Origin of the sequence: Flavobacterium sp. (genome assembly GCF_027484205.1) — a bacterium.
Taxonomy (GTDB): Bacteria; Bacteroidota; Bacteroidia; order Flavobacteriales; family Flavobacteriaceae; genus Flavobacterium.
On record NZ_JAIXUB010000024.1, the window covers coordinates 115,344 to 325,826 of the forward strand.

Annotated in this window: 203 protein-coding genes, 4 tRNA genes and 1 riboswitch (1 of these 208 cut by a window edge); of the genes, 127 read left to right on the plus strand and 80 right to left on the minus strand. The window is 29.6% G+C overall.

From position 1 onward, the window contains the following. The 7 genes from Q0049_RS11475 to ctlX form a co-directional block, all read left to right on the plus strand. Window positions 1-30, plus strand: the end of a protein-coding gene (locus tag Q0049_RS11475; protein ID WP_298119818.1) for a hypothetical protein. The gene continues 1,632 nt to the left of window position 1, outside the view; the window shows 30 of its 1,662 coding nt (coding positions 1,633-1,662); its start codon lies beyond the left edge, outside the window; the stop codon is at window positions 28-30. A gap of 27 nt (window positions 31-57) precedes the next feature. Continuing rightward, the gene (locus Q0049_RS11480; RefSeq protein WP_298119819.1) at window positions 58-1,140 is read left to right on the plus strand and encodes a T9SS type A sorting domain-containing protein; all 1,083 of its coding nucleotides are present in this window, start codon (window positions 58-60) and stop codon (window positions 1,138-1,140) included. A gap of 90 nt (window positions 1,141-1,230) precedes the next feature. Further along, window positions 1,231-2,850, plus strand: a complete 1,620-nt coding sequence (locus Q0049_RS11485; RefSeq protein ID WP_298119821.1) for a hypothetical protein — start codon at window positions 1,231-1,233, stop codon at window positions 2,848-2,850. Next, a complete protein-coding gene (locus Q0049_RS11490) occupies window positions 2,843-3,325 on the plus strand; it encodes a hypothetical protein (RefSeq protein WP_298119823.1) in 483 nt (160 codons plus the stop codon). The genes Q0049_RS11485 and Q0049_RS11490 overlap by 8 nt, the downstream gene beginning before the upstream one ends. A gap of 38 nt (window positions 3,326-3,363) precedes the next feature. Beyond that, window positions 3,364-4,278: a dimethylarginine dimethylaminohydrolase family protein gene (locus Q0049_RS11495; RefSeq protein ID WP_298119825.1), complete on the plus strand. Its 915-nt coding sequence runs from the start codon at window positions 3,364-3,366 to the stop codon at window positions 4,276-4,278. Window positions 4,279-4,328: 50 nt separating this feature from the next. Continuing rightward, a complete protein-coding gene (locus tag Q0049_RS11500; protein WP_298119827.1) occupies window positions 4,329-4,697 on the plus strand; it encodes a four helix bundle protein in 369 nt (122 codons plus the stop codon). Window positions 4,698-4,759: 62 nt separating this feature from the next. Next, complete coding sequence (gene ctlX / locus Q0049_RS11505) at window positions 4,760-5,698, plus strand: citrulline utilization hydrolase CtlX (RefSeq protein ID WP_298119829.1); 939 nt, start codon at window positions 4,760-4,762, stop codon at window positions 5,696-5,698. 135 nt (window positions 5,699-5,833) lie between these two features. Here the strand turns inward: ctlX and Q0049_RS11510 are convergent, their stop codons facing one another. Both Q0049_RS11510 and Q0049_RS11515 read right to left on the minus strand, forming a co-directional pair. Next, window positions 5,834-6,460, minus strand: coding sequence for a chromophore lyase CpcT/CpeT (locus Q0049_RS11510; RefSeq protein WP_298119831.1), 627 nt, complete (start codon window positions 6,458-6,460; stop codon window positions 5,834-5,836). 29 nt (window positions 6,461-6,489) lie between these two features. Then, window positions 6,490-7,125: a MarC family NAAT transporter gene (locus Q0049_RS11515; RefSeq protein ID WP_298119833.1), complete on the minus strand. Its 636-nt coding sequence runs from the start codon at window positions 7,123-7,125 to the stop codon at window positions 6,490-6,492. Between the two features lie 88 nt (window positions 7,126-7,213). Between Q0049_RS11515 and Q0049_RS11520 the strand changes: the two genes are divergently transcribed. Then, a complete protein-coding gene (locus tag Q0049_RS11520) occupies window positions 7,214-7,579 on the plus strand; it encodes a CoA-binding protein (RefSeq protein ID WP_298119834.1) in 366 nt (121 codons plus the stop codon). 188 nt (window positions 7,580-7,767) lie between these two features. Here the strand turns inward: Q0049_RS11520 and Q0049_RS11525 are convergent, their stop codons facing one another. Further along, a complete protein-coding gene (locus tag Q0049_RS11525) occupies window positions 7,768-8,412 on the minus strand; it encodes an alpha/beta hydrolase (RefSeq protein WP_298119836.1) in 645 nt (214 codons plus the stop codon). Between the two features lie 2 nt (window positions 8,413-8,414). Then, the gene (locus Q0049_RS11530) at window positions 8,415-9,911 is read right to left on the minus strand and encodes a sodium:solute symporter (protein WP_298119838.1); all 1,497 of its coding nucleotides are present in this window, start codon (window positions 9,909-9,911) and stop codon (window positions 8,415-8,417) included. A 151-nt stretch (window positions 9,912-10,062) separates the two neighbouring features. Here Q0049_RS11530 and recR point away from each other — a divergent pair, with 151 nt between their 5' ends. From recR to Q0049_RS11695, 33 genes are all read left to right on the plus strand, one after another. Next, window positions 10,063-10,683, plus strand: coding sequence for a recombination mediator RecR (gene recR, locus Q0049_RS11535; protein WP_298119840.1), 621 nt, complete (start codon window positions 10,063-10,065; stop codon window positions 10,681-10,683). A 72-nt stretch (window positions 10,684-10,755) separates the two neighbouring features. Next, window positions 10,756-11,541, plus strand: coding sequence for a polysaccharide biosynthesis/export family protein (locus Q0049_RS11540; RefSeq protein ID WP_298119842.1), 786 nt, complete (start codon window positions 10,756-10,758; stop codon window positions 11,539-11,541). Between the two features lie 14 nt (window positions 11,542-11,555). Next, window positions 11,556-14,018, plus strand: a complete 2,463-nt coding sequence (locus tag Q0049_RS11545; RefSeq protein WP_298119843.1) for a polysaccharide biosynthesis tyrosine autokinase — start codon at window positions 11,556-11,558, stop codon at window positions 14,016-14,018. Next, entirely contained in the window at window positions 14,018-14,989 is a 972-nt protein-coding gene (locus Q0049_RS11550; RefSeq protein ID WP_298119845.1) for an SDR family oxidoreductase, read from the plus strand. Before Q0049_RS11545 ends, Q0049_RS11550 begins: the two co-directional genes overlap by 1 nt. A 6-nt stretch (window positions 14,990-14,995) precedes the next feature. Next, complete coding sequence (locus Q0049_RS11555) at window positions 14,996-16,387, plus strand: UDP-glucose 6-dehydrogenase (protein WP_298119847.1); 1,392 nt, start codon at window positions 14,996-14,998, stop codon at window positions 16,385-16,387. A gap of 14 nt (window positions 16,388-16,401) precedes the next feature. Continuing rightward, complete coding sequence (locus Q0049_RS11560) at window positions 16,402-17,679, plus strand: nucleotide sugar dehydrogenase (RefSeq protein WP_298119849.1); 1,278 nt, start codon at window positions 16,402-16,404, stop codon at window positions 17,677-17,679. Between the two features lies 1 nt (window position 17,680). Continuing rightward, window positions 17,681-18,727, plus strand: coding sequence for a dTDP-glucose 4,6-dehydratase (gene rfbB / locus Q0049_RS11565; protein ID WP_298119851.1), 1,047 nt, complete (start codon window positions 17,681-17,683; stop codon window positions 18,725-18,727). Between the two features lie 2 nt (window positions 18,728-18,729). After that, window positions 18,730-19,098 carry an EamA family transporter gene (locus Q0049_RS11570; RefSeq protein ID WP_298119853.1) on the plus strand — a complete coding sequence of 123 codons (369 nt, stop codon included), beginning with the start codon at window positions 18,730-18,732 and terminating at the stop codon, window positions 19,096-19,098. A gap of 3 nt (window positions 19,099-19,101) precedes the next feature. Next, window positions 19,102-20,040, plus strand: a complete 939-nt coding sequence (locus tag Q0049_RS11575) for a glycosyltransferase family 2 protein (protein WP_298119855.1) — start codon at window positions 19,102-19,104, stop codon at window positions 20,038-20,040. Beyond that, window positions 20,030-20,821 (plus strand): hypothetical protein, encoded by a 792-nt coding sequence (locus Q0049_RS11580; RefSeq protein ID WP_298119857.1) that lies wholly within the window; start codon window positions 20,030-20,032, stop codon window positions 20,819-20,821. The genes Q0049_RS11575 and Q0049_RS11580 overlap by 11 nt, the downstream gene beginning before the upstream one ends. 27 nt (window positions 20,822-20,848) lie before the next feature. Further along, the gene (gene rffA, locus Q0049_RS11585) at window positions 20,849-21,970 is read left to right on the plus strand and encodes a dTDP-4-amino-4,6-dideoxygalactose transaminase (RefSeq protein ID WP_298119858.1); all 1,122 of its coding nucleotides are present in this window, start codon (window positions 20,849-20,851) and stop codon (window positions 21,968-21,970) included. Between the two features lie 13 nt (window positions 21,971-21,983). After that, complete coding sequence (locus tag Q0049_RS11590) at window positions 21,984-23,393, plus strand: DUF6056 family protein (RefSeq protein ID WP_298119860.1); 1,410 nt, start codon at window positions 21,984-21,986, stop codon at window positions 23,391-23,393. Between the two features lie 43 nt (window positions 23,394-23,436). Beyond that, complete coding sequence (locus Q0049_RS11595; RefSeq protein WP_298119862.1) at window positions 23,437-24,459, plus strand: glycosyltransferase; 1,023 nt, start codon at window positions 23,437-23,439, stop codon at window positions 24,457-24,459. Window positions 24,460-24,465: 6 nt separating this feature from the next. Beyond that, entirely contained in the window at window positions 24,466-25,620 is a 1,155-nt protein-coding gene (locus Q0049_RS11600) for a polysaccharide pyruvyl transferase family protein (RefSeq protein ID WP_298119864.1), read from the plus strand. Beyond that, complete coding sequence (locus Q0049_RS11605) at window positions 25,621-26,805, plus strand: glycosyltransferase (protein WP_298119865.1); 1,185 nt, start codon at window positions 25,621-25,623, stop codon at window positions 26,803-26,805. Between the two features lie 6 nt (window positions 26,806-26,811). Continuing rightward, a complete protein-coding gene (locus Q0049_RS11610; protein ID WP_298119867.1) occupies window positions 26,812-28,002 on the plus strand; it encodes a glycosyltransferase in 1,191 nt (396 codons plus the stop codon). Window position 28,003: 1 nt separating this feature from the next. After that, a complete protein-coding gene (locus Q0049_RS11615) occupies window positions 28,004-29,164 on the plus strand; it encodes a glycoside hydrolase family 88 protein (protein ID WP_298119869.1) in 1,161 nt (386 codons plus the stop codon). A 14-nt stretch (window positions 29,165-29,178) separates the two neighbouring features. Next, window positions 29,179-30,720: a hypothetical protein gene (locus Q0049_RS11620; protein ID WP_298119871.1), complete on the plus strand. Its 1,542-nt coding sequence runs from the start codon at window positions 29,179-29,181 to the stop codon at window positions 30,718-30,720. A gap of 7 nt (window positions 30,721-30,727) precedes the next feature. Next, window positions 30,728-31,822, plus strand: coding sequence for a glycosyltransferase family 4 protein (locus tag Q0049_RS11625; protein ID WP_298119873.1), 1,095 nt, complete (start codon window positions 30,728-30,730; stop codon window positions 31,820-31,822). Next, window positions 31,819-32,925: a glycosyltransferase gene (locus Q0049_RS11630; RefSeq protein WP_298119875.1), complete on the plus strand. Its 1,107-nt coding sequence runs from the start codon at window positions 31,819-31,821 to the stop codon at window positions 32,923-32,925. Before Q0049_RS11625 ends, Q0049_RS11630 begins: the two co-directional genes overlap by 4 nt. Beyond that, window positions 32,918-33,487 carry a serine O-acetyltransferase gene (locus Q0049_RS11635; RefSeq protein ID WP_298119877.1) on the plus strand — a complete coding sequence of 190 codons (570 nt, stop codon included), beginning with the start codon at window positions 32,918-32,920 and terminating at the stop codon, window positions 33,485-33,487. Before Q0049_RS11630 ends, Q0049_RS11635 begins: the two co-directional genes overlap by 8 nt. Further along, complete coding sequence (locus Q0049_RS11640) at window positions 33,481-34,581, plus strand: EpsG family protein (RefSeq protein WP_298119878.1); 1,101 nt, start codon at window positions 33,481-33,483, stop codon at window positions 34,579-34,581. The genes Q0049_RS11635 and Q0049_RS11640 overlap by 7 nt, the downstream gene beginning before the upstream one ends. Continuing rightward, entirely contained in the window at window positions 34,578-35,459 is an 882-nt protein-coding gene (locus Q0049_RS11645; RefSeq protein WP_298119880.1) for a glycosyltransferase family A protein, read from the plus strand. Before Q0049_RS11640 ends, Q0049_RS11645 begins: the two co-directional genes overlap by 4 nt. Continuing rightward, complete coding sequence (locus Q0049_RS11650; protein ID WP_298119882.1) at window positions 35,456-36,547, plus strand: glycosyltransferase; 1,092 nt, start codon at window positions 35,456-35,458, stop codon at window positions 36,545-36,547. Before Q0049_RS11645 ends, Q0049_RS11650 begins: the two co-directional genes overlap by 4 nt. 1 nt (window position 36,548) lies before the next feature. Then, the gene (gene asnB / locus Q0049_RS11655; RefSeq protein WP_298119883.1) at window positions 36,549-38,438 is read left to right on the plus strand and encodes an asparagine synthase (glutamine-hydrolyzing); all 1,890 of its coding nucleotides are present in this window, start codon (window positions 36,549-36,551) and stop codon (window positions 38,436-38,438) included. Beyond that, on the plus strand, window positions 38,428-39,585 hold the full coding sequence (locus Q0049_RS11660; RefSeq protein ID WP_298119885.1) for a glycosyltransferase family 4 protein: 1,158 nt from the start codon (window positions 38,428-38,430) through the stop codon (window positions 39,583-39,585). Before asnB (Q0049_RS11655) ends, Q0049_RS11660 begins: the two co-directional genes overlap by 11 nt. A 14-nt stretch (window positions 39,586-39,599) precedes the next feature. Then, window positions 39,600-40,640, plus strand: a complete 1,041-nt coding sequence (locus Q0049_RS11665; protein ID WP_298119887.1) for an acyltransferase — start codon at window positions 39,600-39,602, stop codon at window positions 40,638-40,640. A gap of 57 nt (window positions 40,641-40,697) precedes the next feature. After that, window positions 40,698-41,300: a sugar transferase gene (locus Q0049_RS11670; protein WP_298119889.1), complete on the plus strand. Its 603-nt coding sequence runs from the start codon at window positions 40,698-40,700 to the stop codon at window positions 41,298-41,300. A gap of 17 nt (window positions 41,301-41,317) precedes the next feature. After that, the gene (locus tag Q0049_RS11675) at window positions 41,318-41,968 is read left to right on the plus strand and encodes an acetyltransferase (protein WP_298119890.1); all 651 of its coding nucleotides are present in this window, start codon (window positions 41,318-41,320) and stop codon (window positions 41,966-41,968) included. Further along, window positions 41,961-43,094 carry an aminotransferase class I/II-fold pyridoxal phosphate-dependent enzyme gene (locus Q0049_RS11680; protein ID WP_298119892.1) on the plus strand — a complete coding sequence of 378 codons (1,134 nt, stop codon included), beginning with the start codon at window positions 41,961-41,963 and terminating at the stop codon, window positions 43,092-43,094. Before Q0049_RS11675 ends, Q0049_RS11680 begins: the two co-directional genes overlap by 8 nt. A 53-nt stretch (window positions 43,095-43,147) precedes the next feature. Then, window positions 43,148-45,142 (plus strand): nucleoside-diphosphate sugar epimerase/dehydratase, encoded by a 1,995-nt coding sequence (locus tag Q0049_RS11685; protein ID WP_298119894.1) that lies wholly within the window; start codon window positions 43,148-43,150, stop codon window positions 45,140-45,142. Between the two features lie 55 nt (window positions 45,143-45,197). After that, a complete protein-coding gene (locus Q0049_RS11690; protein ID WP_298119896.1) occupies window positions 45,198-45,959 on the plus strand; it encodes a polysaccharide biosynthesis/export family protein in 762 nt (253 codons plus the stop codon). 3 nt (window positions 45,960-45,962) lie between these two features. Continuing rightward, window positions 45,963-48,350, plus strand: a complete 2,388-nt coding sequence (locus Q0049_RS11695) for a tyrosine-protein kinase (RefSeq protein WP_298119897.1) — start codon at window positions 45,963-45,965, stop codon at window positions 48,348-48,350. A gap of 3 nt (window positions 48,351-48,353) precedes the next feature. Here the strand turns inward: Q0049_RS11695 and Q0049_RS11700 are convergent, their stop codons facing one another. Further along, on the minus strand, window positions 48,354-49,091 hold the full coding sequence (locus Q0049_RS11700; RefSeq protein ID WP_298119899.1) for a CpsB/CapC family capsule biosynthesis tyrosine phosphatase: 738 nt from the start codon (window positions 49,089-49,091) through the stop codon (window positions 48,354-48,356). Window positions 49,092-49,230: 139 nt separating this feature from the next. Here Q0049_RS11700 and Q0049_RS11705 point away from each other — a divergent pair, with 139 nt between their 5' ends. The 27 genes from Q0049_RS11705 to Q0049_RS11835 are packed head-to-tail and all read left to right on the plus strand — an operon-like array spanning window position 49,231 to window position 78,528. Further along, entirely contained in the window at window positions 49,231-50,106 is an 876-nt protein-coding gene (locus tag Q0049_RS11705) for an ABC transporter permease (RefSeq protein WP_298119901.1), read from the plus strand. Then, window positions 50,106-51,374 carry an ABC transporter ATP-binding protein gene (locus Q0049_RS11710; RefSeq protein ID WP_298119902.1) on the plus strand — a complete coding sequence of 423 codons (1,269 nt, stop codon included), beginning with the start codon at window positions 50,106-50,108 and terminating at the stop codon, window positions 51,372-51,374. Before Q0049_RS11705 ends, Q0049_RS11710 begins: the two co-directional genes overlap by 1 nt. Next, a complete protein-coding gene (locus tag Q0049_RS11715; protein ID WP_298119904.1) occupies window positions 51,361-52,095 on the plus strand; it encodes a hypothetical protein in 735 nt (244 codons plus the stop codon). The genes Q0049_RS11710 and Q0049_RS11715 overlap by 14 nt, the downstream gene beginning before the upstream one ends. Next, window positions 52,092-52,874, plus strand: a complete 783-nt coding sequence (locus tag Q0049_RS11720) for a glycosyltransferase family 32 protein (protein ID WP_298119906.1) — start codon at window positions 52,092-52,094, stop codon at window positions 52,872-52,874. Before Q0049_RS11715 ends, Q0049_RS11720 begins: the two co-directional genes overlap by 4 nt. A gap of 11 nt (window positions 52,875-52,885) precedes the next feature. Beyond that, window positions 52,886-53,803, plus strand: coding sequence for a glycosyltransferase family 2 protein (locus tag Q0049_RS11725; RefSeq protein ID WP_298119908.1), 918 nt, complete (start codon window positions 52,886-52,888; stop codon window positions 53,801-53,803). A 10-nt stretch (window positions 53,804-53,813) separates the two neighbouring features. Continuing rightward, complete coding sequence (gene wecB, locus Q0049_RS11730) at window positions 53,814-54,914, plus strand: non-hydrolyzing UDP-N-acetylglucosamine 2-epimerase (RefSeq protein WP_298119910.1); 1,101 nt, start codon at window positions 53,814-53,816, stop codon at window positions 54,912-54,914. Next, the gene (locus Q0049_RS11735) at window positions 54,914-56,146 is read left to right on the plus strand and encodes a UDP-glycosyltransferase (protein WP_298119911.1); all 1,233 of its coding nucleotides are present in this window, start codon (window positions 54,914-54,916) and stop codon (window positions 56,144-56,146) included. Before wecB ends, Q0049_RS11735 begins: the two co-directional genes overlap by 1 nt. Then, window positions 56,146-57,057 carry a glycosyltransferase family 2 protein gene (locus tag Q0049_RS11740; RefSeq protein ID WP_298119913.1) on the plus strand — a complete coding sequence of 304 codons (912 nt, stop codon included), beginning with the start codon at window positions 56,146-56,148 and terminating at the stop codon, window positions 57,055-57,057. Before Q0049_RS11735 ends, Q0049_RS11740 begins: the two co-directional genes overlap by 1 nt. Then, a complete protein-coding gene (locus Q0049_RS11745; protein ID WP_298119915.1) occupies window positions 57,047-57,694 on the plus strand; it encodes a methyltransferase domain-containing protein in 648 nt (215 codons plus the stop codon). The genes Q0049_RS11740 and Q0049_RS11745 overlap by 11 nt, the downstream gene beginning before the upstream one ends. A gap of 4 nt (window positions 57,695-57,698) precedes the next feature. After that, the gene (locus Q0049_RS11750; protein ID WP_298119917.1) at window positions 57,699-58,706 is read left to right on the plus strand and encodes an N-acetylneuraminate synthase family protein; all 1,008 of its coding nucleotides are present in this window, start codon (window positions 57,699-57,701) and stop codon (window positions 58,704-58,706) included. After that, window positions 58,703-59,860 carry a UDP-N-acetylglucosamine 2-epimerase gene (gene neuC, locus Q0049_RS11755; protein ID WP_298119919.1) on the plus strand — a complete coding sequence of 386 codons (1,158 nt, stop codon included), beginning with the start codon at window positions 58,703-58,705 and terminating at the stop codon, window positions 59,858-59,860. Before Q0049_RS11750 ends, neuC begins: the two co-directional genes overlap by 4 nt. A gap of 4 nt (window positions 59,861-59,864) precedes the next feature. After that, window positions 59,865-60,872 carry a glycosyltransferase family A protein gene (locus Q0049_RS11760; RefSeq protein ID WP_298119920.1) on the plus strand — a complete coding sequence of 336 codons (1,008 nt, stop codon included), beginning with the start codon at window positions 59,865-59,867 and terminating at the stop codon, window positions 60,870-60,872. Next, window positions 60,872-61,573: an acylneuraminate cytidylyltransferase family protein gene (locus Q0049_RS11765; protein WP_298119922.1), complete on the plus strand. Its 702-nt coding sequence runs from the start codon at window positions 60,872-60,874 to the stop codon at window positions 61,571-61,573. Before Q0049_RS11760 ends, Q0049_RS11765 begins: the two co-directional genes overlap by 1 nt. Beyond that, window positions 61,573-63,282, plus strand: a complete 1,710-nt coding sequence (gene asnB / locus Q0049_RS11770) for an asparagine synthase (glutamine-hydrolyzing) (protein WP_298119924.1) — start codon at window positions 61,573-61,575, stop codon at window positions 63,280-63,282. The genes Q0049_RS11765 and asnB (Q0049_RS11770) overlap by 1 nt, the downstream gene beginning before the upstream one ends. Before the next feature lie 5 nt (window positions 63,283-63,287). Continuing rightward, the gene (locus tag Q0049_RS11775) at window positions 63,288-64,679 is read left to right on the plus strand and encodes a hypothetical protein (protein WP_298119926.1); all 1,392 of its coding nucleotides are present in this window, start codon (window positions 63,288-63,290) and stop codon (window positions 64,677-64,679) included. Continuing rightward, window positions 64,670-65,743 carry a glycosyltransferase family 4 protein gene (locus Q0049_RS11780; RefSeq protein WP_298119929.1) on the plus strand — a complete coding sequence of 358 codons (1,074 nt, stop codon included), beginning with the start codon at window positions 64,670-64,672 and terminating at the stop codon, window positions 65,741-65,743. Before Q0049_RS11775 ends, Q0049_RS11780 begins: the two co-directional genes overlap by 10 nt. Continuing rightward, on the plus strand, window positions 65,743-66,879 hold the full coding sequence (locus tag Q0049_RS11785) for a glycosyltransferase family 4 protein (protein ID WP_298119932.1): 1,137 nt from the start codon (window positions 65,743-65,745) through the stop codon (window positions 66,877-66,879). Before Q0049_RS11780 ends, Q0049_RS11785 begins: the two co-directional genes overlap by 1 nt. 4 nt (window positions 66,880-66,883) lie before the next feature. Beyond that, entirely contained in the window at window positions 66,884-68,428 is a 1,545-nt protein-coding gene (locus Q0049_RS11790; protein WP_298119934.1) for a glycosyltransferase family 2 protein, read from the plus strand. A gap of 4 nt (window positions 68,429-68,432) precedes the next feature. Continuing rightward, entirely contained in the window at window positions 68,433-69,494 is a 1,062-nt protein-coding gene (locus Q0049_RS11795) for a GNAT family N-acetyltransferase (RefSeq protein WP_298119938.1), read from the plus strand. 6 nt (window positions 69,495-69,500) lie between these two features. Next, window positions 69,501-70,238, plus strand: a complete 738-nt coding sequence (locus Q0049_RS11800; RefSeq protein ID WP_298119940.1) for a class I SAM-dependent methyltransferase — start codon at window positions 69,501-69,503, stop codon at window positions 70,236-70,238. Between the two features lie 5 nt (window positions 70,239-70,243). Next, window positions 70,244-71,260 carry a glycosyltransferase family 2 protein gene (locus Q0049_RS11805; protein WP_298119943.1) on the plus strand — a complete coding sequence of 339 codons (1,017 nt, stop codon included), beginning with the start codon at window positions 70,244-70,246 and terminating at the stop codon, window positions 71,258-71,260. Continuing rightward, the gene (locus Q0049_RS11810) at window positions 71,247-72,542 is read left to right on the plus strand and encodes a hypothetical protein (protein WP_298119945.1); all 1,296 of its coding nucleotides are present in this window, start codon (window positions 71,247-71,249) and stop codon (window positions 72,540-72,542) included. Before Q0049_RS11805 ends, Q0049_RS11810 begins: the two co-directional genes overlap by 14 nt. Window positions 72,543-72,550: 8 nt before the next feature. Then, window positions 72,551-73,666 (plus strand): glycosyltransferase, encoded by a 1,116-nt coding sequence (locus tag Q0049_RS11815; protein WP_298119948.1) that lies wholly within the window; start codon window positions 72,551-72,553, stop codon window positions 73,664-73,666. Next, window positions 73,667-74,740 (plus strand): glycosyltransferase, encoded by a 1,074-nt coding sequence (locus Q0049_RS11820; protein ID WP_298119951.1) that lies wholly within the window; start codon window positions 73,667-73,669, stop codon window positions 74,738-74,740. Then, window positions 74,740-76,095: an O-antigen ligase gene (locus tag Q0049_RS11825; RefSeq protein WP_298119954.1), complete on the plus strand. Its 1,356-nt coding sequence runs from the start codon at window positions 74,740-74,742 to the stop codon at window positions 76,093-76,095. Before Q0049_RS11820 ends, Q0049_RS11825 begins: the two co-directional genes overlap by 1 nt. Then, on the plus strand, window positions 76,067-77,077 hold the full coding sequence (locus Q0049_RS11830) for a glycosyltransferase family 4 protein (protein ID WP_298119957.1): 1,011 nt from the start codon (window positions 76,067-76,069) through the stop codon (window positions 77,075-77,077). Before Q0049_RS11825 ends, Q0049_RS11830 begins: the two co-directional genes overlap by 29 nt. Window positions 77,078-77,133: 56 nt before the next feature. Continuing rightward, entirely contained in the window at window positions 77,134-78,528 is a 1,395-nt protein-coding gene (locus Q0049_RS11835) for a sugar transferase (protein ID WP_298119960.1), read from the plus strand. A gap of 157 nt (window positions 78,529-78,685) precedes the next feature. Here the strand turns inward: Q0049_RS11835 and Q0049_RS11840 are convergent, their stop codons facing one another. After that, window positions 78,686-79,804 (minus strand): DUF4105 domain-containing protein, encoded by a 1,119-nt coding sequence (locus tag Q0049_RS11840; protein WP_298119962.1) that lies wholly within the window; start codon window positions 79,802-79,804, stop codon window positions 78,686-78,688. Window positions 79,805-79,811: 7 nt separating this feature from the next. Continuing rightward, window positions 79,812-80,795: a PorV/PorQ family protein gene (locus Q0049_RS11845; RefSeq protein ID WP_367178990.1), complete on the minus strand. Its 984-nt coding sequence runs from the start codon at window positions 80,793-80,795 to the stop codon at window positions 79,812-79,814. Between the two features lie 228 nt (window positions 80,796-81,023). Between Q0049_RS11845 and Q0049_RS11850 the strand changes: the two genes are divergently transcribed. Both Q0049_RS11850 and Q0049_RS11855 read left to right on the plus strand, forming a co-directional pair. Beyond that, window positions 81,024-81,764, plus strand: a complete 741-nt coding sequence (locus Q0049_RS11850; protein ID WP_298119967.1) for a CDP-alcohol phosphatidyltransferase family protein — start codon at window positions 81,024-81,026, stop codon at window positions 81,762-81,764. Window positions 81,765-81,792: 28 nt separating this feature from the next. Continuing rightward, window positions 81,793-82,635 carry a GH25 family lysozyme gene (locus tag Q0049_RS11855; protein WP_298119970.1) on the plus strand — a complete coding sequence of 281 codons (843 nt, stop codon included), beginning with the start codon at window positions 81,793-81,795 and terminating at the stop codon, window positions 82,633-82,635. A 4-nt stretch (window positions 82,636-82,639) separates the two neighbouring features. On the opposite strand, the gene Q0049_RS11860 is transcribed toward Q0049_RS11855, so the two are convergent. The 5 genes from Q0049_RS11860 to Q0049_RS11880 form a co-directional block, all read right to left on the minus strand. Beyond that, a complete protein-coding gene (locus Q0049_RS11860; protein ID WP_298119972.1) occupies window positions 82,640-82,855 on the minus strand; it encodes a DUF5808 domain-containing protein in 216 nt (71 codons plus the stop codon). Between the two features lie 4 nt (window positions 82,856-82,859). Continuing rightward, window positions 82,860-83,627, minus strand: a complete 768-nt coding sequence (gene lptB / locus Q0049_RS11865; RefSeq protein WP_298119974.1) for an LPS export ABC transporter ATP-binding protein — start codon at window positions 83,625-83,627, stop codon at window positions 82,860-82,862. A gap of 148 nt (window positions 83,628-83,775) precedes the next feature. Beyond that, complete coding sequence (locus Q0049_RS11870; RefSeq protein WP_298119978.1) at window positions 83,776-84,126, minus strand: carboxymuconolactone decarboxylase family protein; 351 nt, start codon at window positions 84,124-84,126, stop codon at window positions 83,776-83,778. Further along, a complete protein-coding gene (gene tatC, locus Q0049_RS11875; protein WP_298119980.1) occupies window positions 84,110-84,931 on the minus strand; it encodes a twin-arginine translocase subunit TatC in 822 nt (273 codons plus the stop codon). Before tatC ends, Q0049_RS11870 begins: the two co-directional genes overlap by 17 nt. After that, window positions 84,931-85,896: a KpsF/GutQ family sugar-phosphate isomerase gene (locus tag Q0049_RS11880; RefSeq protein WP_298119983.1), complete on the minus strand. Its 966-nt coding sequence runs from the start codon at window positions 85,894-85,896 to the stop codon at window positions 84,931-84,933. The genes tatC and Q0049_RS11880 overlap by 1 nt, the downstream gene beginning before the upstream one ends. Before the next feature lie 86 nt (window positions 85,897-85,982). Between Q0049_RS11880 and recQ the strand changes: the two genes are divergently transcribed. Beyond that, a complete protein-coding gene (recQ, locus tag Q0049_RS11885) occupies window positions 85,983-88,178 on the plus strand; it encodes a DNA helicase RecQ (protein WP_298119985.1) in 2,196 nt (731 codons plus the stop codon). A gap of 21 nt (window positions 88,179-88,199) precedes the next feature. Further along, complete coding sequence (locus tag Q0049_RS11890) at window positions 88,200-88,619, plus strand: hypothetical protein (RefSeq protein WP_298119986.1); 420 nt, start codon at window positions 88,200-88,202, stop codon at window positions 88,617-88,619. On the opposite strand, the gene Q0049_RS11895 is transcribed toward Q0049_RS11890, so the two are convergent. Further along, window positions 88,616-88,852, minus strand: a complete 237-nt coding sequence (locus Q0049_RS11895) for a hypothetical protein (protein ID WP_298119987.1) — start codon at window positions 88,850-88,852, stop codon at window positions 88,616-88,618. The two genes, Q0049_RS11890 and Q0049_RS11895, sit on opposite strands and share 4 nt — an antisense overlap. 71 nt (window positions 88,853-88,923) lie before the next feature. Here Q0049_RS11895 and Q0049_RS11900 point away from each other — a divergent pair, with 71 nt between their 5' ends. The 6 genes from Q0049_RS11900 (at window position 88,924) to Q0049_RS11925 (ending at window position 96,373) form a co-directional block, all read left to right on the plus strand. Beyond that, window positions 88,924-90,486 (plus strand): NAD(P)/FAD-dependent oxidoreductase, encoded by a 1,563-nt coding sequence (locus tag Q0049_RS11900; protein ID WP_298119989.1) that lies wholly within the window; start codon window positions 88,924-88,926, stop codon window positions 90,484-90,486. 71 nt (window positions 90,487-90,557) lie between these two features. Then, on the plus strand, window positions 90,558-91,610 hold the full coding sequence (locus tag Q0049_RS11905; RefSeq protein ID WP_298119992.1) for a hypothetical protein: 1,053 nt from the start codon (window positions 90,558-90,560) through the stop codon (window positions 91,608-91,610). 75 nt (window positions 91,611-91,685) lie between these two features. Beyond that, a complete protein-coding gene (locus tag Q0049_RS11910; RefSeq protein WP_298119995.1) occupies window positions 91,686-92,213 on the plus strand; it encodes a sigma-70 family RNA polymerase sigma factor in 528 nt (175 codons plus the stop codon). A 27-nt stretch (window positions 92,214-92,240) separates the two neighbouring features. Beyond that, window positions 92,241-93,146, plus strand: a complete 906-nt coding sequence (locus Q0049_RS11915; RefSeq protein WP_298119998.1) for a FecR family protein — start codon at window positions 92,241-92,243, stop codon at window positions 93,144-93,146. Window positions 93,147-93,205: 59 nt separating this feature from the next. Continuing rightward, window positions 93,206-95,437 carry a TonB-dependent receptor gene (locus tag Q0049_RS11920; RefSeq protein ID WP_298120001.1) on the plus strand — a complete coding sequence of 744 codons (2,232 nt, stop codon included), beginning with the start codon at window positions 93,206-93,208 and terminating at the stop codon, window positions 95,435-95,437. Between the two features lie 117 nt (window positions 95,438-95,554). After that, the gene (locus Q0049_RS11925; protein ID WP_298120003.1) at window positions 95,555-96,373 is read left to right on the plus strand and encodes a hypothetical protein; all 819 of its coding nucleotides are present in this window, start codon (window positions 95,555-95,557) and stop codon (window positions 96,371-96,373) included. A gap of 52 nt (window positions 96,374-96,425) precedes the next feature. Here the strand turns inward: Q0049_RS11925 and Q0049_RS11930 are convergent, their stop codons facing one another. Together Q0049_RS11930 and Q0049_RS11935 are read right to left on the minus strand one after the other, a co-directional pair. Then, window positions 96,426-97,418, minus strand: coding sequence for a bifunctional methionine sulfoxide reductase B/A protein (locus Q0049_RS11930; protein ID WP_298120291.1), 993 nt, complete (start codon window positions 97,416-97,418; stop codon window positions 96,426-96,428). Window positions 97,419-97,607: 189 nt separating this feature from the next. Then, entirely contained in the window at window positions 97,608-98,627 is a 1,020-nt protein-coding gene (locus Q0049_RS11935; RefSeq protein WP_298120007.1) for a hypothetical protein, read from the minus strand. A gap of 135 nt (window positions 98,628-98,762) precedes the next feature. On the opposite strand from Q0049_RS11935, the gene idi reads away from it, so the two are divergent. From idi to Q0049_RS11965, 6 genes are all read left to right on the plus strand, one after another. After that, window positions 98,763-99,290 (plus strand): isopentenyl-diphosphate Delta-isomerase, encoded by a 528-nt coding sequence (gene idi, locus Q0049_RS11940; RefSeq protein WP_298120010.1) that lies wholly within the window; start codon window positions 98,763-98,765, stop codon window positions 99,288-99,290. A gap of 66 nt (window positions 99,291-99,356) precedes the next feature. Beyond that, the gene (locus Q0049_RS11945; protein ID WP_298120012.1) at window positions 99,357-99,767 is read left to right on the plus strand and encodes a 6-carboxytetrahydropterin synthase; all 411 of its coding nucleotides are present in this window, start codon (window positions 99,357-99,359) and stop codon (window positions 99,765-99,767) included. A 1-nt stretch (window position 99,768) separates the two neighbouring features. Next, window positions 99,769-100,224, plus strand: coding sequence for a peroxiredoxin (locus tag Q0049_RS11950; protein WP_298120015.1), 456 nt, complete (start codon window positions 99,769-99,771; stop codon window positions 100,222-100,224). Between the two features lie 41 nt (window positions 100,225-100,265). Then, complete coding sequence (locus Q0049_RS11955) at window positions 100,266-101,228, plus strand: type I phosphomannose isomerase catalytic subunit (protein WP_298120016.1); 963 nt, start codon at window positions 100,266-100,268, stop codon at window positions 101,226-101,228. Between the two features lie 55 nt (window positions 101,229-101,283). Beyond that, window positions 101,284-101,550 (plus strand): hypothetical protein, encoded by a 267-nt coding sequence (locus tag Q0049_RS11960; RefSeq protein ID WP_298120019.1) that lies wholly within the window; start codon window positions 101,284-101,286, stop codon window positions 101,548-101,550. An 80-nt stretch (window positions 101,551-101,630) separates the two neighbouring features. After that, window positions 101,631-101,704: transfer RNA gene (locus Q0049_RS11965), tRNA-Thr, on the plus strand. A 108-nt stretch (window positions 101,705-101,812) separates the two neighbouring features. Here the strand turns inward: Q0049_RS11965 and Q0049_RS11970 are convergent. The 11 genes from Q0049_RS11970 to Q0049_RS12020 form a co-directional block, all read right to left on the minus strand. Further along, window positions 101,813-102,526 (minus strand): DUF4369 domain-containing protein, encoded by a 714-nt coding sequence (locus Q0049_RS11970; RefSeq protein ID WP_298120022.1) that lies wholly within the window; start codon window positions 102,524-102,526, stop codon window positions 101,813-101,815. A gap of 81 nt (window positions 102,527-102,607) precedes the next feature. Beyond that, a complete protein-coding gene (locus Q0049_RS11975; RefSeq protein ID WP_298120024.1) occupies window positions 102,608-104,473 on the minus strand; it encodes a peptidase M61 in 1,866 nt (621 codons plus the stop codon). 54 nt (window positions 104,474-104,527) lie between these two features. Then, complete coding sequence (locus Q0049_RS11980; protein WP_298120026.1) at window positions 104,528-105,469, minus strand: alpha/beta hydrolase; 942 nt, start codon at window positions 105,467-105,469, stop codon at window positions 104,528-104,530. A gap of 95 nt (window positions 105,470-105,564) precedes the next feature. Then, window positions 105,565-105,840: a TIGR03643 family protein gene (locus Q0049_RS11985; protein ID WP_298120029.1), complete on the minus strand. Its 276-nt coding sequence runs from the start codon at window positions 105,838-105,840 to the stop codon at window positions 105,565-105,567. Window positions 105,841-105,941: 101 nt separating this feature from the next. Continuing rightward, window positions 105,942-106,769, minus strand: coding sequence for a sterol desaturase family protein (locus tag Q0049_RS11990; RefSeq protein ID WP_298120032.1), 828 nt, complete (start codon window positions 106,767-106,769; stop codon window positions 105,942-105,944). Between the two features lie 33 nt (window positions 106,770-106,802). Beyond that, window positions 106,803-107,405: an alpha-ketoglutarate-dependent dioxygenase AlkB gene (locus Q0049_RS11995; RefSeq protein WP_298120035.1), complete on the minus strand. Its 603-nt coding sequence runs from the start codon at window positions 107,403-107,405 to the stop codon at window positions 106,803-106,805. 68 nt (window positions 107,406-107,473) lie between these two features. Then, window positions 107,474-108,193 (minus strand): aquaporin Z, encoded by a 720-nt coding sequence (gene aqpZ / locus Q0049_RS12000; protein WP_298120038.1) that lies wholly within the window; start codon window positions 108,191-108,193, stop codon window positions 107,474-107,476. Between the two features lie 21 nt (window positions 108,194-108,214). Further along, a complete protein-coding gene (locus Q0049_RS12005; protein ID WP_298120042.1) occupies window positions 108,215-108,577 on the minus strand; it encodes a DoxX family protein in 363 nt (120 codons plus the stop codon). A gap of 84 nt (window positions 108,578-108,661) precedes the next feature. Then, window positions 108,662-109,561 (minus strand): DMT family transporter, encoded by a 900-nt coding sequence (locus Q0049_RS12010; RefSeq protein WP_298120044.1) that lies wholly within the window; start codon window positions 109,559-109,561, stop codon window positions 108,662-108,664. Window positions 109,562-109,630: 69 nt separating this feature from the next. Beyond that, on the minus strand, window positions 109,631-110,797 hold the full coding sequence (locus tag Q0049_RS12015; protein WP_298120047.1) for a DUF1501 domain-containing protein: 1,167 nt from the start codon (window positions 110,795-110,797) through the stop codon (window positions 109,631-109,633). Between the two features lie 10 nt (window positions 110,798-110,807). Further along, window positions 110,808-112,205 carry a DUF1800 domain-containing protein gene (locus Q0049_RS12020; protein ID WP_298120049.1) on the minus strand — a complete coding sequence of 466 codons (1,398 nt, stop codon included), beginning with the start codon at window positions 112,203-112,205 and terminating at the stop codon, window positions 110,808-110,810. A gap of 99 nt (window positions 112,206-112,304) precedes the next feature. On the opposite strand from Q0049_RS12020, the gene Q0049_RS12025 reads away from it, so the two are divergent. Next, complete coding sequence (locus tag Q0049_RS12025) at window positions 112,305-112,898, plus strand: murein L,D-transpeptidase catalytic domain-containing protein (RefSeq protein WP_298120052.1); 594 nt, start codon at window positions 112,305-112,307, stop codon at window positions 112,896-112,898. Window positions 112,899-112,957: 59 nt separating this feature from the next. Here Q0049_RS12025 and Q0049_RS12030 read toward each other — a convergent pair whose 3' ends face one another. From Q0049_RS12030 to htpG, 8 genes are all read right to left on the minus strand, one after another. Then, window positions 112,958-113,785 carry a hypothetical protein gene (locus tag Q0049_RS12030; protein WP_298120055.1) on the minus strand — a complete coding sequence of 276 codons (828 nt, stop codon included), beginning with the start codon at window positions 113,783-113,785 and terminating at the stop codon, window positions 112,958-112,960. Window positions 113,786-114,379: 594 nt separating this feature from the next. Then, complete coding sequence (locus Q0049_RS12035) at window positions 114,380-114,553, minus strand: hypothetical protein (protein WP_298120058.1); 174 nt, start codon at window positions 114,551-114,553, stop codon at window positions 114,380-114,382. A gap of 70 nt (window positions 114,554-114,623) precedes the next feature. Continuing rightward, window positions 114,624-116,111 (minus strand): hypothetical protein, encoded by a 1,488-nt coding sequence (locus Q0049_RS12040; RefSeq protein ID WP_298120061.1) that lies wholly within the window; start codon window positions 116,109-116,111, stop codon window positions 114,624-114,626. A 342-nt stretch (window positions 116,112-116,453) separates the two neighbouring features. Further along, a complete protein-coding gene (locus Q0049_RS12045) occupies window positions 116,454-117,410 on the minus strand; it encodes a hypothetical protein (protein ID WP_298120063.1) in 957 nt (318 codons plus the stop codon). A 304-nt stretch (window positions 117,411-117,714) separates the two neighbouring features. Then, a complete protein-coding gene (locus Q0049_RS12050; RefSeq protein WP_298120065.1) occupies window positions 117,715-118,122 on the minus strand; it encodes a DUF2721 domain-containing protein in 408 nt (135 codons plus the stop codon). 3 nt (window positions 118,123-118,125) lie between these two features. Then, window positions 118,126-118,566 carry a hypothetical protein gene (locus tag Q0049_RS12055; protein WP_298120067.1) on the minus strand — a complete coding sequence of 147 codons (441 nt, stop codon included), beginning with the start codon at window positions 118,564-118,566 and terminating at the stop codon, window positions 118,126-118,128. Between the two features lies 1 nt (window position 118,567). Continuing rightward, window positions 118,568-119,089: a TlpA disulfide reductase family protein gene (locus Q0049_RS12060; protein WP_298120070.1), complete on the minus strand. Its 522-nt coding sequence runs from the start codon at window positions 119,087-119,089 to the stop codon at window positions 118,568-118,570. 94 nt (window positions 119,090-119,183) lie between these two features. Then, complete coding sequence (gene htpG, locus Q0049_RS12065; RefSeq protein ID WP_298120072.1) at window positions 119,184-121,070, minus strand: molecular chaperone HtpG; 1,887 nt, start codon at window positions 121,068-121,070, stop codon at window positions 119,184-119,186. A gap of 247 nt (window positions 121,071-121,317) precedes the next feature. Between htpG and Q0049_RS12070 the strand changes: the two genes are divergently transcribed. From Q0049_RS12070 to Q0049_RS12090, 5 genes are all read left to right on the plus strand, one after another. Continuing rightward, window positions 121,318-121,788 (plus strand): lipocalin family protein, encoded by a 471-nt coding sequence (locus Q0049_RS12070; RefSeq protein WP_298120074.1) that lies wholly within the window; start codon window positions 121,318-121,320, stop codon window positions 121,786-121,788. A 17-nt stretch (window positions 121,789-121,805) separates the two neighbouring features. Next, the gene (locus tag Q0049_RS12075) at window positions 121,806-122,498 is read left to right on the plus strand and encodes an OmpA family protein (RefSeq protein WP_298120076.1); all 693 of its coding nucleotides are present in this window, start codon (window positions 121,806-121,808) and stop codon (window positions 122,496-122,498) included. Between the two features lie 154 nt (window positions 122,499-122,652). Then, the gene (locus Q0049_RS12080) at window positions 122,653-123,324 is read left to right on the plus strand and encodes a TetR family transcriptional regulator C-terminal domain-containing protein (RefSeq protein WP_298120079.1); all 672 of its coding nucleotides are present in this window, start codon (window positions 122,653-122,655) and stop codon (window positions 123,322-123,324) included. Between the two features lie 3 nt (window positions 123,325-123,327). Then, window positions 123,328-124,638: an AarF/ABC1/UbiB kinase family protein gene (locus tag Q0049_RS12085; protein WP_298120082.1), complete on the plus strand. Its 1,311-nt coding sequence runs from the start codon at window positions 123,328-123,330 to the stop codon at window positions 124,636-124,638. 108 nt (window positions 124,639-124,746) lie between these two features. Next, window positions 124,747-125,679 (plus strand): ABC transporter ATP-binding protein, encoded by a 933-nt coding sequence (locus Q0049_RS12090; RefSeq protein ID WP_298120085.1) that lies wholly within the window; start codon window positions 124,747-124,749, stop codon window positions 125,677-125,679. Window positions 125,680-125,750: 71 nt separating this feature from the next. Here Q0049_RS12090 and Q0049_RS12095 read toward each other — a convergent pair whose 3' ends face one another. After that, window positions 125,751-128,159, minus strand: coding sequence for a prolyl oligopeptidase family serine peptidase (locus Q0049_RS12095; RefSeq protein ID WP_298120087.1), 2,409 nt, complete (start codon window positions 128,157-128,159; stop codon window positions 125,751-125,753). A 145-nt stretch (window positions 128,160-128,304) separates the two neighbouring features. Between Q0049_RS12095 and Q0049_RS12100 the strand changes: the two genes are divergently transcribed. The 3 genes from Q0049_RS12100 to Q0049_RS12110 all read left to right on the plus strand — a co-directional run bounded on the left by Q0049_RS12100 (window position 128,305) and on the right by Q0049_RS12110 (window position 131,155). Continuing rightward, the gene (locus Q0049_RS12100) at window positions 128,305-129,570 is read left to right on the plus strand and encodes a T9SS type A sorting domain-containing protein (protein WP_298120090.1); all 1,266 of its coding nucleotides are present in this window, start codon (window positions 128,305-128,307) and stop codon (window positions 129,568-129,570) included. A gap of 85 nt (window positions 129,571-129,655) precedes the next feature. After that, on the plus strand, window positions 129,656-129,982 hold the full coding sequence (locus Q0049_RS12105; protein WP_298120092.1) for a YegP family protein: 327 nt from the start codon (window positions 129,656-129,658) through the stop codon (window positions 129,980-129,982). A gap of 165 nt (window positions 129,983-130,147) precedes the next feature. Beyond that, window positions 130,148-131,155: a 3-oxoacyl-ACP synthase III family protein gene (locus Q0049_RS12110; protein ID WP_298120094.1), complete on the plus strand. Its 1,008-nt coding sequence runs from the start codon at window positions 130,148-130,150 to the stop codon at window positions 131,153-131,155. A gap of 77 nt (window positions 131,156-131,232) precedes the next feature. Here the strand turns inward: Q0049_RS12110 and Q0049_RS12115 are convergent, their stop codons facing one another. Further along, window positions 131,233-135,813, minus strand: coding sequence for a T9SS type B sorting domain-containing protein (locus Q0049_RS12115; RefSeq protein WP_298120097.1), 4,581 nt, complete (start codon window positions 135,811-135,813; stop codon window positions 131,233-131,235). 633 nt (window positions 135,814-136,446) lie between these two features. On the opposite strand from Q0049_RS12115, the gene argS reads away from it, so the two are divergent. After that, entirely contained in the window at window positions 136,447-138,225 is a 1,779-nt protein-coding gene (gene argS, locus Q0049_RS12120; RefSeq protein WP_298120100.1) for an arginine--tRNA ligase, read from the plus strand. 38 nt (window positions 138,226-138,263) lie between these two features. On the opposite strand, the gene Q0049_RS12125 is transcribed toward argS, so the two are convergent. From Q0049_RS12125 to Q0049_RS12140, 4 genes are all read right to left on the minus strand, one after another. After that, complete coding sequence (locus Q0049_RS12125) at window positions 138,264-140,810, minus strand: TonB-dependent receptor (protein ID WP_298120101.1); 2,547 nt, start codon at window positions 140,808-140,810, stop codon at window positions 138,264-138,266. After that, window positions 140,807-141,712: a FecR family protein gene (locus Q0049_RS12130; protein WP_298120103.1), complete on the minus strand. Its 906-nt coding sequence runs from the start codon at window positions 141,710-141,712 to the stop codon at window positions 140,807-140,809. The genes Q0049_RS12125 and Q0049_RS12130 overlap by 4 nt, the downstream gene beginning before the upstream one ends. A gap of 51 nt (window positions 141,713-141,763) precedes the next feature. Then, window positions 141,764-143,332: a T9SS type A sorting domain-containing protein gene (locus Q0049_RS12135; protein WP_298120104.1), complete on the minus strand. Its 1,569-nt coding sequence runs from the start codon at window positions 143,330-143,332 to the stop codon at window positions 141,764-141,766. A gap of 71 nt (window positions 143,333-143,403) precedes the next feature. Next, window positions 143,404-143,925, minus strand: coding sequence for a sigma-70 family RNA polymerase sigma factor (locus Q0049_RS12140; RefSeq protein ID WP_298120106.1), 522 nt, complete (start codon window positions 143,923-143,925; stop codon window positions 143,404-143,406). A 111-nt stretch (window positions 143,926-144,036) separates the two neighbouring features. On the opposite strand from Q0049_RS12140, the gene Q0049_RS12145 reads away from it, so the two are divergent. The 5 genes from Q0049_RS12145 (at window position 144,037) to Q0049_RS12165 (ending at window position 148,461) form a co-directional block, all read left to right on the plus strand. After that, complete coding sequence (locus Q0049_RS12145; protein ID WP_298120107.1) at window positions 144,037-145,056, plus strand: hypothetical protein; 1,020 nt, start codon at window positions 144,037-144,039, stop codon at window positions 145,054-145,056. A gap of 30 nt (window positions 145,057-145,086) precedes the next feature. Beyond that, a complete protein-coding gene (locus Q0049_RS12150; protein WP_298120108.1) occupies window positions 145,087-145,551 on the plus strand; it encodes a hypothetical protein in 465 nt (154 codons plus the stop codon). A gap of 131 nt (window positions 145,552-145,682) precedes the next feature. After that, entirely contained in the window at window positions 145,683-147,020 is a 1,338-nt protein-coding gene (gene ffh, locus Q0049_RS12155; RefSeq protein ID WP_298120109.1) for a signal recognition particle protein, read from the plus strand. A gap of 60 nt (window positions 147,021-147,080) precedes the next feature. Next, a complete protein-coding gene (locus Q0049_RS12160; RefSeq protein ID WP_298120110.1) occupies window positions 147,081-147,965 on the plus strand; it encodes a bifunctional 5,10-methylenetetrahydrofolate dehydrogenase/5,10-methenyltetrahydrofolate cyclohydrolase in 885 nt (294 codons plus the stop codon). A 1-nt stretch (window position 147,966) separates the two neighbouring features. Continuing rightward, the gene (locus Q0049_RS12165) at window positions 147,967-148,461 is read left to right on the plus strand and encodes a GNAT family N-acetyltransferase (protein WP_298120112.1); all 495 of its coding nucleotides are present in this window, start codon (window positions 147,967-147,969) and stop codon (window positions 148,459-148,461) included. Between the two features lie 3 nt (window positions 148,462-148,464). Here the strand turns inward: Q0049_RS12165 and Q0049_RS12170 are convergent, their stop codons facing one another. Both Q0049_RS12170 and Q0049_RS12175 read right to left on the minus strand, forming a co-directional pair. Next, complete coding sequence (locus Q0049_RS12170) at window positions 148,465-149,004, minus strand: YceI family protein (RefSeq protein WP_298120114.1); 540 nt, start codon at window positions 149,002-149,004, stop codon at window positions 148,465-148,467. 29 nt (window positions 149,005-149,033) lie between these two features. Then, the gene (locus Q0049_RS12175; protein WP_298120116.1) at window positions 149,034-149,396 is read right to left on the minus strand and encodes a hypothetical protein; all 363 of its coding nucleotides are present in this window, start codon (window positions 149,394-149,396) and stop codon (window positions 149,034-149,036) included. Between the two features lie 80 nt (window positions 149,397-149,476). Between Q0049_RS12175 and Q0049_RS12180 the strand changes: the two genes are divergently transcribed. The 4 genes from Q0049_RS12180 to Q0049_RS12195 all read left to right on the plus strand — a co-directional run bounded on the left by Q0049_RS12180 (window position 149,477) and on the right by Q0049_RS12195 (window position 152,093). After that, a complete protein-coding gene (locus Q0049_RS12180) occupies window positions 149,477-149,866 on the plus strand; it encodes a hypothetical protein (RefSeq protein WP_298120118.1) in 390 nt (129 codons plus the stop codon). Then, window positions 149,863-150,378: an ankyrin repeat domain-containing protein gene (locus Q0049_RS12185; protein ID WP_298120121.1), complete on the plus strand. Its 516-nt coding sequence runs from the start codon at window positions 149,863-149,865 to the stop codon at window positions 150,376-150,378. Before Q0049_RS12180 ends, Q0049_RS12185 begins: the two co-directional genes overlap by 4 nt. A gap of 5 nt (window positions 150,379-150,383) precedes the next feature. Next, window positions 150,384-151,151 carry a T9SS type A sorting domain-containing protein gene (locus tag Q0049_RS12190; RefSeq protein ID WP_298120123.1) on the plus strand — a complete coding sequence of 256 codons (768 nt, stop codon included), beginning with the start codon at window positions 150,384-150,386 and terminating at the stop codon, window positions 151,149-151,151. A 105-nt stretch (window positions 151,152-151,256) separates the two neighbouring features. Further along, complete coding sequence (locus Q0049_RS12195) at window positions 151,257-152,093, plus strand: DUF5777 family beta-barrel protein (protein ID WP_298120126.1); 837 nt, start codon at window positions 151,257-151,259, stop codon at window positions 152,091-152,093. Between the two features lie 80 nt (window positions 152,094-152,173). Here Q0049_RS12195 and Q0049_RS12200 read toward each other — a convergent pair whose 3' ends face one another. The 5 genes from Q0049_RS12200 to rmuC all read right to left on the minus strand — a co-directional run bounded on the left by Q0049_RS12200 (window position 152,174) and on the right by rmuC (window position 157,841). Further along, entirely contained in the window at window positions 152,174-154,213 is a 2,040-nt protein-coding gene (locus Q0049_RS12200) for an FG-GAP-like repeat-containing protein (RefSeq protein ID WP_298120129.1), read from the minus strand. A 22-nt stretch (window positions 154,214-154,235) separates the two neighbouring features. Beyond that, window positions 154,236-155,324 (minus strand): hypothetical protein, encoded by a 1,089-nt coding sequence (locus Q0049_RS12205; protein WP_298120132.1) that lies wholly within the window; start codon window positions 155,322-155,324, stop codon window positions 154,236-154,238. Window positions 155,325-155,485: 161 nt separating this feature from the next. Beyond that, window positions 155,486-156,031, minus strand: coding sequence for an acyl-CoA thioesterase (locus tag Q0049_RS12210; protein WP_298120135.1), 546 nt, complete (start codon window positions 156,029-156,031; stop codon window positions 155,486-155,488). 3 nt (window positions 156,032-156,034) lie between these two features. Continuing rightward, entirely contained in the window at window positions 156,035-156,403 is a 369-nt protein-coding gene (locus tag Q0049_RS12215; RefSeq protein WP_298120138.1) for a 6-phosphogluconate dehydrogenase, read from the minus strand. 13 nt (window positions 156,404-156,416) lie between these two features. Beyond that, window positions 156,417-157,841: a DNA recombination protein RmuC gene (gene rmuC, locus Q0049_RS12220; RefSeq protein ID WP_298120141.1), complete on the minus strand. Its 1,425-nt coding sequence runs from the start codon at window positions 157,839-157,841 to the stop codon at window positions 156,417-156,419. An 82-nt stretch (window positions 157,842-157,923) separates the two neighbouring features. Between rmuC and Q0049_RS12225 the strand changes: the two genes are divergently transcribed. The 4 genes from Q0049_RS12225 to Q0049_RS12240 are packed head-to-tail and all read left to right on the plus strand — an operon-like array spanning window position 157,924 to window position 160,300. Continuing rightward, window positions 157,924-158,490: a pseudouridine synthase gene (locus Q0049_RS12225; protein ID WP_298120144.1), complete on the plus strand. Its 567-nt coding sequence runs from the start codon at window positions 157,924-157,926 to the stop codon at window positions 158,488-158,490. Window positions 158,491-158,525: 35 nt separating this feature from the next. Then, window positions 158,526-158,978: a tRNA (cytidine(34)-2'-O)-methyltransferase gene (locus Q0049_RS12230; RefSeq protein WP_298120147.1), complete on the plus strand. Its 453-nt coding sequence runs from the start codon at window positions 158,526-158,528 to the stop codon at window positions 158,976-158,978. Window positions 158,979-158,981: 3 nt separating this feature from the next. Then, window positions 158,982-159,458, plus strand: a complete 477-nt coding sequence (locus tag Q0049_RS12235; protein ID WP_298120149.1) for a hypothetical protein — start codon at window positions 158,982-158,984, stop codon at window positions 159,456-159,458. A gap of 8 nt (window positions 159,459-159,466) precedes the next feature. After that, window positions 159,467-160,300: a hypothetical protein gene (locus tag Q0049_RS12240; protein WP_298120152.1), complete on the plus strand. Its 834-nt coding sequence runs from the start codon at window positions 159,467-159,469 to the stop codon at window positions 160,298-160,300. 71 nt (window positions 160,301-160,371) lie between these two features. Here Q0049_RS12240 and Q0049_RS12245 read toward each other — a convergent pair whose 3' ends face one another. The 5 genes from Q0049_RS12245 to Q0049_RS12265 form a co-directional block, all read right to left on the minus strand. Continuing rightward, entirely contained in the window at window positions 160,372-161,133 is a 762-nt protein-coding gene (locus tag Q0049_RS12245; protein ID WP_298120155.1) for a dienelactone hydrolase family protein, read from the minus strand. A 61-nt stretch (window positions 161,134-161,194) separates the two neighbouring features. Further along, window positions 161,195-161,974: an ABC transporter ATP-binding protein gene (locus Q0049_RS12250; RefSeq protein ID WP_298120158.1), complete on the minus strand. Its 780-nt coding sequence runs from the start codon at window positions 161,972-161,974 to the stop codon at window positions 161,195-161,197. 91 nt (window positions 161,975-162,065) lie between these two features. Then, window positions 162,066-162,473, minus strand: a complete 408-nt coding sequence (locus Q0049_RS12255) for a GxxExxY protein (protein ID WP_298120161.1) — start codon at window positions 162,471-162,473, stop codon at window positions 162,066-162,068. A 128-nt stretch (window positions 162,474-162,601) separates the two neighbouring features. Continuing rightward, a complete protein-coding gene (locus Q0049_RS12260) occupies window positions 162,602-163,627 on the minus strand; it encodes an iron ABC transporter permease (RefSeq protein WP_298120163.1) in 1,026 nt (341 codons plus the stop codon). 118 nt (window positions 163,628-163,745) lie between these two features. Next, window positions 163,746-164,879, minus strand: a complete 1,134-nt coding sequence (locus Q0049_RS12265) for an ABC transporter substrate-binding protein (RefSeq protein WP_298120166.1) — start codon at window positions 164,877-164,879, stop codon at window positions 163,746-163,748. A 242-nt stretch (window positions 164,880-165,121) separates the two neighbouring features. Then, window positions 165,122-165,325, plus strand: a riboswitch (cobalamin riboswitch). 78 nt (window positions 165,326-165,403) lie between these two features. On the opposite strand from Q0049_RS12265, the gene Q0049_RS12270 reads away from it, so the two are divergent. Then, window positions 165,404-167,335, plus strand: a complete 1,932-nt coding sequence (locus tag Q0049_RS12270) for a TonB-dependent siderophore receptor (RefSeq protein ID WP_298120168.1) — start codon at window positions 165,404-165,406, stop codon at window positions 167,333-167,335. 51 nt (window positions 167,336-167,386) lie between these two features. Here Q0049_RS12270 and Q0049_RS12275 read toward each other — a convergent pair whose 3' ends face one another. Further along, on the minus strand, window positions 167,387-168,805 hold the full coding sequence (locus Q0049_RS12275; protein WP_298120170.1) for a S41 family peptidase: 1,419 nt from the start codon (window positions 168,803-168,805) through the stop codon (window positions 167,387-167,389). A gap of 108 nt (window positions 168,806-168,913) precedes the next feature. Between Q0049_RS12275 and Q0049_RS12280 the strand changes: the two genes are divergently transcribed. Genes Q0049_RS12280 through Q0049_RS12295 form a run of 4 tightly spaced genes read left to right on the plus strand, consistent with a single transcriptional unit; the run spans window position 168,914 to window position 170,986 of the window. Continuing rightward, window positions 168,914-169,423, plus strand: a complete 510-nt coding sequence (locus tag Q0049_RS12280) for a sigma-70 family RNA polymerase sigma factor (protein WP_298120173.1) — start codon at window positions 168,914-168,916, stop codon at window positions 169,421-169,423. Continuing rightward, window positions 169,410-169,874, plus strand: coding sequence for a hypothetical protein (locus Q0049_RS12285; RefSeq protein ID WP_298120176.1), 465 nt, complete (start codon window positions 169,410-169,412; stop codon window positions 169,872-169,874). The genes Q0049_RS12280 and Q0049_RS12285 overlap by 14 nt, the downstream gene beginning before the upstream one ends. Before the next feature lie 25 nt (window positions 169,875-169,899). Continuing rightward, a complete protein-coding gene (locus tag Q0049_RS12290; protein ID WP_298120179.1) occupies window positions 169,900-170,421 on the plus strand; it encodes a DUF4252 domain-containing protein in 522 nt (173 codons plus the stop codon). Window positions 170,422-170,452: 31 nt separating this feature from the next. Continuing rightward, window positions 170,453-170,986: a DUF4252 domain-containing protein gene (locus Q0049_RS12295; RefSeq protein ID WP_298120182.1), complete on the plus strand. Its 534-nt coding sequence runs from the start codon at window positions 170,453-170,455 to the stop codon at window positions 170,984-170,986. Between the two features lie 65 nt (window positions 170,987-171,051). Here Q0049_RS12295 and Q0049_RS12300 read toward each other — a convergent pair whose 3' ends face one another. The 7 genes from Q0049_RS12300 to Q0049_RS12330 all read right to left on the minus strand — a co-directional run bounded on the left by Q0049_RS12300 (window position 171,052) and on the right by Q0049_RS12330 (window position 175,234). Then, a complete protein-coding gene (locus tag Q0049_RS12300; RefSeq protein WP_298120185.1) occupies window positions 171,052-171,495 on the minus strand; it encodes a sterol desaturase family protein in 444 nt (147 codons plus the stop codon). 3 nt (window positions 171,496-171,498) lie between these two features. Next, window positions 171,499-172,338: a phytoene/squalene synthase family protein gene (locus tag Q0049_RS12305; protein WP_298120189.1), complete on the minus strand. Its 840-nt coding sequence runs from the start codon at window positions 172,336-172,338 to the stop codon at window positions 171,499-171,501. An 11-nt stretch (window positions 172,339-172,349) separates the two neighbouring features. Further along, window positions 172,350-173,810, minus strand: coding sequence for an oleate hydratase (locus tag Q0049_RS12310; protein WP_298120191.1), 1,461 nt, complete (start codon window positions 173,808-173,810; stop codon window positions 172,350-172,352). Between the two features lie 54 nt (window positions 173,811-173,864). Then, window positions 173,865-174,761, minus strand: a complete 897-nt coding sequence (locus Q0049_RS12315) for a MerR family transcriptional regulator (protein ID WP_298120194.1) — start codon at window positions 174,759-174,761, stop codon at window positions 173,865-173,867. Window positions 174,762-174,935: 174 nt separating this feature from the next. After that, window positions 174,936-175,017, minus strand: a tRNA-Leu gene (locus tag Q0049_RS12320). Between the two features lie 40 nt (window positions 175,018-175,057). Beyond that, window positions 175,058-175,130: transfer RNA gene (locus tag Q0049_RS12325), tRNA-Lys, on the minus strand. A gap of 31 nt (window positions 175,131-175,161) precedes the next feature. Further along, window positions 175,162-175,234: transfer RNA gene (locus Q0049_RS12330), tRNA-Lys, on the minus strand. Between the two features lie 125 nt (window positions 175,235-175,359). Here Q0049_RS12330 and Q0049_RS12335 point away from each other — a divergent pair. Further along, complete coding sequence (locus Q0049_RS12335) at window positions 175,360-175,878, plus strand: shikimate kinase (RefSeq protein WP_298120197.1); 519 nt, start codon at window positions 175,360-175,362, stop codon at window positions 175,876-175,878. Here the strand turns inward: Q0049_RS12335 and Q0049_RS12340 are convergent. Genes Q0049_RS12340 through Q0049_RS12350 form a run of 3 tightly spaced genes read right to left on the minus strand, consistent with a single transcriptional unit; the run spans window position 175,870 to window position 177,326 of the window. Further along, window positions 175,870-176,367, minus strand: coding sequence for a phosphoribosyltransferase family protein (locus Q0049_RS12340; protein WP_298120200.1), 498 nt, complete (start codon window positions 176,365-176,367; stop codon window positions 175,870-175,872). The two genes, Q0049_RS12335 and Q0049_RS12340, sit on opposite strands and share 9 nt — an antisense overlap. Window positions 176,368-176,371: 4 nt before the next feature. Beyond that, window positions 176,372-176,953, minus strand: a complete 582-nt coding sequence (locus Q0049_RS12345) for an SAM-dependent methyltransferase (protein ID WP_298120203.1) — start codon at window positions 176,951-176,953, stop codon at window positions 176,372-176,374. Next, complete coding sequence (locus Q0049_RS12350; protein WP_298120206.1) at window positions 176,940-177,326, minus strand: S4 domain-containing protein; 387 nt, start codon at window positions 177,324-177,326, stop codon at window positions 176,940-176,942. Before Q0049_RS12350 ends, Q0049_RS12345 begins: the two co-directional genes overlap by 14 nt. A gap of 80 nt (window positions 177,327-177,406) precedes the next feature. Here Q0049_RS12350 and Q0049_RS12355 point away from each other — a divergent pair, with 80 nt between their 5' ends. Then, window positions 177,407-178,375 (plus strand): hypothetical protein, encoded by a 969-nt coding sequence (locus tag Q0049_RS12355; protein WP_298120208.1) that lies wholly within the window; start codon window positions 177,407-177,409, stop codon window positions 178,373-178,375. Window positions 178,376-178,447: 72 nt separating this feature from the next. Here Q0049_RS12355 and Q0049_RS12360 read toward each other — a convergent pair whose 3' ends face one another. Then, window positions 178,448-179,401: a transketolase C-terminal domain-containing protein gene (locus tag Q0049_RS12360; protein ID WP_298120211.1), complete on the minus strand. Its 954-nt coding sequence runs from the start codon at window positions 179,399-179,401 to the stop codon at window positions 178,448-178,450. A gap of 4 nt (window positions 179,402-179,405) precedes the next feature. After that, window positions 179,406-180,251, minus strand: a complete 846-nt coding sequence (locus tag Q0049_RS12365; protein WP_298120213.1) for a transketolase — start codon at window positions 180,249-180,251, stop codon at window positions 179,406-179,408. A gap of 171 nt (window positions 180,252-180,422) precedes the next feature. On the opposite strand from Q0049_RS12365, the gene tgt reads away from it, so the two are divergent. The 11 genes from tgt to Q0049_RS12420 all read left to right on the plus strand — a co-directional run bounded on the left by tgt (window position 180,423) and on the right by Q0049_RS12420 (window position 191,303). Next, window positions 180,423-181,553 (plus strand): tRNA guanosine(34) transglycosylase Tgt, encoded by a 1,131-nt coding sequence (gene tgt, locus Q0049_RS12370; RefSeq protein ID WP_298120216.1) that lies wholly within the window; start codon window positions 180,423-180,425, stop codon window positions 181,551-181,553. Window positions 181,554-181,562: 9 nt separating this feature from the next. After that, window positions 181,563-182,306 carry a hypothetical protein gene (locus tag Q0049_RS12375; RefSeq protein WP_298120218.1) on the plus strand — a complete coding sequence of 248 codons (744 nt, stop codon included), beginning with the start codon at window positions 181,563-181,565 and terminating at the stop codon, window positions 182,304-182,306. Window positions 182,307-182,341: 35 nt separating this feature from the next. After that, window positions 182,342-183,427, plus strand: coding sequence for an LptF/LptG family permease (locus tag Q0049_RS12380; RefSeq protein WP_298120221.1), 1,086 nt, complete (start codon window positions 182,342-182,344; stop codon window positions 183,425-183,427). After that, window positions 183,414-184,295, plus strand: coding sequence for a DMT family transporter (locus Q0049_RS12385; protein ID WP_298120223.1), 882 nt, complete (start codon window positions 183,414-183,416; stop codon window positions 184,293-184,295). Before Q0049_RS12380 ends, Q0049_RS12385 begins: the two co-directional genes overlap by 14 nt. Window positions 184,296-184,389: 94 nt before the next feature. Then, window positions 184,390-185,343 (plus strand): acetyl-CoA carboxylase carboxyltransferase subunit alpha, encoded by a 954-nt coding sequence (locus Q0049_RS12390; RefSeq protein ID WP_298120225.1) that lies wholly within the window; start codon window positions 184,390-184,392, stop codon window positions 185,341-185,343. Window positions 185,344-185,494: 151 nt separating this feature from the next. After that, window positions 185,495-187,042 carry a replicative DNA helicase gene (dnaB, locus tag Q0049_RS12395; protein ID WP_298120227.1) on the plus strand — a complete coding sequence of 516 codons (1,548 nt, stop codon included), beginning with the start codon at window positions 185,495-185,497 and terminating at the stop codon, window positions 187,040-187,042. A gap of 264 nt (window positions 187,043-187,306) precedes the next feature. Beyond that, window positions 187,307-187,618 (plus strand): hypothetical protein, encoded by a 312-nt coding sequence (locus tag Q0049_RS12400; RefSeq protein ID WP_298120230.1) that lies wholly within the window; start codon window positions 187,307-187,309, stop codon window positions 187,616-187,618. Window positions 187,619-187,621: 3 nt separating this feature from the next. Further along, complete coding sequence (locus tag Q0049_RS12405) at window positions 187,622-188,254, plus strand: hypothetical protein (RefSeq protein WP_298120233.1); 633 nt, start codon at window positions 187,622-187,624, stop codon at window positions 188,252-188,254. Then, complete coding sequence (locus Q0049_RS12410; RefSeq protein ID WP_298120235.1) at window positions 188,244-189,044, plus strand: sensor histidine kinase; 801 nt, start codon at window positions 188,244-188,246, stop codon at window positions 189,042-189,044. The genes Q0049_RS12405 and Q0049_RS12410 overlap by 11 nt, the downstream gene beginning before the upstream one ends. 2 nt (window positions 189,045-189,046) lie before the next feature. Beyond that, complete coding sequence (locus tag Q0049_RS12415) at window positions 189,047-189,721, plus strand: response regulator transcription factor (RefSeq protein WP_298120238.1); 675 nt, start codon at window positions 189,047-189,049, stop codon at window positions 189,719-189,721. A 322-nt stretch (window positions 189,722-190,043) separates the two neighbouring features. Further along, window positions 190,044-191,303, plus strand: a complete 1,260-nt coding sequence (locus Q0049_RS12420) for an asparagine synthetase B (RefSeq protein WP_298120241.1) — start codon at window positions 190,044-190,046, stop codon at window positions 191,301-191,303. 2 nt (window positions 191,304-191,305) lie between these two features. Here Q0049_RS12420 and Q0049_RS12425 read toward each other — a convergent pair whose 3' ends face one another. The 9 genes from Q0049_RS12425 to cphA form a co-directional block, all read right to left on the minus strand. After that, window positions 191,306-192,106, minus strand: a complete 801-nt coding sequence (locus tag Q0049_RS12425) for a hypothetical protein (RefSeq protein ID WP_298120243.1) — start codon at window positions 192,104-192,106, stop codon at window positions 191,306-191,308. A gap of 181 nt (window positions 192,107-192,287) precedes the next feature. Continuing rightward, window positions 192,288-193,082, minus strand: coding sequence for a hypothetical protein (locus Q0049_RS12430; protein WP_298120246.1), 795 nt, complete (start codon window positions 193,080-193,082; stop codon window positions 192,288-192,290). 175 nt (window positions 193,083-193,257) lie between these two features. Then, window positions 193,258-194,082, minus strand: coding sequence for a hypothetical protein (locus Q0049_RS12435; protein ID WP_298120249.1), 825 nt, complete (start codon window positions 194,080-194,082; stop codon window positions 193,258-193,260). A 189-nt stretch (window positions 194,083-194,271) separates the two neighbouring features. Next, window positions 194,272-196,401 (minus strand): DPP IV N-terminal domain-containing protein, encoded by a 2,130-nt coding sequence (locus tag Q0049_RS12440; protein WP_298120252.1) that lies wholly within the window; start codon window positions 196,399-196,401, stop codon window positions 194,272-194,274. Window positions 196,402-196,588: 187 nt separating this feature from the next. Then, window positions 196,589-198,451 carry a U32 family peptidase gene (locus tag Q0049_RS12445; protein ID WP_298120255.1) on the minus strand — a complete coding sequence of 621 codons (1,863 nt, stop codon included), beginning with the start codon at window positions 198,449-198,451 and terminating at the stop codon, window positions 196,589-196,591. A gap of 109 nt (window positions 198,452-198,560) precedes the next feature. Beyond that, window positions 198,561-199,913: a DUF2268 domain-containing putative Zn-dependent protease gene (locus Q0049_RS12450; RefSeq protein ID WP_298120258.1), complete on the minus strand. Its 1,353-nt coding sequence runs from the start codon at window positions 199,911-199,913 to the stop codon at window positions 198,561-198,563. Between the two features lie 36 nt (window positions 199,914-199,949). Next, window positions 199,950-200,408, minus strand: a complete 459-nt coding sequence (locus Q0049_RS12455) for a DUF1569 domain-containing protein (RefSeq protein WP_298120261.1) — start codon at window positions 200,406-200,408, stop codon at window positions 199,950-199,952. After that, window positions 200,409-201,230 carry a class D beta-lactamase gene (gene blaOXA, locus Q0049_RS12460; RefSeq protein ID WP_298120264.1) on the minus strand — a complete coding sequence of 274 codons (822 nt, stop codon included), beginning with the start codon at window positions 201,228-201,230 and terminating at the stop codon, window positions 200,409-200,411. It lies immediately after the preceding gene. A gap of 74 nt (window positions 201,231-201,304) precedes the next feature. Continuing rightward, the gene (gene cphA / locus Q0049_RS12465; RefSeq protein ID WP_298120267.1) at window positions 201,305-203,926 is read right to left on the minus strand and encodes a cyanophycin synthetase; all 2,622 of its coding nucleotides are present in this window, start codon (window positions 203,924-203,926) and stop codon (window positions 201,305-201,307) included. Between the two features lie 352 nt (window positions 203,927-204,278). Between cphA and Q0049_RS12470 the strand changes: the two genes are divergently transcribed. Both Q0049_RS12470 and Q0049_RS12475 read left to right on the plus strand, forming a co-directional pair. Continuing rightward, on the plus strand, window positions 204,279-205,151 hold the full coding sequence (locus tag Q0049_RS12470; RefSeq protein ID WP_298120269.1) for a cyanophycinase: 873 nt from the start codon (window positions 204,279-204,281) through the stop codon (window positions 205,149-205,151). A 55-nt stretch (window positions 205,152-205,206) separates the two neighbouring features. Then, on the plus strand, window positions 205,207-206,049 hold the full coding sequence (locus Q0049_RS12475; RefSeq protein ID WP_298120271.1) for an isoaspartyl peptidase/L-asparaginase: 843 nt from the start codon (window positions 205,207-205,209) through the stop codon (window positions 206,047-206,049). 3 nt (window positions 206,050-206,052) lie between these two features. Here the strand turns inward: Q0049_RS12475 and Q0049_RS12480 are convergent, their stop codons facing one another. The 6 genes from Q0049_RS12480 to Q0049_RS12505 all read right to left on the minus strand — a co-directional run. Then, the gene (locus Q0049_RS12480) at window positions 206,053-206,817 is read right to left on the minus strand and encodes a hypothetical protein (RefSeq protein WP_298120273.1); all 765 of its coding nucleotides are present in this window, start codon (window positions 206,815-206,817) and stop codon (window positions 206,053-206,055) included. 147 nt (window positions 206,818-206,964) lie between these two features. After that, the gene (rplT, locus tag Q0049_RS12485) at window positions 206,965-207,309 is read right to left on the minus strand and encodes a 50S ribosomal protein L20 (protein WP_298120274.1); all 345 of its coding nucleotides are present in this window, start codon (window positions 207,307-207,309) and stop codon (window positions 206,965-206,967) included. Window positions 207,310-207,482: 173 nt separating this feature from the next. After that, window positions 207,483-207,680, minus strand: a complete 198-nt coding sequence (gene rpmI, locus Q0049_RS12490; RefSeq protein WP_298120276.1) for a 50S ribosomal protein L35 — start codon at window positions 207,678-207,680, stop codon at window positions 207,483-207,485. Between the two features lie 87 nt (window positions 207,681-207,767). Then, on the minus strand, window positions 207,768-208,316 hold the full coding sequence (gene infC, locus Q0049_RS12495) for a translation initiation factor IF-3 (protein WP_298120296.1): 549 nt from the start codon (window positions 208,314-208,316) through the stop codon (window positions 207,768-207,770). 22 nt (window positions 208,317-208,338) lie between these two features. After that, window positions 208,339-210,285, minus strand: coding sequence for a threonine--tRNA ligase (gene thrS, locus Q0049_RS12500; RefSeq protein ID WP_298120280.1), 1,947 nt, complete (start codon window positions 210,283-210,285; stop codon window positions 208,339-208,341). Further along, window positions 210,282-210,483: hypothetical protein (locus tag Q0049_RS12505; protein WP_298120282.1), on the minus strand; the 202-nt coding region annotated here is incomplete at its 5' end. The genes Q0049_RS12505 and thrS, both read right to left, overlap by 4 nt.

Genomic DNA, 210,483 nt, shown 5'->3' on the forward strand with positions numbered 1-210,483 from the left:
CTTGTGAAAACTTTGCTGGATAGAAAATAATGTAAGTTTAACTTAAATTTTTTAATTATGAAAAAACTTATATTTAGACGGAGTAAAATTGTAATTCTCTTAACATTCCTTTTGAACTTAATAGGAATACAATGTTTTTCTCAGGTTAATTGTTTAAATAACGGTGTAAATATTACAATCACAGGTTCTACTACTTCACCATACAGTCCATCTGCATCTACTACAGTATGTCTTCCAGATTCAGCATTCACTGGAGTTGGTTTTTATACTGGTAACACTGCAACTGGTGTGGTGACATACACTTTTAGCCAACCAATTACTAGTGCAACAGTAACTTATAGTGCTGTAAACCTCACTGCTGACACTGATGTTGGTCAAATTACAATTAATGGTGGAGGAACGCTAACACTTACTAATCCTTGTGGGGTTGCAATTACAGGAGGAAATACATTAACTTGTAATTTAGCAAATGCATTTGGAGATGTAAGTGTTACGGTTAATTCAACCTTGCCATTTACAACCATCACATTAACAAATATTGGAGATCATACTGGATGGGTTCAAGGTAATCCATGTAATTTTATATTGTGTCTTCCGACTGAGACATTGATTTCTCCTTTAGATGATATGAATAATAATTTTGCAAATGGATTTAAATTGATAGAGAGATCAAATTGGATAAGTGCTTCAAATATAATCAATATAGGAAACAATAACCTACTGGATGGAGTAGTATATCACGCGGCTAATTTTGTTGATTTAACACCAGGTTTTGATGCTGTTTTTGGTTCTCAATTTGCAGCTTATCCCGAAGGATGTACTGGGAATACAAGTTTTGTATATAAACACCAGAATAATGGAATTCGAAGTGAATCATATCATCCGTCAGTATTTGAATCAAATATGAGCTTTCAATTATATCCTAATCCATCGACTGACTTGGTTGAATTATTAATGCAAAACAACATGAGTATTAAGGTTTTAATTTTTTCACTTGATGGGAAAATTATTTTTGAAAAGAGTTTGCAAGATAAAAGTAGTTATCAACTTGACGTTAGTCAATTTGAAAAAGGTATCTATATTGTTAATGTAATTTCAGATGATGGACAAATACACACAGAAAAGTTAATCAAAAATTAAATTCTTTATAAAATCATACCAAAAGCTTCGCTAATCAGCGGAGCTTTTTTGTTTATATTTGTAATTCTATTTTGAAAAATAAAATCCATAATGTTAGAAAAAGTAGTTCTTATCACTAAAAACAGTAAACATCAATTACTCAATATTGAAGTCAAAAATCATAAGTATGAGATAGATTTATCGTGGATTGAAAAAAGTAAAGAAACTAGTTTTGACATAGAATTTGTTTTTCAAAAGCCTATTCAACATTTTAGAAACCACGATTATACTTGGGTTGATTGCAAAAAAGATAGAATTGCTACAGAGTTTTCTCCAAAAATCATAAAACTTTCAAATGATATATTAGTTCAAGCTAATGTAAATCTGGGAATTTGGGAAGTAAAAAAGAAATTCCCTAAATCGTTGTTTTGGAAATTCAATCCTGAAAATGCATATCCAATTGTAAACTATATTGGAGATAAAAATGAAAAGAAAGTAATTTCAACCAATGTAAAAATTGATTTCGAAATAAAATTAGAGTTGCTTTTTCCTAAACAAGCCATGGAAATTAGTAGATCTAAGATTCCTTTTTCGGCGATTACTTGTTTTACAGATCATTGCGATTTTGATACTTTAGAAAATTTAAAAACCCAAAGGGAATTTTTTAAAAAACAACAAATCAAAGTTACGAAAGGTTTTTTTCTAAATCATTATTCAAAAAGAGAGGACAATGCTTCGTTTGAAAGAAATTCGGAAGAAATAAATAAATGGCGAGAAGACGGACACGAACTTTGTTATCATTCGCTTTCTCAATCCATCAAAAGTAAGGATGAAAGTTTTAATGATTTTGAAAATTTTCAACCACCATATTCCGATATTCCGACATGGATTGATCATGGATACCAACCGTATAATTTATCACTTTATAATAAAAATAATAAAACGGAAACCTATTTTTCTGATACTATGAAGGAAAAAGGAATTCAAATTTTATGGAATTATATCGATTCAGGAACATCAACAAATGGCGTTATTAATCAAATTAATCCAGAGCATTTTACCTTAAAATCCTTTTTAAAAGGAATTAAAGATTTGAAATTTGTTAATCGAATTAGTTTATTGATTAAAAACATTATTTTTCATTATTATGGTGATGAAAAACTTATCATCAATTATAAATCGTCTGCTAACACCTTCAAAAGTATAGTTTTTAAAAGACAATTTAAAAATATTCCTATTCTATTTACTAACTTTTATAGTATTCTAATACCATTGTTAAAAGTGTTTTTTAAATGGAATGATGAAAGTGAGAAGCCTTATAAATATGCAAAATATACACCATTATTTTTTAGATATAGAATAGATAAAAAGGAGTTTTTTATTTTTCAGACGCTTGAAATTATTGATTTTATAAAGACTTTAAGTAAAAATAATATTGACAAACTTAATTCAGAGAAAGGAATTTTTATAGGTCATACTTATTTTTCAGCTCCAATGACTTACCATTATGGAAAAATGATGAGTTCTGATAATGCAATCAGTTCAGAAGTAGAAACAAATTTTGCTTATCTTAGTAGCATGATAAAAGAAAATCAAATTTGGAATCCAACTCTAAATGAACTAATTCTTTATTTATCTAATTTTTATAAAGTTAAATTCATTATTGATGATGAAGCTGATTTGAAATTGAATGAAACTTTTAATTTAAATGTTAAGAACGTAGATGTTTAATGCTTTTTTTTTAAAATTAAGGAGGTATGTCAAGATTAAAGATGTTGATGTGTCAATTTATTATCTAACTGATAAGGATGAAATATCGGTTTTACCAAAAATTGAATTTGAAATAGAAAAAGAAAAGATTTCAAGTTCTACAACAAGATATTTTATTAATTACGATGGTTCTTTTGTTCATCATAGTTATTTATATAAAAAAAAGAGAATTTTAAAAGTAATAGATAAAAAAGGCCCAATAATAGGCGATTGTGTTACAACTGTTAAGTTTCGCGGTAAATCGATTTATCCATTTGTGCTAAATTATATAGCAAGAGATTATCTTTCTGACAAAAAGAATAAAGAAATTTTTGTCTTGGTGGCAAACAAAAATAAAATTTCTATTAGAGGAGTCGAAAAATCAGGTTTTAAATTACATTCAAAAATCAAAGCTAAAAGGTTTTTATTTTTCTATTATAATATTTTAAGAGAATAATGTTTTTTATATTTGCCTAATAGCCAAAAGCAAATTATATGTTACAATTAAATGTAAAAAACGAAACTTCAAGATTAAGAGCCGTTGTTTTAGGTTCAGCAGTAAATAATGGACCAACTCCAACAGCTGATGAAGCGTACGACCCAAAATCCTTAGAACACATTCTCGCCGGAACATATCCTGTTGAAGAAGATATGGTTAACGAAATGGAAGCCTTCAACAAAGTATTTCAAAAATATGATGTAAAAGTTTTTCGTCCTGAAATGATTGAAAATTATAATCAAATTTTTACTCGTGATATTGGTTTTGTAATCGATGATGTTTTTATAAAAGCCAATATTTTACCAGATAGAAATCGAGAATTAGATGCAATTCAATATGTAATCAATCAAATAAATCCTGACAAAGTCGTTCGTCCGCCAGATGATGTTCATATTGAAGGTGGCGATGTTATGTTGTGGAATGACTATATTTTTATAGGTACATACAAAGGTTCTGATTATAAGGATTACATTACTGCTCGAACTAATATGCTTGGAGTTCAATACATTAAAGATTTGTTTCCAAACAAAATTGTAAAAGAATTCGACTTGGTGAAATCTAAATTAGAAGCTCGCGACAATGCATTGCACCTTGATTGTTGCTTTCAACCTGTTGGAAGAAACAAAGGAATCATCTATAAAAGTGGTTTCCGTGAAGAAGCAGATTACGTTTATTTGGTAAAATTATTCGGAAAAGAAAACCTGTTTCACATCACGCGTGATGAAATGTATCACATGAATTCTAATGTGTTTTCAATCGCACCAGATGTTGTAGTTTCAGAGAAAAACTTCACAAGATTAAACAATTGGCTTAGAGAACAAGGTTTTACTGTAGAAGAAATTCCATACGCCGAAATAGCAAAACAAGAAGGATTGTTAAGATGTTCGACGCTTCCTTTAATAAGAGATTAGAAAAGTTATCGGTTGTCAGTTAACAGTTATTAACTATATAAATTGTTGATATGAGTAGTTATCAGGATTTGGATATTTATAAAATTAGTTTGGCATTGTTTTATGAAGTTCATCCAGCATCATTACTTTTGCCAAAGTATGAAATGTATGAATTAGGAAGCCAAATTAGACGCTCTTCAGATTCAGTAAATTCAAATATAGTTGAAGGTTACGGAAGAAATCGTTATAAAGCAGATTTTATTAAATTCCTAGTATATTCTCATTCAAGTTGTTTAGAAACAAAAGGGCATTTAATTAAAATAAGGCATTTGTATAAAGATTTAATTCCTGATATTGAAAGATTTATAATTGACTATGATAATTTAGGCGCAAAAATATTTAACTTTATAAAATATGTTGAAAGCAATTGGAAAACCTAACAACTAGTCACAAAGATTGTTAACTGATAACCGACAACTGACAACAGAAAACTAACAAAAAAATGAATCAAACTACAAACTCAATCTTGATGATTCGTCCGGTAGCGTTTAGAATGAACGAACAAACGGCGGTAAATAATTATTATCAAAAAGTCCTTGACGGATTAACTCCAGCGAATGTTAATGAAAAAGCGCAACAAGAGTTTGATACTTTCGTAAACAAATTAAGAATGGTCGGAATCGATGTGACCGTTGTTGACGATACTTTAGATCCAGATACGCCAGATAGTATTTTTCCAAACAATTGGATTTCTTTTCACGAAAATGGTGATGTAGTTTTATATCCAATGTTTGCCGAAAACCGTCGTGCTGAAAGACGTGAAGATATTTTAGATATTCTTGAAGCTAAAGGCTACGAAATCAACGACGGAATTATGGATTACACTTCTGCCGAAGATGATGGATTTTATCTAGAAGGAACAGGAAGTATTGTTCTTGACAGAGAAAACGGAAAAGCATATTGCGCACTTTCTCCAAGAGCAGACGAAGAATTATTCATTGAATTTTGTGAAGATTTCGATTTAAATCCAATCATATTTGAAGCATTTCAAACTGTTAATGGCGAAAGAAAATTGATTTATCATACCAATGTTATGATGTGCATTGGAGATACATTTGCCGTAATTTGTGCTGATTGTATCGATGATAAAAAAGAACGAAAAATGGTTCTAGACAGTCTTCGTTCTGACGAAAAAGAAATTGTTCTAATAACAGAAGACCAAATGAACAACTTTGCAGGAAACATGTTAGAATTACAAGGCGCAAACGAAAGAAGATACTTAATCATGAGTTCATCGGCTTACAATGCTTTAACCAAAAAGCAAATTGCACAATTAGAAGAACATATCACAATTCTACATTCGAGCCTAGACACTATTGAAGCATGTGGCGGCGGAAGCGCAAGATGCATGATGGCAGAAGTTTTTCTTCCTAGAAAATAATTGTTTTGTCACACTGAGAAGTTTATACTGAGCGAAGACGAAGTACAGTCGAAGTGCTTTTTTAAAAGATAATCCCAAATTTCAATAGTTTTTTCATTGGAGTTTGGGATTTTCTGTTTTCTATATTTTCTGTCATTAATATTTAACAAATTGGTATCCGCCTTTTTCTGCACCCCAAACTTGTTTATCATTTTTATCAAAACCTTGATCCCAAGATATTATTTCGTTTTCAGTGACTGTTACAATTGAAGAAGCATAACTTGCTCCTCGCAATTCACTTGGACAGCTTTTGTTTCCAGTAGCACCAGAAAATTTATTTTTATCAATACGTTTTAATACCACTGCACAACCTTGTTTTACTTCGATATCTGTTTCAGATAATTTATCAAACGCTTCAGGAGTTTTCCATTTGCCAATCCATTCTTTTTCATTTTTAAGCGTATGAATTTCGCTTACAAACTCATTGCCATGTTGGCTAATTTTGTAAATTCTAACTCTATATGGTTTTTCTTGTTTATTAAACATAGCTTGTTCTACATATAAATAATGACCTTTATTTTTCCAAATAGGAACCATTCGCAACGAAATATTAAAATAAGATGTGTCTCTTTTTGAATGTGCTTCAGAAGAATATTGACCTTGCATTATGGTAAGTAATTCTTTTAGTTCAGAGGAGTCTGCTGTATTTGAAATTGTTTTAGTTGAATTACAACTAAAAAATAAAGTTATAAGTGTAAGAAGTAGAATAATTGTTTTTTTCATTGTTTTACTATTTTTAATTTCTAGTGGAATCAAATTCCTCTAATGATACTCAAAACTGCACTAATAATATATTGAATACCAATAGCAACCGTCAAGAAACCAACAATTCTCGAAATCGCCACAATTCCTGATGCACCTAAATATTTAGCTAAGTAATGAGCGCTTCTCAAAACCAAAAAAATTAGAATAGAAACCACGAAAATAGCAAGACTAGAAGACAAAATTTCAGGAGTAGTTTTATGATCTTGATTAAATGCTATTAACAGCGAAATCGAACCTGGTCCAGCTAACATTGGCATAGCAAGAGGCGTTAAAGCAATTGAAGTTCTACTTTGTAAATCTTCTTCCACTTCTTTACTAATACCTTTTCTCTTTTTCGGATTGGCGTTTAGCAAACCAAATCCCGAACTCGCAATCAAAATTCCACCAGCAATTCTAAGTGCCGAAATCGTAATTCCAAAAAAACTCAAAACATATTCACCTACAAAAAAGGAAATAATTAAAATAATACAAACGTTAATTGCAGCCATTAAAGAAACTCGCGAACGTTCTGCTTTGTTGTAATCTTGTGTCAAACCCACAAAAAACGGAATTGCACCAATCGGATTCAAAACCGAAAACAATGCACCTAGCAAAACAAAAAAAGTATTCAAGAAAACATCCATTCTTTGAAAAGTTTAAATTTTTGACAAAGATAAATAAAGAAGTAATGCCTAAAGTTAAAATAAAAACAATTATCCGTAATTTTGCCAAATGAAAAATAAGAAAACTTTAGTTCTTGGTGCTTCCACCAAACCCGAAAGATACGCTTTCAAAGCCATAACAATGCTAGTTGACAAAGGCCATTCGGTTATTGCTATTGGGCAAAATCAAGGAGAAGTTGCAGGAATTTCCATCAGAACTAAAAATATTCCTCTAAAAAATATCGATACCGTAACCTTGTACCTAAATCCGGTTCGTCAGCGCGAATATTACAACTACATTATCGAAACCAAACCTAAAAGAGTAGTCTTCAATCCAGGAACAGAAAACCCAGAATTTTACCAATTACTAAAAGCCAATTCTATAAAAGTAGAAGAAGCTTGTACCTTGGTTTTATTGACAACTAATCAATATTAATTAATGTCAGATTGAGTTCTGTTTATATTGAGCTTGTCGAAATATCGAAGTCAGGAGCGAATGGCTTGGGCTTTATCAGTCCCGAAGTTTCGGGAGTAATTCCCGCTTTTCGTTGCAATAAAAAATGCTTTCAAACAATGAAAGTATTTTTTGTTTTCACTTCAATCGGGGCTAGTGAGGTTTCCATTTTAATTTTTGATTGAATTTTCCAAAACAATATTCAGTTCTTCAAATTTGTCAATAGTCATAAAATGTCCTCCATCAACTATTTTGACATATGATTTTACAAATTGAATAGGTAAAATTCTATCTTTAGTTCCATGAATGTGTTTTAGATTTTTGTGTATATAAGTATTCTTCCAGTTTACAATTTTATCAATCGCCCATTTTAGAAAAGTTTCATCAGTATCTTTTAAAATTTCTTTCAAAAGAATTTTATTTTCTTTACTATCAATTCCAAAAAACCAAAAACTCAAATAATTGGATTTCTTCATTAATTTAGCTGGAATCAATTTGTGAAGATTAAAAAATCCAGCAAATCGATAATAAAAAGGAATTTCATTTTTACTTTTGGCAGAAGCAATTAAAATTATTTTCTTTGATTCAATAATTTTTCCAACTTCAACAGCCATAATTCCACCAAAAGATAAACCTATTAATGTTGGATTTTCAGAAGTAATTTGTGTAGTTAATCTTTTTGCATAATCTTCAATTGATTCAGTCTCAAACGGATTAATCCAATCAATAAAAGTTGCATTATATTTTGAAAAATCTAAATATTTAAAAACTCTTTTGTCAGCACCAAGTCCACTAAAAATATATAGATTTTCCATTCCTAAAACTTCGTCTGAATAGTAGCGGGTTTGCTAATAATCAGTAAACCAATAAAAGTAATCAATCCGTTAACGATAATTAATTCTTCAGCAAATTCATAATTGCCAAATAATTCTTTAGAATAAACACTAATTAAAAAAGTTAAAGTAGGAGCAAGTAAACAAACTAGCGGAACTAAATATTCATTTACCGTCTTTGTTTTAACAAACAACCCGAAAGCATATAATCCTAAAAGTGGTCCATAAGTTAAAGCTGCGATTTTAAAAATTAAACTCACAACAGAAGCATCATTAAAATAGTTTATCAATAAAATTACAAAAAACATCAGTAATGAAAATCCAATATGAACTAAATGTCTAGTTTTTACTTGGTTTGTTTTATTCTTGTTTTCTTCTTTGTCCATTCTCAAAAAATCAACACAAAAGGAAGTTGTTAAAGCAGTCAAAGCGGAGTCTGTTGTTGCAAATGTTGCCGCTGTCAATCCTAATAGAAATATTACAGCAGGAACGATAGTTAAATGATTAAAGGCAATTTCAGGAAATAATAAATCGGTACGTTTTACATCGTTTACCATTGGAATTGCAATACCATTTTTCTCAGCATATAGATAAAGTAAGGCGCCAACACTTAAAAAGAAAATATTAATCACCACAAAAATCCCAGTGAAAGTGAACATGTTTTTTTGAGCTTCTCCAATGTTTTTGCAACTCAAATTCTTCTGCATTAAATCTTGGTCTAATCCTACCATAGCAATTGTAACAAACATTCCGCCAAAAATTTGTTTGATAAAATGGTTGCTTTTTAACCAATCTTCATAGAAAAAAACCTTAGAATAATTACTTTCTTTAACGGCTTCAAATGCTTCTCCAAATGAAAAATTTAAACTACTGCAAATAAATATGATTGTAAAAATTACTGAAGAAACCAAAAAGAAAGTTTGCAAAGAGTCGGTAATTATAATTGTTTTTAAGCCACCACGATAAGTGTAGGCGAAAATTAAACCTAAAGAAATTAAAACAGTAACCCAAAAAGGAACTTCAAAAGCATCAAATACATAACGTTGTAAAACCAAAACCACCAAATACAATCTCGCTGCAGATCCAATTGTTCTACTTATTAAGAAAATAAATGCAGCGGTTTTATAGGAAATAATTCCTAGTCTTTGTTCAATATAACTATAAATCGAAGTCAAATTCATTCGATAATAGAGCGGAAGCAAAACTTTAGCAATGATTAAAAATCCTAGTGCATTACCTAAAACAAATTGAAAATATTTAAATTGAATATTAGGATCGCCAACTTGTCCCGGAACCGAAATAAATGTCACGCCAGATAGCGCTGTTCCTATCATTCCAAACGCTACTAAATACCATTTAGAATTTTTATTTGCCTTAAAAAAAGCATCGTTACTACTATCTTTTTTACTAACAAGATTAGAAATAAAAATTAGAACTCCGAAATAGATAATGATAATGGCTAAAATAGTTCCTGAAGACATAAATAGTTTTTTTGGTTGTGCTAAAATAGTAAAAAACTTGGAAGATGAGAGTTGGAAGATGGAAGTTTCCAAAAAATAGTTAAAATCTTTAAAATTTCCATCTTCTATCTTCCATCTTCTCGTTTTCAAACTTTTTCTTTACTTTTGCCACATGGAATTTTCATCAAAACTTCTCGAAAAAGCGGTCAACGAAATGGCGCAATTACCCGGAATTGGTAAACGAACTGCCTTGCGATTGGTATTGCATTTATTGAAACAACCGAGTGAGCAAACTCATTTTTTATCGCAAGCATTAACTTCGATGCGCGATGAGATTAAATTTTGTAAAAATTGTCATAATATTTCCGATGTTGATGTGTGTGAAATTTGTTCAAATACCTCAAGAAATCACAAAATAATTTGCGTTGTTGAAGACGTTAGAGATGTGATGGCTATTGAAAATACCAATCAATTTAAAGGAATTTATCACGTTCTTGGTGGGAAAATTTCGCCTATTGATGGTGTTGGCCCAAGTCAATTGAATATCAATTCGTTAGTTGAAAAAGTAAAATTGGGTGTAATAGAAGAAATTATTTTTGCTTTAAGCTCTACAATGGAAGGCGATACTACCAATTTTTATATTTTCAAACAAATAAAAGAATGCGATATTAAAACTTCAACAATCGCAAGAGGAATAGCGGTTGGCGACGAATTAGAGTATGCCGATGAGGTTACTTTAGGAAGAAGTATTTTGCAAAGAGTTCCGTTTGAAAATTCTTTAAAAAATAATTAGTCAATATTCTATTCTAACTTTTTTGTTTTTAGTTTTGAAAAACTATCTTTGTTTGCTAAATTATTTTTGATAATGAACAATCGAGTACTTTATATACTATTTTTTATATCTATAATTTTTACGTCATGTATCCCAACAAAAGATATGGTTTACATGCAGGACAAAGGAAATAATAATAAAACAGTAGTAGATGAGTCTGTTTATAAACCTTACAGATTACAATCTAATGATATTTTAAGTATCAATATCAAAACAATTGATGCAGAATTAGCCACTATATTCAGTAATACAACTTCTCAAAATGTTGCTCAAACAGCTGACAACATTTATTTTAATGGTTATACTGTTGATGATCATGGTAATATTAGAATTCCAATAATAGGTGAGATTAATGTTCTCGGTTTCACAGTAGAAGAGGTTAGAAAAAAAATTGAGAAGAAATTATTGGATGAATATTTTAAAAAAGAAGACAAGTTTTTTGTTAATGTAAAATTAGGTGGATTTAGATATACAATCAATGGCGAAGTAGGAAGTCCGGGAACAAAAACGTTGTTCATGGAAAAATTAAATATTCTTGAAGCAATAGCTAATTCAGGCGATATTACCATAACAGGCGATAGAAAAGATGTTAAAGTAATTAGACAATTCCCTCAAGGAAGTGAAACATTTTCAATTGATTTAACGGATGCATCCTCTTCAAAGTCACCAGTGTTTTACTTACAGCCTAATGATTATATTTATGTAAAACCTTTGAAACAAAAATCTTGGGGTACGGGAAAAACAGGTATAGAGTCATTAGGAACTATAATTACAATTTTATCCTTAGCAACGACTACTTTTTTATTACTTAAGAATTAAAATAGCCATTTATAATGTTAGATGTAAAAGATTTTTCTTTTTTTGAAAACCAAAACAGCTTTGATTTTAAAGGTTTTTTGATCAAAACAGCAAGTTATTGGAAGTGGTTCGTTTTAGGTCTAATAGTTTGTTTGACAATTGCGCATCAAATTAATATTAGAAAGCAAAAAATATACTCACTTGAAACAACTTTGGCTGTAAGTGAGCAGGAAAATCCGTTGTTTACATCAAATACAAGTTTAGTCTTTAATTGGGGTGGAACTTCTGATCAAGTTCAAACTATTGGTACAACTTTACGTTCACGATCTCACAATGAATTAGTAGTTGATAAGTTAAGTTTTTATATTGATTATCTAAAAGAAGGTAAATATTTTACCGAAGATGTTTATGGATATACTCCATTTGTAGTAAATTTAGATAAATCTAAAAATCAATTAGCTGGAATACCAATAAATATAAAGTTTGTAACACCAAATGAGTTTGAAGTTACTATTGATTTTACTTCAAATTCTGCTAAAGTGATTAATTACAGTACAAATAAGTATGATAATGTTGATGTTGTTCAGGGAATCTTAAAAAAGAGATTTAGAATTGGACAGCAAATAAATTTACCATATTTAAGTTGTAATTTATCTTTAGTTGATAATGACGAGAATTACATTGGAAGCGATTATATTATAAAGATGAATTCATTTGATGGAACCGTTTCAAGATTCAGAAATGTTAAGGTTGCTATTGATGAAAGAGCAGGTTCAATTATTAAGCTTTCAATGGAAGGAACTAATAAAGCAAGAATAGTTGATTATTTAAATGCTACAGTAAAAATGTTGATGAAAATGCAATTAGACAGTAAAAATCTTTTTGCAGAAAACACTATAAAATACATTGATACTACTTTAAGTCTGATGGAAGATGATTTGAAAGACGCAAATAATCAATTAAAAGATTTTAGTAGAAGTAAAAATGTTTTGGAAATTGAAAGCGGTGGTTCAACCTATCAAGACCAAATTCTAGAATTAGATATCAAGAAAGACGATATTGATAGAAAATTAAATTACTATAATGTTTTAAATAGTTATTTGAAAAATTCAAATGATTTTTCTAAGCTTCCAGCTCCAGCAGTTGCAGGAATTGATGATATTAACGTTATCACAAACGTATCTAAATTGATACAATTATCAATTAGAAGAGCTGAAATTGGTTATTCAGCTAAAGGCGATGTCATGTTTGACCAAATTGATAACGAAATGGCATCGGTAAAAAAAGTGTTACTTGAAAATATAAATTCTGCTAAAGCGGCAATTCAATACGAATCTTCACAAGTAAAAAATAAAATTTTTCAAGCGGAAAGTAAAATAATGACTTTGCCTGATGACAATCAGGAGTATCTCAGCATAATGCGTAAATACAATTTGAGTAATAGTATTATTGATGCTTATCTTCAAAAAAGAAATGAGGCTCAAATTGTTAAAGCAGCAAACTTATCGGATATACAATTTATTGATCCAGCAAAAGATATTGGTGATGGTTTAATTGGACCTAGAACAGGAGTTAATTATGTAATTGCTATATTTTTAGGATTACTAATCCCATTGCTTATAGTATTTTTAATATTTTTTATTAATAATTCTATTCAAAATACAGATGATATTAGTAATCTAACACAGATACCTCTAATTGGAGTTGTTGGATTAAAGCATTCAGATTCAAATTTAGCAGTTTTTGAAAAACCAAAGTCAGCATTATCAGAATCATTTAGGGCAATTCGTTCTTCATTACAGTTTTTATATAAAAAGCAAAATGTTTCTGGTACAAAAACTTTGATGCTTACTTCATCAGTCAGTGGTGAAGGAAAAACATTCTGTTCAATAAATATTGCAACTGTTTTTGCAATGAGCGAGAAAAAAACGGTTATTGTTGGTTTGGATTTAAGAAAACCTAAAATATTTGAAGATTTTAATTTTAAAAATGATGTTGGTGCAGTCAATTATTTAATTGGACAAAACACACTTGAAGAAGTTACTTTAAAAACAAAGATACCTAATCTTGATTTAATTACTTCAGGACCAATTCCTCCAAATCCTTCAGAGTTGATTATGGGTGAAACAATGAGAGAATTGATGGAAGAATTGAAGAAAAAATATGAATATATTATTTTAGATACACCGCCTGTAGGTTTGGTTACTGATGCAGTAGAATTATCTAATTATGCTGATGTTACTTTATATGTTATGCGTCAAAATTTCACTAAAAAAGAAATGGTAAATTTACTTAATAACCGAGTAAAAAGAGACGAACTAAGCAATGTAAGTATTATTCTTAATGGTTTTGAAAATAAAGCAAAATATGGTGCAGGTTACGGATATGGCTACGGCTACGGTTATGGAGCATACTCAAACGGATACCATGAAGAAGATGAACCTAAAAATATGTTTGTAAAATATTATAAACGTTTTATGAAAAAAATTAATTTTTAATGGAAACGTCAATCTTAATAACAGGAGGAGCAGGATTTATTGGTTCAAACCTTTGTGAATATTTTCTATCTAAAGGATATAAAGTTACTTGCTTGGATAATTTTGCTACAGGACATCGATATAATGTTGAAAAATTTTTAAAGGAAGATAATTTTACTTTAATTGAAGGTGATATTAGAAATATAGAAGATTGTAAAAAAGCTACTCTAAATGTTGATTATGTTTTACATCAGGCAGCATTAGGTTCAGTTCCTCGTTCAATTAATGACCCAATTACAACGAATGATGTCAATATTTCAGGTTTTTTGAATATGTTAGTAGCATCTCGTGATAATAATGTGAAAAGATTTGTTTATGCCGCAAGTTCATCTACTTATGGAGATTCAGAGTCTTTACCTAAAATTGAAGATAAAATTGGGAAACCACTTTCTCCATATGCAATAACAAAGTATGTTAATGAATTATATGCAGAAATTTTCAGTAAAACTTATGGGTTAGAAACAATTGGATTACGTTATTTTAATGTTTTTGGAAGAAAACAAGATCCAAATGGAGCTTATGCAGCAGTAATTCCTAAATTTGTAATGCAATTGATGAATAATGAAAGCCCAGTAATCAATGGAGATGGTAATTATTCAAGAGATTTTACTTATATTGATAATGTAATTCAAATGAATGAATTAGCAATGACAACTCAAAATCAAGAAGCGCTAAACACAGTTTATAATACAGCGTTTGGTGATAGAGTTACATTAAATGAAATGGTTCAATCATTAAAAAAATATTTGTCAGACTATGATAGTTCTATTGCAAATATTGAAATAATTTACGGACCAAATAGAGTAGGAGATATTCCTCATTCATTGGCAAGCATTGAAAAAGCAAAACAATTATTAAAATATAACCCCAAATATTCTTTTCAAGATGGTTTAAAAGAAGCTGTGAATTGGTATTGGAATAATTTAAAATAAAAAAGAATGAAAATTACAAATATTTGCTGCATTGGCGCAGGATATGTTGGTGGACCAACAATGGCAGTTATTGCAAAAAAATGTCCACACATAAAAGTAACAGTTGTAGATTTAAATGTTGAAAGAATTGAAAGATGGAACGATGAAAATGTTGACAATATTCCTGTTTACGAACCTGGGTTAGGAGCAGTTGTTGCTGAAGCTAGAGGAAGAAATTTATTTTTTTCTACCGAGGTTGATAAAGCAATTGATGAAGCTCAAGCCATTTTTATATCTGTAAATACACCCACTAAAACCTATGGAAGTGGAAAAGGAATGGCAGCTGATTTAAAATATATTGAATTGTGTGCTAGACAAATTGCAAGAGTATCTAAAGATGATAAAATTGTAATTGAAAAATCTACTTTGCCAGTAAGAACTGCCGAAGCTATCAAAAACATCTTAGATAATACTGGAAACGGAGTGCAATTTCAAATTCTTTCAAATCCTGAGTTTCTTGCAGAAGGTACAGCGGTTGAAGATTTATTTGCTCCAGATAGAGTTTTAATTGGTGGAGATACTACTCCTGAAGGTCAAAGCGCTATTCAGTCTTTAGTAGATGTTTATGCAAATTGGGTTCCAAAAGAAAGAATTCTTACCACAAATGTTTGGTCTTCTGAACTTTCAAAACTTACTGCAAATGCATTTTTAGCTCAAAGAGTTTCTTCTATAAATGCTATGTCTGAACTATGTGAAAAAACAGGTGCAGATGTAAACGAAGTAGCAAAATCAATAGGAATGGATAGTAGAATTGGTCCAAAATTCTTAAAGTCATCAGTTGGTTTTGGTGGTTCATGTTTTCAAAAAGATATTTTAAACTTGGTTTATATTGCTAAATCATACGGTTTAAATGAGGTCGCTGATTATTGGGAACAAGTTATCATTATGAATGACCATCAAAAAAGACGTTTTTCTAAAAAAATAGTTACAACTTTATATAATACTGTTGCCGATAAGAAAATTACATTTTTAGGATGGGCTTTCAAAAAAGACACGAATGACACAAGAGAATCTGCTGCAATATATGTTGCTGATGATTTGATAAATGAACAAGCAAAAATTGCTGTTTATGATCCAAAAGTTTCTTACAATCAAGTAATTAGCGATTTGAATTATTTAGAATCAAGAAAGCCAGAAAAGAACGAAAAATTTACTAAATCATTTGATAATCCTTATGAAGCTTGTAAAGATTCTCATGCTATTGCAGTATTGACAGAATGGGATGAGTTTAAAGAATATGATTGGCAAAAAATATACGATAATATGTTAAAACCTGCGTTTATATTTGATGGAAGAAATCTATTAGATAAAGAAAAATTAACAAAAATAGGTTTTCATTTTCAAGCTATAGGTTCGTAATAAATTAAAGAAGCATGGATATTAAAATAGCAATAATTGGTTTAGGATATGTTGGATTGCCACTTGCAAGATTATTTGCGACAAAGTATCCTGTTGTAGGGTTTGACATCAATCAAAATAGGGTTAATGAACTTAATAATGGAAATGATTTTACCCTTGAAGTTGAAAAAGAGTTACTTCAAGAAGTGTTAATCGATAAACCATTATCTAAAAATGGACTTTATTGTTCTACAAGTATTGAAGATTTAAAAGATTGTAATTATTATATTATTACGGTTCCAACACCAGTTGATAAAAACAATAGACCCGATTTAACACCTTTATATAAATCGAGTGAAACGGTAGCTAAAGTTTTGAAAAAAGGAGACATCGTAATTTATGAATCAACGGTTTATCCAGGACTTACCGAAGAGGAATGTGTGCCAGTTTTAGAAAAAAATAGTGGTTTAAAGTTCAATCAAGATTTCTTCGCAGGATATTCGCCTGAAAGAATTAATCCTGGTGATAAAGAACATACTGTTGATAAAATTTTAAAGATTACTGCGGGTTCAACTCCAGAAATAGGAATTAAAGTAAATGATATTTATAAATCCGTTATTACTGCCGGAACTCATTTAGCACCATCAATTAAAGTAGCAGAAGCAGCAAAAGTTATAGAAAATTCACAACGTGATATTAATATTGCTTTCGTGAATGAGTTGGCTAAAATTTTTAATATTCTTGATATTGATACGCAAGCAGTTTTAGAAGCTGCTGGAACTAAATGGAATTTCTTGAATTTCAAACCAGGTTTGGTTGGAGGACATTGTATAGGTGTTGATCCTTATTATTTAGCTCAAAAAGCACAAGAAGCAGGTTATCATCCTGAAATTATTCTCGCAGGAAGACGTTTAAATGATAGTATGGGTGAATATGTTGCTTCGCGAATTGTGAAGCTAATGATTAAAAAAAGAATTCCTGTAAATCACTCTAAATTATTGATGTTAGGAATTACTTTCAAAGAAAATTGCCCAGATGTTAGAAATACTAAAATTGTCGATGTCATCAATGCTTTGAAAGATTACGGAATAGATGTTTCTGTTTACGATCCATGGGCTAATCCTGCTGAGGTTAAACATGAATACGGATTAGTGACTACAGATAAATTGCCAACAGATAAATTTGATACAATTGTTTTAGGTGTTGCTCATAAAGAATTTTTGGACATTGATTTAGAACAATTTAAAAATCAAAATTCTGTTGTTTATGATGTGAAAGGCGTTTTAAAATGTAAAATTGATGGAAAATTATAATATGAAAAAAATTGTAATAACAGGTGGAGCAGGTTTTATTGGTTCTCATGTGGTAAGACGATTTGTTAACAACTATCCAAACTATCACATTTATAACTTAGATGCCTTGACTTATGCAGGAAATCTTGAAAATATTGCCGATATTGAAAATGCTCCTAACTATACCTTCGTAAAAGGAGATATTGTTGATGCTGATTTTATCAATGATTTATTTCAAAAACATCAATTTGACGGTGTTCTACATCTAGCTGCTGAATCGCATGTTGACCGTTCTATAACTGATCCATTAAGTTTTGTGAAAACTAACGTTATTGGAACAATGAATCTTTTAAATGCAGCAAAAACCATCTGGAAAGATAATAGGGAAGGAAAGCGTTTTTATCATATTTCAACTGATGAGGTTTATGGTTCGCTTGGAGCTGAAGGATTATTTACAGAAACAACTTCGTATGATCCAAATTCACCTTATTCGGCATCAAAAGCAAGTTCAGATCATTTTGTTCGTGCCTATGGTGAAACTTATGGATTGCCTTATGTGATTACGAATTGCTCTAATAATTATGGTCCAAATCATTTTCCAGAAAAATTAATTCCACTTTTTATAAATAACATTATAAATAACAAACCATTACCAGTTTATGGCGATGGAAAATATACACGCGATTGGCTTTTTGTAGAAGATCATGCTGTTGCCATTGATTTGGTATTTCACGAAGGAAGAAACCATGAAACCTATAATATTGGCGGTTTTAATGAATGGCAGAATATTGACTTAGTAAAACTACTTTGCTCTCAAATGGATGAAAAACTTGGAAGAGAAAAAGGTACTTCAGAAAAATTGATTTCCTACGTAAAAGATAGACCAGGACACGATTTAAGATACGCTATTGATGCTTCAAAAATCAATAAAGAATTAGGATGGAAACCTTCAGTAACTTTTGAACAAGGACTTGAAAGGACAATTAATTGGTATCTTTCTAATGAAGATTGGCTGAAAAATGTCACTTCAGGTGAATATCAAAAATATTATTCAAAGCAATATAATTAATTATGAATCCTTATTTATACATTTTTGGCACTTTGTTTTTTACAGTTTATGGTCAAATTGTATTAAAATGGCGATTATCAGGTTTAAAAGTTGTTTTACCAGAGGGTTTTTTAGATAAAATTATTTACTTAGTAAAATTAGTTTTTGATCCATTTATTTTTTCGGGGTTTGCTTCAGCTTTTATTGCTTCATTATTTTGGATGGCAGCAATGACAAAATTTGAAATCACTCAAGCTTATCCTTTTATGAGCCTTGCACCTGCATTGATTTTTATAATAGGTATTTTTTTTATGGGTGAAACTTACACTATTGGTAAATTACTAGGATTAATTTTAATAATGATTGGTATAGTTGTTACTGTTAAATATTAATTTATGGATAAATCAATTCAAGTTTCAATAGTCAGTCCTGTTTACAAAGCTGAAAAGTTCATTCATAAATTAGTTTCTGAAATTCAGAAAGTAATGGCCGAAATGGAAGTTACCTATGAAATAATTTTAGTTGATGACAGAAGTCCAGACAATTCTTGGGAAAAGATGGTTGAACTATCTAAATTGTTTGGCGAAGTTAAAAGTGTTCGGTTAAGCAGGAATTTTGGACAACATCCTGCAATTATGGCTGGATTATCACTTGCAAAGGGTGAGTGGATTGTAGTAATGGATTGTGATTTGCAAGATCAACCTAAAGAAATTATAAAATTATTTCATAAAGCTCAAGAAGGGTTTGACATAGTTTTAGCCCAAAGAGAAGATAGAAAAGATAGCTTTTTAAAAAAATTATCTTCAAAATTATTTTCAATAATATACAGTTATTTAACTGAAACGAAGTTTGATAATTCAATTGCAAATTTTGGAATCTACAACAAAAAAGTGATTCATCAAGTTAATGAAATGAATGATTACATAAAGTCTTTTCCATTATTTGTAAATTGGGTTGGATTTACATCTACCTACATAAAAGTGGAACATGCTGAGCGAGATTCAGGAAAATCGAGTTATACTTTTTCAAAGCTTTTAAGTTTAGCTTTCAATACTATAATTTCATTTTCTAACAAACCATTAAAACTATTTGTTAAATTTGGCTTATTGATATCTCTTTGTTCTTTTGCTTTTGGTGTATATACAATAATTAGATATTTTACAGGACATATTTTAGTATTAGGATATAGTTCACTTATGGTTTCAATTTGGTTTTTGTTTGGAATATTGATTACAGTTATTGGTGTTGTAGGCATTTATATTGGTAAAATCTTTGATCAATCAAAAGGAAGAGCTTCGTTTATAATAGATAAAAAAATTAATTATGGAGAATAAAAATATTTTTGCAGATGAAATTATTGTTGGAAAAAATACTATTATTGAGCCTTCAGCAAAAATTAGAGGGATAAATGGTAATGCTAAAAGGATATTTATTGGCGATAATTGTTACATTGGCGAAAATGTTCAAATTATTTGTGATGATTTTTCAATTGGCGATTATTCTAAAATTCAACACGATACTAATGTACATGGTTATTTGCCTTGCCACATTGGTCACAATGCATGGATTGGTCAATATTGTATAATTGATTCAATTGGAGGAACTACTATTGGAAATAATTGTGGAATTGGAGCACATTCTCAAATTTGGAGTCATATTAAGTATGGAGATACTCTTGAAGGTTGTAGATTTTTAACAGAAAAACCTATGGTAATTGGCAATGATGTGTGGTTTGTAGGACATTGTATTGTTTCACCAATAGTTGCACAAGATAAATCAATGGCTATGGTTGGTTCTGTAATAACTAAAGACATGGCTTTTAATGAAATTTATGCAGGATCACCAGCAAAATCAATTTCAGATAAAATTGGTTTTCAGTTTTTAGAGGTTTCTACTGAAACTAAATTTCAAAAAATGAATGAATATTTAAAAGAATGGAATCCTAATTCCAAATCTATTAAAATTGTTTCGGACAAGAATGAAATTGATTTTGAAAATAAATTAGTCTCTTATTTTAATGTTTCTGATAGAACCTACACTAAAAGACTTTCAGATGAAGAAATAGGTTTTATGAAATTTTTACTTCCTGCAAAAGGAAAATTTACTCCACTTTAAACTTGTATAAAAAATAAATTCTATTTAATGATACCATTCAATAAACCATATTTATCAGGTAAAGAAACACATTATATTTATGATGCTGTAAACTCCGGAAAAATTTCAGGAAACGGGAAATATACACAAAAGTGTCAGGCATATTTTGAAGAACAATATGGTTTTAAGAAAGCACTTTTAACAACATCATGCACTGACGCTCTAGAAATGTGCGCAATGTTAGCAAATATTGAACTTGGCGATGAAGTAATTGTGCCAAGTTTTACCTTTGTTTCTACAGCAATTGCTTTTGTTAGACAAGGCGCAAAAATTGTTTTCGCTGATTCATATTCTGATAATCCAAATATTGATGCAGATAAAATAGAAGCTTTAATTACAGATAAAACTAAAGCTATTGTTCCTGTTCACTATGCTGGTGTAGCTTGTGATATGGATAAAATCATGGAATTAGCAACAAAATATAATCTTCTTGTTATTGAAGATGCTGCGCAAGCTATTGATAGTTTTTACACTGGAAAAAATGGTATAAAAAGAGCTTTAGGTAGCATTGGACACATGGCTGCATTTTCTTTTCATGAAACAAAAAATATTATAGCTGGCGAAGGTGGAATGTTAACCATCAACGATGAAAGATTTGTTCATAGAGCAGAAATTATATGGGAAAAAGGAACTAATCGAGCAGAATTTTTTAGAGGTGAAGTCAATAAATATGGTTGGGTTGATACTGGTTCCTCTTTTTTACCATCTGAGGTTATTGCAGCATTTCTTTGGGCACAAATAGAAAATATTGAAGACATTCAAACCAAGAGAAAATTACTTTGGAATACTTATTATGAAGGATTGAAAAATCAGTCTACAATTGTATTGCCAAAAGTGCCAAGTTATGCTACAAATAATGGTCATATGTTTTATATCACAGCAAAAAACATTGACCACAGAACTCAAATCATAGATACATTAAAAGAAAACGGATTTCACTCTGTTTTTCACTATATTTCATTACATTCAAGTGATTATTATATTTCAAAACATGATGGTAGAGCGCTTGAAAACTCAGATAAATTTACGGATTGTTTGTTGCGTTTGCCTTTGTTTTACGAATTAACCGAAGCTGATGTAACGGCAATTGTTGCTCTTTTAAAAGCATAAATTTTACTATAAAATGTTTAAAATAATTAATTTATCGAAGTTAAATTCAATTACTGTATTCCTTGGTTTTACTGCGATGATTGTTATTTTATCGATTTGTATTAATACTTTTTATTGGTCTGATGATTATGCTTTTATGGTTAAGCTAAATCAAAAAGGAGTTTTAGAAAATTGTATTTATGGTTATAATACATGGGATGGAAGATTTTTAACTTTAGCAGCATTCTTTCAAGGATTCTTGTTGCATTATGTTAAAATTGAAGCAGTTACTTTTTTCTGGACCATTACTTTTGTTTTAAGTTGTTTTTTTTTAGTTAAAATTCTCCAACAGGAGTTAAAAATAAAGACTAACAAACAAGTGTTTTTTTGGTTTTTATTGACAACTGTTTTTTGGTTAGGTTGTTATCAACATTTCTCCGAAACCGTATACTGGGGAACAGGCGGAATATATTCTCTTGACTTACTTCTTGGTGCAATTTGGATATATTGGTATTCTAAATTAAATGTAAACAATTTTACAATTTCAAAAAAAATATATTTTATACTTTTTTCATTCATTGTTGGAGCGACAACTCAAAACTTAACTATTGCTCTTCTATCTTTAATTTTTATTGATATAATTATTAAATTACTTAAAAAAGAAAAGCGAATGATAGGCTTTTATAGTTTGCTTTTTGTAGTAGTTTTTGGAGGAATGTTATTTATTTCCTTAGCACCAGGAAATTTTACAAGAATTGAAAAAACAGGAATATCTTCAATTGACTTAAGTTTTTTATCACTGATTAAAGGTTTTTTGCAGGTAGGTTTTGCCTATGCCAAAATTTCAATAGTATTAATACTTCTATCAATTATTGTTGCCGTTGGAATGGTTTTAATAATTATGCCAAATGCTAAGCTTACTACTAAATCACTATTTTTTTTTCCTAGGAATAAAATTTTGTTTATCAAATTCTTATCAGATTATAAATGGTTTTTAGTTTCATTAAGTACTATTTTACCTTTTATAATAGCACCAGGTTTAGCTTTTCCAAGAACAGCATTGTTTTTTATGTATTTCTTATTGCTATTTATAATAACATTTGTTTATAAATTGTTTTCAATAGATGAAAAGCAAATTGTTTCTACAAATTTTAAAGCTATTTCTGTTAATATTATGTTTAGTTTCATTTTCATCATTGCAATTGGTTTCGGAGTTTATAATTTTATTAAAGGAACTGAGCTAAAAAAATTCATATCTTCAAGAGAACAATTATTACAAAAAAGTAAAGGCAAAACGGTAACTATAAAACTTGTAAACCCTGAAATGGAAAGCTCGTGTTATGATATAACCGATTTGTCATTTATAGAAAATGAAAGGGTTGCATGGCGAAGACTTCGACTTGAAGAATACTATAAAGTAAAAAAAATAATTGTCGAAGAATAATCTTTTTTTTAAGGATTCTTTACAAGATGAGTTGTTAAAGTATATGATAGCAGTTACTATTGTAATTCCGGTTTATAACGCACAAAGGTATCTTGAGGATTGCATCAAATCGTTGATGGCGCAAACCATGCAATCTTGTGAATTCATTTTTGTGAATGACGGATCAAAAGATGAAAGTCAATTGATTATTGAAAAGTATCAAAAACTTGATAGCAGAATAATTCTTCTAAATCAAGAAAATCAAGGTGTTAGTGTTGCTAGAAATAACGGAATTTCAAAAGCAAAAGGAACGTATTTAGGTTTTGTTGATGCTGATGATTATGTTTCAAAGGATTATTTTGAACGACTATTTGAAATTTCGAAGCAAACAAATTCTGATATTCTCGTTACAAATTTTAATACAGTTTCAAATGATACTATATTTTCAAATGTACCCATTTTTGAAGTTGGAAAAGTTTATACCTCAAAAGAAATTCAAGAACAATTAATTCCCTATTTTATAAAAGAAGATAATTTGAATCCGGTTTGGAATAAATTTTATAAAACGGATGTAATAAAGAATTATGGTATTCATTTCCCTAAAGGAATTGTAATTGGCGAAGATGGATTGTTTAATTTACAAGCTTTTAATTTTGCAAAAAGCATCTTTTTTACAGATTATTCGGGCTATTTTTATCGCGAAATAGAAAACAGCGCTGTTAGAGATGTTCAAAATAAAGACTATTTCAAAATTGCTTTGCAACAATACCATTATGATTATAAATATCAGTTTGGCGTACAACTTGAAACTAATGAAATCGAGAAATTAAAATCCATCCGATTTATTAATAATATCATCTCTTTGACTAATATTTATTTGAATTCAAACTTTAGTGCTTCACAAAAAAAGAAGTACATAAAAGCAATGATGAATAATGAAGTTGTTCAAAAAATCATAAAAAAATATTGGACAGAAATTATGTCTAATAAATCAAAATACCAACAATTTATTTTATATTGCATTAAAGTAAAATCATTTTTTTTACTTCAACTTGCAACAAAATATAGTAATTTCAGAAACAAATAAGTACGAATGAAAATTTTAATGTTTTTCCATAATGGAAGTTTAAATAGAGGTTGTGAGGCAATTGTGCGTTCGAGTGTTGCGTTAATTAAAAATCAAAATCCAAACGCAGAAGTAAATTTAGCTTCGTTCAATCCTACATCGGATAAAGTTATTCCGTTAATAAATACCATTTTTGATGCTACAAAAATCAAAATCAGTAAGACTTCACTTGTAGGAATTATTGCTGCTTTAAAATTTAAACTTTTTAAAGATGAAAATTATTATCTAAGACACGAACAAGAAAATATTATTAAACATATCCCAAATCATGATATTTTACTTTCTATTGGTGGTGATAATTATTGTTATGGTGAGCAACCATGGGTTTATGAAATTGATAGAAATATTAAGAAAGCAGGAAAAAAATTAGTGCTTTGGGGTGCATCTATTGGTGATGAAGATTTATCAGAAATTAAAATTAATGATTTAAAATCCTTCGATTTAATTCTAGCAAGAGAATCATTAACGTTTGAAATTTTGAAAAAAAATGGCATTGAAAATGTAAAATTGATTGCCGACAGTGCTTTTACGATGCAAAAAGAAGAATTGCCTTTGCCTATGGGTTGGCAAGAAGGAAATACTATAGGATTTAATTTTAGTCCGTTGGTTTGGAATAAAAATAAAGCATCACAAAAAGCATCATTCGATTTAATTCAGCATATTCTTGACACAACAGATATGACCATTGCGCTGACACCTCACGTAATTGAAAAAGGAAATGATGATTACGAATGTTTACTGGATTTTTACAATAATTTTAAAGATTCAGGTAGAGTAATTTTATTGCCAAATAACTTAAACGCCATTCAATATAAAGGTTATATCTCGAGAATGCGCTTTTTCATTGGAGCACGAACACATGCAACCATTGCTGCTTATTCTACATTAATTCCAACATTAGTTTTGGGTTATAGTATTAAATCTAAAGGAATTGCTAAAGATATTTTTGGTGAAGAAAAATTAGTTTTAAGTATCAAAGAAATTTCAGATTCTCAAAAACTGATTGCCAAGTTTGAAGAAATGAAAGCAGAGGAAAAAGAAATCATAACTACATTGGCAAACAAGATTCCTGAAATCAAAAAAATGTCGCAAAAAGCGGCTGAATATTTGTTTGAATTATAAATGAAGAAAAAAATACTTTTTATAATGCCAAGCTTGCAAGCTGGCGGAGCTGAAAAATGTCTTGTCAATTTGTTAAACGAATTTGATTACAATAACTATGATGTAGATTTATTGTTGCTCAATAAAACGGGTATTTTTTTAAAATTGCTTCCACAACAGGTAAAAATAATTACACTTCAAGACGATTTTGCTATTTTTTCAAAAAATATTCTAAGTTCTTTTTTTAGTTTTCTGTTGAAAGGAAAATTTAGTTTAGCTTATTCAAGAATCGCTTTTACTTATAAAAATAGAAGTATTAAAAATTCAGGTTTTGCAGAACAATATTCATGGAAAGATTTAAAAAAAGCGATTCCTACAATTGATAATAACTATGATGTAGCAATTGGATTTCTTGAAAAAACTTCCATTTATTTAACAGTTGATAAAGTTGTTGCCAAACAAAAAATTGGTTTTGTAAACAATGATTATAAAATGCTAAATCTTGATTCAAAATTTGATGAACCTTATTTTTCTAAGTTAGATTATCTTTTTACAGTTTCAGAATCATGTGAAGAAGTTTTGAGAGATTCTTTTCCAAGTTTGACATCAAAAATAAAAATGATGTATAACATTCTTTCTGAAAAAGCGATTCAAAATTTAGCTAATGAAAAAAATGACGAACTCGATAAAGGAATAAATTTGGTAACTTTAGGAAGATTGAGTCACCAAAAAGGTTTTGATATTGCTATTAAATCATGTGCTATTTTAAAGCAAAAAGGAATCGATTTTAAATGGTATATTCTTGGTGAAGGTGAAGATAGAAAAGCATTGGAACAATTGATTATTGAAAATGATGTTGCTGGAAATTTTATACTTTTAGGAATTAAAGAAAATCCATATCCATATATTAATAATGCAACAATTTATGTGCAACCGTCGCGATTTGAAGGAAAATCATTAGCCATTGACGAAGCAAAAATTTTACATAAACCCATTTTAGTATCCAATTTTCCTTCTGCAAAAGACCAAATTACGCACCTTGAAAGCGGAATAATCGTACCTTTGGACGCTGAAAGTATAGCAGTAGGAATTGAAAACTTAATTGAAGATTCAGAATTAAGAGCAAAATTAGTTTCAAATTTAAAAATGCATCATTACGGAACAGAATCTGAAATTAATAAATTATATCAACTTATTGATAATTAAAATAATATGAAGAAAGATATACTCTTTGTGATGAATAAATTGAGTTGTGGTGGTGCTGAAAAATCTTTAGTTTCATTACTTCATTTGATAGATTATTCAAAGTATAATGTTGATTTATATTTGTTTAAACATGAAGGCTTTTTAATGAAGCAATTGCCAAAAGAAGTCAATTTGTTGCCTCAACCAAAAGAGTTTCAATATTTTGATATGCCTTTTAAACAAATGGCTTTAGAGTGTTTATCTTCTTTCAATTTCAAAATTTTGTGGGCACGATTTAGAATGTCATTAATGCTAAAATCGGAAAAAATCCCTGCTGTTAAAGAACAAAAGGCATGGGAATTTATTGGTCCATGTTTAAAAAAAGTGACTAAAAAATATGATGCAACAATTGGTTATTTAGAAAAAATACCAAACTATTTTTGTGTTGATCATGTGAATGCTGATATAAAAATTGGGTTTGTAAACAACGATTATAAATTGTTGATGCTCGATGAAGCCATTGATATTCCTTATTTTGAAAAACTAGATTACATTGTTACAGTTTCTGAAGCTTGTGAGGATATTCTCGTTGATTGTTTTCCTCAGTTCAAACACAAAATCAGAATGATGTATAATATTTTGACAGAAAAAACAATCAATGGTTTAGCAGAAGAATCAATTTCTGATTTCGATGAATCTAATATAAATTTGGTTTCCCTTGGAAGATTAAATTATCAAAAAGCTTTTGATGGTGCTATTGAAGCTTGCGCCATTTTAGTGAAAAGAAATCCAAAAATTAAATGGTATGTTCTTGGTGATGGTGAAGATAGACAAAAACTTGAAAAGTTAATTGCGCAACATCATCTTCAAAATAATTTTATATTATTAGGAATAAAAGAAAATCCATATCCATATATTAAAAAGGCAACGCTGTATGTTCAACCTTCGCGTTTTGAAGGAAAATCGCTTGCCATTGATGAGGCTAAAATTATTTGTAAACCAATTCTTGTTACCAATTTTCCATCAGCAAAAGATCAGATTACTGATGGTGTAAATGGAAGAATTGTAGGTATGGAACCAATTGATATTGCTAACGGAATTGAAACTTTAGTAAATGATTCAAAAACGATGAATTTGTTTGTAGAAAATTTACAAAAAGAAGAAACAGGCACTGAAAGTGAAATGAGTAAATTATATGATTTAATCGAAAGTAAATAAAATGTTGTATTTTCTAATTTTATTGTTGGTTTTTGTATTTTCAATTTTAATAATTGATTGGATTCCACAGTTCAATACTTGGCAAAGCCGCATTAAAATTGGGAAATTTGAGGATAAAAATTTTTGGAATCAAAAAGTAGTTGAAGTTTCAAAAAAGTGGTTGAACAAAACACCAACAATAAAATTGACCGATAATAATCGCTTGATAATTATTGATATTATAAAAGGGAATTATAAAAGAAATTCCATTCAATCTTGGCAAAAAGCGTCATTATTATTAGGATTAAATCAGTTTGCTATTAAAAATAATGATGCAGAAGTAAAAAAAATAATTCAAAATTATGTCCTTTCAGAAATAGATTCTAATGGAAATTGGGAGCAAAATCCAACCGAAATAGACGCAATAATCTTAGCTTATGCCATATTAAAAGTTGATGGTTTAGATGTTCAAAAATATAAACCGGCTTTGGATTTTAGTTATAATTTAATTCAAAATCTAAAAGGAACAGACGGAACAATTGCCTACAGAAAGCATATTTCAGATTTTAGATTTGTTGATACTATTGGATTTATTTCACCTTTTTTAATTCGTTACGGAACATTATTTAGTAATCAAGATGCTATCGATTTAGGGATAAAACAAATTACAGAATTCAACAAATTTGCAATGCTGAATGAGGAGTTTATTCCTTGCCATACTTATAACATTAAAAGCAATTTACCAGTTGGATTATTTGGTTGGGGAAGAGGTTTAGGTTGGTATGCTATTGGTTTAATTGATGGCTGGAAAGAACTTCCTGAAACGCATTCTCAAAAAAAGGAGATGACGCAATTGGTAACAAAATTTGCTCAAATGGCAATGAAATTTCAAAATGAAAATGGAAGTTGGAATTGGCTAATTTTAAACCGACAATCACAAGCTGATTCGTCAACAACGGCAACGTTAGCTTGGTTTTTAGCTAATGCTGCGTCAATTTCTGAAATTAGTGATAAAGCAAATTCTTCAAAAGAAAAAGCACTCAATTATTTGCAAAAAGTTACTCGAAGGAGTGGAGCAATCGATTTTTCTCAAGGCGATACAAAAGGAATTGGTGTTCACTCGCAAGAGTTTGATATTTTGCCTTTTACACAAGGTTTTTGTTTAAGAACTTTAAACTTATAAATCAAAACCATTAAATGAATAGTAGTTCAAGACTTTCTAATTCTATAAAAAATATTTCTTTTGGATTGTTTGCTCAAACAACTCAAATGGTTTTAGGATTTGTAACTCGAACTATTTTTATTCAATTTTTAGCTGTTGAATATCTAGGAGTTAACGGATTGTTTTCTAATATTTTGACACTTTTGTCATTAACGGAACTCGGAATTACAACCGCAATTGTGTATTCACTGTACAAACCATTAGCTGAAAAAGACGAACGAAAATTAGCAGGTTTAGTTAACTTTTTTTCAAAAGTTTATACAAAAATTGCTCTAATTGTTGCCGCTTTAGGATTGTTAGTTGTCCCGTTTTTAAATCAAATTGTTGAAAATCCGCCACAAAAAATCAAAGAGGATTTAATTTTAATTTATTTAATTTTTTTATTCAACACGGTTTCTACTTATTTCATGCAGTATAAGCAGAGTTTGTTTCATGCTGATCAAAAAAGTCATATCATTTCTAAATACAACATTTTTGTTTTTTTGTTTCAAAATTTGTTTCAAATAATTGTACTTGTTTTATTTAAAAATTTCATTCTTTATCTACTCATCCAATCTTTTTTTCAAATAGTGAGTAATTTTATAATTTCAAGAAAAGTAGCTCAACATTATCCATTTTTGAAAAAGTACAATACAGAAAAAGTTGATGAAGAAACTAAAAATAAAATCTTTTCTAATGTAAAATCTACGGGTTTAATAAAAGTTGGTGGTTTACTTGTCAATAGTACAGATAACTTAATTCTAAATTATTTTTCAGGTTTAATTCTTGTTGGATTTTTATCAAATTATGTACTATTAATTGGTTTAGCTTCTGGATTGATAGTTCAAGTATTTTCAAGTTTGCAAGGAATTATTGGAAATATAAATGTAACAGAATCAAAGGAAAAGCAAATTAGTACGTTCAATTTTATAAATTTTGCTAATTTTTGGATTTATGGAATGGCAACCATTGGAATTGCTTTTTTAATGAATGATTTTATAAAGATATGGATTGGAGTAAAATTCTTATTGCCTATAGAAATTGTCATTGCTCTAGCTATAAATTTTTATATGTTTGGAATGCAAAGTGCAGTTTGGAGTTTTAAAAGTTCGTATGGATTTTTTAAACAAGGTCAATATTTAGTTATTCTTACGGCAATTTTAAATTTAATTCTATCTTTTATTTTAGGATATTATTTTGGACTTTTAGGTATTTTAATAGCAACTGCAATAGCGCGATTAGTCACAAACTGTTGGTATGATCCATACATTGTGTTCAAATTAGGATTTAATTTAAGTCCGATGATTTACTTTAAAAAATATTTGAAATACTTATTTTTGGTAATTATATCCATCGCAGTATTATTTGGAATTAATCATTTTATATCATTTGATGGCATTTTTGGATTAGTATTTAAATTGGTTTTGGTTTTAGTAATCCCAAATATTTTAATCTTTTTTGCATTCAAAAACGCTACAGAATTATTGAGTTGTTATCAAATAATAAAATCAGTTTTTCAAAAAATATTGAAAAGATAAATTCAAAATGAAGTTACTTTATATCACAAATGGTGTCAATGGTTCTGGCGGTTTAGAAAGAGTTCTTTCTATAAAAGCAAGCTATTTAGTTGATAAATTGGGCTATGAAGTAACAATTTTAGGATTGAATAAAGGTTGTTCTAATTTATTTTATGAATTTAGTAATCAAATAAAATTTGAAGAAATTGAAGTTTCAGGAAATCCGTTTTCTTACATTAAAAAATATATTTCTGGAATTAAGGACACTATAAAAAAATTAAATCCTGATGTAGTTATTGTTTGTGATGATGGATTGAAAGCATTCTCTCTGCCTACAATTCTAGGAAAAGCAAAACCTATTATTTATGAACGTCACGTTTCTAAAAATATTGAAATAGGTAAGGATTTTAATGTTTTTAAATTGATTATTGCTAAAACCAAAATGAAAATCATGGAAGTTTTAGGTAGTACATTTACAAAATTTATCGTTTTAACTAAAGAAAATACTAAGGAATGGAATTTGAAAAACCTTCAAATTATTTCTAATCCACTTTCTTTTTATCCAAATGAGAGTGCTACTTTACAAAACAAAAAAGTAATTGCTGTAGGAAAACAAAGTTATCAAAAAGGTTACGATAGATTATTAGTTAGTTGGCAAACGGTTATAGCTAAAAATCCTAATTGGAAACTAGAAATATATGGAAAGAAAGATAGTACTCAAGGATTAGAAAATTTAGCAAAAGAGTTGAATATTGCATCTTCTGTCACTTTTTTTGAACCTGAAAAAAATATTTTACCTAAATATTTAGATAGTTCCATTTATGTAATGTCATCGCGATTTGAAGGTTTTGGAATGGTTTTGATAGAAGCAATGGCTTGTGGAATTCCTTGTGTATCATTTGATTGTCCTTTTGGACCAAGTGATATCATCCAAAATGATGTTGATGGATTTTTAGTTGATAATAACAATACAGATGAACTAACAAATCGATTAAATCAATTGATTGAAGACGAAAATTTACGCTTAAAAATGGGAGCAAATGCAAAAGAAAATGTAAAGCGATTTTTACCTGAAACTATTATGAGTCAATGGGATAATTTATTTAAAACCTATAAAAATTGAAGAAAATTGTAATTTTAGTAGATCAATTAAATTCTCATGGAGGAATTGAGCGTTTAGTGGCAATTAAAGCGAACTACTGGGCTACTGTTTTTAATTATGACGTCACAATAATCAGCACTGAACAACATAATAAACCATTAATTTATGACCTTTCTAATCAAGTAAAGTTTGTTGATTTAGCTGTTAATTACCAACGTGAAAAGAGTTATTTTTCAATTGGAAACGTCTTGAAATTTGTTTCAAATATTTTTCAAATTCAACGTTATATTTTGAAGCAAAACCCTGATTTTATTATTGTTGCTTCTCATATTCCAATTACATATTTCTTACCTTTTTTATACAGAAGAGCAAAAATTTCTAAAGAATTTCATTTCTCAAAATTCAGAATCAATAATAGTGGATTTAAACAAAAAGTTCTCAATTTTATTGAATCTAAATATGATAGCTTAATTGTTTTAAGTCAAGAGGAAAAAGATTTTTATGTGTCAAAAAATGCAGTTGTGATTCCTAATCCAATTGAAAATCAAATTATTGATAATGGATTTGAAATAGTAAAGAATCAAAATATTGCAGTTGCTGTTGGACGATTTGCTCCTGTAAAAAGATTGGAGAAAATGGTTGAGATTTGGAGTCAATTTTCCGTCACTAATCCCAATTGGAAATTGCATATCTTTGGCACAGTTGGAAATGATTATTATAAAGAGATTGAACAGCTTGTTATAAAAAAAAACTTGCAAGAGGTTATCCTTTTTAAAGGACAATCAAATACGATTGAAGAAGAAATTAGTAAAGCAAAAATTTTATTGATGACTTCAGAACAAGAGTGTTTTCCAATGGTAATTCTTGAAGCAAATTCTGTTGGAATACCAGTAATTTCATTTGATTGTCCAACAGGACCAAGAAATATAATTCATCACAATGTTGATGGGATTTTAGTTGAACATAATAATATCAATAATTTTGTAAATGAATTGATTCGGTTTGATTCTGATGAAAATTTGCAAAAGAAATTATCAAATAATTCAAAAGAAAACGCAAAAAAATATTCCCTTGAGCTTATTATGAAACAATGGGATGAACTCATTTTTAAGGCAAATGATTAGAAAAATAGTTTACTTTTTTGGACAAATTTTATTTTTTCCACACTTGATTCTTTTCTTGTTTTCAAGCAACAAAGAATTAGTGATTGATGATTTGTATTCAAGAAATACTAGGCAAACAAGTTTTGCAACTGTTTCTTACGATTTGACTTTTCAGTTATTAATCAGTAAGTACTTTAGAACACTTTTTTATTTTAGAACAACTTCTGTTTTTGCTAAAATTCTAAGGTTTTTTTACCCAAAACACCAGTCATTCACAATAGATATTAATACAAAAATTGATGGAGGTTTGCATCTTGCTCATCCATATTCTACTATTTTGAATGCAGCATCAATTGGTAAAAATGTTTATGTAAATCATTTAGTTACCGTTGGAGAAAAAGACGGTAAAAAACCAATTATTGGAAATAATGTAGAACTTCATGCTGGATGTATCGTCATTGGTGGAATTACAATCGGTGACAATGTTATCATTGGTGCAGGATCAGTTGTAGTAAAAGATGTTCCTACTAACTCAATTGCAGTTGGAAATCCTGCAAGGATAATTGAATCAAAGAAATGTTGAGCTTTATACCTAACGAATATTATTCATCTGTATTTTACCATATTATTTTGGTTGTTGTTTTATTTGTTTTTTTTGGAACTTATAAAACAGAGTTAACTAACAGTTCGAGTTTAAAGGCAAAAAATGGTTTTGGAATAGTACTCATGTTGTTTATTATCCTTTACATGGGATTTAGACCAATCTCTATATATTTTGGAGATATGGTTATTTACAATAGAGAGCTTCAAATGTATATAGATGGCGCACCATTTAATTCAGAATCAGATATATTATTTGAGGCTATGAAGTATTTTTATGCAAAGTATCTCAATGCTCAATTATTCTTTTTTACCTGTTCATTTTTTTATTTATACTTACTTTATCTTGGAACTAAAAAGATTTTCAAAGATTATTGGTTTTATGCATTTTTGATGTTTATCATCGCTTTTACATTTTGGGCCTATGGAGTAAATGGAATTAGAAACGGACTTGCAACATCCTTATTTGTTTATGGAATTAGTAAAGAAAAGAAAGTAAATACGATTCTAATTCTTTTTTGTTCTTATTTTATTCACTCTTCAATGATGATCCCAATTATTGCATATTTAATGACATTTTTATATAGTAACACAAAAGTTTATATTATTTCTTGGATATTACTAATACCATTATCATTAGCAATAGGAGGTTTCTTTGAATCTTTCTTTTTAGGATTAGGATTTGGAGCAGACAAATTAGACTCTTACTTAGGAGAATTTAATCAAGCAAATGAAGGAGTAGAAATTAGTGTAGGATTTCGTTGGGATTTTCTTTTATACAGTGCTTCAGGAATTTTTGCTGGTTGGTATTATATTTTTAAGAAAAAGTTTGAAGATATTTTGTATCAAAAAATATTCCATATCTATTTGATTTCAAATGGGTTGTGGATTTTAATTATTAGGGCAAATTATTCAAATAGATTTGCTTATTTATCATGGTTTATACTTGGTTTAGTGTTAATCTATCCTTTGTTAAAAAGTGAGCTTGTTAAAAATCAGCATGTTTTAATTGGTAAAATTTTAATTGTTTATGTTGGATTTACTTATTTAATGAATGTAATTTTATATAAATCATGAAAGCAATTACAGTATTTACAACTACATACAATAGAGCGTTTTGTTTGCCACAATTATATCAAAGTTTAGTACATCAAACGAGTCAAAATTTTTTGTGGCTTGTTGTTGATGATGGTTCCACAGATGATACAAATCAATTGATTCAGCATTGGATTACTGAGAATAAAATCGCTATAAAATATATTTTTCAAGAAAATCAAGGAATGCATAGCGGTCACAATACTGCTTATCAAAATATTGATACTTTATTGAATGTTTGTATTGATTCAGATGATTATATGCCAAGTAATGCTGTAGAACTTATTTTAAAAAATTGGGAATTATATAAAAACGAGAATATTGCTGGTTTTATAGGTCTTGATTCTTATAAAAATGGTGAAATTATTGGTTCTAAATTTCCCGAGTTATTAAAAAGAACAAAACTCTCTGATGTTTATTTAAAACACAAAATTATTGGTGATAAGAAATTAGTTATAAAAACAAGTGTTGTAAAAGAATTTCCTCAATACCCAATTTTTAAAGAAGAGCGTTTAGTTCCGCTAGGAACTTTATATTTAATGATTGATCAAAAATATGATTGGATTTGTACTAATGATGTTTATTGTATTGTTGAATATCTTGAAGAAGGATCGTCTAGAAATATTTTGAGACAATACAAGAAAAGTCCTAAGGGTTTTGGCTACTCAAGATTAATCGAAATGAAGTATTCAAAAAGTATTGTTTATAGTTTTTCCAGAGCAGTTCATTATATTTCATCTTGTTTATTTCAACGTAAATTAGATTTCTTTACGAATAATCCTAAAAAACTAATCACATTATTTGCAATACCTTTCGGGATTTTATTTCATTTGTTTTTACTTTTTAAAATTAGAAAATGAAAGTTCTGCAAGTAATCAATAGCATGGCAACTGGTGGAGCAGAAAAGTTGTTGCTCGATACAATTCCAAAATATATTGAAAAAGGAATTGTAATGGATATTTTAGTGCTTAACGGTACAGAGTATCCATTTTATAATGAATTGAAAAATAACCCTAGCATTCGATTAATTTCATTAGGAGATTCAAGTGTTTACAATCCTTTTTTGATATTTAAAATCATAAAGTATTTAAAAAAATATGACTTTATTCATGTTCATTTATTTCCCTCATTATATTGGGTTGCTCTTGCAAAATGGATTAGTTTTTCTAAAGTTAAATTAATATATACTGAACATTCTACTAGCAATAGAAGAATGAAACATTGGTTTTTAAAAATTATTGATCGTTTTATTTATTCAAAATACAATAAAATAATAGGTATAACAGATAATGTTAAAAGTCAATTAAAAAAACAACTTCAATTTTCTGATGATAAATTTATAATAATCGAAAATGGAATTGATTTAACTAAAATTGAAGAATCTATAAAATATGATTTACCTGAACTTAATTTAAATTTACCAGTTGATGTAAAACTATTAATTCAAGTTTCCTCTTTTCAATTTCCAAAAGATCAAAAAACTGTTATTAAATCATTACAACATCTTCCGCAAAATGTTCATTTGTTGCTTGTTGGTCAAGGTGTTATGTTAGATCAAAATAAAAAATTAGTTGAAGAGCTAAAATTAAAGGATAGAGTTCATTTTTTAGGCATTCGAATGGATGTTGCTCGTTTATTAAAAACTTCCGATATTCTAATATTGTCTTCTCAATACGAAGGACTTTCGTTGTCTAGTATTGAAGCCTTGGCATCAGGAAAACCATTTGTAGCTTCAGATGTGCCAGGACTAAAAGAAATTGTAAGTGAAGCAGGAGTTATGTTTCCTTTTCAAGATGATAAAAAACTTGCAGAAATTTGTGTTGAATTGATGACTAATAAAAATAAATATGATACTATTGTATCAAATTGTATTTTAAGATCGAAACAATATGATATTACAGTCATGATTGACAAACATATTAATTTATATAAATCCTTACTGAAATGATATGTGTGGAATAAACGGATATATAGCCAAAAACAGACAACCTAAAGATATCATTAAATCTATCTTAGAGCAAATGAACCATGAAATACTTCATCGTGGTCCAGACGAAGATGGCTTTTTTGTAGAAAGTGACACGACTAGTATAGGAATGGCAATGAGAAGGTTATCAATAATTGATTTAAGCACAGGAAAGCAACCTATTTTCACAGAGGATCAACAGAAAGTAATTTTGTTTAATGGCGAAATATATAATTTTAAAAAAATTAAATCTGATTTAGAAAAAAATGGTATTTCATTTAAAACAAGCTCAGATACTGAAGTAATTGTTAAACTTTATGAGAAATACGGAACAGCTTCTTTTGCAATGCTTGATGGTATGTTTGCTTTTTCTATTTATGATAAAATTTTAAATAAAGTTTTCATAGCTCGTGATTTTTTTGGAGAAAAGCCATTGTATTATTATAAAAACGATGATTCATTCTTTTGGTGTTCCGAGTTGAAATCCTTAATGAAAATTTTACCATTTAAACCTAATATTAATGTCAAGGCACTTAATTTATATTTTCAATTAACTTATATTCCAGCACCTTATTCTATTTATGATGAGATTTTTAAACTAGAAGCTAATCATTATATAGAGTTTGATTGTACAACATTTGATTTTACAATTAATGAAATTAAACAAGATTTCAAAACAATTGACAAGCAAACAAAAAAAGAATATATAAAAACAACGCATGATTTGGTGCAAGAAAGTGTTCTTTCACGTTCCATTTCAGATGTTGCAATTGGTACATTTCTTTCTGGAGGTGTTGATTCTTCAATTGTTTCACTATGCTTATCACAACAATCTAATTCTAAAATCGATACATTTTCAATTGGTTTTGAAAAAAAATCTTTTGATGAATCTGATAAATCAAGAACAGTAGCTAAACTAATAAATAGTAATCACCATGAGTTTATTATTTCTGAAAAAGATTTGACTCATAATATTGATGCAATTTTATTAAATTTCGATGAACCCTTTGCAGATTCTTCAAGTTTGGCAAGTTATGTAGTTGCAAATAAAACCAGGCAGTATGTTACTGTAGCATTAACAGGTGATGGTGGAGATGAAGTTTTTGGCGGTTATAATAAGTATTATATGGGTAAATTAAACCAAAAATATACTCAAATTGTACCACAAAAAGCGCATCAATTATTTTCTAAATCAATAGGAACGCTTCTCAATAGTAAAGATGATAAAAGAGGAAAGCGATTTAAGTTGAATCGACTTTTAAAAGCTATAAATTATGAAGGAGATTTTTATTATAATATTATATCGCTTGGATATACCGATGAAGAAATTGAAGGATTGCTAAAACAAAATTGGTTGCAACAAAATAGTTTGACGTATTATAAAAAACTAATCGGTAACCATAATAAATCCATTACGGATTTCAGAAACATTGATAAAATAATTAGTTTAGAAGGCGATATGTTAGTCAAAGTAGATCGTACAAGTATGTTGACTTCACTTGAATGTAGAGCTCCATTTTTAAACAAAGAAATTTGGAATTTTACTAGTCAAATACCAGAAAATTATCTGATAAATGGATGGGATAAAAAACACATTCTAAAAGAATCATTTGCTGAATATTTTCCAAAAGATTTTTTAAATAAGTCTAAAAAGGGATTTGGTGTTCCTGTTGGTGATTGGCTTAGAGATAATCTCAAAAACGAACTAATGTCTTATTGTGAAAAGTCATTTATTGAAAAGCAAAATATATTTAATTACGAAGTGATTTCTAAACTAGTTAATAATCATGTTCAAGGAAAAATAGATAACACTTTTAGAGTTTGGACGTATTTTTGTTTCCAAAAATGGTATAAAATGACCTATGAAAAATAAACTGATTCGAATTACTACTATTCCAATTTCTCTCGAAAAATTACTTTCGGGACAATTGCAGTTTATGAATTCTTATTATCAGGTTATTGCAGTTTCTTCTGAAAAGGAAAAGCTCGAACAACTTGGAAAATCTCAAAAGATAGAAACATATTCTATTGAAATGACCAGACAAATAACTCCAATTAAAGATGTAATTGCGGTTATGCAGCTTTATTTTTTTCTAAAAAAAACTAAGCCATTTATTGTTCATACTCATACTCCAAAAGCAGGAATTGTAGGTATGTTAGCATCAAAGCTAGCAGGTGTTCCTGTTCGATTGCATACAGTTGCAGGTTTACCATTGATTGAAGCAACAGGTTTTAAAAGAAAAATTTTAGATTTTGTAGAAAAACTAACCTATAAATGCGCTACTAAAGTTTATCCTAATTCTTTCGGACTTTTAGAAATTATTAAACAAAATAATTATTGTTCATCCAGTAAATTACATGTTATTGCTAACGGAAGTTCAAACGGAATTGATACTTCATACTTTAATCCAAATTTATTTTCAGACGATGAAAAAACAAAATTAAGAAAGGAATTATCCATTTCAACTGAGGATTTTGTCTTTATTTTTGTTGGAAGATTAGTAAAAGATAAAGGTATCAACGAATTAATATCGGCTTTTAATCTACTTCAATGTGAAGTTACAAATTTAAAATTACTATTAGTAGGAAATTTTGAATCTGATTTAGATCCTTTATCTCAAGAAACTTTAGAAACTATAAAAAATAATAAGGCTATTATTTCTGTTGGTTTTCAAACAGATGTTCGTCCATACTTTTCAATTTCAAATGCATTAGTTTTTCCTAGTTATCGTGAGGGTTTTCCAAATGTTGTTATGCAAGCTGGTGCAATGAATTTACCCTCAATTGTTTCTAATATTAATGGGTGTAATGAAATAATTTCTAATGAAGTAAATGGATTAATCATTGCTGTAAAAGATGAAAAAGCAATTTTTGAAGCAATGAAAAAAATTACTAATCTTTCTGTTTATGATGTTATGAAATCTAATGCCAGAAAAGTAATTGTTGATAATTATGAGCAAGAAAAAGTTTGGAATGCTTTATTAGAAGAATATCAAAGTTTTGAAAAATTTTTGAAATAAAAAAATAGTAGTTTATGTCTTCTAAAGAAAATAAATATTTAGATATATTGCAGATATTCAGAGGGTTTGCTGCATTAATGGTTGTGGTTCATCATACTCTTGGTGCTTTGGTATACTACAATAACATAGATTATTATTTTGTAAAATTTATTGGTGATTTAGGAAAGTATGGTGTAGATTTCTTTTTTGTGCTTTCTGGTTTTATAATAGCATTCACCAGTTATTATAAGTACAATAAACCATTAGCTTACAGAAAGTATATTATAAATAGGGCATTAAGAATTTATGTGCCTTATATTCCTATTGGATATTTGATGCTGTTTTTATATGCTAATTATCCTGAATTATCAAATGCGAGTCAATTAGATTTTAGTTATTTAACTTCATTAACGCTTCTTCCTGATGGTTTTCCAGCTTATGGTGTTGCATGGACACTAATTTTTGAACTTATGTTTTACTTTTTATTTAGTTTAACATTTATATCAAAAAAATTATGGAATTGGTTTTTGATAATTTGGCTTATTCTAATTTTAAAAAATAACTTCATTACGGATGTTGTTTCCAATGAGAAAACGTTTCAAAATGTTTTTTTATCTTTATATAATCTAGAATTTATGCTGGGTTATTTATTATCAATATTGATTATAAGAAAAGTAAAATGGAATTACATGTTTGTAGGTACTCTTTTTATTGTTTTTACACTATTTTCACTTGTTTTAAAGTATTATAATATCATTCTTTTTAAATTTTCTGATCATATTTTTGTAGGAATAAATTCATTTTTACTAATTTATATTTCTGTTACTTACTTTAATCCTAAATTGAATGAAAGAAATATTTTTATGATGATTGGAAATGCAACTTATTCAATATACTTAATTCATGATCCCTTAAAAACATTAATAATAAGATTGTTTCCTAGTACAAATTCTTTAATTTTGAATTTTCTTATCTTAACCGTTGTATTGATAATTTGTTCAATCGCAGGATATATTTATTATTTAATTTTTGAAAAATATATCATGAATAAGTTTAAAAAAACATTAGGTGTGTAATTTTGAAACTTGAAGTTTCTTGTAAACAAAAAATATATTGGTACTAAAATTTACAAAATGTATAAATCGATTGTAAAACCTTTTTTTGATATCTCTTGTGCTTTGATTGGATTGGTTTTATTACTTCCAATATTTATTTTAGTGACTTTATTTTTACTATTTGCTAACGATGGAAAACCTTTTTTCTTTCAATTAAGACCTGGTAAAAACGGAAAGATTTTTAAAATTATTAAGTTCAAAACCATGAACGATAGGAAGGATGCTAATGGAAATTTACTTCCAGATGCAGATAGACTAACTAAGATTGGTAGTTTTGTTAGAAAAACTTCATTAGATGAAATTCCTCAATTGTTGAATGTTGTCGTTGGTGATATGAGTATAGTTGGACCAAGACCATTACTCACAACCTATATGCATTTGTATAATGATTTTCAAAATCGTCGGCATGAGGTAAAACCCGGAATTACGGGTTGGGCTCAAGTTAATGGCAGAAACGCCATCTCATGGGATAAAAAATTTGAATTAGATGTTTGGTATGTAGATAGTATATCTTTTTTATTGGATGTTAAAATTCTATTTAAAACCATTCAAAAAGTAGTAAAGAGTGATGGAATAAATGCAATAGATTCAGCAACGACAGAACCTTTTCAAGGAAGTTAATTATAAATAGATTTGATATGCAAGATATTGTAATTATTGGTGCAGGCGGTTTTGGTAGAGAAGTAAAAACTCTAATTGATGCCATAAATAAGGATAATAAGATCTATAATTTTTTAGGATTTTATGACGATGGAATTGAAAAAGGGAAAATTATAAATGGTTTTCCAATTTTGGGTGGTGTTTCTGATTTGAATATAGTTTCAAAACCACTTTGTATAGCTTTAGGCCTTGGTGATCCAACAACAAAAAGTAAAGTTATAGCTTCAGTATCAAATACAAATTTAAGTTTTCCAACGCTAATTCATCCAAGTGTTATAATTTCAGATGATGATGTAATTATTGGAAACGGATGCATTATATGCGCAGGAACTATAATTACATGTAATATTAAAATAGAAAATTATGTAACTTTGAATTTGATGTGCACTGTTGGTCACGATACATTTATTGATAGTTTTTCATCGTTTATGCCTTCAGTAAATATTTCGGGCGAAGTTAAAATTGAAGAAAAAGTATATGTTGGAACAGGAGCAAAAATAATTAATCAATTAACCATTGGCAAGTCCACAATAGTTGGTGCTGGTGCAGTAGTTTCAAAAAGTTTACCCGAATTTTGTACCGCAGTTGGAATTCCTGCAAAACCTATAAAATTTCATAACAATGACTAAATCAAAAATATGGCTTTCTTCACCACACATGGGAGGAAACGAGCAAAAATATATCAAAGAAGCGTTTGATACGAATTGGGTAGCACCACTTGGGCCAAATGTTACTGGATTAGAGCAAGATTTAGAGCAATATTTAGGAAATAACTCCTTTGTAGGAGCTTTGAGTTCAGGAACAGCTGCACTTCATTTGGGATTAATTTTACTTGATGTAAAAGCTGGCGATGAAGTAATTTGTCAAAGTATGACTTTTTCAGCCTCAGCAAATCCTATTGTTTATCAAGGAGCAACTCCAGTTTTCGTTGATAGCGAAAGTGATACATGGAATATGTGTCCAAATGCACTTGAAGAAGCACTAAAAGATAGAATTGCTAAAGGAAAAAAACCAAAAGCAATTGTTGCCGTTCATCTTTATGGAATGCCATTTAAAGTTGATGAAATTAGAAGTATAGCAGATAAATATGAAATTCCAATACTTGAAGATAGTGCAGAATCATTAGGTAGTACCTACAAAGGTCAAAAGTGTGGTACTTTTGGTGATATTAGCATCTTGTCATTTAATGGTAATAAAATTATTACAACTTCTGGAGGTGGTGCAATTGTTACAAAAAACTTAGAGCAAAAAAATAAAGCGATTTTTCTTGCAACTCAGGCAAGAGATAATGCGCCTCATTACCAGCATAGCGAAATAGGTTACAATTATAGAATGAGCAATATTTGTGCAGGAATAGGTCGTGGTCAAATGGAAGTTTTAGATAATCATATTGAAAAACGTCGCGCAATGCATCAATTTTATAAAGATGTTTTTATACAAAATCAAGGAATTGAAGTTTTTTCTGAACCAAGTTCTGATTATTATTCTAATCATTGGTTGTCAGCAATTATTGTAGATGCTAAAAAAAATAATGGCAAATCAAGAGAAGATATGCGATTGAAATTAGAAACTGAAAATATTGAAAGTCGTCCTTTGTGGAAACCAATGCATCTTCAACCAGTTTTTAAAGATGTACCTTATTATGGAGGAAGTATTTCTGAAAAGTTATTTGAGAATGGTCTTTGCTTACCTTCAGGTTCTAATTTGTCTTCGGAGGATAAAGAAAGGATACAAAAAACTTTAAATGATTTTTAAGGTTTTTTTAACAAATTTTTTTTACTATTTTTACATTCATAAATTGATTCAAATTGAATAGCTCCAATAAAAATTTTATTTCTGATTTCTTTAAGATTTTTTCAGATGTAAATACTGGCTTTAATTTCAGTAATTTAGGTTATTTGCCTAGATGGATGATTTTAATGTTGGATGTTTTTATTGTAGTTTTTTCCGGCGTTATTACTTTTCTATTATTTAAAGGGTTAAAACTAAGTTATATACCTAATCAATATTTAGTTTTTGCGATTTTATTTTATCTAACTATCAATGTTTTTTTCTTTTGGATATATAGAACTTATTCAGGAATTATTCGACATTCCTCCTATATTGATGCCTTAAAAATTTTCTTTTCTCAATTTTCCACTTTTGTGGTTATTATTGTTTTCAATTTTATAGTTATTTTGTTTGACAAACAAAAAGTTTATCTAACAACAGGAGCTTTTATTAATGCAATATTATCATTTAGTTTGTTGTTTTTTTATAGAATTATTGTAAAACAAACTTTTGAACGTTTTTTTTCAGAAACTGCTAACGTAAAAAAAATTCATGCAATAATTTATGGTTCTGATGCTAATGCAACTGCTGTAGCCAACGCATTAAAAGCTGAAATTCCTAGCCGATTTAATTTATTAGGTTTCATTGATAAAAACAACCAAAATTCAACAAAAAGAATTTTGAATCTTCCTATTTTTCAAATAAAGAAAAGTATTCCTGTTTTAATGCGTTCTAAAAAAGTGGAAGCTCTAATTATTGCTGATAAGAGTTTGACAAAAGAAGAACGTTTAACTATAGTAGAAGAATGTATCGAATTTGGATTTAAAGTATATACTTTACCACTTGTTTCAGATTGGGATGATCAAAAGGAAATTTCAAAGAATATTAAAAACTTTGAAATTCAAGATCTATTAGAGCGAAAACCAATTGTTTTAGATACCAAATCAATATCGTCAAAATTGAATGGAAAATCAATATTGGTTACAGGTGCTGCTGGTTCTATTGGTAGTGAAATTGTTAGGCAAGTTTTAAATTTTAGTCCTAAAAAAATAATTATTCTTGATCAAGCTGAAACACCTTTACATTCTTTATCTCTTGAGATTATTGGGATGAATCAAAATATTGACGTTATAAATTGTATTGCTGATATTAGAGATTTTAATGTTTTAGAAAAAATATTTAATCAATATAAGCCAGATGTAGTTTATCATGCAGCAGCATACAAACATGTTCCAATGATGGAAGAAAATCCATCTCAAGCCATTTTTACAAATGTGATTGGAACTAAAAATGTTGCAGATTTATCAAATAAATATCATGTAGAACGATTTGTGATGGTTTCTACAGATAAAGCTGTAAACCCAAGTAGCATCATGGGTGCAAGTAAAAGAATTGCAGAAATGTATGTTCAATCAAAACATTTCAAACATAAAAAATTAAATTCTGAACGATACACAAAGTTTATAACAACTCGTTTTGGTAATGTTTTAGGTTCTAATGGTTCTGTTGTACCATTATTTACAAAACAAATTCAAGAAGGTGGACCAATAACGATTACGCATCCTGAAATTATTCGTTATTTTATGACCATTCCAGAAGCATGTCAATTAGTTCTTGAAGCATGTTCTATGGGAAATGGAGGCGAGATATATATATTTGATATGGGTAAACCAGTTAAAATTATTGATTTAGCTAAAAAAATGATACGTCTTGCAGGTTTTATTCCTGATAAAGATATTTCCATTAAAATTGTTGGTTTACGTCCTGGTGAAAAATTATATGAAGAATTGTTGAATGATTCGGCAAAAAATTTAGCAACTCATCATGAAAAAATAATGGTAGCAGTTGAAGTGTGTGATGTCTTTGATGTTGTAAATAAGCAAATTGAAGAGTTGTCTGAAATTGCAAGCAAAGGAAATGTTGATAAGCTAGTTTCTAAAATGAAAACTATGGTTCCTGAATTCAAAAGTTTGAATTCAATATATCAAACTCTTGATATAGAAGTTAAGGAATCTTATGTTTACACTAAATAAATGCTTTATATCAATGGAATTGGTATATTTGCTAACTTAAATAATGTAATTTCAAATGAAATATAATTATCTGTGTATATCAATAATAGTAATCCTATTGTTTTCTTCTTGTGTTTCTAAAGAGAAAATGGTTTATCTTCAAGGTAACCAAGATTTTAATAATAAATCTACTAACTATGATCCTTTAATTCAAAGAGATGATAGATTATCAATTATTGTTTCCGCTTTAGAACCAGAAACGGCAAAACCATTCAATTTATATCAAAATAATAATATATCTAACACTTCTAATAATTCATCTAATAATAGTCAAAATACCTATTTAGTTGATGTTGATGGTAAAATTGATTTTCCAGTAATAGGCACACTTGCAGTAGAAGGATTTTCAATTAATGAATTGAAGACTATGTTGAAAGAGAAATTGTCTATATACATAAAAAATCCTGTAATTAATATTACAATTCAAAACTTTAAAGTAACCGTTCTTGGTGATGTAAACTCACCTGGAATAAAAACGTTTAATAATCACAGAGTTACTCTTCTAGATGTGCTTGGTGCTTCGGGCGATTTGTCTATTTTTGGAAAACGTAACAACATACTTATTGTTAGAGATTATCAAGGAATTAAAAGTTTTAATAGAGTTGATATAACTAAAGCTGACTTTGTAAACTCACCATTTTATTATTTAGATCAAAATGATGTTGTATATGTTGAACAAAGAAAAGCGAAAATGGACTCTTCAGCTCTTCCTAATTTACCGTTAATATTTTCAGTTTTAAGTTTTGTAACAACAATTGTTTTTTTAGTAACTAAATAGAAAATGCAAAATTCCTTACCCACGACTGACATAAATTCACAAAGTGATTTTAATATTAAGGAACAAATTTTTCACTACCTTCAATATTGGAAATGGATTATTATTAGTGTATTAATTTGTCTTTCGATAGCTTTTATTTACTTGCGTTATTATGTAGTAGAATATGGAGCTGCAGCATCTATCTTGATTAAAGATGAAAAAAAAGGTGGCACAAGTGAATATTCAGCATTTAGTGATTTGAATATTTTTTCTGCTAAAAATAATGTTGCCAATGAAATAATTGTTTTAAAATCAAGATCTTTATCAGAAAGTGTTGTCAAAAACCTTGATTTAGATATTTCTTATTTTAGTGAAGGTAGAGTAGTTAGCAGAGAACTTTATAAAGAAGAGTCACCAATAAATATCGTTTTTATAGATAAAGTTCCTTCTTATTATGAGAAAGATACTACCATGGTGGTTACCATAAAATCTAAAAACCAATTCATATTATCTAACTCGCAAAAACAGAACTCTAAAACTTTTTTATTTGGACAAAAAATTAAATCTCAATTAGGTGAATTTATTATTCAAGTTAATCCAAATTATAAGAATGTTGTTGTTGGAGCTGAAGTTTATGTCATAAAATCAAATCTTGAATCTAGATCTTCATTTTTTAGAAATAAAGTAAATGTTTTTGAAATTGATAAGACAAATGTAATTAACTTAACAACTTCTGACAGAATAGATGAAAGAGGTATTGACTATCTTAACGCTCTTATTGAGCAATATAATCTTGACGCAATAAAAGATAGAAATGAGGTTGCAGCGACTACTAAAAATTTTATTACTAATAGGTTAGATATTATTACGAAAGAATTAGGTGGTGTTGAAGGGCAAGCAGAAAAATTCAAAAAAGATAGAAAGTTAACAAATTTAGAAGCTGATTCTAATTTAAGTCTGATGCAATCAGTTGATTATAATAAATTAGTTTTAGAGATTGAAACTAATGTAAAATTAAGTCAATTCATGATTGATGAAATTAATAAGACAAAAATTGATGAACTTTTACCAACTAACATTATCAAATCTAGCGAAGTATCAGGAGGTTATATTAGTCAGTACAATCAGCTCATTCTTCAGAAAAGAAAGCTTTTAAAAAGTGGAACCGAATTAAATCCTGAAGTACAAAAAGTTGATAATGAAATTGTTTCTCTTAAAGAAAATATTATTGAGAGCTTAAGAAATAAGCAAAAAGATTTATACATAAGTAAAAATGATTTATTACGACAACGTTCTATTTATGATGGTAAAGTATATCAAGTTCCTACAAACGAGAGGTACTATAATGAAATAGCTAGACAACAACAAATTAAAGAATCATTATACCTTTATCTTTTACAAAAGCGTGAAGAAACAGAAATTTCAATGGCTGTAACTTCACCAAAAGCTAAAATTATTGATTTTGCTTATTCTAATGGCGCAATTTCATTAAATAGAAATGTATTTTACATAGCAGCAATTATTTTAGGATTATTATTACCAGTCTTAATTATTTTCTTGATTCAATTTTTTGACACAAAAATTAAATATCGTAATGATATAGAAGGAAAAGTTTCTATACCTTTCTTAGGAGATTTACCGAAATCTAAAACTAATGAAGAGATAATTAAATCTAACAGCCGTTCGAGTTCTGCCGAGGCTATTAGAATGATTCGAACGAATCTCGAATTCATGTTAGCTCATGTTCCTGAAAATAAATGTAAAACTATTTTTGTAACCTCTTCAATACCAAAAGAAGGAAAAACATTTTGTGCCATAAATCTTGCAACAACAATTGCTCTGTCTGGAAAAAAAGTTTTAATTATTGGTCTTGATGTCCGAAACCCTAAATTAGATCAATATATATCACTTCCATCAAAAGGTCTTACAAATTATTTGTCAAAACCAAATGATAATATTAATGATTATATTGTAAAGGTTAAGGATTTTTCAAACTTTTTCGCATTGCCATCAGGAGTTATTCCTCCAAATCCTGTTGAATTATTAATGAATGATAAGTTGAACACAATGTTCAATGAATTAAAAAAGGACTTTGATTACATTGTTGTTGACACAGCTCCAATAAGTGTTGTAACCGATACTCTTTTAGTCGCTAAAAATGCTGACTCTTTTGTTTATGTAATGAGAGCAAATTATGTTGATAAACGAATGTTGAAATTTGCAGAATCACTTTATAAAGAAAATAAATTGCCAAACATGTCGATTTTACTAAACGATACCGAGCAAAAGAAAACGTATGGCTACGGTTATGGCTATGGCTACGGTTATGGCTACGGTTATGGTTATGGAGTTGAAGAAGAAGAAAATAGCTTTATTGAAAAACTGAGATCTTTTTTTAAATCGAAGAAATAAAAATTAGAAATTAAAAAATGAATTGTTCTGAATTACCTCACTTAGTTTTTGATGGTTTTTCAGAACAATTTTATTATTGAAAAATGCTACATGTTTCATATGATGTGTATCAGAACCAACAAAATCAATCAGATTGTTTTCTAAAAGATAATCAGCAATTTTTGCCACTTGAGGATTGTAATATCCAACACTTGATAATAAGTTTAATTGAAATTTGCATCCCACAGTTTTTAACTTATGGTATTCTTTTACATTGTTATGATAAAAATTATAACGTTCAGGATGCGCTAAAATGGGTTGGTATCCAGCAACTTGTAAATCGAAAAGAATGTCATACAAATTCAAAGGTGCATTGATGTATGACATTTCAACTAAAACAAAATTGTCTTTTAAAGTCAATAAGGTTTCATTTTGAAAAAGTTCTCTAAAATGGTCGTCCATCATATATTCAGCACCAATATTAAATGGGGTTTGAATGTTATTTTCAATAAGTAACGAAGCTGTTTTTTTATGATTTTCTAAAATGTCATTTTTAGAATTTTTCCAAACATATTCCATTACATGCGGTGTAGTAATGAATTTAGAAAAGCCAATTGACTTTAATGCTTGAATCATTTCAATTGTTGTTTCAATATCTTTTGATCCATCGTCAATACCAGGCAATAAATGCGAATGAATATCCACAAAATCATTTGGAATTAAATCACTTAAAACTGGTTTATTTTTTTTGAAGAAAAACAAAATTTTATTTTTTTTACAAAGAAACAAATATTAATTAAAACAATAGAAACTCATTCTATAATTATGTTAAATTACTATATTTGCTTTTTATATAAAAATTCAATGTAACAAGCTTTTTTCTTAAAAAGTTTAAAAATAAATGGAAGCAAATAACGAACCACAAGATTGGGATTTAGTAATAAAAGGACATTCTTCACTCTTTAGTTTAAATTTTGGAGATCTTTGGCGTTATAGAGATTTGCTCTTGATGTTCGTTAAAAGAGATTTTGTAAGTTTTTATAAGCAAACTGTTTTAGGTCCACTTTGGTTTTTTATACAACCTATATTCACAACATTAGTTTTTACGTTCATTTTTGGAAATTTAGCAGGAATAAGCACTGACGGCTTGCCTCAACAGTTGTTTTATTTAGCCGGAATTACCTCTTGGAATTATTTTGCAGATTGCCTTACCAAAACAAGTACCGTTTTTAGAGATAATGCCAATATTTTTGGGAAAGTATATTTTCCACGCTTAATTATGCCATTGAGTATTGTTGTAAGTAATCTTGTTCGATTTGGAGTGCAAATGCTTTTGATGGTTGTAACCATGATATATTTTAAAGTTTTTCCAACTCAAGGAACTGATTTTACTGTAACACCAGCTATTTTAATATTTCCTTTTTTAGTTATTTTAATGGCTTTGCTTGGTTTGGGATTAGGATTAATTATAACAGCAATGACTACAAAGTATAGAGATTTGTCTTTCCTTGTTTCTTTTGGAGTTCAACTTTTAATGTATGGAACTACGGTTGCTTATCCTTTAAGTCATGTAAAAGAAAAATATCCGCAAATGGCATATTTAGTTGAACTAAACCCTATGACAGGAATCATTGAAGCATTTCGTTACGCCTTTCTTGGAAAAGGTGAATTCACTTTTTCGAGTATCGGATATTCAACTATAATAACCATTGTAATACTATTTTTAGGAATAATTATTTTCAATAAAACTGAGAAAAATTTCGTTGATACAATATAATGAGTAAGCCAATAATAAAAGTAGAAAATCTCTCAAAAGCGTATCAAATTGGACAAATTGGTACAGGTACTTTATCAAAAGATATTGATCGTTTTTGGCAAACCAAAATTCTTGGTAAAGAAGATCCATTTCTAAAAATTGGAGAAACAAATGACAGAAGCGTAAAAGGTGAAAGCAATATTGTTTGGTCTTTAAAAGACATCAATTTTGACATTAATCAAGGCGATGCTGTTGGAATTATTGGAAAAAATGGCGCAGGAAAAAGTACATTATTAAAACTACTTTCAAGAGTTACAAGTCCAACAACTGGACAAATAAAAGTAAAAGGAAGAATTGCAAGCTTACTTGAAGTAGGAACAGGTTTTCACCCAGAATTATCCGGAAAAGAAAATATCTATTTGAATGGCGCAATTCTTGGAATGCGAAAAAAAGAAATCACTCGTAAACTTGATGAAATTATTGATTTTTCAGGAGTTGAACGCTATATTGATACACCAGTAAAAAGATATTCCTCAGGAATGTATGTTCGATTGGCTTTTGCAGTTGCTGCACATCTTGAAAGCGAAATTCTAATTGTAGATGAGGTTTTAGCTGTTGGTGATGCTGAATTCCAAAAGAAATGCCTCGGAAAAATGGGAGATATTTCTAAAGGTGAAGGACGAACGGTTTTATTTGTAAGTCATAATATGGCAAGTTTGAAAAGTTTTTGTCAAAAAGGAATTCTTTTGAAGAATGGTTTGATAACAAACAATGGCGAAATTGATCAAGTAATTTCAAGTTATTTAAGTCAAAATGATTTTTCAGAATTTGTATTTGAAAATGAAGAGTGTATTTTAAAACAGTTTCATATTCAAAATTCTTTAAATGTTGAAACGATTAACATTTCTAATGGTGAAGATTTTTCTTTTGGAATTACAATGGAAGTTAAAAAAGAAAATCCTGATTTTGGTTTTTGTATTGCTATCTATAATGATTTAGATGAACTAGTAACTGCTATAAACTCTTACCATATTAATGATGATATCTTAAATATGAATAGAGGAACTCATAAAATTGATATACAAATTCCAAAGTATATTTTTAATACAGGTTTGTATAATATCAATTTCCATTTCAATGATAAAAGTGGTAACATCTTTAAAAAAATGGAGCGAGTAGCAACGTTCAATATATTTGACGATGGCTTCAGAAGAGGAAATAAATATAGTGGATTGTGGCCAGGAAAAGTTAGTATTGTCCCAAAAATTTCAATAAATGAAAATGTATAAATCTAAAAAAGATAAGAAAGAATCTCTGAAAGATTTCTTTAATAACAAAATATATTTTGGACCTTTCACTGGTTTAAAAGTTCCTGATGCTCTGTACAAAATCCTAACTGTTAGTGAAATTCTTGGAATGTATGAATCATGCTTACATCCATTATTTTCTCAGCTTTTCAATAGGAAAATTAAGAATATAGTTCTCGTTGGAGGAAATAATGGTTATTACTCTGCTGGTTTAAACTATTTGTATAATCCTGAAAAAATAGTAATTTATGAAATAGTTCAAGAGCTTCATAGTACAATTTCTTCGTGGTTTGAAACAAATAATTTAACTAACTATGAAATATTAGGCGAAGCAACTGTTGATGGTTTCAAAAATTGGAAAGAAAAAACCGATTTATTACTAATTGATTGCGAAGGTTTTGAGGTTCAATTACTAAATCCGATTGAATTTGAATGGCAAAAAAACACAGATGTTATCGTCGAATTGCATCCATTTTATGTAGATAGACTTTTGAATATTATATCTGAACGATTTAGTGAAACTCATGAAATTGAAATTATATATGATGATTTTTCAGAGGATGATAAAATTGATAAAATTTTAAAAGGACTAAATTTAAACATTGATTATAGTCATCATCCAAATCATAGATGGATTAAAGAAAATGGAAAAAAAATATTTACAAGTGGATTGTTTATGTTTTTAAAAAGAAAGACTTTATGATTCCAAAAATAATTCATTATTGTTGGTTTGGTAATAATCCTAAAACTCAGTTAATAAACTATTGTATTGAGTCTTGGAAAAAATACTTGCCTGATTATGAAATTATTGAATGGAACGAAAGTAACTTCAATTTAAATGAGAATGAGTTTGTAAAGTCGGCTTATAAAAATAAAAAATGGGCATTTGTTTCTGATTATGTTCGTGCTTATGTTTTATATCTTCATGGTGGAATTTACCTTGATTCTGATGTTGAAATAAAACAAAATTTAAATCAATTTTTGCATCATGGTGCTTTTTCAGGGTTTGAAAAGTCTGGCTTTCCTTTCACAGCATTATGGGCAAGTCAAAAAAATCATATTTGGCCTAAAAAAGTTTTAGATTATTATAATGGTTTGGAAACATACAGTGAAGAGACTAATACAATAATTGTTACTCAAATTTTAATTGATGAATTTGAAGTAAATCCTAATAATGATGTGTTTCAACTCTTAAAAAATGACATCGCTATTTATCCTTCACATTTTTTCTGTCTTGATTTAAACCAAAATTTTGCTACACATCATTTCAATGGATCGTGGCTGGATGCTAAAATCCCTTTTAAAGAAAATTTACACAGACACTATTACTCAAAAAAATATTTTGAAACCCTTTCTGATAAATCAATTTTACAAGATTTATTAGATTATAATGACATTTCTTTAAAAGAAACTTTTGTTTTTTTTATTAGAAGTCTCCTTAAAAAAGTCAATAAGAGAATCGCTAAACTTGTTAAAATTTAGTTTAAAAGTAAATGAACAACATTAAAGTATCCATAATTATTGCTACTTACAACAGAGGTCATTTTATCTTTGAGACTTTAAAATCTATAGTGAATCAAAGTTTTAAAGAATTTGAATGTATTATTGTTGATGATGATGGAACCGATAATACTTTTGAGGTTATTAAACCTATTCTCGATTCAGACAGTAGATTTTCTTTTCATAGACGACCAAGTTCACACAAAAAAGGGTTACCAGGAACACGAAATTATGGTATTTCAATTGCAAAAGGAGAATATGTTATTTTCTTTGATGATGATGATATTATCCATCCAGAAAATCTTCAAACTTGTGTTAATGAGTTTAAAAACAGTGAAATAGATTTTTGCAAGTACGATAAAAAAGCTTTTTTTGGCGAATTTGATTATGTTTTTGAAAATGCTTTAATAAAAAATAGAACAAAGTTTGATGTAAAAAATATTCAATCTCTTGTAGATAATTCTGCGATGTTTGCATCTTGTGTAGTAATGTGGAAGAAAGAATGTTTTTTAAACAATCTATTTAATGAAAATTTGATGTATGCTGAAGAATGGGAATTGTATCCAAGAATAATTTCAAATGGTTTTTCAGGAATTACAATTGATACTACTTTATATTACAATAGGAAACATGATGAATCTAACACAGGTCAGTTTTGGAGTTTTGATTCTGTCAGAAGAAATTCTAAAAATGAAGCAGTTAAATTGGTTTTCAATAATCTCAAAAAGAAAGATTTATTGACGTTTTCAATTACAAGCTATCTCGTTTCTTTAGCATTTTTTTTAAAAGAAAAATCTCTTTTAGATTATATTTTGTCAAAAAGCGATTTTACAGTTTTTAGAAAAATGTATATAAAATTAAAATATTATATTTATCCGTTTGTTAAAGTCATAAAAAGAAAATTAAAGTAAACACAATACCTTGAAATTATTACTCTGTTTCGGAACAAGACCAGAAGCTATAAAAATGGCTCCTTTATATCATCAACTTACTAAAAATAAAGGTGTTTCAGTAAAGTTGTGTATTACTGCGCAACATAGAGAAATGCTTGATCAAGTATTGTCTTTTTTTGAAATTGTTCCCGATATTGATTTGAATTTGATGTTGCCTAATCAAACTTTAAATGCTTTAAGTTCAAATATTTTAAGCAAAATGGATGAAGTTTTAAAAACTGAAAGTCCTGATTTGGTATTGGTTCATGGTGATACCACAACATCTTCAATGGTGGCGCTTGCTGCTTTTCATAGAAATATTAAAGTTGGTCATGTGGAAGCAGGATTGAGAACTTTTAATAAAAAAGCGCCATTTCCAGAAGAAATTAATAGGCAAATTACTGGAAGATTAGCTGATTTTCATTTTGCTCCAACAAAACTGGCAAAGCAAAATTTATTGAAAGAAGGTGTTAAAAAAGAAACTATTATTATTACTGGCAATACCGTTATTGATGCACTAATTTGGGCAAAAAACAAAATAGATAAAGGTTTTAAACATCCACAAATAAACGAATTACAAAATAAGTTATCGTATTCAAAATTAGTTTTAGTAACTGGACATCGAAGAGAAAATTTCGGTCAAGGATTCATTGATTTTTGTGATGCATTATTAGAAATAGCTAAGAATAAGGATGTAGAAATAGTTTTTCCTGTACATTTAAATCCAAATGTTCAAGAACCAGTAAATAAAATACTTTCTAGTGTAAAAAACATTCATTTAATTCCTCCAGTAGAATATCCTGTAATGGTTTGGTTAATGCAAAAATCAAGTTTAATAATTTCAGATTCAGGTGGAATTCAAGAGGAAGCACCAACGTTCAACAAACAAATTTTAGTTACAAGAGAAGTGTCTGAAAGACCAGAAGGCGTTGCAAGTGGTTTTTCAATCCTTGTTGGAACAAATAAAGAGTTGATTGTAGAAAAAGCAAATCATTATTTGAATATCAACACAGGTACAGAAGGTAAAAACCCTTATGGAGATGGAAAAGCTTCTCAAAAAATAATTAAATTTTTACTTAAAAATAAATAATGAAAATTTTAGTAATTTCAGAATCCATTGACATTGAAGACAGTAGTGCTTCAAAGGTTAATATGGCTTTAATTAATAATTTAATAAAGGCAGGTTTTGAAGTAAAAGTATACCATTATTCTTATAAAGAAATTGCTGTTCCATCTGCTGAATCTATTCTTATAAAAGAAAATAAATTCAGTATTTGGTACTTACTTTCTCGCATACAAAGAACCATTCAAAGAGTATTTAAAATTAATTTTAATAGCAAAATAGAAAACTTTTTAGGGTTTTCATTTGCACATACAAGTGATTCTTTAAGTATTGCAAATGCTATTAAAAAAGATTCAAGTTTTAATCCCGATTTTATTTTAACATTGAGTAAAGGTTCGAGTTTTAGAACACATCGAGCACTTTTAAAATTAAAGCATTTACATCACAAATGGATTGCTTACATACATGATCCTTATCCTTTTCATTACTATCCACGACCATATAATTGGGTTGAAAAGGGATTTGATAAAAAAGAAAAATTTACTTTAGATATGTTCTCAACTGCGAAATATATTGCTTATCCAAGTCAACTTTTAATGGAATGGATGGAAAGTTATTTCGAATCAGGTAAAGGCAAAGGAATTGTAATTCCTCATCAAATTGGCGAAGTGTCGATGGCTCAAGAAGTACCAAATTATTTTGATGAAAATAAATTCAATTTGCTTCATGCAGGAAATCTTTTGAAACAAAGAAATCCTGAGTTTTTGATTAAAGGTCTTTTGAAATTTTTAGAAAATAATCCAAATGCCAAATCGGTTTCAAAATTAATTTTGGTTGGTTCAAACGATTATCATAAGGATTTATTAGATAATTATAGAAATCATTCTAACATCGAAATTGTTGGACAAACGGAGTATGCAATAGTTTTACTAATGGAAAATAAAGCATCTGTAAATATAATTTTAGAAGCCATTTCAGAAATTAGCCCATTTTTACCTGGTAAGTTTCCAAATTTAGTTGTAGCCAATAAACCGATACTGCTGCTTAGTCCATATTATAGTGAAACCAAACGACTTTTAGGCAACGATTATCAGTATTGGTCTGAAGCAAACGATGAAAAGAAAGTTGCACAATTAATTTCTGAATTATTTTCACAATGGAATAATGACAAAATCAATCTTGCTTTAAATCGACACGATTTGAAGGATTATTGTAACGAAGTATATTTGAAACAGACGATAGATTTGCTAGAGAAATAATGAAAGAAACCAAATTTTCAATAACTATTTCTACAAAAAATCGAATCAATGATTTGATTTTTACTTTAAAATCTTTGCAAGATTTATTGGAAAGAGATGATATAGAATGTGTTGTTTTTGATGATGGTTCAACTGATGGTACTTCAGAAATTATTAAAAGTGATTTTCCAAAAGTGATACTTTTACGAAATGAAATTTCTAAAGGATATATCTATTGTAGAAATTATATGCTTAATCAAACCAAAGCCGAATTTGCAATTTCTCTTGATGATGATGCTCATTTTTTATCTGAAAATCCTTTAGAGGAGATTGAAAATTATTTCAATCAAAATAGTCAATGTGGGTTGATTGCTTTCAGAATTTTTTGGGGTTTGCAAAATCCAAGTAAAATAAATTCTGAAGATCAAATCCAACAAGTAAAAGCTTATGTTGGATGCGGTCATGTTTGGCGAATGTCGGCTTGGAAAACAATTCCAAATTATCCTGAATGGTTTGTATTTTATGGTGAAGAGCAATTTGCAAGCTTTCAATTGTTTAAAAATAATTGGCAAATAATCTATCTTCCGTCTGTTTTAGTTCATCATAGAGTGAATATAAAGGATAGAAAAAAAGATAACGATTATCAAACTCGAATTCGAATGTCTTTACGTTCAGGATGGTTTTTATTTTTTTTATTTTTACCTTTATCAGAAATTGTTAAAAAGTTCACCTACTCATTGTGGTGGCAATTTAAAAGTAAAATTTTTAAAGGCGACTGGAAAGCAACAAAAGGAATTTTTCAAGCCATTATCGATTTAATAATAAAAGTACCAAAAATACTCTCAAACAGAGATAAACTCACTAAAAGTGAATATTTAAAATATAATAACCTACAAGAAGCTAAAATTTATTGGAACCCAAATGAAGAATAAAATTATAGAATATAAAGACAGAGCTATTTTTGCTAATGCAATGTTAGATAAATATTTTCAATCTGCACCAAACAAAGTTGTTAGCGATATTGGAGCAGGTTTTGGACATATGCAAAACAAAATTGAATCATTAGGCGCAACATGGCAACCTTTTGATTATGTTAGAAAAATTGAAAAATCAATTATGTGGGATTTGAATAATCCATGTCCTAATGAAGCTCAAAAAGCAGGAACTATAATTTTTTTAGAAGTTTTAGAACATCTAGCAAATCCACTTTTATGTTTACAAAATATCGCAAACAATCTAGAGAAAGGTGGTTGTATAATTCTTACAACTCCAAATCCAAGCTCTAGTAAAAACACTATAAATCTTTTTCTGAAAGGGAGATTGTACGCTTTTCAAGAAAAACATCTTGTTGAGCATCATGTTTTTACGCCTTGGGAACATATTGTAAAATTCTTTTTAGAAGAATGTGGTTTCGAAATTATTGAATATGCCATCATTGACACGCAATATAAAGATCAAAAGAAAGCTTCGATGAAAGAATTCATTAAAAGTAAAATAGAAAATTATATCGAAAGTAGAAACCCAAAAGCTAAAGGTATGAGCTATGGTTTAGTTGCAAGAAAAAAATAAAATAATGACTTCAAATCCATTTATAATTGCAGAAATAGGTCAAGCTCACGACGGAAGTCTTGGTATGCTTCATTCTTATATTGATGCACTTGCGCCAACAGGAATTGACGCCATAAAATTTCAAATGCACATTCCTGAGGCTGAAAGTAGTGCGCATGAACCTTTCAGAGTAAAATTTTCATATGAAGATGAAACGCGTTATGATTATTGGAAACGCATGAGTTTTACTTTGCAACAATGGAAAGAAATTAAAGCACATTGCGATGAGGTTGGTTTAGAGTTTTTATGTTCACCTTTCAGTAATTTAGCTGTTTATTGGTTGGAAGAAATAGGTGTAAAACAATATAAAATAGGTTCAGGCGAAGTCAATAATTTTCTAATTTTAGAAAAAATTGCAAAAACAGGAAAGCACATTATTCTCTCTTCGGGTATGAGTAGTTTTGAGGAATTGGATAAAACTATTGCTTTTTTGAAAGAGAAAAAGGCAATGTATTCTATTTTGCAATGTACCACATCTTATCCAACTAAAGCAGAGCAATTTGGGTTGAATGTAATTCAAGAATTAAAAGAAAGATATAAAGTTAATGTAGGTTTTTCTGATCATTCTGCTAAAATTGAAACTTGTATTGCGGCGGCAACTCTTGGAGCTGAAATTTTAGAGTTTCATGTGGTTTTTGATAGACGACAATTTGGACCAGATTCTAAATCGTCTTTGACAATTGATGAAACAGCGCAATTAGTTGCAGCAGTAAGAACAATAAAAACAGCACTTAACAATCCAATTGATAAATCAAATAATGAAAGTTTCACCGCTTTAAAACAAATTTTCGAAAAATCATTGGCTGTAAATAAATCATTACCTAAAGGACATATTATAACTTTTGAAGATTTGGAAGCAAAAAAACCTAAAGGATATGGAATTGATGCGTCAAAATTCAAAGATATTATTGGTAAAAAACTTATTTTTGACAAAAATCAATGGGATTTTTTAAATGAAGAAGACGTACAATGAGTAAAAGAAAAATAGCAGTTGTCATAACCGCAAGACCATCTTACAGTCGTGTAAAAACCGTATTAACGGCAATAAAAAATCATCCAAATTTAGAATTGCAATTAATTATTGCTGCTTCTGCATTGTTAGATAGATATGGTTCAGCCATAAATTATATTGAAAAAGATGGTTTTACTATTGATGCAAAAGTTTTTAATGTTTTAGAAGGAGAAAATTTAACTGCTGCAGCAAAAACAACAGGAATTGGAATTCTTGAACTTTCAACAGTGTTTGATAATTTAAAACCAGATGTAGTTGTAACTGTTGCTGATAGATTTGAAACTATGGCAACCGCAATTTCAGCATCTTATATGAACATTCCTTTAGCACACATTCAAGGTGGAGAAGTTACTGGAAATATCGATGAAAAAGTTCGTCATTCTATAACAAAGTTAGCTGATTATCATTTTGTAGCTTCACAAAGCGCTAAAGAAAGAGTTATAAAATTAGGCGAAAATCCTGAGTTTGTTTTCAATACAGGTTGTCCATCTATTGACATCGCTTCTGAAGTTGCAAAGGTAGAAGGATTGAATTTTAATCCGTATCAAAAATATGGTGGTGTTGGTGCTGAACCTGATTTATCAAAGGGTTATTTAGTTGTAATGCAACATCCAGTAACTACTGAATATCAAGATTCTAGAAAACATATTGAAGAAACATTGCACGCTATAAATCAATTGAATATTCCAACGCTTTGGTTTTGGCCAAATGTCGATGCTGGAGCAGACGGAACATCAACAGGAATAAGAAGCTTTAGAGAAAAAAATAAACTAGAAAATGTTCACTTTTTCAAAAATATGGAAGGTGATGATTTTTTAGTTCTATTAAATAATTCTATTGGATTAATAGGTAATTCGAGTGTTGGGATAAGAGAATGCGCCTTTCTTGGTGTTCCAGTAATCAATATTGGTTCACGTCAAAACAAAAGGGATAGAGGAACAAATGTTATCGATGTTGATTATAATAAACAACAAATTATTGACGCTATTCAAATTATAATTTCAAACGGTAAGTCCAATAAATCAACAGTTTATGGTGGAGGAAATGCAGGAGAAGAAATAGCTAATTTAATTTCAAATGTACCTTTACAGTTTCATAAAACAATAATGTATTAATGATATGAGAGTAGGTTCTAATCCACAAAAGTTTGATAAAAAAATTGATTTAGAAACTCATCATAGAGTTATTGTTGTTGTTTATATTCCAAACGAAGATGGTTTTTATAAAAATTCATATGATGTTTTTAAACTTTGTCTAGACTCATTAGTTTCAAGCACAAATACAAACTGTGCAATTACAATTGTTAATAATGGTTCAAGTAGTAAAGTAACAAATTTGTTAAATGAATATTTAGAAAATGACAAAATTGATACTGTAATACATCACAAAAGGAATATAGGTAAGATTGATGCTTTAATTGGTGCAGCAAGAGGAACAAGAGAGCAATTAATTACGTATTCTGATTCTGACATCTTATTTTTAAAGGGTTGGCAGGAAAATGTTGAAAAGGTATTTACAAGCTTTCCAAATGTAGGTGCCGTTTCTCCAATTCCGGTTAGAAAGGGAATTTTTGCATTTACTAGTTCTGTTTTAGTATCAATATTATTGAATAAAGTAAAGTTTAGATTTCAATCAATTCCAAATAATTTTGATACTTATAATAGATATTTAGAAAGTATTAATTGGGATTTAGAAACTGATGATAAAAAACTTTGGCCTATAATATATAAAGGTAATGCTAAAGCAATTATTGGAAGTGGTCATCAAGTTTTGACTATCTCAAGAGATATTGCATTAAAATTTACACCATTAGCACCATCTTTGATTTTAGTTGGTGGTGATTCAGAGAATAATTATGTTGATCGTCCAATAGATTTATCGGGAAAACTACGATTAAGCACCTACGAAAATTATGCATATCATATGGGAAATACTCTTGAAGAATGGATGTTGGATGAATATAAAATAAAATTAAAAACTAAAGTTGAAATTTCAATTGATAAAGAAATTATTAAAAAAATTGGAGTAACACCATACAGCAAAATTAAATTAAAAATATATTCATTAAGAAAGCGAATAGCAAAAAAAATATTTAAGTTTAAGTATAAGAAATCTACTAACTATTAATGAGAATCCTCGCAATAATTCCTGCTCGTGGTGGATCGAAAGGTGTTCCTGGAAAGAATATAAAAATTCTTGGTGATATGCCTTTAATTGCATACTCAATTAATCAAGCGAATGAAAGTCAATTAATTACAAAAACTATTATTTCTACTGATGATGCGTCAATAATTAAAATTGCTAAAGAATATCATGTAGAAATTCCTTTTGTTAGACCAATTGAATTGGCATCAGATGCAGCTTCAAGTATTTCTGTTGTGCAACATGCCATAGCTTTTTTTGAAGATAATAACGAATTCTTTGATGCTGTTTGTTTGCTTCAACCTACTTCGCCATTCAGAGAAAAAGGTTTTATTGACAAAGCAATTTCAACATTCATGAATACGGATTGCGATGCTTTAGTAAGTGTTTTAAAAGTACCGCATGAATTTAATCCGCATTGGGTTTTTGAAGTTAATGAATCAAATTGTCTTCAAATTGCCACAGGCGAAAAAGAAATTATCAAAAGAAGACAAGATTTACCCAACGCCTTTTTCAGAGATGGTTCTATATATTTAACAAAAGTTGAAGCCATTAAAAAAGGTTCTTTTTATGGCAAAAAATTAACTTACATTGAAAGTAATCCCGATTTGTATATTAATATTGATACACAAGAGGATTGGGAAAAAGCAGAACAAAAATTACCAATTATTTTATCTAAGATATAATGTGTGGAATTGCAGGAATTTTAGGTGCAAATCCAAAAAATAAATTGGATTTAGAAAAAATGCTTTTAGCCCAAAAGCATCGTGGACCAGATGCTATGCAAGTTTGGAATGATGAAAAAATGGCTCTTGGTCACAATCGGCTCAGCATAATTGATTTATCAACTGAAGCTAATCAACCCATGATGAGTAATTGCGGCAATTTTGTAATTATTTTTAATGGAGAAATTTATAATTATCTTGAAATAAAATCACAATTAGTTTCTGAATATCAATTTAAAACTTCTTCCGATACTGAAGTGCTTCTTGCGGCTTACATCGTTTGGGGTAAAAAAATGTTAGAAAAACTCAACGGAATGTTCAGTTTTGCTATTTGGAATAAAAAAGAGGCCACTTTTTTTGCTGCAAGAGATCGATTTGGGGTAAAACCATTTTATTATACCGTTTTCAAAAATCAGTTTTATTTTTCAAGTGAAATAAAAGCACTTTTTGCAGCAGGAATTTCTAAAGTTAAAAACAATAAAGTTTGGGCAAATTATTATTCGTTTGGAACGTATGGTTTGCCTGATGAAACTTTTTTTGAAGATATACATCAATTAAAAGTTGGACATTTTTTAGAAATTAAATTTTCTGAAATAATCAAATTTGAAACGATTAAAATCCATCAATGGTATGATTTTCCTGAAAGAATTTCGCAAATAAAATTACTTTCAAAAGACGAATTAAAACAGCAATACGAACAACTTTTAATTGATGCTGTGAAACTAAGATTTCGTGCCGATGTTCCTTTAGGAATGAACGTTAGCGGAGGTTTAGATTCTTCAACATTAATTAGTTTTGTGCATCAAAATTTACCTTCTCAAAAAACAATTGAGGCATTTACATTTTATTCAAATAATGAAAATTATGACGAACTACCTTGGGTAAATCAATTGATGCTAAAAACACCTTATCATTTAAATAAAGTGTTACTCGATTTTAATAAAATTCCAAAATTAATTGAAGAAGTAAGTTATTATCAAGACGAACCTTTTGGTGGATTTCCTACATTAGCATACAGTTTACTTTTTAAATCGGCAAGCCAAAAAGGTATCAAAGTACTTCTTGACGGACAAGGAATGGACGAAGCTTGGGCTGGTTATGATTATTATCACAATAATAGTAATAGTGTAATTCAAGGTGTAAATTCTTCACCCGTTCGACCAGAAGCAATTGATATGGAGTTTTTGAAATTTGCATCGAACGAAACCTACGAAAAGCCATTTGATAATAATCTTCAAAACCTTCAATATCGCGATTTATTTTACACTAAAATTCCAAGAGCATTGCGTTTCAATGACCGAGTTAGTATGATGCACGGCACAGAATTGCGCGAACCTTTTCTAGATTATCGTTTAGTTGAATTAGCATTTGCACAATCTGATGAAATGAAGTTGCAAAATGGACAAACAAAATGGATGTTGCGCGATTTAGTTAAAAATCAACTAGGTAATACCATTGCTTTAGCTCCAAAAAGACCTTTGCAAACACCTCAAAGAGAATGGATTTCAAATGAATTGAATGATTACTTTACAACCCAAATTGAATCATTTTCAAAATTAGACTTTGTAAATCAAAAGGAAGTTCAAAAAATTTGGAAAGAATATAAAAATGGAAATCAGGATAATAGTTTTTATATTTGGCAATGGATAAATAGTATGTCAATTAAATAAATTTGATGAAAAAACTTGGTGTTGTAATTACTGATGGAGTAGGTTTTAGAAACTTTATATTAAGTGATTTTTTGGTTGAAGCCGAGAAAGCATTTGATGAGGTAGTTATACTATCTTGTTTACCTAAAGAAGTTTATGATGGATTTTTATCTAAATCAAAAGTAATTGAACTTGCTGTTTTTGAAGAAAAATTCCCAAGTTGGTTTTTTAGAAAAACGAAAGAGGTTGCTCATTTACAATTGCATAAAAATAATAATTTTGGGATTAGTGATAATTTGAGAGCCAATAAATCAAAATCAAAAAGTATTCGTGGCTTTGCTACACGATTGATTTTTAAATGGACCAATTATTTTCATTCAGAAAAGTGGATTCAAAGATATACTTCATTTCAAGAGCAAAGTTTCAAAAATAATTCAATTTCATTTGAATATCAAAATCTTCTTCAAAATGAAAATTTTGATATATTATTTTTCACACATCAACGTCCACCATATATTGCGCCTCTAGTTTATCAAGCTAGACAATTGAAAATTAAAACATGTTCGTTTATTTTTAGTTGGGATAATTTAGCTTCTAAAGGCAGAATGGCATCTAATTTTGATAATTATTTGGTTTGGAGTGACCTAATGAAAAGTGAGCTGAGTCAATTTTACACAACTATAAATATTGAAAATATTGAAGTTGTTGGCACACCTCAATTTGAACCTTATGTTTTAGATCGATATAAAGTTTCTAAAGATAAATTTGATAAGAAATTTAGTTTAGACAGTTCTAAAAAAACAATTTGCTTTAGTTGTGGTGATATTTCAACCAGTAAAAATGATGAATTGTATATTGAAACTATTGCAAATGCGATTCTAAATAGGAATTTACCAGATGTTAATCTAATCGTGAGAACATCACCAGCAGAAGATCCAATTCGTTTTTCAAGTATTGCTTCAAAATTTTCTTTTATAAAATGGAATTATCCTAAGTGGAATTTGTCTCGTCAAGGTCATCAAGAAGAATGGTCGCAACGAATTCCTTCTGTAGATGATGTTATTGATTTAAGAGCTATTTTAGAGTTTTCAGATTTAAACATCAATATGTTATCAACAATGAGTTTAGATTTCATGCAATTTGATAAACCAGTAATCAATACTGTTTTTGGAAATGCAGAAAACGGTTTGTACAATGACCAACGATTTCTAGATTATAGGCATATTCAATATGTTGTTGATAGTAAGTCAACTAGAATTGTAATGAATGAAAATGAGTTAATAAAATCTATTAATGAGTATTTGTCAGATTCATCAAAAGATAAAATTAATAGAGAAAACTTACTGAAACTGCAAGTAAGTAAACCTTTGAGTGGAACGGGAAAAAGAATAGCAGAAACGTTATATAAATGGGTTTAAGCCAACAAAAAATAGCGGTTATTTGTAACTATGAACTTCTACCTGAAAGAGTAGGAGGAATGGACTATTTTTATTGGTTATTTGATAAAAAGTGTAAAGAAAATAATATTGAAGTCGATTGGTTTTTCCCCAATAAATCAAACCATGGCGATTATGAAAAACTGACTGTTTTTTCAAGCAACTATCAAAATGTAGAAAATTATTTTCTTCAAAATCATACTTCAAATAGATATTCACATGTTATTACTCATTTTATAGAAATTTGTACACCATTTTTCAAGAAATTAAAAATAGTTTCTAATGCCAAAGTCATTGTAATTGATCACAATCCAAGACCAATTGATGGATATCCTTTTAAAAAGAGAATAGAAAAAAGAGTTAAAGGATTTCTACATTCAAAATATATCGATGTTTTTGTTGGGGTTTCTAATTATACTGTTAATGAGTTGATTAAAGATTTTGGAAGTCATATAAAGCATAAAACGTCAACGATTTATAATGGAGTAATCATAAATGATATCAAAGTTAGAGAAAAACGTTCGGTGCTAAATCCAACTTTTATGGTTGCTTCACATTTAAGACAATCTAAGGGAATTCAAGATTTAATTGAAAGCGTTTCCTTAATGAGTTCAGAATTAAAATCTAAGTTTAGTGTTGATATTTATGGAGATGGACCTTTTAAAAATAATTTACTTGAAAAAGTAAACCAACTAAATGTTCAGCAAAATTTCAGTTTTAAAGGAAGCAAATCAAATTTAAAAGAAATTTTTTGCAATTATGATTATATGTTGCAACCAACTCATATGGAGTGTTTTAGTTTGTCAATTTTAGAGAGTTTAGCGGCAAATGTTCCTGTAATTACAACAAATGTTGGAGGAAATGAAGAAGCTGTTTTTAACGGTGAAAACGGTTTTATTTATAAAGCAAAAGAAATTTTAGAGCTAAAAAATATTTTGGAAAAGGTAGTTTCTAATGAAATGGGTATAACGATAAATACCAGACATTTGGTTGAAAATAATTTTTCTTTAGAAAATATGGTTGAAAATCACTTTAAACTTTTGTAATGAAAATAGCATTTTTAACTCCCGAATTTCCTCATCCTAAAACAGGTTCGTCAGGCGGAATTGGGACAAGTATTTTCAATTTGTCCAAAGGATTAGTAAATCTTGGACATAAAGTTATTATTCTAGTTTATGGACAAAAAGAGGATGAAATTTTTCAAGAAAATGGAATTACTTTTTACCGAATTAAAAACATAAAAGTAAAAGGAATTTCGGCTTATCTGACACAAAAGAAAATACAAAAATTAATCAACGATTTATATAAAAACAAACAGATTGATATTGTTGAAGCTCCAGATTGGACCGGTTTTTCGGCATTTTTAAAGCCAAAATGTCCTTTGGTAATTCGACTTAACGGAAGTGATACATATTTTTGTCATCTTGATAATCGTCCTGTAAAATGGAAAAATAAATTTCAGGAAAAAAGAGCACTTAAAAATGCAGATGGAATTATTTCGGTAAGTAAATTTACAGGTGATTTAACTAATAAATTGTTCAAAATTTCAAAGCCATTTGAGGTAATTCCTAATTCTATTGATTTATATAATTTTGAGTCATCAACTCACGTAAACAACAATACGATTCTTTATTTTGGAACTTTAATTAGAAAGAAAGGACTTTTAGAAGTGCCTCTAATTTTTAATGAAGTTTATAAAAATAACAAAAATGCTAAATTAATTCTTGCAGGAAAAGATGCTTCCGATGTTATTTCGGGAAATTCGTCAACTTGGCAAATGATGATTCCGTTATTTAATAATGAAGCTTTCCAGAATGTTCAATTTATTGGAAGTCTTCCTTATACTGAAATTAAAAAGCAAATTCAGCAAGCTACAGTTTGTGTTTTTCCTACCTTTGCAGAAGCTTTGCCAGTTTCTTGGATTGAAGCTATGGCAATGCAAAAACCTGTTGTAGCGTCTAATATTGGTTGGGCAAATGAAATTATTACAGATGAAAAAGATGGTTTGTTAGAACATCCAAATAGGCATGAGGAGTTTGCAAATAAAATCAATTCCATTTTAACAAATGAAGCTTTGCAAATTGAAATGGGCGTCGAAGCTAGAAAAAAAATTATACAAAAATTCAGTAAAGAAGTTGTGGCAAAACAATCAGTTGCGTTTTACCAAAAATTTCTAAAATAATACTATGGCATTAAATTTCAAAGAATACATAAATTCAAAAGGCGAAATAATTCTCTACATTGGGAATCCAAATCTTGATAAATTAGAACAACTTTCTCATGGATTTGGTGATATTTGGCATTCATCATTTGAACAAGGATATAAAAATGCTTTTCCAGATTTGGTTTACCAAGCTTTTGTGTTTTTTTGGTACATCAATGATTTTGATGCTATCGATGAAGCAGTTAGTTGGCGTTTAAATCCAAATCATTTTGCGGTTAGAAAATCGGTTTGGGAATTATTTAATGGCTTTGATTCCGACTTTAAAAGTAATCAATTAGCAGCTTTCGATTTTGCATACAACGCTTTACGAAATGGCGGTGCAATTCCTCTTTATGTAAAAGGTTTATTTCAAGAAAATACTAAAGAAATTATTGAAATTTCAACGAGAGACAGATATGTTTTCTTTAGAAAAAACTTTATTTTCAGTCATTCGCTTTTTATGTTATACCGAAAAGGAATTTGGAAATTATCAGAATGGAATTCCCTTTTTTATGCTAAGAAAAATTTCAAACAAAGAACAAACAGAATCGTTCTTTCTCCAAGAGAACTTAATGAAATTGAAGGAAAACCAACTGTGAGTTATATAATTCCAACGATGATGCGTCAAGATTTTACGCTAAATTTATTGGATGATTTAAAAACTCAAACTTATTTACCTACGCAAGTAATTGTAGTTGATGCAACTCCAGAAAATAGTCGTGATGAAAGTTTGTATAATCCTTCAAATTATCCATTTGAAGTACAATTTCATTGGCAAACCTCAAAAGGAAGCTGTCGTGCTCGTAACGAAGCAATCGATTTATGTACAGGTGATTATATCGTTTTTGGTGATGATGACATCAGAATTCCTTCTGATTTTATTGAAAATCATATTCGATTATTACAAACCTATAACGCTGGAGCTTGCAATGGTTTAGACATTCAAGCTGATCATCAAAAACAAACTTTAGAGGATTTAAAAGTTAAACTTGAAAATTTTGCATATCCAAGATGGTATGTTGGTGCTTCTCAAAGTTATAGTAATGCAAATTCCTGTGTGAAAAGGGAATATGTTTCAAAATTAATAGGAAATGATATCAACTATGATGGCGGTTATGGTGAAGATAGCGATTTTGGAATTTCCTTAACTAAAATGGGCGTTCCAGTTTTACACAATCCATTTTCAACCAATTTACATTTAAAACCACCTGTTGGAGGTTATCGTTTTTGGGGAAGTCAAGCTAAAATTATGGGTAAAAAGCGCAAAACCCAACCATGGGAATTAGATACACCTGTAAAAAATATTCGTCCAGTTCCTAGTCCAACGATTATGTATCAAATTCATAAACAGTTTACACCACAACAACTTACAGAATACAAACATAAATACTTTATAACTTATCTTTTTAAAGGTAACAAATGGTCTATTCCATTAAAGTTGATTAAGTTACCACATAGATTAATGCAATTTGATAAATCGGTTTTTTATGCAAAAAAATTGATGCAATTAGGAAAACGAACCAAATAACTAAATGGAATTTCTTTTCACAAAAGACAATGATTGGTTACAAAAATGGGATGATTTTCTTCTTTCAGAAAATCGTGGAAGCCATTTGTTATATTCCGATTGGTTACAGTCTTATAAATCGTATGGGTTTGATTTTGAAGTTTGTATTTGTGTAGAAAATCAAAAAATTATTGGTGGATTTGGTGCCGTAATTGCTAAAAAATCTTTTTTTAAATTTTATATTATTCCACATGGACCAATTGTAACAGATGGTTTTGAAAATCAATTGGATGCAATTATCAATAAAATTAAAATTCGTGCTAAAGAAAAAGGATGCTGTTATACTCAATACAGTTTGCCAATTTCCAATGAAACGGAAATAAAAAATAAAACTTTCTTGCCTGAAACTATAAACTTGATTGGTAAAAAAGGGAATCTTTTCAAGTATGTTTATAGTAATTATGGAATAAATTGGGTTGGTTTTAATATTACAAACTCACCCGAAGAATTATTGATTCAAATGACTTCTCAAGTTAGAAGAAACATTAATTTGTCATATAAAAATAATGCAGAAATTATATTTGCAACTACAGAAGAAGAATGTAAATTAGCCTATAAATCTATTGAAGACAATGCTTTAGAAGGAAATTATGCTGTTCGTTCTTTTGAGGATTTTAAAGAGACTATTGTAAATTTAGTTACTAAAGGCAAAGCACATTTGCTTTTTGTAAAAATTGATAATGAAATTAAAGGTGCAGGTTTTGCAGTAAATAGTGGTAACTGTTTGACTTATATTTCAGGTGGAACAAAAAAAGAAAAACCCGATTTAAAACTTGGCTATTTAATTCATTGGGAATTTATTAAAAAATCTTACGAATTAGGATTTAAAGGATATAACATTTCAATGGGTGGATCAAAAGGAGTAGTGGAGTTTAAAGCAAAATTCAATACTAAAACCATTTATTTTGTTGAGCCACATCGTCATATCATTTTAAAGCCATTGATTTTTAAAATATATTTAATTTTAAATTCTATTTTTGTTAAAAATAAGAAAACTATTTCGGTTTTATTAAAGCGATTCAAATAAACTATTATGAAGATTGAGAACAAAGATTTTTGGGAAAAAGATACAATTATAAAAACTCAAGAAGTATTAAAACAAGCATCCGATTTTGAGATGTTTATGTTTGAAAAAGCAAAAATTCGTTATCAGTCTAAAGTTGATTCCATAAAAATTTTTGGATGTGGTACAGGTCGCGAAATAGAATCTATTGCCGATTTCTATCAACCATCAAGAATTGTAGCTTCTGATATTTCAGAGAATATGATTTCTAAATGTCAGGAAAATTTAAAACTTTGGAATATTGATTCCATAACAGAAACGGTTGTTGGTGATGCAACTCTATATAACAAAGAAACTGAAGCTTTTGACTTGGTCACAATTTTAAATAGTATGCTGACTTATGTTCCTTTGAGAAAAAACAGATTGACTATTTTTAAAAATTCATTCCAAATTTTAAAACCAAAGGCAACTTTAATAGGAACAGTTCACAATCAAGTAGGTTCGCCTGCAAAAACCTATTATTTTAAATTAAGAAATCTATTTTCTTTTATTCTTGGTGAACGAACTGGAAACAGAAATACAGGTTTTAATGGATTTAAAGTTCCAGGATATTATTACAACAAAAAGGGTTTGATAAAAGATTTGAAGGTTTCTGGTTTTGAGAATATTGAAGTTTACTCCTTAGAAGAATATTATAAATTGCACAATGCTGTTTACAACAGAAAAACAGGATATAATAATTTAATTTTTATTGCTACAAAACCTTAAATTCATTGGAAAACTCATTAAAAATTAGTTTGATACTTTGCACGTACATGCGAGCAAAACCGTTGTTGAATTTATTAAATTCAGTTAAAAATCAAACTTATTATCCATCAGAAATCCTTGTAATTGATGGTTCTACTAATGATGAAACTAAAAATGTAATTGAAAATAACAGTTTTAAAAATCTTATTTACTATCAAGTTTCTGCAGAACATCGCGGTTTAACAAAACAACGAAATTTTGGAATTTCAAAAGTTTCAAATGATATCGATGTAGTTGCTTTTCTGGATGATGATACAATTCTTGAGAAGAATTATTTTGAAAATATTGTTAAAACATTTAATGAAAATCCTAATTCCATTGGCGTTGGTGGTGTTGCAATTAATGAAAATAAATGGAAAGTAAATAGCAATAATATCAAGCAAAGTTCAAAATATTATACCATTGAAAACTACTATATTAAGGAGACTTCCAGAAATTATTTAAGAAATATATTAGGGTTAAGTTCTAAAGAATTACCGGGAATAATGCCTGAATTTTCAAACGGAAGAACGTGTTCTTATCCATTAAATGGAAAATCATATCCTGTAGATTTAATTGTAGGAATGGCAATGAATTTTAGAAAATCAGTTTTTGATTCCATAAAATTCTCTACTTATTTTGAAGGTTACGGACTTTATGAAGACGCTGATTTTTCTTTACGAGCGTTACAATTAGGACAAAATTATATTGCTACTTCCGCACAATTAAGTCATTTTCATGATAGCTCAGGAAGACCAAATAAGTACAATTATGGTAAAATGGTTTTAAGAAATGGTTGGTATGTTTGGCGTATTAAATATCCAAATCCATCAACAGTTGCACGAATTAAATGGAATGCTATAGCTTTTTTACTAACTTTAATTAGATTTACAAATACCTTTACAACGAACAAACGAAAAGAAGCATTCACAGAAAGTTTAGGAAGAACTGTTGGATGGTTTAGTTTATTGTTTGACAAACCAAAAGACAATGGAAGAAAATAAAACTATTTTTCAGCGGTTTTTTCAATTAAATAGAAAAGCGATTCCGTATTTAGCAATTCTATTTTTAGTCGTTAATTTGATACTTCAAGTTAAGTTTTTTGGCGATTTCTTTTTAAATACTCAGCCAAATGCTGATGAAACAGGATATAGATTCTTTGTCGAAAATACACATCAATTTTCATGGTCATTATTTTCAAACTCAAGTGCGCAACCATTTTCATTATTGACTTATTTATTCAATTTGATTTTTAATGATGCACAGTTTACAATTCGATTTGTTAGTTTATTATCATCATTAGGTTGTTTTGCGTTCTTATTTATTTATTATCGTAAAAATAGATTTATAGAAATTGTAGAAGGAAACAAAACACTCAATAATTTAATAATTTTCAATGTTTTATTTGCCGTATTTTTTATTTTATCATGTCATTTTATAGGAACTTCTGATGCGTTTTCTGTAGCATTTGCAATTCCAGGTTTTATACTTTTAACAGAAGTTTTATTAAATAATAAAAGGCATAATGTTATTTTGATTGGTGCTTTATTTGCAATATCATTTACATCAAGACCTACTTTTTTAATCGTTCTTTTTGCTTATTTATTGAGTTTGTTATTGTTTTTTTCTTCTAAACTTTTTACAAAAAAACTGATTTTAGTTGGAGTCTTTTTTGCCTTTTTTACGGCAATAATTAATTATAGTCCAATAGTAAACCAAGGAAAAATAGTCCTTGATGTTAAAGAAATTCCTTCAAATACAGGAACATCTTGGTTTGAAATGAATTATTTAATGGCTAAAAAATGGGATTCAGGAGAAATTTCCAATACACAATGGTTGTCAGCAACTGATGTGATTAATTTTAAAAAAGAAAATCCAAGTTTTATTTTTCCAAAAAATCAATTGGATATTATAATGAATGACACAGGTTTTTTCTTTAGACAAATGTTTAGAATGTTTAGTGTTTCAATGTATACTTCCTTTAGATACTTGTATTTTTTATTTCCTTTTTTAATTTTTTATATCTTTTTAAAAGATAAAGGAAGCACTTCATTAGCTAGTAAAAAAGTCTATTTTACTGTAAGTTTTTATTTTATTTCTTTAATTGTGTTTATGATTTCTGCATTTAAATTAATGGAATTCAGATGGATGTATATTTTAATCGTTTTTTATGCATTTTATGCAATTCATTTTTCTAAAGGAATTTCACATGAAAAGAGAATTGTTTTATTCAATTTAATTTTTCTATCAGGAATTGGTTTTTTTGTTCTTAAAATGTTAAAATAAAATTAGTTATGACATTTTGCATCATCACACATGTTCCACATTGCTATTCAGAAAATAATTATTTTGGATATGCACCTTATGTTCATGAGATGAATATTTGGTTGAAAAATGTAGATAAAGTTATCATCGTAGCACCTTTAAAAAAATACCCAATAACTCCAATTCATCAAAGTTATAATCATGACAATATACAGTTTATTGAAGTTCCAGATTTTTCATTGACGAGTTTCAAAGCGATTCTAAAAACCATTATTGTAGTGCCAATAATCTTTTTTAGAATTTTGAAAGCGATGTCATCTTCAAATCATCTTCATTTGCGATGTCCAGGAAATATGGGTTTGCTAGGAAGTTTTGCTCAGATTTTTTTCCCAAGTAAAACAAAAACTGCTAAATATGCCGGAAATTGGGATGCTGAATCAAAACAACCTTTGAGTTATCGAATTCAAAAATCGATTTTAAGTAATACTTTCTTAACCAAAAAAATGAGTGTTTTGGTTTATGGCGAATGGAATAACCAAACTAAAAATATAAAACCTTTTTTTACAGCTACGTATCGTGAAAGCGAGAAGGAAATTTTAAAGCCAAAGGATTTTTCGGAAACTATAAATTTTCTCTTTGTTGGAACACTCGTTAAAGGCAAACAACCTTTGTATGCTATAAAACTCATAGAGCAATTAAAGTTAAAAGGAAAGAATGTACAACTTTCAATTTATGGTAATGGAAGTGAAAATAATGTTTTGCAAGAATATATTAATAACAACAGTTTGAATGGTTTTGTCTCTTTAAAAGGAACTGCTGATAAAGAAACAATGAAAAAAATATATCAAGACAGTCATTTTTTAATTCTTCCATCAAAAAGTGAAGGTTGGCCAAAAGTGGTTGCAGAAGCAATGTTTTTTGGCTGTTTACCAATTGCGACAAAAGTTTCTTGTGTTCCAAATATGTTAGACAATGGGAATAGAGGTATTTTATTGATTGAAGAGATTAATTCTGATGTATGTCAAATCGAAGAATTACTTTCGAATCAAGAATTATATAATTCAAAAATAAAAGCAGCAATAAATTGGTCTCGTAACTTTACAATTGATAAATTTGAAGACGAAATAAAGAAATTGTTAGCATAAATGAGAATTATCCAAATTATAGATTCATTAGATATTGGCGGTGCTGAAAAAATGGCTATAAATTATGCTAATGCATTGGCTGACAAATATGAATTTTCAGGAATTGTGGCTACAAGAAAAGAAGGCGAACTAAAAAGTTCAATTGCTGAAAATGTAAATTATCTATTTCTAAAAAAGACAAAACTTATTGACTTTTCTGCCATTTTAAGATTAAAAAAATATTGTGTTGAAAATAAAGTTCACTATGTTCAAGCGCATAGTAGTTCTTTTTTTACTGCTTTTTTGTTGAAGTTAATTTTATTCCGAATTAAAATTATTTGGCACGATCATAACGGTTTGAGTGAATTTATAACTGCAAGAAAATCATTTGTTTTAAAAGTTGCCTCTTACTTTTTTGAAGGAATTATAGTTGTTAATTATCAGCTTAAAAATTGGGCTATTAAAGAATTAAACTGCAAAAAAGTAATTTATTTGCCTAATTTTACCAAACTCGAAAGTGAGCCAAATAAAAGCACAATGTTATTTGGAAATGAAGGAAAACGTATATTGTGTTTGGCAAATTTAAGATTTCAAAAAAATCATTTTTTATTGATTGAAGTAGCTTCGTTATTAAAAAAGTCACATTTTGATTGGACTTTTCATCTGGTTGGTAAAGATTTTAATGATGATTATTCTAGCAAAGTTAAAAAAGCAATAATTGATAATGATTTAGAGGAAAATGTTTTTGTATATGGATCAAAAAATGATTCTCAAAATATTATAAATCAATCGGATATTGCAATATTAACTTCTCAGTCTGAAGGTTTGCCCGTTGCATTGTTAGAATATGGTTTAAATAAAAAACCAGTTGTTTGTACTGAAGTTGGTGAAATTCCATTGATTATAAAAAATGGGTTGAATGGTTTTATTGTTCCAAAATATGATGCAAATTTGTTTTATAAATCATTAATAAATTTGATTGATAATAAATCATTACAAATCGAACTAGGAAATTCATTGCATCAAACAATAATGGAAAATAATTCTGAACAAGCTGTTTTAGATAAATTTTCATATTGGTTACAAGAAAAATAATGGAATTTAAAGACAAAAATTATCTTTTTTTAATATTACTTCATGCATTAATTGGTGTGTTGGTGTATTCTATTCCTGGCTTTTCAAAGTTATATGGTTTTTCTATTTTATTTGTCAGTTTATATTTTATTATAAAAACTAGGAATAGAAATAACGAAGTTTTGTATGCTGCAGCATATATTGTAGGTAGTGAAGTTTTTCTTAGAATGACAAATGGTAATATAAGTCATGAGTTTTCAAAATATGGAGTAATGCTCTTTCTATCTATGGGAATGTTTTACAGCGGATTCTCTAAAAATGCTGTACCATATTGGATTTATTTAATATTATTAATTCCAGGAGTTATAATTGCTACCTATACATTGAATCTCACTACAGTTGATATTAGAAAAACAATTATGTTTAATATTTCTGGACCTTTATGTCTAGGATTTGCTTCGCTGTACTGTTATAACAGAAAAATTTCAATAGGAGAAATTAATAATATTCTTCTTGTAATGGGTTTGCCCATAATTGCTTGTACCATTTATTTAATATTATACACACCAAGCGATATAAAAACTGTTTTGACAGGAACAGGATCAAATGCTGAAACTTCAGGTGGTTTTGGACCTAATCAGGTTTCTACAGCTCTCGGACTTGGAATGTTTATTTTCTTTGCAAGAGTTATGTTAATATCAAGAACAAAATTACTTTTTGCTACAAATTTAATTATCGCGGTTTTAATGACCTATAGAGGATTAATTACATTTTCTCGTGGTGGTGTTATTACGGGTTTTTTAATGTTAATTATTCTTTTGTATTTTGTTTATATAAATTCTAAATACAAAGGAAAAGTTAAACTAAATTATATGATAGTTTTAACAGGATTATTAATGTTAGGAATTTGGTTTTATACAGAAAGTAAAACAGATGGGTTAATTTCGAAACGTTATCAAAATAAAGATGCTTTGGGTAGAGTAAAAGGAAGTAATTTTACAGGTCGTGAAGAGATTGCAGCAAGTGAAATAAATGCTTTTTTAGATAATCCTTTTTTTGGAATTGGTGTTGCAAAAGGAACTGAATTAAGACTTGAGCAAACAGGTGAAGTTGTTGCTTCTCATAATGAAATTACAAGATTACTTTGTGAACACGGCTCTTTAGGAGCATTAATTTTGTTAATTCTTTTTTCAACTCCAATATTTTTGTATTTGGACAATAAACAAAATATTTATTTGTTTTGTTTTCTTATTTTTTGGCTTTTAACAATTAATCACGCTGCAATGCGAACGGCTTCACCGTCATTTATATACGCATTATCACTTCTAAAAATTCAATTCAAGCAAGATGAAGAAGTTGCTCTACATAGGGAATAAATTATCAATTCATGGAAATACAGCAACTTCTATTGAAACTTTAGGTAGTTTTTTTGAAGAAGAAGGATATGAAATGTATTATGCATCTTCAAAAAAAAATAAAATATTTCGATTTTTAGATATGATATTTTCAACTGTAAAATATTCTAAAAAAGTTGATTATGTTTTAATTGATACCTATAGTACTCAAAATTTTTGGTTTGCATTTGCTGTCAGTCAGTTGTGTCGAATTTTAAATCTAAAATATATAGCAAAACTTCATGGTGGTGATTTACCAAATCGATTATTAAAATCACCTTATTTTTGTGATTTGATTTTTAAAAACGCATACAAAATTACAGCGCCTTCAAATTATTTGCTACATGCTTTTAAATTAAAATATAATGATAATTTAATCTACATCCCAAATACAATTGAAATTAAAAATTATTCTTTTGTTGAAAAAAAATTTTCAATTCCTAAACTTTTATGGGTTCGTTCTTTTTCAAAAATCTATAATCCTAAAATGGCGATTAAAGTTTTATCTGAATTGAAAAAATATTATCCAATGGCAGAACTTTGTATGGTTGGTCCTGATAAAGAAGATTTAGTAAATGATTGTAAGTTGTATGCAAAGAACTTAGGTGTTGAAGTGCAGTTTACAGGAAAACTTTCAAAAGAAGAATGGATTGAAAAGTCAAAAGACTATACTATTTTTATAAATACAACTCATTTTGATAATGCTCCAGTAAGTGTTATTGAGGCCATGGCTTTAGGGTTACCAATTGTTTCAACTAATGTTGGCGGCATTCCTTTTCTTTTAGAAAATGATAAAAATGCTTTTTTGGTAAATGATAATGATGTTGAAGGAATGGTAAAAGCAATTCAAAAACTAGTTGAAAATCGTGAGAATACAAAAGAAATAGTAAAAAAAGCCCGATTAATTGTTGAAGAGTTTGATTGGAATAAAGTAAAATCAAGTTGGTTTGAAATATTAAAATAACATCTTACTTATAGCTATATTTTTTATTAACTTGCGCTAAATTTGAAATAAAAATCATGAATTCTAATAAAAAAATACATTTTGAGGTTTCAGAAAGAAAAATTCTTCTGAAGGTTTTTGATGTACTTTTTGTATTACTTTCATTATATATAATTAGCTCTATTTTTGATTTTAAGTATTTCACATTTTCTGCAACTAATTTTTATTGGGCAATTGTTCTAGGTTTGTACATCAATGTTTTTGGTTCTGTTTTTGAAATGTATAATCTTCAAGTAGCAAGCAGTCAGTTTCAGGTTATTAAGAGTATTATTTTAACTACATCAGTTACGGTTTTAGTATATCTTTTAACCCCAATTTACACACCAGTTTTGCCTTCAAATAGGTTGCAAATAATTATATTTTTTGTTGCTATTTTATTTTCACTTTTGCTGTGGAGAATATTCTACGTTAAGTTTCTTGCTTCTCATAGATTTGTGAAAAATGCCATATTAGTTTGCGATAAAGAACAACTTCAAGAGTTAGTTGAAGGTCTTGAAAATGCCGATCCACATTATAGAATAATAGGCTATGTAAATTCTGATGGGGATAATTCTTTTAAAGTAAAACTCAATAAAATTAAGAATATTAAACCTGACGAACTTGAGCATTATGTTCGTAACAATTCTATTTCCGAATTAGTAATTGCTTCTCAAAAAACAGAAGGAATTACGGTGAGTTTATATAACCAATTAATTCATTTACTTGAAAACGGATTTATTATCAGAGAATATACTCAGGTTTATGAAGCAATAACACAACGAATTCCAGTACAATATGTTTCTCGAGATTTCTACAGATATTTTCCTTTTAGTAGAAGCAATCAAAATCACCTATATCTTTTAGGAACTCGTCTTGCTGAAATACTATTTTCATTAGTTGGACTTACATTTGGACTTTTATTTTTGCCAATAATATTATTAGGGAATTTAATCGGTAACAGAGGTTCTCTTTTTTACACTCAAGAGCGTGTGGGAAAAAATGGTGAAATTTTTAAAATATATAAATACAGAACAATGGTTAAAAACGCCGAAGTAAATGGAGCAGTTTTTACCACTCAAAATGATGCAAGAATTACTTCTTTTGGTAAATTTATGCGTAAAACTAGATTGGATGAATTTCCGCAATTTTTCAACATATTAAAAGGCGATATGGCAATTATTGGACCAAGACCTGAGCGACCAATTTTTGTGAACGAAATAGCTGAAGTTATGCCTTTCTATGAAACACGTCATGTCGTAAAACCAGGATTAACAGGTTGGGCACAAGTTAACTATGCCTATGGCGATTCTATTGAAGATAGCTTAGTGAAATTGCAATATGATTTATATTACATAAAACATAGAAGTATTTTTCTAGATATAAATATTATTATCAAAACCTTCAGTACCGTTTTATTTTATCGCGGTCAATAGTTTTTTTATCTGAAAACGAATAGATAGCGATTTTTCGCTCACGAAGTTCTTGTATTTCTTTTCAAACGAAGTTCCTTAAATCCCTTTAAAATCTAATTGATTGAAGTAATCTTTTTTTACTTTCACTGCGCTGAGTAAATAAAAGAATCAATCAGTGTTAAAGATTTTCATTTTGAACTTTATTGTATTGTTTCAAAAACCTAAATAAAATAAAACCATTTGCTAAAATAAACGGAATCATTAATGGTAAATGAGGTTTACCAATCATAATTACACTATAAATTAAGAGCATTACAAAAGAAGTAATACAAAAGTTTTTAAACCATTTTCCTCTCAAAAAAGGTAATATAACAAATAATGGATTAAATAATAAGGCATTATAATTCCATAAAAGTTCCTCATGAAAAGAATACAGCCCAACAAAACAGAAGAAAACACCTAATAATCCTAATACAAACAAATAAGAAAAATATACAAATAGTTTGCGAAGGATTACAATTATAAATAGGAGTAAGGCAATGAAATAAATACTATTTAAAAAAGAAAATTCACTTTCTAACTTATTACTTCCTTTTACTAAAATTTCTTTTTTGGTAACTAATGGTTTTCCACCTACAATAGCTTTGTCTAGACTATTCATTAATTCTACAGGAAGAAACAATTTTTCAGCTTTTGCATCAGTTTTAGCACCAAAAATGATATTTATTCCTAGTTTATACCAAAAATAATTGTCAAAATAAGGATAAAATAATTCTCTGTACGTTATTGTTTTATCGTCAACTTTTTGTAGAAATGGTTTCCCTATTGATTCATTGATTTTGTCAAGTACTTTTGTTGTACAATTTCTGTCGATAAATTTATAAGTATAATGACTTTCTTCAGATGATAATGAATTCGTTAATAATTCAAATAATTGTTGTTTTTTTTCAAGAGATAAATTTAAAGTTTGTTCTACAACTTCTCTTTGATCCATTTGATATTCAAAAACAAAATCTTCATAAGAAGTAGCGTTGATGAAATATTGCAAATCTCCTTTTACAAATTTTAAATAGAAATTTTCAGTTCTAAAATCAAATGCGCCATAGTTGTAAACTACATCAAGAAAATTTTCTGAATCTTTGATTCTAATAGCTGTATGCCCAAAAGTAGAATACAATTCATTTCCTCTACCACAAGTAAAAACACTCACTGTTGCCTTTTCTGAAAGAGGTTTGTATTGCGAAAAAGCAAAAAATTGAAGGAATAAAAATAAAGCTAAAAGTAATTTTTTAATCATAAAATAATTATCTAAAAATACCCAAATCTACTTTTACAGAAAAAATATTAGAATATAAAGCGGCACTTTGATCTCCTAAATCAGTTAAAGCATAATCAACTTGAATTCCTTTGTACTTGAATCCAAGTCCAATATTAGGTTGAAAACCAATTTTTTTAGAATCATCAATTTGAGTTACATTTTGAAAATTTCCAACACCAAGACGAAGAAAAACCAAATCAGTATAACCATATTCAAAACCAATAGCAGGATCAATACTTACAAAATCAGTTGAAATAATATCGTTAGTTCGTGCAAATTGCATATTCAAATTTGCCGCAGCTAAAAGCGAAGTCTCGTTATGAAATTCAAATAATTTTGACATTCCAAATTGTGCTTTAGGTAAAGTAATTTCTGTGCTTTCAGGTAAGTCTTGATTTTCTCCAGGAATGGCATCTTTAATTTTATTGTATTGGTCTTCATCAATATTCCAAATATTATAGGTAGTTGTAATATCGCGAAGCATCAATCCGTACTTCCAATTATTTCTTTCAAATTGAAAACCTACATCAAACCCAAAACCCCATGAATTAGCAAATTCACCAATGACACGACGAATAACTTTGGCATTTACACCATATTGAAAACCAGGAACTTGAAGTCTTTTTGCATAAGAAAGTGTCAATCCATAATCTGCTGTTGAAAACAGACTAATCCTATTGTAATCAATATTTCCTTCACTGTCAATAAGTTGTGTAGTATTTAAAATATCATCAACACCAAAACGTATTAGAGAAATTCCCCATGCGCTTCTGTCGTCAATTGGTTTTGCGTAAGCCAAATAATCATATTGGGCAATATTGGCAAAATAACTTGCATGCATCAATGAAGCTTGACCATCTTCGAGATGAACCAAACCAGCAGGATTCCAATAACCAGAGTTTACATCGGTTGTATTTGCTACTACAGCATTTGACATTCCTAATGCAGCAGCATCAACACCAATATTCATAAATTCATTAGAATACTTTCTAACTGCTTGACTGTAAGCAAAAAGATTTCCTAAAAAGAAGATTAAACAAAGTATTTTTTTCAAAGCAAATTTTTTTCAAAAATAGAAATTTTTATTGAGCAATTGTGTTTTACAAATCATAATAATATCTCAAATAAAAACTCTATTTACAAACGTACATTTGTATAAACTTATTGTATTACATTTGTAATTAGAAAAAATTATAAAATGAATATCAAAAAACACATTCCAAATATACTAACATTGCTAAATTTATTTTGTGGTTGTATTGCCGTTGTTTGTATTTTTAATTTTAAAATTGAATGGGCTTTTTTCTTTGTTTCGTTAGGTATATTCTTTGATTTTTTTGATGGTTTCTTTGCCCGAAAATTTGGTGTAGCTGGACCACTTGGAGTTCAATTAGATTCATTGGCAGATATGGTTACAAGTGGTTTTGTTCCTGGTGCAATGATGTATTCTTTACTTTATAGTATTGAATTTCAAATTAGGATTGCAACACTCAATCCTTACAATTCTTCTGAAGTTTTTTTATTGCCGTTTGTTGGATTTATTATAACTCTTGGCGCTTGTTATCGTTTGGCAAATTTCAATATAGATTCGCGTCAAACCGATTCTTTTATTGGGTTGCCTACTCCAGCAAATACTTTGTTTATTATGAGTTTACCAATAATAATTAAAGATTTTTCTTTTCCTACTATGGCACAAATGGTTACTATTAAGTGGATTTTAGTTGCTATTTGTATTGTTAGTGCTTATGTTATGAATGCTGAAATTCCATTATTTTCTTTAAAAATTAAGAATTTTAGCTTTGCTAAATATAAACTTCAAATAGGATTTTTAGCGACTTCAGTCATTATGATTGCGACTTTGCAATTTCTTGCTGTTCCTATAATTATTATTTCTTACGTTTTATTGTCTGTTGTAAATAATATGTTGGCTAAAAAGTAGTTATTAAAGTTGTAAGATTAACACTTTTATGGCAAAAACTACCACAAGAAAAGCACCAATTCGTAAAAAAGCAACCAAGAAAAAGGCATCTTTTTTTTCTACAAAATTTGTTGTCATTTCTATTATAATCTTATTGTTTTCTTTTGGAATATATCATTATCGAAATGCTATTTTATATTATTTTAGTTTTAAAAGTGATAAAGTTCTAAAGGAAGACAAAGTTGCTCAAGCAAGAATTTTTCAGATTTTAAATAAGTACAAAGATTTGACCGTTGGTTTTGATGTTTCTCAATATCAAGGAACAATTGATTGGGAACAAATAGATTCTGTTGAAAATAAATTTCCTCTAAAATTTGTGCTCATTCGAGCTACAGCCGGAAATGATAAAGAAGATTCTCAATTCGATACAAATTGGAAAAGTGCAAAGCAACATCATTTTATTCGTTGTGCTTATCATTATTATCGTCCTAATGAAAATTCAATAGAACAAGCTGAGAATTTTATCAAAACTGTTAAGTTGAGAAAAGGCGATTTACCTCCAGTTTTAGATATTGAACAATTGCCAGAAGAACAATCTATTGATAGTTTGAAAATTGGTTTGAAACGTTGGTTAAAAAAAGTTGACGCACATTATAAAGTAAAACCAATTATTTATACCGGTGAACGTTATTATGAAGATTTTTTGAAAGAAGAATTTAAAGGATACACGTTTTGGATTGCCAATTATAATTTTTTTGTAGAAAATATTCAGGACGATTGGACTTTTTGGCAATTTACAGAAAAAGCTACTTTAAAAGGAATCAACGAACGAGTTGATTTGAATATCTACAACGGAACACCAAAGATGTTAGAGTACTTGACTATTAATTAGTTGGTTAAGAATTATAAATCAGTATAATTATTAAAATCAATACAATCAAAAAAACTAATACAGATTTAGTATTTGCAAAATTGATAGTCCAACCCATCCATTTTATTCTTTTTGGAGGGAAAATACGTTTGTCATCTTTGTTGTAATAGAATTCTCCGTACTTCCAATTTTTTGGATTTTTATGCCATTTTTCTAACGTTTCTTTTGTTGGATTATTCATTTTATTAAATGTCTAAATCAACTTTTGGAGCATTAAAATCAATTTTTGTTTTACGTAATTCGAAGTTCTGACCAAGATAAACTCTTCTAACCATTTCATCTTCAACTAATTCTACAGGTTTTCCAGCTTTTAGAATTCCTCCTTCAAACATTAAGTATGTTTTGTCTGTAATGGCTAAAGTTTCTTGGACATTATGGTCAGTAATTAAAATTCCAATATTTTTATTTTTCAACTGAGCTACAATTCTTTGAATATCTTCAACCGCAACTGGGTCAACTCCAGCAAAAGGTTCATCTAACAGAATAAACTTTGGATCTGTTGCTAAAGCTCTTGCAATTTCTGTTCTTCTTCGTTCACCTCCAGAGAGTAAATCACCACGATTGGTTCTAATGTGTTCTAAACTAAATTCAGCTATCAAACTTTCCATTTTAGCAATTTGCTCTTCTCTGGTATGGTTTGTCAATTGTAAAACACTCAAAATATTATCTTCAATACTCAATTTTCTAAATACAGAAGCTTCTTGAGCTAAATATCCAATTCCATGTTGAGCACGCTTGTACATTGGATAATCAGTAATATTCAAATCATCTAAAAATATATTTCCAGCATTTGGTTTTACTAATCCAACAATCATGTAGAAAGAAGTAGTTTTCCCTGCTCCATTTGGACCAAGTAACCCTACAATTTCTCCTTGATTTACTTCAACAGAAATTCCTTTAACGACACTTCTGCCTTTGTAGGTTTTAACTAAATTTTCGGCTCTTAATTTCATATTTTAGTTTATGAGTTTAGAAGTTTATGAGTTTAAAAGTAAACGGTTTCTAATAAAACATCTACAAATAAACAAATAAACACTTTTATCTACTTAATAATTAACAATAATTTATTTGGAAAGATTTAATTTGCCAACTAAAAACTAATTACAGAGCATTTTCTTCCAATGCTTCCCAAAATTCGTAAGCTCTACGTAAATGAGGAATCACAATAGTTCCACCTACAAGAGTTGCAATTCCCATAGCTTCCATCATCTCTTCTTTAGAAATTCCTTCCTTAAATGAAGTTTCTAAATGATATTTTATACAATCATCACATCGAAGTACTGCTGAAGCAACTAATCCTAAAAGCTCTTTGGTTTTTACATCCAAAGCACCTTCTGCATAGGCATTAGTATCTAAATTGAAAATTCTTTTGATGACTAAATTATTATCAGCTAATAATTTTTCATTCATCTTAGCACGATAATCATTGAATTCTTTAACTTGATTGCTCATTTTTTAATTTGTTTTTTACTACTATTGCTGATATAAAAATACTTGCCTCATATATAATTAACATCGGAATGGCAACGGTTATCTGACTTATAACATCTGGAGGAGTTATAATTGCTGCAACGATTAAAACTATTACAATGGCGTATTTTCTATAAGTTCTTAAAAAAGTTGGTGTTACTAATCCTAATTTAGTTAGGAAATAGATAATTATTGGGAGTTCAAAAAATAAGCCACTTGCAATTACAGCAGTTTTTACCATACTTACATAAGAGTCAATATTGAATTGATTTTGAACAATTTTACTAATTGAGAAAGAAGCTAAGAAATTGACAGACATTGGTACAATTACAAAATATCCAAAAAGAACACCTATAAAAAACAATATTGAGGCTATGAAAATAAATAGTTTAGCATGTTTTTTCTCATTATCATACAATGCAGGACTTATAAATTTCCACAATTGAAATAATATATAAGGAAACGCAAGTATAAAACCTGCTGTTATACAAGTCCAAACAAAAATATTTACTTGTCCTTCCATTTCTGTATTCTGAATAATAAAATTCAGTTCAGTAATACAAATACTGTCTGCAAATCCTAAATAATGAGATGCGTCACAAAAAAAACGGTAGGTGATGAAATTTGTTTTTGTTGGACCAAAAATAACTTCTTCAAAAATAAAATCAGCAAAGAAGTAAGTAATACTAGCCATTATTACGATAGCTACTGAACTTCTTACTAAAACCCATCTTAACTCTTCAAGATGGTCTAGAAATGACATTTCTTTAATATTCTTTTCTGCCATTATACTATTCCTTCTTTTAAAATGTCATGTAAATGGATTACACCTTTATATTCATTATTGTCAACTACAACCAGTTGCGTAATCGAAAAATCTTCTAATATATTTAAGGCATCAGCAACCATATCAGATGATTTTATGGTTTTTGGATTGACAGTCATAATATCTTTTGCAGTTAGTCCTGTAATGGTTTCAGTCTTGTTTAGCATTCTTCTTATGTCGCCATCAGTTATAATTCCTATTACTTTATCATTTTCTATGACAGCAGCAACTCCAAGTCGTTTTTCTGAAATTTCAACAATTACATTTTTAATACTTGAATCTGGATTTACAAATGGTTTTCTCGTGGTGTCTAACATATCTTGAACTCTCAACAATAATTTTTTACCTAAAGCGCCACCAGGATGATAAATAGCAAAATCTTCTGCTTTAAAGTCTCTCATTTCCATCAAGCAAACCGCTAAAGCATCGCCTATAACTAATTGTGCAGTAGTGCTGTTTGTTGGGGCTAAATTATTTGGACAAGCTTCACTTTCTACATAAGTGTTTAGCGTAATATCAGATTCTTTTCCTAAAAATGAAGTTGTATTTCCTGTTATTCCTATTAATTTATTTCCAAATCTCTTTAAAAGCGGAACCAAAACTTTTATTTCAGGACTATTACCACTTTTAGAAATACAAATGATTACGTCACCATTTTGAATCATACCTAAATCACCATGAATGGCTTCAGATGCGTGTAAAAACATTGATGGAGTTCCTGTTGAATTCATTGTTGCAACAATTTTTTGCGCAATAATGGCACTTTTTCCAATTCCTGTAACAATTAATCTTCCTTTACAATTATAAATTAATTCTACAGATGCAACAAAGCTATTGTCAATAAAATCAGTTAGTTTTGCTATAGATTGGCTTTGAGAAATCAATGATTTTTTAGCCGATTGAATGATATTTTCTTTAGTTACCAAAATAGATTTGTTATAAAATTTGTATGAATAAAAGAAAGTTGTATATTTATGGTTGCAAATTTATGTAAAAATACTATTAAGTAAGAATGAATTCAAACGAAATTGACATCCACAAAGAATTAAAAAAATATTTTGGTTTTAACCATTTCAAAGGTTTACAAGAAAAGGTTATAAAAAGTATTTTGGCAAAAGAAAATACTTTTGTGATTATGCCTACTGGTGGCGGAAAATCATTGTGCTATCAGTTGCCATCACTTATTCAAGAAGGAACAGCAATTGTTGTTTCTCCATTGATTGCATTAATGAAAAACCAAGTTGATGCTATAAGAAGTGTTTCATCAGAAGATGGGATTGCACACGTTTTAAACTCGTCCTTAACAAAAACCGAAATAAATCAAGTAAAAAAAGATATTACCTCAGGTATAACTAAATTATTATATGTAGCTCCAGAATCATTAACAAAAGAGGAATATGTTGAGTTTCTTCAATCAGTAAAAATATCTTTTGTTGCTATTGATGAAGCGCATTGTATCTCAGAATGGGGACACGATTTTAGACCTGAATATAGAAATTTAAAAAATATTATTAAACAATTAGGTGATGTTCCTGTAATTGGACTAACGGCTACAGCAACACCAAAAGTGCAAGAAGATATTCTAAAAAATTTAGATATGTCTGACGCAACTACTTATAAAGCTTCATTTAATCGTCCTAATTTATTTTATGAAGTACGAACTAAAACTAAAAATATAGAGTCAGATATTATTCGTTTTATTAAACAGAATAAAGGAAAGTCTGGAATTATTTATTGTTTGAGTCGTAAAAAAGTAGAAGAAATTGCTCAAGTTCTACAAGTAAACGGAATCAGTGCAGTTCCTTATCATGCCGGTTTAGATGCAAAAACACGAGCAAAACATCAAGACATGTTTCTTATGGAAGATGTTGAAGTTGTTGTGGCAACAATTGCCTTCGGAATGGGAATTGATAAACCAGATGTGCGTTTTGTTATTCATCACGATATCCCAAAATCATTAGAAAGTTATTATCAAGAAACCGGTCGTGCAGGTCGCGATGGTGGAGAAGGACATTGCTTGGCTTACTATTCCTATAAAGATGTTGAAAAGTTAGAAAAATTCATGTCAGGAAAACCTGTTGCCGAACAAGAAATTGGTTTTGCACTTTTGCAAGAAGTAGTTGCTTATGCAGAAACATCAATGTCTCGTCGCAAATTTTTATTACATTATTTTGGTGAAGAGTTTGATAGTGAAAATGGAGAAGGAGCAGATATGGATGATAATGTTCGAAATCCAAAAGTAAAAGTTGAGGCAAAAGACAATGTAAAAAAACTATTGGAAGTTGTTCGAGATACCAAACATTTATATAAATCTAAAGAAATAGTTTTTACCTTAATAGGAAGAGTAAATGCAACCATTAAAGCTCACAGAACTGATACTCAATCTTTTTTTGGTTGCGGTAAAGATCAAGAGGAACGCTACTGGATGGCGTTAATTCGTCAAGTTTTAGTAGATGGCATGCTTACAAAAGATATTGAAACTTATGGAATTTTAAAAGTTTCAGATAAAGGTCACGACTATATTAAGAATCCAACATCGTTCATGATGTCTGAAGACCATGAATATAATGAAGCTGAAGACGATGCTATTGTAACTGCAGCAAAATCTTCAGGAACAGCAGACGAAGCATTAATGGCAATGTTACGTGATTTGCGTAAAAAAGTGGCAAAAAAACTTGGTGTTCCACCATTTGTGGTTTTTCAAGATCCATCTTTAGAAGATATGGCTTTGAAATATCCAATTACTATGGATGAATTGATTAATATTCATGGTGTTGGTGAAGGAAAAGCAAAGAAATATGGTAAAGAATTTGTAGAATTAATCAATAGATATGTTGAAGATAACGACATTATTCGTCCAGATGATTTAGTTGTAAAATCAACAGGTGCTAATTCTGCTAACAAATTATATATCATTCAAAACATTGATAGAAAACTTTCTTTAGATGATATCGCTTCAGCAAAAGGAATGAAAATGGACGATTTGCTTAAAGAAATGGAGCAAATTGTTTATGCTGGTACAAAACTGAACATTAAATATTGGATTGATGAAATACTAGACGAAGATCAGCAAGAGGAAATTCACGATTATTTCATGGAATCAGAAACCGATAGAATTGAAGATGCACTCAAAGAATTCGACGGCGATTACGATATTGAAGAATTACGATTGATGAGAATAAAATTTATTAGCGAAGTAGCTAATTAAGTCGTTTAAAAAAGAAATTCTATGAAAAAAACATTTTTTATAATTCCGATAGTCTTAATGATCTTATCATTTTCAGTTTTTAGTTTCACTAGCGGAGACAAACAATATGATTCAAAATTAGTTGGAATTTGGAAAGGATTTGAAGCTGATAAGGAAACCAAAGGAGTTGAAAAACATTGGATTCAAGAAAGGTTTAAAAATGGAACCTATGTAATTATGTTTACTGCTAAACAAGATTGTGAAATTGAAACCTTAACTGAAAAAGGTAAGTGGTGGACAAAAGATGGAAAGTTTTATGAATTGTCAAATAATAGTAAAAACACAGATATTTATAACTATGAAGTGAAGAATCCTCAAGTAGTTGAATTTAAAAGTATTCAATTATCAGGAGAAAAAAATGACACTTACATATTTAGCGATTATAGAATGGATGTTGATTAAACATAAAGCTCACCACGATGAGGCTTTAAGGCATCGCGAACTTGAATCATATTTTCGTCAGTAACAACCATAAATGCTATAGCATACATTTCGTTTATTATTTCAAATCCCGTTATATTAATAGGAAATTTTTCTATTGCTATATATTCTTTCAAATGAATTTCATGATGTTCAGCTGTTTTTGCTGCAACTTCTCCACGAAAATCCCAAATGAGTTTTATTTTTCTTGACATATAAATTGTTGTTCTCCTGCAAAATTACAATAACAATTTTCAAATTACTATTTTTGTCAAAAATTACTTTTATGCCTCGCGAAATTCAAACCCAAGTCTCACCTGAAGTTGCTCATAATGAAATATTAATCAACGAACATGTTGCAAGAATATTGAATACTTCTGTGAAAGAAATTCAAAAGGTCATTGTTTTAAAACGTTCAATTGATGCACGTCAAAAAGCTATAAAATTTAATATAAAAGCTACCGTTTTTTTTACAGGTGAAGATTTTGTAGAACAAAAAATTGAACTACCAAAATATAATAATGTTTCTAATTCACAAGAAGTTATAATTGTTGGCGCTGGTCCAGCTGGACTTTTTGCAGCTTTACAATTAATAGAATTAGGATTGAAGCCAATAGTAATTGAAAGAGGAAAAGATGTACGTGGTCGTAGAAGAGACTTGAAAGCCATCAACGTTGATCACATTGTAAACGAAGATTCTAATTATTGTTTTGGTGAAGGTGGCGCAGGAACGTATTCTGACGGAAAATTATACACGCGTTCAAAAAAACGTGGTGATGTTGACAGAATTCTAAGGTTATTAGTAGGTTTTGGAGCTTCAGATGATATTTTAGTTGAAGCGCATCCACATATTGGAACCAATAAATTACCTCAAATTATTCAAGATATTCGTGAGAAAATTATTGAATGTGGTGGACAAGTTTTGTTTGAAACTCGTGTAATTGATTTTATAGTAAAAAGTAATGAAATTCAAGGAATTGTAACTCAAAATGGCGATACAATTTCTACTAACAAAGTAATTCTTGCTACGGGACATTCGGCTAGAGATATTTTTGAATTATTAGACAAAAAGAAAATTTTTATTGAAGCTAAACCTTTCGCATTAGGCGTTCGTGCAGAACATCCGCAGGAATTGATTGATAAAATTCAATATTCTTGCGATTTTCGTGGTGAATTTTTACCTCCATCACCTTATTCTATTGTAAAGCAAGTTAATGGACGAGGAATGTATTCATTTTGTATGTGTCCTGGCGGAGTAATTGCTCCATGTGCTACAAGTCCAGGTGAAGTAGTTACTAATGGTTGGTCACCATCAAAGAGAGATCAAGCCACTGCAAATTCAGGAATAGTTGTAGAATTAAAATTAGAAGATTTTAAACCATTTGCAAAATTTGGAGCTCTTGCCGGAATGGAATTTCAAAAATCAATCGAACAAAAAGCATGGCATTTAGCAGGTTCAACTCAAAAAGTTCCTGCGCAACGAATGGTCGATTTCACTCAAAATAAAATTTCGAATTCAATTCCAAAAACGTCTTATGTTCCAGGCACAACCTCTGTAGAAATGGGACAAGTTTTCCCAGGATTTTTATCTCAAATTATGAGAGAAGGATTTAAGGAATTTGGTAAAACAATGCGTGGTTATTTAACTAATGACGCCATTCTTCATGCACCAGAAAGTAGGACTTCATCACCTGTTAGAATTCCAAGAGACAACGAAACATTAGAACATCTACAAATAAAAGGATTATATCCATGTGGCGAAGGAGCAGGATATGCTGGTGGAATAATTTCAGCAGCAATCGATGGAGAAAAATGTGCCATGAAAATAGCTGAAGTATTGAAAAAATAAAAATTTTAAATAAAAAGTAGGGTGATTGATTTTTGAGTTGTCTTAGCTTTAAACATTAAATTTTATTAATTATGAAAAAGTTAAAAGTATTATTTCTTTTCGCAGCTATTTCTTTAGCAACATTGTATTCTTGTACAGATGGCGATTCAATTGAAAATGAAGTTGTAACTGAAAAGAGTTTCTCTTTAAGATCAGTTTTAAACGAACTAAAAAAATCTAATAATATTTCAGGTAGAAGTATCAACGATACTATTGTGGTAGATTCAACCGCTTTATGTTTTGAATTCGTTTATCCATTGGATTTGGCTTATAACAATGGTACAACCGTTTCAGTTTCTTCATTTGATGGAATCATTGATTTATTATCTAATGAAACTCCTAGTTTATATATTGAAGGAATTGCTTTTCCATTTCAAGTAACTTTAGCTACAGCAGATTCTGCAACTCCAATAACAATTAGTAATGAAGCAGATTTTGAGGAATTAATTTCAAGTTGCGGTATGGAAACTTTTGATAATTATGTAACATCAGGAATGTGTTATGAATATACATATCCATTATCATATATCAATCAAAACGGTACCACAATTACTGTTAACAATGAATCAGAATTGTTCGATTCTATTATCAATGACGAAAATATTATTGTTGAATTAGCATTTCCTTTTAATGTGATTTATAACGGTGAATCTGTAGAAATAAATAACCTTTACGAATTGTTTGAAATGGATAACAATTGTGTATCAAGTTTTTGTACTTGTTCAGATGAATATGCGCCAGTTTGCGTTGCAACACCAACTGGAGAAACTATGCAATTCCCAAATGCATGTATAGCTGAATGTGCAGGATATACACCAGCAGATTATGTAGATTGTGGTTCTTCAAGTGTTAGTGGTTTTGATGGACTTGGAACATGTTTTACAGTACAATATCCAATTCAAGTGCAATATCAAGGAGCAGTTTATAGCGTTAGTAGTGATAGTGAATTATTAGATTATCTAAATAGTCCAACTGGAGCAGTAGTTAACTATCCTATAGTTATTCACCATGCTACATCATCAATGATGTTTACCATAGAAAGTCAAGAAGGATTGAATGCTGTAGTATCAGATCTTTGTAATTAATATAGTTGGGTTAACTTAAACTTCATTGCCGCATATTTTGAAAAAGAAGTATGCGGTGATGATTTTAAAAAGAATATGGACATATCTAATAAAGATTCTACTTCTTGTTTATGCAGTGATGCTGTTTTTAAATCGATTTTTCAATTGAATTTTAAACTAATCAGAAATTATTTGATATATAAATATAAAGATGCTGATAGGGCAGAAGATGTTGCTCAAAATGCTTTTGTAATTCTTTGGGAAAATTGTAAAGTTCTAAAACCTGAACAAGCAAAAAGTTTTTTATTCACAACAGCAACACGTTTATCACTCAATCAAATTAAGCATGAAAAAGTAGTTTCAAATTTTGAACTAAAGTCCAATAAAAGTGAATTGAATTCTGAATCACCAGAATTTTTATTAGAAGAAAACGAATTAAGAAAACAACTTGAAAGTGCAATAAATCAATTGCCTGAAAAACAAAGAGAAGTTTTTTTAATGAATAGATTTGAAAATCAATCTTATACAGAAATTGCTTCTTTATTAGGATTGTCGGTCAAAGCAGTAGAAAAAAGAATGCACTTAGCGTTAGTAACTCTAAGAAAAGTAATGAAAAATATTTAATCAGAATATTTTTTAAAAAATTACAAAATGGAAAATAAAAACGATACATTTCTTTCCGATTGGTTAGCTGATAAAATTTCAGATAATCAGTTGAAGCAATTGGTTTCCAATGAGGATTTTTTAGCTTACCAAAAGTTGAAGAATGCACTTGGTAATTACACAATTTCTGATGCTGATTTGGAACTAAATTATGCTAAAATTCAAAAGAAAATTGAAGCAAAAAAACCAAAAACTCCTCAACCAAAAGTTTTTAATCTTTGGAAATACGTTGCAGTTGCGGCTAGTTTACTCTTATTTTTTGGTTTGTATCAAGTTTTTTATTTTTCAAATACTACAACAACTGATTATGGTTTAACACAAGTTGTGACTTTAAAAGACAATTCAAGAGTTACATTAAATTCAAAATCTGAATTATCTTATCCCAATTTTTTTAATTGGAATAGAACACTAAAATTAGATGGTGAAGCCTTCTTTGAAGTTCAAAAAGGAAGTAAGTTTACCGTTGAAACTAAATTAGGAAATGTAACCGTTTTAGGAACAAAATTTAACGTAACAAGTTTCAATGATTATTTTGAAGTGGTTTGTTTTGAAGGCAAAGTAAAAGTTGAAAACAGTGCTAAAACAGTTATTCTAACAAAAGGTGAAAGCGTTAGAATTTATGAAAAAACATTTGAAAATTGGGCTCAAAGTAATGCTGAAAAACCACTTTGGATTGATGGTGAATCGGCTTTTAAAAATGTACCAATTCATTATGTTTTAGATAAATTTGAAATGCAATTTAATACCAAAGTATCTTATCCTAAAAATATAAAAGAAATTAAATTTACAGGAAATTTTTCAAATAAAAATATAGAAACTGCTTTAAAAACAATATGTGTTCCATTAAATTTGAAATATAAAATTAATGAAGGAAATATTATTTTAATGGAATGAAACAATTAATTTCGTTTTTATTCATTTTTCTTTTTCTTCAAAGTTCGTGGGCACAAAAAATGGAGAGGTATCAATTTTACTATTCTTCAACCGAATTAGAAAAAGTACTACTTGACATTGAAAAAAAATTCAGTGTCAAGTTTTCTTATGTTGATGAAATTTTAAAAAACAAGCAAGTATCCTTGTTCAAGAGGAAATATTCTTTAGAAGAAATAAGTTCTGAAATTGAAAATCAAACCCAACTAAAAATTATAAAAATTGACAATCGTTTTTATTCTTTAGTAAAAAATGAGGAAGAAAAAACTATTAAAACTACTTATATTGAAGAGGTTTTAATTGAAGGTTTTCTGGCTCAAGGAATAAATAAAACAAGTGAAAAATTTACTATTTATCCACAAAAAGTAGAAACACTTCCTGGCGTAACTGATGCCGATGTTTTATTAGCATTGCAACAACTTCCAGGTGTAAAAAGTCCTAATGAAACGGCAAGCGGTTTGCATGTTCGAGGTGGAACTTCCGATCAAAATTTAGTGCTTTGGGATGGAATCCGATTGTATCATCCTGGACATTTATTTGGGATGATTTCAGGTATTAATCCATCAATTTCACAGTCAGTAAATTTTTATAATAAAGCAGTAAATCCTAAATTTGGAGAGCGAATTTCGAGTATAATCGATATAAAATCTTCTGATAAAATTACTGACGATTTTCAAGGAAATGCAGGAATTAATGCTTTAAATGTTGATGTTGATATAAAAGCTCCTATTGTAAAAAATAAATTAGGAATTCAAATTGCAGCAAGAAAATCTTTTACCGAATGGCTGCAATCAGCAACCTTCAATCAGCTTGAAGATAAAGTTTTTCAAAACACTATTTTCAATGATTTTGGTAATCAAAATAAATTTCAATTTCAAGATTTTTCTACTAAACTGAATTTTAAACCCAGTGAAAATTCAACAATTTCTCTATCAGGAATTTATATTGATAATGATTTAAAATATTCTAATAAAACGCACAATAATTCTACTGAAAACCAGCAAATGAATATTTCGAATTATGGTTTTAGTATCAATTGGAATCAAAAATATTCATCAAAATTCAATCAAAAAGTATTGTTTTTTTATTCTAATTATGATTTTGATTATGAACGAAAAGAACAATTTTCAACATCAGAATTTGAGGCGTATAAAAAAATCAACCGAATTACAGATTCAGGTTTTGAAGCAAATTTTAATTATTTAATGAATTCAAAATTTAATTTAGATTTTGGATATCAATTATTTGGAAATGATGTTTCACATTTATTCAATTCATTTAATCAAGATATTGGTGTGGTTTTGAGTTTAAAGCAAGCTTACAATATTAATCATGTGGGTTATTCTTATTTAAAATTTGATAATAAAAAATGGATGATAAATTCAGGTTTTAGATATAGTAATTTCAGAGAAAATGGTTCTATTCTTGAACCAAGAGTTTTAGTTCAAAGACGATTTTCAAAAGAGTTTATTTGGCAAATTTCATATGAAAAAAGAAGCCAAATTTTAAGTCAAATTCGTGAAAATACCATTAATGATTTGAGTTTAGAAAATTACGTTTGGGCGTTGTCCGATAAATCAAATTATCCTATACAAAAGGCAAATCATTTTAATTCAGGAATCATTTATAAGAAGAATGATTGGTTGTTAGATTTGGATATATATCACAAACAAATTGATGGAATTACTTCTTCAACTTTTGGTTTTTCTAATCAAAACGTAACGACTATATACAAAGGCAATGGTTTTACAAATGGTTTGGATTTTTTGCTTCAAAAAACTGGCAAAACTTGGAGTACATGGATGACTTATACTTTTCAAGATTCTCAAAACCGTTTTGAAACCATTAATAATCATAATTATTTCCAAATTAATTCTAATGTAAAACATGCTTTAAGTTTATCGTTCAATAAAAAATGGCAACATTATTCGCTTGCTGTGGGATGGTTTTTACATACAGGAAAACCATACAGTTTGTTGGATGAAAATGAAGAGGCAATTGCTTTAAATTCAAGAACACTTGCTGCTTATCATCGTTTTGATATTTCAGGATTCTATCAGTTTTTAAATAAAAAGGATAAAAATTTTAAAGTCGGATTTTCAATATACAATTGCTATAATAACAGAACTATAATTAGTAAAGAATTCGAACGAAAATTTTCTGATTTCGGTGATTTTAACACACCAAGATATGATGTCAGAAATTATTATTCTTTAGGAATTACTCCTAATGTTTTTGTAAGGATGAGTTTTTAAAATTCAATATTTTAATTTTTTGAAGAACAAAAATTTTTATCAAACGTTACTTTTTTATGCTAATTTGTATTATTTTAGCACATTACAAACATTTAATTAAACAAAAATCAAATTATAATGAAAACTATTAAACAAATTCTTATTTTACTTTTGGTCGTGTTACCATTAGGAATTTCGTGTTCAGATGATGACACAAAAACAAAGGATACACAAAAAAGTGCTTCTCTTAGAGTTGTATTCAATGAAATGAAAAACAATTTCAATATTGCAGGAAGAAGTAGTTCGGATGACGATGATGAAATGTGTTTTGATTTTGTATATCCAATAACATTGTCATACAATACTGGAACAACAGTTACCGTGAACTCTATTGATGAGCTTATTGATTTATTGTCAAATGAAGATGAAGATATGTATTTGGAAGCAATTGCATTTCCTTTTCAAATTCAGTATTTAGCATCTGGAACGACTGTTACAATCAATAGTGAAGATGATTTTGAAGGAATTATTGACGAATGTGACTTTGATACTTATGACGACGATGATTATATGGATTCTGAATGTTTTCAATTAGTTTATCCGTTTTCAATTATCAATACAACAAATAGTGAAACTTTTTTAATGGAAAGCGAAAGTCAATTGTATGCTTTTTTTGAAGGTTTAGACGATGAAGATGAAGATTTTAATTTTGATTTTGTGTACCCAATTTCTGTAATTGTTGATGGCGCAACTGTAGTGGTAAGCAATTCTTATCAGTTTGAAGAAATATTAAATTCATGTGATGACGATTATGATTATGATGACGATTGCGTTTGTACTGAGGAATACAGTCCAGTTTGTGTAATTGATGAAGATGGAGAAGTAATTACTTATCCTAATCCTTGTCACGCACAATGCGATGGATTTACTGAGAGCGATTTTGTTGATTGCAATTAATAAATAATTAGAATAAAAAACGGCTAAACTTTTTTTGAGTTTAGCCGTTTTTTTATTTTTTCAATCGATCATTAAAGACCTTTTCAAACTTTTCAATTTTAGGTTGAATTACCATTTGGCAATAAGGTTTGTCTTTATTGTTTTCATAATAACCTTGATGATATTCTTCCGCAATATAGAATTTTTTCAAAGGTTCTAAAGTGGTAACAATTTTATTAGAAAATACTTTTTCATTCAATTCTGCAATCAAAGTTTGTGCAGCTTTTTTCTCAGTTTCATTTTTATAAAAAATCACTGAGCGATATTGAGTTCCTGAATCTGCGCCTTGTCTATTCAATGTTGTAGGATCATGAACGGTGAAAAATACTTTGAAAATTTCATCTAAATTGGTCTTCGTTTTATCATAAGTGATTTCTACAACTTCAGCTGCGCCAGTTCTACCAGTACAAACTTGCTCATAACTTGGATTTTCGACCATTCCACCAGCATAACCAGAGTAAACACTTTTTACACCATCAAGGTTTTGATAAACGGCTTCCACACACCAAAAACAACCACCACCAAGAACAACTGTCTCTAAATTCCCAGTATTAGAAGCAATAGCATCAGGAACAAAATCTAATGAAATAGCATTCATGCAATACCTTTTTCCTGTTGGTTCTGGACCATCATCAAACAAATGTCCTAAATGCGAATCACATCTACCGCAATTAGCTTCAATTCTTCTCATTCCATAAGAATTATCATCTTTAAAAGTGATACTTTCTTTGTTTTCTTGTTCAAAAAAACTTGGCCAACCACAACTACTTACAAATTTTTGATCCGATTTGAATAATTTATTTCCACAAGTTGCACAATAATAAGTTCCTTTAGTTTCGCTTTTCCACATGGTTCCTGTAAAAGCTCTTTCAGTATCGGCTTCACGAGCAACAGCATACAAATCGGGTGATAAAACTTTTTTCCACTCGGCATTTGAAACAGTTAATTTTTTTGTATCAGTATTAGAATAGTAAGGATTTTCAGGTTTGCTGATTACGTTTTCCATAGTTTTAATTTCTTTTTTAGAATTTTTTTTATCCGATTGACCACAAGCCGTTAAAGTAAGCAAAGGAATCAGAAATAAAAAAGTGATTATTTTTCTCATAACAATTAAATTAATTGATGTACAAATTTACAATAGAAGTACGTTGCAAAATGTCTTACAGTTTACAAATTGAGATGATTTAAGGAAAGTTTAACGGTTGTGGAATTTCTCTATTTCTAATTGTAAGTTAGAGTTATATTCACAACTATATTTTTTTAATGCTTCATCAAGATATTGAATGTATTCTTGTGTAAATATATTAACAGATCTACTTAGTTTGTCAAATATATTTCTCTTTATTTGGTCTACATCTTCATTGCAAATAGACGAAATAGCTTCATAATAATCCAAATTTTCTAAATTTTCGTTTTCTTTATTTTGAAGAATTTTTATAAAAGATTCATCTGGAAATTTTGAAATTGCTAAAAACGAGTTATCTATGTTTTGAAGAAAAAATGGTAAATCCTTTTTGTTTTGAAAATTAGCCAAAGTCGCAATTGTCTCTCTTGTCATATATTTGTGAGCAAAATATTTGACTCTTTCATAATTCTTAAATTTATAATTATTAAGTTCAAATATTATGTCTATCGTTTCAGGTATTATAGAATCATTTGTGATGACTATTTCATTGAATTGATTTAAAACGCTATCAACTTCTTTTTTAGTCCACTTGGTTTTATATTGTTTAGCAAAATTATTACCATAATACTCTTTTAAAGTAACTTTCAATTCATCGGATTCATTTTCGTAATTTTTAATTAAATCGATTTTTTCTTTTTGATAAAATAAATAGCCATATAGTTGACCAGCCGTTGTAGAAATATCTCCAACGCAACCGTTTTGAAATTTTATCTTTTTATCATCATTTATATAATTTGAGAATAGTTGAATTAATTTTTCTGATTTTCTATCTACCATTACTAATGACAAATAACCTTTTACAACATCATTTCCATTTTGTACCATAAATAGAATCTCTTCATCATTAGCTATGGAGTCTAATTCTTCATACATTTTATATACACTACTTTCCTCTCCACTATAGCCTAAGTTTTGACTTTCTATTCGATCTTTTTGCAGTAATCCTTTATAAATAGTATTCACTTTTTCTGAAAGTTGTGAAAAAGTTACAATTGGAAATAGTAATAAGATGTTATATTTTATCTTCATATATATTTTAACTGCCAAATTTTAAATTTATTTCATAAAAATACAAAATATAAACACACGTTAAACTTTTCACAAACTCCAAAATCACTTCACAACCAATTCTTTTTTCGTATTTTTGACCATCATAAAAAATCTATGAAAGAAGAACAAGTAATTTTAGTCAACGAAAAAGACGAACCTATTGGTTTGATGAACAAACTCGAAGCTCACGAAAAAGCAGTATTGCATCGTGCATTTTCTGTATTTGTTTTAAATGATAAAAATGAAGTTATGCTACAGCAACGTGCGCATCACAAGTATCATTCGCCTTTACTTTGGACAAATACTTGTTGCAGTCACCAACGAGCAGGAGAAACGAATATTGAAGCAGGAAAACGTCGTTTGTTTGAAGAAATGGGTTTCAAAACCGAATTGAAAGAATTGTTTCATTTCATCTACAAAGCGCCATTTGACAATGGTTTAACCGAACATGAACTTGACCATGTAATGATAGGTTATTCTAATGAAGAACCTAATATTAATTGTGATGAAGTGGAAAGCTGGAAATGGATGACAATAGAAGACATCAAAGAAGATATGATTCAAAATCCAGATATTTATACAGTTTGGTTCAAAATAATTTTTGATGAATTTTACCATTATCTAGAAGACCACAAATTATAATTTCTGTTACACTGAGCTTGTCGAAGTGAAAACCCTAAATCCATTAATCGTAAATCCTTAATCAAAATGAAAGTTACCGTTTCAAGAAAAGCACATTTCAACTCAGCACATCGATTGTATCGAAAAGATTGGACTATGGAGCAAAACGATTTGGTTTTTGGGAAATGCAACAATCCTAATTATCATGGACATAATTATGAGTTAATAGTTTCTGTTACAGGAGAAATTGATCAAGAAACAGGTTTTGTAATTGATGTAAAAATACTGTCAGATTTGATAAAAGAGCATATTGAAAATGCTTTTGACCATAAAAATTTGAATTTAGATGTTCAAGATTTTGCCGATTTAAATCCAACAGCAGAAAATATAGCTGTTGTAATTTGGAATAAACTTAGAAAATATATTGATACCAATAAAGAATTAGAAGTAGTTCTTTATGAAACACCTCGAAATTTTGTAACCTATAAAGGAAACTAAAATGCCACTAAAAGTAGGAGACAAACTTCCCAATTTTTCAGCAAAAGATACTAACGGAACAATTTTTAATTCGCAAGATTATATTGAAAAACAAGCACTTGTAATTTATTTTTATCCTAAAGATGAAACAAAAGTTTGTACACAACAAGCGTGTAGTTTTCGTGATAATTACCAAGAATTTAAAGATTTAGGAGCAGAAGTAATAGGAATTAGTGCTGATACAGTTACTTCACATTTAAAATTCAAAAGCAAATTCAATCTTCCATTCATTTTACTTTCAGATAATGATAAAAAACTTCGAAAATTATTTGGAGTTGAAAATGATTTTTTAATTATACCTGGACGTCAAACTTTTGTAGTTGATAAAAATGGGATAATTGTCATGATTTTTAATAGCATGTCAGGAAATATTCATATTGAAAAGGCATTAAAAACATTAAAGAAATTGACAAAATAGTATATCCATTTTTTTGCATCTTTGTACTTTAAATATATAAAATGAAACTTTATCCATTGCAATTCCAACCCATTTTAAAAGAAAGAATTTGGGGCGGAACAAAACTTAGAGATTATTTAAACAAACCTATTTCATCTGAAATTACTGGTGAAAGTTGGGAAATTTCTACTGTTGAAAATGATGTTAGTGTAATTTCTAATGGAGTTTTTGCAGGAAAATCGTTAAATGAATTGATTACTGAATTTCCTGAACAAGTTTTGGGTACAAAAGTTTACCAGAAATTTGGAAAGCAATTTCCACTTCTTTTCAAGTATCTTGATGCTCGTGAGGATTTGTCTATTCAAGTGCATCCAAATGATGAATTAGCAGCAAAACGTCATAACTCATTTGGTAAAACCGAAATGTGGTATGTAATGCAAGCCGATGCAGAGGCAAGATTAATTGTGGGTTTTAAAGAAAAATCATCTCAAAAAGAATATTTAGAAAATCTTGAACATAAAACATTGATAGATATTCTTGATACTAAAAAGGTAAAAAAAGGTGATGTTTTCTTTTTAGAAACAGGAACGGTGCATGCTATTGGAGCTGGAACTGTAATTGCAGAAATCCAACAAACTTCTGATATTACTTATAGATTGTATGATTTTGATAGAGTAGATGTTCATGGAAATACTCGTGAGCTTCATGTTGATTTAGCTGTTGATGCAATTAATTATAATGTTGTTCAAGCTGAGAAAACCTACACTAAAACTGAAAATACTTCAAACGAAATTGTAAACTGTCCTTACTTCACCACTAATTTTATTCCGCTAGATGGAAATGTAGCTGTTATAAATGATGAAAATTCATTTTCGGTTTATATGTGTGTTGAAGGTGACTTTGAATTGAATTATGATGGAAAAACGTATACCTACAAAACTGGTGATACCATTTTAATTCCTGCAAAAATGAGAGAGTTTATAATTAATGGGAAAGCATCATTATTAGAAATATACATTTCTTAACTTATATTCAAAAGATTATATGTAATTTTGCACCAAATTTTAAAAATAAAAGAAAATGCCAAGCGTTAAAAATTTAAAAAAAGACATCAACTTCGTTTTAGGAGATATTATTGAAGCTGTTTACATTCACGAGATGACTAGTGAAGGAAAACCTACTGAAGCTACTAATGCAGTTATAGATGAGGCAATTACATCTTTTGATGCTTTAATCACTAAGGTAAATGCAAAAAATGTTGAAAATAAAAAAGCACATTTCAAACAAATCAATGTAGAATTAGAACAAACTGCAAATCAATTGATTGAAAAAATCAACGCTTTATAATTAAAAAAATCATTAAAAAAGTGCAAAAAAATTTTGGAGATTTAAAAATCACTATTATATTTGCACAAGAAATGAGACCGGCCAGCGTAGCTCAGTTGGCTAGAGCAGCTGATTTGTAATCAGCAGGTCGTGGGTTCGAGTCCCTCCGCCGGCTCTTAATAAACCATCACAGAAATGTGGTGGTTTTTTTATTTATAATTTTAGGAAATAAAAAAAGACTCCATTTTGCGAAGTCTTTTTTTCTATTTCAATAAACTATTAATTAGTTTTCAGTTTTTCTTCTTTCTTTAATTAATTCATCAAGTTTTTTTCCATAAAGTGATTTAGCAACTTTTGGTGTTAGTGACTTTTGAATTGTATCAAGATATTTTAGATTGATATCATAAATTTCAGCTAAGGCCAAATAAGGTGCAACTTCAGAATCTTTATGGTTAACTGCAAAATTTGTTGTGAAAAGATATTTACGTTTCAAAATATTTTCTTGCTGTTTATTTATAGTCACAATTTCTTCAGATTTACCATTTTTATAGGCATTCAATTTTTTTTCTAAAAGTGCTAAATCTTGATCAACTAACCTAGTAATAATTTTTTTATACTCTTCATATACTTCGTGAGATTTTGATCCAGTAATTTTTGAGTCGGCAGTTAAAAAATCTAATGAAGTTTCAATATTTATTTTTCCCTTTTCAGCAAAAAATGGAATGTTATTGTCTAATGAATTTGTTACACCTCTATCAAGAAACAAATAATACATTTCTGGTGAATTAATGTCAAGTTCTGAGGTGAAATGTGAATCACCATTTATCTTAATTGTGTCTAATGCGACTAATGTTGAGTCTTGAAGTTTTTGGATGTATATAGTCCCTTTTTTCAACCCTTTGATGTTTCCAGTAATAAGTAAGTCTTTTTCCTGTTTTTTTTCTCCACAAGAGCTTAAAAGCACTAATGAAAGTAAAGCAATAATTGTTTTTTGCATGATTTATTATTTTTGGCAAAATAATAAAAAAATCCCCAATCTATAACATAAATTGAGGATTTAAAATTTGATTTTAAAAGTTTAACCTTTCAACCAAGCTTGATTTAAATTTTTCTTACTTGTATCAGAAAGATTGTATCCTTTTGATTCATTCATTGGTATAATTGCTTTTCCTGATAAGGTTTGCTCTTTATCGTTTCTTTTAATTTTCATTGTAATAACATCACCTTCTTTCCAACTTTGAACTGATTCCATCATTTCAGAAATTCCATCAATGTTGTATTCTTTTCCGTTTATTGATTTGATTACATCATCAGCTTTTAATCCCATATTGGTTAAAAAAGGTGTTAATTCTGTATTGGCTCTAATAACAATTTCCTTAGTTGCAGGAATTCCAGAAATGCATGGCGTTGATTTATTTAAAAATGGATTTCCTGTTTTTTTTATTATCGAATTTGAAACTCCCATTTTTGCAAAATATTCTTCATAATTTATTGGTGTTTCTCCATCAACATACGTTGTTAAAAATGCACCAACTTCAGGGTAAGTTAAAGCTACAATTCTGTCAAAAAGTTGTTCATCAGAGAAAGGTTTTTTTGAACCAAATTCATTTGATAATTTTTGCATTAAATCTAAAATACCTCTTTCACCATTGCTTTTTTCTCTAATAGTAATGTCAACACACATTGCAATCAATGCACCTTTTTCATACACATTTAAATATTGATCTTTGTATGGTTTTTCTAAAACATTTGCACTCATTTTAGTAAAAGGCATTTTATCATTCATGCGTTTTGCATTTCTAATTTTTTCAGTCATTCTTAAATAAAAATCTTCCTCATCAATCAATCCTTGATTTACTTGGAAAAGATTTGCAAAATATTCTGTTACACCTTCATACATCCATAAATGTTTAGACATTTTAGGAGTATTAAAATCAAAATAATGAATTTCGTTTGAGTGAACGCTTAAAGGTGTAACAATATGAAAGAACTCGTGTGAAACTACGTCTTTAATTTGTTCGCCAAGTGCGCTTGAAGGCATCATTTCAGGGAAAACAACTGTTGTAGAAGTGTTGTGTTCTAATGCACCAAAACCTTTTGCATCTTTTTTCTTCATGTCTGAAAGATAAAGAAGCACAGTATATTTTTTATTATCATTTATTGGACCTAAAAATTTCTTTTGAGCACGCATTGTTTTTTCTAAACTTCCTGAAAGTGCTTTTGCCGAATGTTTTCCTGAAGGCGAATAAACACTAAAAAGAATTTCCATTCCATCAACGGTGAAAGAAGTGTAGTCTGGTTTTGAATACATAATTGGGTTGTCAACTAATTCATTATACCTTGAAGTTATAAATACATCAGAAGTAGCGCTAGCATCAGAATCAATGAGTGAAGTTGCTCCAAAAAGTGTTTCAGGATGTAAAACAGTTACTTTATAAGTCAAATCTTTTTTATCTGTAAAATAACCAACAAAACCATGATTGTTCAACATAAAATTTTTGCCTTCATCAATGTTTGTTCCTGCAGGCGAAAAAACATCTCCGCCACCCATTCCGCCACTTTTTTCAATGTCAAAAGTGTCGTTAACTAAATAAGTTACTTTGTCTAGTTTTTGTGCGTCAGAAATTGTCCATGAATTGACATCTTTTTTCTCAACTTTTAAAAGATTTCCCTTTTTATCATAAGCTTTTAAATCATCAACAAATTTACCATAATCATCCTCTGAATATGTTCCAGGAATAATTTTTGGAAGTTGATAAACAATTTCAGATGAAGTAATTGTTGGCGATTTTACAGTAACTAGAACTTTATCATCAACAATTTTATTCAAATCAATAGTAACTCCAACTTCATTAATTGATGCAGTCGTTGCTGAATCTGTTGCTGATTTACAACTAAAAAGTAAAGTTGCAATTGCAAAACTAAATAGGATTTTCTTGTTCATGGATATAATTTTTAACAGTATATTGGTATGGATTATTTAGGATTTGTTACAAACTTATATTGAATTTATGAATTCAGCCATTTTTTCAGATAAAATTGGCATTACAGGAATTGTACCATCGTTATAAGATTTAATATTTTCAGCTTCGGTTGGAGTTTCTTTGAAAAGATGATTCATGTTTTTAATAATTTCAATTTTTGCTTTAGGAAAAGCATCTTTTAGTAAATGGGCGTCACTTTCAGGAACTTGTAAATCTTTTGTTCCGTTAACGATTAATATAGGAATTTGTAGTTTTTTTATTTCTACAGTTGGAATCCATTTTGACCATGAAATGAAATAGGGTTGAATGCTGGGTTTAAAAATACTCATCATCGTTGCATCTTTTGATTTGTATTCAAAAGTTTTACCTTCCTTATAGTTTTGTATGTTTTGTTTAATTTCTTTAGAAAAATAGGGTGCTTGTTTTAATAATTGTTCTTCAAGAACTTCATAAATTGGTCGTCCTGCACCAGCTAGTGAAATGAATCCATCTGCTTTTGTTTTTTTTGCAACAATCATTCCTATTAATGCGCCTTCACTGTGACCTGCAATGATTATTTTTTTGAATTTTTTATTTTTTTTAAAATAATTTACAACGTTCTCAGTGTCAGTAATCATATCATCAAAAGTCATTGAATTATCATTTGTAATTCCTTTTCTAATTTGAGCAATTACTCGTTTGTCAAAACTAAAAACGGCTATATTTTTAGTTATTAAATCTTCTGATAAAAATTTTAAATTGTTTGTTACACCTCCAAATTGATTTCCGCTTCTGTTCGTTGGTCCTGAACCTGCAATTAAAATTACAAGTTTTGTTTTCTTTGTTATTTCTTTAGGAGTAAATAATGTTCCTTTAATCATTGAGTCAATTTCTACACTTTCAGTATTGAATTTTTTTTCTTGAGATTGACTGTATAAAGTGATAAAAAATAGAAGTGTCAAAAGACTTTTTTTCATTTGTTAAATTTTAAATTGCTATTGAATTAAGCAGGTACTAAATTAAATAAAAAAAAACGATAAGTACTTATCGTTTTTAATATTTCAGTTTTGAATTAATCAAATTTATTTTTCATGTAATATTTGCCGTCCAAATCGTCTAAATCATCATCGACCATTGGTTTCGGTTTCGGTTTACTTGCTGTGACTTTCTTTTTCCAAAGCTCAAAATTGTCTTTGGATAATCTTTTTCGCATCAATTCAGTAACTTCATTTTCAGTAATTCCAAATTCAGCTTTTAATACTTCAAAAGGTTTCCTTTCCTCTTGCGCCATACTGACAACTCTTTCTAATTGTTCGTTGTCAAGTTCTACTCTTTTACTTTTTTTCATTAGTTGAAAAGCACATTAACGTTAATTCTTTTTTAGTTTATCAATTTATATACCAATATTAAGAAAAAAAATAATCACTTTTAAAAATGGATGTAAATTTTTTAATTTTCTTGTGGCGAACGTGTTTTTTGAAATGGAATTTTTAAAAGAGGAATTAATTCATTATTTTCTTTCGGATTCATGTGTGTGTCAACTCCATAGATAATTTCTTCTCTTTTTAAATATGAAAATGTTCCAAAAATTCTATCCCAAACAGAAAAAATATTTCCATAATTACTATCTGTGTAAGGAAGTTTATAATGATGGTGAATTTTATGCATATCTGGTGAAACTAATAGATAACTCATAAATTTATCTAATTTCTTTGGCAAACAAATATTAGCATGTGTAAATTGTGTAGCAACAACTGATAGTGTTTGATAAAGAAATACCATCCACATTGGACTTCCAACGATTAATACTCCAAATGTTGTAAAAATGAAACGAATAACACTTTCGCCAGGATGATGTCTGTTTCCTGAGGTTGTATCTATATAAGTGTCTGTGTGGTGAATTAAATGAAAACGCCATAGAAATTTTACGCGATGTTCAACAAAATGAGCTAAATAAGCACCAAAAAAGTCCAATAAAAGTAACCCAAATATGGTATAAACCCAAATATTCATTAGTGGTAACCATTGTAAAATTCCGAACTCTTTTTTACTAACAAATTCTGCAGTTTCTAATAAAATAAATGCTAAAGCAAAGTTTATAATGATTGTGGTTAGCGTGAAGAAAAGATTAATTCCTGCATGGTGTATTTTACTATAATTAAATTTAAAAAATGGGTTGATACTTTCAATTATCCAAAAAAAAGCAATTCCACCTGCCAAAATTAATCCTCTATGTAATGAAGGAACAGTTTCAAAATAGTTTATTAGATGATCCATAAAAGTGATTTGTTATCAAAAATAGTAAAATAATTATTTAATTATTCTGAATGTTAAATTTATTCTTGGCCCAATTTCTTTCATGGTTTTAGGAATTTGATGTTTCCAAAAATGTTGGGTTTCGTCTTTCATTATCAAAAGACTTCCGTTTTGTAATATTATTTTTTGTTTGGCTTCTGCAATGGAGTTATGTTGCAAATGAAAAACTCTTTCAGCACCAAAACTTACTGAAGCAATGATTGGATTTCTTCCAAGTTCTTTTTCATTGTCAGCATGCCAACCATTACTGTCTTTTCCTGTGCGATATAAATTTAATAAAACTGTAGTGAAGTTTTCATTACAAACTGCCTCAATTTCTGATTTTATAAACATCAACAAAGCATTCCATGGATGAGGTTGCATTATAATATTTGAATAGGAATATTGTTTTCCTTCATTTCCAAATAATGCTGTTAATCGTGGTTGAGGATGTGTTTTTCCAAAAACAGTAATGTCATCTTGTTGCCATGGAATTTCATTTAATAATTTTTCAAACAGCAATTTTGATTGATTTGCATCAAAGAAGTTAGGATAATACTCCACAGAAGCATTTGGTAAATTGAAAGTAATTTTTTCAGATGGAAATAAAGAATTCATATTTCAAAGATAAAAAAAACGACGAAATTAATTCCGTCGTTTTAATAATAATTAAGATGAAATAATTATTAGTTATCTGATTTTTGAAGTAAATTTTTATAAACAAGTCCTCCTACAATTGCACCTAATATTGGTGCAACCCAAAATAACCAAACTTGGTAAAGTGGTTCACCTTGAGTAAAAATAGCTTGCGATAATGAACGAGCAGGATTTACAGAAGTATTTGTGATTGGGATACTAATTAAGTGGATTAATGTTAATGCTAAACCAATTGTGATTCCTGCAAATTTTCCATTAGCAAATTTATCGGTTGCTCCTAAAATTACTATCAAAAAGAACATTGTTAATACGAATTCTGCTGCAAAACAAGAAAGCATAGAATAACCATCAGGTGAAAAGGCATCAAATCCATTTGTTGCAAATGCTCCAGCTTTTGAATTATCAATTACATTACCATTTTTTCCTGTCCAAATGAAGTACAAAGTTCCTGCCGCAGCAATTGCTCCTAAACATTGCGAAACAATATATGACGCTAAATCTTTTGCTGAAAAACGTCCTCCAGCCCAAAGTCCAAATGAAACTGCAGGATTAAAATGTCCTCCAGAAATGTGTCCAACAGCATAAGCCATGGTTAAAACAGTAAGTCCAAATGCCAAAGAAACTCCAGCAAATCCAATTCCTAAATGTACTCCAGCAGGAGTAAGGTAACCAGCTGCAAATAATGCACTTCCGCATCCTCCAAAAACTAACCAATAGGTTCCAAAAAATTCTGCAAATAATTTTCTCATAATTTGTTTATTTATAGTTATTTAGTTTACAGGTAAGTATTGGTATGCCCAATAAATTAAGATAAATTGAATAGGAATTCTCAAATATAAAATCCATCTCGGAATTCCAAGACTTGCTTCATCATTTGTTATCATAAAAAGATTTGATGGAAAAACAACCATTAGATAGCCGATTATTCCCCAAAGTGCATATTCAGTAAAAATTGGAATAAAAATATAGATACCTAATAAGGCACATAAAAACCCTATAATTTCATTAACATGTTTTTTATACGGGATAAATGGTGGGATTACTTTTTCATATAATTTAGGTGAAATAAAGTGATTAATTCCGGCTAGTATATAAAGCACTGCCATGACGTATAAATGCCAAGGTTTGTCCATGAAATATTTTGTTTATTTCATACGAATATAATAATAAATTAACAGATAAATGTTATTTGTAGTTATAATTAGACAAAAAAATAGCTAATTTTTTAATTTTGGTATTTGGATATTCATAATTACAATTGCAATTATAATTAAAATGATTCCAATCCATTGTGAAAAGATTACAACTTCATTTAAGATAAGAAATGCCATTAAAACCGACACAGGAAGCTCTAAAGCAGAAACGATACTTCCAAGACCAATTCCAGTAATAGGGAAGCCAGCATTCATAAGTAAAGGAGGAATAATTGTTCCAAAAAGAGCTAAAAAGATTCCCCATTTTAAGAAAATATCAAAATTGAAAGGTGTTGTTTGAGTAAAAAAACCAAAACCAAATACAATAATAGCTCCACCCAAAAGCATATAAAGACTTCTTTGCGCCGATGAAATTCCCAATGCTACTTTATTAGCCGTAAACATTGTTGTGGTGAAAGATGCAGCTGCTAACATTCCCCATAGAATTCCTCTCCAATCAATATCAAGTTGATTGTTAAGCAAGTTTGTTGCTAAAAAGGTTCCAATTAAAACTATCAAAACGGATATTATTTTTTGCTTAGAAGGAACTCTTTTTTCAAGAAACCACTCTAATAAAACGCCCATCCAAACGGTTTGCATCAATAAAACTATAGCAATGGAAACATTAATATACTTTACACACAAATAATAAAATACACTTGTCATTCCTAATGATGTTCCGGCAAGCATCAAGTGAAATATATTTTTTGGAGTAGCTTTTTCAACAGCTTCTTTATTTTTGAATTTTTGAAAAGTATTGATTATTAAAATACCAAGAATTCCTAATATGAATTGAGAAGAGGTTACTTCGGCAGTTGTAAAACCTTCTTCATAAGCTAGTTTTACAAATGTGGCCAACATACCATAACTTGTTGCACCAAGACCAACTAAAAAAACTCCTTTTAGCAAACTGTTTTTTGACATTTTTTAATTTTTAAAAAGCCGACAAAGATAATAGTTTGTTTGGGGTTTGAACTTGTTCTTATGAGTTTTTTAAAATATTCCTTCTAAAGGTTTATTACTAATTCCAATTTTTGAATAATCAAAACTCATTTTTTCTTTTAATAATGAGGCATAAACACTTCTAAAATCGATTTGATGTTTTAAATCGCCATTGTCTAAATCTGATAAATTTGGATTTTGACCAACGATAGTTCCTTTTGTATTACCACCAATAATAAACATTGGAGCTGCGGTTCCATGATCAGTTCCATTTCCATTGTCTTTTACGCGTCTTCCAAACTCTGAAAACACAACTAAAGTTACATTTTGCATCAATTTTGCATTTTTCAAATCTTGATAAAAACTAAAAACAGCATCATTCAATTCGGATAATTTTCGTTTGTGAATATCTAATTGATTATCATGTGTATCAAATCCTCCAAGTGATGTGTAATAGACTTTTGAATTTAAATTTCCTTTAATCAATCTTGAAATCCATTCTAAGTTTTTAGCCAAACCTGTTTTTGGATAACTCATTTCAGATGAAGATTTTGTCAATGCTTTTTGGATTTCATCTGAACCTTCAGAAACAGAATTTGCAATTTTTCTAACAAAATCTAATTGAGGATTATCCGATAATTTTACATTGTCCTCTTTATCGGTTCTAATTTTAAATCGGTTTGGATCTTTTACAGTAATTGAATTTGGTTCGACACCTTTTAAAGCTAAGTTGTCAATAGAATCTAAATTGATTCCAGCTGTTGGTTGATGTTCATTGCATTGTAAGCCTAAATATCTGCCAAGCCATCCTTCGTTTAAGTATTTATTTGAATCTGTAGCGGTTTGCCAAATTTCTTGACTGCGAAAATGTGAACGAACTGGTTCAGGATAACCCACATTTTGAATGACAGATAAATCTCCATTTTGTTGTATTTGAGCAAAATCTTTTAATGAAGGATGAAAAGCCATGCCTTTATTTTTACCAATTACATCATTTGTATTGATTGAAATTTTTGGTCGTAAATCATAGTACAATGGATTTTCATAAGGAATAAACGTGTTTAATCCGTCATTTCCACCATTGAGTTGAATAAAAACTAAACATTGTTCACCAATTACCAAACTATTTTGTGAACCAAAAGCATGAAGAAATTCAGGAAGAATTAGCATTCCGCCAGTAAAAGTTCCTGTAAGCGATAAAAAGTTTCTTCTGTTCATCTTTTTGTAATTAAATTAATTGATATTCAGGTGTTTTAGTGATATAGTTAAATAATCGTAAAACAGCAAAATCAGCATTTGAATCTTGTGCGTCAAAGTCATATTTCAATAAATTTTCCATGTCTTTTTGCATAGTTTCATCAACTCTAAAAAGTAATCTGTTTGATAAATCGGCTATTATTTTTTTATTATTTGCGTTTTTATCAAAATTGATTTTAACCTTTACTTTTTCTAAAGAAATTGAAACTTCATCGCCTTCTTCAGGAATTTTATTAAATGCTTTTCTACTTATGTTTCGTCCATTACAAAGCAAGTCGCTAGTATTGTTTCGCTGTAAATATATTTGAGATGTTAACCATGAATTTCCTCCATCCCAACCTTTAACATTGGGTTGATTGAACAAATCCATGCCTTGTTGTTTTAAGTAAAAAGCAATTAAATTATTGTCTGTTTCTTCAATATTCAATTCATTTAAAAGTTGTAATAAGTAAACCAGTGGATCTTTTATTTTGCTTCCCTCATTGTTTTTAGAAAATTCTTCCGTAAAAATTTTAGTCAAAAGTGGTTCTATTTCAAAGTTTTGTTTTCTGAAAAAATCTCCATAATAAGTAACTAATTCTTCCGATGGAGTATCATAAATAAACCATTTTAAAATTTTTCTTGTAATTAAATAAGGCGTATTTTTTTGTTCAAATAGAATATCTACTAAATCATCAGCTTTGAAATTTCCTTGTTTTCCAAAATAAGTTTTAATAGAATTATCTTCTAAAAAACGTCTATAAACCGCATTTTCTTCGCCAAGATTTAATCCTGCAAGTGCTTTTGCTCCTTCTTTAATATCATTTTCAGTATAATTTCCAATTCCGATGGTGAATAATTCTAATAATTCTCTGCTTAAATTTTCGTTGATTTTATCTTTTCGATTGTCAACATTGTCTAAATAACGAACCATTGCGTTTGACTTTATAATCTTTTTAGTCAATTCTTTAAAACTTCCAAAAGCATTTTCTCTTAAAATCATATTGTGTTGATAAACCCAATAAGTAGATTTTACCTTTTGTGATGTTGCAACAAAGTGATTGTGCCAAAAGCAAACCATTTTTTCGCGCAAAGGAAAATGTTCAGATTGTATTTTTTCGAGCCACCATTTTTTCAACTCAAAAGCATTTTTGATTTGTTTTTTTATAACTTTTTTCTGTTCATCAGCACCAGCATTTTTGATTGATTGTCGCATTTCTCTCAGTTCAGCAATGGTTTTTGGTTCATCATCGAGAAATGAAGGTAATTGTGTTTCAACCTTTGTATTGAAAGACTTTTTTAGAAAATTATCTAAACCTAATTTATCAATTTCAATAGCTTGCTTAGTTGAAAAACCAAGTCGCAGTGACCAAAGATTACTTTTGTTCATAATCAAAAATGTTATTTTATAAGTTTAGACTTTATTTAACATAAAAGGTTTAAATATTTTTAAAAATATAACGTTAAATAGAGAAATAATCTTTTATAAATGAAAAATATTTTACTTCTATTCTGTTTAAGTTTTCTTTGTTGTAACAATGCAAAAGTGGAAACTCCTGTTAAAGATTATAAATCAAAAAATTTAGAAGCATTAAAATATTGTAAGGAAAATGGTTTTAATGAAGAGTATTATTTTTTATTAGATTTAAGTATTCATCCAGGAAAAAATAGATTTTTTATTTATGATTTTAAAGAGAATAAAATTTCAGATAAAAATTTAGTTACTCATGGTGCGTGCGATCATTTTGAAACTAATCCTGATAAATGGGAAAAAGCTAAGTTTAGTAGTAAAACCGACAGTCATTGTTCCATGAAAGGAAAGTATAAAATAGGTAAAAGAGATTATAGTTCTTGGGGAATTAATGTGAAATATTGGCTTCATGGATTAGAAGAAAGCAATAAAACAGCAGAAAAAAGAGTAGTGGTTCTGCATTCATGGAGTGCGGTTTCTAACGAGGAAATTTATCCTGAAGTAGCACCTTTAAGTTGGGGTTGTCCTGCTGTTTCAGATGAATTTATGAGAAAATTGGATACCAAACTTAAAGCGACAAAAAAGCCAGTATTGCTTTGGATTATAGAATAGAAAATCCTGCAAAAAAATAATTCTTGCAGGACTTTGCTCCCAAATTAAAAAACCTAACTTTATCTTCTGCCGTTAGATCTTGCTCTAACTGGACGTGTTTTTTTAACCCTAACAGCTTTCACTTTTCCTCTTTTATTTTTATGTACTACTGTTGTGCCTTTTCTGTTATGAACTACTAATGTTGAAGAGTTTCTTCTTGGCGAATAAACTTTTCTTGCTACTACAACTCTGTGAGTAGTTGTTCTATGATAGTAAACTCTGTGCGGTGCGCAACGACCATAAAAAACGTTGTGACGATAGGGTTTCCATGGTTTCCACCATTTAGGATAAAATCCCCATCGATAAGGTGAAACCCAAACTACATAACTTGGTGCATAAATAAACCGAACACTTGGCCAAAACCAAACATTTACAATTACTCTTGTGGTTTTAATTTCAAAATTATTTGGACCTTTCGAATTTTCTGCTTTTTCATTTACATCAAAAGGTTCAACAATTGTGTTTTCTGCATATAAATTTTCATCACCAATAATTTGAAGTTGTGCTTCTTCAGTTCCTGTTTTTTCAATTCCAATGGTTGCAACATCTTGTTTTTCATTTTCACCCAAAAATGTACTTAAAACAATTACATGAGTGTCACCATCTTTAATATCATTAACCGTAATGTAATCAATTTCACCATCATTGTTTAAATCAAGATTGTTGACATTGTTGTTGTCTTCATTGATTAATTTTTCAAATTCTTCTAACGATTTAGCATTTTTAAACATGGCTAACGCACCTTCTAAACTGAAATTTTCTCCTGTATTTTCAGTAGAACTTTCTTCTTGAGCATAACTGATTGTTAAACAAAAAGTTGCTAAAATTAATGAGATTGTTTTTTTCATATTCTTATCGTTTTTAAATAAGACTATGTTTCTTTTAAAAGGTTTAACTATGAATTAAATTTTACTTCAACTTTTTTTAAAAAATAGGATAGAATTAGTCCTATAAAAACCTAAATATTTCATAAAAAAAAACAATGCTGATTTTTAACCAGCATTGTTTAAAATTAAGGAATGACTTATGAATTCCTATCTAAATATTTACTAATTTTTATGTAGAGTTTGATAATATAATATATTATTACAACTATAAAAACTATATTTAAAGTTTGCCACAACGAGTTTAAAATATAATCTGCATTCCAAACCGTTTCTGTTTCATAGACTTTATCTTCCATATTTTTAATATTTCAATTATTTCTTTTTTAAAAATTTTAAACAAACTTTCAAAAAACTTAAAACAATAATTATAAAAACAATATACATCAATGTTCTTATAACTTCACTAGTGCTAAAAAGGAAAAAATACTTCAAATTATTTACTTTCTATCAAGATATTTTATCAATTTTCTGTAAAGTTTGATTATACTGTAAATAATTATTAGTAATAATATAATAATTAAAATTTGCCAAATAAATAAACCAAAACTAAAATCATTAAGAATTTTTTCCATTTTTATTCTCTAAAAATTTCATTAAAGCTCTATATAATTTTACTATATAATAAACAATAATAATTATTAGAATTATTTTTAGGGTATCAATTATTGTATAAACAATGTAATCCATGTTTACAACCGGTTCAATTTTGTGAATTTCTGTATTTTTCATCTGTAAACTTTTTAATATATCATTGTTAGATTACTGTTATTTTAATATTTCTTCGTTTGTAAATGATTAATTAAATTTTTACACAAGACGATGAGATTACAATTCCAGTGTTAGGATTATAAACAACTGTTAATTCATAAGTATTGGAAACACTAATACCAATACTTTCAATTATTGAATTCGTTTTAACAGTTCCAATTACAACAATTTTTGATGCTCCACTTGGAAGAGTAGTAATACTTGCTTCCCCTTTTTGAGTCCAATCACTCATTATATATAATCCACTTTCCACAGTTGTCGCGGATGTGATTGTTGAGGTTCCATCAGAATGATCTACTATGTTAGCAATCAACGTTACACCTGTATATGAATTTAATTTAAAAGTGAAATATCCCTTATGACCATTTTCTTGTTCAATTATTTCATTTGACTCTAGAAAAGGGGTTATTGAAATAGAATTAAAGTAATTCTCAAACTCCTCAACATCATCAAAAACTAAAGCATTATCCTCTGTAATAGTATCATCAATTACAAAACTTCCTCCATTTTCATTGCAAGTATTAATCATATCTTCAACAAACTCTTCATTTTCGGCTGTTTGACCATTTTCACCAAAAAAATTTACAATACTTGTCCATGTTTCATTTTCAGTATTTTGTTGTAAACTATCTATACTAACTGTTGGAAATAAAAACTCTCTTTGTTCAACTGATAAGTTTTTTACAAAACTTGTTAATGCCGCTTCTTCATATGATAGTGTAGGTTCAGTAAGAATGTTGTTATTACTATTTGAAATGCCACTTGTTTGTTGTGTTCCGTTTGAACCATTGCCTGTTGGAAAACCACTAGTATTATTTCCTGTATTAAAATTAGGTATATATCCAGAAGGAACATAACCAGAAGCACCACCTGTTGTATTTGATGGGACATTTTCAGCATATCCAAATTGAATTTGTGTACCATTACATGGAGCTACAACAAAAGTTGTCTCTATTGTTGATGGTCCTATTTGATCAATAGTGTGCACATAACCACAAATTCCATTTCCAAGATCGTACAACTGACCAACATGTTTTCCTTCAACGGCATACAAGCTAGTTTTTATATCCAAGTCTAAAACAGGAATACCATTTTTTATATTTTCTCTGTCTTGATCTGTCAATTGATAACTTGCTAAAAAAGATTTGTACAATCCATTTTCATCAGGTTTTAAAATTATATTTTCAAGATTTGCATTTGGTTTTTTTCTGTAAATTGGTATCGTAATCCAGTGTTTACTTCCTTCTTCAATAAGTAACATATTTTGATCATCTATAAAAAAATCATATTCCTCATTGTAAACTAATTTACCCGAATCCATATTACTTTTTTTAGTTTTAAACTCTTGTATTTTACTTACAGCATTAGGTTTGCTTGATAACTCTTTTAAAGTAATATTTGTTTTCTTTATATCTCTTTTTGAACTCGATACAACTTCCTCTTGTGTTTCACAACTAATAAATAGTATTACAAAAGATAAAAGAAATGTTTTTAATAAATAATTGAATGTGTGTTTCATGTGTGTGTATTTTTAAATTAATAATTTAAAAAATAAAAAAAGCGCAGGCAGAACCAAATACTCGAACCTGTGGGAGTCGAAGCCCAATTGAACAAAGCAAAAGGAACGCCCACGCAAAAGCATGAACGTATCCACTTTACTTCCCTGTTCAATTTGAATTTCGACATTTCAGGTTCAGGAAATTTTAAAGCAAAACGCTATTTATTTTTCGTTAATGTAAGAACGTGTTTTTTAGTTATAACTATTCCAAATATACTTTTAATTTTTAAAGAAAAAAATGTTTTGCACAAAAAAAAGCCAGTAAAAAAATACTAGCTTTAATTGTGATGAAAAATTTTGTAGTTAATTGTCTACTTCAATTTGATAAAGACCTGAGCTCGTGGTATCAGTGTTTTTAACTAAAATAAAAGTGCCATTTGCATTTAATTCTTCTGATGATTTGCTCAATGCAGCACCTCCACCTATGGCAACTTCAATTCCTTGTACTTCGTTTGTGGTTGACAAGCAAAATACTAAAGGTACTAAACCTACATTTCTAAAAGTAAAAATATTGTCTGTTGAAAAAGCTACTGTACCTACATTTTTTGTGCTATTAGCCGTTACTTCACCGCTAAACTCTATAATGTTTGAGGTGCTTATAGACGAGTTATATACAAATTGTTTTTGTTTTGCATAATCATCTTTATAAACACGCTGTGCAGCAGCATTTATTTGAACAACATATTCATAGCATGTATTTAAAATAGTTATGCGGTCTTCAGTAAGTTTTGGTCGTTGTTTTTTAAATACTTCTTGATTAGTGTTTGCTGTTTGTAATTCAGTTCTAATGGTTTGAATTTCGGCAATTGCTGGGGCTGTAAAACCTTTAGCTACTAATTGTGTTTGATATTTTACACATGCCTTACTCATTTCGTCAAGAAACTGAATCATTTGTGTAGAGCTTTTTCTAGCACGTTCATAATCGTTTAAACCAAACTCGTTTTGAGTTGCAACACTTAGCGGAAAAGCTTTTTGTACAAAATATTTAACATCGGCATACTTACTTTTTGCTTTTTCCATTGCGGTTTGAATTAGTTCTGTTTTTTGAACTTGTATGTCAATTACAGCGGTATCTGCAACAACAGTTTCAGCATTGGTAACTGCGGTTAAAAATTGCGTTGCAAAAGCAGCTGTTATGGTGCTGTCAAAAGTTGTAAATTTAGTTAAATCAGAAATCAGTAGGTTGTGTGCTACCCTTGCGTATTCTGCCATTTGCGCGTCTGAGCCATTGTAAGCTCTAATTACTTCTTGTGGATTCATAATAATATTTTTATTTATTCGTAGATTATAAATTTACTCAAATGAATAATTCAAAATACAATTTAACATATATTTATTATATATGACATTCCGTCATATCTTTAATGCATTCCGTCATGTTTTTAATACATTCCGCCTTTGTTTTACAATGTATTGTCAGTTTTTTATAACATTCCGCCTTGTTCTTACAGTGTTCCTGTAGCGGAAAGAACTAAAAACAAGGCGGAAGATTATAAAACTAAAGCGGAAAGAATCAAAGACAAGGTGGAAGGCTATAAAACTATAGCGGAAAGTTATAAAAACATTAGCCTTTTGTATTTTCAGTGTCTAATAAATCACTTAAATGAACGCGCAATGCTTTCACAGAAATACTGATTTCCCAAAAAGAAATGCCTAAAGAAATAAGTAAACAAAGCAAGCTCGCGCTAAAAATATAGATACCAATTAGCTTCCATTCGATAAACAAAACTAACATTCCAAAAACAGAAAGAAATAGACTCAATACTCCAAAAAGTTGCATGTAACGAATTAAGGTTAAGCGCAAGTTGAGGTTTTTAATTTCAACTAAAATACTTTTGTTATGTTCTATATCGTAGGTTTTTTTCAATCCACGAACGATTTGCGCAATAGTCAAAAACCGATTTGTGTAAGCTAAAAGTATTAAAGATGTTGCTGAGAAAAGTAACGCTGGAGTTTCTATGGATAAATTCATGATTTATTTTATTATTTCAAAGGTTTCCGAATCTTTTTTAAATTTAAAATGTACTTGATTAGCTTCTTTGTTAATAATCATATCAATATTTATGTTTGTGACATCAAAGTCAACTTGGGTAATCCATCTATTAGAAACATTTGAAAAATCGGAAGCAATTTCTTTAGAATCTGAAATTAATTTTAATTCAGAACTATTGGAAGAGAAAACCAATTCACAACCTTCAAACGTTTTGTATTTCTTTTTCCCAATGACAATAATATTCATAAAATGATAGTCGGAAAGTTCTTGGAAATCTATCCAAATTCCTCCATTTTCTATTGAAGCGATTTGCTCACCAGGAACATTTAAAATTCGGTTTTCTGTAAAAGTATCAACATGATTTTTTTCAGATGTATCAACTCCTCCAAGTTTTGAAACGATGGTTTTTAATAAAGAAATCATTTTAATTGTTTAAAAGTGAATTTATTTTAGTTTTTAGTTCTTCAAATTCTCCTGTTGAAAATCCTGTTGAAGTGTAAACAACTTTACCATTTTGGTCTATTAAATAATTTCTTGGGATATATTTTGTGGCAAATAGATTATAAATTGCTTTTCCTTTATCTGCATAAATAGGAAATGTGAACTTCTTTTTTTGAATAAATGCGTTAATTTCCTCTTGTGAATGATCACGTCCAATACTAAGAATAGTGAAATTTTTATTATTTTTAAGTTTGTTCCAAATATCTTTTTCTATAAATGGCATTTCTTGCATACAAGGTCCACACCAAGTTGCAAAAAAGTTTATCAAAACAACTTTTCCTTTATAATCAGAAAGATTTACAATTTTTCCTTCTGAAGTTGTAATTGAAAAATCTGGCGCAACTTCATTGATTTGTACCAAACTACTATTAGTATATTCTTCATTTTGATTTTGACCGAAAATGGAATTAAATCCTAAAAGGATAATTAAAAATAATTTTTTCATGATGAGTTTTTTATAATCTCAAATATATAAAAAAAACCTGCAAGTTCCGAAACTTCGGAATAACTTACAGGTCTTTTATCTATCAGTCTAATATCTATTTAATCAACTCAAAACTTCTCTTTACGAAAGCAGTTAATTCTTCGCCTTTTAATAATCCTTGAGAAATTTTAGCTAAATCAAGAGCTTGTTTTACCAAACTTTCTTGAGCAGATTTGTCAGAGGTGTTTAAAATGGTTGTTGCTAATTCAGAATTCGTATTTACAACCAAGTTGTACATTTCAGGGAAATTACCCATTCCGAACATTCCGCCGCCGCCAGTTTGACTCATTTCTTTCATTCTTCTCATGAATTCTGGTTGCGTAATCATAAATGGTGCAGCATTGCTATCCATTGGTTCTAATTGTACAGAATAATTGGTTTTTGGTACAATTTCCTCTAAAACCGTTTTCAAATTCGTAGCTTCATCTTCTGATAATTTTGAAATTTGAGTTTCTTCTTTTTGAATTAATTTATCTATATGGTCAGAATCTACACGAACAAAAGTTAGGTTTTCATTATCAGATTCTAGTTTTTGAATCAAATGCGAAACAATTGGAGAATCTAAAAATAAAACTTCGTATCCTTTATCTTTTGCAATTTCAACATAACCGTGTTGAGTATCTTTATTTGAAGCATATAAAACTACTAATTTTCCGTTTTTGTCGGTTTGATTTGGAGTGATAGCTTCTTTCAATTCTGATAAAGTGTAATATTTATCATCAACTGATGGATATAAAACAAAATCGCCTGCTTTTTCGTAGAATTTTGGTTCCGATAACATTCCGTATTCTAAAACAATTTTGATGTCGTTCCATTTTTTCTCAAAATCTTCACGGTTTTCATTGAATAAACCTTTCAGTTTGTCGGCTACTTTTCTAGTGATGTAATTTGATATTTTCTTCACATTACTATCAGCTTGTAATCCAGAGCGTGACACATTCAATGGAATATCTGGTGAATCAATGACACCTTTCAACATTCCTAAAAATTCTGGCACAATTCCTTCAACGTTATCGGTAACAAAAACTTGATTTTGATACATTTGAATTTTGTCTTTTTGCATTTGCATGTCGTTAGACAATTTTGGGAAATACAAAATTCCGGTCAAGTTGAAAGGATAATCTACATTCAAATGAATATTGAAAAGTGGTTCTTCAAATTGCATTGGATACAATTCGTGGTAGAAATTTTTATAATCTTCATCTGTTAAATCTGTTGGTTGTTTTGTCCAAGCAGGAGTCGGATTATTGATAATGTTATCTACTTCTTTATATTCAGTTTTATAATCTTCTGGAGCATCTTCTGGTTTAGGTAATGCTTCTTGCTTAGTTCCAAATTTAATTGGAATAGGCATGAATTTATTATATTTAGTAAGTAATTCTCTAATTTTAAATTCTTCTAAAAATTCCAATGAATCTTCAGCAATATGAAGGATAATTTCTGTTCCACGAGACGTTTTATCAGCTGCTTCCAGAGTAAATTCTGGACTTCCATCACAGGTCCAATGTGCTGCTGGTTCGTCTTTAAATGATTTTGTGATGATTTCAACTTTTTCTGCCACCATAAAAGCAGAATAAAATCCTAAACCAAAATGACCTATAATTCCTGAATCTTTGGCAGAATCTTTATATTTTTCTAGGAATTCCTCAGCACCAGAAAAAGCTACTTGATTGATGTATTTTTCAACTTCATCAGCTGTCATTCCTAAACCTTGGTCAATGATATGAAGTTTTTTAGCTTCTTTATCAATTTTTACCTCAATAATTGGATTGCCATATTCTACTTTAGCTTCGCCAATACTGGTTAAATGTTTTAATTTTAAAGTTGCATCAGTTGCATTTGAAACCAATTCACGAAGAAAAATTTCGTGATCATTGTAAAGAAATTTCTTGATTAAAGGGAAAATGTTTTCTACTGAAACATTAATTTTTCCTGTTGACATATTTTGAACTTTTAAGTTAAACAATTTATATTTTGTTACTAGTCAAATAGAATACCAAACAAATAAATATGACAAAATGACGTAGTTATATTTCTACACATAAAAAAAACTTAAGTTTATAGTGAGTTAAGATTCGTAATAGTAACTTTGCAGCTCAGTTAAACAACGGATTTTTTTTAGGTTAAATAACCTAGATTTTTTTTGTTTTAATTGAATTATATTTACAAATAATTATAAAATTAAAATTATGAAGAAAAGTTTACTATTAGTGTTACTTACAATCACGTTGATTGGTTGTAAATCTAAATCGGCTACCAATACGAAATTGGACATGAAATCTGAAAGAACCATTAAAGGAGATTTTACTTTAACAGCGGTTACTTATCCTGGTTCAGATTATATTAAAGTTACTTCATTTGACATTGCAGATTCTAAGTGTTTTGTAGGAAGTAAATGGAAATTTGTTGCTAATAATAACAAAGGTAATTTTGCTTTAGATAATGCAAAATGTACTTCATTTACATCACCTATTACATGGTATATGAATAAAGAAGGTAATTTTGTTATGAAAATTTTGAATGAAACTAAAGCAAAAAAAGTAACTGATGGTTATATTTTGAAAGTTTCAAATTTAACAGAATCTTCTTTTCAATTAGTTGACAAAATTAATGTAGGAGGAAAAATGGTTGATGTTGTTTATGAATTTCAAAGAAATTAATTTTTAATAAAAGAGATATGAAAAAAATTACAATTTATTTTTTAGTAAGTGCTTTTGCATTTAGTACCGTTTTTACAAGTTGTGAAGCAACAAAAAACACTAATAAAACACAACGTGGAGCAGCTATTGGAGCTGTTGCTGGAGCAATTTTAGGTGGCGTTATTGGAAACAATATTAAAGGTGGAAACACAGCAATGGGCGCAGTTCTTGGTGGTGTAATTGGTGGAGTTGCTGGAGGAGTTATTGGTAACAAAATGGACAAACAAGCCCGCGAAATTCAAACAGCTTTGCCTGGCGCACAAGTGGAAAGAGTTGGAGAAGGAATTCGATTGGTTCTTGGGGAAAATGCCGTTCGTTTTGATACAAGTAAATCAACTTTAACAGCTGCTGCTAAAGCTAATTTAGATAAATTAGTTCCTGTTTTTCAAAGTTATGCTGATACAGATATTGTTATTTATGGATATACAGATAGTACAGGTAAAGTAGAATATAATCAAACATTATCTGAGCAAAGAGCAGCTTCTGTTAAAACATACTTAGCTTCAAAAGGATTAAATACTGCTAGATTTACAACTACTGGTTTAGGAATTGCTGACCCAATTGCGACAAACGATACGCCAGAAGGTCGTACACAAAACCGTCGTGTAGAATTTGCTATTACTGCAAATGCTAAAATGGTTGAAGACGCAAAAAAGCAAGCAGGAAACTAAACTTAAGTTTTTTAGATTTGAAAAGCGATCAATTTTTATTGGTCGCTTTTTTTTGTTTTCAAATAAAATGAAAAACATTTAACAAAATTTTTGTTTAAATAATTTTAGTAATAGTTAAACAATAATTAACTTTACATTCAAATTTATTTCAAATATGGAAACTACAAAGAAAACAACAAGCAAAAAGAAGATTATTACAGATGATGCAATTATTTCTATGTATATGGAAAATGTATTATCAAACAATGCTGAACCTAAAAATGTCTTTTCTTTTTGTAAAGAACATAAAATAGAAGAAGCTGATTTCTACAAGTTCTTTGGGTCAATTGAAGCGTTAAGGCAAGAAATTTGGGTTAAATTTTTTGAGAATGCCGAAGCTTCGATTAAAAAAGATGAAGCTTTTGATAGTTATACTGAAAAAAATAAACTTTTGACTTTGTATTTTACATTGTTTGAAATATTGACTTTAAACAGAAGTTACGTGATATTTTCACTTAAAGAAAATAAAGAAGGTTTGAAGAATTTAAAAACTTTAAAACAATTCAGAAACCATTTTAAAGATTTTATCGTAACTATTATAGACGACAATCAGAACATCGTTAGTGATCGAGTTTCTAAAATAACAAAGCCAGTTTTTAGTGAAGGAGCATGGATTCAGTTCTTATTTTTATTGAAATTTTGGATGGACGATACTTCTACGGGATTTGAAAAAACAGATGTTTTAATAGAAAAATCTGTAAATACTGTAGTTGATTTATTAGATACAAAGCCTTTAGAAAGTTTGTTTGATTTAGGAAAATTCCTTTGGAAAGAAAAAATGAATTAACACATGAAAACATTAGATAAAATTCCAACAGGAAAAATAGAACGCGCCAGTCAATTAGTAAAAACGGGAATCAAAGTAGGAGGAAATTATGTTGCTTATTATGGTGAAAAGATTGTAAATCCGTCTTTAAATCGTGATAAATTAAATGAAAGTAATGCCGAGGATATTTATGACGGACTAAAAAATTTAAAAGGAAGTGCCTTGAAAGTAGCTCAAATGTTGAGCATGGACAAAAGCATCATGCCACAACAATATGTAGATAAATTTTCGTTGTCTCAATTTTCGGTTCCGCCATTGTCTGCGCCTTTAGTTAGAAAAACATTTAAAAAATATTTAGGTCAATATCCAGAGAACTTATACGACACGTTTACACCAGATGCTATGAATGCTGCGAGTATCGGTCAGGTACACAAAGCGACCAAAGATGGGAAAAATCTTGCTGTGAAAATCCAATATCCAGGTGTGGCAGATAGTATAAGTTCGGATTTGGCATTGGTAAAACCATTTGCTGTCAGAATGTTTAATATAAAAGGTAAAGATTCTGATAAATATTTTAAAGAAGTAGAAGATAAATTGTTAGAAGAAACAGACTATAATTTAGAATTGAAACAAAGTTTAGAAGTTTCAGATTGGTGTAAAAACATTGATAATTTGAGATTTCCAAAATATTATCCTGAATTATCTTCAGAGAAGATATTAACAATGGAATGGATTGATGGTGAGCATTTATCAGAATTTGCTGCTCGCAATCAAGATAGCGTAAAAGGAGATAAAATTGGTCAAGCACTTTGGGATTTTTATATGTATCAAATGCACCATTTAAAACAAGTTCACGCTGATCCGCATCCAGGAAACTTCTTGATTGATAAAGATGATAAATTGGTTGCTATTGATTTTGGTTGTATCAAGCATGTTCCTTTGGAATTTTATGTTCCTTATTTTGAATTGGCAAAACCAGAAGTAATTGATAATCCAAAATTATTTAATGAGAAATTATATGAATTAGAAATTTTAAGATTAGATGATACAAAAGCAGAAATTGAATATTTTACTAAATTGTTTCATGATTTGTTAAGTCTATTTACAAAACCATTTCACGGTGATTTCTTCGATTTTTCTGATGATGATTTCTTTGGACAAATTGCCACAATGGGAGAAGAATTTGCAAAAGATACACAATTGCGAAAAATGAATGGGAATAGAGGTTCCAAACATTTTTTATACATAAACAGAACATTCTTTGGTTTGTATAATTTATTACACGACTTAAAAGCTAGAGTAAAAACTAAAGAATTTGAAAAATACATTAAGTAGAAACTTTTTGTTTATTTATTGGTTAGGTTGATAAGAGCGATGGCTACACGTTTTAGCATCGCTCTTATTGTTTTTAATTCTTACTTTTGTACAAATTATAAATTACAAATGCTTCAAGTACAATCCATTTCTTTTGCTTATCAAAAAGAGAAAACCATTTTCAATGCTTCATTTTCTTTAAATAAAGGAAACTCACTGGCTATCATTGGTGAAAGTGGTTGCGGAAAAAGTACGCTTTTAAAGTTAATTTATGGATTATATGATTTGAATGAAGGACAGATTTTTTGGAACCAGACCGAAGTTCTTGGTCCGAAGTATCATCTTATTCCGGGAATGGATTTTATGAAATATCTTGCTCAAGATTTTGATTTGATGCCATACATAACTGTTGCAGAAAATGTTGGTAAATATTTGTCCAATATTGATTCTGAAAAAAAATGGAATAGGGTAAAGGAGCTTTTGGAAATTGTTGAAATGGAAGATTTCTTTGATGTCAAAGCTAAAAACTTGAGTGGAGGACAAATGCAAAGAGTTGCTATTGCTAGAGTTTTAGCATTAGAACCAGAAGTTTTATTGCTTGATGAACCATTCAGTCATATTGATAATTTCAGAAAAAATAGTTTGCGAAGAAAATTATTTGCTTACTTAAAAGAAAAACAGATTACTTGTCTTGTTGCCACACATGATAGTACTGATGTTTTATCTTTTACCGATGAGGTTTTGGTGATGAAAAATGGCGAAATTATAGAAACAGGAACTCCAAAATCATTATACGAAAATCCTAAATCTAAATATATTGCTTCCCTTTTTGGCGATGTGAATGAAATTAATATTGAAGGAAAAGTAAAATACATTTTTCCGCATCAGATAGAAATTGTTCTTCCACAAGCTCAGGAAGACACTTTGAAAGTTGAAGTTCTAAATTCTTATTTCAGAGGAAGTCATTATTTAATTGAAGCAAAATTGGATAACGAAATTCTATTCTTTGAGCATGATTCCGAAATTCCTAGTGCGACTCAAGTACATATAAAAATAAAATAGACCTTTAAATTTCTTCAAAGGTCTATTCTCTATATTCTATTTTATTTTGTCATCCTGAGCTTGTCGAAGGATTAGTTTTTCAAATACTTTTCTAAAAACTGGTCTTGTTCCCAAAGCAAGTGAAAGATATTTTCTTTAGCTGCATATCCATGAGATTCTTTTGGCAAAATAACCATTCTTGTTGGAGCGCCTAAGTTTTTTAAAGCTTGAAAATAACGTTCAGTTTGCAAGGTGAAGGTTCCAGGATTATTATCTGCTTCACCATGAACTAAAAGCAAAGGTGTTTTCATTTTATCGGCATTCATGAATGGTGACATTTCATTGTATATGTTTGGAACATCCCAATAATTACGCTGCTCACTTTGGAATCCAAAAGGCGTTAAAGTTCTATTATATGCGCCACTTCTTGCAATTCCACAAGCAAATAAATTAGAATGAGTAAGTAAATTAGCTGTCATAAAAGCACCATACGAGTGTCCGCCAACGGCTACTTTTTTACGATTAATATATCCTAAATTATCTACAGCATTTATTGCAGCTTCAGCATCATCAACTAGTTGTGTTATAAAGGTGTCATTTGGTTCTGTTGTTCCTTCGCCAATGATAGGAAAGGAAGCATCGTCAAGAACAGCATAACCTTTAGTTACCCAATATACAAACGAACCATAATTAGGAAAAGTAAATTCATTTGGATTTTTATCATTTTGTCCTGCTGAGTTTTTGTCTTTAAATTCTGCTGGATAAGCCCAAATTAATAAAGGTAATTTTTCTTTTTTAGTTCTATCGTAACCTGCTGGTAAATATAAAGTTCCAGATAAATCTACGCCGTCTTTTCTTTTGTATTTAATTACTTCTTTATAGACATTTTTAATGCTTTCAAATGGATTTTTAAATGTAGTAATGGCAGTTAATTTTCCAGATTTAATATTTCTAAAGTAGTAATTTGGATAATCATTTTTAGATTGAATCATTACTAAAACATCACCTTTTTTATAATCTTCAATAGACATCAAATCTTCTTTTTTATCTTTTATTTTTGAAGTATATAAACGTTTTGTTTTTAATGTTTTCAAATTCAATTCATCGATAAAAGGAAATTGTCCTTCTTTTGTATGTCCGTCGCCAATTAAGTAAGCGTTTCCGTTTTCAGTTGCAATAACGTATCTTCCAAACTCATTTTTCTTGGTTTCAAAATTTCCGGGATCAGAATAAATATCTTGTGAGTTTCTATCCGAAATTACTTTTGGAGTTTCATTTGGATTGGATGGATTTAATAAATAGGTTTTGGTATTTCTAGTGTCATACCAACTATCAAAAGCAATAGCAAACGAGTCATTTCCCCAACTAATTCCACCAAAACGTTGTTGTGTTTTCATCATTGATGTTGGTTCCGAATTAAATGGTGCATTCCACTGAAAAACTTCGTCTCTATAATCTACTTTTTTAGCTTGATCGCCTTCGTCAAGCGCTTCTACATAGACTAAAGTTGCCGGTTTGTCTGCTCTCCAACTCATACTTCTTTTTCCTTTTCTTACCGATGAGAAGCCTTTTGGCATAATTTCAGTTAAAGGAACTTCATTTACTTGCTTGATTTCTTTTCCATTCAAATCATACACTATAGATTTTTGAGGAAAACGACTTAAAGGAACTATATAAGAATACGGTTTTTGAATCGTTGTAAGCATTAAATAATTTCCATCAGGCGAAAAACTTTCTCCTGCATAAATATCAGCAGATTTGAATAATGTTGAGTTTCCAGAAATGGTTACTTTATGTAATTCAGATGTTACTAAAGCATCAAAATTTGCTTCATCATTTTTATTTTTTAATAAATCTTGAAATGTTCTGTTTTGAGATTTTGATCCATCACTCACAGAAACAGTTGGTCCTTTTGGCAAATCTTTTTTCTCATCAATTAATGCTGGACGATTTTTAGGTAAAACTTTTACTAATAACGTCTGATTGTCATTCATCCAACTAAAAGGACTGCCTAAATTGGCATTCAAATTATCTGAGGTTATTTTTTTTGCTGAAGCTGTTGCAACATCAATAATCCAAAGTTCAACTCCTGAGTTTGTTGTATTGGTAAAAGCAATTTTCTTTTCATTTGGCGACCATGAAATGTTTGTAAGTTTTGCATTTTGAGGAAGTCCAGTCACTTGAGTTTCTTCTTTGTCCGCAATTTTTCTAATTTTTAAATTGTTGATGTAAGTAACCGTGCTGGAAATATTGGTAACAGGATTAATTCGCAATCCACCTAAACGCATTTCCTCTTGGTTCAAATCATCAAGAGTTTTATACGTATTTCTATAACTCAAAAGCATGTACTCTTTTTTTGAATCCATGCTCACAGATGGTGCTCTTTCATAATCGGCAAGAGCTAATATTTCAGCGGATGGTTTTTTATAACTCAGATTTTCTTGACCAAAACAAGTAATTCCAAATCCGAGCAATAGAAGAAAAATAGATTTTAGTTTCATGATTTATCATTTTATTTTTAACATTGGACTAAATTAATGCAATGGTGTTACATATTCCACAAAGTTTTTGTTAAACATTGAAAATATTTTTCAAATGTTATCTCGAGTTTAAACATATATTTTATAATTTTATAAAAAAAATGCCATGAGAAATTTATACTTTTTCTTCATACTTGTTTCTAATTTGACTTTAGCTCAATATAATTGGACACCACTAACTACAATACCTTCAAATGGTGCAAGTGGACAACGTTTTGATGATGTTTTTTTTCTGGATGAAAATATTGGTTGGGCTGCTAATGGTGGTTTTGGTGATGTTTATAAAACTATTGATGGTGGAGCAACTTGGACATTGCAAGCCAATAGCGCAACTCTAGGAAGTAGTCATTATTTTAGAAATATTGAGTTTTTAAATGCTAATATCGGTTTTTTAGGAACATTAAATAATAAATTTTACAAAACAGTCAATGGCGGAACAACTTGGACACAAGTTACTAATATATTTCCAAATCCACCTGCAATTTGTGGTCTTGATTGTGTAGGAACTTCAACAATTTATGGTTGTGGTGCTTATTTTTCACCTGCCTATGTAATAAAATCTACTGATAGTGGTGCCACTTGGCAGTATATCAATATGAGTACCTATGCTGATGCTTTGGTTGAAGTACTTTTTATAGATGAAAATACAGGTTTTGTTTCAGGAAATAATGAAAATGGACCCGTAATCTTGAAAACCACAAATGGAGGAACAACATGGACAACTATCTATAACGGAACAATTCCAGGTGAATATGTATGGAAATTGCAAATTCTTGCTTCAAACCCAAATGTGATGTTTGGATCTGTAGAATCTGTTGCGCCAAATCCGGGAAGAATCATAAAATCAGTTAACAATGGTGTAACTTGGACATCAAATACGTTTCCTGATGTTGATGTTCAAGCTATTGGTTTTACGAGTGAAACTCATGGATGGATGGGCGGACATCATACAGGTTTTTACGAAACAAATAATTCAGGTGCAACTTGGACAAATTTAAATATAGGAAGTAACTTAAATAGAATTTTCTTTGTGGGAAATATTGCTTATGCCTCAGGGACAACTATTTATAAAATGTCTAATACATTATCAAATGTTGATTTTGAAGAGCAGGATAGAGTTCCATTAAAGGTAAGAGTTTCTCCAAATCCAATTAAAGATAAATTGAATCTAGAAATTGATTTTATTGCAAGCGACCATTTAAGATTAGGATTATATTCAATTGATGGAAAATTTATTAAGCAATTGATTTTAGATGAAATTGCCTCTGCTGAAACAAAAAAATACACTTTTGATTTTCCTTATCCTAATGGAACTTATATTGTAAATCTTCATACTAACACAGGAAGACAATCGGTTAAAGTTACTAAATAGAATTATTTTAGTCTTGGATAATTTGTTCTATCCAAATTTTTTTCATAATTTTATTAATCGAAACAACTAAAATAAAACACATAAAATGGGAAAATTTGTAATATCTACAAGAAAAAATGGTGAATTTCAATTCAATTTAAAGGCAGGAAATGGTCAAACTATTCTTGCTAGTGAAGGTTATACAACAAAAGCAGCTTGTGAAAACGGAATTGAATCTGTTAGAAAAAATTCACAAGATGATTCTAAATTTGAAAGATTAGAAGCTAAAAATGGTAAACCTTATTTTAATTTAAAAGCAGGTAACGGACAAATTATAGGTTCAAGTGAAATGTATGAAAGTGTAGCTTCCAGAGATAACGGAATTGAGTCGGTTAAAAAAAATGCTCCAGATGCAACTGTGGAAGAAGCTTAAAAAAAATAAATTAATAGTTCTAAAACCAGTTTATTGTATAAGCTGGTTTTTTTTATACAATTCTAAAAAATGATTTTATTAATTTCAAAATTTATGCTTTGTAATGATACTCTTTTTTAAAAGATGATTAAATTTGTAGTATCAATTTTGCTAAATATATAATATATGTTTCATTCAAAAATAAGTGGACTTGGCTTTTATGTTCCAGAAAATGTAGTTACTAATGATGATTTGTCTAAAATTATGGACACTTCTGATGAGTGGATTCAAGAACGTACAGGAATTAAAGAGCGACGTCACATTGTAAAAGGTCAAGATACAACAACTTCAATGGGTGTAAAAGCTGCTAAAGTTGCAATAGATCGTGCAGGTTTGTCTCAAGATGACATTGATTTTATTGTGTTTGCAACCATTTCACCAGATTATTATTTTCCTGGTCCAGGAGTTGCTTTACAGAAAGAATTAGGTATGAAAACCATTGGTGCATTGGATATTAGAAATCAATGTTCTGGTTTTGTTTATGCCTTGTCAGTTGCTGATCAATATATTAAAACTGGAATGTATAAAAATATTTTAGTTGTAGCTTCTGAGGTGCAATCTTTAGGTTTAGATATGACAGATAGAGGTAGAGGAGTTTCGGTAATTTTTGGTGATGGTGCTGGTGCAGCAGTTCTTACAAGAGAAGAAGATGTAACCAAAGGAATTCTTTCTACACATTTACATTCAGAAGGTCAACATGCTGAGGAATTAGCTGTTTTGGCACCAGGAATGGGTGGAAGATGGATTACAGATATTATTGCGGATAACAATCCTGATGATGAAAGTTATTTTCCACACATGAATGGACAATTTGTTTTCAAAAATGCTGTAGTTCGTTTTAGTGAAGTCATTAATGAGGGTTTACAAGCTAATAATCTTCAAGTTTCTGATATTGATTTGTTGATTCCGCATCAAGCAAATTTGAGAATATCGCAATTCATTCAGCAGAAATTTAAATTGACTGATGATCAAGTTTTTAATAACATTCAAAAATACGGAAATACAACCGCAGCATCAATTCCAATTGCTCTAACAGAAGCTTGGGAACAAGGAAAAATTAAATCTGGCGATACGTTAGTTTTAGCTGCTTTTGGTAGCGGTTTTACTTGGGCAAGTGCTATTATAAAATGGTAAGATAAAATCTATTTATAAAAATAAAACCTCGAATTGCACTTCGAGGTTTTTTATTCAAATGGTTTTCTAGGTTTGTACTATCTTTTTAATGAAAAATGGGCTTTAAATTCTTTATTTTTATTGTCTTTTTGATAATTAATTACGAACCAATAATCGTCAGAAGGAACTTCTCTACCGTTATAAGTTCCGTCCCAACCTTGACCTGATGGTTTTATTTGTTTCATCAATTTACCGAAGCGATCATAAATTTCAATAATCGCTACTTCTTGATCTCTCAAATCATAAATGTTCCAATATTCATTAACGCCATCACCATTAGGTGTAAAGTAATGTGGATAATAAACAACAATCGCTTCAGTCGTAGTTTCACCACAGCCATTTATATCTCTTACAGTGATGGTGTGAATTCCAGGTTGAACATTATTAAATGTTGGACTACTTTGATAAGCGCCATCATCTAATTGATATTCATAGTTTCCACCAGTTCCTGTTGCAGAAACTACCACCGTTTGATTTGGAGTAAAATCTTCACTTATAGAATAAGCAATCACTGCTGGTTCTGATTGATTTACAGTCACAAAAACTTCTTCTGAAGGACATCCTGTAGCATTATTAGTTGCAATAACACTATATTGTCCTGGTAAAATTGCTTGATAGTTGTTGCTTGTACCAATTACGTTTCCTAATTCATCAAACCATTGAAAGGTGTGGGTTGAAGTCGATAGTCCTGTTGTAATTGTATAAGGATTCAATAAAGTTCCAGTTTCACTATCAATACATACAATACCACCTGTTGCATTTGGTTCAGGTAGTTTGTTCACAATTATTGCTATTGGTTTTATATCAAAACAATCAGGTGCCAATGAATTATTTACTCTAACATAAATTGTTGTAACATCAGAAATTGTTATGGCATTGTTCTCATTTGTTGCATCTTCTATATTTTCATAATAACTAATATTGAATTCTGCACCCGTTTGAGAAGCTAAAATAGTTGCACTTAATGTTGTTAAATCAAAATCAGTAACACCATTATTATTGCCATCTTCATCACAAATTGTTCTCTCAATAATAGGAACAGGATAAGCAACAGGTTCAGGAATTATAGTTACAGTAAACGAAGTTTCATCAGAACAATTTGGACTAAATCCTGAGTAGGCAAAAACATAAATTGTTTTAGAAGTAGCAACAGAACTACCTTGTGCTAACATTCCACCAGTTCCATTTGGTCCATTGTAAAAATTTCCAACGGCTAATGTTGGTAAGATATAACTACTACATGAAGTAACATTTGGCAATTGTTCGACATTAAATATACTAACATTAAAACTCTTTTCATCAAAACAATTTGGAGTAGTTCCTGTTTCAGCATAAACGAATAGTGTTTGATTTGTAGTTAAAATATCTCCTGCATTTAGCATCGTTCCATTTCCTCCAGTTTCTGTAAAGTAGTTTCCAACTGTAAGTGTAGGAAGTGTATAAGATTCACAAACATTTACATTTAGAATTGAGGCAATTATTGGAGTAGGAACTATATTGACTACAAAATCACTTTCATCAGTACAATTAATTCTTTCACCAGATTGAATAAAAATATAAATGGTTTGGGTTACGTTTATTACAGTTCCAGCAACAAGTTCTATTCCTGTGCCAAAAGGACCATTGGGCTGCGTATAGTATTTATTATTTCCAGTAAGCGCAGGTAAAACATAGCTGTCACAAGCGGTAACATCATTAGCTTCAAAAGCATCAATTGAAAAGATATTTAATTGAAAACTAGTTTGCGCAGGGCAACCATTTTCTATAGCATAAATGTAAATTAATTGTGACGTTGTTAATACATCACCACCATTCATTTGTGTTCCGCCACCATTTGGTTGTGTAAAATAATTTCCATTAGCTAAATTGGTTAAAGTGTAAGAATGGCAAGCATCAATATCAGATCGATTATCTAAAATAGGTCTTTGATAAACAGTAACATCAAAAGTAATTTCGTTTTGGCAACCAGCATTATCAGAAACAAAAATGTAAATGGTTTGTGAAGTTGTTAAAACATCTCCTGCAAATAAAGCTGTTCCAGTTCCATTGCTTCCTGTAAAATAATTTCCAACAGGAATTGAAGGTAAAACATAGTTCTCACAACCTGATGTTATGGTTGGAGCAGTTAATGTAGGTAAAACAATACTTACGGTAAAGTTATAATTATCAGTACAGTTAGGTGGCGATTGTGATACAGCATAAACATATATTGTTTGATTAGTATTTATAAAAGTTCCAGCAGGAATTTGAGTTCCCATTCCCATTGGTTCAGTAAAATAATTACCCACATTTAAGTTGGGTAAAGTATAGCCTACACATTCAGTAACATCAGTTGGAAAGTTTATTCCAATGACAACTTCAAAACTTGATTCGCTAGTACAAACAGAATTTTGACCAAATATATATACCGTTTGCGAACTTGTAATGGCAGTTCCAACAGCTAATTGATTCCCACCACCATTTGGAGCATCATAATAATTTCCGTAACTTAAAGGTTGTAAAATAAAAGAAGTACAATCAAAACCATTTTGAAGAATTGGAACGTCTTGTCTTTCAATTATTGTAATACTAAATGGTAAATCTATCAAACAGCTAGGATCAGTTTCAGAAATAAAATAAAAGTAAACCGTTTGAGTAGTTGTAATAGCACTGCCTTCAGAAAGTTCTGTTCCACCACCATTTGGTGCGGTAAAATAACCACCAAATTCAACTCCTGGTAATGAATAACTTTCGCAATAATCACCTGATTCAATAGGTAGATCTTCTGGTTTCACAATGATAACTCTAAAGCTACTTTCGTTTTTACAAAATGGAGGTAAAGTTCCAGCATTATAGATATAAACGGTTTGGGTTTCTGTAATAACATCTCCAGCAAATAAAGCCGTACCGCCACCATTTGCAGCAGTAAAGTAATTTCCATTTGTAATAGGTTGCAATACATAATTATCGCATACAATTACATCTTCAAGCTCGTCAACAACTGGCAACGATGAAACATTCAAGTTTACACTTGTCAAACTAAAACAACTAGAATCTGTTATTAATTGCACTCTAATATGAATTGTTGTTCCTGAAGTTATGAAAATATTATTTGGTGAAGCATTACTTCCTGAACTTGCATCAGCTAATGAATTGTAATAAGAAACAGAATAAATATCACCTGACTGACCATTTAAAACACTTAAACTTATCGGATTTAAATTGAAAGTGGCCTCACCTGAACCAAACGTAGATTCACACAAATTAATATCTAAAGGTTGTGTTGCTGTTGGTGGTGGAGAAAGTAATAATTCAAATGATTTTACTGTAAAGCATGAACTATTTTCTTTATTAATTCTTACATAAATAGTTTGATTTCCTGCAGACGAATATGTTGATGGAAGTACATTTGTGTTATTGTTTGCATGCAATAAACTTGCGTGATATGAAATTGTAACTCCAGGATTTAATCCTGCAGTAACTACAGCAGTATTTTGTGCTAAATTATAATTGTAGCTAGCCAAACCTGTGTCACACAAAAACAAATCAATTGGTTCAGGAGTTATATATTCAGGAGTGAATTCAACAACTATTGAATCAGTTATGGTTTCACACGTAAAAGTAATATTAGTATATTCTAAAGTATAAGTTCCTGGTTGTGTAACGGTTAAATTTGGACCAGTTTCTCCTGCAAGTGTTACACCATCTTTTTTCCAAACAAAAGTAAAATTAGATGGATTTAAGTTAGATTCAATCACCTCTGAAGTTCCAAAACAAACCGCAGTATTATTTGCAATGGTTAAATCTGCACCCAAAACTTCTTGACCAAGATTAAAGCTGTTTGAAGATAAAAATATTGCTGAGTCGGATAAAATATCTGTTCTATCTGCAATTACAAGTTTAATTTTATAAAGTGTACCAGGAACTAATGTTGATGATGCATTTAAAACAACAGTTTGACCATTAAAATTTATGGGAGACGAACTTGCATTTGAACCACCATTAAAAGTTCCAAAGAAGGAAGGATTTACAGATTCACAACCAGAGTTATAAAGAAAATCTCTAATAGTTACAACAGAAATTGGAGTAGAAGTTCCTGGAACAACTGCTAAATTTGTGGTTACTCCTGTTGACATATTCGTCAATAAAAAAGCAAAAGCATCAGAAAACTGACATTGAAAATTACCATATTCTTCAGATGCAAATAGGAAATCAAAATCGAAATGAGGTGATAATGGCGTAAATTCAAATTCTAAAACGGTAGCATTTACAGAATTCATAGTAATTCCTGATGCTGCTAATGTTGATTCTAAGGTAGAATCTCCTGGCCAAGAAGTTGAACCGTCATTTAACATTGTTAAATTTGGTCCGGGTGCATTTAAGATATTTCCTGTACTTAAAATTACACCACTTTGCATTGGAAAATTCGGATTAGTATTCTGAAAATAACCAATTCCGTTAGAAGAACCAAAGTTTGTTCCCGTACTCCAAGTTATATTATTTGCGGTAATACATGGTGAATTAATCAAAACATTATTGACTAATTGAGGAACTGTATACGTACTTGTATCAACTGTAATAACTTGAGAAAAAACAGTTGAACAAGAAAAAAGTATTAGTAGGGTTAATAATTTTTTCATTTTTCATTATTTAAATATTTGATTTGGACAGAATAATATTACTAATAAATCCGATTAAATGCAAATAAAATCGACAAAAATCATTATTTAGTAGTTTTTTATTGGTATTATCTTACGTAAATTTTTTATTTTGTAATTAAAATCTTATTGCTTTTTTATTAAGTTTTAACATTGAATTATTCAATTGGTACCAATGATTTTTTTATTTATTCAAATTTAATTTACAGATTATATTTAAAATTCAAAAATTAGATGAGTGGAAACAATTTCACTTTAAGTTGTTGTTTTTGAAGGTTAAAGGTTTTTATAATAAGTTCAGTTTTATATCCAATTTGGATATGACAATCTACTTTCATGTATTGTTATGTTCTTTTAGGACTATTTTGCAATCTTCAAATTTTATTTACACATTAAATTGATATACTTTAAGAAAATAGTTATCAAGAATTTCTTTTTTAAATTTTTTAAGAAACTGTAATCGTAAATAGATTTTATTTCAAAAAAAGGTGACATAATTGACTATAGACTCTGAAAACTTATATTATAAAGAATTCTAATTTGTTTTTATCTGCTGTAAAAAAGAAAGATTTTGCAATTAAATTCTATCTTTGCAGTCTTAAAAAAATAATTAAAATGTCACTACAAGAAATCTTAAATCCGTTTATTAAAGAAGCTATTCAAAAAACCTTCGATGTAACTATCGAAAAAATTGAATTTCAAGCTACTAGGAAAGATTTTGAAGGTGATATTACTATGGTTATTTTCCCTTTATTGAAAGTAATTAAAGGCAATCCTGTCGAAATTGGAACAAAAATAGGAACGTATTTAGTTGAAAATGTTGCCCAAGTTGAAAAATTTAATGTGGTTGCAGGATTTTTGAATATCGTAATTTCCGATGCTTATTATGTAGATTTTTTCAACCAAATTTATACTAACAACAAGTTTGGTTTTGTAGAACAATCTAATACTGATAAGGCAGTTATGGTAGAATATTCTTCACCAAATACTAATAAACCTTTACACCTTGGTCATGTTCGTAACAATCTTTTAGGATATTCTGTTGCTGAAATTATAAAAGCGTCAGGAAAGAAAGTTTATAAAACACAAATCATCAACGATAGAGGAATTCACATCTGTAAATCGATGTTGGCTTGGCAGAAATTTGGTAACGGACAAACTCCAGAGACTTCAGGTTTAAAAGGAGATAAGCTAGTTGGAAATTTTTATGTTGCTTTTGATAAAGAATATAAAGCACAAATTAGTGCTTTAATCTCAGAAGGAAAAACAGAAGAGGAAGCAAAGAAAACTGCTCCTATTATTCAAGAAGCGCAACAAATGCTTTTAGATTGGGAAGCAGGAAAACCAGAAGTTATTGCGCTTTGGAAAACCATGAACCAATGGGTTTATGATGGATTTGCTCTAACCTATAAAAATTTAGGAGTTGATTTTGATAGTTACTATTATGAATCAAATACTTATTTATTAGGGAAAGAAGTAGTTCAATTTGGATTAGAAAAAGGAATTTTCGAGAAAGATCCTGATGGTTCAGTTTGGATTGATTTGACACCTGATGGTTTGGACAGAAAAATTGTGCTACGATCTGATGGAACTGCCGTTTACATGACGCAAGATATTGGAACTGCAATTCAGCGTGTAAAAGATTTTTCCGATGTTGGTGGAATGGTTTATACTGTTGGAAATGAGCAGGATTATCATTTTAAAGTATTGTTTTTAATTCTGAAAAAATTAGGATTTGATTGGGCAGAAAGTCTATATCATTTATCTTATGGAATGGTGGAATTACCTTCTGGTAAAATGAAATCTCGTGAAGGTACTGTTGTTGATGCTGATGATTTGATGGAAGAAATGACCGCAACGGCCAAATCAATTTCGGAAGAATTAGGGAAACTTGATGGTTACACCACAGAAGAAAAAGAAAACTTGTATAAAACAATAGGACTTGGTGCATTGAAATATTTTATGCTGAAAGTAGATCCAAAAAAATCAATGCTTTTCAATCCTGAAGAATCAGTAGATTTTGCCGGAAATACCGGACCATTTATTCAATATACGTACGCTCGTATTCAATCTATTTTGCGTAAAGCCGATTTTGATTTTGTTTCACAAAGTGCAGTCGAAGTGCTTCATCCAAAAGAAAAAGAATTACTAAAACAATTGGAATTATTTCCTGAAGTGATTCAAAATGCGGCACAAAATCACAGTCCAGCTTTGGTTGCAAATTATACGTATGAATTAGTAAAAGAATTCAATTCGTTTTATCAAAATGTTTCTATCCTTGGAGAAGAAAATCAAAATATAAAAGTATTTAGAGTGCAACTTTCTAAAAAAGTAGCCGATACTATAAAATTAGCATTTTGCTTATTAGGAATTGAAGTTCCTGAAAGAATGTAAAAAAAGAAAGGTTAGAGGAAATTCTAACCTTTTTTCTTTTAAAAACTATACCTCAAAAAAGCGTTTAAAGTTCGTTCTAAAGAATAAGTATTTATTTGTTCAATAGAATTCGTGTTCTGATTGATTCTATAATTTTGATTAATTACATTCTTTGAATCTAAGATGTTCTGAATAGAAAAACCACTTACGACTTCTGAGTTTTTAGAAATTTTAAATCCTTTACTTGCTGAGAAATTCAATTGAAAGTAATTTTCTAAATGAGTTGAATTAGGAAATTGATAAGCAATTTCTTGCTCGTTTTCAGCATTTATAACTGGTGTTGGACTTGACGGAATCGTATTTGGTTTTCCTGTAAACCATCTTGAACCAAGTGCTAATTTTAGTTTTTTATAATCATAAATCACAGCCATTCCTATATTGTGATTGATTTCAAAATTATTTGGAAAAGCATTGTTTGAAAAACTTTTAAACTCATAGTTGTTATCAGTGTAGGAATAAGTCAACCAAGTTGTAAAGTTTTTAACTTGTTTTTGTACTAAAAATTCCGAACCAATAATGGTGTAGTTTCCATTTATTCTGATAAACTCTAACTGATTTTGAAAACCTTGACTTCTGCTTGTAATTCCGTTAACCGATTTATAAAAATTATCTAAAGTCAGTAACCAATTATTTTTCTTGAAAGTAAATCCAACTGAAATTTGATTGTTTTTAATAATTGGAATGGATTCATTGTTAGCTAAAATCCAACGACGTTTTTCTATGCCAAGAAAATCTTGTTGCAAATCAACTACTTGTGAGGTAACTTGACTTTTTCTTTCGGCTAAAATTTCGGTTTGAAATGATTTGTTAAAGGCAAAATTGAACTGTAAACGTGGTTCAAAAATAAATTCTTTAAAATCTTGAATGTAGTTTTGTCTAATTCCAATATTGGTTTTTAGTTTATTGTTTTTGGAAGTATATTGTAACTCGGCAATGGTAGCATGAATCAATAAAACATTTTTAATTTTCCTGAAAAAAACAGGTGAATTAATTTCATCTAGGTTTCTAATTCCAATTTCATTAAACTGATAACCATTATTGAATCTCAAAGTTTTTGATAATTGATGCACGTTTTTTAATCGGAAACCTGTGTCTAGAATGGAGTTTTCTTGATTGAAAATTTGATTGCTTTCAATGTTTTCGTTTTCAGATGTGATTTTATAAAACGAACCATAGCCATTCATTTCAGTTTGAAAATTTTTATTCCAATTGATTTTTAAAGTTATATTTCCACCAAGAGTTTTTTGTTCAAGGCAACTGTATTTTGAAATTGTGGTAGCGTTTTCAACTTTACTCTCTTTTAGATCAAGTGAGTTGTCTATAGAAATTCCATCAATGGATAAATCTATTTTTTTTCCAATTTTTTGTCTAAATTGAACTGTGAAATCATAAAAATAAAATTTTTCATCATTTGAATAATTAATCATTTCATTGTTAGTCAAATTAGTTACAGCAGTATTTTGAAAAATTCTATTGTAATAATTTTTATAGGTTGGTGTGTCAATTAAATCAGTGTAAGAGCGACGTCCACTGATTTCTAAATTGGAGGATTTTGAAGTTTTAATTTTGGCGTAAGCATCAACATTTATCATGTTTAAACCAATGGAAGCATTACTATTTTCAACATTTGTAGAATGTGTAGAAATATCAATTACACTGGAAACACTTTCGCCGTAAAAAGGTGAACTTCCGTTTTTAGTGATTTTAATATTTTGAGCTAAATTTGGATTTAAAGCAGAAATTAACCCAAAAAAATGTCCCGTTTGAAACAATCGAATACCATTCCAAAGGAATAAATTTTGATCATGCGTTCCGCCACGAACATTTAGATTTGAAACGGTTTCGTCTGTACTTGCAACTCCAGGAATTTGTTTTAAAGTTTCAAAAACATCAGGTTCAGTCAAGCCAGGAAGCAATCCAAAACGTTTTGGTTTTATTTCAAAAGTGCCATCCGTTTTTTTAGAAATACCTTTTGTTAAATAGGTTTGTGCAACAACTTCTTCAATTTCATTTAAGGAAGGTTTTAAAACTATTTTTGGACAATTTTCTGTGTAAAGTTCTTCGGGTTGAAGTTGTAATTTTTGAAAATTTACGTGTGAAATTTCAATTGTATTTGGCGATTTTATTGTGATTTCAAAATAACCTTTCTCATTGGAAGAAGTCGTATAATTTGTTTCAATGATTTTGATATTTGCAAATTCAACAGGTTGATTTGTAATTTCATCAAATAAAAATCCGCATAAAGGTTTGTCTAATTTTTGATTGTTTACAACGGAAATATAATTGTTTGAAATGAATTTGAATTGCAGTTGCGTTTTTTCTGAAATGTATTCTAATTTCTTTTTTAAAGAAAGATTATTTTTGGGTGGAATAATTTTGAAAATGGCAATTTCATCTTCAATGTAATTCAAGGTTACATTATCTTTTTTAGCAATATTTTCAAAAACAGTTTTCAATAAAACGGCTTTGTCTTTGTCTTGAGCGTGCAAACTCAAAGCAAAGACAAAACACACAAACAAACATGAAATTATTTTATTTATTTTCACTTTATTTCTTCAATAACATATTTTGAATTTGTTGATTTTGAATATTTTAAGTGATAGATTGATGTCAAGGATTGCAATGCAACATCAATATTATTAGAAGGTATTTTTCCCGAAAATAATTGTTCTGAGTTTACTTTTGTTGCATCAATTGTAATGTCATATTGTCTTTGAATTTCTTCTAAAACATTAACCAATTTTTCTTTTTCAAAAAGCATTTCATTTGATGTCCAAAGCGGTTTTGAATCTGAAACAGTTTGCTCAATAATTTTCACATCATTTTCAAAAGAAACTGTCTTTCCTTTAGTTAAAACGACTTCTTGATTTTTATAATTAACTTTTACTCTTCCTTCAAAACAAGTAACATCAAAACGATTATTTCTTGCTTTTACATTAAATTGTGTTCCAAGAACGGCAACTTTTCCAAGAGTTGTATTGACTTCGAATTTTTTCCCTTTGGCAACTTTAAAATACGCTTCACCATCTAAATTTAGATTTCTGTTTTCATCCCAATTCCATTTTTTATACTCAATTTCTGAACCCGAATTCAAGGTAACTTCAGAATTGTCAGGCAATAAAAATGTGGTTTGTTTTCCGTTTAAAGCCACTTCATTGGAACTTGAAAAGGTATTAAAAGTAAATAGTAATCCTAAACCAATAACTAACACAGCAGCAATTCTTAAAAACCAATTTGGTTTCAGGTCAATTACTTTTGGAGTTTTATTTTTAGCCGCAATTACATTTGATAATACTTTTTCACCATCAAAATTAGGAGTTTCTAATTGTGATGAATAATTTTTTATCTTTTCATATAATTGATAATCTGCTTCAGCTTGAAATTCTTTCAATTCAGCATCGGTCATTTCTCCACTAAGCCATTTCGCTAATTTGTAATTTTCTTCCATAGTTTTTCTTCTATTCGAAAGTATTAAATAATTTTATGATAAACAATGTACTTATTTTTTTATCAGCTTTATCGTTTTTTGATTTCCATTTGAATTCAATTTACAAAAATAAATTCCACTACTTAAGTTTGATAAATCTAATTCGTTATTTGATGAACTTATATTTTTTTCTAATAATAGTTTTCCTGAAATATCATAAATTGAGGCCTTAGTATTAGCTTCATTTTCATCTATTTGAAAGGTGATTTTGTCTAAAAATGGATTTGGAACAATTTGGGTTTTCTGTGAAACTTCTTCTTGATTTGATAAAGTTGTTAAATTATAATGATAAACACTCATATTGTGTTCGCTTATTGCAAAAAGACTGTCATCATTGGCAATTTTACAATATACACCACTTCCGCCATAAATATTTGGTGTGCTTATCCATTGTTGAACTCCTGAATTATTATATTTCAATATAACCATTTGAACGGTTGCCATTGTAGCACTTGCAGTTGGTCCGCCTTTTCCAATAACGATTGGTTCGCCTAAGGAATTAGTAGTTACATAAAACGGAATTTCATCAACACTACTTACTGCGTTATAAACAGTATTCCACAATTGAACACCATCAGTATCAATTTGTTGTGTTCTCCAATTAGGTTCAAAACCATAAGAATAAGAAATAATACTTAGTCTGTTTCCACCAAGAGCGAATCTTCTAGGATAATCATTTCCATCAAAATCATAATTTTGTTGCCAAAGTAAAGTTCCAGTTGGACTCACTTTTTGAACCAATATATCAATATTATTTGTAGCAACAGATGTCGAGTGATTCGTTCTGCCTAAAATGTAAATGTTTCCTGTGTCATCAACTTCTAAGTCTTCTCCAAAACCCGTTAAGAAACTAGGATTTATATTGTTTACATGAACAAAACCAGCAGAAAAAATTAGATTACCCAATGTATCCCATACTACTAAAGGTGTTCCATGAACTGTGTCACTTGAACCAGTCATATAAATTTTGCCATTTTTCAAACGCATTGTTCCAAAACCATAACCGCTATTTGAGTTATTACTTGTTTGAAACAAAGTACTTCCTGTAGGACTTAATTTTATTAATGTTAAACCTGAAGGTGTCAATTGTGATGTTCCGATATACAAATTTCCATCAGTATCAACTTCACTTCTTAGAGTAAAACTAGGCGATGTTCCTACAGTTGATGGTGTTACGGGAAGATTTCTTTTCCATAATAATGTTCCTGATGGACTGTATTTTAGTGCTACAATTGCATCGGCATATTCTGAACTTGAACTAATTGTGTATCTTTTTCCAACAACATAAATATTTCCACTTGAATCACAATTGCTCCAAATAGGTTTTTGATAATTACTTGCAATTCCTGAACTATTTGAAACTTCCCAAAGAAAAGTTCCGTTTGAAGCATATTTTCTTGTGTAAATATCACTATGCATCCAATGTCCGGTTACAATAACATTATTTGAATTATCTGTAGCCATCATTATGGCAGTTTTATTGTATTCAGAAGCATCATGCATCCAATCAAAAGTATATTGAGCAGCAATTATCTCGCTATTTAAAACCGATAATATGAAGATAAGTAGTAATTTTTTCATAATTCAAAACGTTAAATTATAAGTAATATTTTCTGTTTAATTACCTTATAACAAACTAAGTAATTTTTACCCTACTTAAAACCTTTAAATTCTTTTCTTAATTCAACTAAAGCTAAATGAATTCTTTTTTCAACTGCTTTAACACTAATATTTAGTTCTTCGGCAATTTCATAATATTTTTTTCCATCAATTCGGTTCATTAAAAAAGCAACTCGTTGAGTTTCATTCAAATTTTCAATGGCAACAAGCAGTTTGTCTTTAAATTGTTTCTCTTCTAATAGAAATTCAGGATTTTCATTTGATCTATCTATGTGAGAATTATTTTTTTGATAGTTTAGTTTTACTTTCTCGTGTGAGATGATATTTAAAGAAGAATTGTTGGCAATTGTGTAAATATAAGATTTAGCTTTTTCTAACGGTACATCTTTACAATTTTGCCATAGCTTTATAAAGGCTTCCTGTGTGATATCTTCGGCGTGGTCTTGATTTCCAAATTTGAATAACAGAAAATTACGTAGGTTTTTCGCATGATTGTTGAAAAATTCTGAAAATAAATTTTCTTTACAAGTTTCTGATATTAAATGATTTGCCATGAAAAAATAAATTATTTTTTTTGTAAAAGTATTATTTTTTTTATTTCTGAGTAGGGTAAAAAGATAATTAATTGTTTTACTCTCACAATAACCAAAAATTAAAAGTTAATTATGAAAATAGTAAATTACTTTTTTATCGTTCTAATTTCATTAGTAACAATTTCTTGTCAAGAAGAGGAAGAAGTTGTCATTGAAGATACTACTCAAAATATTGCAAATAGAACACCTTTAACAGATTTGATTATTCGTGTTTCTCAAAATCCAACTTCAATTGATAATGTTCTTGATAGTTCAAGTTGCTTTAGAGTTCAATTGCCTGTAACCATAGTTTTGAACGGAAATTCTATCACGGTAAATTCTGAAACAGATTATCAATTAGTTCAAGATGCAATAGATGCTTTTACAACAGATGATGATATTGTAAACTTTAATTATCCAATTACAATTCAATATCAAGATTTTACTACTCAAGTTTTGAATGATTCTGATGATTTAGATGATGTTTTAGATGCGTGTGGTGAAGATGATGGTTTTGACGAAATTGACTGTGTTTCTGTAGTTTATCCAATATTAATAAATGTATATGATCCTAATAATGAATTGGCTAATACATTGACAATTACAAGTAATACAATGTTACATAATTTTCTTGAAAACCTTGAAGATAACGAATATGTAGCAATAAATTATCCAATTTCAATGATAGATTCAAATGGTGAAACAGTTATAATAACTAATAACAATCAATTAGAAGATTTTATAGAAGATTCAATTGATGATTGTGATGATGATTCAGGGGTTAGTACACCTATAAATTTAACTGGAACATGGTATGTTTCGTATTATTTTGAAGGCGATGATGATGAGACTGTAAATTATAACGGATATAATTTTACCTTTTTTGTAGGCGGAAACATTGAAGTTGAAAAAAGCGGTACTTATTCTAATGGCATGTGGACAAAATACATTGATGGAGGACAAGATTGGTTAGAATTAGATTTTGACGACTCTGATTTAGGAGATTTAGAAGAAGATTGGAAAATCGTTGAATTTACAGAAACTCAATTACGATTGAAACATACAAGTGGCGGTGGCGGCGATACAGAATATCTATATTTTACAAAAAACTAATAATAATTACTAATCAATAAATTTAAAATCATGAAAAAGTTAACCTTACTTCCAATCTTATCTTTAATTTTTATGTTGAATATGGCTTCAACATGCAGTGGCGACGATAATAATTCATCATCTGTAGATGCAACACCTGTTATAAATACAGTAACTTCAGGAACATGGCGAGTGACTTATTATTTTGATACAGATACTGATGAAACGAACCATTTTACTGGATATAATTTCACTTTTAATGGTTCAAATGTTTTAACTGCTACTAATGGAACAAATTCATACACAGGTTCATGGTCAGTAATAAGTGATGATAGTAGTGATGACGATAACCCTAGTGGAGATTTAGATTTCAATATTCTTTTTAGTTCACCAGCAAATTTTGCTGATTTGTCTGACGATTGGGATATTCTTTCAAGAACTGCTACAAAAATTGAGTTAATTGATGTTAGCGGTGGAAATGGAGGAACAGATTATTTAACTTTCGAGAAAAATTAGTACCTACTTTACTTTACTATATGCTAGAAAGCCATTCTATTTATTTAGGATGGTTTTTTTCTTTTAATACTTTCATACTTCAATTTCAAATGCTTAAATTTGCACTTCATTTTTAGAAAACTCCAATAATTATGTTCAATAATTTAAGCGAAAAATTAGATAAAGCATTTCATATCCTAAAAGGACACGGAAAAATCACAGAAGTAAACGTTGCCGAAACTCTTAAAGAAGTTCGACGTGCTTTACTTGATGCCGATGTAAACTTTAAAATTGCTAAAGATTTTACTACAACAGTAAAGGAAAAAGCAATTGGTCAAAACGTATTAACCACTTTAGAACCAGGACAACTTTTGGTGAAATTAGTTAAGGATGAATTGACTGAATTAATGGGTGGCGATGCTGCAGGAATTAATCTTTCAGGAAATCCAACAGTTATATTAATGTCGGGTTTACAAGGTTCAGGAAAAACTACATTTTCTGGAAAACTTGCCAATTATCTAAAAACTAAAAAGAACAAAAAACCACTTTTAGTTGCTTGTGATATTTATCGTCCAGCGGCAATCAATCAATTACATGTTGTAGGTGAACAAGTTGGAGTTGAGGTTTACTCAGAACCTGAAAATAAAAATCCTGTTGACATATCTTTAAAAGCAATTGCTTATGCAAAAGCAAATGGTTTTAATGTCGTTATTGTCGATACTGCTGGTCGTTTAGCTGTTGATGAAGAAATGATGACAGAAATTGCGAATGTTCATAAAGCAATTCAACCTCAAGAAACGTTGTTTGTTGTAGATGCTATGACAGGTCAAGATGCTGTAAATACGGCAAAAGCATTCAACGATAGATTAAATTTTGATGGAGTTATTCTAACAAAATTAGATGGTGATACTCGTGGTGGAGCTGCAATATCTATTAAATCTGTAGTGGACAAACCAATTAAATTTATTGGTACAGGTGAAAAAATGGATGCTATTGATGTTTTCTATCCAAGTCGTATGGCTGATAGAATTCTTGGTATGGGTGACGTAGTTTCACTTGTTGAAAGAGCTCAAGAGCAGTATAATGAAGAAGAAGCAAGAAAGTTACAAAAGAAAATTGCTAAAAATGAGTTCGGTTTTGATGATTTCTTGACTCAAATTCAACAAATCAAAAAAATGGGTAGCATGAAAGATTTAGTTGGAATGATACCTGGAGCTGGAAAAGCAATGAAAGATGTTGAAATTGAAGATGATGCATTTAAACATATTGAAGCAATAATTCACTCCATGACTCCAATTGAAAGAAGCAAACCTTCAGTTCTAGATATGAAACGCAAAACTAGAATTGCAAAAGGTTCAGGAACAAAAATTGAGCAAGTAAATCAATTGCTAAAGCAGTTTGACCAAATGAGCAAAATGATGAAAATGATGCAAGGTCCAGGCGGAAAAAACTTGATGCGAGCAATGGGTGGAATGAAAGGAATGAAATAATATAAAGACGCGATTTTTCGCGTCTTTTTTTAAATACACAACACAACAAATAACTACAAAATGACAATTTTAGACGGAAAAAAAGTTTCAGAAGATATTAAAAATGAAATCGCTGTTGAGGTTCAAAAAATGAGAGACAATGGTGAAAAAGTTCCTCATTTAGCAGCAATAATTGTTGGAAATGATGGAGCAAGTTTAACTTATGTTGGAAGTAAAGTAAAAGCTTGTGAAAGAGTAGGTTTTGAATCTACATTAGTAAAAATGCCAAGTACAACATCGGAAACAGAGTTGCTAAAAAAAATTAAAGAACTAAATCAAAATGATGACATTGATGGGTTTATTGTACAACTTCCTTTACCAAAACAAATCGATACACAAAATGTCATAAATGCTATAGATCCAAGTAAAGACGTTGATGGTTTTCACCCAGAAAATTTTGGAAAAATGGCTTTAGATATGAGTACGTTCATTCCTGCAACACCTTTTGGAATTCTTGAAATTTTAGAACGATATAATGTTCCAACAGATGGAAAACACACTGTAATCATTGGAAGAAGTCACATTGTTGGTCGACCAATGAGTATTTTGATGGGAAGAAATCATTTTCCCGGAAATTCAACGGTTACTTTAACACATAGTCATACTAAAAACATTAATCAAATTACCTCACAAGCTGATATTATCATCACCGCACTTGGTGTTCCAAATTATCTAAAAGCGGAAATGGTAAAAGATGATGTTGTAATTATCGATGTAGGAATTACAAGAGTAGCAGATGAAGCTTCTGAAAAAGGATATAAAATTGTTGGCGATGTAGATTTTGAAAATGTATCGAAAAAAGCATCTTATATTACACCTGTTCCTGGTGGCGTTGGTCCAATGACAATTGCAATGTTATTAAAAAACACTTTGTTAGCAAGAGAACAAAAACTAATGAAGAAATAGCATGACAATTTCTGTAGTTTCAAAAAATCAATTGTCAATTATTAGAGATTTGGCATATCAAATTTGGCCAAATGCCTATGGAGAAATTCTTTCCAATGAGCAATTGGAGTATATGCTTAATTTAATTTACAGTATTGATTCTTTAGAAAAACAAATCGATAATGGTCATACTTTTTTGCTTGTTGAAGATGGAAATCAGTATGTCGGATTTGCTTCTTATGAATTGAATTATGAAAATTCTAACAAAGCAAAGATTCAAAAACTGTATGTTTTGCCTCAAATTCAAGGAAAAGGAATTGGCAAAAAACTAATAGATTTTATTAAGGAAATAGCTGTTGAAAATAAAAATCTTTCGCTTGTATTAAACGTAAATAGATTTAATAAAGCGAAAGATTTTTATGAAAAATATGGATTTGAAATCACTAAAGAAGTCAAAATCGATATTGGAAATGATTATATAATGGATGATTATGTAATGGAATTTCAGTTGAAATAAATTTTATTTCAAAGTAGCATCAATTTTTACATTCACCTTTTTAGAAACTTTTTTACTAACAACACTTGGAATTTTTATATCAAAATCATCTGTGTTTACATAAAAACTAGAATTCAAATCAACACCATTTGCTACTTTTTTTAGAGTTGCAGTAATAGTAATTTCTTTAGATTTTCCGTGAAGTTCTATAGTTCCTTTAATGGTATAGGTTTTTCCTTCAGTAGTTAGTTTTGAAAAATCAAAATTTTCAATTTTACCTTTAAAAGTTGATTTAGGAAACTTATCGCTTTCAACGTAGTTTTCATTAAAATGTTCTTCCATCAAAGCTACTTTAAATCGGAATCCTTTAACTAAAGCTAAGGAAGCAATTTCACCTGTTTTAGTATTGATTATAAAAGTTACACCATCATTTTTAGCTTTTACTTCCTCAAAAGAAGGAACAGAAGCTTCAAAAGATAATGAGCCATTTTTAGTCACAATTTTATCTTGTGCAAATAATGTTGAGCTAACAATAATTGCTAGAAATAGAAATATTTTTTTCATAGTATTTTTTTTAAATTTATTTACAGCAATTATTCTGCCAAACCTTCATCTTCCCATTGACTAATTAAATCTATTGTTACTTGTGGTAATCTTTGTGCACCAAGAGGCATTGCTCCAGTTGAACCTTCAGTTCTAGAAATTCTATCAATTAAACCTCTATTTAAAACTGCATCTTTAACTTCTTCGTATGTAGTTAAAGACATTGGCGCTCCAAAAGAAGGAGTTGAACCATGGCATTGTAAACAATTGTTATCAATAATGTTTTTTATTGAAGTGGAGTATTTAACTTCTTGATTTGGGTCAAATGAAACTAAATCATCTGTACTATCATTAGTACAACTACTTAAAAGTAGTATTGGAAGTAAAAAAAATGGTAAAATTCTGATTTTCATAGCGATTTGTTTAAAAACATGATTAATATCATTGCATAAAATTAAAAAAAAATTATTAATTTTGGATAAAATTTTTACAAATGAAGAAAAAAATTATAATATTTCTTATTATTGTTAGTGTTTTAGCTTTTTTTGGTTATAAATACATTTATCAAAGTCACAGAGATATAAGTTCTGAAACCGCTTCTTTTTCAATAAAAGTAGAACAATTAAAGAAAGATTTTAGTTCAAATGATAGTGTTGCAAATGCAAAATATCTTGATAAAACTATAGTCATTTACGGAGAAGTTACAAATGTGGATTTAGAGAATAAACAATTAATAATCGATTCATCTTTAAATGCAAAAATGACAGGTGATATTTCAGCAATAAAAGTCAAGGATAAAGTTACTCTAAAAGGAAGATTTATTGGTTATAATGATTTGCTTGAAGAGTTTGAAATGGATCAATGTACAATTGAAAAAGAATGATAAAAAAAATAGTTTTATTTGTAATTCTAAATTCATTTTTTAGTTTTTGTCAACAAAAAGATATTTTTTTAGTTGCCAGAAATGGTAGTGTTTTTGAAATGGAATCAATACTAAAAGAAAGCCCAAGTGCATTAAATTCTAAAAATGAATATGGATTTTCACCATTAATATTAGCTTGTTACAAATCAAATAATGATGTAGCACGTTATTTAATCGAAAACAAAGCCGATTTAGATTATGTTTCCCAAGAAGGAACAGCATTGATGGCGGCAACAGTTAAAGGAAATGCTAAGTTAGTTGAATTGTTATTATCAAATAATGCAAATCCTAATTTAACCGATGAAAAAGGAACAACTGCTTTGATGTATGCCGTTCAATTTAAAAATGAAGAAATAATACAATTGCTTTTGAAATATAAAGCTGATAAAACAAAAATAAATAACGAAGGAAAAACGGCATTTGAATTTGCGGTTTTTTCTAAAAACGATAATATAATTAACCTTTTAAAATAAATGCTATGAAATTAAAAACTACTTTATTATTTACATTACTGAGTTTGGGTGTATTTGCTCAACAAAAATCGACGGGAACTTTAACATTTGTATCTGGTTTGCAAGCTAGCATTACTTTAAATAGTGCTACATCTACAGCTACAATTGTTTTATCTGGCCCGAGTAATAGATGGTTTGCTTGTAAATTTGGTTCATTTACTACAGGAATGCAGGTTACAAATGATGTTGTTTATTATAACGGTACAACACTTGTCGATGCAACACAAACTGGTGGTGGACCAACAAATGACGCTACTCAAAACTGGACAGTTACAGGAAATACTGTTTCAGGTTCAACAAGAACAATTACAGCTACTAGAGCTTTTTCTACAGGTGATTCTAATGATTTTACATTTGTTTTTGCAAATACAACAATTGATATGGCTGCAGCTTATGGACCAACTGCGGGTTCATTTGCTTTAGAGTACCATGGAGGAAATAGAAATAAATTTATTGATACACCAATTAATGCAACACTTGGCGTTGAAAAATATTCTTTAGATAATGCTCAAGTTTATCCAAATCCTTCAAAAGGAGATTTTATAGTTAAATCTGAAATCTATTTTTCAAAAGTAAACGTATATACACAAACAGGTGCTTTTGTTAAGACTGTTGAAGTTGAAAATAATGACGATAATGTAGAAATTAATATTTCAGGATTATCAACAGGTGTTTATTTACTTGAAATTGTAAATGATACTCAAAAGTCTTGGAAAAAAGTTGTAGTAAATTAATTATTGAAAGTTACTATATTTGAGAAAAATACTAAAGCTATGTTGTCAAAGTATTTGAAATGATGACATAGCTTTTTTTATGTGTAAAAATTAAAAAATTAAAAAATGAAGAAGATTTTATTACTGATTTTATGTCCATTTGCTCTTTTTGCACAAGATGATTTATTGAGTGAAATAGATTCTGTTGCTACAAATGAAAAAGTGGAATCAGCATTTAAAGGTTTAAAAATTGTAAATATTGAATCAACAAAACTTGCAGCAAAAGGAGACTTGTATTTTATTGTTGCGCACAGATTTGGTTCTGTAAAGGATGGATTTAAAGGTTTTTTCGGACTTGATAATGCTGTTACTCAATTAAAATTTGTTTATGGAGTAAACGATTGGTTGACAGTAAGTGGTGCAAGAAGTGAAGTTGTTTATGATTTTTCTGCTAAATATTCATTACAACCTCAAATTAAAGATGGTTTTCCTGTTTCAATTGTTGGATTTAGTAGTATTGGTATCAATAATTTATTAGATGAAAGTATTTATCCAAAATTGGAATTTAACAATCGAATGATTTATGTTTCTCAGGTTTTGGTTTCAAGAAAGTTTAATAATAAATTATCATTACAATTGGCTCCAACATTTTTTCACGAAAATTTTGTAGTTGATGATAATCAAGATAATAGCCAATTTGCATTAGGAATGGGTGGAAGATATAAACTTTCAAACCGTTGGTCTTTGAATGTTGATTATGCAGCACATTTGAATAGAGCATCGACGGCACCTTATAAAAATCCTCTTTCTGTTGGAGTTGATTTAGAAACTGGAGGACATGTTTTTCAAATGCACTTTAGTAGCTCGCAAGGAATTCATGAGTCAGGTTTCTTAGGAAATACAACAGGAGATTGGTCTAAAGGTCAAGTATTTTTTGGTTTTAATTTGTTGAGAGTTTTTTAAAAAAAAGTTCAAGAAAATAATTCAAAAAAAAATCCCGATTTCATTAATTTGAAATCGGGATTTTTTTTGAATGAATAAATTTATTCTTTGATGAATTTTTGACTATAGTCTTTTCCGTTTTCATCTCTTAAAAGAAGAATGTAAGTTCCAGTCATTAATGATTGAACATTAATTGAATCGTTTTTCAAATTAGATTCTAAAACCATTCTGCCAGTTAAATCATAAACTTGTGCCAATGTCATTGTTACTCCATCGTTTGTTTTAATATTTAAAACTTCTTTAGCAGGATTTGGAAATAAACTGAAAGCAGTATTATTAAAATCATTAATACCTAAAGTTGACCCTTCAATAACATGAAGTCTTTGATTAATTGCAGGATTATTGATTGTATCAACTGTTCCTGATGGCCATCTAATAATAACTTGAGTTATTGCTGTTGCAGCTCCAATTCCAAAATGAACATTTAATGAACTCATGTATTTGAAACCGTCACCACTTCGAGCATCTCTAATTTGTTTTCCCCAAGCACCGTATATTTCAACTCTTGCTCCAATTCCGTTGCTATTACTTGCAATACCTTGAAGTGATATTTTTATCCAATTATTAGAATTACCAGTATTGAATTTTATTGTATTTCCCGTTTGAATATCAAGAAAACCATCATTGTTTAAATCACCAACTGCACCAACACCAAAACCAACTGAAACGGGTAAAAATGTTCCATTTGTTTGATTAATCATAATTTTATTTCCGCCACCCATAACGTCAACCCATCCATCATTATTAAAGTCATGAGCAATATGTTCAATATTTGTGCTTGTATTTGTATCCCAACCAGAACCAGCAGTGATGTTTGCAAAAGTTCCGTTTCCTAGGTTGTCCATATATTTGTGTGTTCCATCTGTAGTAGAACTTGCGCCTACTAATGCATCCATGTCACCATCATTGTCAAAATCCGCCCAAGCAGAAGACCATGTTTGTACTGGATCATACATGTTTGCAGCTACCGAAACATCAGTAAACGTTCCATTTCCATTGTTTCTGTGAAGCTCATTATATTTTGCAGTACCAGCTCCACCACGACATTTAGCTATAAATAAATCTTGGTCGCCATCATTATCATAATCAATCCAAATTGTACCATAGTTTCCACCTTCTGGATGCACACCAAGTGAAACTGCTCCTGGCGTAACTCCTGATTGATAATAGGTTAAATTTCCAGATGAATCATTCAAATAATAAACATTTGGATCGACATCATGACAAGTAAATGCATCTAGATTTCCATCATTATTGATGTCGATAAAGTTAGTTCTTTGACAAAATACATATTGACCTGGTGTAACGTTTGTGTAGGCAGTTCCTGTATTATTTGATCTCATTAGTGTAACTCCATTTCCACCGCCATACATTAAATCATTATAACCATCTTTATTATAATCACCTGCGGCTAAACTCCATGATGGCAAGTTTACAGCATTTGTAGTGGTTCTATCAACCATTGTAAATCCACCAGCACTATTTTGATTGTGAACTCTAATATTTGTAGCACTAACACCAACAATATCGTCTAAATAGTCATTATTCATATCGACTACACATATATTATAGCTACTATTTATTGTTGAAATTGTTTGAGTCGTAAAACTAACACTATTTGGAGAAGTAGGAACAGTTGTGCCTTCAATCAATTGGAAAGTAAATCCTGTAGAATTCCATTTATTATCAAAAGCAATGTAATATGTAGTTCCTGCTGTAACATTAAAAGTAGCGATTGATGAATAGTTAGAACCTGAATCATCATCTCCAGAATAACAGTTCAAAGCAGCACATCCGCCAGTATAAACGTGGAAACGCGTATCTTTTCTTGGTGTATTAGCTGCAATGTCAGTAGTTATTGTTACCGAATAATTTGCTGTTGGAGTGTAAGCATACCATTCACCTGCTGTTGCACCTGTACCATTATCGGCACAAATTGGTGAAGGAACTTGTGTTCCGTTTACAGCGTCAACAACATACAAACCTGCTGTATTTAATGGTGTTGCGGTTGCACACGTGTTTTGAGAATTTGCAAAATGTAGTGCAAACAAAAATGTAAGTAGTAAAGTAATTTTTTTCATAATGGGTTGGTTGGTTTTGTTTTTAGTTGCAAGGTTCTAAAGAATTTATCCACTCTTGAATAAGTTCAATTCCTTCTTCGTGTATAATTGATCTGCCTAAAAGCGGCATTCTGTAACTTTCATTCTCAGTATTCAGTCTATAATACATCATAGATCTATTGATATTTGCTGGGTTAACTATTTTAGACAATGCTGATGGAAAATCTGCCATATCTTGTGTGCTAACACAAACACCCATATTTTCTAAATCGGTTGTTTCGCTATATGCAAATCGCATTGGTCTATAATCACAATGACTATTGTTTTGATGGCAATGTGCACAATTGATATCTAAATAAGATCGCACTCTTAATTCTAAAGGTTTTGACGTGTCTTTATAATCAACAGTTGAAACAATATTTGAAGGTATATTATTTTCTAAATATCCTTGTTGAATCCATTTTTGCAATTGATTTTTTGTACCCGTAGTGTAAGCGTAATCAAAATTTAAATTTTGAGGTTTTATTCCAATTGGAACAGGAAGTTCATTAGATTTATGACAAGTTAAGCATTGTTGTTCTGAAGGAATTCTGTAGCTTGAAACCGATTTTAATGAGCCATTTTCCATCCATTCTACACTAGTATTACTTCCATTCATGTTTAAAATTGCTTCTGTTTGTTCTTCATTCCAAACATATTCTGCAAAAATCCAACCTGTCTCTTTCTTAATCATTATTCTAGTTTCAATGATTCGTGTTGTGTTTGAAGGTTGAACATTGTCATAATAGAAACTTTTTATTAAAGCAGAACCGACAGGTAACTCTAAAATTTTTCCATCTTCATTATAAGTTGCTTTACTTCCTTTTGGCATCCATACAAATCTTTTTTTATGAGCGTAGTCTGTAAAAAGTGACGACGCAGGTTCGTATGGTAAAACATCTTTTGAAGGAATTTGATTTTTCATTTCACCTTCAAAAAATTTATAATCAGATAGTTTTTCGTAAGGAACAGTTGTTAAATCAACAACCACAGGAGATAATTCTATATAATTATCATCTCTATCTGTGCAAGAAATAAAGAATGTTATGGATGAAATTAAAGTAATTGCTAAAAGAAGGTAATATTTTTTCATGTAAATGGATTTGATATATCAAAAATATAAAAAAAATCACAAAATCCTAATTATTACGCATTTAAAATGAGGACTTGAGGTAATTGTTATCAGTTACTGTCTTTATAAGACAACTAAAAATAAAAACACCCTACTTTTTTTAAAAAATAAGGTGTTTTATTTTAATTAATTTCAACTTTTACATTGTAATTTTTGAGATTTTCAATAGCTTCTATCGATTTATAATCAAAAATTTCTTCATGCTCTTGTTTTTCTTTTCTCACAGAAATCATTTTGACACAATAATAAAAGCGTCTTACTTCATTTAAAGAGGACAAAATTAGCTTCGGGACTTTTACATTATTTCCATCTTTATCCTTTGCAACCATAGTAAAATAGGACGAATTACAATGTTTTACTTTTCCTGTTTGAATGTTTTCTGCTTCAACTCGAATACCTACAATCATCGAGCTATTTCCAACATAATTTACAGATGCTTTTAATGTTACAAGTTCGCCAACTTCAATTGGATTTAAAAAATCTACCGTATCAACAGATGCCGTAACACAATAATTTCCAGAATATTTTGAAGCACAGGCAAAAGCAATTTGATCGAGTAATGACAAAATGTAGCCACCATGAATTTTGCCCGAAAAATTTGTGTGTGATGGCAACATCAATTCTGAAATGGTAATTTGAGATGATTTTACAGTTTTATAGTCACTCATAAATTATTTCATCTTAAATGGTGAGACATCTTTTTGAACTTCTGTAATAAAATAATTTGTGTCGCCCCACCAAGGAAATGTTCTATAACGTTCAATATAAGAAACTTTTACGTATTGTCCTTGAAGCTCTTTCATGCCTTCAATTACTTTTTCATTATTGTCTAATACTGAAAATTTAAATATTTGAGCACCAGAAATTCCCTGACTAATTTCTCCTTCCCAAGTTTTAAAAACATAACCTTTACTACTGAATTTTATCAATTCACCAGAACGAACACCTTCGCTGTAAGAAGCATAATATACAAAAGCAAAATATGCTGTTGTTAGCAATATTATTCCGAGAGTAAAGTAAATAATGACTTTTCTTAACATAATTTCTATGGTTTTAATTTAATTTTAAATCTTCGTTTGAATGATCAGAACTTTCAAATATGTTGGCTCTGTTTATTATGTTTTCGGGTAAAGCTTTTTTTGCTTTAGCACCCATTTTTTTCAATTTTTCAACACTAGTAATCAAGTTCCCTTTTCCATCAACAAGTTTATTCATCGCACCTTGATATTCTACTTTGGCTTCATCCATTTTTTTGCCAATTTTTATTAAATCTTGAACAAAACCTTCAAATTTATCATACAAAGCTCCAGCTTGACGTGCAATTTCTAAAGCATTTTCTTGTTGTTTTTGGTTCGTCCATATGCTATCAATTGTGCGTAAAGTTGCTAATAGAGTAGAAGGTGTAACAATAACAATATTTTTCTCAAAAGCTTTGTTATACAAGGTTGTATCTTCATTTAAAGCAATGGCAAACGCCGATTCAATTGGGATAAAAAGCAATACAAAATCAGGACTTTCCATGTGATACAAATCCTGATAATTTTTATTTCCTAATTGTTCAACATGACGATTAATCGAAATTACGTGTTCTTTCAAATATTGTGCTTTCAAATCATCATTTTCTTCATTGATGTAACGCTCGTATGCAGTTAAAGTCACTTTCGAATCGACAATCATTTTCTTTCCATCAGGAAGATTGATTACAACATCAGGGAAAACGCGATTTCCATCTTCTGTAACAAAACTTTGTTGTACAAAATATTCGCGATCTTTTTCTAATCCTGATTTTTCTAAAACACGTTCTAAAATCAATTCACCCCAATTTCCTTGCATTTTACTATCACCTTTCAAAGCTTTAGTCAAATTCAAAGTTTCTTTACTCATTTGCTCATTCATTTCGCGTAAGCCCAAAATTTGTTGGCGTAAAGCGGCATGATAATCAATACTTTCTTTGTGTGTGTCTTCCACTTTCTTTTCAAAAAGTTGAATCTTATCTTGCAGCGGAGAAAGAATATTTTTTAAATTCTCTTTATTTTGTTCTGTGAATTTGGTGGTTTTTTCTTCTAAAATCTTGTTGGCTAAATTTTCAAATTCTTTAGTAAATTTCTCCTGAAGTTGTTCTACTTCTTGTTTTTGTTCTTTATTGCGTTCCCAAAGATTTTCAAAATCGGTTTCTTTTTTTGAGAGTTGAATGGCTAAAGCATCTTTTTCAGAACGAATAGTTTCTTTTTCTGAATTTGAAAGAGCCAATTGTTTTTCAAAATCCAATTTATCAGATTGAATTTGCTTTTCAAATTGATTTCTTTCGTTTTGAAATTGTTCTTTCAGTTGATTAATTTGTGATAACAATCCATTAGATTTTTCTTCTAACGATGCTTTTTCTGATTGTGATTTAGCTGAAAATAATATTTTTCCAATGAAAATTCCAATGGATAAAGCAATGATGAAAGCGAGTATAATAGATAAAGAATCGGTCATTGAATGTAAAAAGTTTTTGTAAAAATAAGCATTAAATTGAAATTGACTATTTGAAAAATGTATTTTTGCTGAAATATATTTTATGCACCAACATTTCCTTATTCACAAACCCTACGGCTATTTATCGCAGTTCATCTATGAGTTGAAACGCAAGAAAAAATTGCTTGGAGAATTATATAATTTTCCTGAAGGAACGATGGCTATTGGTAGATTAGATGAAGATTCAGAGGGTTTACTTTTGTTGACAACTGACGGAATGATGAGCGAAATTGTTCGTAGTAAAAAAGTTGAAAAAGAATATTACGTTCAAGTGGACGGAATTATCAATCAAGAAGCTATTGAGAAATTAATGAATGGTGTTCAAATTGGTTTCAACGGAAAGAAATACATCACTAAAAAATGTAAAGCTGCTATTTTAAATTCAATTCCTGAATTTGGCGAACGAGGAAAAAAAATTCGAGACGAACGTCATGGACCAACTTCGTGGCTATCAATTACAATTAATGAAGGCAAATTTCGTCAAGTTAGAAAAATGACATCAGCAGTGGGATTTCCTACATTACGATTAGTGCGTGTTCGAGTTGGAAACATTTTCTTAAATGATTTAAAAGCAGGAGAAGTAATGGAAGTGAATAATTTTGATGTCTAATAATATAATAGTCTAAATATCTAAAAATCTAATCAATGTTAAACATAGTTTTAGTAGAACCCGAAATCCCAAATAACACAGGAAATATTGGACGATTATGTGTTGGAACCGAAAGTCGTTTGCACTTGATTCATCCGTTTGGTTTTGTGATAAATGATAAAAATTTGAAGCGATCAGGATTAGACTATTGGGTACATCTTGATGTTACCGAATATCAAAATGTAGAAGAATGGATTGCTCAAATTTCTGATAAATCTAGAGTTTTCTTGATGAGTTCACATGCTACAAAATCAATATATGAAAATCAATTTCAAGATGGCGATTGGTTGGTTTTTGGCAAAGAAAGTGTTGGATTATCTCAGGAAGTTTTGGCAAAATTTGAAAATCATTTGACTATTCCAATGTCAAATTTGATACGAAGTTTTAATATTGCCAATTCTGTAGCTTTTGTGGTTGGAGAAGCTAAAAGACAAATTAATTTGAAGTAGTTTATGCGACCATTTATTGATTTAAATAATGTATGGTATTCTGATGAAACTCTTGTTTATTATTCAAGATATGAAATAGTTAGTGCATGTATTTTTCAAATCGTAATTGTTTTATTGTTTTACTTTTCTTTAATAAATAACAATTATATCGTACCGACTATTTTGCTATTACCAACTTATTTTTTAGTAAAAAAAATAAAGCAATTGTATATTGAAAGAAATGTAATTCAGTTGACAATTAACTCCTACGGAATTAAAGTTAAGGATGAACAAATAATTAGCTGGGAAAATATAGAAAATGAGCGGATTATTAGAATAGGAAAGAGAAAAAATTCACGACACGATTTTGTTTTCTATGATAAAAGTCAACATAAAAAAATCCAAATCAGAACCGATATACTAAATTTTGGTTGTTTTGAATTATTAGATTCTGCTAAAATTCATAGAGAACGATATAATAGAAGGAATGAAATCATTTAAATAAAATTATGAGAGAAAAAATAACAGTTGCTGAGGCAATAAGTAAAGGAAAAGTAAAGTTAGTTTATTTACCAATGGTTATATTATTCTTGTCCATTGGGTTAGGGTTTTATCTTCAGTTTATGCACTATTTTGAAGGTTGGATTATTGGAGTTTCGGTTTTTGCAGGTTTTGTTTTGGCTTGGTTTGCATGGAGTTATTTTGTGGTAGAATGGAAAATTTGGGCTTTTGAAAATGTTAGAAACGTACATGAGTTAAAAAGGAAAGCTATTCAAAATAATTTGATATGGAAAGACGATAGTTGGTTTAAAAAGACAGAAATTATCAGATATGACCAAAAACAAAAATTAAAACAACTCGAGAAAAAATTCCTTGAAAAAGATATTTATCATGATGATTTGAATGTTCCAAAAGAAACTTTAATTCATTATTCTAAGGCAACAATTATTTTTGGATTAGTTTTAGGAGGTACTTTTTCTGGATACGCAATTTATATACTTTTAACTACTGAAAAAGAATATTTTTATTTGTTGTTTTTAGCTGTTGGAGCTTACTTTTTATATAATTCAATAAGTAAATTGATTAATAATAGTCCTCAAATTATTATAAATTCAACTGGAATAACTTTACACAAACAGAGTTTAATGAAATGGCAAAACATTACAAATGAATGTGTTGAATCTAGGAGAAGTGGAAAGCATATGAATTATTATCTAGTATTTAAATTCAATAATAAAAACTTTGAATTTCAAATTGATGACTTGAATATTGATGGCGAAAAGTTAGAGAGTTTGATGCAAGTTTATAGAGTTCGATTTGGAAAAAATAATCAAATGCAATAAAATAAAAACCTTCAAAAAATTAATATAAACTGATTCTTAATTTTTTGAAGGTTATAGATATGTAATTACAATTATTTGAAAATTTCGTCGAAGAAATCTTTCATCGCTTGCCAAGATCTTTTTGCAGCTTTTTCATTGTATGCTGCACCTTTGCTATTATCATTTCCAGCATCTTTATGAGTAAAAGCATGAACTGAGTTAGCGTAATATATCATTTGCCAATCTGCTTTTGCGGTTCTCATTTCGTCCTGAAAAGCTTTGATTTCAGTTTCAGGAACATAAAAATCGTCTGCTCCGTGAAGTACCAATACTTTAGTTGAAATAGGTTCAATTGTTCTTGAAGCATCTCTTCCTAATCCGCCATGAAATGAAACTACACCTTTAACCTTCATGTTTGTTCTTGCCGCTTCAATGGCACCAGTTCCACCAAAACAGTAACCAATTACGGCAATTTTATCAGGATTTGCTCCGTTTTTAATTAACTCATTTAAAGCTAATTGAATTCTGTTTTGATATTCCTTAATGTTTGTTTTGAAATATCCTGCAATTTTTCCCGCTTCACCTGTGTTTGTTGGTCTTTTGTCAATACCATAAATATCTGCTACAAATGTTTTGTAACCAAGTTTTGCTAATTCTAGAGCATTTTCTTTTGCATTATTATCAATTCCCATCCATGCTGGAAGAAGTAAAACGGAATTTCCATTGGAAATTTCTTTTTCTGGATTGTATATAAATCCTTCAAGTTTTTGATTTCCATCAGAATAAGAAACTGCTTTTTGAGCATGTGATGCTAACATTGTAAAACCGAATAAAAGAATAAAAAGACTTTTCATATAAATTATTTTTTTTCAAAATTACCGTTTTCAATCTTTTTTTATCTAAAACAAATCATAATTATTTGATAATAAACTTTCCCTTTTCGCTATCAAAAATAATATTCTGGTCTTTAAAAAGTGAATTAAAAACACCTTTTGAAATCAAATTACAGGGTTGGTCTTGAACAACATTATTTTCTGTCATCACAATCATTTCATCTGAAAGTTGAATAGCTAAATCAATATCGTGAGTTGAAAAAAGGATACATTTATTAGTTTCTTGTGATAGTTTTTTCAATAATTTAAAAACAGAAACTTTGTGCAATAAATCTAAATGAGTTGTGGGTTCATCGAGAATTATTAAAGGTGTATCTTGAGCCAATGCTCTTGCAATTAATACTTTTTGTAATTGGCCATCGCTAATTTCAAAATGCTTTTTATTTGCGAGTGATTCAATTTGAGTGAGTTGCATTGATTGATTTACTTTATCTAAATCTTCATCGGATAATTTCCCTAACCAATTTGTGTAAGGTTGTCTTCCAAGTGCAATTAATTCAAAAACAGTTAAATTACTTGGAGGTAATTTTTCAGTTAAAACCAAACTTAAATTTTGCGCTAAAACTAACGGTTCAAAACTTTGAATATCTTTTTCATTGAGGAAAACAATTCCAGAAACAGGTTTTTGAATGCCACAAAGTGTTCGTAATAAGGTTGATTTTCCAATTCCGTTTGCACCAACTAAACTAATTAATTTTCCAGCTTGTAAATTCAGATTTAAATTTGAAGCAATGACAATTTTCTCCTTTTTGGTTAGATAACCAATGGATAAATTTGAAGCAGAAAGAATGTAGTTACTCATTTTTTAATTTTTAAACACATAGAAACATAGAAAAAAATATAAATCAAAGATTGATATAGAAGCAAAAGCTTTTCATTTAGTATTCTTATATTTATTGTATTTTTTTAAAATATTCGTTTACAAATGTTTTTTGACCTTCCTTAAAAATATTAAAACAATTGAAATTTATAATAATGCCTTTCGGAGCCTTTAAAAGTTTCATGTAGGTTAATAATTGAGCTTCACTTATTGGATTTAACTGTAAAATAGACTTTAATTCAATAACCAAAATATTTTCAACAAATAAATCACATCTAAAATCTATTTTCAATTCCTTTTCTTTATAGACTAACGGAATTTTCATTTCTGTTTGAAAATTAATTTTTCTACTTACCAATTCTTCTTTCATACATTCGTGATAAACACTTTCAAGCAAACCTCTTCCTAAAGTTTTATGAACTTCAATTGCAGAACCAATAACTTCATAAGTTAAATCGTCTAAATATTTTTGTGTAACCATATATTGTCTTTTTTTTAAACAGATAGAAACATAGTTTTTTATTTCAAATCTATAAAAAAGCATTGCTTTTGTTTCTATCCTTTACTTTTATTAAAAATTTATCTATGTTTCTATGTGTTTAAAAAACATTATGTTAAATTTCTCTTCCTAATTAACAACCATATCACAATTGGTGCGCCAATTATTGACGTTATTGCATTGATTGGTAATGTAAAATCCAATCCTGGTAATTGCGAAATCATATCACAAAAAAGCATCAAAATACCACCAATTAAAATCGTACTCCAAAACAATATTTTATGATTACTTGTTTGAAAAAGTAATTTTGCTAAATGAGGAACTGCTAATCCAACAAAAGCTATTGGTCCTGCAAAAGCGGTGATACTTCCTGCTAAAATACAAGTGGCAATTATGATGGTATATCTTGACTTTTTGATGTTTAAACCTAAACTTTTTGCATAATTTTCGCCTAGTAATAATGCGTCTAATGATTTAATTGATAGTAAACTTAGTAGTAATCCAACTAGAACGGAAACGAATAAAATGAAAATGTTTTGCCAAGATAAGTTCCCTAAATTTCCCATGCTCCAAAAGGTGAATTTCTGCAATTGTTCTGCTGAACTGAAATAGGTTAATACAGAAACTATTGCACTTGTAAAACTACTGAACATTAACCCCACAATTAATATGGTTGCAGTATCACGAAGTCTTTGTGAAACTATTAAGACCAATAGCATTACAAGAAAACTTCCTAAACAAGAAGCTAAAATAATTCCATAGGAAGAAAGTAAAATATCAGAAAGAAAAGTTGGTAACAAACTTGCGCCTAAAATTACAAAGGCAACACCCAAGCTTGAACCTGAACTTAGTCCTAAAACATATGGTCCAGCAAGCGGATTTCTGAATAATGTTTGCATCAATAATCCTGCAACAGATAACCCAATTCCAACTAAAATTGCTGTTATTGCTTTTGGTAATCTAAAGTTAAAAATGATGTATTCCCATGTGTCTTTGCTTGCAGTTGAACCGAATAAACTCTTGAAAACTTCCTTTAATGGAATACTAACCTGACCGAATGAAATGTTCAATAACAATATCAATAATAATGTCAAGGACAAAATTGTAAAAAGAATTGTATTTCGGGTTTTGAACATTTATTTTATTTGTTTTTTGTCATTCCGAGGAACGAGGAATCTCATAAAGTGTTTTAAATAATGTGATTTCTATTAAAAGGTCGAAATGACAAAGTTAGTATAAAATTCGTGTGAAAAACTACTTCAACTTCTCAAAAAAGAAAGGTTTATAACCAACTAATAATTCGGGATGTAATATTTTTACTAAATCTTTTAGTACTAAATCTGGTCGATTTGGTGCTAATTCATAATATAAAATACCACCAGTTTTTCCTTTCTTTCCAGCAAAGGAATAGACATTTTTGTTTTGAAAAGCTTTAAATTGATTGTAATGAGGATTAGCTTCAATCATTTCATTTAAAGTTGAAAATTGTCCCGATGTAATCCAAAAATCGGCATCTTTTGCTTTTTCAAAAACGGTTTCAAATGATAAAGATAAACTTCCTGTTCCTGTAGTTTTTTGCCATAAATAATTTGAATTTGCTTCTTTCAAAATCAAACTTCCCCAACTTGTGCCACTTGGCAAATACCATTTTCCCTCAAAAATATCTCCAGCTAAAACAGTTGGTTTTGATGTTGCCTTTTTTGCAATTTCAATAGTTTTTAGATAGTCATTTTCAATTTTAGAAAAAATTTCGTTGGCTTTTTCTTGTTTATCATATAAAGCTCCGAAAAACTTAATCCATTCAGCTTTTCCCAATGGAGTTTGCTCGTTCCAATCGCCATTTAAAAGTACTTTTAAACCACTTTTTTCTAAGTTATCTAATGTTGGATTATTATTATCTAAACCATAACCAATGATGACATTAGGTTGTAAATCAATTAAGATTTCGGTATTTAATGTTTGATTTGTACCTAACTCTTTTACTTTTTTTGCATCAATCAAAGACCTAACTTTTTCTGATGAAATGTAATCAAGGTTTGGAAATCCAACCAATGTTTTTTCTTCCTTCAACATTTCCAATGAAGGAATATGAGTTGTAGATGTCACTACAATTGATTGAATAGGAACATTAATCGTTAGGTTATTTTTCAAAGAATCAGGAATAATTCCGTTTTTCTTTTTTAATATGTATTTGTAGGTTTTTGAAGCTTTAGGCCACGGATTTTTTACAGTTACAACAGCATAATTTCCATAATTTTCAATTGAAAATCCTTTGGCATATTTGACTGAATTTACTTTTGAAATCTTAGATTCAATTGGTTTCTCATTCTTACATTGGACAAAAAGAGAAGCTACTATAAGAATTATTAATAAAGATAATTTTTGCACAATTATTTTTTTTGCAAAAGTAGACAAATTACTTTTTGTGTAACAAAAGATGCAAAATCAATAAAAAGAATCTAGTAAATTTGAATAAAATTTTATTTATGAGAGGTAATTCAAACATCTTTATGTACGTTGTTGTTGGAATAATTATACTTCACTTTGTAGTAGGATATATTTGGTTGATTTATAAATTTTCTAAAAAGAATGACAATAAATAATTCGTATTTATACTTTTTAATTTTCTACATTTGCACTCGTATTTAGGTTGTGACTTTGATTTTTCAAAGAAACATTAAAAGGGAATTTGGTTAAACACCAAAGCTGTACCCGCAACTGTAAGCTACAAAGCTTGTTGTTATCTACACAAACCATTGTTTCCTTAAAAAAGAGATGAGAAGGTCAACAACAAGACGCAAGCCAGGAAACCTGCCATTTACATTGAGTATCAAACTTTCGGGAAAAAAGGTTTGGGTATGGGTAATTCTATGCTTTTCTCCCATTTAATGGAACCATTTTTAATTTAAAAAATGAACAAAAAAGTAATTTTGACAAGTGCATTATTTGCATTTGTAACGACTTGTGTTTTGGCACAAGAAAAAGATTCAACTAGAACGAATCAAATTCAAGAAGTGGTAATTTCGGATACCAAATTTGCTCAAAGCAAAGAAAAATCAGGAAAAGTAATTGTGAAAATTACGCAAGAAGAACTTCAAAAAAAATCAGGACAATCTTTAGCCACAATTTTAAATTCCGTTGCAGGTGTTGAAATCAATGGAAATCAATCGGCTAACGGAAAAAACCTTGGTTATTATGTTCGTGGTGGAAAAAATCATCAAGTTTTAATTTTAATTGACGGAATTCCTGTGACTGACGCTTCGGGAATTAATTTTCAATATGACTTGCGTTTACTTCCAATAGATCAAGTGGAAAGTATCGAAATCATGAAAGGCGCAGCAAGTACACTTTATGGAACTGGAGCTGCAACTGCTGTCATCAATATTACTTTAAAAAAATCTTCTAAAAAATCGATTCAAGCAACTGCTTATTTGAATATTGGTTCTAACAATACTGCTTCAAATGAAAAATACAATGGACAAGATTTTAATCAAGGTTTTTCATTAAATGGTACAATAAAAAAGGTAAATTATTTAGCATCTCTAAATAGTTCTGAAACTAATGGAATGTCACAAATTGCTGAAACAATTCCAAATTCAAATTATGATTTTGATCGATTTTCAAGAATCAATTACAGTACGAAAATAGGTTTTAAAGCAACTGAAAAATTAACTTTTGATTTCTTTGGAAATTATGACAAAGTTACAAATGATTATGATTATGGATTTGACAATACTGGTTTTAACGATACTGATTTGAACCTATCTAAGTCAAATCAATTTCGATTTGGGTTTTCTCCAAAATATGAGTACGCTAAAGGAGAATTTGTTTTAAATTCGAGTTTTAATAAAATTGAACGTGAATATGATGAATTCAATACGTGGACAAGTGTTCTTGAAAATTCTAAATATCAATCAAGAAGTATCATTATTGATGCATTTAATAAATATAAATTTACTGAAACTTTCTTTCTTGTAATTGGTTCTAATTATCAGTTTCATGATATGGCATCGCAAACACCTTATGGAAATATTGAAAATGATAAAGTTAAATTTAATATGATGGATCCTTATTTTACAGGAGTTTATACTTCTAGTTATGGATTAAATTTGAATATTGGAGCAAGATTAAATGTTCACAGTGAATATGGAAATCAACTTGTGTATAATATAAATCCATCGTATAATTTGAATAAAAACATCAAAATTTTATCATCATTTAGCACTGCTTACATTACACCAAGTTTGTATCAATTATATTCTGAATATGGAAATTTAGAATTGACTCCTGAAAAAAATAGTACTATTGAAGGCGGATTTGATGTTTCTTTTTTTGATAAAAAACTAAGTTTTAATGCTGTTGGATTTTATCGTGAACAAGATAATTCAATTGGGTTTGATGCCTCTCGTTATATAAATGTTGATGGAAGTAATAAGGCAAAAGGAGTTGAAACAAATATTAATTATTTGATAAATAGAAAATTAAATTTAAATGCAAATTACACTTTTACTCAAGTTGATGAAGCTTTAAATCGCTTAATTCCAAAGCATAAAGCAAATGTTTCTTTAGATTTTTCTGCTTCAAACCGACTGTTTTTTAATTTGAATTATCAATACACAGACGTAAGAATGGATGCTTTTTTTGATGGAACTACTTTTGGGGTTGTTTCAACAAAATTAGATTCTTATCAGTTGATAAATGCTTTGGTTAAGTATGAATTGGTTAAAAACACCTTGACCATTTTTGGAAATGCAACTAATATTTTGAATAAGGAATTTGTTGAAAATATTGGATATTCTACTCGAGGAAGAAACTTTAGATTAGGTTTGAATCTTAATTTTTAGATTAAAATATGTTTTTGTCATTTCGACGGAGGAGAAATGACAAAAACAGTTTTATTTATTTTCTATATACATTTCACTTCGCAATGGTTCAAGTTCCTTAGCGTCAGATAAATGCTTGAACTTTTTTAGATTGTTTTGATTGCTAATTCTATTGCCATTTGAAATTAAATTCAAAGTATAATTTATCATTGGTTCAGATTGATTTCCTATTATTCCCAGATTTCCATAATCTTCAAGAAATTCAAAGTTAGCCAATAAACCTGTTTGATAATCGCCAAATCCTGCTGCATTTATTGTTTTTAAAACTAAAGGTTGCATAGCATATTTGTGATTGGGATTTAGATTTTCCTTTTTAAAATTAGGTGAATCATATAAAGTGACTGAACCTACATTTTTACCTGTAGTTTTATCACCAATTTGAACTACTTCAATATAAGGTTTCAATCCGTTGATGACTAACTCACTTGCAGAAGCCGTACTTCTTGAGGTTAGAATATAAATTTTAGATAAATTGAGTTTGTTTATTGCGGTTCCATTTCCAATTGTATTTGTAAAATTATTTACAAATTGACTTGGATTATTGTTTGCCCAATAGTTTTCAAGTTTTTCATTCCATTGTTGTTTTGCAAAAAGTTGACCTGTAAATTGACCGGTAATCATGCTTGCTAATCGTGTTGCGGTTGCAATAGAACCACCAGAATTGTATCTTAAATCCAAAATTAAATCTGTAATATTTTGATTTTTCAAATTTGCAAACGCATCATTCAATTGCGATTCATAACTTGGATAAAATCCGTTGTACATTAAATATCCAATTTTTTTATCACCTTGAGTGAAAGTAGATGTATTGTAAACAGGATTTTCCGACAAAGAAGTTTTCGTTAACGTAACCGATTCTCCATTAGGAGTAATATTTCCATTATCAAAATCAGCGAGATTTAAAGTGTATGATGTTTGCGAAAGTAACGATTGATAATTACTTGCGGTTAATGCAGTTCCATTTACAGCATAAAAAATGTCACCGCGTTGAATATTTTTAGTTGACGCATCAGAATTTGGAAGAATATAGCGAACCCAACCAAAAATATCCATTGTACTGCCACTTTTATATCTCAAACCATAATCAACACCATTATTTAAAGTGTTTCCAGAAAGCACACCTTCTAAAACAGAATAATCACTATAGATTACTGAAAACCGATCAATAGAATTGTTTGTTCTTAAGCTATTAAAAAGTGAAGTCGGATTTGAATAGTTTTTTAAAAATGAATTCAATTGATTTTGATTTTCAAATCGATCATCGGCTAAATTGGTAACATCTTTTTGCCACAAATAATACAAATTCATTCCTTTCCATATGAAATCATTTATTCGCAAATCATCTGGAACTTCTAAATCATCTTGTTTTTCGCAACTTATTGTTGAGATAAATAAAGAGAAAAATAACGAAATTAAAATAAATTTTTTCATGTGAGATGTTGATTTTCCATAGCTTGACTCAAATGTATTAATTTTTTTTAATTATATTGTAACAAAAATAATTGTAGTTCGTCTTCATTATATAACCAAGCAAACCAAATGAATCAAAACGAGTTTATAAAGATAGTTTCTCCATTTAAAGATAAGCTCTTTAGATTGGCAAAACGATTACTCGTGAGTACAGAAGAAGCTGAAGATGCAACACAGGAAGTTCTTGTAAAATTGTGGACTAAAAACGAAACACTTTCTGAATTAAAAAGTGTGGAAGCTATGGCGATGACAATGACAAAAAATTATTGTTTAGACCAATTAAAGTCAAAACGTGCAAGTAATATGACCATTGTTCATAATAATTACACGGACAATCAAGCAAGTTTGCAAAAAAAGTTAGAAGATAGTGACAGTTTGAATTGGGTTGAAAAAATAATTAACGATTTGCCCGAACAACAAAAGTTGATTATTCAAATGAGAGATGTTGAGCAATATGAATTTGAAGAGATTGCTAAAATTTTAGACATGAGTGAAGCAACAATAAGAGTTGCATTATCAAGAGCTAGAAAAACAATAAGAGAAATAATGACCAAAACACATAATTATGGCATTGGATAGAATAGAAAATTTAATTGACAAATACTTTGAAGGAGAAACAAGTATTGCTGAAGAAAATGAATTGAAAGATTATTTTTCTTCTACAGATGTTGCGCAGCATTTGAAACAATACCAAACCATTTTTGGTTATTTCTCTCAAGCAAAAGAGCAGCAGTTTACACAAGTGATTCCATTAACTTCGAAGTTTCGAGATAAAAAACGAAATATCGTTATGTGGTTATCAATTGCAGCTTCAGTTGTTGTTTTACTTGGTGTTGGTACGATGATGTATTTTGATTCTAATGATTCTAATCAATTTGTGAGTTGCAATTCAGAAGATGATCCTGAAAAAGTGATGCAAGAAACACAAAAAGCATTAGCATTAGTATCTGAAAAACTAAATACTGGCATAGAAAGTGTAAGTTATATTAACGAGTTTGATAACTCAAAAAATAGAATTTTTAAAAAATAAATCAATCAAAAAACGAATAGAAATCATGAGAAAATTAATTTTAATTGTCGCTTTAGTATTAGTATCTAATACTTTATTTTCACAAACAGTCTTTGATAAATTTGATAATCAAGACGATATCACTACAGTAATTGTAAACAAAAAAATGTTTTCAATGCTAAGTAAAGTTGATGCAAAAGATAAAGAGTCGCAGCAGTATGTTAACCTGATTAAAAAGTTAGAAAACCTTAAAGTTTTTGTTACTGCAAATGCAAAAAAAGGTTTAGAAATGAAAGCTGTTGCTGATAAATATCAAAAATCAGCAGGTTTAGAAGAGTTAATGCGTATCAATGAAAAAGGTAAAAGTGTAAAGATTTATGTAAAATCTGGCGCTACTGAATCTCAAGTAAAAGAACTTTTAATGTTTATAGAAGGTTCAGGAAAAGAAGAAACCGTATTGATGTCGTTGACAGGAAATTTTGATATTGATGAATTATCAGCATTGACAGATAAAATGAATTTGCCAGGTGGCGATGAGTTGAAAAAAGCAGGAAAAGGTAAAAAATAGGTTTCAATAGCAATTTCAAAAATCAATTAAAATGAAATCAATTTATATAGTATTAATTGCAGTTTGCTCGCTATTTGTAAGCTGCAATTCTGAACCAACTTTACAAAAGTTTTTTGTAGAAAATCAAGAGAAAAAAGATTTTATAGCTTTAGATATTTCTCCAACAATTTTAAATATTGACAAAGCAAGTTTGACTGGCGAACAGAAGAAAGCTTTAGAATCATTTGATAAAATGAATGTAATTGCATTCAAAGCAAATGATAAAAACAAAGCGGAGTATGAGGTTGAAAAAGCTAAATTAAACACAATATTAAAAGACGAAAAGTACCAAGAATTAATAAAAGTTGGTTCAGGAAGTCAAGGTGCATCAGTAAGTTTTGTTGGAACAGAAGATAATATTGAAGAGTTTATTTTTTATGCAAATAAAAAAGAAAACGGATTTGCAGTGGTTCGAGTTTTGGGTGATAAAATGAATCCAAATGATGTAATGAACATGATGTCGGTTTTGCAAAAAGCTAATGTAGATTTAGAGCAATTAAAACCATTGCAAGATATAATGAAATAGTTATTTTATAATTATAGGGTTAGTTGTAAAACAAAAATTCCGATTCGTAATTGAATCGGAATTTTTTATTTTTTAAAATATTTTAACGGAACAAACAACATTCCAAAACATTCACCATCACCTTTACCAATATGTTTGTGATGCATTTTGTGTGCTCTTCTTACACCTTTTGCATAAATATTGTTGGCATTTCTAAACAATTTAAAACGTTGGTGAATAAAAATATCATGAACAACGAAATAAGCTAATCCGTAGGCGAAAATCCCTAATCCTATAGAAATTCCTATCTCTAAAATTCCTTTTTGCCATAATAAAAAACATCCGATACTTACCACAGCATAAAAAATAAAAAACGCATCATTTCTTTCAAACCACGAATCGTGATCTTTTTTGTGATGGTCTGCATGAAGATTCCAAAGAAACCCGTGCATGATATACTTGTGAGTAAACCAAGCCATGAATTCCATTATAACAAACGTTAGAACAAAAACTAATACGTGTAACCACATAATTTATATAATATTTAATTTATAAGAGAAATAACATTTAGCGAAAAGACCATATTTTTGATAATCAGAAACTCTAATTCTAGTATTTTTAATTTCTGTTGATGGTGTTTTCTTTAATTTGGAAAGTAGTTTTTTGTAATATATATATGCTGTATAAACACCAAATTTTGCCTCTAATGGCAATCCAACAATTCCTTGGTAACCAGCTTCAAAATCGGCTTCTATTTCTCTAATGATTTCGTTTTTTGAAGTTTCGTCTAATTTTGTTAAATCGGTATTTGGGAAGTAAGTACGACTTAAATCTTCAAAATCAGCTTTTAAATCTCTAAGGAAGTTTACTTTTTGAAATGCTGATCCTAATCGCATTGCCGAATGTTTTAGCTCTTCATATTTTTCTTCATTTCCGTTTACAAAAACTTTCAGGCACATCAAACCAACAACATCTGCCGAACCATAAATATATTCGTTGTACTCTTCTTTAGTTTTGTATTCTAATTTTACCAAATCAAGTTTCATACTTTTCATGAAAGCATCAATCAATTCATTTGGAATTTGATATTTATGAACTGTATGCTGATATGAATTCAATATTGGATTCAAACTAATTTTACTTTGTAAAGCAGCTTGTAAATCTTTTTCGAATAAATCAAATAACTCTTCTTTATTATAATCGTGAAAAGAATCAACAATTTCGTCAGCAAAACGGACAAATCCATAAATATTATAAATATCTTGTCGAATACTTGGAGCCAACATTTTTACAGCAGAGGAGAACGAAGTGCTGTACGACTTAGTTACATTCTTGCTACATTCAAAAGATACGGTGTCAAAAAGTGATTTCATCTATTTAAATTTTAGCGGTGTTTTTTTATTAAATCTGCAACAAGTTTCCCCGAAATTAATGCTGGTGGAACTCCTGGTCCAGGAACTGTTAATTGTCCTGTAAAGTATAAACTTTTAACTTTTTTACTTTTCAGTTTTGGTCTTAAAAATGCTGTTTGTAATAATGTGTTTGCCATTCCATAGGCATTTCCTTTATATGAATTATAATCTTTTATAAAATCATTTACACAGAAAGACTCCTTAAAGATAATATTATTTTTTAAACTTTGCGCAGTTAATTTTTCCAAACGCGTTATAATTTTTTCAAAATATTCTTCTCTAAGCTCATTAGTGTCATTCAAACCTGGTGCTAATGGAATCAAAAATATTGCAGCTTCTTTACCTTCAGGTGCCGAATTTGAATCAGTTTTAGAAGGAAAACTTGCATAAAAAAGAGGTTCTTTTGGCCATTTCGGATTGTCATAAATATCTTGTGCATGAACATCAAAATCTACGTCAAAAAATAACGAATGGTGTTCAACATTATCAATTTTTTTATCAAAGCCAACGTAGAATAGGAGTGACGAAGGTGCAAATGTTTTCTTTTCCCAATATTTTTCAGAATAGGCGCGGTGTTTTTCATCCAATAAAGTTTCTGAATGGTGATAATCTGCTCCAGATAAAATGATGTCTGCCAAAACTCTTTCGCCATTTACTACTAAAGCTGTAGCTTTTCCATCTGTAACTTCAATTTTTTCAATATTAGCATTCACATTGATAGTAACTCCAAGTTTTTTTGCTAATTGTTCCATGGCAAGAACTACTGAATACATTCCGTTTTTCGGATGCCAAGTTCCTAATCCAAAATCAGCAAAGTTCATAAAGTTATAGAATGATGGCGTATCAGAAGGTTTTGCACCTAAAAATAAAACAGGAAATTCTAATATTTGAACTAGCTTTTTGTTTTTAAATCGGCGTCTGATGTCTTTAGAAATATTACCGAAAAACTGGTTTACTTTTAAGGCAGTTTCAACTGTAATTAATTCCAAAGGTGAAACTCCTGGACGATAGACTAAATCTTTAATGGCAATATCATAATTGCTTTGTGCTTCTTTCATGAAAGAGGCTAATTTTTCACCACTACCTTTTTCGATAGATTCGAAAGTAGTTATGATTTCTGGAAGATTATCTGCAATGGTTACAAATTCATTTACTCCAAAATATACTTGATAAGCTGGAGATAGTTTTATTAACTCGTAATAATCAGAAGGTTTTTTGCCAAAATCATTGAAGAACCTTTCAAAAACATCGGGCATCCAATACCATGTTGGACCTATGTCAAAAGTAAATCCGTCTTTTTTTAGTTGTCGAGCTCTACCACCGATAGTGCTGTTTTTTTCGAAGATAGTTACTTTATTGCCATCTTTAGCTAAGTAGCATGCGGCAGCCAAAGCTGAAAATCCTGAACCTATTATTTTTATATTTTTTCTCATATTGTTTAACAAAAATAGTAAAAAGTTAAACAATAAAAAAGTTTTAAGAAAATTTTATATGTTTTCAACTAATTCGTTGATTGATTTAAAGATTCTGGTCTTATTATTTAAGTTTTTTTGTTCTACATGATCAGTCATTCTTCCAATCAACCACAATTCTGAAGTATCATCAAGAATTTCTTCTTTCAAATCTTTGATATAGTTATTAATTTCTGCCTTTTCGGGCTCAACAGTCATGTAGCAAATATAAGTTATGTTATCGAAATATTTTTTTAAATCTTTCAAACTATCTAATGGAACACTTTCACCAAGGTAAATCGTTTTATAACCACTATGTAAAATTTCGTAGTTAAGATACATCAATCCCAATTCGTGAATTTCGTTCATCGGAAGATAAAGTACGAATAATCTGTCGTCTCTAGTGGGTTGTTGCGTCTGAACTTTTTCAGTATTTGTAAGTAATTTTAATTTTATCAAATAACTAATAAAGTGTTCATGAGCTGGAGTAATAGTGTCAGACTGCCATAGAAAACCAATTTCTTCCATTAATGGAATAAATACTTCATAGAAAATTTCTCTAAAAGATTTTTCTGAAAGAAGCGTATTGTATGTATTAAAAAATAGCGATTGATCAAAATTCATCATTGCCATTTTAAATGAGCTTATGGCATGACTTTTAGCACTTTTAGCAGAAACAATATCGCGTACTAATTCAGGAATTTTTTCTTGTGGCATTTTCGAAATTTTCGAAATTTTATAGCCATAATCATGCAATAATGTGATGTTCAAAAGCTTTTGTAATGCATTCAAATCATAAAAACGAATGTTTGTATCAGTACGCATTGGTTCTAAAACATTATATCGTTTTTCCCATATTCTAATGGTGTGCGCCTTTATTCCTGATAGGTTTTCTAAATCTTTTATACTGAAAGTATTTTTAACACTGTTCATTGTTTTGATGTTTTTGTTGAACAAAAGTACTAAAAAAATTAAACAAAAGATAAATTTTTGGATTTTTTTGGAAAATAGTCAGATTTTATGTGATAGATAGTACTTAAAAAAAAATTCCAAATCAAAACCTTAAAAGCATGCTTTCTGATTTTAATTTGGAATTTAATTCATCCGTGACTTCGATGGGATTCGAACCCACACGCCTTTCAGCACTACCACCTCAAAGTAGCAAGTCTACCAATTTCTCCACGAAGCCGTAAATAAAAAAAGCCAAGCAAAATGCTCGACTTTTTTTGTGACCTGGCTGGGGCTCGAACCCAGGACCCCATCATTAAAAGTGATGTGCTCTACCAACTGAGCTACCAAGTCATTGCTTGAAGAAATATTATTTTATAAATTGTGACCTGGCTGGGGCTCGAACCCAGGACCCCATCATTAAAAGTGATGTGCTCTACCAACTGAGCTACCAAGTCAATACATTTCCTCAATGCGGGTGCAAATATAAGACGTTATTATTTATTTTTCAAAGCAATTTTGTTTTAAATTTACCTTTTTTTAATAATATCTCTTAACGCCTTAATTTATAAGGTTTTATTTTATGAAAAAAGTTGTATTAATAGGTTATATGGGAAGCGGTAAGTCGGTTGTGGCAAAAAAATTAGCACATAATATTGGAATTTCCGTCGTGGAATTGGATAAAATGATTGAAGAAAAATGTGAAATGTCAATCGAAACACTTTTTTCTACAAAAGGCGAATTATTCTTCAGAAAGCAAGAACATCAACTTTTTTTAGAATTACTTTCAGATGATAAAAATATGGTAATTAGCACTGGTGGTGGAACGCCATGTTATTTCAATAATCATGAGTTACTTAATGATGAGAATGTGGTTTCTGTTTATTTAAAAGCTTCAATTGATACATTATATAATCGTCTTTTACAAGGAAAACAAAACCGTCCTTTAATAGCGAATTTAGGAGATGACGAAATAAAAGAATTTATTGCAAAGCATCTTTTTGATAGGAGTTTTTATTACAATCAAGCTACTTTCAAAGTTAATGTCGATGACAAAAGTATTGATGAAATTGTTAACGAGATAGTAAATTTACTAACTTAATTTAGCATAATTATTATTGTCTTCAAATACTACTGAAACGTGTTCATGCGATGATGTTGAAAGAGAAATTCCTTTAAAATCTACTTTGATAGGGTATTTTTTATGATTTCTATCAACTAAAACAGCAGTTTTGAATTTTTTTAATGGAACATCTAAAAAGTGTTTTACTCCATACATTAAAGTTGAACCAGAATTTAATACATCATCAACTAAAATAATGCCTTTGTTTTGATAAGTATCACTTGATATTGATGTTTTAATTTCCGAATTTGGATTTGTTTTGTCAATTATTACTTCACATAAAATTACTTTTATTGGTGAAATCGATTGTAAAGAAACTGCCAATTTTTCTGCCAATACATATCCATTAGAGGCAATTCCGGCTAAGACAATGTTTTCCTCATCTACGAAAGTTTCATAAATTTGATAGGCAATTCTCTTAATTTTATGTTCAATTTCTTGATGTGTAAGAATGATATTTTGGCTCATGGTTTTATTTTTTTGTAAATATAAAAAAGAGTTCGTTTCCTTCTCTTGGTTTTATGGAATTATATGCAGTTTCTAATTTTTTAATATTAAAATCATTCTCAAATAAAGACAAGTATTCAGTTTTTGAACCACCAAAAGGCGGACCAACTTCTGTCAATGGAAATTGAAATAGCAACCCAATAATTTTACCATTTGACATTAATAATTCTTTCATTTTTTGAACATAATCTTTTCTTAAAGAAGGTTCTAAGGCGCAAAAGAAAGTTTGTTCAATAATTAAATCATACTTGTTTTCATGTTCAAAAAAATCTGATCTTATCAATTGATTAGGATTACAATTTGGTATTCTTTTTAGAATGTTATCCAAAGGAGATTGAGCAAAATCTAATACAAACACATTTTGAAAGCCATTTTCAATCAAATATTCAAATTCGTAACTATTTCCTGCACCAGGAATTAATATTTTTATAGATTTATCTTGAATTTGATCGATGTATTCTTTTAAAGGAGTGGATATCGTTCCAACATCCCAACCAATTTCGTTATTTTTATAACGATCTTCCCAATAGGAACTATTCAGTTTCATCGATTTCGGTGTTAAATTCGATATCATCCAAGTCACGGCGGTCTTTTTTTGTTGGACGACCAGTACCTGTTTTTCTGTAATGTTCTTTAGATAGTTTTAATAATTCTAAATGAGCAAATGATTCAGCAGGCGTTTCATCTTTTCTGTAAACATCAACAAGTTTTGCACCAACCCGATTGGCAGGTATATCTAAAACCGAAATGATATGAGTAATTTGATCTTTTCTAAATGTGATTTTATCACTTGGAAAAACCTCTTTAGATGCTTTAGCAACCTGACCATTTACAGTAATATGGTTTTTTTTACAGGCTTCTGTAACCATATTTCGCGTTTTATAATATCGAACACACCACAAGTATTTATCAACTCTCATAATTTTTTCTAAAATCAACGTTAAATAGTTTACAAAAATAAATCAATATTGTATCTTGCGCACTCAAAATTACTATAAAAATGAAAAAAATTAGTGTAAGTATTCTTTTGTTTGTTGTATCATTATTTATTTATTCTTGTACGAAGGATGATGGAACATCAGTTGAACCTGCAAGAGATTATTCAGATCAATATTTAAAAGATATCGATTCAATTGATAAATTCATTGATACGCATTTTATGACTGTTGATACAGATTATAATGTTACTTTTACTGAAATCACTGATGAAACACCAGGAACACCAATAAGAAATAATCCAAATCTTCAATTTAAAATGATTGATAATTATGATGAGGATGGTGACGATTTTCAATATAAAGTGTACTACATTAAATTAAGAGAAGGTGTAAATGAAAGACCTACAAGAGTTGATTCAGTTTTTGCATCTTATAAAGGTGTTTTAGCAACAACAACTGCTCAATTTGATTATGCTGAACAACCTATTTGGTTTCAACTTGAAGGTGTTGTTCGCGGATGGAGTGAAATTTTTCCACTTTTCAAAACAGGTACTTATGATACAGATGAAGGTCCAAACCCTGTAACGTACGATAATTATGGTGCAGGAGTAATGTTTTTACCTTCTGGTTTAGCATATTATAATAATTCGTCTTCTTCAGGAACTATACCTGCTTATTCAAATTTAATTTTCTCATTTAAGTTATTTGAATTGCAGTACAAAGATCATGATAGAGATGGAATACCTTCAAGATTCGAAGTTGCAACTCAATTAAATAGTGATGATTCAAATTTAGATGAATACAATAAAGAAGCTAACTTTATAGATTATGATTCTGATGGTGATGAATATGCAAATATGTTTGATATTGATGATGATGCTGACGGTGTTCAAACTCGAGGAGAAATAATATTAACAACTAATCCTCAAACTTTATATCCTTTTTCAGGTATACCTGATTGTAGCGGTAATACCACTAATCCAACAAGAATTAGAAGACATTTGGATGCTAGTTGTAAGCCACCATATTAATTAAACAGTATATAAAAAACCCGATTTCAAATACATGAAATCGGGTTTTTTTATACAATTTAGTTTAGAAATTTATTTTCTCTTCAAAACTTTTTCTACTGCTTCTACAATAGCTTGATAGTTAAGTTTGTATTTTTCCATCAATTGTTCGGGTGTGCCACTTTCACCAAATGAATCTTGAACAGCAACAAATTCTTGCAGAGTTGGATTATTTAATGCTAATGTTCTTGCAACACTTTCGCCTAATCCACCAAGAATATTGTGTTCTTCCGCAGTAACAACACAACCTGTTTTAGCAACAGATTTTAGAATTGCTTCTTCATCTAAAGGTTTTATAGTATGAATATTGATTACTTCTGCTGAAATTCCTTTTTCTTCCAGAGCTTCTGCTGCAATCAAAGCTTCCCAAACTAAATGTCCAGTAGCAATAATTGTTACATCAGTTCCTTCATTTAAAAGTATTGCTTTTCCAATTATGAATGGTTCATCAGATGGCATAAAATTTGGCACAACTGGACGTCCAAAACGCAAATAGGCTGGACCATGATGATCTGCTAATGCAATTGTTGCTGCTTTGGTTTGATTGAAATCACAAGTATTGATTACCGTCATTCCTGGTAACATTTTCATTAAACCTATATCTTCTAATATTTGGTGAGTTGCACCATCTTCTCCAAGAGTTAATCCTGCATGAGAAGCACAAATTTTTACATTTTTATCAGAATAAGCAACTGATTGACGAATTTGATCATAAACTCTTCCTGTAGAAAAGTTTGCAAATGTTCCAGTAAAAGGAATTTTTCCACCAATAGTTAATCCTGCTGCAATCCCAATCATGTTTGCCTCAGCAATTCCAATTTGGAAAAAACGTTCTGGATGATTTTTTTTGAAATCGTCAAACTTCAATGAGCCAATTAAATCGGCACAAAGAGCGACAACATTTTCATTTTTTTGTCCTAATTCGGTCATTCCTGCACCAAATCCTGAACGAGTATCTTTACTTCCTGTGTTTGTATATTTTTTCATAATTCTAGTAGTCTCCTAAAGTTTCTGCGTTTTGTTCTAAAGCTTTTGCTAATTGCTCATCATTTGGAGCTTTTCCATGCCAAGCATGTGTGTGCATCATATAATCAACACCATTACCCATTTCGGTGTGAAGTAAAATACAAACTGGTTTTCCTTTTCCTGTTCTTGATTTAGCTTCATTTAATCCGTTAAGAATAGCTTCAATATTATTTCCTTCAGTTATTTCTAAAACATCCCAATCAAAAGCTTCAAATTTAGCACGTAAACTTCCCATGTTTAGAACTTCATCGGTAGTTCCATCAATTTGTTTTCCGTTTAAATCGACAGTAGCAATTAAATTGTCAACTTTTTTTGCTGATGCATACATAATAGCTTCCCAGTTTTGACCTTCTTGCAATTCGCCATCGCCTGTTAAAACATAAACCAATTGTTGGTCATTGTTTAACTTTTTAGCTTGCGCAGCACCAATTGCTACAGACAAACCTTGACCTAATGAACCTGCGGCCATACGAACTCCAGGCAAACCATCATGAGTTGTTGGATGACCTTGTAAACGAGTGTTAAGTTTTCTAAAAGTTGCTAATTCCGAAACAGGAAAATAACCACTTCTTGAAAGTACACTATAAAAAACGGGTGAAATATGACCGTTTGAAAGGAAAAATAAATCTTCACCAATTCCGTTCATATCAAAACCATCATTGCGTTTCATGACCTCTTGGTAAAGCGCAACAAGAAATTCGGCACAACCCAAAGAACCTCCGGGATGACCTGAATTTACTGCGTGAACCATACGAAGAATGTCTCTTCTTACTTGTGTTGTAAAATCTTGTAGTTGTTTAATGTCAGACATTTTTTGTAGTTATAAATTATAATTCGTCAAAAGTAAATCTATTTTTTTGGTGAGGCAAAAGAATTTATTACAAGTTATCAATACTATAGAATCACAAATAAATCTAAAATCTAAAATCTAAAATCTAAAATAATTTATCTTTGCTCCCGAAACTTTGGGAAAAACGCCTATATGAAATTTGATTTATTACAAAAAGATACCCACTCTAAAGCTAGAGCAGGAAAAATTACTACTGATCATGGAGTTATTGAAACTCCAATTTTTATGCCTGTTGGAACCGTTGCTTCTGTAAAAGGAGTACATCAACGTGAATTAAAAGAAGAAATTAATCCTGATATAATTTTAGGTAATACATACCATTTATACCTTCGACCGCAAACAGAAATTCTTGAAAAAGCTGGCGGATTACATAAATTTATGAACTGGGATAGGAATATTTTAACTGATTCTGGTGGTTATCAAGTGTATTCACTTTCAGCAAACCGAAAAATTAAAGAAGAAGGTGTAAAATTCAAATCTCATATTGATGGTTCTTACCATTTTTTTACTCCTGAAAATGTAATGGAAATTCAAAGAACAATCGGAGCTGATATTATTATGGCTTTTGATGAATGTACGCCTTACCCGTGCGATTATAGATATGCACAACGTTCTATGAAAATGACACATCGTTGGTTAGACAGATGTATCAATCATTTAGAAAAAGTACCAACAAAATATGGATATGATCAAGCATTTTTTCCAATCGTTCAAGGAAGTACTTATAAAGATTTGAGAATGCAAAGTGCTGAATATATCGCTAATTCTAATCAAGTTGGAAATGCAATTGGTGGACTTTCTGTAGGTGAACCTGCTGAAGAAATGTATGCAATGACTGAAGTAGTTTGCGATATTCTTCCAGAAGATAAACCACGATACTTAATGGGTGTTGGAACGCCAATAAATATTCTAGAAAATATTGCTCTAGGTGTTGATATGTTTGATTGTGTGATGCCAACACGTAATGCTAGAAATGGAATGTTATTTACGGCAAATGGTACAATTAATATAAAAAATAAAAAATGGGAAGCCGATTTTTCTCCTTTAGATGAGATGGGAATCACTTTTGTTGATACAGAATATACAAAAGCTTATCTTCGTCACTTGTTTGCAGCAAATGAATATTTAGGAAAGCAAATTGCAACCATTCATAATTTAGGATTTTATATGTGGTTAGTTCGCGAAGCTAGAAAACATATTATTGCCGGCGATTTTAGAACTTGGAAGGAAATGATGGTAAAACAAATGAGTCAACGACTATAAAAAAGAGAAATGAAAAAAGCTTTATTGATTGTTTTATTTTTTTCTTATTTAACTACAAATGCTCAAATTGTAAAAGAAGAGTTAGTAGGAAACTGGATTTATCATCGCTTTGAATCGGATAAAGAAGTTGATTCTATTGGAAAGAAATTGATGGTTAGATTTTTTGGTAAAATGTCTGTTAATCTTACTTCAGATGATAACTATCAGTTGTCAATGATGGGTAAAAAAGAAGAAGGAAAGTGGAGTTTTGATCAAGAAAAGCTATTCTTTAATTCTACTAAAGGAATACAGTCAAATTTTAGCATTCAAAAAAAAGAAGCCGATACATTGCGATTTGAAATGAAACCAAATGAATTCATTATATTAAAACGTGGTGAACAATTGGTTCAAAAAATTGATTTGAAAGTTGACGATTTTAAAACAGTTTCAGTAGATAAAAAACAAGTTTCTAAGAAATGGTTTATTACAAAAAAGATTGTACCAAATAAAAGTGAAAAGCAAATTGAAATGCTTGCCATTTTATTAGAAGGTTCTTATATTGATTTTAAACCTAATGGTAAATGTGAAATTTCTATTTTATCAATTCAAGAGACAGGAAAGTGGTATTTGAATGATAAAAAAGACGAGATAATTCAAGAAAAACCAGATGACACAAAAGTTTTTTGGAAGATATTAAAAGTTTCAGAAAATGAATTATTGCTGAACAAAGGAGATTTAAAAGAACAGTATTTATTTTCAACATCCGAAAAATAAGTACTCCATAATTAATAAATGTCTTAAAAAGAGATATGTTTAAAATAATTGATAAATACATTTTAAAGCGCTATTTAGTAACATTTTCAGTAATGGTATTGATGTTTATTCCTATTGGAATTGTCATTGATGTGTCTGAAAAAGTAAACAAAATGATTGCTAATAAAGTTCCGTTTAAGGAAATTGCAGTTTATTATTTTGATTTTACAATTTATTTTGCAAATCTATTATTTCCGATATTTTTATTTTTATCCATAATATGGTTTACCTCTAAACTTGCAAATAATACCGAAATTATTGCTATTTTAAGTTCAGGAATTTCATTCACTAGATTTTTACGTCCTTATATTGTAGGAGCAACTATAGTTTCTTTATTTGCATTAATAATGGGTTTTTTCCTTGTTCCTAAAGCGAGCGCAGGTTTTAAGAATTTTAGATATACGTATCTTAACAATTCAGGAACAGCAGGAATGCGAGATGATTCTGATGTTTATAGACAAATTAGTGATGATGAGTATATTTATGTAAGTAACTTTAATTCGGCTTCAAAAACTGCTTTTAATTTTTCTTTAGAGAAATTTAAAGAAGGTAAAATGTTATACAAAATTACCTCAAGCAGAATAAAATGGAATGAAAAGGATAGTACTTATACGATGTACAATTACAAGAAAAGAAAGATAGGTGAGTTAAATGATATTTTTGAAAGTGATGAAAAAAAAGATACTGTTTTTAAATTTGATTTAGAAGATTTAACGCCAGTTGTTTTCATTGCAGAAACTTTATCTTACTCAGAATTAACAAGTTTTATTGAAAAAGAAAGAGAAAGAGGTTCATCAAATATAAATACTTATTTAGTAGTTCTTTATAAAAAGTTTAGTATTCCAGTTGCAGCTTTTATTTTAACAATTATTGCTGTTTCGGTTTCATCAATGAAGCGAAGAGGAGGAATGGGAATGAATTTAGCTATTGGAATTTTGCTTGCATTTTCATTTGTATTTTTAGATAAAATTTTTGGAGTTTTAGCTGAAAAATCAAGCATGCCTCCAATAATTGCAGTTTGGATTCCTAATTTCGTTTTTGGAATTCTTGCTATTTACCTTCTTCGAAATGCTAAACGATAATACTAAAAGTTATCTTCATCTTCATTTGATAGTTTTCATTTGGGGATTTACAGCAATTTTAGGCAGACTAATTTCTCTTAATGCATTACCTTTAGTTTGGTATCGTATGTTGTTTGCGGTAGGATTTATTTTTATTTACATAAAATATAAAAAAACACCAATTAAAATTCCAAGGCGAATTTTATTGAAGTTTCTTGTTGCAGGTTTAGTTATTGCACTTCATTGGTTTACTTTTTTTAGAGCCATCAAAGTCTCAAATGTATCAATTACTCTAGCTTGCTTGTCAACAGGTGCTTTTTTTACATCACTTATTGAACCTATTTTCTTTGGAAAAAAAATCATTTGGTACGAAATTTTCTTCGGATTAATAGTTGTTTTTGGTCTTTCAATCATATTCAATGTTGAAGGAAGATATGTTGAGGGAATTGTTTTAGCATTAACTTCTGCCTTTCTTTCAGCTTCTTTTGCGGTTATAAATAGTAAGTTTGTTAAAGAATATGATCCAACAGTAATTTCTTATTACGAGTTATCTGGAGGTGTTTTGTTTTTTTCCATATTTCTGCTTTTTACCAATAGTTTTAGTGCAGCATTTTTTACATTATCAATTAATGATATTATCTATTTAATAATTTTAAGTTCGGTTTGTACTGCTTATGCTTTCATCGCTTCAACAGCTGTTATGAAGTTTTTAAGTCCTTATACTGTGATGCTTACCATAAATTTAGAACCCATTTACGGAATAATTTTAGCAGTACTTATATTTGAAGATAAAGAACAAATGAGTCCACAATTTTATGTTGGCGCAGTAATTATTTTGATAACTGTTATTTTAAATGGAATTATAAAAAGCAGATTAAAAGCAACTTAGCATTTGTTTACAACTTATCCTGTAAAATTACTTTTACAGAAGATTTAAAATTTTATCTTTGTAATTCGAATTTTAATTAAAACGCACAAATCCTATGGAATATTTAGATTTTGAGCTTCCTATTAAAGAATTGGAAGACCAATTAGACAAATGTCAGATTATTGGTCAAGAATCAGATGTTGATGTAACCAATACTTGTAAACAAATCGAGAAAAAACTTGAAGAAACTAAACGTAAAATATACAAGAATTTAACAGCTTGGCAACGTGTTCAACTTTCTCGTCATCCTAACAGACCATACACTTTAGAACATATTACTACTTTAACTAAAGGAACATTTTTAGAACTTTTTGGCGACAGAAATTTTAAAGATGATAAAGCAATGATTGGCGGTTTAGGAAAAATTGATGGTCAGTCATTTATGCTAATTGGTCAACAAAAAGGAATCAACACCAAAATGCGTCAGTATAGAAATTTTGGTATGGCAAATCCTGAAGGTTATAGAAAAGCATTACGTTTGATGAAAATGGCCGAAAAATTCGGAGTTCCTGTAGTAACTTTTATTGATACGCCTGGAGCTTATCCTGGTTTAGAAGCTGAAGAAAGAGGTCAAGGTGAGGCTATTGCTAGAAATATTTTAGAAATGTGCCGCCTTAAAGTACCAATTATTTGCGTAATTGTAGGTGAAGGTGCTTCTGGTGGAGCTTTAGGAATAGGTGTTGGCGATAGAGTTTTAATGATGGAAAACACTTGGTATTCCGTAATTTCTCCAGAATCATGTTCGTCAATTCTTTGGAAAAGTTGGGAATATAAAGAACAAGCAGCAGAAGCATTAAAATTGACTTCAGCAGATATGAAAAAGCAAAAACTTGTGGATGATATTATTCCGGAACCACTTGGTGGAGCTCATTATGATAAAGAAACAACTTTCAAAACAGTAGAGCAATATATTATGAAAGCTTTTAATGAATTGAAAGATTTATCAACAACTGAATTAGTGTCACAGAGAATGGACAAATACAGTAAAATGGGCGAATATAAAGAGTAAAATCGTACAAAATTTATCTAAATCCGTGTCGTCCAAAAAGCTTTGATGACACGGATTTTTTTTTGGTTGTTAACAAAAAACAATTAGTTATAAACAAAAAATAGTAATAACTAAAGTTCACAAAAATTACAGAATTGGTTACTTTCGCTACATGGAAAATCTCAAAAATATAAACCCAATTAAAGTAGATAAAACTACGATAATCAATCTTGAAAAAGGAAAGTTACCTCCACAAGCATTAGACCTTGAGGAAGCAGTTCTTGGTGCGATGATGATTGATAAAAAAGGTGTTGATGAGGTTATTGACATTCTGCAATCAGATGCCTTTTATAAAGATGCTCACAAGCACATATTTGAAGCAATTTTTCAGTTATTCACAGATTCTCAGCCTATTGACTTGTTAACAGTTTCGGCTCAGTTGAAAAAGAATGCCAAACTAGAGTTAGCTGGAGGTGATTTTTACCTTATTCAGCTTACACAAAAAATATCTTCATCGGCACATATTGAATTTCACTCCAGAATTATTTTACAAAAATACATTCAAAGAAGTTTGATAAGAATATCTTCTGAAATCATAGAAGAATCGTACGATGAAACTACTGATGTATTTGATTTACTTGACAAAGCCGAATCGAAACTATATGAAGTTACTCAAGGAAATATAAAACGTAGTTCTGAAACAGCTCAAAGTTTAGTAATTCAAGCTAAAAAAAGAATTGAAGAAATTGCTAACAAAGAAGGTTTATCAGGAATCGCAACTGGTTTTGATAAATTAGATAAAGTAACTTCGGGTTGGCAACCATCTGATTTAGTTATCATTGCGGCTAGGCCAGGTATGGGTAAAACTGCGTTTGTTCTATCAATGGCTCGAAATATGGCTATTGATTTTGGACATCCTGTAGCATTATTTTCTCTTGAGATGTCTTCTGTGCAGTTGATTACTCGTTTGATTTCATCAGAAACAGGTTTGTCTTCTGAAAAACTTCGTACTGGGAAATTAGAAAAACACGAATGGGAGCAACTTTCTGTAAAAGTAAAAGATTTAGAAAAAGCACCTTTATATATTGATGATACGCCATCGTTATCTATTTTTGATTTACGTGCGAAAGCAAGACGTTTATCATCGCAACACGGAATCAAATTAATTATTGTCGATTACCTTCAGTTGATGACAGCTGGAGGAAACGGAAAAGGTGGCGGAAATAGAGAGCAAGAAATTTCAACAATTTCTCGAAATTTAAAAGCTTTGGCTAAAGAATTAGAAGTTCCTGTAATTGCACTTTCACAATTATCGCGTGCTGTAGAAACTCGTGGTTCAAGTAAAAGACCTTTACTTTCTGACCTTCGTGAATCGGGTGCAATTGAGCAAGATGCTGATATTGTATCGTTTATTTATCGTCCAGAATATTATAAAATTGAAGAATGGGATGATGATGAACAATCACCAACAGCAGGTCAAGCCGAATTTATTATTGCAAAACACAGAAATGGATCATTAGAAAATGTTCGTTTAAAATTTATAGGAAATTTAGGAAAGTTTGATAACCTTGAAGATTATGGTGGCGGATTTGATGATTTACCTTCAAAAATGAATCTTGGTGATGACAATCCGTTTTTTACAAAGAATTTGCCATCTGCTAATGAAGCTTTTGGAAGTAGTGCAAATTCAATTGATGATGATAGTGATGTTCCATTTTAACAATATTAAAAGTTCTGAGAAATCAGAACTTTTTTTTTATAATAAAAACACGTAGTTTTACGTGGTTCTATAAAATACTAATCATTTAATTTTATACGCTCATAGATTGTATATTAAAATGATTGATAATAAATTAGATAGTGATCAAATAATACAGATAATAAAGTTGCTTTTTATAGTTTCTTTATTCTTTGCACTATTAATAATTATCATTTTTCATTATTACAGAAATAAATATTTAACCCTAATAAATAATAAGTAAACATGGCACAAAACACAATTACACTAGAGCAAGCGCAAAAATGGGCAGCAAAATGGAGAGCTAATCCAGACACAAGAGTTATTGCATTTTTAATTCCTGAAGTTGATTTAACACAAGTAATGGCAGAAAGACAAACCGTTAATGTTAGAGCTTATTTAGGTATTGATGATAATAATGAATCTAAGTTAATGATTGTTGGTGTAGATTCTAATGGTAAAGATTTAATTGACGATAAAAATGGTCAATATATTTACGATTTCACTCAAGGTTGTCAGCCTAATTGTGATGTAAATAGTCCGTTATTTAACTTTTAAATGATGTTTAAGATATTTGAAATAGCAGCTAATATTTTTTTATACATAAATTTTATACTTTTTCTTCTTCGTTTTAACAAAGAAAATAAAGCTTTTAAAATTTATACAATATATTTAGGAATAATAGTTGCTGTTCAAATATCTTTAAAAACTTTTGTTTATTTTGGGTATGAAAATTTAATTTTATCTCATGCCTATTTTTGTGGTCAGTTCATAATATTAAGTTTATTTTATTTAGAACTTTTAAAAGAAAAATATCAAAGACAGATAATTAAATGGAATTTGGGTATAACGATGACTGTCGTTATTACGAGTTTTTTACTAAATCCATCCTCTTTATTTAATTATAACCCAATTGAAATTTTGTTTACTTCGATTACACTAATTGTCTATAGTACTTTTCATTTTTATAATATGCTTTCAAATAAAAAAGAGTTTTATTACATAAATTGTGGAGTTTTAATCTACTTATTTGGAAGTACAGTAACTTTTTTACCGAGAAATCTTCATTATAAATTTGATGTTTCTTACTATAATGTTTTAGAACTATTGAATATTGTTTTATATAATGTGTATTTAATTTTCATTTTTATGGAATGGTTTAAACTTAATTCTAAAAAAGTAAATGAAGAATAATATTTTCTTAGTGTTCAATCTAGACGAAATGAATCTGGCTATAGGTTCTGTTTTTGTTGCATTTTTATTAATGTCATTTATAGTTATTTCTTTTTTTTACTTCTCTAGAAAGAAGATTATCCAAAAGGAAATTGAAAAAAAAAACTTAGAAATTAATCATCAAAAAGAACTTTTACGCTCAGTTATTTTAACGCAAGAAGAAGAAAGAAAAAGGATTGCTCAAGATTTGCATGATGACATTAGCTCTAAATTGAATGTTGTATCTTTAAATACACATCTTTTAAATACTCCAAATTTATCGGAAGAAGAGCTATTAGGAATTACAAATAATATTACCGATTTAACTCAAAAAGCTCTTGAAAGTTCAAGACGAATCGCTCACGATTTATTGCCTCCAGTTCTCGAAAAATTTGGACTTCACGCCGGAATTGAGGAATTGGTAGCCGAATTTAATACTTCAAAATCAGTTCATGTAATTTATAAAAATGAATTACGCTTTAATATAAATGAAATTGATAAACAACTTCATATTTTTAGAATTCTGCAAGAATTGTTAAACAATTCGATAAGACACGGAAAAGCTTCTGAAATTTCTATCGAATTTAAGACAATAAATGGAAAAGAAACGTGTGTTTATATCGATAATGGAATCGGATTTGATTTAAAATCAGAAGATTGCAAAAAAGGATTAGGAATGAAAAATATTGAAAGTAGAATCAATTTTTTAAACGGTACATTTTCAATAGAATCAAATAAAAATAAAGGTGTCCAAATTAATTTCACTTTTTAAATATGAGTAAAACAATCAAAATTGTAATAGCTGACGATGAGGAATTGTTTCGTAAAGGAATTTTATTTCTTTTAGAAAGAGAAAAAAATATTGATGTAGTTTTTGAAGCATCAAATGGTGTTGAAGTAATTGATTATCTCCAAAAAAGCAATGATTATCCTGATATTATTTTAATGGATTTAAAAATGCCTTTGCTAAATGGTGTTGAAGCAACAAAAATAATTCATAAAGAATTTCCTGTTGTAAAAATTATTGCTTTAACAAGTTACAATACTAAATCATTCATTGCGAATATGATCAATGTTGGAGCAGCTTCATATCTTGTAAAAAGTGCCTCACCAAAAGCAATGATTGAAACCATAAACGAAGTGGCTGAAAAAGGTTTCTTTTATGATGAATTAGTAATGGAAGTTATTCAAGATGATATGTTGTCTGAAAGCAAATCAACTAAAAACGACTTGTTTAATCCTGATTATTTGACCAATCGTGAAAAAGAAATTTTGGAGTTAATTTGCCAGCAATTGAGTACTAATGAAATTGCAGAAAAATTATTTATAAGTTCACGAACAGTTGAAGGTCATAGAAATAATCTTTTATTAAAAACAGAATCTAAAAATATTGCAGGATTAGTTGTTTATGCAATTCAAAATAAAATTGTGGAAGTCGATAGTTTCTGATAAAAATATAAAGATTAACTAAAAATAAACTTTACGGATAGAACAAAATAGACAATCATCATTATAACAAATAACGACACGCCTATTTTTTTAAATAAATTTAAATTTCTAAACATATTTCCCATTGCTATTACTAAGTTTAAATCCATAGTTAAAATTGTTATAACTCACAAATTCAAAAATACTGCTATTATTTTTTCTGTATATACGTAGAAATACGTGTTTTTAGCTTTAATCTAAAAAAATATTTTAACATAAAATTATCTTGATGGTACTTAATAAAAATAGTATCTTCGAATAAATTTAATATTCATATTTAGAAATGCTTAAACGAATTTATTTAGTGCTTTTTTTGATTTTTCTACTTCCAGTAAGAGCAAATTTTATATTGCTTCCTATGGATGATGTTTCTCAAAAAAATCATTTAAAAGCCTATGGAATAACCTATTGGTGTCTTGATAAACAATATAAAGCGAGTTGGTTGCTAAACTATCGTGGTGGTTCTTTTTTGTTGCCCGATGCTCCAGAAATTAGAAAGGAATGCCAAATTAGAAACGTGAGTTTTGAATTACTTTCTGATGGTGAAGCTAACCAAATTCTTGAAGAAATTTCGTCACCATCACAAAATATGGAAACGGTAATTCTTGAAAAAGCACCAAAAATAGCCGTTTACACGCCAAAAGGAAAACAACCTTGGGACGACGCTGTTACTATGGTTTTGACGTATGCTGAAATTCCTTTTACACCAATATATGATGAGGAAGTTCTTAGCGATCAATTGATATTATATGATTGGCTACACTTGCATCACGAAGATTTTACAGGACAATATGGAAAATTTTTTGGTGCGTATAGAAATGCACCTTGGTACATCGACCAGAAAAAAGAAGCAGAAGCACTTGCTACTAAACTTGGATATTCAAAAGTATCTGAAGAGAAATTAGCCGTAGCAAAAAAGATAAGAGATTTTGTTATTGGCGGTGGATTTATGTTTGCAATGTGTTCAGCAACTGAAAGTTTTGATATTGCACTTTCTGCTGATGGAGTTGATATTTGTGAACCAATGTTTGATGGCGATGCTAGTGAAGGCAACTATCAATCTAAAATTGATTACTCAAGTACTTTTGCTTTTAAAGATTTTATTTTAGAAAGAAGACCTGAAAAATATGAATTCTCAGATATTGATATGTCGGTGAAAAGAAAAATTCCAATGGAAAAAGATTACTTTACCTTAATGGAATTCTCAGCAAAATGGGATGTTATTCCGACGATGTTATGTCAAAATCATACGCAATTAGTAAAAGGTTTTATGGGACAATCTACCTCATTTGAACGTGAACTGGTAAAATCAAATGTTTTAGTTTTAGGTGAATGTCAATTGAATGAAGAAGCACGATACATTCATGGTCAAAAAGGAAAAGGATTTTTCACCTATTATGGTGGTCACGATCCAGAAGATTATGAACATAGAGTAGGAGACGAGCCAACTGTTTTAGATTTGCATCCAAATTCTCCTGGTTTTAGACTTATTTTGAATAATATTTTATTTCCAGCAGCTAAAAAGAAAAAACAGAAAACTTAAAATTAAGGTTCGCTACATTCTTCTGTTGTGGAAATAAATAATTTTTTATATTCCTCATACATAGGATCTCTGTTTTCTAAAACTTCACATCCTTTGCAATTTTTTTTAGTGTTGTTATTCCAACCGAAAGTGAACAAATCCATTTTTGCATATTCTAAACATTGAGGTGAATTCAACCTGCTTTGAAACTTTTTCTCAACATGTTCTGGTGAACCATTGTTTGCTTTTTGTTCTTCATTTAATTTTTTCCAAGCTGCAATCATTTTCAAACTATCACCAGATACTAACGCGTCAACATAAACTTTTGCTTTTACATCATACACTGTTTTTACTAAATTTTTAGGGTTAGCATAAGCAAAATAAGCTGTTTTTTCATGTTCGTAGAATGATTTTAATTCTAAAAGTTTTAGTTGCTTTAAGTTATTCCAATAAGGTAAATCAACTACTTCTAAGTTTTCAAGTTCAGCTTTTCCTTCAGCATATCGTTCTTCCAAAACTTCAATGGGTTCTGTTTTGTCATCCAAATTAAATACAGGATAACCATCAAAATTGATATAACCAATAGTACCAAACCAAAGATGATGGGTATCTTTTAATTGTTTTTTTGAATATTTAGACACATCGAATTTGCTGTTCATTTCACATAAATCAGTGTACCAATTTATGGTATCAATTTCAGTTTCAGGAGTTATTTCTTCTGTAACAGAAATGGATTTTTCCTCAGGTTTACTCTCTTTTTTACATGAAATACTGCTAACGGTAAAGAGAAATGTAAGAGTTATTAAAATATGCTTTTTCATCATGATTTTTTTGTTAAAGTAATATAAAATGAAAATCCCAAACTCAATATATATGGATTTTTGGGATTTAATTTTTATTAATTATACTCGATACGTTTTTTAAAATAGTAGCTATTAAATGAACTTTATCTTTTTTTTATTGAAGGCTAAATAATCTACTTAATTTTTTTTTAATCTATGTTTTTTATATTTTCCAATTATTTTTCATTGCTTCTAATTTCGGAATTAAACAAGATTTTGTCTCGTCATTTTCTGAAACAAAAAGATTGATTTTATCTTCAGCTTTTTTTTCCAACATTATCGAAAGATCGGTTGTTTTAGATTTTCCAAATATTTTTTGTCCGTTTGAGCTTAGATAATAATAATTTATTAAGATACTTTGTCCAATATTTGTTATTGGTAATCCTGAATTTAGAGTTAATGAAATAATTGTTCCTTCTTTCACGATTCCATTCTTATACAAATTATAATCTCTTAAAGCAGGAACTAATCCTATAAGTGAAAATATAGAACCTAAAACAAAAAATATAAACGGTAAAGTATAAAATAAATAAAATGGAAAAGTAAAAGGCTCTAAATTTTGAATTTTAGATTGATTTTCAAAAGTTTTAATCTTTATTTCATTTCCAATTTTCATTTCGTTAGTTTTTTCTAGATCCATAGTTTGGAATTTGTCAGATTTAGTTAAACCTTTATCTGAAAACTCGTAACTTATTTTTAAAGGATGTTCACCATTTATTGTAACATTATTCACTGGTCTTAAATCAGTAATTTTTGCAATTTTTTCAGTTCCATTTTGCTCAATTTTTACAAAATCATATTTTTCATAAGGTTCAAGAAATGAGTTTATCATGAACAAAACACTTGGCAATAAAATGAAAACTGATGAGAAAACAAATACTATTCCAAGAATTGAGAATGGTTTTCTGTTTTTAATAAGTGTAATTAAATTTGAAAGTCTAACTTTTCTTTTGGACATTTTTTTATTAGTTTAATTTTTACTTTTTTTTAGGAGTATATTACTCAAAATTTCTTTGCTTGGAAAATTAAAAACTTTGGAACTTTTTTTGTTATAGTAACCAAATTTTTAGGAAACAAAATTTCATGAACAGAAAAAGCTATTATCTAAAACAGCAGTTAGTCATAGACATGTTTTAATTATTAAATATTTCAACTTTTTGTTTGTAACCACTTTTGGATTTCATTAGTATATCAAATTTTTCTGTTTTGAAATACATATTCATTTCTGTATCAGTTTCATATTTTGAAATGAAATTATTTTTAATATCATAAATCATTATTCCTTTCCCTTGACCATTTGCTGTAACTTCAAATTTAGATGAATTTGTTTCCATTGTGAATATAACTACTACATCTAAATTTGCTTTACCATTTGATATACTAATGAGTTTAAAACTTGAATTCATTGAAATATTAATTGTGTCTCCTGAAATCGGTATTGATAAGGGAGATTTTCTTGAAAAACTCTCTCCGATTTTTATTTTTCTTTCAGGAAAATTTAATTGAGAAAAAGTAGCTTGTAATGATTCAAGAATTGACTTCTTACTATTTTCATCCATACGATTTGATGTAATAGAATCTAGTTTTGGCATTTCACCAATTGTTCCTGTACCATATATTTCTGTTCCTTCTAATATAGGTGTTGTTTCACTACTATTTGTCGTTTTAGTGAATTTCATTTTTAAAGGGAAGTTTTTGGAGTTGTACAGTTTTCCAGTAAATACAACTGCTTCATTTGTTGAAGATTGATTTGTTATCGTTGGATTTTGAATATTTTTCTTTTTTAAATTTTCTCTTAACTCTTCAGAGCCAATATATTCGAGAGTCGTTTCTGAAGTTTGTTGAATGATTTGGTTGTATTTTTTTTGAGGACTGTAATATCCTTTGAGAATTATTTCATCTTGTGAATACAATAATGAAAACTGCAATATCGAGATTAAAAAAAGTATTTTCTTCATAAGTAATTTGTTAGCTATTATGTATTTTTAATAAAATCATACACAAAGAACTAAAACAAGTTATATAAGTATGAAATAAAAACAAATATAACAAAAACCGATAAAGACTTCATTTTAAATTTTCAATAAAAAATCCCAAACTCCAAAGTAATCAATTGGAATTTGGGATTTTGACATTAAGATAAAATCTTATTTATTATTTTCAATAATGTAGTTCAAAACTTTAGTCATTAAATGCACTCTGTCTTTTCCAATGACATTGTGTTTGTGCATTGGATAAGGGAAATAATCTACTTGTTTACCAGCTTCAACAAATTTCTTTACTAATGATAAATTGTGTTGTTCTACAACTACATCATCATTAGTTCCATGAATTAAAAGTAGTTTTCCTTTCAAATTCTTTACATGAGTTAGCAAACTTGCTTCTTCAAAACCTTTAGCATTTTCTGTTGGTGTGTCCATGTAGCGTTCGCCATACATTACTTCATACCATTTCCAATCTACAACTGGTCCACCAGCAACTCCAACTTTAAATGCGTCAGGTTTTCTTAACATTAACGAATTGGTCATAAATCCACCATAACTCCAACCGTGAACTGCTAAACGATTTCCGTCAACATAAGGTAATGATTTTAAGTATTCTACACCTTTTATTTGGTCTTCAATTTCGTTAGTTCCGCATTTTCCGTGAATCACACTTTCAAAAGCAAATCCACGATTATCAGAACCACGATTGTCCACTGTAAATACTAAATAACCTTGCTCTGCCATCCAATACATCCATAAATTCGCACCATCTAAATACGAATTCGTAATCATTTGAGCGTGTGGTCCACCATAAACATAAACCATTACAGGATATTTTTTTGTGGCATCGAAATTACTTGGTTTGATTAATCTTGTATATAAATCGGTTGTTCCGTCAGCAGCTTTTATCGTTTTGATTTCAGCCGTTCCCATTTCGTAACCATCGTATTTATTTTTGCTTTCTAAAAGAGTAATTGCCTTACCTTTTTTGTCGTAAAGTAACGATTTTGATGGTGTTGAATGATTAGAATATTCATCAAAAATCCAATTGTAATCGGAAGAAATAGAAACATTATGAACACCTTCATCTTTTGTAATTAAAGTTTGTTTTCCTTTCAAATCAACTTTATAAACTAACATATTTGTTGGATTTGGACCAGTAGCTTTAAAGTAAATTTCAGTTCCAGTAGGATTTGCACCAATGATTTCTCTGGTTACAAATTTATTATTGGTTAATTGCTTAATCAATTTCCCATCAATAGAGTAGTAGTAAAGGTTTTGAAAACCATCTTTTTCGCTATGCCAAACAAAATTATTTGACTTTTCACTTGGGAAAAAAGCATCGTGTTCTGGTTCAACCCATTTATCGCTAGTTTCATTCAAAAGAGTTTTGATAAATGCACCTGAATTTGCATCATATAAATTCAAACACATATCATTTTGACCACGATTTAATTCAGCAATTAATATGAATTTTTCGTCTGGTGTCCAAGTTAGGTTGGTTAAATAATCGTCAGCGTTATTTCTAGGTTTGATAAAAACGGTTTTTCCTGAAGACAAATTGTAAATTCCAACTTTAGGTTTTTCCGATTTTTGACCAATCATTGGATATTTTATTGAAACCAATTTACCTGGAGTTTCATTAATGTCTAATAAAGGATAATCAGCAACATCGGTTTCATCTTTTTGATAGAAAGCTAAATGAGATGATTTTGGTGACCAAAAAATTCCACCTGAAATTCCAAATTCGTTTCTAGAAATTGATTGTCCCGAAACAATATTTTTATCAGTATTGTTAGTTACAGCAATTTTTTCTTTGTTTTTATTTATCAAAAATAAATTGTTTCCTTCGGTAAAAGCTAAATTTTGTTTCGATTTATCGAAGGTTTGATTTTCGGCTGCTTCTGGAGTTTCTAATAATTCTTTTCCTGATTTAGAAGTCACAGAATATGTAAAATATTTTCCGTTTTCAGAAACTAAAATAGTGTTGGCATCTAACCATTCGATACCAAAAAAGTTTTTTAATTTTGTTCCTAAAGCAGTGTTGATGTCTGCTAAAGTTGGCGTTTCTAAGGCATTTGGACCTTGCGTTCCTTGTACAAAAGTTGTCCACGAATCTTTAAAATAAACATATTTGTTAGTGTTTGGAATCCATTGAAAACCTGTCATTTTATCAGCTCCAAATTTTCTTCCTTGTTGTAAAACGCCATCTTCAAGAGTTATTTTTTTCAATTGCGCTTGAGAAGTAACCGCAATAAATAAACTGAAGAATAGTATAATTTTTTTGTTCATAATGTAATTTGTTTGTTGATGTAAAGGTATAAAAAAAGGATAATGTTAGTTAGACTAAAATCATTATCCTTTGTTACAATTTTATAAAGCACTTCACTTCGATAAACTCAGTGCAAGCTAGTTCAGTGTGAAAATAAGTTAATTATGTAGAAACTCGCAACCTAGAACTCGCAACCCGAAACTGATTTTAGTCTTCTTCGATTTCAAATTCGGCGTCTTTTTCCCAAATTTCCATTTCGCAAGGTTTGCAATTGAATTTTAGTTTGTATTCTAATTCGCCTTGTTTTAATACCAATGGTTCTTTTAGCTTAGTTTCTATTGTATCTTTATGATATTTAGGACATTTTTCTAATTCGTACTTAATGCAATATTTGGTTGTCATTACACGAGATTTTCCTGGATCCCATTGCAATTCGAAGGCTTGTTCAATTTCAGTTACACCATGTCTTTCGTAGAATTTACGAGCCGTTTTGTTAGCAACATTGTACATGAAATCCAATTTACTTTCTGGATATGGATGTGATGTTTTAACCATTTGATGTTCCTCACGAACGTAATTTGCCAAACGAATTTCAGATAATTGCTCATAAACTGTTCTACGCATTTCGTTGATTTTAGAAATAGGTAGAAACCAATTTTGTGAGAATTCAATTGTAATTTCATCTGCATTATAAGGTGTAAAACCTGTTTTAGCTAAATTTATTTTGAAATTTTCCTCAATCGATTCGTTGTTTTTTGTAAGCTCTTTTGGATGAACTAAAGTTATAACGCTAACATTTCCGTCTTCATCAGTAGCTTTTAATTCAAAACCATTTTCATTTTCAGATAGCAATAAAGTCGTACTAATTTTTCTGACTGCACTGTCTTCACGTTCTACAATTTTGATAAAAGCTGCGTCATTATTTCTATAGATGAATGTTCCATCTTTAATTTCTTTTAGAACATTTGGATATACAAAACCATTTTCTGCACGATTTACATAAATTCCATCGGCTTCATTGTTTTCGTTTATAAAACACAATCCGTCACCATTGTTAAGCAATTCACCATTTTCAATTTGATACGAATTTCCAACAGTTTTAATTAGTTTTCCAATATATTGACCTTTTGATTTAGCACTTTCCCACGAACCAATTGCTTGATGTCTTTCGTTTACAAAATAATCGGTATAACCACGATTGAATGACTTATCTAGTGAAGACTCAAAAGTATAAGTCGATTTTCCTGAAGAAGCTTTGGTGTATTTATAACTATTTTGTTCTAAAAAGGCATCTAATTTTTGACGTAAAAATGAAACATTATTTTTAACATAAACAATGTCTTTTAATCGACCTTCAATTTTGAACGAACAAATTCCGGCTTCAATTAAATTTGGAATTTGATCGGTAACATCAAAATCTTTTATAGAAAGTAAATGGCTGTTTTTGATTAATGTGTCTCCATTTCCATCAATTAAATTATAAGGTAATCGACAGTTTTGCGCACACGAACCACGGTTAGCTGAACGTTCACCATTAGCAACACTCATATAACAATTTCCGCTAAACGAAACACAAAGTGCACCAGTCACAAAGAACTCTAATTCAACATCGCTTGCTTCGCTGATTTCTTTTATTTGATGCAAATTCAACTCACGCGCTAAAACGACACGTTTAATTCCGGCATCAGCTAGAAATTTTATTTTATCGGCATCACGATTATTAGCTTGTGTACTTGCGTGAAGAACTATTGGAGGCAAATCCATTTCCATGATTGCCATATCTTGAATGATAAGCGCATCAACTCCTATATCGTACAATTTCCAAATTAATTGACGGCACGTTTCTAACTCATCGTCATATAATATGGTATTGATTACTACAAAAACTTGTGCGTTAAAAAGGTGTGCATATTTCACCAATTCAGCAACATCTTCAATAGAATTGTGTGCATTAGAACGAGCTCCAAATTGTGGTGCGCCAATATAAACTGCATCAGCACCAGCATTTATAGCTGCCATTCCGTGAATTAAATCTTTTGCAGGAGCAAGAATCTCAATTTTCTTCTTCATATAATTCCTTAAATAAAAGTGTGCAAAGGTCTTATATTTATTGGAGAAATCGAAATCTTACTTAACTTTTTTATACTTCCATTTAATTATGATATAAACGAAAGAAAATTTAATTGAGAATTAAAAATAAATTGGTCGAATTTCCATCTGCTGAACCCTTATTGGAGCTTATAAATTGAGGTTCAATCCAGTACTGTTCATCAATTACAAATTTGAAATAACCTTTGTAGTTTTTTGGTCCAATTTTACTTTTTGGAATAGTTATTTGATAGTAATTATTAGTAGTTTTAGTAAGTTTGAATTCTGGATTTTTGAAATCCCAATTATTAAAATCTCCTGCTACATTTATTGATTTAATAGTTTCAAGTTCTTTTTTTGTGAAATTTTTTGAACCTTTATTTCCATTGCCAACGATTTTATTCGATAAATTGAAAATGAAAGTTACGGTTTCTTTGTCTTGAGTAAATCCTTCAATTGTTTTTTTTGTATTTGGCTTAAAGCCAATAGATTTTAGATGTTTTTCATACCTAGATTTTTTTAAAAAATCAGCCACAACATCGCCGTTTTCGTAATCTAATTCAATGATTTCTTTGATTGCTTGTTGTTTGTTTTTTGCATTATTATAATAATATTTACAAATGGTATAACCAACAGCATAGCCCAAATCTGAACATGGTAAAAGTGGATTTCCGCCTGTTCCAATCCAATTTGATTTTGCTTTTCCGTTCATTTCATTATAAAATACAGACCAAATTTCTAATTCATTTTTTTGATAAAACGGTATGTAGTTGGTTGGATAACTTCCGCAGACTAATTCTGCAACGAAATCGCATGCACCTTCTAATATTGCATTTCCAAGTAAATTAGTTTTGTTTTCGTTTTCTAATTTCTGTTGCGTGTGTACATATTCATGAATGTTTAAACTTACCAATCTAGTGTCATCGGATGCATCAAAAATTTCTCGCAACCAATTGTCCTCAAAATCAGATGTACTAACGGATTTATCGCCAAGAGCAATTTCAGTACCAATTAAAACTTTGTCTTTTTGAGTTGTTCCACCTGAATTTATTCTTCCAATGAGGAAATAGATTTTAGAATCTTTTAGATTTGGATATATTTTTTTGAAGTTTAAAATTTGATTTTCGAGTTCTTGTTTTTTTAGTTTTAAAAGTGTCATTCTTGGGCGAAGTGTTTCCCAATAGTTAGGCAATTGTTCAATTAAATCTACTAAAATTTCTGGTGAGGCATGACGTTCTTCAACAAATGCTTTTAAGCCTTCAGAGCCTTTATCAAAGTAAAGGCGTTTCATAATGTCTATCTTTTTCTCTTTACTAGTTTGTACTTTAATACTATCAAATGCAATCCAAAAACGGTCTACATCGTCCATTACAATTTTTTGAGATTGACTAAATCCAAATGTAAATGAGAAGTAAATGACGATAAGTAAAAGAAATTTTTGCATAATTTGTTGTATTTATCTGATAGACATATTTTTTAATTATTTGTTACAAATATCATTTACAATTTTCAAATGATGGTTGGTATGTAATTTCAAAAACCACATTGTAGATTTTTTATTCAAATTCCCGAAATACGGATGTTTAAAGTAGGCATCGTTATCAAATGACTTCCATTCTTCTAAAATTGCATTTACATTTTGTAAGCTATTTATAAGTGATTCTTCTGAAATATTTTCGTCAGGTAGAACTACTTTTGGAGCTTTCGCTTTGCCTCTTGGAATAAAACCTAAAATTGAAATAAACAATTTACTTTTATTAAATTTCCACTGGTATTCTTGAGGATTGGAGTTTTTGACAACTGAAGCAATTTGATAAATGGTTTTCAAACTGTGCTCAATTTGCCAACCAACTGTAGAACTTGAAACAGAAGAATTTGTCTTTTCGTACAAAGGAATTTTAGTTTCTAGCTGGGAAATGAGGTTTTGTAGGTTTTGCATTTAATTTAGAATATTTAATTTTTTAAAAGCTTCTTTAGTTGTATTTAATCTAATTGCTGGAAATTCGTCCATATTTGTTTCTTCTTTTTCAACGTTTGTTGCAAAAAAGTACACAGAATTATTGGTTTCCAAATATCCTACTAGCCAACCATTGTTGATGTCATTTCTCATTCCCCAACCTGATTTACCACTCAAGGTATAAATTTCTGTTTCTTCGATTTTCATAATATCTTTCATAATATTTTCAGTTCTTTTTGATATGGGTAATTTTGAAAAATATAATCGTTTTAGAAAATCAATTTGTTGCATTTGAGAAATTTTTGATTTTCCCTCTAACCAAAAATTATCTATTGTTAGTGTGTCGAAAACCATTCCTTTATAGTTTAGTTTTTTTAAATACGATTTCATTCTTTTTACACCAACTTTTCTAGCAATCTCTTGATAACAAGGAACACAAGATACTTGGAATGCTTTTTTTAAGGTTAAATCTTGTTCCCATTTTTTAAATCTTCTTTTTTCTCCATTCCATTTAAAAATAGTTGAGTCGCTTTCAATAACTCCTGTTTCTAGAGCAATTATAGAATTTGGTATTTTAAACGTTGAAGCTGGAATAACTCCCATTTTTGCCCAAGAAAAATTATTAGAATAATAAGTGTTATTTTTAAAATCGTAAATTAATACAGAACCTTTTACATCCAAACTATCTAAAATTTTGTCAAATTCAGGTTTAATGATTTCGCTAGGTTTGGTATTATTTTTTTGACAAGAAGCATTTATTGACAATAAAAAGAGTAAGTAAAATATAAATATTTGTTTTTTCATTTTTTTTCATTCTTATTTAAAAAATCCCAAAAACCGTTTGGAATTTGGGATTTTAGTTCTTCAAAATTTATTTTTTAAACCGTTTCTTCTTGTTCTTTATCCAAATAACTTTGAACAATTTCAATAGCATTGGTAACTACATCACTTAATGCTGTGATAAATGTTCCATCTTCTGCAGTATCAATAGCGTGTTTGATAGCTTCGGTTTCTTTAGAAATAATTTCGTGAGTTATAGTTCTACCAGAAGCGGCAATTCCTTCCATGATTAAGCCAATGATTTCTTCTTCGGTTCTTCCACGTAAATATTTTTCTTGGCGAATGATAATGTGGTCAAACATGCGAGCTGCAATTGTGGCACATTCTTTAATATCTTCATCACGTCGATCACCAACACCGGCAATAATTCCGATTTTTTTAGTAGCTTCAACACTACTTAAATATTCTTCAACACCTTTATATCCGGCAGGATTGTGAGCAAAGTCAATCAATACTTTGAATTTTTTGAATTCGAAAATATTCATTCTTCCTGGAGTTTGTGCCGCACTTGGAATGAATGTTTGCAATGACAAACTGATATCTTCTGTTTTAAATCCTTGTAAATAAGCCGCTAAAGTGGCTGCCAAAACATTCGCAATCATGAATTTTGCTTTTCCGCCCATTGTTAACGGAACGTGTGTAGCTCTTTCAACACGAATTTTCCATTCGCCTTTTTTGATGGTGATGAATCCGTTTTCATAAACGGCTACGATTTTTCCTTCCTTAGCAAATTGAACTACTTTTGGATTGTTTTCATCCATTGAAAAATAGGCAACATTGCAACTTAATTCGTTAGCAATTTTCAAACATTGGTCGTCTTCTGCATTTAAAATTGCCCAACCATCTTTTTTGATACTGCGAACCACAGTAGCTTTTACACGAGCTAAATCGTCTAATGTATGAATATCTGATAAACCTAAATGATCTTCTTGAATGTTAGTAATAATTCCGATATCGCAACGACTGAAACCTAAACCAGAACGAAGAATTCCGCCACGAGCTGTTTCTAGAACTGCAAATTCAACTGTTGGATCTTTCAAAATATATTCAGCAGAAATTGGTCCTGTGGTATCACCTTTTTCCATCAAATGGTTTTGAACATAAATTCCATCAGATGTTGTGAAACCTACACGATATCCATTGTTTTTTACAATATGAGCAATTAAACGTGTTGTGGTAGTTTTTCCATTAGTTCCCGTAACGGCAATAATAGGAACACGACTTGGTTTTCCTGGAGGATAAAGCATATCAATTACTGGAGCAGCTACGTTTCTAGGCAAACCTTCGCTTGGAGCTAAGTGCATTCTGAAACCTGGCGCAGCATTTACTTCAAGAATACAACCACCAGTTTCTTTTAATGGTTGTGTTAAATTTTCAGCCATAATATCAACTCCGCAAATATCTAATCCGATGACACGAGAAATTCTTTCGCAAAGGAAAATATTTTCTGGATGCATCATGTCAGTAATATCTACAGAAGTTCCACCTGTACTTAAGTTTGCTGTTGATTTTAAATAAACTACTTCGTCTTTTCTTGGAACCGTTTCTAAAGTATAACCTAGTTTTTCTAACAAATCTGTAGTATCTCTATCTACGTCAATTTGGGTTAGAACATTTTCGTGACCATAACCACGTCTTGGGTCAAGATTGGTTTCTTCAATTAATTGTTGGATAGTTTGTTTTCCGTCACCTTTTACGTGAGCAGGTTCGCGTTTTGCTGCTGCAACTAATTTATTGTCAATGATTAAAACTCTAAAGTCGTAACCTGTGATGAATTTTTCTACAATAACTCTGTGACTATATTTTTTAGCATAAGCCAAACCTTCCACAGCATCTTCCCAAGTTTTTACGTTGATTGAAGCACCTTTTCCGTGATTTCCATCTAGTGGTTTTAAAACAATTGGGTAACCAATTTTCTTAACAACTGCTTCTAAATCTTCTTCGTCAACACAAATTCCACCACTTGCGACAGGAATAGATGCTGCGTCTAACATTTTTTTAGTTTGCTCTTTGTTACAAGCAATATCTACAGCAATACTACTCGTTTTACATGTAATGGTTGCTTGAAAACGCATTTGGTTTACACCATAACCCAATTGTACCAATGAATTTGTTCCAAGACGAATCCAAGGAATATCTCTAGAAACCGCTTCTTCAACGATACTTCCCGTTGATGGTCCGAGACGAACACGTTCACGAATCTCACGCATTTTTTGAATGTCTTCTTCTGGATTGTAATCTGTTCCTGCAATTAATGCTTCAGCGATTCTTACTGCTGCTTCTGCTGCATATAAACCTACATTTTCTTCGGTATAGCTAAAAACTACATTATACACGCCAGGTGTTTTGGTTTCACGAGTTCTACCAAAACCAGTTTCCATACCGGCAAGGGTTTGGATTTCTAGCGCAATGTGTTCGATAACGTGTCCCATCCAAGTACCACGATCTACTCGTGAAAAGAAACCGCCACGGCAACCTTCAGAGCAACGATGTTCTATCATTGTGGGAAACATGGCTTCAATTCGTTCACGAAAACCTTCAATTTTATTAGTAGGACGTTCTTCTAAATCTTCTAAATCTAATCGCATTTGGATTAGTTTTTTTCTTTGTACACTCCAAATATTTGGTCCACGTAACGCTTGAATTTTATCAATCTTCATAATTCTATTGGTATTTTGTTTTGTATTGATTGTAATGGATTTGTTAAAAATAGAAAATATTTATTATTATGAAACATTTTTTATGAGAAAAAGTTTGTTTTTTATTTGATTTATTATGGTTGTGTTGATTTTTAAGCATTTGCTTTGCATTTTATAGCTGTAATTATCGATTTTTTGTTTTGAAAAAATGAATAAATATGCCATTTCATTACTGTTTAGCCCCGATTGTAGTGGAAATCCTCGAAGAGATTGTAACGAAAAGCGGGAATATGGTTAATAAGTAGTCGATAAGTTTCGCTTCAAAAAGCAATAAAACGTTTGTCAAATATTATGAAATAGTTATTTTTACCGCATGAAAATACAAGGAAAACTAATAATAATAGGTGGCGCTGTTGATAAAGGCAGTTTTACCGAAACAAATTTGGATAAAGACGCTCCAAAAAATTTAAACTTTTTTGAAGAGGGAATTTTGAAAAGAATCATAAAAGAATCTGTAAATAAAGAGTTATCTAGGATTGAAGTTATTACTACTGCTTCGAAAATTCCGAGAGAAATTGGACCAGAGTATGTGAAAGCTTTTAGCTATTTAGGTGCGAATAATGTTGATGTTTTATATATTGAGAAACGTGAGCAAGCAAGTGAACCTGAAGTTTTAGAGCGTTTAAAAGCTGCTGATGTAGTTATGTTTACTGGTGGCGATCAATTGCGATTGACTTCTATTTTAGGTGGAACACCATTTGATGATATTTTGATTGATAAATATAGAAATACCGATTTTATTTATGCAGGAACTTCGGCTGGAGCTGCTGCTGCTAGTAATAATATGATTTATCAAGGAAGTAGTCAGGAAGCTTTGTTGAAAGGTGAGGTGAAGATTACTTCTGGTTTAGGTTTGATTGATGATGTTGTAATTGATACGCATTTTGTACAACGTGGAAGAATTGGAAGGTTATTTCAAGCTGTTGTTGGAAATCCAAAAGTTTTAGGTATTGGTCTTGGAGAAGATACTGGTTTGTTGATTTTGAACGGTCGACAAATGGAAGCTATCGGTTCTGGATTAGTGATTTTAGTGGATGGAAGAGAAGTGAAAGATACTAATTTAACTCAGGTTGAGCTTGGTAAACCTATTTCTATAAATCATTTAGTGACTCACGTGATGAGTAAACATGATACCTTTGATTTGGATACTTTTAAAATGACTATTAATAGTTCGCAATACGTTTAATTCCATATTAAATATTAGATATCTGATATCAAATATTTAAAATCTACTATCTAACATGAAAATTATAATTCACGGTGGTTTTTTTTCGGAATCTTCTACAAGTCAGGAGACAAAAGTAGCTAAGCAAAATGCTTTATTGCGAATTGTAAAAGATTCTTATGAGTATTTGAAAACGCATTCGGCTGTTGAAACGGTTGTTTATGCAGTTTCGTTATTAGAAGATGACGAATTGTTTAATGCTGGAATTGGTTCGCAGATTCAAAGTGATGGAAAAATTAGAATGAGTGCTTCATTGATGGATGGAATGTCACAGAAGTTTAGTGGCGTTATCAATATTGAGGAAGTAAAAAATCCTATTCAAGTGGCTTTAGAATTGATGAAAGTTGATGATAGAGTTTTGGGTGGAAGTGGAGCAACTAATTTTGCAAGACAACACGGATTTGAACAATTTTCAACTGAAATTCCTCAACGTAGAGCAGAATATGAAGCAAAATTAGCAGCGACAGGAACTGGAACTGTAGGTTGTGTGGCTTTAGATGCTGATGGAAATTTAGCAGCTGCTACTTCGACTGGAGGAAAAGGTTTTGAAATTCCGGGAAGAATATCCGATAGTGCCACTGTTGCTGGAAATTATGTGAATGAATTTTGTGGTGTTAGTTTAACTGGAGTTGGAGAAGATATTGTAAGTAATGCAACTGCTGCTAAAATAGTTACCCGTGTTACCGATGGATTTTCATTAGATAAAGCATTTGAGAAAACTTTTGCTGAATTGAAACCTTATGATGGTTTTGCTGGAGCAATTGCAATCGATAAAGACGGAACTATATTTCATCAAGATTCGCATCCAAGTATGGTTTTTGCGAGTTATGATGGCGAGAAAGAGGAGGTTTTTGGTTAGGAATTAATCTCCGCCACCACAACCTCCACATCCACTGGAGCAACCGCTATCTCCAGAACATCCATCATGTCCAGAGTTGCTTGAACAACCTGATGCACATCCGTAAGAACATCCCGAACCACCATTTCTATTGTTTTTGTCTTTACTTGATAGATACATAAGTAATCCAAATACTAATATTACAATTATTATTGCACCTAGTTGATGGTTTAGAAAAGTGGCTTGAATTAAGAATAAGGATATCAATGTTATAATTGATGTTATTAATATACTTTTTTGCTTAAAATTAGGCTTTTTAATTACCCAATTACGATTGATGTTAATTCGTTTAAAATGAATATCACTAAATCGATTTTCATTATTTGGCCAAATTTCTATTGGCGGTTCTGATTTGAAAATTGTTTTGTAATCTTCTTTAGTTTTCGAGTAAAAGGAGTCAAATTTTATTGCTTCAGAAGTTCCACCTTTTGTAGGATTGTGATGGATTTCCTTCTCTAAAGTGTTTTTGCATAAATCAATCCAGTAAGATTTTGTGTAAGTTAAATGTAGATGCCAAACTTGGTCTACTTGGTCTGAAGGTGTAACACCAGTTGTTGTAATGCAACATAAGAATATAAACTTCTTGTATTCTTCGATTGCCTTTTTTGAATAATCAACGGACCAGTTGTTTTCTCTGGCTAAACGATCTGAAAATTTGAAGTCGTTTTCTTCATCGTTGAAATTGAATTGAGAAATTTTTTCCCATAATAGTTTTTCGTTTTCTGTCATATAGTTTAATTATTACAAAGTTTATAAAAAGAAAGTTAATTTATAATTAAGTAATAATAATTATATCGTTAATAAAACAAAAAATCCCAACCTTTCGATTGGGATTTTCTATATGTAAGTAAGTTAAACAGGTTGTACAAACGTTTTTTATTTCACTTTTTTCACAACAGCTTTGAAAGCTTCTGGGTGATTCATTGCTAAATCTGCTAATACTTTACGGTTTAATTCGATACCGTTTTTCTTAACTAATCCCATGAATTGAGAGTAAGACATTCCTTCTAAACGAGCTCCAGCGTTAATACGTTGAATCCATAATGAACGGAAGTTTCTCTTGTTTTGTTTTCTATCGCGATAAGCGTAAACCATCGCTTTTTCAACTGCGTTTTTAGCTACAGTCCAAACGTTTTTACGACGACCAAAGAAACCTTTGGCTTGCTTCATTATCTTTTTTCTTCTTGCTCTTTTAGCAACTGAATTTACTGATCTTGGCATAATTTTTCTTGTGTTTTTGTAGCAGGCGTCCTGAATTTAATCAAAGGAACTTTATAGCCATACTCCAAGGTTATTAAAATTGTTTTAACCTAAAGAATTTTTTAGTTATTAGTAAATAGTGATTAGTGAATAGCAAAAAAGCTAATTACTAAGAGCTAATTACTAGTTACTAATTATATAATTCTTAATTGTTGTTTAATGCTTTTTTCATCTACTTTAGCAACTAATGCAGAGTGAGTTAAAGCTAATTTACGCTTCTTAGACTTTTTAGTCAAGATGTGGCTTTTGAAAGCGTGTTTTCTTTTAATTTTTCCAGAGCCAGTAACTTTAAAACGTTTCTTAGCACTAGATTTTGTTTTCATTTTAGGCATAATTTCCCTAATTTATTTAAATTTAACTTACTTACTTTATTATTAATCTGAATTCTGCAGACTGAAATCTGTCAACTGAAATCTGATTTACTTCTTTTTCTTCGGAGCGATATACATAATCATTCTCTTTCCTTCAAGAACTGGTAAAGCTTCTACTTTTCCGTGTTCTTCTAGATCTTGAGCTAAACGTAATAATAATATTTGTCCTTGCTCTTTATAAATGATTGAACGTCCTTTAAAGAATACAAATGCTTTTAATTTAGAACCTTCTTTCAGGAATTTTTCAGCATTTTTTCTTTTAAACTCATAATCATGCTCGTCTGTTTGAGGACCAAAACGAATTTCTTTAACCACAATTTGCGTTGATTTTGCTTTTAGCTCTTTCTCACGCTTTTTTTGCATGTAAACAAACTTTTTATAGTCTATAATTTTACACACTGGTGGTTCAGCATTTGGAGATATTTCTACCAAATCTAATTCTAATTCATCCGCAAGACGCATAGCATCTGCAGTTTTAAAAATACCTGGTTCTACATTGTCTCCAACAAGACGTACTTCAGGCACACGAATAAAATTATTTATTCTGTGTTCATCTTTTTTTTCTACTCGAGGTTGATAACCTCTGTTGTTTCTAATTGCTATGGCTTTATTATTTTAGTTAAACTTCAAATGTTTTTAATGTTTTTGCAATTTCTTCGTTCACGATTTTAACAAATTCTTCAATTGTAACCGTGATATTGCCTTTTCCTTCTTGACCGTGACGACGTACTGAAATAGTTCCGTTTTTCTCTTCTTCCTCACCAACTATCAGCATAAACGGCATTTTCTGAACTTCTGCTTCTCTAATTTTCTTACCAATTGTCTCGTTGCGGTTGTCAATTAGGGCGCGAATTTCGTGATTTTCTAGCAATTCTAAAACTTTTTTCGCATAATTTTCATATTTCTCACTCAAAGACAGTATAATAGCCTGCTCTGGCATTAACCAAAGTGGGAAGTTTCCTGCGGTATGTTCTAGTAAAATTGCAATAAAACGTTCCATAGAACCAAAAGGTGCTCGGTGAATCATAACTGGTCGATGCAATTTGTCATCTGCACCTTTATATGTTAATTCAAAACGCTCAGGTAAATTATAATCTACTTGAATTGTTCCAAGTTGCCAACTTCTACCTAAAGCATCTTTAACCATGAAATCCAATTTTGGACCATAAAAAGCAGCTTCACCATATTCAACAACAGTATTCAAACCTTTATCAGCAGCAGCATTGATGATTGCATTTTCTGCTTTTTCCCAATTTTCATCGCTTCCAATATATTTATCTCTGTTTTCTTGATCACGTAATGATATCTGAGCGGTAAAGTTTTCAAAACCTAATGAACCAAATACATATAATACAAGGTCAATTACTTTTTTAAACTCACTATCCAATTGATCTGGTGTACAAAAAATATGAGCATCATCTTGAGTAAATCCTCTTACACGTGTTAATCCGTGTAATTCGCCACTTTGTTCATATCTGTATACCGTACCGAATTCGGCATAACGTTTTGGTAAATCTTTATATGACCAAGGTTTTGTATTATAAATTTCACAATGATGAGGACAATTCATAGGTTTCAATAAAAACTCTTCTCCTTCAGCAGGAGTTGTTATGGGTTGAAAACTATCAGCTCCATATTTAGCATAATGTCCAGAAGTAACATAAAGTTCTTTTTGTCCAATATGCGGTGTGACAACTTGTTCGTAACCCGCTTTCTTTTGAGCTCTTTTCAAAAATTGTTCTAATCTATCTCTCAAAGCAGCTCCTTTAGGTAACCATAGAGGCAAACCCTGGCCAACTTTTTGTGAAAAAGCAAATAAATCAAGTTCTTTTCCAAGTTTTCTATGGTCACGACGTTTAGCTTCTTCAAGTAATTCAAGGTAGTCTGTTAAATCTTTTTGCTTCGGAAACGAAATTCCATAAACACGAGTCAACTGTTTGTTTTTCTCATCACCACGCCAATAAGCGCCAGCAACACTCATTATTTTCATAGCTTTGATAATTCCAGTATTCGGAATATGTCCACCACGACACAAATCAAAGAAATTAGAATGATCACAAAAAGTAATCGTTCCGTCTTCTAAATTTGATATTAATTCAGTTTTATATTCGTTACCTTTATATACATCTAAGGCTTCGGCTTTAGAAACGGCACGCATTTTAAATTCATGCTTCTCTCTAGAAATTTCTAAAACTCTATCTTCTATAGCTTTAAAATCTGCATCAGTTATTTTGTTATCACCAAAATCAACATCATAATAAAACCCATTGTCAATCGCTGGTCCAAGAGTTAATTTAATGCCTTTAAATTTTTCTTCCAAAACCTGAGCCATAACGTGTGAAGTAGAATGCCAGAAAGCTTTTTTACCTTCTTTATCATTCCAAGTATATAATACAAGTGAACCATCGGTCGTTAATTCCGTAGAGGTTTCTATAGTTGTACCATTAAAAGCAGCAGAAATCACATTTCTTGCTAATCCTTCACTGATGCTTTTTGCAACATCCATCGGAGTTGTACCTTTTGCAAACTCCTTAACCGAACCGTCTGGTAGAGTAATCTTTATCATTCCTTAAATTTTATGGACTGCAAATATATAAGATTAACAAAACCCACACAATATATATAGGTATAATAGTTAGTATTTTTTTCATGAGCGATTGTTTTGTGCATTTCGGTATTCTGTTTTCCCGCTTTTGTTGCAATAAAAGTAGTTTTTAAAGAAAAAACTATTTTTATTTCCACTACAATCGGGGCTATTTGGTAG

Coding starts and splice junctions, on each gene's coding strand:
- Q0049_RS11480 (WP_298119819.1), top strand. CDS start 58: ATGAAAAAACTTATATTTAGACGGAGTAAAATTGTAATTCTCTTAACA.
- Q0049_RS11485 (WP_298119821.1), top strand. CDS start 1,231: ATGTTAGAAAAAGTAGTTCTTATCACTAAAAACAGTAAACATCAATTA.
- Q0049_RS11490 (WP_298119823.1), top strand. CDS start 2,843: ATGTTTAATGCTTTTTTTTTAAAATTAAGGAGGTATGTCAAGATTAAA.
- Q0049_RS11495 (WP_298119825.1), top strand. CDS start 3,364: ATGTTACAATTAAATGTAAAAAACGAAACTTCAAGATTAAGAGCCGTT.
- Q0049_RS11500 (WP_298119827.1), top strand. CDS start 4,329: ATGAGTAGTTATCAGGATTTGGATATTTATAAAATTAGTTTGGCATTG.
- ctlX (WP_298119829.1), top strand. CDS start 4,760: ATGAATCAAACTACAAACTCAATCTTGATGATTCGTCCGGTAGCGTTT.
- Q0049_RS11510 (WP_298119831.1), bottom strand. CDS start 6,460: ATGAAAAAAACAATTATTCTACTTCTTACACTTATAACTTTATTTTTT.
- Q0049_RS11515 (WP_298119833.1), bottom strand. CDS start 7,125: ATGGATGTTTTCTTGAATACTTTTTTTGTTTTGCTAGGTGCATTGTTT.
- Q0049_RS11520 (WP_298119834.1), top strand. CDS start 7,214: ATGAAAAATAAGAAAACTTTAGTTCTTGGTGCTTCCACCAAACCCGAA.
- Q0049_RS11525 (WP_298119836.1), bottom strand. CDS start 8,412: ATGGAAAATCTATATATTTTTAGTGGACTTGGTGCTGACAAAAGAGTT.
- Q0049_RS11530 (WP_298119838.1), bottom strand. CDS start 9,911: ATGTCTTCAGGAACTATTTTAGCCATTATCATTATCTATTTCGGAGTT.
- recR (WP_298119840.1), top strand. CDS start 10,063: ATGGAATTTTCATCAAAACTTCTCGAAAAAGCGGTCAACGAAATGGCG.
- Q0049_RS11540 (WP_298119842.1), top strand. CDS start 10,756: ATGAACAATCGAGTACTTTATATACTATTTTTTATATCTATAATTTTT.
- Q0049_RS11545 (WP_298119843.1), top strand. CDS start 11,556: ATGTTAGATGTAAAAGATTTTTCTTTTTTTGAAAACCAAAACAGCTTT.
- Q0049_RS11550 (WP_298119845.1), top strand. CDS start 14,018: ATGGAAACGTCAATCTTAATAACAGGAGGAGCAGGATTTATTGGTTCA.
- Q0049_RS11555 (WP_298119847.1), top strand. CDS start 14,996: ATGAAAATTACAAATATTTGCTGCATTGGCGCAGGATATGTTGGTGGA.
- Q0049_RS11560 (WP_298119849.1), top strand. CDS start 16,402: ATGGATATTAAAATAGCAATAATTGGTTTAGGATATGTTGGATTGCCA.
- rfbB (WP_298119851.1), top strand. CDS start 17,681: ATGAAAAAAATTGTAATAACAGGTGGAGCAGGTTTTATTGGTTCTCAT.
- Q0049_RS11570 (WP_298119853.1), top strand. CDS start 18,730: ATGAATCCTTATTTATACATTTTTGGCACTTTGTTTTTTACAGTTTAT.
- Q0049_RS11575 (WP_298119855.1), top strand. CDS start 19,102: ATGGATAAATCAATTCAAGTTTCAATAGTCAGTCCTGTTTACAAAGCT.
- Q0049_RS11580 (WP_298119857.1), top strand. CDS start 20,030: ATGGAGAATAAAAATATTTTTGCAGATGAAATTATTGTTGGAAAAAAT.
- rffA (WP_298119858.1), top strand. CDS start 20,849: ATGATACCATTCAATAAACCATATTTATCAGGTAAAGAAACACATTAT.
- Q0049_RS11590 (WP_298119860.1), top strand. CDS start 21,984: ATGTTTAAAATAATTAATTTATCGAAGTTAAATTCAATTACTGTATTC.
- Q0049_RS11595 (WP_298119862.1), top strand. CDS start 23,437: ATGATAGCAGTTACTATTGTAATTCCGGTTTATAACGCACAAAGGTAT.
- Q0049_RS11600 (WP_298119864.1), top strand. CDS start 24,466: ATGAAAATTTTAATGTTTTTCCATAATGGAAGTTTAAATAGAGGTTGT.
- Q0049_RS11605 (WP_298119865.1), top strand. CDS start 25,621: ATGAAGAAAAAAATACTTTTTATAATGCCAAGCTTGCAAGCTGGCGGA.
- Q0049_RS11610 (WP_298119867.1), top strand. CDS start 26,812: ATGAAGAAAGATATACTCTTTGTGATGAATAAATTGAGTTGTGGTGGT.
- Q0049_RS11615 (WP_298119869.1), top strand. CDS start 28,004: ATGTTGTATTTTCTAATTTTATTGTTGGTTTTTGTATTTTCAATTTTA.
- Q0049_RS11620 (WP_298119871.1), top strand. CDS start 29,179: ATGAATAGTAGTTCAAGACTTTCTAATTCTATAAAAAATATTTCTTTT.
- Q0049_RS11625 (WP_298119873.1), top strand. CDS start 30,728: ATGAAGTTACTTTATATCACAAATGGTGTCAATGGTTCTGGCGGTTTA.
- Q0049_RS11635 (WP_298119877.1), top strand. CDS start 32,918: ATGATTAGAAAAATAGTTTACTTTTTTGGACAAATTTTATTTTTTCCA.
- Q0049_RS11640 (WP_298119878.1), top strand. CDS start 33,481: ATGTTGAGCTTTATACCTAACGAATATTATTCATCTGTATTTTACCAT.
- Q0049_RS11645 (WP_298119880.1), top strand. CDS start 34,578: ATGAAAGCAATTACAGTATTTACAACTACATACAATAGAGCGTTTTGT.
- Q0049_RS11650 (WP_298119882.1), top strand. CDS start 35,456: ATGAAAGTTCTGCAAGTAATCAATAGCATGGCAACTGGTGGAGCAGAA.
- asnB (WP_298119883.1), top strand. CDS start 36,549: ATGTGTGGAATAAACGGATATATAGCCAAAAACAGACAACCTAAAGAT.
- Q0049_RS11660 (WP_298119885.1), top strand. CDS start 38,428: ATGAAAAATAAACTGATTCGAATTACTACTATTCCAATTTCTCTCGAA.
- Q0049_RS11665 (WP_298119887.1), top strand. CDS start 39,600: ATGTCTTCTAAAGAAAATAAATATTTAGATATATTGCAGATATTCAGA.
- Q0049_RS11670 (WP_298119889.1), top strand. CDS start 40,698: ATGTATAAATCGATTGTAAAACCTTTTTTTGATATCTCTTGTGCTTTG.
- Q0049_RS11675 (WP_298119890.1), top strand. CDS start 41,318: ATGCAAGATATTGTAATTATTGGTGCAGGCGGTTTTGGTAGAGAAGTA.
- Q0049_RS11680 (WP_298119892.1), top strand. CDS start 41,961: ATGACTAAATCAAAAATATGGCTTTCTTCACCACACATGGGAGGAAAC.
- Q0049_RS11690 (WP_298119896.1), top strand. CDS start 45,198: ATGAAATATAATTATCTGTGTATATCAATAATAGTAATCCTATTGTTT.
- Q0049_RS11695 (WP_298119897.1), top strand. CDS start 45,963: ATGCAAAATTCCTTACCCACGACTGACATAAATTCACAAAGTGATTTT.
- Q0049_RS11705 (WP_298119901.1), top strand. CDS start 49,231: ATGGAAGCAAATAACGAACCACAAGATTGGGATTTAGTAATAAAAGGA.
- Q0049_RS11710 (WP_298119902.1), top strand. CDS start 50,106: ATGAGTAAGCCAATAATAAAAGTAGAAAATCTCTCAAAAGCGTATCAA.
- Q0049_RS11715 (WP_298119904.1), top strand. CDS start 51,361: ATGAAAATGTATAAATCTAAAAAAGATAAGAAAGAATCTCTGAAAGAT.
- Q0049_RS11720 (WP_298119906.1), top strand. CDS start 52,092: ATGATTCCAAAAATAATTCATTATTGTTGGTTTGGTAATAATCCTAAA.
- Q0049_RS11725 (WP_298119908.1), top strand. CDS start 52,886: ATGAACAACATTAAAGTATCCATAATTATTGCTACTTACAACAGAGGT.
- Q0049_RS11735 (WP_298119911.1), top strand. CDS start 54,914: ATGAAAATTTTAGTAATTTCAGAATCCATTGACATTGAAGACAGTAGT.
- Q0049_RS11740 (WP_298119913.1), top strand. CDS start 56,146: ATGAAAGAAACCAAATTTTCAATAACTATTTCTACAAAAAATCGAATC.
- Q0049_RS11745 (WP_298119915.1), top strand. CDS start 57,047: ATGAAGAATAAAATTATAGAATATAAAGACAGAGCTATTTTTGCTAAT.
- Q0049_RS11750 (WP_298119917.1), top strand. CDS start 57,699: ATGACTTCAAATCCATTTATAATTGCAGAAATAGGTCAAGCTCACGAC.
- neuC (WP_298119919.1), top strand. CDS start 58,703: ATGAGTAAAAGAAAAATAGCAGTTGTCATAACCGCAAGACCATCTTAC.
- Q0049_RS11760 (WP_298119920.1), top strand. CDS start 59,865: ATGAGAGTAGGTTCTAATCCACAAAAGTTTGATAAAAAAATTGATTTA.
- Q0049_RS11765 (WP_298119922.1), top strand. CDS start 60,872: ATGAGAATCCTCGCAATAATTCCTGCTCGTGGTGGATCGAAAGGTGTT.
- asnB (WP_298119924.1), top strand. CDS start 61,573: ATGTGTGGAATTGCAGGAATTTTAGGTGCAAATCCAAAAAATAAATTG.
- Q0049_RS11775 (WP_298119926.1), top strand. CDS start 63,288: ATGAAAAAACTTGGTGTTGTAATTACTGATGGAGTAGGTTTTAGAAAC.
- Q0049_RS11780 (WP_298119929.1), top strand. CDS start 64,670: ATGGGTTTAAGCCAACAAAAAATAGCGGTTATTTGTAACTATGAACTT.
- Q0049_RS11785 (WP_298119932.1), top strand. CDS start 65,743: ATGAAAATAGCATTTTTAACTCCCGAATTTCCTCATCCTAAAACAGGT.
- Q0049_RS11790 (WP_298119934.1), top strand. CDS start 66,884: ATGGCATTAAATTTCAAAGAATACATAAATTCAAAAGGCGAAATAATT.
- Q0049_RS11795 (WP_298119938.1), top strand. CDS start 68,433: ATGGAATTTCTTTTCACAAAAGACAATGATTGGTTACAAAAATGGGAT.
- Q0049_RS11800 (WP_298119940.1), top strand. CDS start 69,501: ATGAAGATTGAGAACAAAGATTTTTGGGAAAAAGATACAATTATAAAA.
- Q0049_RS11810 (WP_298119945.1), top strand. CDS start 71,247: ATGGAAGAAAATAAAACTATTTTTCAGCGGTTTTTTCAATTAAATAGA.
- Q0049_RS11815 (WP_298119948.1), top strand. CDS start 72,551: ATGACATTTTGCATCATCACACATGTTCCACATTGCTATTCAGAAAAT.
- Q0049_RS11820 (WP_298119951.1), top strand. CDS start 73,667: ATGAGAATTATCCAAATTATAGATTCATTAGATATTGGCGGTGCTGAA.
- Q0049_RS11825 (WP_298119954.1), top strand. CDS start 74,740: ATGGAATTTAAAGACAAAAATTATCTTTTTTTAATATTACTTCATGCA.
- Q0049_RS11830 (WP_298119957.1), top strand. CDS start 76,067: ATGAAGAAGTTGCTCTACATAGGGAATAAATTATCAATTCATGGAAAT.
- Q0049_RS11835 (WP_298119960.1), top strand. CDS start 77,134: ATGAATTCTAATAAAAAAATACATTTTGAGGTTTCAGAAAGAAAAATT.
- Q0049_RS11840 (WP_298119962.1), bottom strand. CDS start 79,804: ATGATTAAAAAATTACTTTTAGCTTTATTTTTATTCCTTCAATTTTTT.
- Q0049_RS11845 (WP_367178990.1), bottom strand. CDS start 80,795: ATGAATATTGGTGTTGATGCTGCTGCATTAGGAATGTCAAATGCTGTA.
- Q0049_RS11850 (WP_298119967.1), top strand. CDS start 81,024: ATGAATATCAAAAAACACATTCCAAATATACTAACATTGCTAAATTTA.
- Q0049_RS11855 (WP_298119970.1), top strand. CDS start 81,793: ATGGCAAAAACTACCACAAGAAAAGCACCAATTCGTAAAAAAGCAACC.
- Q0049_RS11860 (WP_298119972.1), bottom strand. CDS start 82,855: ATGAATAATCCAACAAAAGAAACGTTAGAAAAATGGCATAAAAATCCA.
- lptB (WP_298119974.1), bottom strand. CDS start 83,627: ATGAAATTAAGAGCCGAAAATTTAGTTAAAACCTACAAAGGCAGAAGT.
- Q0049_RS11870 (WP_298119978.1), bottom strand. CDS start 84,126: ATGAGCAATCAAGTTAAAGAATTCAATGATTATCGTGCTAAGATGAAT.
- tatC (WP_298119980.1), bottom strand. CDS start 84,931: ATGGCAGAAAAGAATATTAAAGAAATGTCATTTCTAGACCATCTTGAA.
- recQ (WP_298119985.1), top strand. CDS start 85,983: ATGAATTCAAACGAAATTGACATCCACAAAGAATTAAAAAAATATTTT.
- Q0049_RS11890 (WP_298119986.1), top strand. CDS start 88,200: ATGAAAAAAACATTTTTTATAATTCCGATAGTCTTAATGATCTTATCA.
- Q0049_RS11895 (WP_298119987.1), bottom strand. CDS start 88,852: ATGTCAAGAAAAATAAAACTCATTTGGGATTTTCGTGGAGAAGTTGCA.
- Q0049_RS11900 (WP_298119989.1), top strand. CDS start 88,924: ATGCCTCGCGAAATTCAAACCCAAGTCTCACCTGAAGTTGCTCATAAT.
- Q0049_RS11905 (WP_298119992.1), top strand. CDS start 90,558: ATGAAAAAGTTAAAAGTATTATTTCTTTTCGCAGCTATTTCTTTAGCA.
- Q0049_RS11910 (WP_298119995.1), top strand. CDS start 91,686: ATGGACATATCTAATAAAGATTCTACTTCTTGTTTATGCAGTGATGCT.
- Q0049_RS11915 (WP_298119998.1), top strand. CDS start 92,241: ATGGAAAATAAAAACGATACATTTCTTTCCGATTGGTTAGCTGATAAA.
- Q0049_RS11920 (WP_298120001.1), top strand. CDS start 93,206: ATGGAGAGGTATCAATTTTACTATTCTTCAACCGAATTAGAAAAAGTA.
- Q0049_RS11925 (WP_298120003.1), top strand. CDS start 95,555: ATGAAAACTATTAAACAAATTCTTATTTTACTTTTGGTCGTGTTACCA.
- Q0049_RS11930 (WP_298120291.1), bottom strand. CDS start 97,418: ATGGAAAACGTAATCAGCAAACCTGAAAATCCTTACTATTCTAATACT.
- Q0049_RS11935 (WP_298120007.1), bottom strand. CDS start 98,627: ATGAAGATAAAATATAACATCTTATTACTATTTCCAATTGTAACTTTT.
- idi (WP_298120010.1), top strand. CDS start 98,763: ATGAAAGAAGAACAAGTAATTTTAGTCAACGAAAAAGACGAACCTATT.
- Q0049_RS11945 (WP_298120012.1), top strand. CDS start 99,357: ATGAAAGTTACCGTTTCAAGAAAAGCACATTTCAACTCAGCACATCGA.
- Q0049_RS11950 (WP_298120015.1), top strand. CDS start 99,769: ATGCCACTAAAAGTAGGAGACAAACTTCCCAATTTTTCAGCAAAAGAT.
- Q0049_RS11955 (WP_298120016.1), top strand. CDS start 100,266: ATGAAACTTTATCCATTGCAATTCCAACCCATTTTAAAAGAAAGAATT.
- Q0049_RS11960 (WP_298120019.1), top strand. CDS start 101,284: ATGCCAAGCGTTAAAAATTTAAAAAAAGACATCAACTTCGTTTTAGGA.
- Q0049_RS11970 (WP_298120022.1), bottom strand. CDS start 102,526: ATGCAAAAAACAATTATTGCTTTACTTTCATTAGTGCTTTTAAGCTCT.
- Q0049_RS11975 (WP_298120024.1), bottom strand. CDS start 104,473: ATGAACAAGAAAATCCTATTTAGTTTTGCAATTGCAACTTTACTTTTT.
- Q0049_RS11980 (WP_298120026.1), bottom strand. CDS start 105,469: ATGAAAAAAAGTCTTTTGACACTTCTATTTTTTATCACTTTATACAGT.
- Q0049_RS11985 (WP_298120029.1), bottom strand. CDS start 105,840: ATGAAAAAAAGTAAAAGAGTAGAACTTGACAACGAACAATTAGAAAGA.
- Q0049_RS11990 (WP_298120032.1), bottom strand. CDS start 106,769: ATGGATCATCTAATAAACTATTTTGAAACTGTTCCTTCATTACATAGA.
- Q0049_RS11995 (WP_298120035.1), bottom strand. CDS start 107,405: ATGAATTCTTTATTTCCATCTGAAAAAATTACTTTCAATTTACCAAAT.
- aqpZ (WP_298120038.1), bottom strand. CDS start 108,193: ATGAGAAAATTATTTGCAGAATTTTTTGGAACCTATTGGTTAGTTTTT.
- Q0049_RS12005 (WP_298120042.1), bottom strand. CDS start 108,577: ATGGACAAACCTTGGCATTTATACGTCATGGCAGTGCTTTATATACTA.
- Q0049_RS12010 (WP_298120044.1), bottom strand. CDS start 109,561: ATGTCAAAAAACAGTTTGCTAAAAGGAGTTTTTTTAGTTGGTCTTGGT.
- Q0049_RS12015 (WP_298120047.1), bottom strand. CDS start 110,797: ATGAACAGAAGAAACTTTTTATCGCTTACAGGAACTTTTACTGGCGGA.
- Q0049_RS12020 (WP_298120049.1), bottom strand. CDS start 112,205: ATGAACAAAAGTAATCTTTGGTCACTGCGACTTGGTTTTTCAACTAAG.
- Q0049_RS12025 (WP_298120052.1), top strand. CDS start 112,305: ATGAAAAATATTTTACTTCTATTCTGTTTAAGTTTTCTTTGTTGTAAC.
- Q0049_RS12030 (WP_298120055.1), bottom strand. CDS start 113,785: ATGAAAAAAACAATCTCATTAATTTTAGCAACTTTTTGTTTAACAATC.
- Q0049_RS12035 (WP_298120058.1), bottom strand. CDS start 114,553: ATGAAAAATACAGAAATTCACAAAATTGAACCGGTTGTAAACATGGAT.
- Q0049_RS12040 (WP_298120061.1), bottom strand. CDS start 116,111: ATGAAACACACATTCAATTATTTATTAAAAACATTTCTTTTATCTTTT.
- Q0049_RS12045 (WP_298120063.1), bottom strand. CDS start 117,410: ATGAATCCACAAGAAGTAATTAGAGCTTACAATGGCTCAGACGCGCAA.
- Q0049_RS12050 (WP_298120065.1), bottom strand. CDS start 118,122: ATGAATTTATCCATAGAAACTCCAGCGTTACTTTTCTCAGCAACATCT.
- Q0049_RS12055 (WP_298120067.1), bottom strand. CDS start 118,566: ATGATTTCTTTATTAAAAACCATCGTTTCAAAACTTGGAGGAGTTGAT.
- Q0049_RS12060 (WP_298120070.1), bottom strand. CDS start 119,089: ATGAAAAAATTATTTTTAATTATCCTTTTAGGATTTAATTCCATTTTC.
- htpG (WP_298120072.1), bottom strand. CDS start 121,070: ATGTCAACAGGAAAAATTAATGTTTCAGTAGAAAACATTTTCCCTTTA.
- Q0049_RS12070 (WP_298120074.1), top strand. CDS start 121,318: ATGAAGAAAAGTTTACTATTAGTGTTACTTACAATCACGTTGATTGGT.
- Q0049_RS12075 (WP_298120076.1), top strand. CDS start 121,806: ATGAAAAAAATTACAATTTATTTTTTAGTAAGTGCTTTTGCATTTAGT.
- Q0049_RS12080 (WP_298120079.1), top strand. CDS start 122,653: ATGGAAACTACAAAGAAAACAACAAGCAAAAAGAAGATTATTACAGAT.
- Q0049_RS12085 (WP_298120082.1), top strand. CDS start 123,328: ATGAAAACATTAGATAAAATTCCAACAGGAAAAATAGAACGCGCCAGT.
- Q0049_RS12090 (WP_298120085.1), top strand. CDS start 124,747: ATGCTTCAAGTACAATCCATTTCTTTTGCTTATCAAAAAGAGAAAACC.
- Q0049_RS12095 (WP_298120087.1), bottom strand. CDS start 128,159: ATGAAACTAAAATCTATTTTTCTTCTATTGCTCGGATTTGGAATTACT.
- Q0049_RS12100 (WP_298120090.1), top strand. CDS start 128,305: ATGAGAAATTTATACTTTTTCTTCATACTTGTTTCTAATTTGACTTTA.
- Q0049_RS12105 (WP_298120092.1), top strand. CDS start 129,656: ATGGGAAAATTTGTAATATCTACAAGAAAAAATGGTGAATTTCAATTC.
- Q0049_RS12110 (WP_298120094.1), top strand. CDS start 130,148: ATGTTTCATTCAAAAATAAGTGGACTTGGCTTTTATGTTCCAGAAAAT.
- Q0049_RS12115 (WP_298120097.1), bottom strand. CDS start 135,813: ATGAAAAAATTATTAACCCTACTAATACTTTTTTCTTGTTCAACTGTT.
- argS (WP_298120100.1), top strand. CDS start 136,447: ATGTCACTACAAGAAATCTTAAATCCGTTTATTAAAGAAGCTATTCAA.
- Q0049_RS12130 (WP_298120103.1), bottom strand. CDS start 141,712: ATGGAAGAAAATTACAAATTAGCGAAATGGCTTAGTGGAGAAATGACC.
- Q0049_RS12135 (WP_298120104.1), bottom strand. CDS start 143,332: ATGAAAAAATTACTACTTATCTTCATATTATCGGTTTTAAATAGCGAG.
- Q0049_RS12140 (WP_298120106.1), bottom strand. CDS start 143,925: ATGGCAAATCATTTAATATCAGAAACTTGTAAAGAAAATTTATTTTCA.
- Q0049_RS12145 (WP_298120107.1), top strand. CDS start 144,037: ATGAAAATAGTAAATTACTTTTTTATCGTTCTAATTTCATTAGTAACA.
- Q0049_RS12150 (WP_298120108.1), top strand. CDS start 145,087: ATGAAAAAGTTAACCTTACTTCCAATCTTATCTTTAATTTTTATGTTG.
- ffh (WP_298120109.1), top strand. CDS start 145,683: ATGTTCAATAATTTAAGCGAAAAATTAGATAAAGCATTTCATATCCTA.
- Q0049_RS12160 (WP_298120110.1), top strand. CDS start 147,081: ATGACAATTTTAGACGGAAAAAAAGTTTCAGAAGATATTAAAAATGAA.
- Q0049_RS12165 (WP_298120112.1), top strand. CDS start 147,967: ATGACAATTTCTGTAGTTTCAAAAAATCAATTGTCAATTATTAGAGAT.
- Q0049_RS12170 (WP_298120114.1), bottom strand. CDS start 149,004: ATGAAAAAAATATTTCTATTTCTAGCAATTATTGTTAGCTCAACATTA.
- Q0049_RS12175 (WP_298120116.1), bottom strand. CDS start 149,396: ATGAAAATCAGAATTTTACCATTTTTTTTACTTCCAATACTACTTTTA.
- Q0049_RS12180 (WP_298120118.1), top strand. CDS start 149,477: ATGAAGAAAAAAATTATAATATTTCTTATTATTGTTAGTGTTTTAGCT.
- Q0049_RS12185 (WP_298120121.1), top strand. CDS start 149,863: ATGATAAAAAAAATAGTTTTATTTGTAATTCTAAATTCATTTTTTAGT.
- Q0049_RS12190 (WP_298120123.1), top strand. CDS start 150,384: ATGAAATTAAAAACTACTTTATTATTTACATTACTGAGTTTGGGTGTA.
- Q0049_RS12195 (WP_298120126.1), top strand. CDS start 151,257: ATGAAGAAGATTTTATTACTGATTTTATGTCCATTTGCTCTTTTTGCA.
- Q0049_RS12200 (WP_298120129.1), bottom strand. CDS start 154,213: ATGAAAAAAATTACTTTACTACTTACATTTTTGTTTGCACTACATTTT.
- Q0049_RS12205 (WP_298120132.1), bottom strand. CDS start 155,324: ATGAAAAAATATTACCTTCTTTTAGCAATTACTTTAATTTCATCCATA.
- Q0049_RS12210 (WP_298120135.1), bottom strand. CDS start 156,031: ATGAGTGACTATAAAACTGTAAAATCATCTCAAATTACCATTTCAGAA.
- Q0049_RS12215 (WP_298120138.1), bottom strand. CDS start 156,403: ATGTTAAGAAAAGTCATTATTTACTTTACTCTCGGAATAATATTGCTA.
- rmuC (WP_298120141.1), bottom strand. CDS start 157,841: ATGACCGATTCTTTATCTATTATACTCGCTTTCATCATTGCTTTATCC.
- Q0049_RS12225 (WP_298120144.1), top strand. CDS start 157,924: ATGCACCAACATTTCCTTATTCACAAACCCTACGGCTATTTATCGCAG.
- Q0049_RS12230 (WP_298120147.1), top strand. CDS start 158,526: ATGTTAAACATAGTTTTAGTAGAACCCGAAATCCCAAATAACACAGGA.
- Q0049_RS12235 (WP_298120149.1), top strand. CDS start 158,982: ATGCGACCATTTATTGATTTAAATAATGTATGGTATTCTGATGAAACT.
- Q0049_RS12240 (WP_298120152.1), top strand. CDS start 159,467: ATGAGAGAAAAAATAACAGTTGCTGAGGCAATAAGTAAAGGAAAAGTA.
- Q0049_RS12245 (WP_298120155.1), bottom strand. CDS start 161,133: ATGAAAAGTCTTTTTATTCTTTTATTCGGTTTTACAATGTTAGCATCA.
- Q0049_RS12250 (WP_298120158.1), bottom strand. CDS start 161,974: ATGAGTAACTACATTCTTTCTGCTTCAAATTTATCCATTGGTTATCTA.
- Q0049_RS12255 (WP_298120161.1), bottom strand. CDS start 162,473: ATGGTTACACAAAAATATTTAGACGATTTAACTTATGAAGTTATTGGT.
- Q0049_RS12260 (WP_298120163.1), bottom strand. CDS start 163,627: ATGTTCAAAACCCGAAATACAATTCTTTTTACAATTTTGTCCTTGACA.
- Q0049_RS12270 (WP_298120168.1), top strand. CDS start 165,404: ATGAACAAAAAAGTAATTTTGACAAGTGCATTATTTGCATTTGTAACG.
- Q0049_RS12275 (WP_298120170.1), bottom strand. CDS start 168,805: ATGAAAAAATTTATTTTAATTTCGTTATTTTTCTCTTTATTTATCTCA.
- Q0049_RS12280 (WP_298120173.1), top strand. CDS start 168,914: ATGAATCAAAACGAGTTTATAAAGATAGTTTCTCCATTTAAAGATAAG.
- Q0049_RS12285 (WP_298120176.1), top strand. CDS start 169,410: ATGGCATTGGATAGAATAGAAAATTTAATTGACAAATACTTTGAAGGA.
- Q0049_RS12290 (WP_298120179.1), top strand. CDS start 169,900: ATGAGAAAATTAATTTTAATTGTCGCTTTAGTATTAGTATCTAATACT.
- Q0049_RS12295 (WP_298120182.1), top strand. CDS start 170,453: ATGAAATCAATTTATATAGTATTAATTGCAGTTTGCTCGCTATTTGTA.
- Q0049_RS12300 (WP_298120185.1), bottom strand. CDS start 171,495: ATGTGGTTACACGTATTAGTTTTTGTTCTAACGTTTGTTATAATGGAA.
- Q0049_RS12305 (WP_298120189.1), bottom strand. CDS start 172,338: ATGAAATCACTTTTTGACACCGTATCTTTTGAATGTAGCAAGAATGTA.
- Q0049_RS12310 (WP_298120191.1), bottom strand. CDS start 173,810: ATGAGAAAAAATATAAAAATAATAGGTTCAGGATTTTCAGCTTTGGCT.
- Q0049_RS12315 (WP_298120194.1), bottom strand. CDS start 174,761: ATGAACAGTGTTAAAAATACTTTCAGTATAAAAGATTTAGAAAACCTA.
- Q0049_RS12335 (WP_298120197.1), top strand. CDS start 175,360: ATGAAAAAAGTTGTATTAATAGGTTATATGGGAAGCGGTAAGTCGGTT.
- Q0049_RS12340 (WP_298120200.1), bottom strand. CDS start 176,367: ATGAGCCAAAATATCATTCTTACACATCAAGAAATTGAACATAAAATT.
- Q0049_RS12345 (WP_298120203.1), bottom strand. CDS start 176,953: ATGAAACTGAATAGTTCCTATTGGGAAGATCGTTATAAAAATAACGAA.
- Q0049_RS12350 (WP_298120206.1), bottom strand. CDS start 177,326: ATGAGAGTTGATAAATACTTGTGGTGTGTTCGATATTATAAAACGCGA.
- Q0049_RS12355 (WP_298120208.1), top strand. CDS start 177,407: ATGAAAAAAATTAGTGTAAGTATTCTTTTGTTTGTTGTATCATTATTT.
- Q0049_RS12360 (WP_298120211.1), bottom strand. CDS start 179,401: ATGAAAAAATATACAAACACAGGAAGTAAAGATACTCGTTCAGGATTT.
- Q0049_RS12365 (WP_298120213.1), bottom strand. CDS start 180,251: ATGTCTGACATTAAACAACTACAAGATTTTACAACACAAGTAAGAAGA.
- tgt (WP_298120216.1), top strand. CDS start 180,423: ATGAAATTTGATTTATTACAAAAAGATACCCACTCTAAAGCTAGAGCA.
- Q0049_RS12375 (WP_298120218.1), top strand. CDS start 181,563: ATGAAAAAAGCTTTATTGATTGTTTTATTTTTTTCTTATTTAACTACA.
- Q0049_RS12380 (WP_298120221.1), top strand. CDS start 182,342: ATGTTTAAAATAATTGATAAATACATTTTAAAGCGCTATTTAGTAACA.
- Q0049_RS12385 (WP_298120223.1), top strand. CDS start 183,414: ATGCTAAACGATAATACTAAAAGTTATCTTCATCTTCATTTGATAGTT.
- Q0049_RS12390 (WP_298120225.1), top strand. CDS start 184,390: ATGGAATATTTAGATTTTGAGCTTCCTATTAAAGAATTGGAAGACCAA.
- dnaB (WP_298120227.1), top strand. CDS start 185,495: ATGGAAAATCTCAAAAATATAAACCCAATTAAAGTAGATAAAACTACG.
- Q0049_RS12400 (WP_298120230.1), top strand. CDS start 187,307: ATGGCACAAAACACAATTACACTAGAGCAAGCGCAAAAATGGGCAGCA.
- Q0049_RS12405 (WP_298120233.1), top strand. CDS start 187,622: ATGTTTAAGATATTTGAAATAGCAGCTAATATTTTTTTATACATAAAT.
- Q0049_RS12410 (WP_298120235.1), top strand. CDS start 188,244: ATGAAGAATAATATTTTCTTAGTGTTCAATCTAGACGAAATGAATCTG.
- Q0049_RS12415 (WP_298120238.1), top strand. CDS start 189,047: ATGAGTAAAACAATCAAAATTGTAATAGCTGACGATGAGGAATTGTTT.
- Q0049_RS12420 (WP_298120241.1), top strand. CDS start 190,044: ATGCTTAAACGAATTTATTTAGTGCTTTTTTTGATTTTTCTACTTCCA.
- Q0049_RS12425 (WP_298120243.1), bottom strand. CDS start 192,106: ATGATGAAAAAGCATATTTTAATAACTCTTACATTTCTCTTTACCGTT.
- Q0049_RS12430 (WP_298120246.1), bottom strand. CDS start 193,082: ATGTCCAAAAGAAAAGTTAGACTTTCAAATTTAATTACACTTATTAAA.
- Q0049_RS12435 (WP_298120249.1), bottom strand. CDS start 194,082: ATGAAGAAAATACTTTTTTTAATCTCGATATTGCAGTTTTCATTATTG.
- Q0049_RS12440 (WP_298120252.1), bottom strand. CDS start 196,401: ATGAACAAAAAAATTATACTATTCTTCAGTTTATTTATTGCGGTTACT.
- Q0049_RS12445 (WP_298120255.1), bottom strand. CDS start 198,451: ATGAAGAAGAAAATTGAGATTCTTGCTCCTGCAAAAGATTTAATTCAC.
- Q0049_RS12450 (WP_298120258.1), bottom strand. CDS start 199,913: ATGCAAAAATTTCTTTTACTTATCGTCATTTACTTCTCATTTACATTT.
- Q0049_RS12455 (WP_298120261.1), bottom strand. CDS start 200,408: ATGCAAAACCTACAAAACCTCATTTCCCAGCTAGAAACTAAAATTCCT.
- blaOXA (WP_298120264.1), bottom strand. CDS start 201,230: ATGAAAAAACAAATATTTATATTTTACTTACTCTTTTTATTGTCAATA.
- cphA (WP_298120267.1), bottom strand. CDS start 203,926: ATGAAGATTGATAAAATTCAAGCGTTACGTGGACCAAATATTTGGAGT.
- Q0049_RS12470 (WP_298120269.1), top strand. CDS start 204,279: ATGAAAATACAAGGAAAACTAATAATAATAGGTGGCGCTGTTGATAAA.
- Q0049_RS12475 (WP_298120271.1), top strand. CDS start 205,207: ATGAAAATTATAATTCACGGTGGTTTTTTTTCGGAATCTTCTACAAGT.
- Q0049_RS12480 (WP_298120273.1), bottom strand. CDS start 206,817: ATGACAGAAAACGAAAAACTATTATGGGAAAAAATTTCTCAATTCAAT.
- rplT (WP_298120274.1), bottom strand. CDS start 207,309: ATGCCAAGATCAGTAAATTCAGTTGCTAAAAGAGCAAGAAGAAAAAAG.
- rpmI (WP_298120276.1), bottom strand. CDS start 207,680: ATGCCTAAAATGAAAACAAAATCTAGTGCTAAGAAACGTTTTAAAGTT.
- thrS (WP_298120280.1), bottom strand. CDS start 210,285: ATGATAAAGATTACTCTACCAGACGGTTCGGTTAAGGAGTTTGCAAAA.